Below are 230,686 nucleotides of genomic sequence, written 5' to 3'. Positions count from 1 at the left end.
TCTGACCGCCATAAGCACCCGCATTCATGTAAAGTGCGCCCCCCGTGCTGCCGGGAATACCACAAGCAAACTCCAAACCGGTCAAGCTATGCTCCAAAGCAAGTCTGGATACATCAATGATATCAACGCCGCTTTGCGCAATCATGCTGTCCTCATTCACTTTAATTTGATCGAAGTGGCTAAGAGAAATCGTTACTCCCCGGATGCCCCCGTCTTTAATAATGACGTTTGAGCCTTTTCCAATGACCGTCAGAGGTAACTGATGTAAGTTGGCAATTTCCACGATTTTAGTGATTTCGTCTATCGTTGTTGGATGGATGAGAATATCTGCGTTGCCACCTATTTTAATAAACGTGTGATTTTTTAGTGGTTCATTGAATTTCACTTTTTCCAAAGGTATCTGATGCTCAAAAATATTCATGATTTTCTCTCCCTGAATTCATAAAGAAATGATTGCACCATCGCGAAAATGAGATGCTCCTTCTTTATTATATGCTAAATAGGAGATTTTGTTTGAAATTATGTTGTTTTCATTATAATTAATCACATTCTCTTTAGATTTTGAACTTTTCCGTGAGTTCCTGCATGGAAGCAAGCTGTTGCTCTGTTGCCGCAACTACATGATTATGAGAGTTCTATGTCTGTTTGAGTCAGCTTGGCCGATAGCTCCCATAAACGAATAGCTTGCTCAGGGTCGATAGCATACTCCTTGACCCCATAGAAACCTCCATCTTCGGGAGCCATTTCACTGATGTCACAATCCTCGCAGTAGACACCGCCTTTTCCCTCAAGCTGAGGTGAAGTTGCTGCCCAGACTTGCGTTGCTGCCCCCTGCTCAGGTGTTTTGAACGCAGGGTTGGCCACTTGTCCAGATTCATCAATCCAGCCCAGAGCAATCATTTCCTCTTGTGGCATATGACGCTGTAGTGGTGTCATAATTCCGCCTGGATGAACTGAGAAAGCCCGTACGCCGTGCTCTGTACCTCGACGATCCAGCTCAACGCTGAATAAAATCGTTGCTGTTTTGGACTGTCCATAGGCAGGGAATTTCTCATAGCCATGTTCAAATTGGATGTCATCCCAACGAATCGGTGAGAAATGATGTCCCGCTGATGCCAAGGAAACAACACGTGCTCCCCCCTGACTTGCAAGTGCTGGCCATAACAGATTAGTCAGGGCAAAGTGGCCCAGATGATTGGTTGCAAATTGAGCTTCCCAGCCAGGACCAACCCGCGTCTCCGGGCAAGCCATGATGCCCGCATTAAGAATCAGCATGTCAATGTTCCGATCACTCGCCAGAAACCGCTCGGCAAAAGCACGAACGCTGGATAAGTCAGCGAGGTCCAATTCATCTATTTCAACACCTTCCAGACCCGAAAGTGCTTCCTTCGCAACCGCTGGACGACGTGCAGTCACCACGACACGGGCTCCCGCATTAACAAGCGCACGTGTCGTCTCCAACCCGAGGCCGGAATATCCACCCGTTACAATAGCAAGCTGTCCTGACAAGTCCAGATCTCTCAATACATCCTCCGCTGTATTATTATGGTTGAAGCCAGAGTCCATTTTATGTTGTAAAGTTCTAGTATTATTTTCCTGTGTCATTCTGTTCATCTCCTTAGTAATATTTCTACTTCTTCAAAGTCTACACCCTAGAGCGTACTCTAAGTCAAATGGAAGTGAATACATCAACTGCAACTTCTCCGTGCAATCTGTAAACGTAAAAAAGCCGCCAGTTGGCGACTTTCGTTGAAATGATTATAGGCATCCACGTTACGAATCACCCTGAACGGTGGATAACGAAACAAGGACCGGGCTGGCGAAATCAGAGGCCTCTTCTCCTTTTGGATTATGAAGACGGAATAAAAATGCGTCCTCTTCTTCTGATTTCCAGACCATATAATCGCTAATGCCTTCTTCACCAGAGGCCTGAAGATAAAGCTCGGCATGACCAAGCGGGTGTTCTACCAGTTCTCCACTATAATCAGATACCTTACCGGCTTTTACTAATTCTTCTTTACCTGCTGTCTCCAGTTCTGCCAGATTATAATCCGAAGGCAGTGGTTCAATATCCACATAATAGTCAGCGTTACTAGTCAGTGACAGACGGCCTTGAGCAGCATCAAATGTGAAATTCTCGAATACGTACAAGGAAAATCCTTCTCCTTGTTGCAAGGTCGCCTCTAGTGATTGATTTCCATCTGCGGTCAACATTTCAAAACTTGCGGTCTGTGGACGCTCCGTTTCATTTGCTTCTACTGTTCCATCTGTTTCAGATGGTTGTTCATTTTCTGTTGAAGGTGCTGGAGCAGATTCACCTACTGGCATTGATGGTTGAGGGCTAGGCAAAGGTTCATTACTACCAGAGCAAGCTGCAAGTGTTAGAACTATAACGATTAAGGAGATACTCATCATAATAGAACGTGGTTGAAACATCAGGTTCATTCCTCCCTGTCTATATTCTGCGCTTACATGTTATTACCCATGGCTGAGACTCGGAACCCATAGGTCCAACCTATGAGTTTATCCATAATCAGTATTTCCCTTGATGCCTTTAAGTTTGTAAAATATGGAGAAAACCTCAAGGAGTGATGAGCACATGGAATTCTCAGTAAAGCAGTTGTTTGATAAGGTAGCCCAAGATTATGATGTGCAGCGAAAGCAGCTTATCCCTTGTTTTGATGATTTTTATGGACTGGCTCTGGATCTAATGAAAAGCCCGCTCGATTCTCCACGTATTCTTGATCTGGGTGCAGGAACGGGACTGCTCTCCGGATTGGTCCTGCAAAAGTATCCCAACGCGCGATTAACCCTGATCGATATTAGTGATCAAATGCTCGAAGGAGCACGTCGAAGATTTGCTGATGCAAACCAAGTACAGTATGTGATCGGGGATTACTCCAAGTACGATTTCACCAGTTCCTACGATATGATTATTTCCTCCCTGTCTATTCACCATCTGCCCCACGCTGACAAGAAAAAGGTGTTTGACTCTGTACACAAGTTGTTAGAACCAGGTGGATGCTTCATCAACGCAGATCAAGTTCAGGGAAGAACCCCCGATACGGACACCTATTACCGCCAGCGCTGGTTAGAAGCGATTCATCAAAGTGGTTTGTCTGAGGAAGCCATCTCGGCTTCAATCGAAAGACGCAAGGTGGATATCAATGCCACGCTGGAGGATCAATTGGTGTGGTTGGAGGAAGCGGGGTTTCGCGTGGCAGATTGCATGTACAAATACTTGGACTTTGCAGTGTTTTATGCGCAAAAATAAAAAAAGACCTGATTATGGGCAGCTATGCCATGATCCGGTCTTCTCACATGGATTTCGTTCAGCGGCAGATGCAGGTAAATCACTTAATTCAGCGATGCTGGCAGCTTAACGCCGAGAAGTTTGCCTTCGGATTGGATGATGATCATTCCGTTTGTCTTTAACGTCGTGTTATGCAGATCTCCACCGGTGGAGACGCGGAAGACCGACTGACCCGACATCATGTTGAGGACAAGCAGGGTGCCGTTACGTTGCGCTCGATACATGCCTTTACCGTAAACATCGATCTGAGAAACGGGAGCATCACCATGCCACTGAACCTCCTGACCATTAGCCAGCTTGATGCCTGTAAGTTCTCCCGTGTTTCCGTTTTTGAAGATCAACCTTTCCTGTGTAACGCCAAGCCATACCATATTTTCGCTGTAAGGACGGTGAAAAGTTCGAAGTGGCGCGGGACCCGGCTTGGTTGAGGTCAACGAATACTCCGCTATCTTATCCCCTTGTAGAATGTATAGTTTGTCTTTATTGGAAAATATCCCTCCATACCCATTCACATACGGTGGATCCCCCGGCATGGTCCACTTATACTCCTGACTTCCTTTCAACACACCGGTCTTCAAGTTGTACGCATTCACTTTCCATTTGCGTTCTGGTGAAGACTCGTCATTTTCCAACATCGAAGAATAGTAGTCCGCTGAGTATACAAGACCGTCTTTGATCTGAATAGCTTCCCCCTGACCAAAATGACCCCATATCTTCTTGCCCGTTTTCTTGTCATATGCATTAAGCTGTAAGGATGTAAGTGCCCCTTGGACAAAAAAGGTTCTCAGCACCACACCATTAGATTCTCTCAGATACTCAGTACCATTACCTTCACCTAATGGTTCATCTGCTTCCCAGCGCAGTTTGCCTGACTGGATATCCAGTGCAAACGTTGTACTCCCCTTAATCACGTAGAGGGTATCCACCGTTGGAATCAGAGCTTCCGTACGGTTATACGTATCAATCCAGGTGGATGTACCTGACTGCCATTTTGCTTTGCCTGTCTTCGCATTCAAGGCATATGGCTTGTGATCAATGGTCAGTCCGTAGAGAATCCCGCTTTGATAGGTAATATAAGGAGTCAGTTCTTTGCCGTAAGTCCACAACCGTTTACCTGTTGTCGCATCAAGTGCAATCAGCTTCGATCCAGCAAACGTGAATACTTTTCCTTCTTCTGCGATCGCATTAACTCCAACATAAGTCTCGTTCATATTCAGATAGTTATCTACTTTCGCTGTCCAAGAAGGTTTCAGTTCAGGTACAGTGATTCGTTGATACGAATACCAGTTACGGATGGATACATCCGATGCTTCAGCATGTGCCTGCGATGGCAACACGCCGATAACGCCGTGAACCATCAACATTCCGGCAGTAATGCCTGCAATGATGGGTCTTCCTGCTCTTCTTTTCCATTCCTTATTCATTTGACGTTTATGTATATTGACCATGGTAAATGAATTCCTCCTGTTATTAAAATCCTGAGATATAACTACATAAACATAACGTGTGATGGGTCCAAATAGTTACCGTATTGTTAAATTATTCAAAGAAAATATCAAAAAAGCCGCCACCAGGCGACTTCTTGATAACTGTATTTTTTCGGTGATAAGTTGCGAACGTGACTCATTAATGAAGTTTCTGCTTTACTTTAGTTGGATCTGGAATATATCACCGGAGTCCCCACCAAAAACGATAAAACCACTTTTCGGGAGTTTCGTCGATTCATGATTGGTTGCTACAGAGAAGTCAACCATTTCCCCTTTATCAGTATACACTGCATAACCTCCGGTCTTCGGAGAATCCACCGTGATGGATTTGTTACCCGATCGGGCATCGATCGCATACCACCGGGCTTGACCGTTTGCCGGAATAGTCGTAATTCCTTTTTTTCCACCAAAGATTGGAGTAATCGCCTCCTCAGCAATGTATTCCTGCCCATCCTGGAGCAAAATCTCGGCGCCATTCTTTGTGTAAAATTGCAGATCAAACGCGTCTCTTCCGTTCATTACAGGAATCTCGGCGATATTCTCTGCGTTGTTTGCATCCATGATTTGCGTACCATTGGCGTAACCATGTTCGGCGTCAACAGACAGGTTCTTGATCAGCATCGATGGAAGCAGATAAAAGATCGATGTTATTTTTTCATCCAACGCGTAATATTTCGAGCCGTCACGAGCTGTCCATTTCTCTTTTGTTGCTGCGTCAAGCGCATTATGATCCAGTTTTTGATAATCATACGTGTTCATTACCGTTTGGCCTATGCCGGGTAACGTAATCATACCCTGAACTTTAACATATACCTTGTCATTACGTTCCTTCACAAAACTAGCTTTCACACTGCCATCCGCACTTGTAAAATGTTTGTCGCCTGTGTACACATATTTCTGCTCTGGAATAATTCCACCCAACAAGGCTGGCAGTTGCATCTCACCATCCTTAATCGTTATATCCAATGTCTCTCCTACCGTACCATAGAGACCGGAGTACGCGCTTAATTCTGTTGGCATCTTCACTTTGTCGGGTGACGAGAAGGTCTGATCGGGTTTAACCTTGTCGATGATGCCTTGATCCGCCAGAACTTCCAGCAGCACTTTGCTGGCAAACATCTGATTGTAGATGGAAGATCCGCCAGATGATAGAACCGCCATTGAAATATCATGTTCGGGTATAGTGATTAACACGGCGTGGTACAACATGGTATCCCCGCCTTTGGCAAGCGCGGTAACCCCATAATCGCTGAAAGGTGCAAGGTCAACCGAATCCCATCCCAAGCCATAATTGATCGTATTTTGCTCATCAGATACCCATATGCCCTTACGATATTCATGAGATTGCATGGCCTTCACAGCAGATTCGGACAGAATATCCGGTCTGTTCCCCATTAAAACCTCTCCGAATTGACTCAATTCTTCTGCTGTAGAGTACACTCCGCCTGTGCCGATAATGTTTGCATTTTCGGTAGGCATCTTCATCTCAAGTGTAGGCCAATAGGTTTCGGATAATTGCGCTCTGTCAAAGGAATCTAGTGGTGTCTTCGTTGATTCCAACTTCAACGGCTCGCTGATGAACTTGGCGATATATTCGCTGTAGCTTAATCCACTCACCCGTTCAACCAGGATTTCAAGCAATTGAAAACCGTCATTGGCGTAGACGGAGTATGCGCCAGGTTTGGATTTCAGTTTTTCGGACTGAAGTTTGAGCAATAACTCATCATGATTGCGGGTGTCATTATCTTCAAACAACATGCTGTTTCCATAATGTGTACCGTAAAGACCGGATGAATGATTCATCAACATGCGCGGTGTGATTTGAGTATAGCGCGCATCTGCCATTTTAAAGTCCTTGATATACGAAGTAAGTGGCTCATCCAGATCTATTTTACCGGAATCAACCAGCTTCATGGCGGCTGTCGTAACAACCATTTTGCTAACCGAGCCTATGCCATACATGCTATCCTTGTCTATTGGCTTCTGTGATGCCTTATCGTGCAGTCCGACACTATCTGATAAAATATATTCCCCTTCATCCATGATCGCATATTGCACACTGGTGACACCGTAGTTTTGCACCATCTCCTTGGCGATCTGCTCCGCCCGTGCCTCAATCGTACCGCTGTTATTCTCCTCTGCTCTGACATCTGCCAGCGGTGTAATTACAAGCACCGCTGTACATAAAAGACTAATTAGTTTCTTCATCCTATGTCCTCCCTCAAATGTTCTTATGAATGAATTCATCATATCCGGGAAGAGACTGATCAAACGCAAACGGACCCTGAATGGAAAAAAACAACCCCTGAACGGCAGGTTCAGGGATTGTCGGTGTGGAACGGAAGCACGACCATGTTGTTAAATTTCCGATGCTGATGCTCAATACTCATATGTCCACCATATTTCTCGCACATTCGCGATATATTGGTTAGACCGATCCCATGGTACTCCGGATTGGGCTTGTCACTTTTCAAGTCAACGATCGGTTGCTCCACATGATTCATAATCTGGATGACCAGTGTAGATGATGTGGAGTGAATGGCAATCAGGATATATCGATCCTCAGCCTGTCTAACCTTCTTGGAGGCCTCAATTGCGTTATCGAGCATGTTACCCAGCACCACACACAGATCGTACCGATCGATCTGAATATGTTGTGAGTGGAGCTGGATTTTGGTGTCGATTTTGATCCCGTTTGCCTGCCCCATAGCCAAGGTATTTGTAACGAGTGCATCAATGACCAGATTGCCGGAGTTCACCCGCTGGTACGCACCTTCAATGGTATTTAATGTTGACTTGATATGGTCACCTGCCGCTGCCAGTTCGTTACGCTGGATACATTCATCAATATACAGAAATTGCTGATTGATATCATGGATGATGGATTTAATGTTTTTGAAACTGTGAACGGTCTTCTCATAGTTGGCATCCTGGTAGTCCATCTGACGCTGTAACTGGGTATTTTCATGCGCAAGCTGTACCTTTTCCACCATATTATCGAATACATATACAATGAACACGTTGAGAAATAGAGAGCCTAGTACGGAAAAGACGTAGAATATGTTTTTTTCACTATATATGGAGGCCACATTGATCTGATAGATCGTAATAATGGGTACGATGAGAAACAGCAAATAATAACGATAATGCACGGCAAAACTTCTGCGTTTAGCCACTAAACGTACAATTTGAATAACAATGAACATGATACTGCAACCAACCAGCATCACCTTGGAGAGAATCCAGTGGTTTTCTCCGTTGAACTGTTCCCATGAAATGAATTCTGTGGATTCCAAAACTCCGAGAATATATACGGCTATTGTATTTGCCATAGTAATCAGAACCGCATACAGGATGGTAAAAACAAGTTTGATTTTGAACTCCACTTCATAGGACTGTGCCAGACTGAAGATTAACAGCAGAGCAACAGCAGTAGAAATGATATCAGAGAAGGAAGTGACCAAATAAAAATAACCCAACATGAGAAATACCATGAAATAGATCGCTCTGCGCGGCTTTCGTCTGGACTTGCCCAACACAGAATCAAAATAAAAATTCGCCTGAAATGCCATAAGTAAGGTCACAAAAATGATGGAAAAGATCATATAGGTACCCATATCATTGAATCCTCATGATCATATATTTGGTGTAAGCATCCTTGATTTCTTTGACCTTGGATCGACCTATGGGCAGTTCCGTTCCATTCAACATAACGACCTGGGTACCGGAAAACTTCTGAACATGCATCAGGTTGATGATAATCGAGCGATGAATCTGCAAGAAACCATGGTCTTTCAAACCGGTAGCATAACAGGATAAAATGCCTTTGGTCTCATGTACATTTTCCTGTGTCACAAAATTCAACTTGTTCTTGATTGTTAAACTTTTGACGACCTCAATCCAGAGAATATCATCATATTTCAGCAGCAATTCATCATAGTCTGATTTGATTAGTACATACTTTTTGTCCAATGCTTGAAAATATTGACACAGCTTAATCATCTTCTCCTCGAAAACTTGTGGCTGGATTGGCTTGATCAGATATTGAAAGGTGATGACATCAAAGCTCTCCACCATATATTCCGGGTAACTGGTCAGAAACATAATCTGTACATCCAGAAACTTCATGTTCCTGATCTCTTTAGCGGTCTGAATCCCGTTCATTCCGCCCATCTCCACATCCAAGATGAGAATATTGAATGTATCCCCAACCTCTCTGTAGTGTGAGAGCAGTTGTTCACCAGATGTGAATAGGCTAATTTGAAAATCAAAATTGGTTTTTAGAGATAAGGAGACCAGCATGGATTTCACACGTTCTCGTTGCTGCTCCTCATCATCACAGATTGCAATATTGAACATGGGGGAACATCCGCCTTTCATCGACATCGACTCTGAATTTCACTCTCGAATATACTATTTTAGCATAGGTTTCGGAGTCGAATGGGGATGAAATGCATTATTCCGACCCTAAAACGCAGATCAACAAAAAAAGTCGCCACATTGGCGACTCTTGAGCTTGTAACCTTCTCCAGCATTCCTATGAAAAGTCCAGTCTGTTATTTTGTTTTTTTTGGGAAAGCATGGCGGTAATACCGTATTACCTTGCGATACATCGTCTTGTCCTTTAATTGATTGAATATATATGGGTCAGGTTTGACATTCACTTCAATAATCCAGGGTTTCAGACTGTGGTCAAGGCCGATATCCACACCAATTTGCTTAAGATGCGGGTACTTTTTTTTCATATGACGAGCTATGCGCAGGCTAAGCTCATTCATCTCTTGAATCAGTTCATTTCTGCGTTTGGTGGATGCATGTGATTTTAGCAGCTTGTGAATATCCATCGGTGTACCACCACTATGATAATTGGTTACGATTTTCTTTGGATGACCCAGTCGACCGATGATTCCGGTAGCTTCCCAATGTTTGGTCGGGCTTAGCTGTATCATGACACGGATGTCAAAACGTCTGTTATTGTGCTTAAGCAGATGGATTCCTCTCTGAATCAGATAACTTCTTTTATTCACCAGACGAGTCAGACTGTTATAAAACGATTCAAAGCTGTCAAACGTCAGACGTTTTTGCTCGATCTGATAGACAAAATGTTGCTGACTTTCCATCTCCGCCTTAATAACACCCATCCCGAAAGTACCTCTCTCGGGTTTGACATAGACCATTCCATATTTGCTGATCATGGATTTCAGATTCGTTTTGTTATATTTCTGTGTGTCGGGGATAAACGGTTTAATTAATTCATTATTAATGATCAATTTTGTTTTTAACCACTTGCTTCTTAACGGCTGCAACTTATCAACTCCCATGTCGTAAACTCTCCCTTCAGCAACCGCATCAAAGCCTGCTGTTTGATCAAGATCCTGCAAGCATTATATGTAATACCGATAAAGGAACCCTCAACAAAAGCCCCTATTCGTAAAAATGTATATTTGCACATGCCCTGACCAAAACACTTTTGCACACATACCATATAATGAGTCATCACGATTTGTGCAAGGAGTTGAGAAGATGTCCGTCCAGCCTGGAATCCGGTTGAATAATGCGCCTAAGATTGATGTTCTTATACCAGCGATCGAGAAAGATTTGGCTACCCTTCCCCTCGTCATCGATAACATTCGCCGTTATGTAAAACATCCCATTGGAAGCATATATATTGTTTCTCCGGTCAGCACCAAGATCAGAAAACTTTGTTCCCTTAAAAACTGCATTTTTGTTAATGAGCGATCCGTCCTGCCTATAACCAAAAACGACATACACTACCAGTCCTCCCGATGGAATCGGTCAGGCTGGTTATATCAGCAGCTGCTCAAAATGAACGGAGATTCCATTGTGAAGGCAAAGTACTTTCTAGTCATGGATGCAGATACCGTACTGATTAAACCTCATTCATTTCTTGTAGAAGGCAAAACAGTCTTTTACTGCCGTGACTGGAGCCAGCCGGAATATTTCAATACCTACCGCAAGTTGTTAGGCATGAAAGCTCCGCGTCCCCGCTCTTTTGTCACCCATTATATGCTGTTCGACAAATCGAAACTCGCTACCTTAAAACAGAAAATTGAAGCGGTTCATAAACTGCCATGGTACAAAGCCATCATCTCCAATATCAATAAGAAAAAACAGTTTGGTTTCTCCGAGTATGAAACGTATGCCAATTTTATGTATACGAAAAACCCAGGCAGCATGGTCCTTAGAAGTTCCAAGAATAAAAGTCTGAATGTGAACGCTTCTTCGTTAAAAGAGCAACAAATCCGCAATCTGGCTCTTAAATATCGTTCTCTTTCCTTTCATAAACGGAAAATCTATAGTAAAGCTCCCTGAGCTTAAGGAGGAAGCCCATGCATATCGTAATGCTGTGCGGCGGCTCTGGCAAAAGGCTCTGGCCGTTATCCAATGAGCTTCGCTCCAAGCTGTTCATAGATATACTTCCATCACCCGCTGGAGGTAGGGAATCCATGATCAGCAGAGTATGCCGCCAGCTTGACAGTTCATCCCTAACGGATTCAACACTCATTATTTCACATCAAGATCAGGCTAATATTACGGCACGACATACTCAAGGCAAAATACCAGTCATTGGGGAACCTTATAAACGAGGCACTTTTACTGCGGCGGCCTTAGCGACGTTATATCTGCAATCCTTCCGAATGGCCAAAGATAACGATGTGATCTGTATCGCGCCAGCTGATGTGTTCGCAGGTGAAGATTTTTTCAGCAACTTCCAATTACTTCCGGATATACTGAAACACTCTCAAGCCGATATCGCTTTAATTGGGACAAGGCCTACACATGCTTCAGAACAGTATGGATACATCCTGCCGGGTGGGGAAGAACGTAATGCTTATGCGCCCATAACACAATTTATAGAAAAACCCGAAGCCTCCATTGCTGAAACGCTGCTACAACGTGGGGCACTATGGAACTGCGGTGTGTACGCGTTCACCGTCGCGTTTATGATATCCCATATTAAAAAAATGGGGCTTCCGGTTCATTATGATCAATTGTCGTCCCTGTATGAAGCGTTGCCTGAACGGAGTTTTGACAAGCATGTTGCAGAAAAGGCACAGCGAGCCGTAGTCCTGCCTTATGTGGGAGTATGGCAGGATATCGGAAGCTGGGATACGCTGTGCGCACAGTTAGATACCCATGTAATCGGACACGGTGGAATCTCGGGTTCTTCCTCAGATTCCTATATTATTAACGAGCTTCCCTACCCCATTCAAGTCATTGGCGTGCCAGGTATTATCGCTGCCGCAAGTCCGGATGGCATTCTCATTGCCAACAAAAATAATTCAAATGAAATTAAAGCGCAATTGGGTAACTTGCCATTAAAACCGATGTATGGTGAAGCAACTTGGGGCAATTATCGTGTCATTGAGAGTTCGTTTGAAGATGAGAATACAACTGTAACCACATTAAACATAACGGTTCTACCGGGCAAACATATCGGGTTGAACTGGCATAGAACTGGGTGTAGAGCATGGACCGTGCTTGCAGGCAGTGGGCAAGTGCTTGTCAACGGAAAGGTCATGCAAGTGAGTATGGGCAATCAGTTCGCGATTACCAAGGAGAGTCTCTTTTCTATTCTGTCTGAAACCAGGATGGTGATCCTTGAGGTCCGGATCGGAGTAACAGAGGAGAAAGACAACATACTTTTTGAAGAAGAAGATTGGAATGTAATCCTAAAAAGTGCAGGTTCATTTAACGCATAATGAGAGAATGAACCGATTCAATCTGAGTGTCTTATAGCCCCTTCCATTCGCGGAAGGGGCTCATTGGCATAATTAAGGGAAACCTGACACTTCTTCTCCCTATATCTTAGTTAAACAACTTGCGAAGTTCCTCTACTTCCAGACGTGCAACTGGCTGGTAAGCGGAACTTTGTACATAACGCTGGAAGCTGTATAACAACTGTCTGCCCTCCAATGTAGTCATCAGACGCTCCAGATTCAGCGCTCCCATCAGCACTCTCCCCTTCCGAACCCGACACTCCATCAACAGGCCGAGCTTGTGGTTTCGCTCAAAATTGTCAATGGTCTGCACGATCGGATTCAAGTCTTTATCCAACTCATCCAAGATGATCGATGACGACTCGGACACGATGCTCCACCACGGATAAGTTGAGTGCTCCTCTGTGACAAAATGTTCGAAGGCCGGATGATCCTGTTGAATTAACAAGCCCATTGTGCCCACAGGAACTTCTCTTTTCATATTCTCCGAGATGGATCGGAACATAGGGTAAGACCAGAAATCGGTGCTATAGAAACCTTGGATCGCGTGTTGAAGCTCATTGGGATTCGGGAAAAGTAAAATATCCTCGCCCTGCTCAAGCAGCGCCAACGCCTGTTCCGAGAGTTCGGTAAATAGATTCAAACCGCTCAGGTCCACTTCCTCCTGTCTCGGGTAGATCCACAGGTCGTAAGACTTACGGATATCCGTGCCCGGAATGGACAGTCTAAGCTCCACTTTGGTCATATTGGAGACTTCAGGAATGCGAATGCTGAGATCCGCGACATTCACATAATGTTCTCCATGGGTCACTGGCAGGTCTGCTTTCCCTTCTGTAAGGGTGGAATCCTCACCATGTAGCTCCCACTTCAGATGACGTCCGTCCAATGCCTGTCTGCGGAAGTAACTTAGTTCAATGCGTGCTTCGAACAATTCACCCGCTTGATAATTATATTTGGGGAATCTCGCCAACAACACAGCGTCGGAACAAAACGTTCTCCACTCCTCAGGTGTAATCATGCCTTTGGAATCCATGAATGCGTCCAGTACACCCACCAGCGCCGTTCCCTGACCACTGAAATCCTGAAGATCCAGCAGCTGGAACCCGGCTAGTTGCTTCGAACGAAAAGCAGCTTCCAGTTCTTCCTTGTAACATGCGACCGCGAGTTTACCAGAGGCTCTGAAGTATGCTTCCGCCAGATGTCCCAGCCCGTTGGCATTCAGACGCTCTCGAAACACTTCGAAATTCTTGGCTTTGAGAGAACCCGTATACTTGTTGATCTCCTCGAAATTAGGAAACGTGGCGTACTGTCCAATTTCATGCGAGATGATTGGTACGTGTGAGACAAGTTGGTCACTTCCAGCTTCGGCCTGCACTGTTTTGGAACCTGTCCCATACTGAATCTGAATCTCTTTGTCCCCAGTCTGACCAGAAGGGTCAGCATCGCTGCCTTGCTCAGGTACAATGTTTGAATCGTAATCTTTCAATGTATTTGGCAGGTCGGTCTGCACGTGACCGAGCGGAGCATCACACATCGCATATGAACCTCTGAACAGGCGCTCTTTGGAGAAACGAACCCCGCAGAAGAATTCACTTTCCTCCAGAATGTCCGGCACAAACTGAAAGTTATTCGAACCTTCGGTGTATAGATGACGATGATCATATGCTTTGTATACCTTCAGGATCGAATTCAATCTGTCCTTGCTTCCCCATAGTTCATTCCCCATGGACATCATGACAAACGAAGGATGATTACCAAAAGCACGCAGCATCGCAAATCCTTCGCTAATCAAGTAATCCTGCTCGGCTTGATTATGCCCATCCGAAGATTCATCCGTAATCGTTCCCCAGAACGGAAGCTCAGGCTCCATGTAGATGCCGAGCAGATCCGCTGCAATAAAAGCAGCCTCCGGAGGACAACAGGTATGGAAACGGTAGTGATTGATACCGTAGGACTTGGAGATAGCGAGAATACGAACCCATTCATCCACATCTGTTGGAGCGTATCCCGTGAGCGGAAAGATCAGCCCGTCATGTTTGCCTCGAAGAAACGTTTTGCGACCATTAATGGTGAATTTGTCTCCGGTAGCCCGGAATTCCCGTAATCCCGTCCATACTTCGGTGGAATCCAGCACTTCCCCGTCCTGATCTTGCAGATGAATATGAAGTTGGTACAGGTTAGGTTCATCATCACTCCATAACATCGCATCTTCACCAATACTGTACGTCAGCTGGATTTCCTGCGAATCCGGGGCGAAAATCTGTTCCACGGTCGTATACACCGGATCTGCACTGACTGCAACAGCTGAAACCACGATTCGTACTTCTTGCAGGTCACCAACAAGTGCTGCCTTGATCTCGAAAGATCGAGTCGCAAGATCGGGATAGACCTGAACATTATCCAGGAAAACACGCTCGAAAAATTGAAGTTCCAATTTCCCGGTGATGCCGTTCCAATTCGTCTGCGTGTCTTCGGATGTAAGGTGACCACCTTTGGTTGGATAATTGGTATTGTCCACTCGAATGGTAATTGTATGAGTCCCAGCGGTTAACCCTGCCTCAATCTCGTAACGGTGAGGTGTGTTCAGACTGTTTTGCGTTCCCCATTCCACCCCATCAATCCAGACTGTGGTAACTCTTGTTCGTTCCAGATGCAAGAAGCAATGTTTTCCAGCCAAGTGTTCGGGAATTTCAATCTCTCGTGAAAACCAGGCATAACCCTCGAATAAGTACTCATCCGTCAGCGCACCGATTAACACATTCTCGTTTTTCTTGCCCTTGGCCGCATGAGATGTAGTATTTGGCAATGTAATAACGTCTGAGAAATTCAGACCACGTTCCACCTTATGTTCATCAAGTTGGAGTTTCCATATGCCTTCCAGATTTATTGCTTCTATCATGATATTGTCCCCTTTTAGATTCATATAATCGATACAAGTAATCGCTTCCAAGTAACAGAAACCGTTTTCGGATAAAATCATACTTGTATTATAAACTTGATTGACGCCCCTCGCATAGATCATTTACAAATAAAAAAGTCGCCAATGCTGGCGACATCTTATGGAACCATATCCTGTATCCTGAACAATTTTAAAATATGGTGGGAACCATGCCCCCGTCCATCCGGATGGGAGAGCCTCTGAAGGCTGAAGCATATGGGCTGCATACAAATGCAGCGAGTCTGCCTATTTCACTTGGCTTGATGAATCGCTGTAATTCGGACTGTGGCAGATTACTCTTCATAAAGTCTTTCTCTTTTTCCTCAAAAGTCAGTGCCTCATCAGGGTATATGCCCTCAATGATTTCTTGTACGTTTTCGGACAGTGTTGGACCTGGCAGGATCGTATTGATCGTAACCTCGGTTCCTGCTGTCAGTTTGGACAAACTTTTAGATAATGACAGCAGCATTGACTTGGTCATGCAATATTGTGGCATCTGGCCTGAAGGCATAAGGGCTTCTTCACTTGCGATGAAAATAATACGCCCGTCATTGTTCTTCACCATTTTAGGTAAATAAAATTGGGACAAGCCATTGGCAGCAAGTACATTAGTCCGGAAATATTTCTCCCACACTTCATCATTTATGTCTTCATAACTCATGATTTCATATATCCCCATGTTATTGATTAATATATCAACTTCAGGAAATTTCTCGAATAAAGCTTGCCGTTGCGCCAGATCCACAAGATCAGCGGTAGCCTTTTGCGGAGAGGTCTCCGGAAAAGTGGACTTGATTTCACGAACGGTTTGTTCCACCTCTTCATCATTACGTCCATTAATCAGAACATGAACACCTTCTCGAGCGAGTTCTATAGCAATCGCTTTGCCGATCCCTTTTGTCGATCCTGTAACTAAGGCTGTTTTCTCTTTTAGTCCCATATCCATCCTGCATTTCTCCTTCATGATTACAACTATCCGGCTGCTTCTTCTGGACATTGCCAATAGCTTCATGCACCGGATAGGTATAATATTACGCAGTCTGAAGGACCTAGTAACTAGCATTTTGCGCCAGAGTTATTGCCTTACACGCCAATTTGAAGGTGTATCCCCTTCCCAGGTTTTGAAAGCACGATAGAACGAATTCTGGTCTTCATATCCAACCAGAAATGCCACTTCTTTGATATCGAGCGAAGGATCTGCAAGGTACGCTCGGGCCTGCTCACGTCTGGCCTCGGTTAATAATTGCTTGAAGTTTGTGTTCTCCTCCGTCAGTCGCCGCTGCAAGGTACGATCACTCATGCGAAGCTCTTTGGCGACTGTCTGGATGTCAGGGCGCTTTCCTGTGAGGCTGCGTTTCATAATCCATTTGACCACTTCAGTAATGGAACGATTGCTCTCTTGTTCGTCCAGCGACCGATCCAGTGCCGGGGTCAGAATCTCCAGTAACTCCTCGTTATACGATAGAAATGGAAGACTCAGATCTTTCCGTTCCAGCGTCAGCCGATTATGGTTAGAATTCGTATCAACTCGGCAGCCGAAGTAAGCCTCAAGGGTGGCTACGTCACCCATCGGTTGGGAGAACTCAACCCTTTTGGCAGTCAAAGGTTGTCCTGTGCCCCTCCGTCCAAGTTCGATCAGAAATGCCAGCGTAATACCAACCAGCAATGGCGGACCTTGTTGCTCCTTATGTAACCATTCGAGTTCAATGATACATTCCTCCCCTGCTTCGGTAATCTGCAAACTCTCGGGAGGACACATTTGCTTGTAACGCACCATGCGATTCAACGCATCACGATAATCACGAGCATGGTACATCGCCAGTACAGGCGGAGGATACTTCGATATTGCATATCCGGTTGCAAGTTTGATGATGCCCTCGGCGGTGTCCCCATTGAGATCAGAGTAGGCCTGCCAGATTGCGAAGTATTGAGATTGGGTCACTACAGGTTGAGTGATTACTTCAAGAGGCAATTGTGCAGTGCGAGCTACGTCGTGAGCACCAATCCCTAATTGATGTAAACCAGCCCAGAAACCTGGATGAACTTTAATTCGATCATTCGGTAGAAGTTGCATGTATATAGACTCCTTTAACTTGTTCCATTTTTAATTCTGATTTCTAATTATAGAACGGATGTACCTATTTTTGAAACTTACCTCAGCGAGCCATTTCCGGGTAATACGAAAACACGACTGCCCATAAATGGCCAGTCGTGTTCAAGTCAATCATTGTATATCAATGAAAAAATGCACATTTTGTATGTTCAGCTACTCATTCAACGCAGTTTTGATCAGGGCATTCACCCGCGAGTTAAACAGCAGACCGATATGGGATACGAGGGAAACCGAAACGTTGTTCGCCCCGTTCAACCGGGAAAGTACCGGGGACACAATCGTGTCACTGGTGGAATAGATGGAAGTCACCTTTATTCCACTCGGAGCTGTCGTTGTGGTCAATCGATTAGCCCCGCCAAGGGTAATCAACTTATCCACTTTGGAAGCGCCTCCACGGTTAAGTATGTAATAGAGACTATTAGCTCCACCCATGCTATGAGCTATAATATTGACTTTTGTATGACCCGTTTGGCGTAGAACATCATCTACGAATCGACTAATTGCTGCGGAGTTCAACAGCTGGTTTCCTTGTTTGCTAGGAAGGTCAATCGCGAATAATTCGTCTCTGGTCCACCCTTGGCTACGCAAATAACTCTCAATTGCTGTAAAATTGCTATCTGAACCGGTCAATCCATGTACCAATACAATGGGTGTACGTGCCGTAGCTGCAGAAGCCTTTGAACTCGATCCTATTCCAGTTATTGATAAGGCAAGGATCATGCTCAGGAATACAACAAGTATTAATTTGGTCTTTTTCACTTCATTACCCTCCTGTAAAATGTTTTATATTCCATATATTACAATCTAACATATGGAATATAAATGAATCTTTAGTCTCATTTTTACAGGGATGTCTAAAGTATACTACAACTAACATCATTACATTTTATCAAACTCTAGTTCTCTACTTCTTATCCTTCAACGATATCTGCACGTAGATCTGTTGCAATCTCAATCATTTTGGGTACAATAGCTTCGTTAGAAATAGCTACATACAGATCCCCCATGTACAAACGAAAAGCAATCTGTGCACCCTCAAGGTCCCACATAAAAAAGTCCCCCTCAATGGTCATGGTGCTCTCTGCTCCTACAATGTTAAGAACCGGTGAATAGGTAAAATCGGGTTGGGATTCGAAGTAGAGTTTGCACTCTTCCAGCGAGATGGATTGTTCGGCATTACTATCTTGCATGGATCGGGTAATTCGAAAACGCTGATTCATTGATTTGCCTCCAAAACTTTATTAATATATACATGTTACACAGCATTATATTTTCTCATTTCCGTCTTCCACTGTCAAAACCATACATGATCGATTCTTCAAATTCATATATACTGAATACAGTGCACAACGAATTTCTACAATCAGGAGGAGTCAAATCAATATGTTAAAAACAGAATTCATTGATGTACTATCCCTTGTCTCACATAAATTATATGATTCGGCTGCTAATGTCATGGACACGGCAAGCAGGTTAATTCCTGCAAACACGTTTTGTATTGCCCAGTTGGATCATCTATCCACCAAGGTTCTGAACGTATATAATCGTGACAAACTCATTCTGGGTGAGGGGCTGGTCGTTGATAACGCCGAGTCATACTGTGCACTTGTGACTGAACATTCCCAAGGCCCGTTAGTAATCAATAATAATCTAACACATCCATTAACCAGACATATGGACGCAACCGAATTCGTAGGTGGGTGTTCATTTGTTGGTGTGCCTATACATAATGAGAACGGAGAAATCTACGGCTCCCTTTGCTCATTTGATCAAGATTTCTACTCCTATCAACAAAAGGACGTGGATCTGCTTCTCTCCTTGTCTTCATTTTTCACGAGTCTTCTTGAGATGGAAACAACTCTGCAACAGTTAAAACAGGCGGAAGAGACCGCTGCAAAAGTGCTTGAAGAAAAGAAAAATTTGCTGGCCGTTCTCAGCCATGAAATCCGGACGCCAATGAATGGTGTTCTTGCAATGGCCAATCTGTTGCAATCGACCAGGCTGAGTGAGGATCAATCGTTATATGTTAATGTCATTGAGTCAAGTGGCGCCAGCCTTCTGTCGATGATGGATCAAATTCTGGACTACTCCAAAGCAGAAGCGGGTGCGATCTCTCTGGAGATCAAGCCCTATAGTGTCTCTGACACAGTTGAACATGTATTACAATTATTCTCTTCTGAAGCACAGAAAAAAGGAATTAGGTTGTACGCAGAATATAATATTAATGATCATCTGATGCTTATGGGCGATCAGCACAAAGTTCGTCAGATTTTAATCAATCTCGTTGGGAATGCGCTAAAATTTACGGAGACAGGTGAAGTATGCATCTCTACTGAGGTATCTGCTGATACCAAAGGTACTCTCCATGCATCCTACGAAATAAAGGATACGGGCATCGGCATCCCGCAGGACCGTCAGGATCTGTTGTTCAAATCCTATTCCCAGATTCATGGTGATTCAGGAAAGTATGGCGGAGCGGGGCTTGGCCTGTCCATCTGTAAACAACTCGCTGAATTAATGGGTGGCATTGTATGGCTTAAAGAGTCCAGTCCTATGGGCAGTCGGTTTGTCTTTAATATCTCCAGCGCTGCACCCTCCGTCCATGCGAAAATCTGAATGATGAATATGTTATTCTATCTGAAACAGATAGGAGGTATATACGTTGACTCAATTTCTGGATGCAAGATCATCGCAAAATGCTGCGTTGTTTAATTCCATTTCCATACCGATTCCAGTGATTTTTACGCAACAATTATTCGGCCAGATTGGTCTCATCACCGCTGGAGCCGGAACCAATCTAAGAGTTTCATTAAAAGGAACCATCACGGTGCAATTGCCGCGTGCACTTTTTATAGTGAGGATTACTGTGGTAAGAGGAACAATCGCAACCGATCCAATTGTATACTCGGGAAACCACACATATGGTCTGAATGGTCTGCTTAACCCTGAAGTGATTGTCTTCTCTTCCACTGACTATAACCCACCGCTTATGCCTCAATTAACCTATACCGCATTTATCAGCACAAACCTGCTCGGTACTACTCGGGTTGGACCCGAGAGTTTCGACGGATATGTCGTTTCAGATTGAACAAACACGTACAACCCCATACCTCTAATCGGTTTCCCGTAGATTAGAGATATGGGGTTGTTTTTACGATAACATAACTATTTTTAGAGCGAGCTATTAATCAGAGACCACAAATCCATCAAAATTCTCGGGACCAACGCGGATTGTTCCCAGCAAGTTGGAGCTTACAAAAGCAGTGTAAGTTAATTGTGGTAAAATCGGTGGATTAAAATCATTTCCAGAGAATGTAATTACTTGTGGTGCCAATACACTTAAACCAAATGTGGACGTTGCGGAGTAAATAACCGGGTCCGTTGACAAGGTACCTCTTACAACGGTAATCGTTATGCCCACAAGAGCTAAAGGTAATTGTACAGAAACCGTTCCTTTAAATTGAACTCTGGGATTCGCTCCTGCTCCGGCAGTTTGCAGACCGATTTGACCAAAGAGCTGTGGGGTGTTCAGTAATAATATTGGAATAGCTATTGAGTTGGCCAAACTGGCATTTTGTGATGTTCTTGCATCCAGAAATGTGCTCATCAATCTACCTCCTAATGTTGGGATAGGATAGTATATTCGTAGGTTACTATTGTGTTTGGACTTCTAGCCAACAACTCACCAAAGCTATCATTTAATTACACTATGGTTGGAAGAACCTATTAAACAGCGATATGGTATATATGACTACATTTCGGACTCTTATATTGGAACGATATGAAAATTTTGTTATGCTACATATGTTAGATTACTAGATTCTGTTCAAAATACGATTCTACTATTATGTACGGAGTTGGAGGACACAAACGATGCTTATTAAAAGAGCAGGAAAAATCGCTGCGGTTACTGTAATTGCTCTCTCTATTCTTGGAAGTACCCCCAATATCGGTGGAGCCTATGCTGCCCCGGCCATCTCAGTTCAATTGGATGATGTGCCCCTGAAATTTGATGCAGCTCCACGAGTTGATAAAGGTGTCACTTATGTTCCGTTTCGGTCGGTCGGTGAAGCCCTAGGTATCGATATTACCTGGAACAGCAAATCACAGACTGTAAAAGCAACGAACACTGTGAAAGGACAAACTACCGAGGTACTATTACAAGTTGGCAGCACCACAGCGACCGTAAATGGAAAAAAAGTTACACTTGCTGCAGCACCCGTTCAGCGGGAGGGCCGCGTACTTATTCCACTAAGTTCGTTCAGTAACCAATTCGGTGTACAAGTAAGCTGGAATCAAGCAACCAAGACGGTCTCCCTTGTCTCCCCACAACGCGAGATGCACCTGAGAGCCTTTTATGCATTGCAATCCTTTCAAGAAAAGGACCTTATTACTTCCATGAATTCCGTAGCCTTTGGCTGGAGCCGCATTGATCGTGAAGGTCAGTTCACGCTCCAAGGGGATGAGTACCGTCTCCCTGCTGCTGCGGGTGATATTACACCGCAGTCCATCGTTGCTGATGCAGCAGATCAACAGATCCAACCACAGCTCATGGTGTATGCCTTGGATGGAAACGGAGAACTGACCAAAGTTCTGAGCGACAAGAGCCTGCGGCTGAAATCGATTGAAGGTATAACTGCTGCTGTCACGGAGCATGGTTTTGGCGGAGTTGTTCTGGATTTTGAGGGACTGGGCTTTAAACTGGATGCGGTAGAACAACAGAAGCTGCTCAATGCTTACGTGAAACAACTAAAGAGTTCCTTGCCCCAGGACACAGCTTTATCTCTAGCGGTACCGCCGCTAAATAGTGCTTATAAAGGTTATGATTACAAAACACTTGCCTCTATTGCAGATGATCTTATCATTATGGCCTATCAGTATAATCCGGTTGGCACCAAATCTCAGGTACCTGAGCCAAATAGTCTTGTAGATCAGGCAATTCAATTAGCCATACAGGCCGGTGTCCCAAAGAGTAAACTTCTGCTCGGTATCAGTCTAAGCAGTGAAACGCCGTCCTCTGTTGATGATAAGCTGGGTCTCGCCAAACGTTATGACCTCAAAGGAGCCGCGTTCTGGCGTCTGGGTCTGTTCCGTTCCTACAATACGAAAATGGAAGATGCCGTAAATGCTTCTGTGATCAAAGAGTAAACTTTCTAACTGGATACAACTTAAATAAAAGAAGGACCGCGCCTCTGGTACGCAGAGACTTGGTCCTTCTTTTTCCCATCATCTTATTTTATAAATTTATCCACACTTCCAAATATAAGCTTCACAAACTGGGTAGGACCAGGCAAACGGGGCTGAAAGAGAAGAATAATCCCAATTACTGCTGCTACAGCAGTAAATCCCGCGCTCACTATTCTGGCTCGCTTCTCTTTGCTGCTCTTCCACTCTCCATACACTATCGCAGTCGCCAGCATCAATATTCCAAGGATTGAGCCTAGTTTCATTCAATCACCTCTCTTCCAGGCTTGTACAGGAGCCGATTCTGTTCAACTTTCGTCCTCATTAGGTATCCCCTGTGGTCCTGTTGATTTTCCGGTACGTACTACATGTGCATCTACGTTGACTTCCACGTCCATATCAGGATAGATGGTTTCCCAGTTCTTCTCCTGCGCTTTCCATTGATGCGGGTAATATCTGCGAAATTCAACTGCGAATTTGAAGAAATCGGAGCGCAGCTCTTTCTGGGACATGACTAAAGCATCATGAGCCAAAGATGTGAGTTTGGCCGACCATTCCTTTTCCAGTTTAGTTAATACAGCGGGATCAGTCAGATTTGCATCCGTCGTATTTAACACCACTTCTCCCCTGGTTTGGATGTCGACCTTCATACTCCACTGTTTGTTTACAATTCGCGGCTTCAAGGAGGTTTTATTTTCAATGAGTCTTATCGAAAAAGAACCCTTTAACGGCTCAAACTCAACGGGCATGATAATGCTGTTCAGTTCTTTTGCAAGTAGTAATACACCTACGCTTAGTGGTTCTTTGACCGTCTTGACATAACGATCCTTCTTATACATACTCAGACCTTTCACATATGGCGTAGTCGTCAGTTTATCCTGATCGGGCTCCGGGGGTAAGATTAACATGCGAGACAAAATGGCTGAACTGCTCGGACCTTCAATAGATTTAGCCAGTTCAAGCGCAGTAACACGTGTACCTAACTTCAGATTGGCCATCTCACGTAGCGATTCAGCAGAACTTCGCTCCAGTGGATCAAGTAACGCAAGGATATCTTTCGCAGCCTTTTCGCTGGAAAAGACATATGCATGCTCCCTGAACTGAGGGTAACGCAGGAAGAAATCGATATACTCGCGGATACCGCGTTTGCCTGCTTGCTCACTGATGATTATGACTTCGCAGTGGCCCCAGAACATATTCCGGGGAACTTTACGTTGTAACCGATTCAATGCCTCTGCAATTGTACGTCCTTCCGCTGTTCGAATCATTGTTACCCCGCTTGGACTGCCTCCACTCCCACTACTATCTCCTGCACTCGCCTTCCGCGGAATGAAAATCTGTGAAGTCAAATGTACTTCACCATCTTCATAATCTATCCCTGTAGCCAGCACGATAGCCAAATCGTTAATCTCGATGCGATCCCAGCATCCACTTAATAGCACACAACACAATATTGGCATTAGTAGTACTCTATATATTCGCAAGTGCTCCTCCCCCATCAATCAGGTGTTCGCTCGATTCTTCCGAAAATGTGCCCACCCTTTCTTCAGCCATGCGACACCGTAGATCATAGCCGGAAGGATTAATAAAATGCTGATCGTATACAAGTTGGCTGAAGCGCTAACCAAACTGGAAATACCGGATCCACCGGACACAACCCAGTAAGCAAATATCATGCACAGGAACGAAAGTGGACCAACCACAGGTTTGTAGTCTCGCAAACCAAACCATTCCGCGGTTGATGTAGCAAAGATATATAGAAAAACAGAAATTTTAACGAAAATACCGAAAATCCAGATAGCAATAATAAGGGATTCGATATGCTGTAGAAAGTCCGCAATGGTTATGTATCTTGCTGCGATCATGACCGGAAATACAAATGTATCCGTCAAATCACCAATCAAAAACAGGCAAAACAGATTGGTAACTGTCATTGCAGTTGTTGTAAACACAAGGGAACCCAGCATGACCCGGGTTATTCGTTTTTTTTCATTCACATAAGGTAGCAGAAAAGCCAGCACGATATATTCACTAAACCATGCAGCAGGTGCAGCAGCCCCCGTAATAATGGGAATGGGACCCTTCTCCATAAAAGGAAACAGCTCGGCAGGATTCAGTTCACCAATCAACAATATAAAGATCAAAGCCAGCAGAACGATCAGCAGGGTAACAAACACCTGAGCGGTTCGTCCGACAACTTCAATCCCAAGTCTGACATTAATCGCACATACAACAACCATCGTACCCATCACAACAAACAAAGGTGTACGCGGAAGTGCATTATTGACAATGAATTCACCGTATTCCCGAATAATCAAGCCCGTCAGGTGGGGCAAAAAAGCGATATATATCAGGCCAAATAACTTGCCCGGAATCCGACCAATAATCAATACGCTGGATTGAATGAGCGTTTTTCCAGGGTACAAACGATCAAGTCCAACGGAAATACCAATAGCAGCCAATCCAACGATTGAACCTATAATTGGAGTCATCCACATGTCATGTCCTGCATAGTGCATTGTAATTCCAGGCACAGACAAGATAGCCGTCGCGAGAATGGCGGGAAAGACCATAAATGCCAATTGAGTCACCGATATTTTCCCTTTGTCCGTCAACATATGTAATCCCGCTCCCTTGTTTGCTCGAATGTAGATTGTTCTAGTGTGGTTTGTTCCTTGGAGATGGACGCCACCATACATCCTTAAGTTCCTTAGCCATCGTAGGTGCTACCGGTGAAAGATAAGGTGTTCCAAATGAACGAAGACTGCTCAGATGAATGACAACCAAGATGACTCCCAGCATGACACCCGTGAGTCCCAACGTTCCTGCAAGAAACATCATGGGAAAACGTAGTAGACGGGTCGCGATGCTGGCAGCATAGCGAGGGATCATGAAAGAAGCGATACCGGTAATCGCTACAATGATAATCATGGGGGCTGAGACAATTCCGGCACTCGTCGCCGCTTGCCCAATAATTAAGGCGCCCACGATACTGACCGCTGATCCGACCTGCTTGGGCAATCGGACGCCAGCCTCACGCAATGCTTCAAAGGCAATTTCCATAATGAGTGCTTCCACCAGGGCAGGAAAAGGGATCTCTTCTCTCGCCCGAGCAATACTGAGAAGTAATACGGTAGGAATCATCTCCTGATGAAACGTCGTAATCGCTACATAAGCCGATGGAAGCAGCATGGATAAAACAAAAAAAATGTATCGCAGCCAGCGTACAAAAACACTCATGAACACATTTTGATAATAATCTTCAGGGGATTGTAACATGGAAAAAATGGTTACTGGCGCGATAAGGGTAAACGGCGTTCCGTCAACGAGAATAGCAAACCGACCTTCCAGCAAGTTGGAAACAACAACATCCGGGCGCTCCGTCGCAATCATCTGTGGAAATGGTGAATATCGCTGGTCAACAATGCCTTCTTCAATGTACTGACTCTCCAGTACGTCTCGGAGCTTTAAATCGCCAAGTCGTGTCTCCACTTCCTTAACAAGTTTGGGATCAATAATCCCCTCCATGTATACAAGTGAAATACTGGTGTTTGTACGATCTCCCATGTTCCGTGTATGAATCTTCAGTGCAGGTGTCTTGAGACGTTTGCGCAGTAATGACATATTCATGGTCAACGATTCTGTGAACCCATCCCGTGCACCACGTACGGTCGATTCAGCTAACGGTTCTTCCGTTGAACGATTTGCAGCTAGGTATAGGGGGTATGTAGTTCCGCCTATTGAACCGTCCATCAGTAACAGAGCTTCTCCTTCAAATATGGCCTGTACTGCCTGAGTAGTCGTTTCAACTTGCTTAACAGAAGCTAGCGGAACTTGCGCAGCTTTGATCCCCATTTCCTGAAGGGGCGTTAGTACCTGTCGTTCCAGCCGCTCCGTATCGCATACACCAACACAATATACGCATAATGCTGAAGTAAGACACGCCGTTTGGAATGTATGAAATACAACGTCCGAGCAACCCGCAAAAACGGAGCGTAACATTTCTTGATCAATAACAAGATTTCCGGTTAATGGCAGGTCCTGTTGTGTTATCGCTGATGTGTCCATGACGCCTCCCCTTTCCGTAAACGCTCCGTCCAGATATTCTCAGTTAAAGGTATCCTTTACTTATCAGATGGGATATATACGCAAAATATAGAATGCCAAAAAAGCCGCCCTCATGAGCGACTCTGATGATATAGAACGCTATTGCATTCCTATGAATTCGTTGATCTTGCTCTTTGCAATTCCCTATTTTCTATTGATCACTATCCTTTCACAGCACCCAAAGCAACACTCCCAATAATCTGTTTGGAAAATATAGAGAATACAATGATAATAGGCAGGATTGAGATCGCTACACCCAAATACAAGAGCCCATAATCCATCCCATAGTACCCCTGCACTAGCGCAACCAATACCGGAAGCGGATATTTATCCAGGGAGAAAAACAGCACCAGCGGTGTTAGGAAATTATTCCATGATCCGATAAACGTGAATATGCCAAGGGCGGCGATTGCCGGCCCCAGAATAGGCAGTACAATCTGATTGAACGTCCGGAACTCACCGGCACTGTCCACCCGCGCAGATTCAATAATCTCATCCGGGATGCTGCTCTCCATGAACTGTTTGATAAAAAATACATTAAACGCGTTAGCCGCAGCAGGCAAAATAATTGCGGCATAACTATCCAGAAGTCCCATCATGCTGAATAGTCGATATACGCCGATCAGAGCCAGTTGACCCGGTACCATCATGGTTGCTAACAGAAACAGGAACAACCCGTTTCGTCCTTTGAATTTAAATTTGGCAAATCCATACGCAGTTAAAGCCCCAATATACAGAGATAATACGGTCGATGTTCCAGCAATAAATATGCTGTTGGCAAACCCACGCCAAATGTTGATTTTCGATACCATGTTCATATAATTATCGACTAAAAACGATCCAGGAAGAAAGGTAAACGTTGAAGCAATCGTTGCATTGTTATGTGTTGAATAGATGAGCATCAGATAAAATGGAATAATGCAGAGCACGGCAAGACCTGTCAGCAACAGATAGATGATGATTTTACCTGCCATCAGGCCCCTTGTATTGGCATATTGCTGAATCGCCGCATTTGGTTGTTCAACTGATTTTGCAGTTTGCATAAGAACTCCCCTCCCTATGAACGGCTCTTCCGCTTGGTCATGATGAAGGATGCAACGGAAAACAATATGATGATAATAAACAGGCAAAATGCGATGGCAGCGCCGTAACCAAATCGTGTGCTCTGAAATGCTACATTATAGAGATACATAATGCTCGTCATGGCTGCTCGGTCAGGACCGCCATTGCCGTTGGTTAGTGTAAATGGCTGATCGAAAATCTGGATGCCACCAATAATGGATGTAATCATCTGAAACAGAATAATTGGACGGAGCATCGGCACGATAATATGGATGAAAATATGTTTCTTTTTCGCGCCATCCATCTGTGCAGCTTCCAGCAATGAAGGATCAATGCCCTGAAGACCTGCAAGGTAGATGACCATGGAATAGCCGAAGTATTGAAAAAACAAAATGGATGATACAATAAGACGCATAAACCAGGGATCATTTTTCCAGTTAATTGGATCTTGTATTATGCCGGTCTGCACAAAAAAATGATTCAGTCCGCCAGACTGCCAGTCAAAAATCAAGCTGACAAGCAATCCAAGTGATGCCGCCGTAACGATGTTGGGAAAAAAGTATACGGCTCTGAAAAAGTCCCGTCCTTTGAGCAGCTTATCATTCAGGATAAAAGCCAACACAAGTGAGATTGTGAGCTGTGGAACTACAGATACGCCCCAGATGAATAACGTATTAAACAAGGTTTTGTAGAACAACGGGTCTTGTAATACGGCAACGTAGTTACCGATCCCTACAAAGTCAGGTGTCGTGATCCCATCAAAGTTGGTGAAACTGATATAAAGCGAATATAAAATGGGATACAGTCCAAAAGTGGTGAAAATAATAAAAAACGGAGCAATGAAGTAGTAGCCGTAATGGTCCTTGCGAATCGTTTTGGCAAACATGTTCTATCCCCCCAGTTATCATCGGATGTGTATATTCATTCGCTTACTTCTAGGGCGTGTCTGAAAACTCCGAAGGAGTTTTGAGACACGTCCTAAGCTAATCCACTTCCAGCTCCGGAAATCTCAAGGTAACATCACGTTTGATTCGCTTTACGACTTCTTCCTTGGTCTGAATGTCCTTGTTGAGATATAACTGGAGTACAATCTTGTAGATATCATTGTTAATCGTGGCATCATATTTGGTTCGTTCGTATACAGGTACCCGTTTTGCGGCCTCCGAGAAAAACTCGAAATGCTTTTGTCCTCCCAAATAAGATGATGAGAGAGACGGGGCAAGTTCATCATTCACAACCATGTTGCTGGTGAAATAATCCTGTTCTTTCGCTAACTCGGATAGAAAATCGTGGTCAAAATTATAAAACTCAATAAACTTCCAGGCCAAATCCTTTTTCTCACTTTTACTGTACATCGCGATATAGGTTCCACCTGAACTAAAGGCTGACGGTCCCTGGGCTAAGCCCCACATGCCTTCGGTATCCGGAGCGTTTGCCTTGAACGTATATTGCAAACCCCAGGTTGCCCCGGGATAGAACATGACCTCTCCTTTTTGCATGGATGCAGCGTAACCCGCACTTCCATCTTCATACTCGGCAAGTACATTCCGCTCACGTGCTTCACGTACAAGATCGAGCACTTCCAAGTACGTTGGATCGATGACAAGTTTGCCATCCTTCACCCAAGGTATACCATCATATGAATTCGATATAGCATTCCAATTCGCCAATGCATGTACTTTATTCCCGCTAAGTTGCTGTACCTTCTCTCCAATCTCAAAGATCTTCTCCCATGTATCGATCTGTGACCCCACCTGCTCAGGATCATCGGTGCCCAGATATTTCTTCGCCAAATCCCGACGATAGTAGATGCCCCCTGGTGTTCCCTGATAACCTATCGCTCTGACATTTCCCTCACTGTCCTGTTCATTGGCCTGAACAAAAGCATATTGTTCCTGGATAAGTTCATTGGCGTTATACGGCGAAGCTGATAGATTCTCCAGATATGGAACGTCAATCAGCTCTCGAATATTCGCATTTTCAATCATAAATACATCTGGAGCCTTCGAGGTTGTCTGTAGCGCAGATTTCAGCTTGGTGATATAGAAATTACCGGGGATGTTGACAAAGTTCACTTTGATGTCAGGATATTTCTGTTCGAATTTCTCGATGGCGTACCCTGCTTCATCCGTAAAACTCCACACGGTAATCTCCTGTTGCTTGGTTTGATTCGATGGACTGAACTGACAACCAGCTAACAACATCGCTGCACATACAAATACAATAGTTGGCTTAAACCACTTCTTCATAGGCCCCCTCCTTCAAAAAGGAAACGCTTACAATTTATTAGAGTATATTGATTTTGGAGAGGGCTTTCTCCACAAATATTGTGCATTACCCTCCATATTTTGTGATATTCGTACGATGTTTCTTACGAAATTCGGAGGGTGTACAGTCATTATATTTTTTAAAAAGACGATTATAGGAGTTAACATTGTTAAATCCATGTCCGATCGCAATCTCCAGAATCGTATCCTGACGGAACAATAAGGCCCACTCGGACTTGATAATTCGAAAATGATTCAAGTATTCCATCAGTGTTACTCCCTTGATCTCTTTGAACAGCTTACAGACATGGAACTTGCTGAATTTAATATGTTCTGCCACCTGTTCCAGCTTAATGGGCTCAGCATAGTGCTCCTCCAGGTATTCACAGACCGATTCAAGGAATTCAAATTTTTTGGAGGAAGTACATGCCCATCCTGAAGATGAAGATTCATCGGTGGTAACCGGTACTTTGGTACGTAATAAAAGTATGATGAGATCATACAACCTAGATACCATTAACCATCGGTATCCCGGCTTCTGATTTTTCTTCTCGGTATTGATGTCATCTATATATTGAGTCAAATTGCTCTGACTTCCCGTATTCGAGGGAATAACTGTTGTTTTGTTGAAAAGTTGTCCGAGATCCTGAATTTCGGCTTCGGTCGTGAAACTCCCGGTTAACAATTCGAGTCGGAACAAGATAATGGTCAAATGTTCGGTCCCTGGCAAAAAGCAGTGCACATCCCCTGGTTTGATCAGCAGCACATCCCCCTTTTCTAACTCACACACGTGGTCGTTCACGCCAATTCTGGCGCTCTTACCATTGACGAGAACCAGTTCAACCTCATCATGCCAGTGTGCAGCATAATTGAACTGATTTCCTGTATGAATTACCCGAATGGGAAAACCTTCTTGCATATGGCCTGTCTCCAAAAAAGTGGGTACGCCCATCGTATCAACCTCCATTTATTTCCAACGAAAAATACTCCTCGTCTTTATATTATGCATAAATGGCTACTCTCCTTTCTTTTTAAGAATTTAAAATTCTATAGAATGCAAAAAAACTCCTCAACTCAGGTTGAGGAGTCGAACAGAATCACGTTCCACGCATTGGATGTCCAGTGTATATAACGTCTCTACGATCTCTCCGTTCAGCAGTTGGAAGAGAACATGACCTGCAAGCTGGCCTGCATCCCTCTTCGGCTGACGAAATGTGGTTAGAGGTGGATTCATGTACTGAGATGCAGGTATATTGTCAAAGCCAATTACGGATAACTGCTCAGGTATTGAGATATCATGCTCCCTGAAGGCTTCCAAGCCGCCGATCGCCATTTCATCATTTGCAAAAAATACAGCGGATGGCAACTCACCTTCAAGCAGTTTCTTGGCTGCATTGTACCCATCTTGCTTCATGTATTGTCCGCCAATTTTCCATTCGGGGTTCTCTTCAATGCCTGCCTCCTTCAAGGCTTTCAAATAACCTTGATAACGATGGAGATTACATTCTGATTGTGACGGGCCACTAATATAAGCTATTGTCCGATGCCCTTTATCGATCAGATAACGTGTAGCCAAGTAACCACCTTGCGTATCACTCATCAAAACCTTTACAATATGTTGAGCATCCAGATCCCGATCCATGACAACAATCGGAAACCCTGCTTCAGATGCTTCAATCAGCAACTGATCTTGAATATTCTGAGCAATAACAATAGCTCCGTCAATTCTTCGTTCACGAATGTAACGATGGGCTGTCGACTTCTCTCCACCCAACGAACTACATACGATCATATCGTATCCATGACTCATAACGACGGTTTCTATTCCATTCACCAAATCGGAAAAATACGGACTGGACATGTCATGGACAATAATACCAATGGTTTGTGTACTATTTCGTTTTAATTCCGATGCAGGACCATGCCTAACGTAATTGAGTTGACTCGCTACCTCAAGTACTCGAAGTCTTGTCGGCTCACTTACATTCCCTTTATCGTTAAGTACGCAAGATACGGTCGAACTGGCTACACCAGCCATCCTAGCTACATCTTTAATCGTTGTCATCATATATACTCCTCAAAAACAGTTTCATCTGTTTAGTTCATTATGTCAGTAACACAGCAATACACACGGGATAGTTCACTAGCATTTTAACACGTCAGTCCAGTCATGTCTCTTAGCAAAACATCAACTACGAAAAAACATATTTAAGAAACCGAGGTGCCTTCATGAGATTTAGTGAATATGTAATAGGTCAGCGTTACGAAACCACATCCTTGGCATTATCCAAGAGTGATATTATTGAGTTTGCCACAATCTTTGATCCACAGTACATGCATTTGGATGAGGAAAAGGCCAAACAAGGCCGATTCGGCAGTTTAATTGCTTCTGGCATGCAAACGATGAATATCTCCTTTAAATTATGGATTGAGGTTGGGGTCTATGGAGAGCATGTCGTGGCGGGCACCGGAATGAATAACATTCAATTCCTGAAACCGGTCTTTCCGGATGATGAACTTCATGTCATTGCAGAAGTCATTGGACTGACTCCCAGACGAAAAGGTAATGGGATTGTTACAGTGCTGCTGAGTACTTTCAATCAGAAGAATCAAAAGGTATTTCAGGCAGAATTAAGTGCTTTAATTGATAATTAAGGACGAGAAAAAGCCCAAAAAAGCCGCCAATTGGCGGCTTTTCGTAGATATATCACATTGAAGCATTTTTAAGCGTTATACCCTTTCAATACCTGCCCCAAAATCTCTACACCCTTGACAATCTGTTCGTCTGAAGGGGTTGAGAAATTAAGTCTGATGGCATTACAAGGGTCTTGCTCGTTCACCAGGAATGCATTTCCCGGTACAACCGCAACCCCTTGAGCTGCCGCTGTCTTGGCATAATCAAGCATTGGCACATGTGCTGGCAGATCACACCAGAGGAACAGTCCACCATCCGGTTGGGTATAGGTAATGGACTCACCCATATGCTCTTGCAGCTTGTCCATCATCAATGTTGCTTTTCTCCGATAGACCTCACGAATGCTGTTAATGTGCCCCGCGTAATCATACTCTGTCATGAACTTATATGCCAGGATCTGTGGAAGCATGGCCGTATGTACGTCTTCTCCCTGTTTGGCAACAACCATCTTCTCCACGACTTCATGGGGCGCTTGTACAAAACCAACGCGCAGTCCCGCCGATAGAATTTTGGAGAATGATCCAACATAGATGACCAGACCCTCATCATCCATAGACTTGATGGTTGGCACATCATCTCCATTGAATCGAAGTTCTCCGTACGGGTTATCTTCCAAAATCATAACGCCATACTTCTTAGCCAGCTCGTATATGGCCTTACGTTTCTCCAGGCTCGTCGTTACACCGGTAGGATTCTGAAAACTCGGGATCACGTAGATCAGTTTTACATTAGGCTCCGTTTGCAGCGCCTGTTCCAGCTTCTCGATATCCATACCGTCCATCTCCATCGGAACACCGGCAAGCTTTGCACCGGATGCCCGGAAGGAGTTCAGGGAACCGATAAAGCTCGGACTCTCACAGATGATCGTGTCCCCTTCATTACAGAACACTTTACAGGCCAGTTCAATCCCCTGCTGCGCTCCAGATACAATGAACAATTGATCGGATGGTTTACCGGTATCAAAACCTGTCTTCAAATGTTGAGTCAATGCTTCCCTGAGGGGAACATATCCTTCCGTAATCCCATATTGCAGAGCTGTGACCGGGTCATGCTCCAGAATGGATTGAGTGAATGTGCGAATCGCCTCAATAGGAAAGGTTTCCGGAGCAGGATTTCCCGCGGAGAATGGAATTACATTTTGCCCCGAAGAAGCCTTCAGAATCTCACGAATAATGGATGGTTGCAGCGCTGCGATACGATTGGAAAATGAATAGTTCATCTTAAATAGTGCCTCCCGACATTTCATCTGAATTAACTCTCTATCATTACATTAGATTCTATTATACGAGCATTTCCCGAATTTCCAAACTGTCTCCACAAAATTAATGTTTGTACGCCAAAAAAGAGGCCGCCGTCAGCAACCTCTTTCGCATAAGTATGGAGCAAAATTCAGCCTGTTAGCGCGCTGCGTTCATCTCGGATAGCCGTGTGGCCTTCACTACATAAGCGGCTAGACCGGGGATCATCCGAGCCAGACCAGGATAGAATTTATTGGTTTTGGCAAAAGCCAGCTTTTGAATTCTTCTTGCGCGTCTGAGCAATTGGGTGAATTCACGGCTTGCTTCCAGCGTGTAATTACTCTGCCAATCGGCATGTTCAATGTCGCCTTGCAGGTACTTGTCAGTCCACCTTGCACACAGGAGTGAGGAGCGAAGAGCAATGGACATTCCGTCTCCACATAAGGGTGGTATCATCAGCATGGCATCCCCAATATGCGGATATTGGGACCACGGCTCAGGAACGTTGGACAGATGCAGCGGCGCAATCGACACTTGCGTTCCATCTACAGGTTTTCCTTCGGCTAAACGGGCCGCCAAACTCACGTTTGTCAGGGATGCCGCCTGTAAAATATCGTTTACAGACTTGCCACTTCCCTGGACGGTATCCAGTGTCAACAATGCGGCGACATTCACAATACCATCCTCAATCGGAGAAATGCCCACGTAACCACCCTCGCAAAAATATAACTCTACCCGTGCGGGAATCTCTATCCCGCTGAAGTGGGACTTAACGCCAACGTATACGGTTTGGTCCCGCAGATCAGGTGCGGAAGCCATCCCGCGCGGCTTTTTGGTCCCATGTGCCCCGATAACGGCTTTGGCTCTGTAGCTGATCCGCTCATCTCCCTGTCTCACCTGAACCTCATAACTGGCATCCTCAAGCTGCTCGATGCTCGTTATGGTCGCTTTGGTCACAATCTGGGCTCCGGCCTCCAGCGCCTTCTGATGCAAAATCTGGTCCAGCTCATATCGACTTATGCCATATGCGAATCCCGGCAGCGGTGCTTCGATCACTCCGCCTTGTGGCATAACGATTTTGGCATGATCCATGGTGCTGGGTTTCTTCGCTTGGTCCAGAAGGTGAATATCCAGAACTTCTAACATCTCCTTCGTTTCGGGTGACATGAACTCACCGCAGGTTTTGTGCCGCGGGAACTCCTGGCGATCCAGCAAAAGGGTCCGATGTCCTTTCCCTGCTAGTTGCATTGCACATGTACTGCCGGCAATTCCGGCTCCGATGACAATCACATCTATCGATTTCGACACGTAAGATCACCTGCCTTTCGTGGGAATAACAACAGAGTAACGGAATAAAGGCTTCCATTCATAGGTCATCGTATCATGATTGAGCCGTTGTTTAAGTTCCTTCCAATCCCTCCCTGTAAAACCTTTGGCTACGGAAAGAGGCCCATCATGACGAATGTACCGATTGCGCGAGATCATCCGTGTAGTAATCCAGACCGCCTTATAGGATACGGGATGGCGGTGAATATCATTAATGACGACACCGTATCTGGATGCCCGCAGCATATGAGAAACCATATCAACCAGTTGATCTCCGTCAAAATGATGTACAAACTGGGAACCTGTCACGATATCGGCTGAAGCATCCGGCAGTTGTGTAAGATCCGCACGTTGTACCCGGACTCGGGGTTCGTCACGGAATAGTTGTCTCGCTTCCTCACACGCCTCTTCCGTCAGATCAACCAGCGTAATTTCCAGCTGAACACCCTGACGATCCGCCCATTGCAGTAGTTTCTGGTTCACATCCCCTGAACCTGCGCCCACATCCAGCAGAGTCAGCTTATTCGGCTTACCGACTGAGTTCCATAACTTCTCTACACCAGCCAGAGTTGGGCCAGGTGCTGCAAATATTTTGTTAAGACGTCTCAGATGTCTAAGCGCTTCACGCAACTCCTCCCCTCCCAGAGAGAAGTCATCCATCAGTTCATCTTCCTTGGCTCGAATGGACAATGTTCTAAAAAAGGACATGATCGTGCTCCTCCATCACTGAAGATAATGAGGGTACATAAGTGAATTTCATCAACTCTGCGGTGAGTCCCGGTCCAAATGCCATGGCTACACCATCTGTGGAGGATTGACCCTGTGCCTTCATGTCCTCACGCATCGCGTTCAGTACAAACAGAATGGTATTGGAAGATAAGTTACCATACGTTCTGAGGACATCCCTGCTATACTTCGTTTGCTCGTCTCGCAGCTTCATTACATCCTGCACAGAGTCCACAATCCCACGTCCTCCCGGATGAATGGCCCATAGTTCAGGAAGCTGTTCACTTTGCAATAAAAGACGCAGTTCCTCTTCCAGATGAACACCTAACAGCTTCGGAATACGAGGGGATAGATACAGGTCATACCCCAGATTCCCCACCTCCCAGGTCATATCTTCAGTCGAATCCGGAAGAAGCACAGAATAACCCGTTCCCAGACTCAAAACATTCTTGTGCTGAGGTTCTGGTGTGCCCACTACACAGGAAGAAGCAGCGTCTCCGAAGAATGAAGCTGCAAACAGCGCTTCCCGATCTTGTACGGGCTGAAAATGAATGGTGCACAACTCTACACAGACCACAAGGACCTGTGATCCGGGAGCTCCCTGCACGACATCTCGTGCCATCTGGATGGCTTTCAACCCTGCAGCACAACCCTGAAAGATCAGCGGCAGTCGATTAACTCGGGCAGACAAACCCAAATGACGGATGAGCATAACATCAAGACCCGGCAGATATTGACCGGTGCAGCTGACCGTGATGATATGTGTGATGCTCTTTGGAGATACGCCTGAATCTTCCAGGGCTTTCTCTGCCGCCTCAATCCCGAGCGGAAGCGCCTCTCGCTTGTATGTATTCATTCGTTCTTCGGTTGTCGGGATGTCTGATCGCTCACAAGAGGGCAGATAACGGCATTCTTCCAGTGAACCCAGATAGCTCGGTTCCACGGTATATCGTGTTTCAACACCACAGGACTTGAATATTCGCTTGGCAAAACGGGCCAAATCTGGCCGATCCTGAAGAGAAGAAGCGATTAATTCTGCAATATCTGACTGCGCTACGGGGTGAGCAGGTAGAGCCGTCCCCATGCCAAGAATCGCGATATCGGATGGACTGTTATATTGGTTCATAATAAACCTCCTGGTATTGGTCATTATTTCCTCTAATTTAACAACTCTTACCCTTAACGATATCGTTATAATCTCAATAAGGCTCCTAATCTAGTTTATTAACACATCCGCAAGCTCAGAAGCTTGGTTTCACCAAGCCATTGAAGCAATCACACCAATGAACGAAAAAAGCCGCCATTAGGCGACTTCAAGGTAACCAGATTCCTTCTAAGCGTCATTCTGATACACGTTATTTGGAAAATGCTTCTCTGATCTTGTCACTCATCAGGTACCAGGCATCCTCAGCCATCTGGAGATCCCCAGAATGCGTAAATCCATGAGCGGCTCCCTCGTACTCATTAAGAGTCACCTTCACACCGCTTGCTTCCAGCCTTGCTGCATATGTTCTTGCTTCTTGGGCCAGTGAATCTTTCTCCGCGGTAATAATCAATGCTCCCGGAAGTCCCTCTACTGATGTTGCGAGCACAGGTGAAGCCAACGGGTCTTGCGCATCTTCTGACGTATGAAGGTACATGGCATTGAACGTTCTGGCGATATCGGCTGGAATGGCTTCTGCAAAACTCGGTTTCTCGGCCGGATCTGTAGCCACATCCAACACGGCATAATCCATAATTTGCAGAACAATTGGCAGCTCGCTACCTCGTTGCTGATTCAGTAAACACACTGCTGCAGCAAGATTACCACCAGCGCTATGTCCCCCAATAGCGAATAGAGACGGGTTAACCGAGAAGGATTGCGGGTTGGCGTGGACCCACTGTACAACGTCGTAACATTCATGGACCGCCGTTGGGAACTTGTGCTCTGGTGCAAGACTGTAATCGATATTAACGACCACACAATCAGATCGATCAGCAATCAAGCGACACCATGGATCATCCATCTCTGCTTGTCCCAAGATGAAACCACCCCCATGCATATTAAAGAAGACCGGCAGAGGCGCGGAATGCTCCCTATCCGGTGTATACACAAGTACACGTGTATCCCCTTTAGTTGTAGGAATCATGACTTCTTTTACTGTGACCGCATACGTGGAACTGGGTTGAAGAGCTGCACCTGTACCGACGACATTTTGACGCATACGTTGTACCATTGCCAATTGTTGTTGTTGATCCATAGATATCACTCCTTTAGTGGATTGCCAATACGCTTTCTTCCGTTGTCACTTTAAGTATAGATGACACTTGTCTATTCCGTCATGTGCAATTCATTTGATATGTATTGATCAACATGCTGAAACGTCAACCAAAATTACCTTCCCCTGCTCTTAATGCTTCAATGTTAGCATTCAGTACCAGGAGATTGGTTTGGATCCGTGCCTGTTTCCTTTTTTTTGTGGAACATCATCCAGACCCCCATCAAACAAAATAAAACGCTGCACCCCATGCCAAACAAGCTACTGGTTTTTAATGCAAGAGGTGAGCCTTGCATGGTAAGTAATGTCGCTTGGGTCACCACGATGGATACCATCGCATCAGTGAAGTTAATCATTTTCAATGTAGATATGATCGGGTTATGGAGATGACGGTTCGCCCAGGTACCATACACGGCAAAAACCAGCTTGGTAAAAGCAACTGTAGATACGATATACACGATGTTACCCTCATATATGAAGGCATCGCCGATTAGATACATTCGCAGGCAGACCATCGAATAGGACACGCCTAGTAAACACAGGAACAGACCTCCGCGTTTATATACCGTAAGTTCTAATCTATATCTTTCTTCGGGAGAGTCCATTCTCTTGGTAACTGTATATTTATGGAGCACTTGTCCTTTTGCCACACACAGAATCAGATAATATACAGCATTTGTAATGAACCATCCCGAAAGCAGATATATGCCCAGGATTAACTTGCCTATCCCTGTTACAGCATTGATAACAAGGGAAGCCACATTAAACAAGGCCGTTCGATCTTGTTTATTTCCAAGGTAATGGAACCAAATGGACCTCAAATATGTCTTCATTTTCATAGGATATTCATTCTGTTAGAGAAGCAGAACATTAGCCTTTTCACCTACCTCTTAAATGTCAATAACATGATGAATGAGATGTAGAGAAAGTGGTATATGTTCTCCTCATTCGGCCAAAGATTCCCGAACGCTTTTTGGAAGGGATTTGACAACCATATCATACGAGTGATCGATCATGACATAGACATCTTCATCGGACAATGAACCATCCAGTGTAATGGTATTCCAGTGTTTTTTGTTCATATGATATCCCGGTTGAACTGCTTCATGCTGCTCTCTCAGGTTCTCTGCAATAATGGGATCACATTTTAAGTTTAAACGACAGTTCTTTTCTTTGTTTTCAAAAATAAGCGCGAACATCTTACCCGCAACTTTAATCGCGACTGGATCAGGTCCAAATGGATAATCCTTGGTCGCACCTTTCTTCTTCAAACTGTATTCAATCATCGTATCCTTCAAGTCAGTACCTCCCTTTCACCAGTGGACGATATAATGATACCGAATGTAAGTTCGTATGTAAATAAGCTCGTTGCACATAAAAGCACATAATAAAACCTCCTCCAAATGAATGGAGAAGGTTTTATCTGGATTTATTTAGATCTTAATTGGCTCTATCATTCCTAGTTTTGCTGCTGCGGCTGAATGAGCCATGGTTAGATTTACTGCTACTGCTGTTTGATCTACTGCTATTGGGTCTACCGTCGTTTGAACGACTACTGTTTGATTTACCACTCTTGGCAAACCATTCGGATTTGGGCTTGCGTGCCGGGTTAGCTTTGGACTTCGCCGGTTTGCCTGCAGCCGATTTGTTGAACGAAGGTTTACTGCCTGATGCTTTGCTGGTTTTATCAAACACAGGTACACCTGTCATTGGATACGGATGACCTTTTACTTCAGGAATCGTCTTTTTGATTACTTTCTCGATATCCTTCAGGAATGGAAGTTCATCCTTCTCGCAGAACGATATGGCCATCCCGCTTTTGCCTGCTCGCCCTGTACGTCCAATACGGTGAACATACGTTTCCGGAATGTTAGGCAGGTTAAAGTTAATGACATGTGAAAGTTCCTCTACGTCAATTCCTCTTGCCGCGATATCCGTCGCAACTAATACACGTGTTGCACCACTCTTGAAGTTGTTCAGTGCCCGTTGTCTCTCGTTCTGAGACTTGTTGCCATGAATAGCCTGTGCCGTAACATTCGCTTTGGCCAAATCACGTGTAACCCGGTCAGCGCCGCGCTTCGTGCGTGTGAACACCAATGCCGTGACGATGGATTTATCCTCCAAAATTTGGTTCAACATATGTTGCTTCTTGCCGTTCTCCAGCAAATAAATAGACTGCTCAATGCGGTCTACCGTTGAAGATACCGGTGTGATTTCTACTTTGACTGGATCAACCAGCAGGGTTTTAACCATTTTGGTGATTTCAGGAGGCATCGTAGCTGAGAAGAACAACGTCTGCTTTTTGTTCGGCATTTTGGCAATGATTCTTTTCACATCATGAATGAAGCCCATGTCCAACATCCGGTCTGCTTCATCCAAAACGAGAATCTCAACCATCTTCAGATCAATACGTTTCTGGTTAATCAGATCGTTCAATCTGCCAGGTGTCGCGATAATAATATCTGCACCTTGATTCAACGCACGCTCTTGCACTTTTTGCGAAACGCCGCCAACGATTGCCGTACAACGAATGTCCGTATACCGGCTATATACCTTGATGTTATCCGCGATCTGAATAGCCAGTTCTCGTGTTGGTGTCAAAATTAATGAGCGAATATGTCGTGCGGACTTCGATCCTTGCCCTTTGGATCTTTCGCTTAATAATTGAATGATCGGCACTGAAAATGCTGCCGTCTTGCCTGTTCCTGTCTGTGCACATCCCAGCAGATCTCTGCCAGCTAATACAGCTGGTATGGCCTGTTCCTGTATAGGGGTAGGATTAGTATAGTTTGCTTTGCTTAACCCTTCCATAATAGAGGGGATAATATTTAAGTCCTTAAATGTCATGTTGTCTCCTTCATTTACGCACATCTGTCAATAAGACGCATCTTTTATTTCACACGTAACGTATAAGGATACCATTAAAAACGTAATTTGTACATTATCTTTTTAAAATCACTTTGTTTAACTGACCAATTTAAGACCAACTGCCGATCCGAGCACCATAGCGATAAACAGAATTCGAAGGGCATTTCGAGGTTCTCCATAAAACACCATGCCCAGAATGGCACCACCGGAGGCCCCTATTCCCGTCCATACGGCATATGCTGTCCCCATCGGAAGAGTTTCCATTGCAATGGAAAGGAACAGGAAGCTTAAACCAAACCCGCCTACCAATAGAACCAGTGAAATGAGATTACGGTCTTTGTGCAGCTTGTTTATCATCAGCACTCCGATCATCTCAAATATACCTGCCAAGATAAGAAATACCCAGTTCATTATAGCTGCACCTCCTTATTCTTCTCTTTGCTCAGCATTTTAAGACCAATCACGCCGAGTAAAAGTACACCAATGAGTACCATCTTTCCGGTTTGAACAGTCGCATTAAACAGAACAATCTCTGCAAGTACCGTACCAGCGGTACCCAGGCCAACAAATACGGCATACACGGTTCCCACAGGCAGTGTCCGCGAAGCTGCAATCATCAAGGAGAAACTAATGATAATTGCAACCAGTGTAAGGCCCCATTCCAGCAGACCACTGGCATGTTTCAATCCAATGACCCAACCTACTTCAAACAAAGCAGCAATCACAACCGACATCCACGTTTTATTCATTCTTGTAACACTCCTTCTCTACTACATTTTTTGTACAACCCGTAAGGTACATTAGCGAAAAAACAAAAAAGCCCGGGAAACAAACTGCATGTAGCAGTTCATCTCCCAGGCTTTTATCCCTCCGTGGCACAACCAACAGGTTGCGGGTTGTCTCTCGGACCAGACCGACACATACATCGCGGAACCCTAGAAAACCTGTTTTTATTCTAATGTGTATCCAATTATACACACTTCCACTATCTTGGCAACCCCGTAAATGTGATCATGCCCTTTATTTGATAATCAAACCCATTAATCCTACAAATGTGGCGGCTTGATGTGGTGAAATCACACAACCGTTGAGATCTTCCATGGTCAACACCAAGGAGTCAAATTCGCAATCGCTAAGATCCAAATCCTTCATTTTGGTCCCCGTTAAGGATGCTTGGTCGATGTTACATTGACTGAACTCCATTTTTTGCAGTGCCAGATAGGCAAAGTCTGCACCAATCAAGGTACATTCCGAGAAGGAGACCTGTCTCAGATGAGCAAAACGGAAATTGCTGTAGTCGCCTAGACCATGAAGGAAACTGACATTTTGCAATCGGCTATTGGAAAAATCAGTTCCGACAAACTTGCAGTTATGCCATTCGATTCGATGCATGAAGGCACTAGAGAGATTGACATTGGAGAAGTCACAGTGTTCGAACCGGACATCGGTGAACTCAATTTGTTCCAAGGTAGACTCCGAGATTGTCACATGTCTAAATACAACATTTTCAAAGGAAACCTTACTCGCTTCCTGTTGATCCAATGTAATGTTCTCGATCAGTTTGTGTTTGTACTCCACTTTGGATTCCAGGAATGCAATCGTTTCCGGTTCGAGCAACTGCTCCTGAATCTTGGGTTTGTCCATTTTCATCCCGTATTCCCCTATTCCTTAATAGCTACAACTCGCAGTCGGCTTCTGTCCAGATACCACTGTCCATCCCGCATCAGTTGTGGCTGTACTTTTTTCTCAACTGCTTCCATAATAACATCCTGTTCCGCAGGTATGATACCACTGAATAAATACTCCGCGAAGCTGGTCAACCACTTTCTGGCACCTGGCTTGAACGGAGTAAATTGATCAACGTGCTGGGCCAGACTAACTCGAAATCCGTGTTGCTCCAGAAGATTAGCATATTCGCCAATGGTCGGGTGATACCACGGATTCCGTCCTTCCCATTTGTATCCACGGGCATCCAGTTCTTCCTGTACCGCTGTAATTAATATAGCCGTGTTACCATTTGCAGCAAACTCAGCCACGAATCGCCCGCCCCTCTTGAGCGCTAACTGTATTGATTGTACTACAGCTGGAGCATCCTTTATCCAATGCAGAACGGCATGAGAGAAGACCGCATCAAACGGTTCTTCTGTCCGATAATGACAAGCATTTGCTACTTGAATATTCATATCAGGGTATTTCTGTTTAGCTTGCCTAATCGTCTCTTCTGAAAAATCTATACCTTTTGTCAGCGCACCTGCGGCTGCGATTTTCGCTGTCAGATCCCCATTACCACAACCCACATCAAGAATACGTTCACCTTGGGATGGCTGGAGCAATGATAAGATAGGTGTGCCCTGTAACGTAGCAAAAGGAGCGGAATGACCACTCGATGATTCGTTCACTTGACCGGATGAATGTCTGTTATTCATAGATTATAATCTCCTTCTCAATTAAGGATCTAATGTATCTATAATAACTTTAATATAAAGGAACTGTCAATTCACTTATCAGATCACTATAAAAAAAGCCGCCGAATGGCGACTTTAACATTAAGAATTCGGATCAACTGAGATTTTGTTCGCCCACATATTCCATATTTCACACTCTCCTTGAATTTGTTCTGTGAATGGATGTTGTCTCGACCTCTTCGGTAACTAGCTCTAACCAGCATGTGAAGTATATCTCTCGATGTACGGAATTTTCTTCATACTTAATTTGTGATTCGAGCCTGTCAATTAATATTTGCCTCACATGGTTTGATAACCACTTCATCACCTTGTTCACCCAACTTTTCGAATAAACTTTAATCGCTTGGCTCTGTTAACATACTCTTAGTATACCGAGTCATGGGCTGCAAGCGGTATATCAATCGTCTTAATTGATTGCCTGATCCTCTCAGGCCCTCTTTTGGTTCTGTAAGGTAAGCTTTATAATGTAAGTAGGTTAAATCCGTGAGGAGGATACATATGACCGAAGAAATATTTCAACCAAAACAGGAATTGAGTGAGCTGATCAAACGCCATTCCAATCATAACGGTGCAATGGAAACGGCGATTCCTTCCCTGTTTGTCTATCACCATTCCAAGATTAGTGAACCCGCGTACAGAGTATATAAACCTTCATTTTGTGTAATTGTTCAAGGGTTGAAAGAAGTATTGCTCGCACAGGAGCGTTATGAATATGGACCTTCCAATTACCTGATTGCTTCCATGAATCTCCCGGTCATCGGGCAGATTATCAAGGCATCCGCTGATGCACCCTACTTAAGTCTCAAGCTCGAATTCACACCGAACCAAATTCTCGAAGTACTTAACGAATGCAATATCAAGGTAACATTCAACGAAAACGCCAGACGAGCCATGTTTGTAGGTCAGATGGAATCTTCCATTCAGGACGCTGTACTCCGACTTGTTCGATTGCTGGATACGCCGGGAGAGATTCCGTTTCTGGCTCCATTGTACGTTAAAGAAATCCTGTTCCGCCTCCTTCAAGGGCCTTACGGAGGAGAACTGGCGCAGATTGCGGTTGAAGGTAGCAGCACTTATCGGATCAGAGAAGTGATTGAGTACATTGTTCATCATTGGGAACAGCCATTTCGCATTGAAGATCTGGCTGAGACCGCCAGCATGAGCGTCTCTTCATTCCATCGTCACTTCAAAGAGATCACAGCTATGAGCCCATTACAATTCCAGAAACAATTAAGATTACAGGAAGCCCGGCGACTTCTGATGGCCGAATCTGCTGACGCGGCAGATGTAGCGTTCCGGGTTGGTTACGAGAGTGCTTCTCAATTTAGCCGCGAATATGCACGCATGTTCGGTGCGCCGCCAAGAGCCGATATCCGACGGCTGAAAGAGAAATATGACATGGCCTTGAGTGAGTAACCTAGTATTCACTCTCTATCTCACAACTATCACACAAAAGGCAAACCAAAAAAGGACAACCACAATGAGTTGTCCTTTTTTCAGTATCAAAATTCTGCGTAATTTCTTTTGGAATTTTTCAAAATACTCGTATTTATGAGAAGGAAATCGGAACTGTTCTCCTTAATTTTTGGACAAGATCAGACCAATACTTCGACCCGTTCAGGAACCTGGATCTCTTCGGGCAATAATTGAGCGATATCACGAGTCAGTGCATCCACATTCTCTTGACGAGTTGCCCAGCTGGTGCAGAACCGCACCGCACTGTGTGTAGCGTCGACCTTTTCCCAGAAAGAGAAGGTATAACCGCTGCGTAATTTCTCAAGCAAACGATCCGGCAGAATCGGAAACTGCTGGTTGGTTGGTGAGTCGTACAGGAAACGTACCCCGTGCTGTTCGAGTGAGTCATGAATTCTCAAGGCCATATCTACGGCATGGCGAGAAATATCGAGGTACAGACCATCTTCGAACAACGTTTCGAATTGGATACCCAGCAATCTGCCTTTGGCAAGCAGGCCACCTTTTTGTTTGATCATATAACGAAAATCTGGTTTCAGTGCATCATTCAGGATAACAACCGCTTCTCCCATCAATGCTCCAATCTTGGTTCCCCCGATGTAAAACACATCACATAAGCGTGCAAGGTCAGCAAGTGTCATATCGCAATCGCGTGAAGCGAGTGCATATCCAAGACGTGCTCCATCCACGAAAAACGGAAGACCACATGCTCTGCTCACTGTATGCAATGCTTGCAATTCTGCCTTGCTGTACATCGTTCCATTCTCCGTTGGCTGAGATATGTAGACCATGCCTGGTTGAACACTGTGTTCCGGCGACGACTCATTCATGTGCGCATCGTAGACGGCTCTAACCTGCTCAGGCGTGATCTTTCCGTCCTCGCTTGGAACTGTGAGTACCTTATGTCCCGTAGCTTCAATAGCTCCGGTTTCATGAACCGCAATGTGTCCCGAGGTCGCAGCAATCACACCTTGATATGGACGCAAAATAGATGCAATCACCGTTGTATTGGTCTGTGTGCCGCCAACTAGGAAATGAACATCAGCTTGCTCATTGTCACATGCCTGACGAATAAGCATTCTCGCCCGTTCGCAATGCTCATCCGTGCCATACCCGCTCGTCTGTTCCATATTGGTTTCCATCAGTCTTTGTAAAATTCGTTCATGCGCACCTTCGTTATAATCACATTCAAATCGTATCATCGTGTTGTCTCTCCTGCCTTCTTGTTCAACTTCTCTTGTATGTTCATCATGGAGGTGTATACCTCTTGAATCTCTTCTTCATTGAGGTCTTGCATTAATTTCAGGATCTGTTGATCGGATCGATCATTCAATTGGGCATACAGTTCCTCACCCTTGGCTGTCAGACGAATCAGACTGACCCGGCTGTCGGCAGCAGAATCCACTTTCACCAACAGTCCTTCCTTGGACAGCTTGTTCACAATTCGGCTCATATAACTGCGATCAATGGTCAGTGTATCTACCAGATTGTTCGCAATGCTCTCTCCCCGAATTCCAATCTCAATAATGACCCGCACTTCTGCAAACGAATACCCTGTTCCGAGAATATGCTTATCGAGTACACCAAGTATGTTGGTATAAAAACGGTTAAAACGTCGCATGTCAGCGAGTATATCTGGATTTATGTACTGAGAGTCGATGTCAAACCCTCCTTTTTAGTGGACATTGTCAACATTATAATAATCACGTTAGTGGACGTTGTCAACATTATCTTTTGCACAGCATTTTATAACTTCATTTTTAATATCCAATCAATAAAAAAAGCCGCGCATATGCGCGGCAAGGTTTACTTGTTTTAGATACTCGATCCAGATACTTAGTCAGCTGCTTAAGTTCCTATATAAATTGAACTAAACATTTACACAAAACGGAGAGGACAGAAATAACCTGAAGAAGCGAAGCATTCGCCTACAAGCTTTCTGCAAGAAAGCTACATCGGAAGCATACACTATCCCCGGATTTCCTCTTTAGATAAGAGGAATCAAAAAATCTGGGGATAACAGCGATCGGAAGGTTGTTCTGTCATCGGAGTATCTAGTGTAAATATTTTTTGTTCAATTTATATGGATTAAGAGTGGCTATATTGCACCTGATGAAGACGACTATATATGCCTCCAGCGGCGACCAATTCCTCGTGGTTGCCCTGCTCAGCGATACCATCTGTGTTTACTACGATGATTCGATCTGCATTCTTGATAGTTGTCAGTCTGTGTGCAATTACAAGTGTTGTTCTGCCCACCGACAATTCAGCAAGTGATTGCTGGATCAGTGCTTCCGTTTCTGTGTCCAGCGCAGAGGTTGCCTCATCCAGAATAAGAATAGGTGGATTTTTCAAGAACATACGAGCAATGGATAACCGCTGCTTCTGTCCTCCGGATAGCTTGACTCCACGTTCGCCAATGACCGTATCCATGCCATCAGGCAACGTGAGAATCAGTTCCTCCAACGAGGCACGACGGGCTGCATCCCAGATTTGTTCATCCGTTGCACTCAAATCACCATAAGCAATATTCTCCTTAATGGTCCCCGAGAACAAAAATACATCTTGTTGAACGATTCCGATATGCTTGCGCAAGGATTGAAGCTTAACGTTACGAATGTCAACGCCATCCACAGTGATACGTCCCTCTTCTACCTCATAAAATCGTGGCAGCAGGCTGCAGATGGTCGTTTTGCCTGCACCCGAAGGACCAACAAAAGCAACAGTTTCCCCTGGTCTAACAGACAGACTGATATCACTCAGAATACGCCGACTGGATTCATATCCAAAAGAGACGTTCTCAAAGCGAATATCCCCCTTCACACTTTCGAATTCAACGGCGTTTTTGCTATCCGCAATTTCAGGTTCCGTGTCAATGATCTCCAGATATCGCTTGAAACCAGCGATACCCTTTGGATAACTTTCTATGACGGCATTGATTTTCTCAATCGGGCGGAAGAAGATATTAGACAGAAGCAGGAAGGCCATAAAGTCACCCATATTGATTCTGCCATCGATATAAAACCAAGCCCCGCTGATCATGACAAACACCGTAACCAGTCGCATCATCATATAACTGACCGAGATACTTTTCGCCATCGTTTTGTAGGCAAGCAGTTTGGTTTTACGGAAATTCTGATTGTCCACCGCAAAAAGTTCTTTCTCATGTTCTTCGTTGGCGAACGATTGCACAACACGCATGCCACCGACGTTATCTTCAATGCGTGCATTGAAATTGCCGACGTCTCCGAAAAGTCGCCGATACGTCTTTGTCATCCGGCCACCAAATACGATAATGACCCAAGCCATAATTGGGATAATGATAAAGGTAAGCAACGCAAGCTCCAGATTAATGTTAGCCATCAGCCAGAACGATCCGATTAATGTCATTACTGCGATGAATACATCTTCAGGTCCATGGTGAGCAACCTCGCCAATGTCATTCAGATCATTCGTAAGATGACCAATTAAGTGGCCTGTTTTACGATTATCGAAGAAACGGAAGGACAGCTTCTGCAAGTGAGCGAACATCTTCTCACGCATGTTGGTCTCGATGTTAATGCCCAGCATATGTCCCCAATATGTAACTACATAGTTCAGTACAGTATTAAGTGCATAGATGGATAACAGCACGACGCAGGCAAGCATAATGAGAGGCCAATCCTGACCTGGCAACAATTCATTAATGAATTTGCTGACGGCAAGGGGGAAAGCCAACTCCAGAAGGCCTGCGAGTACAGCGCATCCAAAATCAATCAAAAACAGTTTTTTATAGGGACGATAATACGAAAAAAAACGACGAATCATACTTATTCACTCTCACTCTCCAGATCCTTATTGGGGTTTACATCTTCATTTTGCAGCTCGAAAAGATGGATATACTCGTCGATGACCTGATCAATAGCTTTTAACTCCCCACTGATCACCGGGCGAATATGTTCATACTCCTCCTGTCCAAGTTGTCGGACAAGCGTTGTTCTCCGATTCTGCATTTGTTCCAGAAATACAAGAATTCGGCCGCGACGGAATGTCTGCGCACCACGGCCCCGTTTTCCCTCATGTTCACCATGACCTCTTCCACGTCTGGAACGTTCACCACGTTGCTCATTGTCACTCATATCGCGTCTCGGACGCTCACCTTGACGTACACTTCCATCCATCTCTTCGATAGGACGATCTCTCATTTGTGCCACCCCCATTACGTGTATACATATGTATACAACATATTCATGTATACGATTGTATACGTGACAAAAAGAAGTGTCAACCTAAATTTTCCAATAGATAACGAAGTATGTATATTCACCATCTCCCTAACAGAAAAAAGCCGCAATTTCGCGACTTCTTTTGTTGGCGACACTATTTTATCTCACTCATAAACTTTCTATATTCTTGAACCATTTCTTTGAATCGGGTGTGATGCAAATAATGTTCTCCCTCAAATGTCATCACTTTTCCATGCACAGAATCTTTGACTTGCTCTTCATGCAAGGGTATCCAGCCTTCTGTTTCCGTATCATTCGCTTGTAAGAAGAAAATCACAGGAAGATCTTTGGGGAAGGACAGGTTCTCAGCTGCTTTGAAATTAGGACCAAAGTTTTCACCTTCATTCAGGTTGTTCGGATTAAACGTATTTTTGAGTGAAAGTATTCTAATTTGTTCTCTGGTTTCTTCATCAACATCGGGTGCAATCAGTTGATCAGGGGCCAGTTTCATTAACAATCGGTAGAATCCTGATTTTTTAAGCAGTTTGTACGTTTCGGTTGGAAATGGATCATCATTACCTCCCTGCGTTGGGACACTGCTCTCAATTCCGACAAATGAACTTACTTCGTTTGGATATTTGTTCACATAATCCAGGCCGTATATCCCTGAAATGGAGTGAGCCATGAGCGTGTAATTATGAATACCAAGTTGCTGTAACGCTTCATGAATTTCACTAACCATATTTTCAGTGGTACGCTCTTTTTCAGTAATGTCACTTAACCCATAACCGAAAGGCTCAATGACAACGACTTTGTAAAATGGAGATAACTCATCGATAAGCGGTTTGAAATCAAGGGCTGGGGCAGGTGTTCCGTATCCAGGAAGCAATACCACCGTTTCTTTGCCTGTTCCTTGAATCAACACATTCATGTTTTTCCCGTCAACTGCTACAAACTGACCATAGGGATTTATTTTCCCTTCTTCCGATTTGTTGCTAAATACATTAACAATAAAAACAGTGGCAATAAATAATGCAAAAGCGATAACGATGGCTCCGAATATTTTGAGCAAAATGATTAATATTTTTTTCATCATGATGGTTCTCTCCTGTTGAGTTCATTTACTTTTTTAATGAAATTTCGAATTTGGAACCAACCTCACCTGCAAATACAATACGGCCGTTTTCTGGTAAAACAACATTATTCTTACGGCTGACCACGCTGTGATTAATACAAATTCCGGTCTGGTCATAGACAGCAAAGGCTCCATTTTCAGGCAACTTCACTGTCATGACTTTTCCTTTCGCAGTAGCTGGTACCGAAAACCATTTGGCATATCCATCTGCTTGAATGGTTGTTGCGGATCGTTTACCCGAATAGATTGGTTTCACCATTTCCTCACTAGCGTATACATAACCTGAAAATGTAAGATACTCTCCTCCGTTCTTTTTGGAGAAATGAATGTCCATCGTATCACGTCCGGCAGTACCCGGAATCTGCAATTGATTGGCTGCTTCGTTGGCTCCAATAATCTTATGATTGGACATATATCCTGGATTCTCTTTATTCAACTGAATAGGCAGGATCGATGTAGCATTAAGATAGAGCATTGATGTGTATTTCTCATTCACCAGATAATATTTTTTACCATCGCGCTTTGCCCATGCAGCGTTAATCTCCTTGGATAATTTATTGGCTTCAAGCTTCTCCCCATTATATTCTGAGAAAGCCAGCTGTCCGAGTCCTGGAACGGATATATAAGATCGTGACCACAAGTAGGTTTTCCCATTTTTCTCCACAACGAATTTCAACTTGTCTGTACCTTCGTTATTAACAAAAGTACCATCTGCTGTATAGGTGTATTCTTGAGACGGATTACTCGGAGCTGTAAGTGAAGATACAGTCATTTTTCCAGCCGTATTTATTTTGATCTTCATAACCGAATTATTGCCGCCATATATACCTGCATACTTGGATATTCCTTTAGGCATATTTGCCTTCACAGGTACGCCAAATGATTTTTCTGGCTTCCGCTCTGTAATGATGTCCTTTTCCTCAAGTGCGCTGAGTAATAATTCATTCGCAATGAAATTATTGGTTAAGCTTGACCCGCCTGAAGAGATAACGGCTGCAGCCATATTGTATTCCGGAAGTACCACTAATGAGGACTGATAAGATAAAGTATCTCCACCTTTCATAACGGCCTTAATGCCGTATTCGTTGAATGGGAACAAGTTCACACTATCCCACCCCAACCCGTAAGACATCAGCGTATCGCTATCCTCTGGCCACATGCCTCTTTTATACTCTTCTTGCGCCATAGCTTCTACAGACTTACTGGAAAGAATACCATCAACTTCTCCCGTGAAGATTCTTGAAAATTTGACCAGATCTTCAGCGGTGGAATACAGACCTCCAGTACCGATGATATTATAATTCTCTTTTGGAAGTGGTCCCTCATAAAAAGGGGAATAGATTGCCGCCATGTCTGACGGATTAACCACATCCTGTGGTGATTTGGTATGTTTCATATCCAAAGGCTCCGTGAAATACTTGTGTATAAATGCGGTATAACCGATGCCGCTCACTCTTTCGACCAGAATCTCGGCTAACGTAAAGCCATCGTTGCTGTAGACTGAGTATTCGCCGGGATCTGCTTTCAGGTTTTGATTCGCCAATTGCTCCAGAAACGTATCATGTGAATACGTGTCATTATCTCCGTACAATGTGGCATTGCTGGTTGAGGTGCCCAGAAAACCGGAGGAATGATTCAGCAACATACGGGGTGTGATCTGTTTGTATCGGTTATCTTTCATTTTAAAGTCAGGCATATAGTTCACAACAGGCGCATCCAAATCAATCTTGCCTTCGTCAACCAGCTTCATTACAGCGGCTGTAAGCATCATTTTACTGGTTGAACCAATGCCATAGACGGTGTTCGAAGTAAGAGGCACCTTATCGTTTATATCGTTTTTGCCCGTTTGACCGGACACCACAATCTCTCCACCATCGATCAGTGCATATTGCAGACTCGTCGTACCGTACGTCTCGGTCAGTAATTTGGATTTTTCGATCACGGCTTTCTTTGTTGTCTCATACGTAAGGTTACTGTTGTTCATGGGAGCCGGTGCGGCCATTGCAGACATTGGGGCAAGTATCGTCAGCATGAGAGTCACAGCAGCTATAGTATTTCTCTTTCTTGCTGTCCTCACACTCATCTTCAGTTTTGTTACCTCTCTTGGTTTCATTCTTGCATCTACTCCTGTCTTCATCATTGTGTTAAGCCACCTTAAAGTGGGCGCTAAAGACAATATAACAAACCAAGATGTCCCCCTAATGACTGCAGCATGAACGGGGGATGAACAGGCAAAAAAAGTTTGCATCATCATACGCAAGGAGGTTTATACAGGGTGTCATAGCTAAGAGAAGACATGAAATCCAATCACTCTGTGGGTGTTGTGATTGGCAAGATGACTATGAAAGTCGTTCCTCGTCCATATTCGCTCTCCACCCGAATGTCCCCTTGATGAAGCAAGACGATCTGCTTTACAATAGCTAGTCCCATACCGCTTCCTTCATATTTCTGACTGTGGGAACGATCTGCTTTAAAGAAGCGGTCAAATATACGCTTTTGGTCTTCCGGGAGAATACCAATACCCGAATCCGATATGCGGATCGTCACGTTCTTGATATTCTGTTTGATCGTGACGTTAATTCGGGCACCATCTTCGGAAAATTTGATGGCATTGCCGAAGATATTGATCCACACCTGATTTAACTGGTCATGATCGGCCGTGATTTTGGTGGGCTGCAAATCAAGATCGAACTGAATGTTACGGGCCGACCATTGGGGTTGAATAGCGACGATTACTTGTCTGATCTGTTCATCCAGACTGAGCGTGGCGAGCCGCATTTGCAATGATTGAGATTCAAGCAAACTCAGCTTTAGCAGACTATCACTTATTTTGGAAATTCGTGCAGTTTCAGTGATGATAATATCGAGATAATCGCTTCTTTCGTCATCCGGGAGGTCTACCTGCTTGAGCGCTATAGCAAAACCGGAAATGGAAGTGAGCGGAGACTGAACTTCATGGGACACGTTTGCTACGAATTCCCTGCGCATCTGCTCAAGCTGCTTTAGATCGTGCATCATTTCTTCGAAACTACGAGCCAGAGTACCTATCTCACCCTTTTGTTTAATATTAAGCTTGACATTGAAATCTCCGGCAGCTATTAGCCGGGTCGCTTCTGTCAGCTTTTTGATCGGTCTCACCAGAAACATAGCCGCAATTAGTATCAATAGGCTTCCTGCTATTAACGAACAAATCATAAAAGTTACAACAAACTTGATGAGAAATGAGGTGGAAGAGGAAGTGAGGGGCTCTACAAACATTGCTTTGCTTCCCATTTCAGTTTTTATCGGCAATCCCAAGAAGAACGTATCGATCCCATTGACTTGGACCCTTTCCCCATCCAGCACTTTCTTCACTTGTTCCGTCGTCACCGGGAAAGGATGTTGTTCTTTAAGTTCTCCATAGGATTGAAACTGACCCGTTGCTTTATAGATTCGAATGTGATAGGAATTGAGTTGTTTCATTTCACTTATAAACATTTCTGCTTCATGTAACGGCAATGTCTCGTAGATGCGGACGATATCCTGGCCAAAGTCAAGCAAGGAGCCTTGTAAGTTATCGTTTAATTTATCTTGAAATATCCAGGTTGTAACAAGAAAAGAAAGGATTGTGCCCCCGATCACGGAGACCAGAAAGGTCAGGACTACGCGTGTATATAAAGAACCGATCACTCCTGCACCTCAAGCCGGTAGCCAAGTCCGCGCACCGTTTCAATACGAAAATCGGAGATAGCCGCAAAACGTTCACGTAGACGTTTAATATGCACGTCTATCGTTCGATCATCGCCAGTATAATTAATCCCCCAAACTTGCTGGATTATTTGCTCCCGCGTATAGACTTGTCCCGGTAATCCAGCAAGTTTATACAATAATTCGAACTCCTTAAGCGGCAAGGTGAACGACTCTGTACCCCTCATGACCTTATAAGTCTGCCGGTTCAGGATGACGTTGCCTAACTGGATGGTCTGTGTTAAACCTATACGGTATCGTTTCAACAGTGCCTTTACGCGAGCCATCAACTCAAGCGGATCGAATGGCTTCGTCATATAGTCATCTGTACCAAGCTGAAATGCTTGTACTTTCTCCCAGGTCTCGTTTCTTGCCGTCAACATTAGTAACGGAAGATCCGGATTGGCTCTTCGAAGTTCCTCACATAATGCCCAACCGTCCATGACCGGCATCATAATATCAAGAATAACCAAATCGACTGGCGTGGAGGTATAGATAGCCAGGGCTTCCTTTCCGTCTACGGCGTTGATGGTTGTAAATCCGTCGTTGCGCAAAAATAAACAGACGAGTTTGCGAATGTTCGCATCGTCATCAGCAACCAATATCGTAGGCAACGTTTCCACTCTCCTAAAAAAGAATAATTCTTCAGTTGAGCAATAGCGAAGAATTCTAACTGAAGTGACAAACTAATTATAGTTAAATTGAACAAAAGCAGCCGATTACTTTGATCGGCTGCTTTCTTAGTTTCTTTCATAAAACTAACTACGGCACAACATCTATTTTAATGAAATTTCAAATGTGGAATCCACGTCACCTGCAAATACAATGCGGCCGTTTTCTGGTAATACAACCTCATTCTGACCGCTGACTACGGTGTGATTAATACAAATACCCTTCTGATCATATACGGCAAAGGCGCCAGTTGCAGGCATTTTAACCGTCATGAATTTTCCTTTCACCGTTGCTGGTATCGAAAACCATCTGGCATATCCATCTGCTTGAATCGTTGCTAGAGATTGTTTACCCGAATAGAGCGGTTGTACCATTTCCTCACTGGCGTATATGCTACCAACGGCTGTAATGTACTCTACTCCGTTCTTTTTAGCAAAATAAATCTCCTTTGTATCACGTCCAGCCAGGCCAGGGATTTGCAGCTCCGTGACTGCTTCGTTTGCTCCAATAATCTTAGTATTGGATACATACCCAGGCGTCTCTTTGTCCAAATGAATAGGGAGAATTGGTGCCGAATTGAGATAAACCGTTGATGTATATTTCTCATTCAGAAGGTAATATTTTTTACCTTCACGTTGCTCCCATGAGGCCGTAATATCCTGGGATAATTCATTGACTTCCAGCTTTTCCATTTTATATTCGGAGAAAGCCAATTGTCCAAGTCCTGGTAAGGATATATAAGATCGATACCACAGATAAGTCCTTCCATTCTTCTCCTTAACAAATTTCAACTTTTCCGTGCCTTCATCGTTAACAAAAGTACCATCTGCTGTATAGGTGTATTTTTGAACCGGATCACTTGGAGCTGAAGGTGTGGATACAGTCATTTGTCCAGCAGTATTCATTTCGATCTTCTTAACCGAATTATTGCCGCCATATATACCTGCATTCGTGGCTATTTCTTTAGGTATATCTGCCTTCACTGGAACACCAAACGATTTTTCCGGCTTCCGTTCTGTAATGATGCCCTTTTCCTCAAGTGCGCTGAGTAATAATTCACTCGCAATGAACTGATCTTTGGCACTTGTCCCACCTGATGAGGTAACGGCTGCAGCCAGATTATATTCCGGCAGTACGACTAATGATGAGTGATACGATATGGTATCTCCACCTTTTGTTACTGCCTTGATACCGTATTCACTGAATGGGTACAGATTTACACTATCCCACCCTAATCCGTAAGATATAGACGTATCGCCATCCTCTGGCCACATGCCTTTTTTGTACTCTTCTTGCGCCATGGCTTCTACAGACTTATTGGTAAGAATGCCTTGGACCTCTCCCGTGAAGATTTGTGAAAACTTCGCAAGATCTTCAGCGGTGGAATAAATGCCTCCAGTAGCGATAACATTATAATTCTCTTGTGGAAGCTGACCCTCATACATAGGAGAATAGATTCCCGCCATTGCTGCCGTGTCAACCACATCCTGTGGTGTTTTGGTATGTTTCATGTCCAAAGGTTCCGTAAAATATTGGTGTATAAAAGCTGTAAAACTCATGCCGCTAACACGTTCAACCATAATCTCGGATAACGTAAACCCATCGTTACTATACACCGAGAACTCGCCGGGATCTGCCTTCAGGTTTTGACTTGCCAATTGGTCCAGAAACGTATCATGTGAGTACGTATCATTATCCCCATACAATGTGGCATTACTGCCCGTGCCTCCCAGCAGACCGGAAGAATGATTCAACAGCATGCGTGGTGTGATTTGTTTGTAGCGATGATCTTTCATCTGAAAATCAGGTATATAGTTCACAACAGGCAGATCCAAATCCACCTTGCCTTCGTCAACTAACTTCATAACAGAAGCTGTGAGGAACATTTTACTCGTTGATCCTATGCCATAGATCGTATCCGGCGTAAGAGGCACCTTGTTGTTTTTATCGTTTTTACCCGTCTGACCGGACACCACAATCTCGCCACCATCGATAAGGGCATATTGCAGACTTGTGATTCCATGCTTCTCAGTGAGTAACTTGGCTTTCTCCATCACCGTTTTCTTGGTTGGTTCATACGTATGATCACTGCTACTTGTAGTAGGCGCAGCCATTGCAGACATTGGAGCTAACATGGTTAATGCCAGCGTTAACACGGCGATTGAAGTGCGTTTTCCCTTTTGTCGTCCCATTCACATCATCTCCTGAATTTTAAGTGTTTTGGTTATTTGATTTCTTCTGGGTCTACAAATTTCACCTCCGGATACAAGTCGTTTGGTCCCTGAATGAGATCTCCACCCGTTCCTTTCAGTTGCTTGTTAAAGAAATCGAGTACATATTGATTTACGATGTTTGATCCTCTTTTACCATTGATATCTCCTGTGATACCGGACAGTTTAACCAGCTCTGAATAGAACTGAAGGTCCGTGAAATTGAAGTGCTGGGTTCCTTCTACATAGATCACTTTTCCCCCATGATTCATAACATTTTTCATAATGTGCAGCTCATCTGAAAGAGATTTAGTTACTTCATCATCCGAATTTCTATCTATTTCAAAGTTGGCGAACCAGTCTTCAAAACTTCCCGATCGGATGAACATAAACGGCTTGTTTATATCATCTCTATTTTCCACTTCATATAGTGACCCATCCATATTAACCCCGGCCTTGATTCTCTGATCTAAATACGTTGCATTAAACGCGGTTGCACCCCCAAAAGAATGCCCCATCGCGCCGATGTGATCTAGATCGATTTTCCCTTTAAACTGACTTTCGATTGCACCTGAATTCAGCTTTTCGATTTGATCGATTACAAACTCCACATCTTTCGTCCATATACTCCCTGTTTTTGTACGTTCATCTAGTGTAGTCGTGCTTTTTTTATAATCCGTTACACGGCCATCTGGAAAAAGAGTAGCAAAGGTGCTATACGTATGATCGATGGTGACCACGATATACCCATGACTGGCCAGATTCTCGGCCTGTGATACATGTAGAACTCTACTGGTTCCCATACCATGAGATAGTAGTACCACGGGATAAGGACTTGTAGAAGGTAATATTTCAACATTTTCATAAGAGTTGGTTTGACTATACTTCAAGTAGTCGAGCAAAAATTCGGGCAGTTTTAAAGAATTAGAGAAGCTCTGAATATACTTTTTGAACATTTCTTTATCTTTTGGAAACAGCGTGTCACGCTTGTTATTATTGCTGTTTTCAGTTGGGTACCAAACTTGAACCATTAGTTCTCTCTTATCGCTTTGATCTTCAGTGAAGATTTCGTCTCTGTTCTGGTCTGTTAAATGAAATGTTTGAGTACCCACCTTCTCTGGACCATCAAGCTTCGGCAGATTAAAAACAGGTAAGTATACAGACAAGACGGTAGAACCAACAAGCAGAATGACGATTAAGGAAGATAAACTATATTTCAAGAACTTCCCTATTTTAAGATTCGCCATCTTATCGGAATGTCTGAATAAAACGATGATTATGAATAGAGCCGTCATGATATATACCAAAAGCAACTGCCATCTGTATCCCTCAACAAACAATTGAACTAATAATATAACGCTACTTCCTATACCCAAACCCAAGCCTATTCTCTTTGCACTTCTTTTAATAAATAGTAGGTCTATGAGTAACGCGAAACAGGATAGAACTAACAGTATCTCAAATAATCTCAATTGAATTCCTCTCTCTCATCACGGACTTTTACAGAATTTTTACTTCGCTTCGTTCATGAATGCTCTAACATCTTTTGCTATTTCTTTGAATAACGTATGGTGCAAGTAATGCTCGCCATCCATGGTGATTACTTTCCCATATACTGAATTTTTGATCTGCCCTTCATGCAGCGGTATCCATCCTTCTACACCTTCATTATTAGCTTGTACAAAGAGTAGAAGTGGAAGGTCTTTAGGGAAGGTTAATCCTTGGGCTCCTTTAAAATTGGAAGCAATATGGTCCATTTCATTCAAAGTCGTGGAACTGTTCGAGTTTTTATTCGACAGCATGTTCATCTGCTCTACGGTATGTTCATCAAATGCGAGTCCAGCATAGGGGTCACTACTAAATTTGACCACCAATCTTTGGAGACCTGATTTTTTAAGAAATGCGAACGTTTTAGTAGGTAATTTGGCATCCATACCCGGTTGGGTTGAAACACTACTATCAATTCCGACAAATGCCGTGACCTCATCCGGATATTTGTTCACATAATCAATGCCATAAATGCCTGCAATGGAGTGACCCATGAGCATGTACTGATGAATATCGAGTTGCTGCAGAGCTTCATGAACTTCACTTACGATATTCTCTGTGGTTCGTTCTTTTTCAGTAGCATCACTTAATCCATAACCGAATGGCTCAACCGCCACAACTTTGTAATATGGTGATAGTTCGTCAATGAGCAACTTAAAATCAAGCGCTGGTGCCGCTGTTCCAAAACCAGGCAGAAGTACAATCGTTTCCTTGCCTTCGCCTTGAATGAGCACATTCATATTTTTCCCGTCTACAGATACATGCTGACCATAGGAATCGATTTTCTTGGCCTCTGAATTACTACTGATCACATTGGTGATATAAACAATACCTAGAAATAGAATAATGGCGATTACGATTGCTCCTACTATTTTCAGTATCATGTTTCTCACTTTTTTGGCCTTTGATCTATTCTTTGTTTTCTTTTCCGCAGGCTGCGTCGTCAGTGTTATCTTCTCCTGTCTTGAACTGATAGTTCGATTGTCTTTTTTGCTGCTAATGAAATCTTATCCAATGAAAATGTACTCCCCGTGACGTCAATATGAACTGAATATGAACAAGCCAATTCATTTATATTTACTGCTGCGTCATAAATCCCCTGAATTTTTCAGCAATTTCTTTGGCATGGGAACGATACAAATAATGATTTGCTTCCAGCAACACCACTTCACCACGCACAGAGTTCTCTATTAACTTCTCGTGTTCCGGAACCCAATTGTCTGCTGCCGGATGATTCTTTTGAACAAAGAAAAGAACCGGAAGATTAACAGGGAAAGTTAGTTGTTCAGATGCTTTAAAGTTGGAATACATACTTTCTGCCTCATTTAATTGCGTGGTATTATACATATTTTTGCGTATCAGAATGTTCAATTGTTCTTTCGTTTGCTCATCATAAGGCAGTCCATCATAAGGGTCAGCACTCAGTTTCAGTTGCACTCGGGCGAAACCCAAGTTGCGGAACCATTTAATCGGTTGTGTATCTGATGAATCAATCTTCTGTTCACTTATCGCTGGAACACTGCTATCCAGCCCAACATATGCACTTATTTCATCTGCATACTTGTTCACGTAATCCAGGCTATAGATCCCCGAAATGGAATGACCCATGAGGATATAACGATCAATATGTAGACGCTGTAACGCTTCATGAATTTCACTGACGATATTTGCTGTGCTGCGTTCCTTTTTGGTCTGATCACTCAATCCGTAACCAAAGGGCTCAACAACGACAACTTTATAATATGGTGATAACTCGGAGATAAGAGGTTTAAAATCAAGCGCTGGTGCAGCTGTTCCAAAACCAGGCAGAAGCACAATCGTTTCCTCGCCTTCGCCTTGTATGAACACATTCATATTTTTTCCGTCTACGGATACATGTTGACCATACGGCTCCATTCTTTTTTGCTCCGAATAACTGCTGATTTTATTGACGGTATATACGATAGCTACAAAAAGTAAGATTGCTATAATGATTGCGCAAAGTACTTTAAACAAAATGCCTAACACTTTCTTGGTTTTGCTCTTACTCTGGACTTCTCTGTCTGCTTGTTGATTCACATTCATCTGCTCCTATCCTCATCTGTATATTGGCCTCGCAGGCTGCTTAAGAAATCCTAATCAAGAAAGATGTACTCCCCATGACCGGAATATGAACAGAGTATGAACAAGCAAAAAAAATGTCCTATGTAACATACAAGGAAGCTTGCATGTTACATAGGACATGAACATTCGGGTTAGATAATCCGATGGATATTCTATTCATTGACCCTATCCTGTGAGCCTAACTATCCGTTGGTGGATGGGTGGGCAACGTGATCATAAAGGTCGTGCCTTGACCAGGTTCGCTTTCCACTCGGATGTCACCCTGATGAAGGGACACGATCTGTTTAACGATAGCAAGTCCCATACCACTCCCGTCATATTTGCGACTGTGGGAACGATCTGCCTTGAAAAAGCGGTCGAATATACGCTTCTGATCTTCCAGGGGAATTCCAATGCCCGTGTCGGATATTCGAACAGTCACATTTTTGAAGTCCTCTTCGATACTGACTTTAATCATACCGCCATCCTCGGAAAACTTGATGCTATTTCCGATGATGTTTGTCCATACCTGATTTAACTGATCGTGATCAGCCGTTACCTTCACGTTCTCCAAATCAAGCTCGAAATGAATGTTGCGCCCAGACCATTGCGGCTGAAGCGCCACGATGACCCGCCTGATCTGTTCATCAAGGCTTAAGGTGGTGAGCCGTAGTTGCTGTGACTGCGATTCAAGCAGACTCAGCTTCAGCAGGCTATCGCTCATTTTGGACATTCTTTTTGCTTCTGAGATGATAATATCCAGGTAACGGTTTCGTTCTTGTTCTGAGAGATTTACTTGCTTCAGTGCCGAAGCGTAACCGGATATCGAGGTGAGCGGAGACTGAACCTCATGCGAAACATTGGTAACGAACTCCCTGCGCATCTGCTCCAACTGCTGAAGATCATGCATCATTTCTTCAAAGCTACGGGCCAAAGTACCAATCTCCGTCGTTTGTTTAATGTTCAGCTTGACATTGAAGTCTCCAGCTGCAATCCGTTTGGTCGCTTTGGTCAATTTTTTGATCGGTCTAACCAGATATACAGAAGCAACCACAATCAACAAACTTCCTACAATCAAGGAACAGCTTGCAAAAATCAAGCCAAACTGGACCACAAAAGAGGCTGAGGGCGGTGAGAGTGTTTCTAGAAACATCGCTCTTATACCCGTTTCCGTCTTGATCGGTAGCCCCAAAAGAACGGTAGCGATACCTTTAGGTGTGTCCTGCACAACCCCTCCGTTTAAAACCTTCTTGAGTTGATCCGTCGATACGGGGGATGATTTATGTTCGTTAAGCTTCCCATAAGACTTGAAATTGCCCGTTGCATCATAAATTCGAATATGATACGAATCAAGTTGTTTCATTCTACTAACGAATGATTCTGCTTCATCAGCAGGCAGCGTCTTATAAATCTGCACAACGTCCTGGCCAAAATTGCGTATGTTAATTTGAGCATTTTCATTCAATTGATCTTCGAACATCCAGGTTGACATAAAAAATGAAATAATCGTGCCTGTGATGACTGACACCAGAAAGGTCAGAACAACACGAATATATAAGGATCTGATCATTCATAGACCTCAAGTCTGTACCCTAGCCCACGCACCGTTTCAATCCGAAAATCAGGTGTTGTCGCGAATCGTTCGCGCAGGCGTTTAATATGTACGTCTATTGTTCGATCATCTCCCGCGTAATCAATACCCCATATCTGATCGATTAATTGCTCACGTGTATAGACTTGTCCTGGTGTTCCAGCAAGCTTATACAGCAATTCGAACTCCTTAAGTGGTAACGTAAGCGACTCTGTACCTCTCATCACCTTATACGTCTGACGGTCCAGAATGACGTTGCCAAACTGGATTGTGTGTGTGGAGCCGATTTTGTATCGTTTCAGTAATGCTCGGACACGAGCGGTCAGCTCTAACGGATCAAACGGTTTGGTCAAATAATCATCCGTACCCAGTTCGAATCCTTTCACCTTCTCCCAAGTCTCTCCTCTCGCCGTCAGCATGAGTAACGGGAGGTCGGGATTGGCTCTTCGGAGTTCTTTACACAGTGCCCAACCATCCATGACAGGCATCATAATATCAAGGACGACCAGATCTACTGGAGTTTCGCCATATATAGTGAGAGCTTCCTTACCGTCCGCAGCTTCCACTGTTGTGAATCCATCGTTTTTGAGAAATAGACAGACGAGTTCACGAATGTTCGCATCGTCGTCTGCAACGAGTATAGTAGCCATATGTTTTTTCTGTCCTCTCCGTTACGTTTAAATATATAGTCCAACTTGTATAGTAAATATTAAAACATCTTGCTTATAGTATATCCACAGCAAACATCGTATGTTCTTTCAACGTTCCCTGGATTGGCACAGGCTGTGACCCATTCTCCTTGAATCCTGCTTTTTGAAGGACACGGATGGAACCTGTATTATCGGGCACAGCGCCAGCTTCGATTCGAGTAATTTCAGTTTCGTGTTTGGCAAATTCCATTACACATTGCAGGGCTTCGCTCATATATCCTTTTCCTTGATGCAGAGTATCCGTCACATAACCAAGGATCCATTTTGGGGTAGAATCCAGTATGATCTCGAACAAAGAAATTTCACCGACGAGTTCATCCGTTGTATGTAGAAAAATACCAAAAGAATAGCGATTTCCTTCTTCTCTCTTCTTGTTCCAGCTCTCAATGAGTGACCTTTGCCCTTCCAAGCTGTAGAAAGACTCGTCCCGATCACTTGCTGATATGTTCTCGATTTCCGCACGATTGCGAACCTGTAGATCCAGAAGCAATGAGGCATCATCCACATTCCAAAATCTCACATAGATACGTTCTGCACTATATTTCATCACATTATTCCTCCTCTATTAACGTTAGATGCAATTGTAGCATGATTATATCAGGTCATTATAAGAGTACGAGCGAATCAACGAGAATTGTTTCGCCAGGAAATGAGGTGAATATGGCATATCATTACGCAACCAGGCAACGATGGTTCCAATCAGAGCCGAAGAACCGTACCATATTGCGATTTCTTTGTGAATGCCGGATTCTTCGAGTTCATCTTCCATCTCTACCCGATCAATTTTGGCTTTGACCAGCGTACTTAACAATTTGAGCAGTCGTTCGGTAAAAATCGGTGTGCGCTTTGTAGCAAGAACCACCTGATAGAACGAGGCGTTCTCTGCAAAATGCTCTAGTAACTTGACTAGAACAGGCCAAGCCTCTTCCATTCTTTGCTTCTCAAAATGAGGGGCATATTCATCCACGATCCGTTCAATATTCTCAATCATCTCATCCGCCATCTTCTCCATCATATCCGTAATATCACGATAGTGCAGGTAGAAGGTTACCCGATTGATCGTCGCTCGTTCGGCAATTTTGTTGACTGACAACTTCTCAATATCCATTTCCTGCAGCAATTCAACAAATGCACCTCGAATTAACTGACGTGTTCGCAATATTCTTGGGTCCACGGCTGATTTCTTCTCGTCTTTCACGTGTATCCCTCCCATCAAATTTTAAACATTACAATTTTAAACAAACAGTCGTTTATTTTTGATTTACACAACAAATTCATTTTATTTGTAAAATAAACGACGAAAACACGTCATAACGTAAATTGTAATCTGTCCGAATATGTATATAATTCAATAAATACAATGTAAACTATACAACACGTTGTAAATTTAGTCACGTGTGGATTGAAAGGATGAAAAGGATTGAGTCAGGCTAGAGTACAAGAAGAATTATCCGTAAAGAAAGGCCCCATCCTGTTTATCATGATTTTGGGAGCCTTCCTTGCAACGTTGAATCAAACGATCATGAGTGTCGCTACACCGGAACTGATGGGTGATTTTAATATCTCCGCCGCAACAGCACAATGGTTAACGACAGGTTACATGCTGGTGAACGGGGTGCTTATCCCGATCACGGCCTACTTCATGCAACGCTTTTCAACCAAGCAATTATTCCAAGCTTCCATGTTTATTTTCCTGATTGGTACCATCGTATCTGCTCTTGCAGATAACTTTGGCACATTGCTGACAGGACGTATGATTCAAGCAGCGGGTGCCGGCATTATCATGCCGCTCTTGATGCACGTTATTTTGACCTTGTTTGCTCCTGAAAAACGAGGATCTGCAATGGGTATGGTTGGTTTTGCCATCATTTTTGCCCCTGCAATCGGGCCTACCCTTGCCGGTTATATCCTCGAGAACTACTCTTGGCAAACGATGTTCTATGGCATGATTCCATTAACTCTTATTGTCATTGCTTTTGCGTTTGTATACCTGAAGAATGTATCCGAACGGGTCAACACAAAGTTCGACACAATCAGTGTGGTGCTGTCCACGATCGGATTTGGCGCATTGCTCTATGGTTTCAGCAGAGCAGGAAGTCTGGGATGGTCAAGTGCAGAAGTTCTTATCTGCATTGCGGCTGGAATTGTTTCTCTTGCCCTGTTTACATGGCGTCAGCTCGTTTCCGAAACTCCGCTGCTTGATCTGCGGGCATTCAAATACAACATGTTCTCCTTGACCACGGTCATTAGTATCGCGATTACAATGATCATGTATGCTGACATGATGTTGCTTCCCTTGTATCTCCAGAACGCACGTGGTTACACTGCACTGGAGTCCGGATTATTGCTTCTGCCGGGTGCGCTTGTCATGGGCTTTCTGATGCCGGTAGCCGGAAAATTGTTTGACCGATTTGGAGCGAAATGGCTCGCTGTTATCGGGATGGTGATCACCATCGTGACAACAATTGGTTTCATCGACTTAACGGATTCAACCAGTTATGGATACCTGGTATTGATGTCTACCGGCCGCCGAATTGGTATGGCTCTGCTCATGATGCCGATTCAGACTGCGGGACTTAACCAACTGCCACCAAGACTTGGTGCACACGGTACAGCTATCTCCAACACCGTCAGACAAGTGGCTGGTGCTGTAGGTACTTCATTGCTCGTAAGTGTCATGACCTCCCGTACAACGGCACACGTACAGGATATGATGGCGACTGGTGCAGCCAATGGTCTCAGTCAACAACAGCTTGCTACAGAATCCATGATCCAGGGTATCAATGATGCTTATGTTGTTATCATCGGTATCGCTGTTGTGGGATTGGTCCTTTCCTTCTTTATCAAACGCACCAAACAGGCCAAAGAGGAAGAAATCAAACAGGTGGTAAGACAAAAAGTTTCCATGAATTCAAATTAAGGTGTCCAGCCTCATACTTGCTTGCATAACAAAGCGGCAGATCAAGACGTTTACGTCTGATCTGCCGCTTTTTAGGTTGTGTCCCGTATGATTCCTTCTCACTCCGCAACGATCTTCACTGGCAGATGGGTCAATGACTGTCCCGGCGCTGAAGTGGCCAGATTATTCTCCAGATCAAAGGACTCCACCGGTTCAATCCGAGCAATCTTCTCCACAAATGCTGTCAAGGCAATGCTGAGTTCCATTCTTGCCAGCGGGGCCCCTAGACAAAAGTGTGGGCCATTACCAAAGGTAAGATGTCTTTTGTTATTACGACGATGAATATTCAGCTCAAAGGGGTCTTCAAACATCTGTTCGTCCATATTGGCTGCACTCATCCAGGAGATGACAACATCTCCTTTTTTCAAATCCACTCCGAGCAGTTGATTATCCTGCTTTACTGTCCGATGCCGCTTGGCATTATGGAACCGATAACGAAGCATTTCCTCCACTGCGAGCGGAACCCATTCGGGGTTCTGCCTGAGTTGGCCATACAAGCTCGGGTCATCGTAGAGGAAGGAATAGAACGTATTTGAAACCATATGACTCGTTGTCTCTATGCCGGCTCCGAGCAGAAGCATGGTCGTGCGAACAACCTCATCCTCCGTGAACTTCTCACCTTCAACATCGACATTTAACAGGTCCGTAATGATATCCTCACCAGGATGAGTCCGTTTATGAACCACAATAGGATACAGGAATTGATAGTACTCTTGCGCGGCAGTTTGCTTTTTCAGTTCACTCTCCTCAGCCGTCTTGGGATTGATGGGTTGAAACAGAATATCTACCCAGTTTTTGAAGCGATGGCTGTCTGTAAGAGGGATGCCAAGCAGATCGGCCATAACCATCGAAGGTAGCGGAGCGGCCAACGCTTGAACAATATCAATGGTCGTATTTGGCTCAATATCGGCTACCAGCTGCTCTGCAATGTTGCGAATTCGTGGCTCCCAGTTTTTCAGACTACGCGGTGTAAAAGCAGCCGATAACAACGAACGACTTTTTTGATGACGGGGAGGATCGATACTTGATATGTTTAATTTGTCTGGAGGTGTGCCTTCATTGTTCTTTGCTCCAACGGCAATCGTTGTCCGGGTTCCTTCGGCGGAAAAATACTCATGATTACTGAGAACCTGCTTCACATCATCGTATCTGAACACATTCCAGGTGTCTGTATCTTCGTGATAGTACACTGGATTCTCGGACAGCATTTTTCGAAACCAGTGAAGTGGGAAAAACTCTTCAGATCTAGACTGAAACCCCGTGATGTCCTCAACACGTATCACTTCTTTATACATTTGGAATCCACCTCTCAGCATAGTTTCGTGATTGGTTACATGGGTACCTGAATTGACAGTTCAGCACCTGATTCCATTTTATACCATGCGTTCATTTATTGATATAAACCATTTGAACTAAATCAGAAAAACCCCTTAATATAAGGGGTTTTCGTTTTATACGTATCGTATATTATTTCTGTCGATGTCTCAGAGAGATAAGCCATACGAACCGATCAATCGCCTAGTTTCGCTAATGCTTCCTGTAGTTGTTCCAGTTGTTCAGACAGGGTTTCAATCAAGTTCTTCGTTTGGCTTGCCTTCTCCATTAAGATTTGCCCTTCAGAACTGTCTTCCGATACATTCCTGATTAGTGATGACTTCAATTCCGACAATTCGCGTTTGTACGTTTCTTGTTTCTCCAAAGCTATTCGCAGTTCTTCTTTCGTCGTACCGATCTGATGCTCCAGATATATGATGTCGGACGAGTTCGCTCCATCGGATACACGTTGTGAATATGTCATGACTCACCTCTTTCAATTTCATCCATTGCTTTGCCAACAGTGTAGGGCTCAATATCGATATCCAGCTCCATACCGAGAGCTAGTTTCGCCAGTTGACTCCCGATAAAAGGACCCATAGTCAGTCCAGAGGCTCCAAGTCCATTCGCGGCAATCAGACCTTGCCAGCCTGGAACAGCCCCCATTACTGGCAGAAAGCCCGGTGTGAACGGACGGAACCCCACTCTTACTTCCTGGAATGTGCTATTGGCTAGCCCCGGCGCCAGTTCCAGACCTTTATTCAAAACTTCCTGCATGCCTCCTGCAGTGACTCTTGTATCATAACCCTCCACATCATTTTCATGAGTGGCACCAATCACAATCTTCTGTTGATCAAAGGCCAGCAGATATTGATCAGAAGGTGGCATGATCACAGGCCAGCGGCCTGTATCCTCCCCATCGGTGACATGTAGATGCATAATTTGTGCCTTTTGATAATGCACTTTAAAGTGTATGCCGAGTGGCTTCAGCAGTTCGTTGGCCCATGCACCTGCACAGACAACGACTTCATCTGCCAGGAAACTCTGATCATTAACACTCACACCAATGACCCGATCTGCTTCGAATTGAAGCGTGGCGTCTCCATGGATCACTTCCGCTCCATTACGCTGTGCAGAGCGGATCAATGCATCGCGCAGCGCTCTTCCATCTATACGTGCAGCACCACTGATATGTACCGATTGATAACGTTCATCCAGCAATGGAAAACGTTCACGGGTTTCTTTGTCATCAAGAGGTGTAATGTCGCCAATCTCCGGCGCATCTGCTTTGCGAAGATGGGCCCGCTCTTCCATTTTATTGATTTTGTCCACATCCGTATGAATACTAAGCGCGCCCACTTGAGCATAACCGGTTTCCGTTTCTCCTTCGCCTTCAAGCTCCGCTATGATGCCAGGATAGAACCGCGCACCTGCCTTGGCGAGCTGATACCAGTCCTGATTGCGACGCTGTGACAGCCATGGACAGATGATACCGGCAGCTGCATCCGTTGCCTGTCCTATATCTTTTCGATCTACGATGATTACCTCTGCGCCCCGCTTGGCTAATTGATAGGCTGTTGATGCCCCCAGAATACCCGATCCGACTACGATGACTTTCTTCATGTTTGCATCCCTTTCCTTAATCACTCATTCGTTATAGCGTATACCGTTTCGCATTCTGTTGGCAAGGCGGGCGTACTTTTAGATCCATAAATAGAGGCTGATCAGACTACAGTTCATACTCATTCATCCAATTAATAATCGTTGAAGCATTTATATGAAAACGTTTTATATATTGCTCGTCATTCAATTAAAATTATTCCATTTATGTAATATAATTCTTTCTAGGTTTCTTTTAACGCTGTAACCACGCTACTTACGCACATGATCCTTTAACGAAAAGAGGAATAACACGACGATGCCGAAACCTAGTATGGGGAATCCGCTGGATACCGATATGCCGCTCATGATTACAGGGCAAAACCAGTTGACCGTTGATGAATTGATGAATTGGAGCGACCATTCACGGGATTACAGCATTGTACAGTGCATCGGAGGAACAGGGCGAATCGCAGCAAAAAATCATGAATTTTCGATCAAAAAAGGGACCGCTCTCATTTTGTTCCCGGAGGTAACCTACCGTTACCACAATCTGAGTGATTCATTACGATTTGATTGTCTGTCTTTCAATGGCTATTTGTTGCCACGGTTCTTGCATACCTTGCAGATCGGGGAGCTGCGCGCCTTCAAGCCGGATGGAATGCTTCATATCCTGTTGCGTGAAATTACGTTGGCGCTGCAGTCCCGGCACAAGGATCAGATCTGGCACGTATCCGCATTACTGTACATGCTTTTGGTCAGATTAACCATTGAAGGTGAACGCTATAGTGCTTACGAACGTTCTGATGCCCGATTAAGATTGGATGAACTCATTACTTTTATCAAACAAAATTATCATCAGGATATTTCTCTCCCCATGTTGGCTGAGCAGATGGACGTTACCGAGCAACACCTCAATCGGATATTCAAAAAAGAATTTCAAATGACTCCATTGGAATATCTGATGCGATATCGGTTGTTGAAAGCCAAGGAAATGCTCATCGAAAATAACGCTACGACCGCTCATGAAATAGCCAAAGCCGTTGGTTTCAACAGTGCCAGTTACTTTGGATCAGTGTTCAAAAAATACGAAGGGATCTCCCCTATCGAGCTACGCAAGCAGTATCTGGATTAAAGCGCCTCCATATCAATCTCGGCCAGCGAGGATAACCGCAGTTCATGCATGGCGAATTCCAGACCACGCGTTACCTCGTTAGGTACGATGATACAACGAATACCTGCCGCATTGGCTGCTTTCAAGCCATTAGGTGAGTCTTCGAACACAATCGCTTCGGAAGCCTCGATCCCAAGACTCTGGAGAGCAAGAAGGTACAGTTCAGGGTCCGGTTTCACTCGTTTCACATCCTCGGATGTATGAACGACTGTGAAATAATCAAAAATGCCTAATTTCTGCAAGTAACCATGTACCCAGTCCCGTGTAGAGCTGGAAGCAACCGCAAGCTGAATCCCCTTTTCCCTCGCAGACTGAAGCAATTCATACACCCCTGGAAGAATGGCGGCCTCTCCCAAATAGACTTCGTATTTTTGTTCAGAGAGCAGTCTGATATGATCATGATCTATCTTTTTTTGGAGCGCTTGCTCCAGATACAGAAATGGATGAAATTCCTCAAAGGATGTCCCCACATTTTTCGACCATAGCTCCAGACCAAGTTCCACTCCGTGCTCTTCATAAATATCGCGAAACGCATAATACCAAGGTGTCTCTGTATCAACAATGAGTCCATCAAAATCAAATATAAATGCTTTTACCATGAACCTGTTCTCCCTCCAATGATCGGCCAGGGGAGCGGATTAGAAACGTGCGGTCAAGTCCGGATGAGTAACGTTCACGGATAAAAAGTGACACGTACAGCCCGTTCCAGTTGGCGACTGAACAACTAATCCAGCTCGAAGTTCCCCTTGTATCGGCATGCCGAAATAACGAATTAGTTTCCACTCATCCCCATCGGGTGAATAAAAGAATGATATGCAACCCTCTACTTTGCGTATACGCAGATAGGGATTAGGTACGGAGACTTCCACCGAATTACAATCATCGGATGAACCATCACGTGTCACCACCGACACGATGGTAGGCGCATTTCCATCATACTCAAAACAAATTTTGCACCAGTTACGATCATCCGCCATCACCATCAGGCATCCGGAATCATATTGATTTTTCATATCAACGGTTAATTGGGTTGTGATTTCGAAATCGCCAGGCACAGGCATGGACAAGAAAGGAGCAGTTGCACGAATATGCTTGCCCGCAGGGTCCTGGAAAAAGTCGGTGTCCGCCTTCGCTTCCACCAGCACACCTCCCTGATCGGTATAGGACCAGGTTTCAGGCTCGTTCATCCAGCTCCATTGCTTCCGTGCTTCTGTTGTCATTACGTTAGTCATTTTTAGCAGCCTCCCAAGTTAAAATATGTTCTAGAGGTAGTTCAAAAAGTCCGCTTTTGATTACGAAGGATGCCTAGTGGCATCATCAGCATCGAATATGGCATTCAGCCGAAATGTCCGTTGCTCACGTAGCTCTATCTACGCTCCGCTACTCCATTTCTAGCTTCATCCCATCTTCTCGGTACTGAAAACCGCTCTTTTTGAACATGCATTTACTAGTTTTTTTCTGTACTACATATTCGCTCCAGATACAGTAAACCCCTTTTTCTACATATTTTTGTAAGGTTCCAGCACTTGGGAGTGCTTTTGCGGATCTGGCAGGAAGAACATGATGACCATGAGTACGACATATAGACCAAGAATGACGCTGAATAACAGTGTTGGATTGTGATGGTAGAGCAGGCCCGTCAGGTAACCGGATGGAATGGCTGTAAGCGTCATGACGGTCTGCACGGCCGAGAACATATCGGCTTTCTCATGCGTACCCAATCGGTTCATCAGCAGGGAATCCCGGTACGTCTGCAAAATGAAGTTACCCGCAGCGAGCACGATTAGCGTGAGAAACAACATCCCTATATTCCCCACAGGGATCAACAGAAACAGAATGGCTCCGGCAGTGCTAAGCACAATGGAAAAACCAACATACTTTTCTTCCGAACGCCGTTTCAGTCGCGGAATGATGACCAGATAGAGCAGCATGACGGTTACCGCAGTCACTACTGGGATAAACGAAATAACACGGTCATCAAATTTCAACTGTTCCTTGAAGAAAATGACCTGGAAGAAATTCAGCTGTAAAATCAGATTGGATAACACCGTGATCAGAATAATCGGAAAAAGTCTCCGTTTGTAGAACGATTTTCCAAACAGGCGCAGACTGGAACCCAAGCTCTGAAGCACGCGGGTTTTACTATGCAATCCCATAAGTTCCTTGCCGACCTCGGTCTCATCCGTATATCGGTTACGAATGAAAAACATGGCGGTCATGAGGATGCCTCCGACAAAGTAAATGCTGGCGAGTGTAGGCACAATACCATAATCAGCAATGACCACCCCAGCAATTGGCGTGAGTACCCCAGCCCCTGTAATAATCATGTTGAGAATGGCAAATACCTTGGATCGTTTGTGTTCCTCCACATCCTCTATGATCAGACAGTTAAAGGCGACCGTTACAAACTTGGATGTTGCATTCAGTAAATAAGCGATCAGGAACAGCCAGAAGTTCTGGGAGAAGGCCCAGATGAACATGGGAACACTCCAGGCAAGCAGATCAAAGATCAGTGTTGTTCGTTTTCGTCCCAGCTTATTCGTAATGGAACCCGCAAACAATTGAAAGATAAAGGCAAAATAAAGATTCACCGAATTGATTAAACCGATTTCTATGTCCGAAAGTCCGGCTTCCTTCATATATAAAGGAGCGTAAAAGAGAACGATCGTGCCTGGAATGGCCCATACCGGCTCGAGTAAAATGGAGTAGCGTGGATTCTTCGGCAAATCTTGAAGCAATTTCAATCGATATCCCTTCCTTCTGCGGTTTTCACCGCTGCGAATTCCAACTTCTCGCAGCGGCAAACCCGCTAATGTCTACATGCTTATCGTACCTCTTATAGGATAAGAGCTGTTTTGACCGAATTCATCGGCAACTTCTCTCCAGTATGCATGTCATAACCAATCGTTCCATTAAAGGCCTGTTCATAATCACTCAGCAGTTCCTTGGCTGTCACCATCTGTTCCAGTTCCGGGATGCTTTGGGCAAATTTCAGTGCTGTACTGATCATCGAGTGATTAGCCACCGCGCCGATGATACTAATGCCATCATTAATCACGGCTGTTGATTTGAACGTCACCTCATAGCTGTCGTCATATCCCATAGGAATAATTTTGCCGCCTTTGGCAATCAGCTCAAATCCTACATGAAGCTGGTTACCAACCGCGTCCACTACAATATCAAACTTTTTGTTATTATTGATCTCGTATACTTTATCCAGTGTCAGATCCTGAGGATAGAACACATGATCCGCGATCCCTGAAGCGAACTCTTTGCGGTATGGATCAACTTCCGTGCCTACAGTAAGCCTTGCCAATCGTTTGCTAACAAGCTGACACAGGGAACCGATTGCACCAGAACCGAGGACCAGTACGGAGTCACTTGGCTTAGTCCCTGCTTTCATGAACGTCTGAAGTACACATCCCAGTGGTTCGATCATCATGGCCGTTTCCCAACTCATGGAATCCGGGATGGCATAGATATACTTTTCGTCCCCGACAAAATATTCAGCAAAGGTTCCGTGTGTCGTCATCCCTACTTGATAGTCATCAAAATTCTCGCAGTAGATGAACAGACCCTCACGGCAGTATGAGCAGGTACCGCAAGATTGCGTGGGATCTACCAATACCCGATCACCGATCTTGAAACCACGAACGTCGTCGCCCACCTCAACCACTGTGCCTACACCTTCATGACCAATGATCGTTCCTTTATTTGCTGGCACTTTGCCTTTGACAATATTCAGATCTGTCCCGCAGATGCCGGAACCATAGATTTTAATTTTTACCTGGTTTGGCTTTTGAATGGTTGGCTCCTCAATCTCCTGGTAAGTCACCTGTTTGAGATCCTGATATACGAGTGCTTTCATTGAATAATTCCTCCTAGTCGATTGTCGATTATGATCTATGGATTAAGCTTCAAACGTTTTCGAAAGTTGCATCGCATGAAGATGTTCCTGCTTCTGAATCTCTTTCCAGTCTGACAGGATCTGTAACAGCGCTTCCTCGACCCACAGCAATTCTTCCCGTGTATGGGCATCAGAGAAAATAAAGTAACCCTTGGTGAAAATGCCGAAGTGAGCCATTCTCTTCACCATGAACTCGCGGAAAGGGTCTGTCTGGAAGTTATCTTCAGCCAGGGATTGAATGCAGAAGCTTGCATACGTCCCTCTCACTTCCAATTGATCCGTCAATCCGAGTAATACAAGTTCAGATTCCAGACGATCCATGATCCGGGTTGCCGGATCACGCCAAGTCGGCCATACTTTCGCATTTTTCATTAATCGTTCACAGGCAATGGCTGCCGCGAGCGCTGTCGTTTCGCTGGAATGGGCATTACTGAATCTGACCTGTCCTGACAAAGACATCAAGTGCTCAGGCCCCATAACCGCAGCTAGCGGTAAACCGTTGGCCATACCTTTAGAGATACAGAGCAGATCAGGCCAGATGTCATATTCTCCTGCTGTAGCCTGCTTGCCCATTCGAATACCGGAAGTTACCTCATCGAATATGATAATGATGTCCAGAGACCGACATAGGTTTACGGCACTCTCCAGCGCGTCCTTTTTCCACTCGTTGGGGCATAGAACAATACATGCGATATCCTCGGGAGACGCGGTAATCTGGGCCTCAATTCGCTCCGTAGTAGGCTTGTTGATCCAGATCGTTGAACGCTCGATATCCACCGGGATGCCACGTTCTTTCGTCTCGCCACCATAATAACCGTAGGCAGACCAGTCGTGCCACCCATGATAAGCTGTCGCAATAACCTTGCTTTTGCCACTAGCGGCACGGGCCAGACGCACGGCCCCACTCACTGCATCGGCCCCACTCTTAGTGAAGCGCAGCGATGGATAACGCCCCTCGAACCGCTCCAGAATCAACTCGGCACATTCAAGCTCGATGTCGGCAGGTAAAGAAAAGCTTGTCCCTTTTTTCAACTGGTGAATGACGGTTAATTGGACTTCATGTCTGGCATGGCCCCATGGCGCCGTACCCATGGCCATTTCGCAATCCAGCCATTCATTCCCGTCGATATCTGTAAATCGGGAATTATAAGCCTCTGCACAACATACGGGTGTATGGCCCGGAAATAAACGTTCAGGTGCTTTGGCTAAAGTGCTGCATCCGCTCGGAATTACCTTTTCGACTTGTTCCAACCACTCCAGATTACGGGTAAACCGTACGGCACGATCGAGCGTGCTCTCTTTTTCTTTCACCTTAAGTACCTCCCTGTTTATTTTCGTTGTGAGTGAATTACCGAACTTTGGTTCCAGGCCAGCATCCATCGTATATGCGATCCATCGTGATCACATTGCCATACAGATCAATGATCAGATCCTTGGCTCGATGAGCATGTCTCATCTCAATCCAGTAGCGGTTCTCCAGCAAACGGGCGAAATTGTCCACCAAAAACAGTAACCGGTTCTCACTATGAATCAGTTCCTTGCCCAGTACCTGTGGCAGCCAGATGGCTCCGTTGGAATTAAAGCGGTTTGAATAGTCCCGTACTTCGGCTACATTTGCAAATTCGGCTTCCTCCAGCTTGGTCCAGAATGTATCGGCATCACTTCGAACCTCGGCAAGGTCAATCCCAACAATCGGCAGTTGCTGGTATTCCTCTTGGCTTTCCAGCTGTGCTTTCAGATGACTGAAAACGAATGGCCATACATCAGCCTCGATTTGACCGCCCCACTTTTTCCAGAAGCGTGCCAGATTGTTCTTCCGATTGAAGTTGCGGTGAATACCGCTGCTGCGTTCCCAGTGATACGCTTGAATATTCGGGTTAATAACCGTATCGTATCCGGCAGCTCGTGCCCGCATCTGATAATCAAAGTCCTCGTATCCGTTAAAGAACTTCTCATCGAGGTTGCCGATGGTCTCATACACCTCCCGCTTCATGCCAAACATGGCGAACACCACCAGTTGAACAGAGAAGGTTTCTTTTGGGATATCATCAGGAGATGCGTTCAGGAACAGGTGTCGGCCGATGGTGTCCGCAAAAGCAATGCCGCAATGCTGCACGCCTCCTGTTTGCGGATACAACAGAACCCCTCCAATCATGCCGATCGTAATATCGCTATCCAGTGTCTCTTTCATCATCGGTTGCCAGTTCGGTTGAAGAATGGTGTCAGAATCCAGGAAGAAAATGTACTCTCCCTTGGCAAGACTCAGTGCGCTATTAATCGACACGGCGCAACCGAGTGGAAAATCATGCTGAAGAATCTCGATGGTCACACCTTCTCTTACGTCTTGCTTCAGTTTATCCAGATGTTGAAAGACTGCTGAGCCGGAACCATCGTTGATGAAAATAATCTGAGTGGATGGGCTTACCGTCCGGAGTAGCGAATCTGTGAACAGGTTCAAAATGTTATAGTCCTGGTTGACTGGCACAATAATGGTGTAAAGCATGGAATCCCTCCTGATTTGGGTTGATGGAATGAGTACATAAGCTGATTTTGAACTGCACAATTGAAGGTATTTCTGCACGGCCCCCTCGTTTGAATATTTTGTCTTTATTTGGTAATGATTTGAATCTACTAGAAATTTATATCATTTTTTGTAAACTGAAAATCTTAAATTCTGAACTCTGTTAATATTTGAATATGTGAGAAAATCAAGTCTTTGTAGCTTGCGCACTGAGAAACGCTGTTGTGAACGCAAAAAAACACCCTCAAAGAGTCGTGTATCTAACGATACAGTTGATTCTTTGAGGGTGTTTTCGTATTAAAATCTATTGTTTTTCATTGGATAGACCCTGACCTATCGCTGCTTAAATCCATGATAAAACGTGTCTACCACAAGCGCAGGGGCTGCTTTTCTCGCGATATGACCACTTACAACCTGCTGCCACGTCAGGAACATGATGGAATACAGCACATCGACAATCCAGGTTTTATCAAGATCGGAGCGGAAATAACCTTTCTGTTGTAACAGACCGACCGCATGCAATACAGGTTCTCTCAGTTTCAGATCCGCTCCCTCAATCTCGGGATTATAGTTAATGGTGGTGTCATGAGCCAGAAAATATATTTTGTCGCCTAATGGAATCAGCGCCTCGATCAGCTCAGGTATGTACTTTTCATAGTGCTCCTCATCCAGTTGGATTTCTTTCATGGTCTCACTGACCACCTCGATTGCGCGTAATCCGAGATATACCATAAGCTGTTCGCGGCTTTCCACGTATCGATGTAACGTAGCGATCCCGATTTTTGCAGATTCTGCAATATCATTCATAGAAGCATTCGGTTTTTCAATCAGCAATTTGGTGGCCTCGTCCAAAATGGAATGAAGCCTGGTTTGTTTGATTGTTGTCATTTCCTTTTTCATTGGTATTACACCTCTTGGCGAATTAGTCTACAATTGATCTAGTCATCCATCAAATGATTGGATGATATTATAAAATTATAGCATACTTCCTCACGAGTAATACTAAAAGCCGCCATTTGGCGGCTCTTAGCATGGTTATCTTTCACGTTACTTACAGTTCGATGATTCTCGTTGCAATATTTGTACAAAATTCACGATCATGCTCTACAAAAAGCAGGGTTGGCGAGTATTCCAAGAGTAAGTCTTCGATCTGAATACGTGAAATGACATCTACAAAGTTGAGTGGTTCATCCCAAATATGCAGATGAGCTTTCTCACTAAGACTTTTGGCAATGAGCACTTTCTTTTTTTGACCTGCGCTAAACGTTGAAATATCTTTCTCCAATTGCAGTCTGGAAAAATCCAACTTTCGAAGTATCGATTTAAACAGGCTTTCATCAATCCCCTGTGTGGCCGCATACTCAGATAAATGTCCTCCGAGATCGGACGTGTCCTGCGACACATACGAGATTTTAAGCTGATGATCCTTACGGAAAAGACCTGTATAAGGGATATCTTCACCACAGATCAGTTTAAGAATGCTTGATTTGCCAGATCCATTTTTACCGTACAGGTTAATACGATCCCCTTGTTCAACCGTGATACTGACATCCTTACACACCGTATTGGAGCCATATGATATCGACACATGTTCCAATTCAACAAGTTCCTGCTTGTGAAAATCCAGCTGATGAATCTGTAAACGTTCTGCACTCTCGATGTTTTTGAGAAGTTTGGATTTCTCTTGAATCGCAGATTGCTGCCTTTGTTCGATATTTTTGGAACGTTTCATCATTTTGGCAGCCTTGTGCCCAATATATCCTTTATCCACCTTGGAACCGGAATTTCTCGTACCATTTTTACTTTTTTCAACTTCATGCGACCATCCACCGGTCCGTTTGGCTGAATCGGATAAACGCTTGATATCCTTTATTAATTTCTCATTACTCGCAAGTTCAAACTGATCTTGCCTTCTTTTATTTTCCCACCAAGCGGAGAAATTGCCTTTCTGAATCTCGATGTTACTCTTATTGATGGAAAGGATATGGTCCACGCTGTGATCCAGAAAGGATCGATCGTGAGATACCAAAATAAATCCACGCTTGCTGCCAAGATAATTACTGACGATTTGTCTTGCATGAAGATCAAGATGATTGGTAGGTTCATCAATGAGCAGAAACCGATTATCCTTCAGGAACAAGGCAGCCAGCATCACCTTTGTTTGTTCTCCGTTGGATAACGTATCAAAAGGCCGATACAACACATCTTCTGACACTTTTAACAGGTTAAGCTCGCGCACAACTTGCCAGTGTAGATATTCAGGATGAATCTCGCCGATGACATCAACGGTCATGGCTCCCTTATTTTCTACCTGGAAAGGAAAGTATTCAAAGCTAACATTCGCAGAGATATGTCCGCTGTATTCATATTTGCCAAGCAACAGATTGAGGAATGTCGTTTTGCCTCTGCCGTTCCTTCCGGTAAAACCCAATTTCCAATCGGAGTCCAACTGAAAACTAACATTTTCAAATATATTATCGTAACTGCCTTCATAAGCAAAGGTCAGGTTGGTAACGTTGATTAATGACATGCATATCATCCTTTTTATGTGAAATATAAAAGTAAACTGACGGGATTTCACCATGGAACATGGCATGGATTCCCTCACTTTAATATTTGAACATAATCAGAATTTAGATTCGCTTATACAATAAAGAAACCTGGCGATAAACCACTCAGCGCCAAGTAGATCTATGCATAGGAGGACAAAGTGCCGGATTCTGATTAGTCATATTGTGAACCATGCCACTGTTCATGTTTGTTGACAGGTCCACATAAACATCCACAACCTCTAATTCCGTCATGACTCCATACCCCCTTTGAAAACTCACAATTTATTACAGAAAACTTAACATGGAATTCGATATGGGTCAAGGCAGTGCAGCCTCGATCTCATCTCCCTTCCCCGTACGTTAAACCATTGTGTTTTCTGGCTTACACACCTCTACGTAAATTTTGATGATGTACTCATCGGGATTACTTTCTGCAAAATAAGTGAGCAGGTCCAGTGCATACACATGTCCACAGACTTGCAGTCCCTCTTTTTCTATCTCCTCTTTCATGAGGGAATACGTCTCTGGCATGCTTTCGTATGAACCTCGATGATTCATGACGGCATACATCCCTTTTGGCTTAATCCATATCATTCCCCCTGGAATGGGAGCTTTTATTTTGTTACCAAAGTAATCCGGATAGTATTCTCCTGCCTCATAGTGCTCCTGAGTTAAGATCGTCCATACCGGAAACTCATAGTCGATCATCTGTTCATCACAATGGGTCCTGTATTCAATGAACTTACGGAAGAATTCCTTATCCCCATCCCCTTGCTCCAGTTGTACAGCAATAAAATACTCCAGCTCACATTGTTCGATATGCAGCCCTTCAGGAGAAGCATCCGTGGCTTGTTTCGTCATTTCTATTGCACCACTTAGCAGCTTTTGCATGCGTTTGATTCGTTGTTGTTCCAACTCAAGTGCCTTTAATTTCTGTTCAAACAGCTCAATTAACAATGGTGTATTCTGATTTTGGATAAACGACTTAATCTCTTGGAGTGAGCTTCCTGCCTTCTTCAGTACATGTATGACATCCAGCACATACGTTTGTTGCATACCATAATAGCGGTAGCCCTTGGCATTGGTATATTCAGGCTTTAACAGCCCAATCTCGTCATAATGAAACAAGGTATGTTTGGTCACTCCGCAGATCTTGGCAAATTCACTGGTGGTAAAATGTTGTGCGTGATGTCCAGCCATCTATGGGCCCTCCATGTACATATGTAGTCTAAGTTTTATCAATATAAATGCATTATAGTGTGTAAAGAAAAGTTTGACTATAGGGTTACCCGATAGTTTAGTCTTGAATTGTAAGTTATTCATATCGTCGGAGGGAAACATGTCTAAATTCAAACGTTGGATGATTCTTGTTATTGTCTCAAGTGCACTATTACTCATTGTGATGGATATGACCATCCTGTACACAGCCCTACCCAGCTTGACCCATGATCTCGGTGCATCTGCTTCAGAGAAATTATGGATTCTGAACGGTTACTCCCTTGTCATGGCGGGTCTTCTTCCTGCAATGGGAACACTCGGGGACCGTCTTGGTCATAAAAAAATATTTACCCTGGGCTTGGTCGTCTTTTCTGCTGCTTCTCTTGCTGCTGCCTTTTCTCCAGTACCCGCTATGCTGGTCATGAGCAGAATTCTTCTCGCCGTAGGTGCCTCCATGATGATGCCAGCGACATTGTCGATTATCAGAGTTACGTTTACGAATGAGCGAGAACTCGCACTGGCAATCGGCATCTGGGGTTCCATTGCATCAGGTGGTGCTGGATTGGGACCGATTGTTGGTGGACTGCTTCTTCAACATTTCTGGTGGGGCTCTGTGTTTCTGATTAACCTGCCCATAGCCATTATCGCGTTTGTATTCGCCTTGAAAATGATCCCTAAACATCAAGGGGATACCTCGAAAAAGTGGGACTTCACCAGTTCCATTCAGATCATGATTGCCATGGTCGGAATTATCTATTCCATTAAGGAATTCACAAGACGCGAAGGATCTCTCACACTCGCTATTATTGCTGCTATTGTCGGTGTTCTGTCCCTGATCATCTTTATTCGCCGTCAGAATAACAGTACCAACCCACTGCTGGATCTGTCCTTATTCAAAATCCCAAGATTCAGCACCGGCTTTATTACCGCACTGGTTGGCTTGTTTGCACAAATGGGTGTGCAATATATGGTCACTCAGCGGCTTCAACTGGTGGAAGGCATGTCACCTCTTCAGGCTGGACTATTCACCGTATCCATACCTGTTGCAGCACTCATCGCCGGACCTGTTACGGGGGCCATTATGCACCGTGTGGATGTTGTATATATCAAAAGCTTCACTCTCTTCATCGCTACCCTTGGCATGGGGACGTATCTGATGTATTTCAATGCTGGGTTCACCGGGCAGATTCTCGGTTTGGCACTGCTTGGTGCAGGTCTTGGATCAGGCATGACCGCTGCATCACATTCCATTATGAGTTATGCCCCACCACACAAAGCGGGTATGGCCGCTTCCATTGAGGAAGTGGGTTATGAGCTGGGCGGAGCATCCGGTATTGCAATCATCGGCAGCATGTCGACCCTTTTCTACACACTCGCTATGAAGATTCCTGTGGGAATTAGTGTGCCAGCCAATGCGAAAGACAGTTTGGATGAAGCGCTTATCGCTGCCGAAAGCTTGCCTGCTGCGTCTGCTGAATCGCTCAAAAATGCCGCCTTTGCTGCATTTGACCAATCCTTCTTTGTTGTCATTGCAGGTGTGACCGTATTTCTGTTCATTGCTGCTCTGATTATGAGTTGGGTTGCTGTGCGGTTGAAACGAGCCCCAAAGCACAGCGTTAAAACGTAATGAAATTCACTTCATGAAACAATGCGAGGTATATACGAAATATGTCAAAAGAAGAGGATTAACTCAATTGAAATCAACGTCAAAAACCACTACCTGAGTTGTTTCAGGTAATGGTTTTTGATATGCCTGATAACCGAAGCTTACCACCATGCGGCAGCTCACGGAACGTAGGCATCCTCTACCTCAACTTTTCGTTCATTCCCCATCGCAATGTATCTTACGTTAATGACATTTCCTTTCTGAAAATGGGGAATATGTGTGATTGGAATATAAGTCTCTACAATTGTTGGGAAGGTGCGGCCGTCAACTTGGGTTGCAGTCAGATCCAATCGCACGCCAGGCCTTCCATCCCTACTGGATGATGTCTGCACAATATCATGAATTATTGCTTCTGTTGGAATTCCGTCCATCAGAATGCTCTTGCGAAGGTGATGTTTCTCTTTATTGTTACGTAGCAGTTTAAATGCCATAATCGTAGTGATCGTGCCTGTTATAAGCCCAAAGACAATAATAGCGACAATAATAATTAATGTGACGGTCATGATAACCTCCTTTTAGTTGAAACTTATGTTAACTACTTCTTGTTTAGATCTCTTTTTCCTGCCTATTCTCTCTGAATCGGAAAACCTCAAAGTCAAAAAAGCCGCCTTAAGGGCGGCTTCATGCTGTGTATGTTCAACTCAACTTAGTCTACTTTCGCACCATACGAGCGTACAAACAGAACAGCTTGTTCGCGATCCAAACGTACGCCTTTGATATCCAGTGATTTCAGATCGATGCCTTCCAGGTTAGCCCCTCTAAGATCGGCTCCTTGCAGTTTAGCTCTGCTTAATACAACTCGGGTAAGATCACAGTCTCTCAAATCCGCTTTGGTGAAATCCGTGTCCGTAAAGTCAGCCTCAAAGAAACGAATTCCTCGCAGATCCTGTTTCCCCAATCGCGTATGTCTCAGATTCGTGTAAGACCAATCGCCCTGACTCAGGGTAATGCCATCCATTTGCGCACCTGAAAAGTCTGAGCCTGTCATCTTGCAGGAGCTGAATTTGGAAGCAAAGAGATTTGCACCACCGAAGGTGCAGTTTTCAAAAGCCGATTCCGTATGAATCGAACCATTCATGGAAGCCCCTTTGAAGTCACACTCAATAAAACGACAGTTACTCGTTTCGATTTCTTCCATAGAAGCGTTCATAAATGTACACTGCTTGAAAACACAACTTATGAGTTCTCCATAGCGCAGGTCACGTCCCTCAAAATGTACTGCTTCATATTCCTGATCCTTATATTGATACACTGGTTACACCCCACATTGTATATTTCTCCGTCTTTCTTCATTAAAAGAACTTTTTATACTATACCACACCCCTGTCAAGCACCTGCTTAAACACCCACAAAAGTCAAGTTACTTTTTTTATGAGAAAAATCTAAAGAACTAAAAAGGGACGCATAAAGCGCCCCTCCAGCTCACACTTTTAACTGTTCCAATGTGGGCTTGTATATGAAACTCTCCAGTTAGCTGCTTGTTCTATTCCTATCAGAAAACATTACACCAGTTTTTTGGACATCCTGTACAGGGATAACGAAGGTTTATTGATTTCCCCTACTCTCTGGTATCCCAAACGCTCGTAGAGTTTAATAGCTAGTAGGTTTTCCTTTTTAACCGTAAGTGAAGATTTGGACAGACCTTGTGTTATAGCTTGCTCCTCAGCAAAATGAATGAGCTGTGTTCCTACACCAAGACCTCTGCTTTCAGGCAAGGTAGCCAATGTTCCGATGTGGTACTCGTCGTTCTCCGCTTCTTTTAATGTCACCATGGAGTAGAACTCTTTCCAGTGTTGGAGATTATACTTAATCAGGCTCCATTTACGAAGTTCAAACAGTTTGGAGAACGTTGGAAAGCAAGTTTGTTCATTATAGTGGTCGGATAACACATGATCATGCCCAGCGTTTGGTTACCCATTTTTGCTTCATAAGCATATTGGTGACTGAATCGGTTCTGATTCGAACGCCATAACTTGTTAAATGTTTTCTCTATAATGCCTTTATCCTTGGTACCTGCAAGCGAATAGGCCATATATTCAAGTGCCATCTGATTTAGCTGCCCGCCGACTAATGATTGTGGACTAGCTTTTGTTATGGAAATCTTATTCATCGCTGTCACTCCTCTATGTAGCTGAAATTGGATTAAAGCTTGGCAGCAGGTTGGTTAAATGATAACCCCTCAACGATCACATTCACCGTATCAATGGTTAATCCGGTCAGCTGTTCCACATGCAATCTCACATTGTTTTGCAATTCCCTGCAGACTTCATGCACTTTTGTTCCATAACAAACGACAACCTTTACGTTTATCTCCAGTCTTGATTCTACCTTGCGGATATCTATGCCATTTTGTAGACTTTTCCCGCTCCACTTTTTGGTGATGCCCTCTATAAGTCCTGTCGACATGGAGGAAATCTCACTGGTGGTATTTGCGATCTTGCCGACAATTTTGGAGATCACATCATCCGATATTTGAATTTTTCCCAAAACATTTTGAATGGACATCCTAGGCCCCCCTCTTTATACCCGCATTTTTGATATATTATAATATCATTTAATATAAATATAAATCATGCAGAGTCCGATTTCAACTTTTGAATTGAGTCATCCTCATTTCTACCTGTACATAGCAAAAAAACCGCGATCATCGCGGTTTCTTCTTGGTCCATATTAAGGGAACTTCAATTGAATACGGACAGGAATGCGGGAGGATATCCCACTCTCTTTGCTACCTTCTTCTGCTGCCTCTGTTTCTTCTGCTTGCACGATCCACTGCCTGCCAATTAACGATTGTAGCAGTTCAATCTCTTGTGCGGTCAGACGAATATTCTTCAGAGACAACTCATCTTGAACGTAATCCCGATCCACCTTACGGTCAAACCGGAAATCGAGCAATCGTTTCAACCCGTTAATATGCAAAAACTTGAACTCATAACCTTGACGTATCGCCTTTTCCCAATCGTCTCCGATATCATCTGCTGTCTGTAGTCTTTCATCAAAATCCATCGCGGATTCCTTAACCAGAGGCAACAAACGGGAATAGTCTCGACGTTGTAAACATTCAATAATCACTTCTTTTGATTCTCCACTTGTCAGTACATTTTCTACAAGAAGCCCTACAGGAATGGACAGCTGAGTCCGACTCATTGCTCGCCCTCCTCATTCCCGAGGTACTGATTGAACCAGGCATTCACCTGTTCGAAGCTATCGATCCGAAGTGAAGGTTTACCGCTTTTCAGCAAACTGTGGTTGGAACCTGGATAACGAATCAGTTTGGTCTTTTTGCCATATCGTTTTAGCGTAGTATATAATTCCTCCGCTTGCGCAATCGGTGTCCGATAGTCCTGCTCTCCGTGCATGATCAGAAGTGGCGTCTCAATGTGATGTGCATGGGCAAGAGGTGAACGGGACCACAGGAATTCAGCGTTTTCCGCCGGATTACCACCAATGACTCCCTCGACATAGGAAATTCCGATATCACTCGTTCCATACATGGACAACCAGTTGGAGATGCATCGCTGGGTTACAGCCGCCTTGAAACGGTGGGTATGCGCTACAATCCAGTTGGTCATCACTCCGCCATAACTGCCACCCGCTACACCCAGACGTGATGCATCAAGGAAATCATATGTAGCCAGGGCATAATCAACAGCTTCCATCAGATCCCGGTAATCTCCTCCGGCAAAGTCACCACGGCAAGCTCTGGCAAACTCCTGACCGTATCCCATACTTCCGCGTGGATTGATCCACAGCACAGCATAACCTTGCGCAACGAGTGTCTGCATCTCATGACTATATGTTCCCGTATACATTGCGTGAGGTCCACCATGAATCTGCAAAATCAGTGGCAGTTTCCCATTGGTGTCACGTATTGCCGGTGTGGCTAACCAACCTTGAAGCGGCCAACCATCGGAAGACTTAAACTCTACACGTAGAGGCACATTAACAGCTAATTCAGCCAAGAATTCATCATTTCGCCGGGTGAGTCTGAACATTTCACCACTGTCGATATCCACGCGATATAACTCTCCAGGGTGTTCATCCGTCAACGCAGCGATAACCAGCGACGTACCATCTGACGTTAAGGTATACTGATACACATCCTTTTCACCAGCGCCAGTAACGGATTGACACGCCCCATCTTCTTGAATACGGTACACGTCCACATTCCCGTTATGTGTTCCGAGTACATATACACCGCGTTCCGGATGACGGGCATCCGAGATAGGAGAAGGTGACGCACCTGCCGACTTCATATCTCCAAGCGCCGCGTTACCAATCTGCATATCTAATTGAGGTGCGATTGGCCTGGGTATACCTCGATGAACGGGAACAGCGTATAAGCTGTTGTGGCTCCCGCTTCCATACTCACGATCACTGGCGATCAGGATCAGCTGTTGCCCGTCGGACGAATAGGAGAATTGGCTTATCGCCAGACTGGAATCCGTCACTTTGAACAGATCACTCTCTCCCAATCGAACGCTGTATATATCGGTAAAGTAAAGCAGATCCGCATCAAGCTCCTCGTCCTCTACTTGCTTCGAAATGAAAGAAAGCTGCTGGCTATCTGGCGACCATGCAGGGGCACTGATATTCCATAGCCCGGAAGTCACCTGTGTGATTTCCCCGCTTTTGATCTCATATACAAACAACTGGCTGTATTGACCGTCCCACCAGCCAGCCCCTTCCGCCTTCGGCGTTGTACGCTCGAAGACTTTACCTCGCAGCTCAGGTACAGACTCCTGTTGGACGTCTGCTTTCTTCTGTTGGTCCTCCGGTTGTACTTTGCTGGTAAACGCAATGTACTGCCCGTTCGGCGACCAGATATAACTCAATATTTTACGTGCGGGAGATATCAGCATAACCGGCTCTTTTTGATCTGAATGGAGCGTCCATAGTCCTTTGCCACCATCCACTGAGCGAATGAATGTGAGCTGTGTGCCATCCGGCGACCAAGCAGGTGAGGAATCCTTTGTTCCATCCGAAAGTGCAATATCTTCATCACCATCGAGCGAAATCCCTCGAATTTGCGTGTTATATTCGTTTTTATCCTGATCTATGGTCTGTTCCACATAAGCCACTTGTCCGTTAGGACTGATCACCGGCTGACTTATCCAACGATAATGACGCAGATCCTCCGGCATAATTGGTCTTTGATTCATAATGATGGCTCCCTTCTCCGTTTATTTATGGGTTGTCTCCGTACGTGGATCAAGCACATCACGCAGCCAATCTCCAAGAAAAATAACACCGAGTACGGTAAATGTGATCGCTAGTCCCGGGAATGTAGCGACCCACCAGCTTGTAGCAACGTATTGTCTGCCATCACTGAGCATCCCTCCCCAGGATACATCAGGTGGTTTGATACCTAGACCCAGGAAACTGAGTGAAGCTTCCATAATAATCGTTGTGCCGACATTCATACCGCAGATGACGATAAAGGATGAAAGGATATTCGGCAGAATGTGTTTCAGAATCAATCTTCCATTCTTCGCGCCAATCGATCTGGCCGCATGAACAAAATCACGCTCTTTGATACTAAGAACCTCACTTCTTACCACACGGGTGAATGGAACCCAGTTCGTCACCCCGATGACAAAGATCAACGTTGTAATACCCGGGCCAACAATTGCCATCACAACAAGCATGAACAGAATGGTTGGAATCGCCATGAATGCATCACCTACACGCATGATGACAGCATCCAGCCATTTCCCGTAGAATCCGGATACCAGCCCCAGAATCGCGCCAATAATTCCTGACACAATCACGGCACCCATCCCCACGATTAAGGAAACTCGGGCACCATATACAATTCGACTCCACATGTCTCTGCCGAGATTATCGGTACCCAGCCAGTATTCGGCCGTTCCACCCTCAAGCCATGCTGGTGGTTTAAGTCGGCCCAGCGGATTCACCGCTGCCGGATCATGACTCGTCAATAGAGGTGCACCTATGGCAATTAACACAACCAACAATACAAGCACAGCACCAAACATTCCGGTCTTGCTGATGATCAGTTGTTGCCAGATATAACGAAATCCCGTTGGTGCACGCCCATTGTCTTGTTCCTGTTCTGTACCCGGAATTGGCATTTCATTGCTGCCTGTCATATGATTGCACCTCCTTCTAGTCGTATTTGATGCGCGGATCGAGTAGCCTGTAAGCTACATCCGTCAAGATGTTGATTACTACAACGATAAAGGCAATGACAAACACCGCTGCCTGTACAATCGCCATATCATGTGTGTTGACTGCAACGACCAGCAACTGACCCAGTCCAGGCCAGGAGAATACCGTTTCCGTAATCAAAGTGCCCCCGATCAGACTTGTAAACTGTAAACTCATAATTGTCACGACCGGAATCAAACCGTTCCGAAATGCATGTTTTACAATGACAACCATCCGGCCAAGCCCCTTGCTGCGGGCTGTTCGAATATAGTCCTGGTTGAGAATCTCCAGCATGCTGGAGCGAATCAGTCGGGTCATCTGCGCAGCCAGTCCAACGCCAAGTGTAAATGCCGGCAAGATCAGATGTGACAATCCTCCGCGACCAGATACCGGCAATACGCCCAGCATGACGGAGAACAAGAGGATAAGCATAATCCCCATCCAGAAGTTTGGCATCGCCTTACCAATGACGGATATTCCTGAAATAATGAGATCGGTAAACGTATTGCGTTTGACAGCTGAAATGACGCCAAGTGGCACAGCCATAAGTACAGCAAAAAACATGGCGGCTACAGCCAGTTCAAAGCTGGCAGGCAATCTCTCCAGCACAAGCTCTAGCGCAGGCTGATTGTAGCGAAAAGACTGACCAAAGTCTCCCTGTATCGCACTGCCCAGAAACTTCACGTATTGCGTATATAAAGGCTGGTCCAAACCAAGTGCCTGCGTCAAGACAGCACGATCTTCAGCGGTAGCCGTTTCAGGCAACATTAACGCAACTGGATCACCGGTGACTCGAACCAAAATGAACACAATTAATGAAACAATGAACAGCACCGGAATGATCTGCAGTAGTGACTTAAGTACGTATTTGCCCATTCCTTGTTCACCTCCCTTTTAAAAAAGAACGGCAGGAACATGGTTATCCAGTCCCTGCCGTTCAAGGCCTATCTTTTCAATGACCGGTTGTTATACCCGATGTTACTGTGCAACAGGTGTAATCTCGTCAGCATAGAACATCTCGTCACTGCGCGGCGCGAAGTTCACTTTAGCATTCGTACCGTAGACACCTTCCATTTGGTACAGATATACGGCTGGGCGCTCTTCAGAGAAAATTTGCTGTACTTGCTGATACTCCTTCTCACGAGCTGCAGGGTCCATGTTCACCAATGCCGATTGAAGCAGTTTTTCTACTTCAGGATTGTTATAATCCGATTCGCCTTTTGCTTCTTCCAACATATAACGATTGTAGTTATTCGAAGCGTCGAACAAGGAGTTACCAATACCGATCATGAAGATTTCTTTGAATGATTTGGAGCTGTAACGTTCACTGAATGCACTTGCTTCAAGGACATCCAGGTTAATTTTGAATCCGGCTTGTTCCAGCATCGCTGCAACAACTTCAGCCTGTTCTTTGTACTGTGATGAAACGGAAATGGTCATCTCGGCTTCACCTTCTGCATAGCCAGCTTCTTGCAGGAGCTGTTTCGCTTTTTCTTGATCATAGAGTGAAGTTTTGTACAATGAAGGATCAGCACCGAAGTTGCCTGGCGTTACGGACGTGCGAGTTACGATACCTGCTCCGCCGGCAATGCTGTCCACGATTCCTTGTTTGTCGATAGCCAGGTCAATCGCTTCACGTACTTTCGGATCAGCCGTGATGCTGCCTTCTGTCTGACGGAAGATCAACTGAAGCACGCGTTGGATTGGTGCTTTGACAATCTTCTTATCTGCTTCGCCTTCGATCCGGGCAATATCAGTGGACGGAATGGAAGACGCAACATCTACGCCACCAGCAAGCAATTCGGATACACGTGTGGAGGCTTCAGGAATAACGCGGAATACCACTTCATTCCATTTTGGTTCTCCATCGAAGTAGCTCTCGTTTTTCACCAGTTCTACACGATCATCTTTCGTCCATTTACTGAACTTGTAAGGGCCTGTTCCAACCGGTTGTTTCAGGAAAGCATCAAAACCGTTGTCTGCAATATATTTTGCCGGCAGAATGCCTGCTCCCATCTTGGACAAACGATTCAGGAGCAATGGATCTGGGCCATCCGTGATAATGTCTACGGTATAGTCATCCACCACTTTAACTTCTACAATATTTTTGAAATAGCTGTTTTGTTTCAGTGTCTCGTCCTTGGCAACGCGCTCCAGTGTGTATTTTACATCTGCCGAAGTGAATGGATCGCCATTGTGGAAGGTCACCCCTTCACGCAGCTTAAATCTCCATGTTGTATCGTCTACCTGATCCCATGAAGTCGCAAGTCCCGCAACTTTCTTCTGTTCACTGTCATTTTTGATCAGATAATCGAAAACGTTGACCAGTACCGCTTCACTGGATGTATTGTTGTTGTTGTGCGGATCGAAACTCTCGATGTCTGTTGCTGCAGCAATGGTCAGTGTTGTACTTGCGCTTCCACTGCCCGTTCCTTCTGTTGCGGCACCATCATTCGTGCTTGTCGTTTTTCCTCCGCAAGCGCTGAGTACCATTACGACTGCCAGTAACGTGATCCACATGCCTGTCCATTGTCTTTTTTTCATTGTGATTGCTCCCCCTCAGAAGTTGTATTCCGTGCCAAAAATTCAAGTGCTACTGCTGACAACATGCCCACACCATAAGGCATCGCTGTCTCATCAAGATCAAACATGGGATGGTGGAGTGGATAACGAGTACGTTCCTCATCATTCCCAGATCCTAGTCTGAAAAACACACCCGGAACCTGTTCACAATAAAACGCGAAATCCTCGCCCCCTGTGGAGGGTTTGATATAAGTCCATCCCTTCTCCGCATTAACCTGATCACAAGTCTCTGTTAGCAGGTCAACCATGCCGAGATCATTCACGACAACAGGGTATCCATCGCCGTAGACAACTTCGCATCCAGCTCCAAAAGAATCACAGACCCCTTTAACAACCTGCTCGATCAAAGCTGGCATCCGCTCACGAATGGCAGGTGAGAGTGTACGAACCGTACCGATCATCTCCACTTCGGGGGCGATGGCTGTTCCCATATAACCTCCGGTGATTTTACCAATCGTGACTACTGCCGGTTCAAGTGGATCAACCATGCGACTGACGATATTTTGCAAGGCGGTGATGACCTGAGCGGATACCGCGATTGCATCAATACCCTCATGTGGACGAGCTGCGTGACCACCCTTGCCAAACACCTTGATAATCAAGGGATCAGCTGATGCAAACGCCACGCCTTGACTCACACCCAAGGTTCCCGTGTCCTGTCCAGGTGTCATGTGTAATCCTGCGATGGCATCAACCTTTGGATTCTCCAGAACACCGTCCTGGATCATGGCTCTTGCCCCTGCAAGTCCCTCTTCTGCTGGCTGGAAAATGAATTTGATGTTGCCTGATTTCGGTCTTCCAAGACCAGTAAGCAGTTGGGCGGCCCCCATCAGGATGGAGGTGTGAGCGTCATGCCCACACAGATGCGCTTTGCCTTCCACTTGCGAGCGGTATTCCACCGCTTTCTGATCTTGGATTGGCAGAGCATCCATATCTGCGCGCAAGGCAAAGGTTGGTCCATCGGTCTCTCCGCGAAGCAGGCCTGTAACCCCGGTCTGTCCGACATTGCGTGTAACTTCGAGTCCCAGGTTTTCCAGATGCTCAGCTACGATAGCGGATGTGCGATGCTCCTCATAACCGATCTCCGGATGCTGATGTAAATCTCTGCGCCAAGCGCTTAACTGGGCTTGTAGTGGCTGAGCCAGCTGTATTAGTTCTGAACGATTCATTCGCTGTCATTCCCTTCATTTTTGTCCGATTCAGAAACCAAACGGGCATAGATTGCATCCGCTGAGAATTCGATATGCTTTTTCATCGTCTCCTTAGACTTGATGCTATCATGGGCTTTCAATGCTTCAAGAATCTCCATATGTACACCGTGGTTGACTGTACGTATCCGGTCATCATAAGGCATCAGGTCGAGAGCCGGATTAATTTTCGTCCGAATCTGTCTGACGGCTCTCTCACAGTATGGATTCCCCGAAGCCTTGGCGATGGTCAGATGAAATTTCACATCCAGCGCCCTGAACCATTCCCTTGTGCAGTCTGGCTCTATACTTTGCTCCATGTAACCCTCAAGCAGCTCCAGTTCGCCTGCGGTGATCCGCTCAGCAGCGAGAAAAGCTCCCTCCGGTTCGATGATGGTTCGATATTCAAACACCTTCAGCATCTGTGACCAATCCCGTTTAATTTCTTCTCTGGTCCGTTTATGCGAATTGGCTGTCAGAGGCAGTACAAATGTTCCGCCTTTGGCACCCACCCTTTTCTCTATCAAGCCTTTCTCTTCCAATGAAGAGAGTGCCTCGCGAACGGTAATCCGGCTTACGTTAAAAATCTCTGCCAGATCTCGCTCGGCTGGAAGCTGTTCTTCACTCATTAATTCTTTCAGAATAATGGCTTCTTCCAGTTGTTCCCTAATGAATTCACTAACCTTTTTGGTGGATACTTTCTCAAAACGAAATGAAAACGTACTGGACATCTAAACACTCCGATCTGTATATGGTCTAGACCTTATACCATTAATATAATTCCGACTAAACTTATATGCAATACTTTTTTTCAAGTAAATTCATTTTTTTTTCTAACCACCTCCAAATTGAAGCATTTTGGCACAAAAAAGACGCATCTACATTCAGCAGATGCATCTTCGCTTTCGTTATTTGACGACATCCATGGGCACTACGATTACAGACTATAACTTTTTATTAGCATAGGGTCTGAAATCCTCCGTAACCGCAAGTTTTTTGCTTCCCCTCAGGTAAAAGCTGTCATCCGCTCTCCAGGTATGACTCTTTTTGTTCTGTCTGCGGTGATAGACATAATTATAAGGAGAGGTCGCGTACGCTTTGAATCCTCTTTTCCTGCATTGTCTCAGGAAGGTCACATCTTCCCCTATTGAACGGTCCGTGAAGCGGACTTTTTTCAAGATCTCTCTTTTGAATAAAATAGTGCCCCCTTGAACAAATTCAACCGGTTTATTTTTTTCAGCAGGAGATCTGACCAACAATGTCTTGGACGCGCCCAAATAGACGAGACACGAATGTTTGCCCACAATATCACTTTTGGTCCGTTTAAGTTCTCTCACCTGTTCTGTTAAATAATACGGCGAGTAGTAGTCATCATCATCAAATTTCGCAATCATTGAAAAGCGAGCCCTAGTTATTCCGGCGTTCAGGCTTTGTCCTAGCGAAATGCTCTCCGGAACTTGATATACATGAACATTCGCAAGATTCCGAACCCGGTTTTGATATAATGCCAGATTCATACTGTCATGATTCAGGACAATGATCAACTCTTTGCTTTTATAACGCTGCCGATTGTAATTTTGCAGGATGTTATCAAAAAATTGCGGCCGATTGGTACATACAACAATGGAAACACCATGACCCGTTTTGTGTTTAGTCAAGACATACCCTCTTTTCAGCTCATTTTTCTCTCATCATATGTGCCGAAATAGAGTCTGGTATGGACCAATAGTTAGGGCGTGTCTCAAAACTCGCTGAAGTGCATCTTTTACCGCCTTTTCGCCCCCTGCTGCGTCACTTCCCCTTGACGTGCCCCGGCACGCCTGCGGAAAACTTCCTGGCTTGGAACGAAAATTCGGCAAAATCTGCTTCCTTCGGAGTTTTCAGATACGCCCTAGCATCCAAAACACCAAAAACCCTCTGCCCCAAATAACAGGACAAAGGGTTTTGTAATCTATTGTTTTAAGCCTTTTCTATGCTTCGTTACCGTTATTCAAGTACACGGCCTTGCCTGTGCGAGCAGATTCATAGAGTGCTTCCAAGATCTGAGATACAATCAGTGCTTGTTTCGGTGTGACCACCGGCTCCTGATCGTTCTCAATCGCTTCAATCCACTTTCTCATCTCAACATCCGGTGCGCTCTCGCTCTTACCATCGTAGAAAGCTACCCCGCCTGCACTCAGTTCAATCTCATTGGTGTATAAACGGCTGAATTTCTCACCATTGATGCGCAGTCCGTTCTTCATGTCCGCACCCGCTTCGCTACCGCTCAAGCTACATTTTGCCTCATCCACATCCAGTGAGTTCAGTGCCCAACTGGATTCCAGCATGATCGTTGCCCCATTCTCCATTACAATCATGCCAAAGGCCGAGTCCTCTACGGAGAATTGTTTCGGGTCCCACGGGCCCCAGGCATTGGCCGCATTTTCACGTTGTGAAAGCTCATGATAGGTCGTACCCAGCACAACTTTTGGTTGATAGTTATCCATCATCCAGAGCGTCAGATCAAGTGCGTGCGTACCAATGTCAATCAGCGGACCGCCACCTTGCTTCTCTTCATCCAGGAAAACACCCCATGTTGGTACTGCTCTACGTCTAATCGCATGTGCTTTGGCAAAATAAATATTACCCAAGTCACCCGCTTCGCACACCTTCTTCAAGTACTGACTGTCTTCTCTGAAACGATTGTTATATCCGATGGTAAGTTTTTTGCCGGTACGTTCTGCCGCTTCCAGCATGAGCTGTGCTTCAGCAGATGTCTTCGCCATTGGCTTTTCACACATCACGTGTTTGCCTGCCTCCAGAGCAGCAATAGAAATCTCGGCATGAGAAATATTCGGTGTAAGCACATGCACAATATCCAAAGACTCATCCTTGAGCAATTCCTGATAATCCGTGTAGACTTCGGCTTCAGTAGTGCCATATTTCTGTTTGGCTTCATCCGCACGTTCCTGAACGATATCACAGAAAGCCACCAGTTCAACATTATCTAATTTACTCAGACTCGGCAGATGTTTGCCATTCGCGATTCCACCACAGCCAATAATTCCGATACGATATACTTTACTCATATATATTCACCCTCACTTAAGTATTGGTTGTTTCATTTTACGAAAAGCCGACGGGGTCATCCCCAGACGTTTGCGAAATACAGCATGCAAATAGTTGGCATTATTGAATCCTGAAGCAAGAGCGATCTGTTCAATGGATACGTTACTTTCTTCCAGATTGCGGCACACGGCGCGCAGACGAATATCCTCCAGCACACGGCTGAACGGCATCTCCGGCTGTACTTGGTAGAAAATTCGCTGCAATTGTCTGCTGCTAATATGAAGTTTCTCTGCTACATGTTCCAGCGTGACCACTGTAGGGTGATTCGCCTCCATATATTGCACTGCATACTCATAACGATACACCGACATATCCCGCACAGGGGCTTCCGGTCGATTCCCCCCGGTGTCGTATGCTCGCACGGTTTTGAGTAATATGCTGATAACCAGTTGCTTGATCGACGTATAATAACCTAACAATTTCTGATCACATGCCTCATAGGCTTCCAAAAAACAATGCATCGCCCGATGATAATCATTCACCGGAGTAAGCGGAAGCGTTCTCAGCTTTTCCATCGTTTCCTCGGATTCTGCTGCTTCCCAGGGATCGACATGTTCTCTTGGCTTGTGAACGATATCCACATGAAGACATAGTTCATCCATGTCCTCTTTAGCATCAGCCTCCTGATAATGAACGACACCTGGTCCAGTCAAATAAAGCATACCTTCCGAGAGCGCATGTGTCTGATCATCCAGAATAACTTTACCTTTACCTCTCGGGATAAAATGAAACTCAAACTCCGCATGATTATGGAAATCCACAACTCGGCCCGCTGGAAAAGAAGTCAAATGAAATCGCATCACGCGAATCTCATAATGTCCCCATACCATTAGAATATCCAGTCTCTCCAGGAGATCCTGCCGTTCAAGCATTTTCTCATAAGGATACAGGCTCAAGATTGCACACCTCCTTAATAAAAACTAACCCTTCAACTCTTTCAGAGTAATTCTGCGCCCTTCTTTGGCAGAGAGATTCGCTGCTTCCATCAAACGGGTCAGCTCCATAGCGATCTGCACGTTTTCAGTTGCATCCGTATCATTCTGTATATGTGCAACCCATTGATTGAATGCGCTTTCTCTTTGGTCTGCCAAAGGAAGTTCAGTCCACTCTTGATACTGTCCCTGTACTGCTTTCGTGCGAATCAATAGTTTTTCATCAGGTGTTCCGTACAGAAGCGTACCTTCCGTACCATGAACCTCAATCGTAAATGGAGAATGGCTGTTCACAAAACCGGCTTCAACAACGCCGACTGCTCCAGAATCCGTAAACAAGGTTGCAACGGCATTATCTTCCACTTCTTTACCTGTAATATATCCAAAGTTCGCATTAACCGCTGTTACTTCCTGACCCAGAAACAGTTTGGCGAGATACATTGGATGACAGCCCAGATCAATCAGCGCACCGCCCTGACAATCCTTCAGATCATAGAAGTGTTCAGGCAACCAGTTGGAAATTGCTCCATCATGCGATAAACGCGCTCTAACATAAGTCACTTTACCAAGTAATCCCTGGTTAAGGACATCCTGAATCGTTAACGTATACCCTGCATTCAGTCGAGGTAAGGATACTGTCATCTTGACCTTGTTTGCCTTTACCTCATTAAGGATTCTATTGTATTCCGCCTGTGTCGAAGCAATAACTTTCTCCGTGAAAATGTGTTTACCTGCTTTTGCAGCAGCGGTGATCACTTCTTCATGAATGCGGGTTGGCGCATCTATAATAACGGCATCGATGTCATCCTTGGCCAACATATCTTCGAGTGAAGCATAGAATGGTACGTTTAAACGTTCAGCCGCTTCCTGACCACGCTTGGCATCTTCATCCCATACAGCGGCGATGACTGTATCCTCATGTTCCTGTGCCTGCTTGATGTAATCCCATGCGTGAACATGCCACAAGCTAATTTTTCCAATTCGAATGGTCACTGTTATCTTACCTCCATACTATATAATATTCTGACATTTATCTATAAGTTATCACAGACTTAATCTATTTTTAATAGAAACTCGCGACAATAAATGTATAAAATCACGACATTAATGTTATTAGACATTTATACACTTGCCCAAATCCCTGATATATTTTACATAACGGAGCACACAACAAAAACCTCCTGCCCACGCTACCGTGAACAGGAGGTTTCTATAGTTATGATGTTCAAAAATCAACTCACCGTAACGCATAACCTTGTGTAACAATCTTGTACCCGGATACCGTCTGGCTTTGCCCCTCCAACGTGTCCTTAACCCGTTCCAGCACATCGCTCTCATAGACGGAGGCACATTCGAATCCAGTTTGTACGTTCAATTCAACCGGTTCGGAGTTCAAATTATACCAGCGAGCAATCAAATCTCCAGTTTCCTCTGCGATCTTTAATGCGGAGAATGCCAGTGTCGAACCTTGCGAATTCCACGCTAACCATTGCTTCGACAGAGGTAGTTCAACCTGTTGCCCATCAGCTCCAGCATGACCTTCTTGCTCAAATGTATACGCAAGTGTCCCTAGCTGTACAGTCGTCCACGGAATCGGATACACGTATGCGGATGCACATGCACCTGACTGTGCCGCATCGCCCGCAAATGGAATAATAGCATATTCCACACTCTGAGGTCCCAGACATTGGGCTTCCGGTGTTTCAAACACACCCCAATCTCCCAACTCCGAAGAGGCACGCAGCAGCGTAACTGCAATCGTACTGCCCTCTTCATGCTGTAAAATCTCGTATTCATTCAGCCCTTTGTTTGCAATCATCAAGCCATGATCGCCATCGGTCACATGTACAAATGCCTGCTGATGTTGCGCATTACTCGGATTCACCCATTCTTTGGCCGGTGTATTGGAACGTTTGGCAATTTCAAAGATGGAATCTGCATAATGATCCTCTGTCACCAGTCCGGATGGAAAGAGTGCGCGCAGTCGATGATCCTTGGCCTGATTGTTAAAGTCAGATTTTACCTTGACCATATTACTGCCCGCTTCCAACGTATACGTTGTCGTAATCACCAAGGGAACAGTGTTCTCGACTCGCTGTGCCTTCCGTTCTGTAAAAGGAACCATTTGGCGCTTCTCCAGCTCGAACAGTTCATCTGCTCCAGCAGGAATATCCCAGCGTAATACACTTTGCATAACTGCCCGATACGGAGACTGCTCCACAATCCGCAGGTCCGCCTTCAGATGCTCCGTGTTCAGCGTTGTCTCTCCCTCCGGTTGACGGTAGACATATTCATTGCCGATATCACCGGTATTCTCATATGAATTTAATCCCCTGTATACAGCACCGGAGACCTTATCTTCAATCGTTGCCGTACCATTCTCTTCAACCGTCACCCGCAAATGACCGTTCTCCATCATCATTCCCTGCACCTGGATGAGTTCGCTCGTATCGGGCACTTCAACAATCTCAACATTCTCTGCTTGCTTCTCTACTGGAATGAGAGCATAAGTCTTATATCCCAGCGAAGGTACATCCACCGCCTGGAAAGTCACTCTTAATTTACGAGCCATATAAGGTTGTCGGAAACGATCCTTCGGAAGTTCATAGCCAAAATGTGCACCCAGATCGTTAATTTCTGCCGAATACACTTGTCCATCCGAATCGACCAGCTGATACACTGGTAGTGCATCTTTTTCCACCTTCTGCGCAAGTGCCTGAGGGTTAGGACCTTCCGGTAAAAATGCTTTGTCCACAATCAGATCCATCTCAATGATTCCATTTCGATTCCACCCACTCGTGTTGAACACGGTGAACAGCACCGCTTCCTCTCCCCAAGCCTCAGCAGGTTGCACACGAATGGACTCAGCAATCGCCTGCGCGCTCTGGGAAACCAATTTCTCTGCAAGTTGTCTGCTCTTGGCAAAGCGGGTCACCATCTCACGATGAACCTCATCGACACTGCATCCGCAGATGCTATCATGTGGGTGGTTCTGCATCAGCATCTTCCATGCATGCGTCAATAGATGATGCGGATAATCTTTTACCCCGGCTATATGGGCCATGGCGGCCAGTGGTTCGGCTACTTTTTCAAGCAACGTCTGCCCCTGCTGGTTCAACTGTTTCAGATAAACCCGTGCGGATGCCGTATTCACCAGTGTTCCCCAACCATCCGTGTGCTGACTGCGAAGCTCACCCTCAATGGTCGCCAGATGCTCAGGGACTTCCTTCGTAACCGCCTCAATATAATCGTCAAAATTGGAGTGGATAAATTCCACGTCAGGGTACAACGCAGCTGCTGTGCGTAAAGCCTCTGGCAGATCCATCTGGATCGGCTGATGATCACAACCATTCATGAACAACAGATGGGGAGTCGAGGCAAACTTCTCGGCATCCGCCAGATTTTTATCCCAATAGGCTCGGGCTTTCTCCGAATCAACCGGAACTTCCATCCCATTGCAGTACCAGTTCGCGAACAAAATGCCGAGCACTTCCGAACCATCCGGCGAACGCCAGATCATCTCAGAATAGGGAGATTCATAACTGTCTGCATCAACCACGGCATTATTGAATCCCGTAGGCTTCACCCCACGCCCAAAGATCGCGTTATGAATATCCGCCTGTTGCAGAATCTGCGGTGCCTGTCCCATATTTCCGAACGAGTCTGGGAAGTATCCCGTCTTGGATATCACACCCAAAGGTCGAGCATCACGATGACCGATGAGCAGATTACGCAAGTTGGCCTCACTGCTGGTCAGAAACTCATCCTGTAACACATACCATGGGCCAAAATGAATGCGTCCTTCACGAATATAACGGTCGAGCCTCTCCTGTTGTTCGGGCCGAACCTGCAAATAATCTTCACGAATAATCGTCTGCCCATCCAGATGGAAATAGCGATATTCGGGGTCCTGATCAAGCGTATCCAGAAGTTTATCCATCAGCTCAATGAGCAGTACGTGATGGTGTTCATAAGGCATATACCATTCGCGGTCCCAATGGGTATGCGAGATGAGATGTGCCGTCTTTTTGGTTGTCATGTTGCGTACCTCCTGTCATTAACCTTTGGTTGCTCCGCCCATGCTGAATCCTTTGGACATGTAACGCTGGGAGAAGATATATAACACAACCGAAGGCATCGTATAAAGTAGTGAAAATGCAGCCAATCTGCCGTATTCAACCATACCGTGGCTGCCGAAAAATTGATAAATCGTGACCGATGCCGGAAGTTTCTCCGGTGTCTGGAGCAGGATGTATGGCACGAAGAAGTTGCCCCAACTTCCCGAAAAGGTAAATATCGCTATCGTTGCAATACCTGGCAACATCAGCGGAGCCACGATTCGTCTCAATCCGTTCCATACGGACGCTCCGTCAATCCATGCCGATTCTTCCAGATCAATGGGCACCGAATCCATGAAATTTTTCATCATCCAGATGCCGTAAGGAAGTGAGGATGCGGTCAGGAACAACATCGTGGCGATGATGCTATTTTGCATTTTGAAGAACAGAAACATCTGAAATACCGGAACCATCACGGCAGTAATCGGTAGAGCTGTCATGAACAGAATGGATAACAAGAAGCTTTTTTTGAATCTCATTTCATAACGGGATAAAGGATACGCAGCAAGGACAGATACCAGAACAACCAGTATCGCTTGTCCTCCCGACAGAATCAGGCCTACACCGAATGAACGAAGATTGCTCGAATCCCCGAGTACATCCTTGAAATTTTGAATGGTCCAGGTACTGGGCATTTTGATGCCCTGTTGCGCATTCGGGTCAAATGAAGCCAAAATGATCCAGAGCAGCGGCAATAAAAAACTGAGCCCTAGAAAAACTAGAATCCCGTACTGGATTTTGCGTTGAAGCCCATGTTTGACCATAGGGATCGAACCTCCTTCATGGTTACACTTTCACTTTCATGGATCGCATGTAGAACAGGCTGGCGATAATACCGATGAACAACAGAACCAGAGATATGGCTGTGCCGTATCCAAATTGATAGTTCACAAAGGCCTGGTTATACATGAAGATCGGCAAGGTTTGTGTTGAAGTACCCGGGCCACCACCGGTCATCGTATAGATCAGCGTGAACACGCCCAGTGTCTGTAGGGTAACCAACATCATGTTGGTCACGATGGACCCTTTTACCATTGGAATCGTAATGTGTCTGACAATCTGGAACCCGGTGGCACTGTCAATAATCGCAGCTTCTTCAACTTCCTTCGGGATATCATCCAGTGCCGACTGATAGACCATCATTGAAAAGGCTGTGCCGTGCCAGATATTCGCGATAATGACACTCACCATAGGGAAACTGAACAACCAGGAGACTGGATTCGCTCCAAACCAGCCGAGGATCTGATTCAATGAACCATTGTCACTGAAAAAGGCAACCATACAGAATGCCACAACAATCTCGGGTGTCACCCAACCGGCAATGACGATGATGCCGATGACCCGACGGAACGTCACATTTTTCTCCTTCATTAGAAGAGCCAGAATGAATCCAAGCAATACCTGACCAATCACTGCGGAGAAGATGAGAAAGACCAGCGTACGCCAGACACTAATCCGGAAGTCCGGATCATGGAACATATTAATGAAATTCTGGAATCCGACAAACTCCAAACTCTTGGCTGCCGCCCCAGTCAGAGCCATATTCGTAAAGGCAAAACAGATCGTCAGAATGATGGGAACAATGAAAAACACAAGTAATAACAGTACGGAAGGCATTAGAAACAGAAATGAACCTGGTGCTTTCCTTTTCATAAGTCACTCTCCATTCGAACCGGAAAAAGGGGAGATTGTGCCTCCCCCTCCGAATATATCGATATCCTTATTTCTCTTCGATGCTGTCCGCGCCAAGGGAACGGGATACGTTGTCCTTCAATTGTGTAACTCCCTCTTCCGGCGTCAGCTTGCCAGAGGCAATACTCTCAACAATGCTTTGCAATTGTGCGGATACCGCTGCATATTGATCGTTCGCTGGACGGAAGTGGGCCACATTCAAGAGTTCCTGTGCTTCTTTGGTATAAGGACGATCCGTATAACCGTCAACTTCTGTGGAATCATTACGTGGGCTGAGGCTACCTTCCGCTACTACGCGTGCAGTCGCATTTTCCTTATTCATCAGAAACTCGATAAATTTCCAAGCTGCTTCCTTGTTCTTCGCCTGTGCAGGAACAGACCAAGCCCATCCTCCAGACATCGTAGTTGCTCCAGGTTCTTCCCCGTTTTGTGTTGGGAATGGTGCAAAACCTATTTTTTCTTCAACGTTGGCGATTGGAGCAGTACCGTTCTCGGCCCATGTCGAACCTGCCCAGCTACCATCTACAGCCATCGCCAGTTTGTCTTGCGGGAACTGTTGCTGGAATGCAATACTGCCAGCTTGTCCATTCAGGGCAACCTGCATGGTTGGACCTGTTTTATCCGTGTTAAACACTTGATCTATGAATTTGAAGGAATCCAGCAGCCCCGGGCTGTTCACGACCCATTTCTTGCTGGTGTCGTTATACAGCGTGTCCGCCGTACCATAGAGCAGCATTTCCAGTGTTTGCATGGTGACACCTTCACCGTTTGCTTTGCCCACGATCATATTAAGTGGTGTCACACCCGGCAGTTTTTGCTTGATCGTACGTGCTGCTTCGAGCACTTCTGCCCAGCTTGCAGGTTTGAACGGAACTTCAAGTCCTGCCTGTTGAAACAGTTCCTTGTTGTACCAGATTCCGCGTGTATCCGAGGTAGCCGGAACGCCGTACACTTTGCCGTCTTCTCCGGTAACCCCTGCCTTCAGGTTGTCGATGATGTGTTCTTCCCAATCGGGCCATCCCTGAACCTGTGTATCCAGCGGCTCCAGATATCCCGCAGCAGCATCGGATTTGATGATGGATGTATCTTCAGCAATGACATCCGGTGCCGTATCCGGGGATTTCATTTGCAGAACCATTTTGGACGTATAATCGCCTTCACTTGCCAGTACAGGCGCAATGTTGATTTTGATATCCGGGTTTTCTTTCTCGAATTGATCCACCAAGCCTGATTGGAAGAATTTCGTAAGTGTATCTTCAGATCCTGAAGAACGGAACGATACAGTTACTTCCTTCTTGCCATCACTGGTTGTGCCTGTGCTTGAGCTTCCGCCCGAACAGGCTGTAGTAAGAATGAGCAAGGATGTCATAACTGCTGCTACCGGCATTTTCAATGATATTTTTCTCATGATTCGCTCTCCTCTTGTCGGAATTTAACGAACTCCGAACGTTATGATGTACTCGCAGGTTATCTCTTGCTTCCCTATCTATTTCTGTACGCGGAATCCGCAATAATCCATAATCAGTTCACTAAAGAGCATGTTGGACCATGAAAACCATGGACGTGTATATTCATGTGGATTGTTGGCCGAAAAACCTTCATGGGTCAGTCCGGTATCCGCATCCGTCTTATGGATGAGCTGAAGCAATCGTAGTTTTTCATTGCGATCCTCTGTAGTCAGCCCCTGCATCGATAAAGCGATATGCCAGATGTACCCTTCCGGTGTATGCGGACTACCGATTCCCGCTGCTGCTGTTCCCTCATAAAAATACGGGTTGTGCGAGGAAAGAATGAAACGGCGTGTATTCTGATACACCTCGTCGTTCTCCTCCACATATCCGAGATAAGGTAAAGACAGCAGGCTCGGCACATTGGCATCATCCATCAGATTGTGATTGCCTTTCCCATCCGTTTCGTATGCATATATGGTTCCATATTCCGGATGTTCAACGGTGCCATAATCCTGAATACCTTTGTTGATCTGTTCCTCCAACTGCTGAGCAGTCGCTGCCAGCGTTTCATTCTCGAACACCACTTCAGCAATTTCCTGTAGATATCGAAGCGCCACAACGGCGAACATATTGGATGGAATCAGATAACCATATTCACAGCGATCGTCGCTGGGACGGAATCCCGACCAGGTCATGCCTGTATAGACTGTTTCAGTACCTCGTCCCTCTCGGGTGAGCGTATCGGTTTCGGGAGCATCCAGACGTTGGAATGTGTAGGGTGATTTCGTCTCATGATGCTGTTCCACTTGCCATAACTGCATGATGATCTGGGATGCTTTACGGAACGTATCATTGAATTGAGTTGTTCTTCCCGTGTTCTTCCACAAGAGATAACTGAGCTGAATCGGATAAGCCAGTGAGTCGATCTCATACTTCCGTTCCCAGATCCAATCATTCATCTGCGTCAGGTCTTCCTGATGTCCTTTTCCACTCTCCGTCTCATTAAAAGCGTTTGCATACGGGTCCAGGAGAATATATTTCAGTTGACGTTCAACCAGTCCAGCGATCATGTCAGCGATATCTTCATCCTCTGAAGCGAGAAGCAGATAAGGTCTGACCTGAGCGGCAGAATCACGTAACCACATGGCAGGGATATCTCCCGTAATCACAAAAGTTGTTCCATCTTCTTTGCGCTGAATTGTGGTTGCCATCGTATTGGTAAAACAATTTTTAAACATTTGGTTGAGTTCCGGATGGTCCGGCATACGTTTGTTAACCTGATCAATCATGTCGTATATCGAGGGAGAAATTTCTTGATCATCTCTGGGTGTCAGCATGTTGTCCTCCTATTTAATCCAGTTTGTTAACCGCTTTCATCATCCTAAAACGAATATAATGTTATGTCAATATATTTATTTGTATATTAGCATGTTATTTTAATTTGAAGACACCAAATAATATACCATTTAAAGCAATTCTCCCCATTTTATCCGCACCAAAAAGAGGCCTCGTTTATACGAAGCCCCTGATTGAACACAATGAATATTAAGTTGTTATAATTAACCCTTTTGTTTCACCATACTCGTTGACTTCCCCTTCACCAATCGGGCAGGCAAAACAACCCTGTTCACTGTCATTTCGTTGTTCTGCATACTTTGAAGCACCATCTCGAATGCCTGTTTTCCCATATCAAACTGGCTTTGTCTCATATGGGTTACACGGCTTCCTTCGGCAGCGTTTGGACTGTCAAAGCAAATGATGGACATATCTTCCGGGATTCTCAGACCAAGCCGATCCGCTGCCTGTTCTGCAAGTAAAGCAATATGATACTCCGCAGCAAAGAGTGCAGTAATCTGGGGGTATTTCTGTAAATGTTCCACCAATGTCTCCACATCACGGACCTCGACTTGAGGATCAAACACACTTGGCAGTGTCGAAAGAAAAGATTCTAACCACAGTTCCCTGTTCACCAGAACTCCTTGATCATTGTGAGCCTCAATAATGCCTTCAATTCGTTCTTCAATGGGTGTAGTGTTCGCCGGAGGCTGCGTCAGAAAAGCGATGTGTCGGTGACCGAGATCGAACAAATAATTCATCCCTTCTCGCGCCGCGCCTACATTATCCGTACTGACAGATGAAGCTGGAATGCCTTTCAAGTACCGGTCAATCAGGACAAACGGGAATTTGTTAACGACCAGTTTTAAAATCTCATCGCTGAAATATTCACCCTGTGCCGGGAAAATAATCAATCCATCCACACCCAGTTCCAGCAGTTCCTGAATGCTCTGTTCCTCCTGCTCGGGAATCCCGAAGGAACGTCTAAGTACGAGAAAACAATCATGCTCTCGCGAAGCTTCTTCCATACCATATAACAGTTCTGTACCATACATATCACTGAAATTAGTAATGACCAGACCAATGAGCAGCTTCTTCTCTGGATCTTTAACCGAAGCAAGCGGAGCAGGTCTGTTAGATCTTTCTTGTAACATTTCTGCTGTGTCGGCTACAAAAGAACCCCGTCCCGGCTGACGAACAATTAATTGTTCACTCGCCAGCATCTCAAGTGCTTTTTTAGTTGTAATCCGGCTCACTCCGAATTCATCACATAATTCCTTTTCCGAAGGAACACGCTCACCCACTTGATATTGATGAAGCTGTATCCGTTCACGCAAGGATTCAAAGATCTGTTCATACATCGGCTTGGATGCCGAATCTTTCCCCAATACAAGCACCTCCATAAATACCCATACTTCTCATGTTCTACATCCTAATATATCATGTTATATCATTAATGTGAAGAAAGGAGACAACTCACCTGCTGTCATATGAGAGCAAAAGAAAAAGCATCCCGATGGATGCTTCATTAATCTTAGGCGTCAGTTATGAATCGAGACAACAAAAAGCCGACAAGCCCTGATACCTCGGCTTATCGGCTTCTTGCTTAGATGGTCAAAACGCAGTTATCATCCAAGTCATACTTTGCATAATTAAGGTTGCAGACCCTCAGCGGACGGTGGACTCACTTCCGTTCCATTCTCTTCAGGGCTCGAATCTGGTTCTGGAACGGATTGTTCTTGTGCTGCGCTGACGAACAATCGTCCAGCTGCTTCCGCCTCTACTTTGTTGCCTGCTGCATCCTGAGCGCGAATCACAATGACTCCACCATCCAGAACAAGGGATGAAGGTGTTGTGTACGTACCCGTATAACGACCAGGTTCAGTCTCCACCAATGGAATCTCTCCTGCCCCTTGGGCATTCAGATTCAAAGGTAACTGAATACGGAAAGATGCTTGCAGACCAGGTTTACTATCAAATGAAACGGTAACACTCTCCCCTGATGTGATTCGAACATCTTCAGCCGGAGTAATATTCGTAAGTTCTGGCAACGCCGTTTCCACATAGACGGTGCGGGTTACGGTTGTTTTGTTACCAGCGATATCGGTTGCTGTAATGGTTATTGTGTTCTCGCCTTCATTGACCAATACACGGTGACTGAAACTTCTGTCTTTACCCACTTGTACGGTTTGTCCGTTAACGGTTACCTTATCGAGGAATTGTTCCACGACATTACCCGTTACGTGAACCACTTCTGCATTGATGCGATCCCCTTGAGCTGGCGTGAGAATCGTCAATTGTGGTTTGGTCTGATCCAGAATAATGACTACGGGGAGTGAACGGTCCGTTGTTTTACCGTCTACCACTGCCTCCGCAGTAATCGCATTAATGCCAGAACGGAGCTTCACACCGTATGAGAACTTCCCATTTGCCACCGTTGTGGTGCCAGCCAGATCCTTGCCGTTGTAGATCTTGATCTGAGCTCCAGATGCCGGAGACGTTCCCGACACAGTGAAGGTCGATTGATTCGTATACGTGTTTGCAGGTACTGTGAGCACAGGTGCATTTACCGGATATCTCACGACTGCACGAATCATGTAATTGCCTTCTTCTACCGGTGAAGTACTCCATGCTCCGCTTACACGCTGCCAGCTTCGACCTGCATTTGGACCATCCTCATCGGTAGCGAGTCCCGGAGCGCTAGTTCCAGCTAAACTCTGTACATACACGATATAGAAATCACCCGTTACAATGACCGGTTCTGGGAATTCAACGGTTGTCCATTGATCGTTACGAAGTGCAGTACCGTCAAATGGTCCAGCCAGTTGCCGTCCCGGAGCTCCGCCCGCACCCGATGCATCATATACGGCATATTGGAACGCTGTGCCTCCAGGTACAGGCCATTCGGTGTTCCAGAATCGGAACGATGCACCTGTCAGTTGAGCGGTCTCCAGCTCTGGTGTCATTCGAACTGCCCAAGCGTTATCCGCAGCATTAAAAGCTCGTGCGTTCTCTGCTGTTCCATCATCATAAGCAATTTCCCCAGGGAAACCGATGAATGGTTTTAAGGCAACATTTGCCTCAGCCGTACCATTACCAGGGACTGTCACAGTAACGGTTTTACTGTAATAATCTGCAGCCCGGATGGATAGGGTATAACTTCCTTCCAATACCTGAATATCGAAGCTGCCATCTGAACCTGTGCGAACTTCACCTACATTCGCATCTTCCACCACGAGAACGGAAGCATCAGCCAGTGGTTGTCCTGTCCGCTCATCCGTTACTACACCTTCAATCTGCCCATGCGGAATTGCTTCCAGATTAAAGTTGGCTTTGGCTCCATTGCCATCTGTAATCGTCACCTGCTGAGTTCGAGGATAATATCCATATGCTTCAGCTTTTAACGTGTAATCACCTGCTACGTGTGTGAAGTTATACTTGCCTGTAGCTGGATCTGTCTTCACCGAACGTCCGGTTTCCAGTACGGTAACCGTTGCACTTGCAGGCAGGCTTTGTGGATTAACCGAACCTGTTCCTGGTTTTTCAACTTCAGGTTGTTGCTGTTTCGTTTTGTTAAATTCCGCTTTGTCTGTCCGCGAAATTTTGTACCATGGATTATCATAGGACGGTTTTGGTTTGTCATTGTTAAGCACAACCGCACTGTCCTCCGTTACCGTCTCTGCAGCAACTCCCAGTACACGGAAATCATCAATGAACCAGCCTGTCTTCACAACACTGTTATCTGAGGTCAGGCGGAACCGGAATTGAACTTCATTACCGGTAAGTGCATCCAGATCATAAAATACAGGTGTCCATTGTTTACCGTTGGTACTATGTGAGAATTTGTCCAGTTCTGACCATGTGGTTCCACCATCCTTGGTGACTTCCACATACCCGTAATCGTATCCACTCTCAATCTCGTACCAATGATTAAACGTAAGTGTTCCTTCGGACACATCCGTCAAATCAATGACCGGAGATACGAGTGAATAGTTGGAGCCACTCTCGTACGTATTGTCGAGATCAGTCGCCCAGACATTCGGTGGAGAAACCGCGCTGGCAGGTCCCGTTACCGGAATACCGCGTTCCCACTCATCTTTGGTTCCTGAATGAGTCCAGCCATTATCATCACTGCCATCGAAATGATCGATGTAGATATCCTGAGGCACCTCTACTGTAATGGAGACCTCATTCGATTTGTCGCTTTCATTGCCACTATAATCAAGTGCGGCAACGGTATAATAATACGTCGAATCTGTCACCGTAGCCGTATCTGTAAACGTTGTTCCTGTTGCAGTTCCAATGGATTCATAACCTGCACCTGCGGTTGTGGAGCGATATACGATATAGGATTCGAGATCCTCATCGCTCGGACCCGTCCAGCTCAAGGCTACATTACCAAGAATATCGGCCGTCGCAGACAATCCGGCAGGAGCACCCGGAGCAATCTCATCCAGTTCTTCTACAGCGAAATCATCAATGTACCAGCCAGCCTTTTGCAATGAATTATCGCTCGTCAGATTGAATTTGATGAACACCTGCTGTCCCGCGTATTCGCGAAGATCCACATATTGTGTCTTCCAATTGCCACCTGTACCCGTGAAGGTTAACAGTTCTTGGAACACATAATCGCTATCCTCGGAAGCGATGTATACCTTGCCGAAGTCGATGTTATTCTCCAAGTCATACCAGTGCTTGAAGGATAACAATGCCCCTTCCGGACTCTCGGTGAGATCAATTGGCGGCGCAAGCAGATATGCATTGCTATTCGCCACATAAGTTCCTTGCAGATTGGTTGCAATCACCTTGTCACCGGAGTAGGCACTTCCAGGACCACTGCTTGGTGCTCCCCATACCCAGGTACTTCCGGTTCCGCCAGTCGTGAATCCAAGCTGATCTTCTTCAAAATCCTGAAGGTATCCTGGCTGAACACCATTGGACACAGCCACTTTGTATACCTGACTTTCGAATCCGTTGTTACCGTAGTCGTTCACACGGATATAATACTCCACACCTTGCGGTTCAATAAGAAAAGCAGGGATTGTCGCTGTATACGTCCCATCTTTGTTATCTCCAGCAATCCGGTTCATCGGTAGATAAACGTACTGGTTGGTGCCTGTCGTTTTGGCAAAAGCCTCGACGGAGACTACTGCGACGTTATCTGTCACATGAGCCGTTAGTGGTATATCAATGCCTGTAAAGGCAGAATTAACAGGGGTATGTGCCAGTACTGGCTCTTCCAGATCATCTCCGGCCGTAACCACTCTGCCGGATACCGTGCCAATTCCTTCGAGTACAGACCCCACAGCATCAAGGGCATTAATAATGCCGTGACCGTAGCCGTTATTAGGAGATGTCGGATACTGACTATCCGTTCTCGGCGTGGCTGTATCTGTAATGATCTGCTCCAGCTGATCCACCGTAAGGGAATGATTGGCCTGAAGCAGCAGTGCAGCAAGTGCAGTTGTATGTGGGCCTGCCATGGATGTTCCGTTCCAGCCTCCCTCATATACTCCGCCCGGAACTGATGAACGGATATTCACACCAGGTGCAGATACTTCCGGTTTGATCTCACCATACGGGGATGGGCCCAGCAGGGAGAACGAAGCCAGATTTCCGTTGATATCGGTTGCTCCTGTAGCAAAACTTTCAGGATAGTTGGCTGGGTTAGCAACAGAACCAGGTCCGCCCGGGTTACCCAGTCTCACATTTCCTGCGGAGAATTCCGGGAAAATCTGAGCATCACGCCAAGCTTGGACCATAGGACGGAACCATTCATCCAATCCTGCGCCTCCGCCCCACGAGTTGTTAACAACATCCGGTGCAAGTTCAGGATGCAGATTGCCTTCCGCATCCACCGGAGCGATCAACCATTGTCCGCCATCCAGAATAATGGCATCTGTTGTTTCCGGATTGAATATCCGTACACCAATCCACTTCGCACCGGGAGCAACCCCGATCTGGTTGGTACCATCTGCTTCGGAGCCAACCATCGTACCCATCGTGTGCGTACCATGCCCGTCTCCGTCCGCAGGGAGGGAAGCATTACTGTGCGGATCATACCAGCTCAGTTCGGGATCAACGATATTGCCCGAAGCATCCAGTCCCCGCCATTTGCTGCGAAGCGCCGGGTGGGTATAATCCACACCGCTGTCCAGATTGGCAACAACAATCCCTGTTCCATCGATGCCCCGATCCCACACGGCAGGCGCATTGATGTAATCCAGGTTCCATTCCACGTTCTCTGTCGCAAGCTTGTCCTTTGCAGCAGGCTCTTTGTCTTTGTCTTTGACACCGACTGAAGAGTCTTTAGCTGGCGTTTGGACAGCATCTTTGCCTGGTGCCGCATTCGCCGGTTCTTTACTCACTTCGGCTTTCTGTAAGTATCTCGTCTCATTCGGTAGAATCTTCTCCACCTCAGGCAGCAGCGCAATCTGTTCCATGACTTCTTTGGTACTCGTTACTGCCAGTGAATTTACGATAAAATAGCTTTTATATTCTTTGACCTTACCCAGGTCAACTTCCTTTTCCAGATAAGTTTCCAATGGATATTGTGTACGCGAGGCCGTTTCTCGCAGAGAGCTGACAACCGAATTACGAACGGACAGCTTTGTGGCTGAAGCCGTTTGTTTGGCGATGGTCGCCTTTTCAAGGGCCTGTTTGGAGACTGCTGCTGTATCCACCTGTTCCTTCATTTTCACCAGATAGGTCACATATTCACTACCATCAAATTCTTTGGTCAGCTTGGCGTTTACTTTGGACTCCGTAACTTTGGCAAGTCCAGATTTCATATCCAATTTGGATGATGTGGAGTTTTCAGCTGAAACCGGATGAATGATCGAAAATGCAAGGAGAAGCGAGAGCCCCATGGAGATGGGCTTGCGTAACCGATTAATCTTTATCAAACTTTTCCACTCCTTTTACCCGGTTTTTTAATTTAGTCTGGTACATATGCCCTTCTCTGCAGAATGAAACGGTAAATTACCTTTATTGCGTACGAAATAGATACCCTGGATTTCACATAAAGCCTCACCTCCTTTACAGGTCTGGTTAGGGAACAATATGAGTCAGAAGAGATAACAGATCAGTCTATGATTTTTTACTTGGAAGTTTAGGAGATTGAATGAATCAGATTAAACCATGTGAGTGAATAGTTTGGGTGTTTGAATAATGCAATGAGAGTGAATGTCTATAAGCATTCATGTGGAAGGGTAATCTGGAGCGTTAGCAGAACGCTTGCTAAGGAGTGGTGGATATGACTTTCGATCGTGATTCGAGTGAGTGCTTAAACATTTTAATTACATATAATAGTCGATTAGGAATTTAATTGGATTTTATTGGTATAGTATAAAGTCATTATTCGATATACACAAGCACTATATTGAAAAATATAGAAAATAAGTCTATTTAATGCTTTTATGTGTCTGATGTCGCTTACGTATTTCAGCTTATTTTTCGTATTTATGCATTATTTTGATGAATAATAGTTTGTAGTAGTTCTATATAACCAAGACCTGACACTCAAAATTTCAAATCAAGAAAAAGAACGACATGAGAACTCTCATGTCGTTCATCTCAAAATTTATATCTCATCATGTAATGTTCACGCCGCCACTTGCATACCCGACAACCGTATTCACAAGTGTGAGTCCGGCTGCCGTTGCCGAGAACACCAGCAGCAGACGTGTCTGTGCAGTCACAGGTATAGTTAATCCGGTTGTTATGCCATTGGAGATACTACCCAATGCAATAATACCGGTGAGTGGAGGTGCCAGTGTAACAACCGCCCCCGGAACCGCAGTAAATGCATTATCAGGAGTAGGTGAACTGAATAATTGCGCAGTGATGGTCACCGTTGAACCAACTAAGGCCAAGGCTGCTGTGGTACTGAAATAGGCAGCAATCGAAGTTATAACGCCATCCCGTGGGACAGAGAATGCAAAGTTAATGAGTGGTCCGACAATCGTTCCCGTTAAATCAATCGTGCCACCCAGAATGCTGACTCCTGTTGCAGAGCTGCCGAAACCGATAAGGCTTGTCGTTCCCACCAGTCCACCAAGAATCGTTGTTAATATGGCAGGCCCGCCAGAAGCAAACGGTATGATGGCGCCAGAACCCGTAGCCCCAGTAACACCGGTGCTGCCAGTTACTCCCGCAATCCCAGTTGCGCCGGTAGCCCCGGTTACCCCTGCAATTCCCGCTGCACCCGTATCTCCTGTCACACCCGTTGCCCCGGTAGCCCCTGTGACTCCCGCAAGTCCAGCTGCCCCGGTAGCCCCGGTGACTCCGGTGGCTCCTGCTACGCCAGGATCACCTGTTGCTCCTGTAACGCCCGCTGCCCCAACAGCTCCTGTACTCCCCGTTACACCTGTCGCTCCTGTTGCGCCACCTGCTGGGCCTGCCGCACCCGTTGCTCCAGTAACACCTGTCGCACCTGCTGGTCCCTGGGCACCAGCAGCTCCCGGTGTACCAGCTGGACCTACACCACCCTGAGAACCAGCAGCGCCAGCCGGGCCTTGTGGACCAGGTACGCCCTGAGGACCCGCTGGTCCTGCAGGTCCTGCCGGACCTTGACTGCCTATGTTTCTAAGCCCTGTTGTGATAGCCAATTCGGTCGCCCGGATCAAAATGACCAGTTGATCTTTCTCAGCCGAATCGATATTCCCCTGTAAAATGACAGATAGGAGCACATCCAGCAATTGCTGCAAATTGGTTCCCACACTGATCGGAGAAAATGGAACGGCCTCTGCAGATACAATGGTAAGCTCCAAGATCGCTTCGAGATCTGCCTTGGTTCCCTTTTTCAAATCCGAGCAATGAACCAGAGCCAGTAATTTACGCAGTACCTCAATCAGAAGTGAAACATTGTGAGGCGTGGGATTGGCAAAAACCTGTACAATTGCTCCCTTCAACTCACCAATTAATTTGAGAAGGAATTCGGCTTCTTTGTCAAAACACTTATGATGGTGGTTATTGTGATGATGATTGTGGTGGTTATGATGGTGCTCGTGATGGTGTTCTTTGTGCTGCTCTTGGGGATGGTCACAGTCCTCAGCTTTTTTTTTCTTAAATCCGCTCCAACCATATCTGATGCGTTTCTTTGGTTTCATCTTTTTTGCAGATCCTCCTTAGTGAGTCTCAATCAATCCATTACAGGCGAACATCACTGGTTTGATGATATCAGTATATTAGCAAGCAAGAATTTCGTGATTATTATATAAGTAAATTTCCGAATTACAGTTTTCAGCTTGGAGGAGCCTCCATTATCATGAAGAGGATTTTGCATGGAAGTCAGCCTTATGTATAACCCAACCAAAAGAGCGCTATCCGATGAGTACAATACTCCTAGATGCGCCCTTTTTATATTTACAGTATTTAATTTATCTTTGTTGATTAGTCCAATTTAATTTTGAAAACAATAGGCGCATTACTTTTCACAGTTGTCGTTGTGATCATCAGTGCGTCCGCTGTTCTCTCCCATTTCGGTTGTTCCTCGTAACCAAGTACCTGAATATCTTGAATGCCCCCTTGAAAATGGTGAGAATTTTCCTTCAGGGATTTAATCTGCACCACCCCGTTATCTGGATAGGCAAGAACCGTGGCATACAGATCGCTTTCTTTTAACGTAAACCGTATATCTTCACTCGTAAATATCTTCGTATCCCCATCCGTGAATTGCCCTTCCTTCACCTCTGTCGGACCCTCGCCAAACGTACGCCAGAATGACGTGTCATAGATCGCTTCCCCATTCACTTCCAGCCACTTGCCAATGCTCAGCAAAATCTCACGATCTTCTTCCGGTATGCTGCCGTCTGCTTTGGGTCCAATGTTCAGCAGTAAATTTCCGTTTTTGCTTACAATATCGACGAGATCCCGAATGATCTCTTCAGCCGTTTTATAGTTATTATTTTCCGTATAACACCATGAGTTTTTAGCAACAGCTGTATCCGTTTGCCAAAAATAGGGCTTAAGCTCAGCGAACTGTCCCCGCTCCACATCCGGAACGGCACTACCAAACATGTAGGCCTCATGTTTATAATTGATAGCTACAGGCACGCCCCATTCTTCGCCTTTGTTATAATAATAGGCAGCAAATTTTTTAAGATAGGGTTTGAACGCAACCGTTTGAATCCACCAATCAAAATAAAAGACCTTTGGCTGATATTGATCGACCAGTTCACAGCAGCGAATCAACCAGTCCTCCAGATACTCCTCGGTTGGAGGTGAGTCATACAAGTCGAAGTGATCCTTGGGTTCAGGCATGGCAGGCCAATAGAAATCCCCACGCTCCAGAGGTTCCTTAATATCTGAATCAAACTCCTTCCCGTGAGACATGAAGAACCAGTGCTCGGCGCGGTGAGACGACACGCATAATGTCAGCCCCTGCTTCTCGTATGCAACCTTCATCTCACCGAGAAGATCCCGTTTGGGGCCCATTTCATATGTGTTATAGTGAGAGATAGAGCTTTTGTACATCTGAAAACCATCATGGTGCTCAGCCACAGGCATAACATATCTGGCTCCAGCCTGTTTGAATAACGTTGCCCATTCGTCTGCATCGAACTTCTCTGCACGAAACATCGGAATGAAGTCTTTATATCCAAAGTCCTTATGAGGTCCATACACCTCAAGGTGATGTTCATAAGCTTTGGTCCCTTGTATGTACATATTTCGCGAATACCATTCGCTATCATAGGCTGGTACAGAATATAGCCCCCAGTGAATGAATATGCCGAATTTCGCTTTTGGGTACCATTCGGGTACTTGGAAGGTGCTAAGCGAACTCCAGTTGTCCTTGAAATTACCGCTCTCAATCGTTGCTTCAATATGTTGCAAATATTCGTTTTTGTCCATGAGATGTTCTCATCCCTTCTGTTATTGTCTGTAGTTGTATTGTAGTGCTACGGCTGAAAGATAGACATGCAGAACACTAACTTTTAGATGGACAATAATAACCTTGTATGGAGATGAAAAGTATGAATCATCAAACTTTGCTTACGAACTACCTGTCCAATCTCCAAGTCGAATTATTCATGGTCAATTACAATCGGTGCGATACGGATTGGCGGGATCTGGATTACACGCCCGATTACAGCAAGTTTTATTTCATATGCGAAGGTGAAGGTTGGCTCAAAATTGGGGATGAGGAGTATTACCCTGCACCTAATCAACTTATTTTAATGCCAGAGGGGATCCAACAGTCCTACTCTGCCATTAATGACCGTCCTTTTCTCAAATATTGGTGTCACTTTAGCGCAAAGGTTGGGGGAATCAATCTGTTCCAAATTCTGAAATTCCCACACATCTGTACGATAGATCAACCTGAGTTGATTCAAGCAATCTTCAGCAGTATCCTTACATATGCAAAATCCGATGAAGTCTATGGCCATATGATGGCCAAGAGCAAACTAACCGAGCTACTGTCCCACTATATAATGAATCTGGATCTGGATCAGATCTCTTTTATTAACGTGCCTGTCATGGAGAAACTGTCCACCATTCTGGCTTATATTGATTCCAACATCGAAGAGAATATTTCGGTTCAGGATCTGGCCCAGATCGCCTACATGCATCCGAATTATTTCATTCGATTCTTCAAGCAGCAGATCGGTGTTCCTCCGATCCTCTATATTACTGGCAAAAAAATCGATAAGGCCAAGGAGTTGCTGGCCTGCACCCCGAACACAATAACCACCATCGCCGAGCATCTCGGTTTCAGTGATTTGTATTATTTCTCCAGACAGTTCAAAAAGCATACAGGGTTAACTCCAACGGAGTACCGCAAACAACAAACGGGACTTACAACGAAACATGGTCTATAAATAAACTCAAAGCAAAGAGAGAGTTCCCTCATTCGGAACTCCCTCCTATAGACTTGTTTCTGTTCGATTCATGCTGAGTTACTTTCTTGAGTTCTCTCAAATAAGCATAACCATAGTTTTGATCCGGCTCAAGATATGCCCCTTCCGCCCACTCATTCCAGGCATTAACAAAAAGATATTCACTTTTGTACAGCGTCCTCGCTCGTTCCATCTGTCTGGACAGATACAGCCCAAACTTCTCTGGGGTGGCCCCGAGCGTACTCTGTCCGTCAACACCTCTCCGCGGTGTATTATCCCAATTGACAAAAGCACCTGGATAAACAATTTCTCCGTTACGGTGTGGTGTTCGTTCGAGAATGGAGGACCATACCTTGTCGTAATTCACAGCAATATGCTGCTGTCCCTTGATATTCATTTCGATCCAGATTCCATTCATATGTCCATGTGCAAACGTATAATGCGGTTCAAATTCCATACTCGCATCAAAGATCTGACCATTAAATGTAGGGAATCCACCAATGGTCTGCACAAAATGAATCCCTTTCAGGCCATGCTTCAAAGCCAATTCACGCCAAAACTGAATCATTTCCTCACATTGCGGAATACTGGCTGGTCGATAGATCAGAAATAATGGCTTATCTTCCACTCGAATATATCGTTTGTCCTTAAATACTTTTACCAGATAATTAAAATGTTCTTCCCAATCCTCTCGATCCCCATAGTTCTGGGCCATGAGAACATCGGATTCTTGCCCATCCCATTTTCTTGTCCATGTCTCATTGGCCCAGGACAAGCAAAAAGGAAAATCAGGCTCCCCACTTTCCAAAATTTCATTCACTGGTTTTTCCAGCAAACGCTTGCCTTTGAACCAATAATGATAATAACAAAATCCATAAATGCCATGTTGTTTAGCCGTTTCCGCTTGCCAATTTCGTACATCTGGATCGGAAAGATCATAATATTTCCCCTGAAACGGCTGCTTAGGCTGATGATGACCCGAATATAAAGGCGTGGCTTTTCTTACATTGGTCCATTCAGTAAAACCGTCCCCCCACCATCGGTCGTTCTCCTCAATCCGGTGAAATTGGGGCAGATGCAGAGCAATTACCTTCAATCAGAACTCCTCCAATGCAGCAACTTGATGCAGCCTACGCTCCTGTGATTTTTGGGATGATTTATATGAAAATGATATCCAGCAGTCGCAATGTTTTTTGTAGATGGGATTGATTATATTTCATGTATGCCAGAGCATGGCTAGCGGCCAGTCTCCTTGCATCAACACTCTGCCAGTAATGTTCAAACTTCAGAGTGAGTTCTTCACAAGAGTTGTATTGTTGAAAGTTACTAAGGTCAATCCCGTTGCTCTGATTCACAGATGGTCCTATGAGCTGAAACGTCCCACATGCGGCAATTTCCATCACGTTTTTGATTGATTCGCCACGATGAATAACCAGTTTACTTCCGTTATATAACATCTGACGAGCTTCATTCGTATGAACAGGCTTGAAATCCCCGATCTGTGCCCAACCCTTTCCATCTACCCGAACCTTTTTGTTATCCAAAAGACCCGATTTGGCAACAGCGGTGACGATGCCATCCGATTCTGCATCCCCGATGATATAAACATCCGATTCGTACTCCGAGGGAACAGCTTGCGGACAGAATATATGTGGATCAGGCGGCATGAACAGTTCATGACTACCAGTGCTTCCCATATGATGCTGATCATCGCTTATTTGGGTTGAATGTTGTGTAAACACGTGATCAAAAATCGGTAGAATAGTTTCGCTTTGGTTCACATGTTGATCGGCAGACAACCAGATGGCCTTCTTCACGGTTGATGTCCTTAATGCTGTAATATTCTCATCCGGCAAGTTTTCTTCGCTTCCGATGACCATAATTAGGTCAACATCATTAGAAGACAAGCAGGCTGACACGGATTCGATATATTTAATCTCATTCACATTTCTCACGAGATGTTTCAGACTCTGTTCAATCAGGACGCAATGTGATGACATTTCTCGGTCATTACAAGGAGTGATAAGAAGCACATTTAACTCCTTATAGATCACTTTTGGTACTTCTCGGGTAGGTATGCTTCCCACCTGCATCATTTTCAGCCATTGCTGATTCAGTTCCAATTGCTGTACTTCCATATGTTTACGCATGGATTTGAGTTTCCTGTTCAGAACCACATTCATCTGTCTCAGGAATAACCGGTTCGCATCATGAACTGAACGTTTCTTTTTCGCGGACTTAACCTGCGTTCTTGACTTCTTTTGGATAACAAACCCTCCTGTTCCATGCGAAAACATTCTCTGCCTACAATATGCACGAAATAGTGTTTCGCTAACTCTTTATCTGCAAAAGGGGCTTTATCCCAAGTATATAATGTGTAGCCACCCGGATCATTCCAGATCTTGTCCTCATAGAATATAAGAATACTATATAGGAGATGATATCTTTGCCAACATTTGATAGCATCCTTGTCACCGGTAATCAGACCATTAACCAAGATCTGCAAGTTAATGGTAATCAAACCGTTGGTGTCGATCTAAACGTCAATGGCAGTCAGACCATAACAGGAAGCCTTCAAATCAACGCCAGCTCCTCGATTGTCAACCATTTGGGTGTAGGCGGAGTGATTGAAGCTGGAGATAGCGTTAAGGCCGCTACACAATTAATGGCACTTAATCAACCTACTCTTCCAGTCTCCCTCCCCGTTTTGCAACAATTCAGATATTACAATCCTGGTGTTGCAGGTCAACCCGGTCTGGTCTTAACAGGGACTGCTGGCAATCAATATATACTGTTCGTTGATGAAAGTAGCGGGACACCCCATCTCGCCATTCAACCCGTATAATATAACCCTGAATCAGATGAATTTCACCAAAAGAAGCGATATCCGAGTACATTCCGGATATCGCTTCTTTTGGTTTCTTTTCTGATGAAGCCTACTTATAACTCCATCTATTTATTAATCTGTGATCAATACGGACAAGACACTCTTGCTTTCCAGCTGGAACTTCATCAATACATCGTCGCGCAGCTTAACCTGTATGTTGCCCGTTTTCTCCCCATCATTGAAGAGGACTACAGCTACGGAACCATCGGCATTTTTAAAAGCCACAGAACAAATTCCATCATCACTGGATGTTGATTCGATCCGAACAGCCTTCGGGCGGATCACAGCACTGAAATGAGCCAGAGCATAATAATCAAGTGTATACGTAAGTTCCTTTGTTTGCTGATTCACCTGTACGATCCCACGACACGTACTGCGGCCAAATCCCGGAACTGTCGGCCCGTTGTTCTCATCAAGTGCCATATTCCAAAGTACAAAGGACTTGCTGTAATTGCGAAGAATCTGAATTCCCGTTCGCATCACATTTGAGAAGGCTTGCTCAAATGGCGGAATCCACTCTCCACCCGAACCTTCAGTGAAATGCACTTCTTTCCCTGCAACAGCTTCATAAACCTTCGTTTGAGCAGAAGCATCGCCCCCGTACCAATGCCAGGCTACGCCATCCACTTCCTCTCCCGCTTGTTCAAGTACAGTCAGGGGATAGTCCGGTTGATCCCAGTTGTGATCGTAACAGAGAATTTTGGTTTGAATATCGTTTTGCACAAAGGCTGGTTTGAGATGGTTTTTGATAAAATCTGCTTGGGCCTCGGCTGGCATCAACATACCAGGATAGTGCCCGGGTTCATAAAGCGCCTCATTCTGTGGTGTAATGGCATGGATCGGTAATCCATGCTTGCCATACGCTTGAATGTATTTCACGAAATATTCAGCATAAACGGGATACCATTCAACCTTCAACTGTCCGGTAATCATCGATCCGCTCGTTTTCATCCATCCCGGTGCACTCCATGGTGAAGCAAACAGTTTCATTTCAGGGTTCAATGCCAACGCCTTTTGCGTTAAAGGAATAACGTCCCCTTCATCATGTGCAATGCTGAATTGGGTTAATTTCGGGTCTACCTTCTGTTCTGGCATATCGTTATAACTGTATATCGTTCTCGCATAGTCCGAAGCTCCCATCGGATTTCGGATGACCGAGAGCCCAATACCTTTCTCTGGATGGAACAGCCGGGTCATAACCTCTTCCCGCTGCTCCTCACTCAAGATTTGGTTGATCAAATAGGCAGATGAATCGGTAAAAGAAGCACCAAATCCGTCCATCTCCTGATACGTTAACTGATCATCCAGATGGATGGTCGTTGTCTCCTTATCAGCATCTAGTGGTTTCAATTGCTCTTGGGATAGAGATACAAATAAATCTTCTTCACCCGTAGATTTGTACATTTTAAATGTAGTCATAGGATTCTCCTTTGTATTTCTATTATTGAATGCCTAGTTTCTCTTTGTTCAATTTCATCTTTTCACTGCGTACCTTCACAATCTCTTCCCAACGGTTCTCACCTAAAAATGACTTGTAAGAAGCCAGTGCATTGTCATACGAGGCATCATCCTTGGACCGTACCATACTGACCAGCGTTGTATTCCACTTCGTATTGATTGCTGACAACGCACGAGCTTCAGGTGTACCTTGATCCGGGCTAATATTCTCCAGAATAAAGTGTGGTTTCAGCTTGCCTTTGCCCCACTCCTGCATCTGTTTAATCGCTTCCGGAAAAGCATCTGCACTGAGTGCTTTGTGGCGGTCATGACCGAAGAACATAAACTCACCCATCCGATAATCCTTTTTGAATTGATCTGCGTTATTCAGTTGCATGTCTTTCACTGCTGGCAGCAATTCTACACTACCGTCGGCTTTGGTTTGGTAGGTTTCCCCTTCGATCCCGTAATTCATAAGCGTCTGTCCTTCTTCACTCAGCAAGTATGTGAATATCTGAATGGCCTTGGCCGGATCTTTACAGTCCTTGGAAATGAAATTGATCATCCACCCGGTTATTCCGGATTGATTCAATGTTGGTGCATTACCTTTGGTACTCTGCGGTCCATCGATAGCAACATATTCTTTGCCTGGATTGGCACTCATGTAGATTTGCAGGTTTCCTCCTTGTTGAGGTGTACCGTCAAGCAGCATGGTCGCATATTTACCGGACTTCACTTTTTCCTCAAAAGCGGTTCCATCATCGGCAAAACTGTCATCACTGATATTGCCGTCTCTATACACGGTGTTCAATGTTTTCAACCACGTGAGGTAATCTTCATCCAGATTACGATCATAGAATTCTCCATTCTCGTTCTCAAGCGGAACACCAATGAAGTCTTGCAACGTATCTCCGAGTGAACCCGTTCCTTCTCCTACGGCATTAAAGCCGAATGGAATCAGCGCAGGGAACTCTTGCTTAATTCGTTTCATCACATTCTGGAATTCTTCTGGCGTTCCAATGACCGGACTACCCAAAGCTTCGTACACATCTTTACGAATGATAAATGCCGTTTTGGCAGGAATGTTACCGCTATCATAATCCTCCTGTGTATTGGAATAGTTCGGGTAACCATAGGTTTTACCATCCGCCAATTGGAACCAGTTCAATGTATCGGCAGCCGCTACCTTATTGAAGTAAGGATCATATTTTTCCGCCAGATCGTTCAGCGGCATCGCCCAGGTTGCAGCTTTTTGTACCACAGGAGAATTGGAGTCAAATACGGTCAGCAAGTCAGGCATATCTCCACCGGCGAAAAAGGTGTTTAACTTGGTATCATCACCTGTGATGAATTTAATATTGATGTTCAGATCCTCTTTGATTTTCTTGGTAACAATGTCCTTGCCAAAATCGGTGTTCCACCAGTCCGCATTGACGTACCATGTCAGGTCGGTAGCCTCTTCCTTTTTATCCAACTGCCAAGCTGGCTTTTCCGGGTCGACCGTATAACGATCTTCAATGGATACCCAGTTCCCTTCACTAGAGCCACCCGATCCACCACTGCAACCTGTAATCATAAGTACGGCTGTGAGCAGTGTTGCGAGCAATTTAATCCCTTTTTTGCCTGATGTCTTGTTCAACTTCAACATATTTTTGTTCCTCCTCAAAATGGGGTATTTGTTGCTCCTATTCCTTGACTGCTCCAAGCATCATTCCCGAGATAAAGTATCTCTGAACGATGGGATAAATCAGCACGATAGGTAGTGTCGTAATGACAATGGTGGCTAGCTGCACGCCTTTGGTCGTTGTTTCTATCACAGCCGAACCCCCGACATTTTGCATGGATTGTGTCTGGGACTGAACTATAATCTCATACAACATCATCTGAAGTGGATACAGTGACTGATCGGTAATGTATAACTTGGTTGTCATGAAGTCGTTCCATTGCCCCACCCCATTAAATAGCGCAATTGTAGCCATGGCAGGCATGGAGAGTGGAATGAAGATTTTCAGGAAAATATGCCAATCCCCTGCACCGTCAATCTTGGCCGATTCTTCCAGCGAATCCGGAACATTCCGGAAGAAATTCATCAGAATTACGACATCATAGAAGCTGAACAACGCCGGAATAATGTACACCCAGAAGCTGTTTAACAATCCAAGTGATTTGATTAACAGGTATGTCGGGATCATGCCGCCCGAGAAGAACATGGTAATAACACCCATGGCAACGTATAATTTACGGCCTCTTATGTACTTTTTGCTCAGACCGTAACCAACCATGGCACAGAAGAACACATGTGTAACAACGCCAATCGTTGTTTTGGACACCGATATGAAGAAGGCCTGCCAGATGCCCTGATCATTGAATACAGCTCTGTAATTCTCCAGCGAGAATTCCGGTGACCAGAAGATGAACCCACCTTCCGCCAACGCTTTGCCTGAGCTAAAGGAAGAGATGATGACATTCCAGAGCGGGACCAGAATAACGATCGTACAGATGATTAACAAAATCATATTTAAGGTATCAAAGATCCGACTATCGAGATCTTCTTTTGCCACCTTTCCATTCACGCGGGATGCCTCCTTCTACAACACAGATTGATTATCGTTTAATTTGCTTGTGATTTTGTTTGCCGTGACGAGTAGAATGACAGAGATGATGGAGACACCCAAGCCAACGGCCGTTGCATATGAAAAGTCGCCCTGAGACATCCCCATACGATAGACGTACGAATTAATGACTTCTGCTTTGTCGCGGTTCTGGGAGTTCATGAGGACCAGTGTCTGATCCAGATTGGACCCTAATAAACCGCTTACAGTTAAAATCAGATTTAGGCTGATAATGGATCTCATATTAGGCAATGTGATATTCCAGATCTGTCTAAGACGGCTTGCACCATCAATTTTGGCCGCTTCATAATACGTAGGATCAATCTTTGCCATGATCGCCAGATACAGAATCGTTCCCCAACCTGCTTCTTTCCAAATATCCGATAACGTAGCAATCCACCAATACTTTCCTGCATCCAGCAAGATGTTCTGCGGTTGCGAGATCACTCCCAGGCTAAGTAACAACTGATTAAATAAGCCCGTTGTCGAAAACCAGGTGATCAGCATTCCCCCAAGTACGATCCAGGACAAAAAGTGAGGTAAATATGAAACCGTTTGCACAAACTTCTTGAATCGTCCGCTGTTTAACTCGTAGATCATGATTGCGAGAATGATCGGAATGACAAACCCGATACCTAATTTCAAAAAACTGATCCCCAGCGTATTCACTACTGCATCCCAGAAGTATTTATCTGATAAAATGATTCTGAAATTATCGAGCCCTACCCAAGGAGCGGTAGCAAGCGTATCAATGACCGTGTAATTTTTGAAGGCAATTGTCAAACCGTAAATCGGGATGTAACAGAAAATAATCATAAAGATAATGCCTGGGATAATCATCGATTGAATCTCCCATTGTCTCCGATAATCGACTATGAATTCTTTAATCCGTTGCCCGATGGGTTTCTTCCCATTGGGACTGATCGCATTTTTACCGGTTGAAGTCTCTACGGCTAATTTATCCACGTTTTTTTACTCCCCTCCATCATGCATACATGTTTATAAAAACGTTTTTATTTTTGAACATAAAAAACCCCTTTGTTTTTATTTATGTAAAAAAAGACCGGAGAAGAAGCTGAGTCAACTTATGTGCGGTAGTCTTTCCGGTCGATCTTCACATGGCTTGAACCTCTCACCACCAGCTCACCCGTCAATTTCTGTGCAGCCCCTTGTTCTTTCTCCTTGATCATACCCACCAGTTGATTGATTGCCAGAATACCCTGTCTTGCAATTTGATTTCTTACCGTTGTAAGCGGTGGAGAAAAATACTGTGCGATATCAATATCGTCAAAACCCACGACACTAACATCTTGAGGCACTTCAAAGCCCTCAGACTTCAACGCATGCATACAGCCAATTGCACTCAAGTCATTCCCTGCAAGAAATGCATCAGGCCGCTTGCCGGGGTGCAAATGAAGAAAAGATTTTATCGCACTATACGTGCTCTCCTCCTCAAAATACCCTTGTATAATGTAATCTTCATCGATTGGAAGCTGGTATTCATGCAAGGCAGCCAAATAGCCGTCTCTACGCTGCACACTGTCAAACATCGTGTCCACACCCGAAATATAAGCAATTTTCTTGTGCCCCAGCCCAATTAAATACTTGGTTGCTTCATAAGCAGCCACATACGAGTCAAAAATGACACTTCCCATCGTATCACTCTGATAGACCCGATCCAGAAAAACCGCCTTGATCTTGTCTTTCTCCATGGCGATAATATCTTGCTCATCAATCCGAAGCTCTTCGTAGATAATGACACCATCCACCCGCCGACCCAAAATATTACTCATAATAACGTGTTTATCCTTGGTCACAAATACATTCAAACCATACCCAAGACGATCACATTCGCGAGACATTGATTCAACCAGCTTATAAAAATACGGACCCGATACACTTGTAGTGAAAAAACCAAGCATTTTGGTTTGACCGGACTTCAACAGCTTGCCATTCAGATTGGGCACATAATTTAAACGCTCTGCCACCTTAAGAACATGTGATTTTGTCTCCGGGTTCAAGACATCCACACCATTTAAGGCGTTGGAGACCGTAGATATGGATACGCCCGCTTCCCTTGCTACATCTTTAATCGTTATCTTTGCCATAAGTTTTGTTCCTTTACTATAAAAACGTTTTTATAATGTTTAAATTATCATAAAACCGTTTTCATGGCAACACTTTAATTTGCGAGTTCAGGCATCATGTACTTTATTCATAGCTATATGCCACTGCGGGCGCAAAAAAACGGCTCATGTATGAGCCGCCGTTCATGAAGCTTTAGCTTTCTATTCCTCATCCTGGATATACATGGAGTGAATCTGTTGCAGCTGCTCTTCCAGACGTTCCAAGCGAACAAAACGATCCGCTCGAATATATTCCTTCTGCTCCACAAGCATGATCATTGTTGGAACGGTAAAAATAAGAAACTTGGAAGCAACTTCTTCCACGTCGTTAGCATTAATGTGACCGAGGTATATTGATGGATAAGGTTCAAGCAACGCCCTGATCTTGGGGAGTAAAGCGTGACATACACTGCACTCTGGACGAGATACATACAAAAAAACCAATTCATGTTGTTGAATAACTTCTTCAACCATTTCTATGGATGTTAACTCATGAATATCTTTCATAGAAGCTCAACCCTTTCGATCATTCAATAGCTTGCTCATTTAAACTTTTTCTTTTCAAGTATAGCCTATGTGCGTTAGAATCAAATGGAATATATCCCCATATGAAAGAGGTTATGGTATGAAAAAATCATTCTTATTTCTGTTCACTACCCTGGTTGTTGTTACTTCCTTCTCGGCGTATACACCTGTGTCGAATGCCTCAGGCGATATTGGAGTCAGCTTATTGTCCGATCGTCAGCAAGGTACAGTAAAGTAGAACTTGTACAGAAAGTAACAGGCGACAATTCGGATAACATCTGAATTAGTCGCCTGCTTTCATTTATTCTTATTGATTTTTATTTCCAATCTCTCTTCCGAAGATAAGATTCGAATACAAAAGTTCCAAACGGCAGTAGACCGGCGAGTCCACCCATCAGCCAGCGTGTTATCTTCCACTTTTTGACCAGAGCCAAATGCACAAGGGCAATAAGGTACAAAGGAAATAAAATACCATGAATCATGCCCATTACGGCTACAGCGGAAGAGATATCTGCAAAATATTTCAGAGGCATAGCAATAAAAATCAACAGAAGTAAGGATATGCCCTCCCATATGCCCGCAATTCTGAATCGGCCTGTCACTGTTTTCATAAAGTCCATTCTCACCTTTCCCGCTAATCGTTTGTGAAATATGTAACTTGTAACATGATACAAAAACCTCACGCCACATCTCTGTACAAATATGTCGTTCTGAAGCTCATATTCAGTATAACGTATGACTCCGATTCAAAGATGTTTCAAATTTGAATAATTATTGAATCCATAAAACCAGATTCCCACATCAAGTCTTACGGATTCAAGTCGTCTCACGCTCAATCAGCTGGTATGTTAGCTGTTCTGTCTTCAACTCTGTTTTACCCAATACCGCCCACAATTGATGGAAAGCCTGGGTGGCTTGCTCTGCAATCGGATTGTGTATGGTCGTGATTCCAAGAACACGGGAAAGCTCGATATCATCAAACCCCACAATGGCGAGTTGTTCCGGTACCTGAATATTCCGTCTGCGTGCTTCACTCAGAATGCCGATGGCCGCATAATCATTGGAACATAATACGGCCTGTGGAAGTTCTGGCCCCTCAGCCATTCTTCGCATCGCTTCTTCGCCATCGGACGAGCTAAATACTGAATATTGATACGCTTCAGTCCACACATGCAACCCTCTGCTCTTCATGAAAGATTCATAGGCTTCACGGCGGCTCTGGGTATTCAAACTTTCAGCCCTGCCAAATGCATTTGCAATTCGGGTGTATCCTCTCGAAACCAGATGCTCCAGAGCTAACTTATACCCTTCTGCCTGATCCATAGCAACAGACGGAATCTCGTCATTCCCCATTCGCTGCCAGGAGACAATCGGACCGTATTCCAAATACGCCTTTAATTTCCGAGGATCATTAACACAAGCAATAATAACTAGCCCATCGACTCGTTTACTGCGCAGATCTTCGAAAGCCTGCAATTCAATCTCCGGATCTCCACGGGATGTATAGATAATCGTCTGAAACCCAAAATCCATGGCTGTATCAATGAATTGATTCATGAATGTAAGAATGATCTCACCTGTGGTAGAGGTCACAATTCCAATCTGCTTTGTTTGCCCTGTAGATAACGATACCGCATTCCGGTTGGGAATATAATTCAACTGTTTCATAATATCCGTTATGATCTGTCTTGCTTCATCACTAACATGCGGAGAATGGTTAATCACTCGTGACACTGTCGCTTTTGAGTAACCGGACCGCTTCATAATTTCATCAAACTTGGACATCGGAGACTCCCTTCTTGCTAACGAACTATATAAGTTCAACTAAGATTATTTACACTGGCACTTCGATGACAGAACAACCTTCCGATCGTTGTTATCCCCAGATTTTTTGATTCCCATATCTAAACGGGAAAATCCGGGGATAAAGGCGACCGCTTCGCTTCTTCTGGTTATTTCTGTCCTCTCCGTTTTCGTGTAAATTTTAGTTGAACTTATTTAGAATAATAGTATGCATCAAATCTGGGTCAAAAGTAAAACTTGACGTGTAACCCGTTACAACGTTTAAGCTTTTTTTATGTCATACATGAATCATCTTAAAATCAATTTGATGAATGGAGCGATACACATGAGTAATCATACTTATCAATTCCCGGAAAATTTCCTGTGGGGTGGCGCAATTGCAGCCAACCAGGCTGAAGGTGCATACAATCAAGGCGGCAAAGGATTATCTACTCAGGATGTAGCTCCCAAAGGCATCATGGGTCCAATCACGGAAGAACCAACCGAAGATAACATGAAACTGATCGGTATAGATCTGTATCATCGCTACAAGGAAGATGTGAAACTGTTTGCCGAGATGGGCTTCAAGGTATTCCGTACTTCCATCGCCTGGTCCCGTATTTTCCCAAAAGGGGACGAGCTGGAACCAAATGAAGAAGGTCTGCAATTCTACGACGATCTGTTTGACGAGTGTCACAAATACGGGATCGAACCACTGGTTACGCTATCCCACTATGAGACACCTCTTCACTTGTCCAAAGAATACGACGGCTGGGTTAACCGAAAAATGGTTGGATTCTATGAGCGTTATGTAACTGCCGTATTTAAACGTTATAAGAATAAAGTGAAATACTGGCTTACCTTTAACGAAATCAATTCGATTCTTGAAGCACCCTTCATGAGCGGTGGTATCTACACGCCTAAGGAGAAGCTTAGCAAGCAAGATCTGTATCAAGCGATCCATCATGAGTTTGTAGCCAGTGCTTCCGCTGTGAAGCTCTGTCATGAGATCATTCCTACGGCACAGATTGGTTGTATGATGCTCAGTATGCCGACCTACCCGCTGACACCAAATCCAGACGATATGATTAAAGTCATGGAATTCGAACATAGCAACTATTTCTTCGGCGATGTACACGTAAGAGGTCGCTACCCTGGTTATATGAAACGTTACTTCCGTGAAAATGGAATCGAGATTCAGATGGAAGCTGGCGACGAAGAAATGTTACTGAATACAGTAGACTTTATCTCTTTCAGTTATTACATGAGTATCTGTCAGACAGCAGACCCGGAGAAACAAATCGCAGGTGAAGGTAACCTGCTTGGGGGTGTACCTAACCCTTATCTGCCAGCAAGTGAATGGGGATGGCAGATTGACCCGCAAGGATTGCGTTATGTGCTTAACATGTTCTATGACCGTTATCAAAAACCACTGTTTATTGTAGAAAATGGTCTTGGTGCTGTTGATGAATTGATCACGGGTGCGGACGGCGAGAAAACAGTTGAAGATGACTACCGCATCCAGTATCTGAATGATCATCTGGTTCAGGTTGGTGAAGCTATTGAAGATGGCGTTGAAATTATGGGTTATACATCATGGGGTTGCATTGATGTTGTAAGTGCGTCTTCTGCCCAGTTGAAAAAACGTTATGGCTATATCTATGTGGATCGTCATGACGATGGATCAGGAACACTCGAACGTTATCGCAAGAAATCCTTCCATTGGTACAAAGAAGTGATCAGCAGTAACGGGAAAAGTTTGCAACGTTAAGGTTCTTTAAGCAAATGTAACAGATACATTCTTCTATCCCCCAGACATATCACATAAAAAAGTGTCGGTTATACGATACCTTGGCATGTTTTCTGTCTGGGGGATTTTATTTTTATTTTCAAAAAGAAACACCCGATGATACACATCGGGCATTCTCCATTAGCGACTATCACGTTGTTCACTATTTATTCTTCACTAGATGTTCCTCACTACATCCCTGCTGTACTTTGTTTTGTCTTCTTCCGTTATCTTGCGAAGGACCCTGCAAGGATTACCCGCAGCGATCGCACCAGACGGTATACTCTTGGTCACTACGCTCCCTGCGCCGATGATCGTATTATCTCCGATCGTCACACCTGCAAGAACTGTCACACCGCCACCGATCCATACATTATTGCCCACCGTGATGGGTCCAACGATCTCCAGACCTTCATTGCGCTGCTCAACATCATAAGGGTGGCCTGCAGTATAAAATCCACAATTGGGCGCAACAAAAACGTTATCTCCAAAACTGATTTTTCCTCCATCCAGCATGACAATATTATGATTGCTGTAGAAGTTCTCACCAATTTCAATATTATAGCCGTAATCACATACAAATGGCTGTTCAATCAGGAAACGATCCGTCGTTTTCCCCAGCAGTTTCTTGATCAACGCTTCTCTTTCATTGATCTTGGCTGGATGGAGCTGGTTATAATCGTAACAAAGTCCTTTGGCATGTAAACGCTCTTCAATTAACTCTTGATCATAATTGGCGTTATACAAGAGCCCTAATTGAGATTTTTCTTTTTCAGTCATCATTTCGTAAGCACTTCCCATCTTCTATCTAAAATAAATTAAAGCTCAATCTCTCTAATAATTCTAGCAGGATTACCGCCCACAATCATATTATCCGGAACATCCTTTGTAACCACAGACCCGGAAGCAATGACCACGTTGTCTCCAATGGTAACCCCCGGATTAATAACGGCTCTACCACCAATCCATACATTATTGCCAATCGTGACTGGCTTGCCATATTCTGCACCCGTATTGCGCTCATGCGGATGGAGTGGATGAGTAGCCGTATAGATATGTACATCTGGTCCCATTAAGCAATGGTCTCCAATACGAACTTCACACACATCTAATATCGTACAGTTAAAATTGCTATAAAAATGATTGCCTACATGAATGTTATATCCATAATCCACATGAATATTAGGTTCCATGCCCAGGTGTTCACCTGTAGATCCCAGCAGTTCCTTCAATAACTTGGTGCGAAGCTCACCATCCGTTTCCGTCGTTTGATTGAACGTCCGCGTCATTTTCCTTGCATACTCTCTGTCCTCAGACAATTGAAGATCCGAAGCCATGTACAGCTCGCCATCCAGCATTTTTTGTTTTTCCGTCTTCGTAGTCATGATCACCGCTCCCTCATTACACATCATGTAATTCAACATTAAATAATACTTTTAAAAACTCTTTTAATTATATAGATTAGTATGAATAAAGCAAGTCTGCTCGATATGAAAATGGTTTATTCTACTGACGCGTACTCTAGCGAAACAGCAAAAAAACCTCTACACCCATTAGACTATGGGAATGCAGAGGTTCAAGCTTTTTGTCTAATTTCTTTATTCTAAGCAACCGCCTGAACGGTTTTTTCCTTAACGCTAATGGCATAGATGGCAGTCACCAAACCAAGCAGAATCAGAACAGAACCAACCCATCCGGTGTTCAGAATCGATGAATGATCGATCACCATGCCGCCGATATAGGTACCCAGTGCAATACCTGCATGTGCAATACCTGAGTTGGTGCTGATTAGCGTTTCGGCTGTTTCCGGCGAAGTTTTGATAATCAGACTATTCTGCACAGGCGTAACGGTCCAACTCAGTGCACTCCAGATGCTTAACAATAACAAGAAGGCGATCAAAGGCAATCCCACACTGAACGGAATGACAGCCATACTCACGATAAAGGGAATCAGCACAATGATAATGGCTTTAGCAGGATGCAGACGATCGGATAACATGCCCCCGATTCCTCCCCCTGCAACAGCGGCGATCCCAAACATCATATAGATAAAGGTGACCATCGTCGCACTGGCACCCAGCGTTTCTTGCAAGAATGGCGTGAAATACGCATATAAAGTCAAATGACCCGCAAGCACAAGCAAAGTTGTAGCATGGATTGCCAACATTTTTGGATTCCACAGTGCCGTAAGCTGTTTCTTCAGGGATACAGCAGGAATAGGCTGTACACGATCCATCGCAATCCAGATGGCCACCATAACCACTGCTGTGAGAATAGCGATCAACATAAACACCTCACGCCAGCCTGCCAAGTTACCTACAAAGATTCCAAGAGGTACACCTAGGATAAGTGATGCACTGCCTCCCATGGTAATAATCCCCACGGCGCGTCCTTTATATTGTGGTTCCACAATACGTGCTGCAAGGGTCAGGGAGAGCACAAAAATAAGTGAACCCGTGGCGGCTCCGAGTGCTCTGCCCGCCATCAGCATATAAAAGCTGGAACTAAATGCAGAGATCAGATTACTGATCAGAAAAACAAACAGCGTACACATATATACCTTTTTACGCTCGAATCTGGCCGTCAAATTTAATAAAATCGGCGCAGACAACGCATAGACAAGTGAGAAAATAGAGATTAAATACCCCGCTTTGGCTAGGGAAAGATGAAGATCCGTAGCAATCAGGTCCAGAATCCCGCCCAAGATCAGTTCAACGGTTCCGACCACAAATGCTGCGATAGCAAGCACATATACTTTCTTATTCATTTTTGAATCCTCCTATAAAAGTTACAACTACGATAGTAACCCATAAGAATGAAAGTTTCAATAGTTATTTTCATGATTGTTTTCAAACAGAGATATAACAAAAAAACTATCCTCCAAGAGAATAGTTTTAATAGATTAATCTGGTGAGCAGTTTCTCGATTTCAGCATCCTGTAACAGTTGGTCACCGTATTTTTTGGTAATCTGAGTAAGGGCAACATCATGGTAGAAATAATCAGTCATCGCTTTGACAATCGGTTTGGACATCGTCTTGATCGCTCGCCATGAATCGTGCTCCACACCGGCAAACAGCAAATACGCATGATCCACAATAAGCAGCTGTGAAGGTTCTGGCGCATCAAGCAATGGAATCAACGAGTATATCCGGTTTAAGGATGTCTCCATTCCCCCAACGGCAAGCACTTCAACGTACACGCCCTGCTTTTCCTTCTGCTCCAGCAGTTCACGATATTTCTCCATTCGCTCATTCCAGGCCAGAAAAAGAATCGATGAATCTGCTTCCTCGATAAGCTGTTCGATATTCGATGCGATGGAAGACTCATCTTTTAACGTCCAGATATGTTCATCGGTGAATGTACGTTTGATTTTGTAACTCTTCAATTCCTCAATATCTTTCTCAAAATCAGCTTTAATCTTATGAATAATGGACTGAAGATCCACAGCCATATATAGTTTTTTCTTCCCATCCATCGTTGTCAGCACCGTTCCCTTGTCGATCAGGCGATTGAGCACTTCATAGATTTTGGCTTTGGGAACGTTGGAGTAATTTACAATCGATGTGGCATCAAGCGGTTCATCCTGGGCAAATATAGCCTCGTATACCTGACTTTCATATTGTGTAAACCCGAATTTCTGCAACATGGTTTGGATCGGCGCATCCCTTCTTAGTGTGTCTGGTCTATCTAGTTTAGACGCATGAACTTCCCATGTCCAGTTTATCCCACGTGGCTATGTCCGATCCCAAAAGCGCTGCTGGGTCATCGCTTGAATGAATTGCTCTGCAAACGCCGCAGGCTGCTGTTCCACAATGACGCCAGGTTTGCCTATAATGCCGACCGGCTGGATCACCGCTGCACCCGTCGGTGTAGCACCGATCGGTTTGAAATGATTGTACGTTTCGATCGCATAGGATCGGGTGTATTTCTGAACATAATCGTTTTCCTGCTGTCCTCCAACAATGAACAGACCATCATATACCAAGGGTGAGCCGGTCAAAAAGCTGTCGTCCACCTTGAGCTCCACATTCCCTGTTCCACGTACCACACCCTGTCTTTCATGTACAATGACCGGTTGAAGTCCCGCTCCCTTAAACTCTTCCAAAATGTATTGTGTGCTCGGGCCATCGAACCCTTCCCCAACAATCACTCCGACACGCAATGTCTTGGGAGAAAACACCGTATTTTCCATGCTGAGCGCAGGTGACGACTTCGTCACTGGAGATTCAGGGACGTTAGGTACATTGACTCCGAGTTCCACGGCCAGAATAGTCGCCAGCTCCGTGCTGATATGACCTAACATATTGACAACCTGCTGACGAATGGAAACATCCTTTACCTTCCCAAGTTCAAACGTGAGTGCTTGAATAATATGGCTTCTCTCCAAGCCTGTCATGCTATTCCAGAATAGACGTGCTTGCGAGAAATGATCCAGGAAACTGGGTGCCGTTTTCCGTTCTTTAAGACCTTGCACTGGGGAAGGATATGTCACAAATCCCCCTTTTGTTCCCGGCACAGTATAAGGTGAGTTATTGGCAAGCGAATTGTCATGATAGGCGACTCTCCCCTGATCAATGGTATAGCGAGAGGCTCCATCTCTCTGGTTGTTATGTACAGGGCATACCGGACGATTAATCGGCAGCTCCTGATAATTTGTGCCCACCCTCGCCAATTGAGTATCCGTGTACGAAAACAGTCGCCCTTGAAGCAAAGGATCATTGCTAAAGTCAATGCCACGTACGATGTTCCCTGGATGGAAAGCAACCTGTTCCGTTTCCGCAAATACATTTTCGACATTGCGGTTAATCGTCATTTTGCCAATGATTCGCACCGGAATGTCTTCTTCAGGCCATAATTTCGTTGCATCCAAAATATCAAAATCAAACTTGAATTCATCCGCTTCCTCCAAAACTTGTATTCCGAGTTCAAACTCCGCAAAATTACCAGCATTGATGTTTTCCCACAGATCCCTGCGATGAAAGTCCGGATCCGCACCTCCCAGCTTTTGAGCTTCATCCCACACAAAAGAATGCATGCCAAGTACGGGCCTCCAATGAAATTTCACGAATCTGGATTTACCTTCTTTGTTCACCAGTCGGAAGGTATGTACTCCAAATCCCTGCATCATTCGAAAACTCCGTGGTATCGTGCGATCCGACATAATCCACATGACCATAGCAGCCGACTCCTGGTTATTCGCAATGAAATCCCAGAAGGTGTCGTGTGCAGTAGAGCCCTGTGGAATTTCATTGTTAGGTTCCGGCTTTACCGCATGAATCAAATCCGGGAACTTAACTCCGTCCTGAATGAAAAAAACAGGTATATTGTTGCCAACCAAGTCAAAATTGCCTTCCTCAGTATAAAACTTCACGGCGAACCCACGTACATCCCGATTCGTCTCGTTAACCCCTTTGGAACCGGCAACTTCGGAAAAACGCACAAACAGCGGTGTTTTCACACCGGGGTCCTGAAGAAAATGAGCCATCGTTAACTCTTCCAGTGATTCATATAACTCAAATTCACCGTAAGCTCCATATCCGCGGGCATGCACAACTCTCTCCGGGATGCGTTCCCGGTCAAAGTGAGACAGTTTCTCACGCATCAGAAAATCTTCAAGCAGCGTGGGTCCGCGATCCCCCGCTTTTAGCGAGTTGCTGTCATCTGATATTTTAACCCCTTCGTTGGAAGACATCTCTTTGCCGTTATTATCCCGTAGAAAGGTATTTCTTTGCTCAATCTTTTTATTCTCATCCATAGGTTCCTTGCTCATCCCAATCACCTCCAGAATATATGTATGGGATTGAAAATGCATTTATGAGTATCTGTTATACCTATGAATTGATGTGAATTCCACAGGCACTAGATATAAATGGAAGGTGTTAACCCCATTTATTGCTCATGACGTCTTTTGTCTAGCACCTTCTACATCACATTGTCATTTACTATAAAGAATCTAATAGAAAAGAGATGATTAGTATGGCTCGTGTCAATGCTGTTCCGCAACCGGATCTGGTATTAATCTATTGGTCAAGAAATCCGCTCGTTCCTGGTTCTGCGCGCAGAATCCAAAGTGTACGTGTGATTGGTAATACGTCTCCATGTACATTCACACTGGTTCCCGGTGCACGGCTAATCAATGCACTGAACTGTTTGCTGGACAATGATATTGGATTCAAAGTGGTCTACCGCCATAAAACCTCAGCAATCAGTGGCGTTTTGTTATTAAAACGCAAATAATCAGACCCCAAAGAAATGGTGCCTTCCTTTAGGAGAGCACCATTTTTTCGTTCTTTGATCATCAATGAACAGATTTCGAACGCCAAAAAACCGCGATAAACGCGGTCTCTTGTTCACGATATGAATTTAATTCAGAATATCCACAACTAATACATTCACCGAATGAGCTGTTAAGTTAACGACCACCGATGTATCCGACAGTGTGATCTCCTGTTCTTGGGGAACCACTTTCTCATCATTCTTCTGATTCACATTCGGAATATACACCAAATGATCTTCTCCAGTAAGTGTGATCAGTCTGGCTGGAGCGTCCACCTTCAGATCCTGAAGGCAAATCCGGGTTGATTTATCTACACCATCTGCATTCACCAGTTTCACATACACATGCCGTGCGTCCTTCGTAACAGAGTGGAATACTTCCCGGTTGTAAGCTTCCAGCTTGTAATCCAGAACCTTGCTGGTATTACGTCCGTCTGTATAGGAGCAAACCAAATTCTTTCCTGTATCTCCACCATAGTTAACCGTAATTGTATAATCGGTTCCATTCTCGAGTGGTTCATAGTTGGCCGCTCTCAGGTTACCTGCTGCCGAGCTGGATGAATAGTCTCCCAGTGTATAACCCTCAATCCCTTGTTTGTACACCTTCACGCCTGTTGCGTTCCCGCCGTAACTAATTGCGTACTCAATGACATCCTTGTTCTCAGGCGAGATATCCGTCAGTCCCACACCGATGTAAAAACCATCCTCACCTGAAATTCTTTCAGCCTCAACGTGAACTTTGTAATTGGTCCATTCGTCATTCAGCAGATACAATCCATTCAATCCACTTGATTGTGCCTTCAAAATGAGTCCTTTTCCTGCGGTTAACGCATATCCTTCCGATCCGGGAATCTGTCTCCATGCCTCACTAGGCTCTGTACGTTCCCTGAAATCTTCATCAAACATCAAACTGCCATCCACATTGGACGTCACTGTAACTCGTTTCACCACGATGTCTGCATGACCCGTTGCAATCTCGATACCTCCACGAGGAATGAGATTCAACGGTTTGCCTTTGCTATAGGTGGAGAATGAAGTCTCAAGCACCTGATCCCCTACATATTTTGCAAAAAGCTGCTGTACATAATAATTCGGTGTATACCACACGGTTTCATCATCAAACCAGATGCAGTCTGGCGTCCAGCGGTAAGTACCGTCCGTTAGTACTTTGTTGAACAATGGCGCATAGGCAGCCAAACGCACAACGTCCGCGTTATTTTCAAATCCAGTCATGATCGCAGCTTCTGCAACCGCTCCTGCCAGCGTGTTTTTGTCCGTGGAAGCATATTCTCCAACAAATACTTTGGATGTTTCTTTCCAATCGATACTTCCATCTTCAAGATAAGCCCGGTCATAGTAGTTGTAGCGATCTACGTTATTCAGCAAATATTCATTGGATCGGTAGTAGTGCTCATCTGCAATGGTGTCCATGTAATTGTCCTGATTCTCATACCAGGTTACCGTCTCCTCAATCACCTCAGCACCATCTGCAAAAGCAACCTGAGCTGACCCGGTGAGGTTCCCACTGAGGAATTTCCATCCTTCTTGGTACGCATCATCATCCGCCTGAGCTCCAACCGTCGAGATAATGTGCAGCTCATGATCAGGATAGTTCTGTTTCATGTACTCATCTATCGAACGTTTGAATACTTCGAAGTTGGCAAAAAATTCAGTGCCCCAGTTCTCATTGCCTACGCCCAGATAACGAAGATCAAACGGTTCAGGATGTCCCATCTCGCTTCGTACCGCTGCCCATTCGTTGTGTTCAAAGTCTGTACTGAGCGCAAAGTCAATCAGATCTGTAAAGTTGCGGATATAATAATCCCTTAAAGCGCCACCCGCAGGGTGAGCATAGTCCGAGCGCGCCTGACACAACACACCGCAAGCCATGACTGGAACCGGAGCGGCATTGAGATCTTCCGCCAGTTGGAAGTACTCCATATAACCGAGGCCCATCGTCATCATGTAACCCCAGACATTATAATTTTCTTTGCGGAGCTCAACCGGACCCACAGAATCCTTCCAGTCATATACGTTATCCCAGATAAAAGATCCCTCCGAGATACATCCTCCCGGAAAACGCAGGAACTTCGGATGCAGATCTGCGAGTGCCTGGATTAGATCTTTTCTCAATCGATAGTTCGGGTTACCTGTGTAGTTAGCATGTGCCGTAGCCGATATTCCCTCTTCTGTCGGATCAGCTCCCCATACATTCTGAGGGACTAGGGACACCATATCGATGGAGATGTCACCTGCAAACGTAAGTGCCAGTTGACCAAGTACAGTCTCCGTTCCGATCAGAGACAAACCGTATTTCTTCCATGTGTTCCCGCCTTCAACATGCAGCGTTACCGAATCACTGATGGAAGTGTCACTTCCATCCTGCAATTGAACAGTGATCGTTCCTGCCAATTCTGCTTTTGCCCATACGGTAAAGTCATATGATTCACCCTGCTTGATGGACATGGCACAATGCTGGTTGGAGTCTGAGAATCCACGATTCCGAATCGTAGCCCCATCCTGAACCGTTACATAATAAGCATTTACTTCAGGGTCTTCCACGTTAAAATGAACGTTTAGTCCATCCGTATGCTGTACGCGCATTTTCTCGGTGTCGCCTGACCAGGCAAACAAAGGTTCACGATTTCGACCTGTCGAACAACCACATTCTCCAGAGTCATGCGAGTACGTATCAAATGCAAAAGACTCAAATGATCGATTCTGAACAAGCTCTGCATAGATTCCGCCATCTGCCGCGTTGTTAATATCCTCGTAGAAAAGTCCATACATGACTTCACTGATATCCGCCACCTTCTGATCTCCATGGATAGTGACCGTGTAAGGCGGGAGATGCGCTGGCACAACAGACACGTCAAAGCTTTGGCTCAGCTTACGATCACCTCTGTTCAGAAGCGCACGGAGCGTAACCTCTTGTGCTGATGTGATCATCTGAACTTCCCCGCTCTCGGACAAGACTTCCGGCTTACTGGAGCTCCATTCAACAGACACTTTACCACCCAGCAAGTCTGCAGGTAATGATACATCCTTGGTGATGATTCGGTTGGGGAAGGACAAGTACTTGTCCGCCGCAAGCTTCACAATCGCTTCATCTGTCAGTGACTCACACATCACTTCAATGACTTCATCCATGGTGAGTGCTGCCCCATAGATCCGAAAGTCGGATAACGAACCTGCAAAATCCACATCCGGTGCATACTGGGAACGTCCAATATAATTCCGGCTATAATTCTCAGGATCGGTGAACGAATCAAACCATTCGCGCAATTTGGCATAATTGCCGCTCGACGTCTGACTGATCGAGCCGTCTGCGGCCTTCTCCCCGTTCACATACACAATTGGACCCGCACTGCTCAACGTTCCCCCTTGGCTACCTGCCACGGAGAGCGCAATATGCAGCCATTCTCCACTTGCAACTCCTCCACTTGGGTGGACAACCAGATTATCTCCGGCGTATAACGTACCCAGAAGCTGACGTGTCAAAAATAAATACGGCCCCTTCTCCCCTTTACCAAAGTCAAAAATGCGTTCCCACACATTAGACCCCTTGCCCAGAAACACCCAAGTGGCAATCGTGATTCCCGTGTTATCGCTTACATCACGAAGCAGATTCGAGGGTAATTGCAGATAAGAAGTTCCATTCGCTCCCCCGTTGAAAGTCACCGCCGTTCTGCCTTTCAACTCGGATATCACAGGCGGGATCTCGCCTTTGGTTATACCATCATGGCCCTTACCGGAGCTGTCCTTCCCGATCTGAACGGTATCTTCAAACGTGTATTGTGCAATTAATTGATTTTGATATGTGCTCATGTTCTTACCTCCTATGTAGTTGGGAATTGTCGGTTCACGCTTTTGATTCGCATTAATATAAAATGATTGATAAATAGTTAAACACATTTCTTAAACGTAATAATATCGCATCATCGATCCCCATTTCAATCCTAAATTTGAGAAAGACAACTGGTTTATTTGAATGTAATGACCTTTATCGGCTCTTCCCGTCTCTTATTTATTTTTCATTTTACTCTTATAAACATTAGATTTATGGTTTACAAACATATAAATCAATTGATAATATAACAAATGAAAGCGCTTGATATAATGAAATACTCAAAGGAGGTCTGCCGAACCTTTTATCGTGTGTTGCCAAGTATCGGTTGATTTTTCATTCCGGGGAATAGGAAAGGGGAAACGTATGAAACGTTATTGGGTTCGCGTACTTAACATTTCTGTACTAAGCACCACTTTACTTACTGCAACAACTTTGGCACCGGTCTCGGTGTTCGCAAATGGTTCAGGGGCAACCGTGGGTAACTCGCAGAGTTCCACCAAACCTATCGCTAATTCTGCTCCAACATTTAAAAATGTTTCCGTTCATGACCCTTCTGTCATTAAGGTGGATGATACGTTTTATATTTTTGGTTCACATCTGCAAGTGGCTAAGTCCAAAGACTTTCTGAACTGGGATCTGGTCGCCTCCGGCGTTACAGATAACAACCCTGTTGTCCCCAATGTAACCAAGGAATTCGCTGAAGCGTTGGAGTGGGCGCAGACGGATACGTTATGGGCAGCAGATGTCATTCAATTGGCGGATGGCAAGTTTTATATGTACTACAATGCTTGTAAAGGGGACTCTCCGCGATCAGCGCTCGGCATTGCTGTCGCAGACAATATCGAAGGCCCTTATAAGGATCAAGGCATTCTGTTGAAATCCGGCATGTGGGATCAGATCAGTGAGGATGGTACCATTTACGATGCAACGATTCATCCCAATGTGGTCGATCCGGATGTCTTTTATGATAAAAACGGCAAGTTATGGATGGTGTATGGCTCGTATTCAGGAGGGATTTTCATTCTGGAGATGGATGCAACGACAGGTAAACCACTGCCAAATCAAGGTTATGGCAAAAAGCTGACCGGAGGCAATCATAGTCGTATTGAAGCCCCTTATATGCTCTACAGTCCCGAAACTGATTATTATTATCTGTACCTGTCTTACGGTGGGCTAGGTGCTGATGGAGGATACAACATTCGCGTAGCCCGCTCCCAAACACCGGATGGACCTTTCCTCGATGCGGAAGGAAACGATATGATCAACGTTAAAGCGGACAAGGATAAACCGTTGTTTGACGATCGTTCTATTGAGCCATTTGGAGTCAAATTGATGGGGAACTTCCTGTTCGAGAGACAGATCGGTGATCCGGGCACAGGCCTAGGTAGCGGTTATGTATCGCCAGGGCATAACTCTGCTTATGTTGATCCGGAGACTGGCAAACAATTTCTCATCTTCCATACCCGCTTTCCAGGGCGTGGCGAAGAGCATGAAGTTCGCGTGCATGAGATGCATATGAATGCAGATGGTTGGCCCGTTGTTTCTCCATATCGCTATGCGGCTTTGGGAGAAGTTACCACGCAGCTGACAACTCAGGAGATCGCTGGTCAGTACCAATGGGTGAATCATGGTAAGGACATCACGGCGGACATCAAGCCATCCCAGACCGTTCAGTTCACGGCAGATGGGCAGATTCATGGTACCGTGACAGGAACATGGAGTCTTGGCGCAGACAACAAGGTTCAGATCACATCGAATAACGTTGAGTACAAAGGCGTTTTCACACATGAATGGAATTCGGAATCTCAAAGTACGGTTCTGACCTTTAGCGCGCTCTCATCCTCCGGAATTGCCATCTGGGGAAGTCAAAGTGTTGAACGGAGTGATCAGGACATTGTAGATGCGGTGAAAAAGGACCTGAGCATTAGCAGTACGGATCATGTGTTCTTCAACCTATCTCTGCCTACCAAGGGAACAAGTGATGCAGAGATTACGTGGAAAAGCTCCAATGCTTCGGTTCTATCCACTACAGGTGTAGTACAGCGACCTCGCGCCGGTAAGGGAGATGCCAAAGTGAAATTAACCGCAACGATTCGTAAAGGAACTGCGGTAAGCTCCAAAACGTTTAACGTTATCATTCCACAGCAAGCGGTAAGCCCATTGCTCGGGGAGTATACTTTTGAACACAAGAAAATTGGCAAAGTCGCACAGGATTACAGTAAAAACGGATATCACGGACAAGCCTTTAACGTGATCAGTTCTGCTGCTAGTGGCAAAAATCAGGCTGCTACATTCAATGGGACAGACAGTTACATTCAGTTACCTGGACTCATTACAGATACAACGGATTTCACGTTTAGCGCCTGGGTCAATTGGGACGGTGGCGGATCCTGGCAGCGTATTTTCGACTTTGGAAATGGTTTGACAAGGCATATGTTCCTTACTCCCTCCCAACATAATGGGGCATTACAATTCACCATTCATAATGAGGGACGGGATCAGAGCCTGATTGCAGCAAATCCGCTGCCTTCCAAAGAGTGGGTTCATGTCGCTGTAACCCTTCAGGGTGATGTGGGTACTCTGTATGTGAATGGTACATCGGTTGCAAGCAACTCTGAGATTACTTTTAACCCGAAAGATCTGCAGGTAACGGAAGCTTATGTAGGCAAGAGTCGTTATACGTCTGATCCGTTCTACAAAGGCAGTCTGGATAACGTAAGAGTGTATGATAAAGCATTAACAGCCAAGGAAATACAGCGTCAGGCTAAAGAAACGCCATAAGTTAGAGTCCTATCATAGGCGTTGGACTCCATAGCGAACAAACCTATAAAGCAGCCAATGTTTTGAACTGAACCCTTTGTGAGACACGACACGACTAACGAGGGAGTTGCAGTTCATTACATCAGGCTGCTTTATTGTCATTCCTTTCATGTATGCATTTATTCGTTCATCGTTCGTTACATTCACAGATGGATCTTTGCATCTCACTTCGAATAATGAATGACCATGTTGAATTTGTTCGTCTTAGCACCGGAGTTAACGTAGGCGTGAGGCTTGTCCGCTCCAAAACGGATCGACTCCCCTGAACTCACCGTATAATCTTCCGCCCCTACTCTAATCGTAACTTCACCTTCAAAGACCGTAATAAACTCTTCCGTACCTTCGATATGCGGTTCAGCTTTCAACTCAGACTTGGGGTCCATCTCCATCATATATATTTCAAAGCGGCGTCCTTCTTCAAAAGGAAAATGCGGATAAATCCGAACCCTTCCCTCATCCTCCATCAATACTTGAATATCATCCCCCGTTACAACGGTTGTATCTGACTTCGGCTCGTGAATCAAAGCAGTAAAGGAAGTTTTCAGGCCATTAGCAATCTTCCATACGGTTGCAATGGATGGATTGGATTCACCACGTTCAATCTGACCAAGCATGGTCTTGCTAATACCAGACATTTCGGCGACCTTGTCCAGACTAAGTTTTCTTTGTTCCCTAAGCTGTTTCAGGTTCTGAGCAAGAATACTATTAATGTTTTTCAAAAATCCATCCTCCTCATTTTATATTTATATATTGTGCTTTATAACGCACATATTGTACAATAATAAAGACCGTACGTTATAACGTACATTTCAGGTCATTATATCACACAACTAAGAAGACGTGGAGGAACCATGAACATTATACCTTTAGTGACCTATGCAATCATCGCTTCATTTACACCCGGACCCAACAACATCATTTCCATGACGCATGCCAGAAATCAGGGGTTCCGCAAGACCCTTCCGTTTATTAGTGGAGTTGCAGCCGGCTGCCTGCTAATTATGTTTCTGTCCAGTTATTTCAACCTTATTCTTCATCAATATATTCCTAGGATCAAACCCGTCTTAAACGTGTTAGGGTGTGTGTACATGCTCTATCTGGCTCTCAAAATTATGCGAAGTAAACCTGCAGATTCGCAAGAAAACAAGGTTAATCATTATTCATTTCTATTTGGGTTCACCCTGCAATTCATCAATCCCAAAGTCATTCTGTATGGGCTTACTGCCATATCCGTTTTTGTTCTGCCTCTTGGGCAGTCCCATGTACAATTAATTGTATTTTCCTTGCTGCTCACCTTCATCGGGATTAGTGCCAATATGACCTGGGCGTTCGGTGGCATGTTATTCCAGAGCTTTCTATTAAGATACGAGCGTCCTGTTAATATCGTCATGGGTATGTTGTTAATTTACAGTGCACTATCAATCCTGATGTAAAATGTAATAGAAAAAGCGTCCACTCATTTGATGAGCTGAACGCTTTTATTTTTTCATCCTAATTCCGGTCTCCACCATGGATGTGTAGGGTAATGCTCCGTATGAAGCACAACCTTCTCGCCGATTTTGGGAGTTGCAATCTTAACGTTCAAAGCATGTGCAGCCTTCGTGATTCGTTCAACCGGTTCATTCCAGGCATGATAGGCCAGCGTAAATGCGGCCCAATGAATCGGGATAAGCAACTTACCTCCTACATCCAAATGCGCTTGCACCGTTTCTTCCGGCATCATATGAATATTGGACCAACGCTCGTCATATTGCCCGCATTCCATCAAGGTCAGGTCAAATGGACCATATTTACTGCCAATTTCCTTGAAATGAGGACCGTATCCGCTGTCCCCACTAAAGAACACCTTCGTATGTTGTCCAGCGATAACCCACGAACACCATAAAGTAGAATTACGGTCGAATAATCCTCTGCCAGAGAAATGTCTTGCTGGCGTGCAAGCGAATGTTAAACCTTTGAACGATAACTCATCCCACCAGTTATGTTCGGTAATCTGTTCCGAAGGCACACCCAGTTGAATCAGACGACGACGTACCCCAAGCGGTACGATAAATCGCTTTGTTTTATCCTTCAATCTACGAATGGAGTCATAATCCAGATGATCATAATGGTCATGCGATATAATGATTGCATCCAGCGTTGGGAAATCCTCCGGTTGAATCGGTAGATTGGTGCTGTAACGTTTGGTACCCACCCAGGATACGGGTGATGGACGATTGCCCAGCATCGGATCAAAGAGCAACCTGTGCCCTTCTATTTCGAGTAAAAAGGCCGAATGACCGAACCATGTAACCTGTGGATTATCGGATGCACTGAAGGTTTCAGCAGGTTCACATATCTCCATAGGCATCGTACCAGATGGTCTCCGCTCTACATTGCCACGCATGGAATCTCTCAATATACTGATCAGGGACTTGAAGTTCATGCCTGCTGATGTCGGGAGCTGATTTTCGTATTTTGTCATTATACATACCTTCTGTTCTATATAATCAATCTAGGTTCAACTTTTGATTAAGATATATTCAACTATATCAGTTGAACTACACATTAACACTAGAACGTAGAGGACAGAAATAACCTGAAGAAGCGGAGCGTTCGCCTTTATCACCAGATTTTCACCTTTATAAAAGTGAATCAAAAAAATCTGGGGATAACAGCGATCGGAAGGTTATTCTGTCATCGGAGTGAGCAGTGTAAATATTCTTTAGTTCAACTTATATCGTAGCTATATATTAATTCATTGGCCGTTGATATACAATTTTCACTAGAACACGCCCATTCCCCATGATCGGAAATAAATTCAATTAAGATAGAATTAAGACTCTGTTTTCTCTCCTATAAGATTGGGCATATATGATAGAGAAAATACATGGAGAGTATGTGAGAGAACATGAAGAAATGGCGCAAAAGATTAGTTAAGTTTTTGATATTCGACCTGGCGATAGTTCTGTTGCTTCTGGGTACTGGCGTGATCTACCAACAAGTGGGTTTAAGGCAGGATGCCAAAACACTCGTCCCCCCTGGTAAGCTGTACGAAGTCCATGGAGACAATATGCATCTATATACTGGTGGAGAAGGCGATGTAACAGTCGTACTCGCCTCTGGCTGGGGGACCGCTAATCCCTATGTAGATTATTATCCATTATATGAAAAGCTTGCTCCCAACACAAAATTCGCTGTATATGACCGATTTGGCTATGGATATAGCGATCAGACCGATAAAAAACGTGATGTCGATACCGTAGCTGAAGAATTACACGAGTTGTTGCAGGTATCTGGACAGAAGCCACCTTATGTATTAGTTGGACATTCGCTCGGCTCGCTGGAAACCATCCGTTTCGCACAAAAATACCCGAATCTCGTCAAGGGTATCGTCATGATTGATGGCGGAAGCCCCGAATATTATTCGAATGACGATGACTCTTTGGCAGACACAATTGGTGGTTTTGCGAATAAATTCCGTATCCAAACCGGACTATTCCGCCTCTCCATGCAATCTGACATGGTTGTCAAAACTTCTAATGCCAATCGTAATGAACTGAAACTTGTACCCGATGATCTGAAAAGATTGGATACAACTGCGCTGTTGCACAACTATGGTAATGTGAACACGTTGGATGAATTACGTGAAATAGCTACCAATGCCAAAGTGGTTGTAGATCACAAACAAACCTTACCGTTTCCACTCACCATACTGACGGCTGATTACCTTGGTGCAAGTGAACTTGAATGGGATAAATCCCAAGTAGAATTCAAATCCTGGTCAGATGATTCTAAACAGGTAACCATTAAAGATACCGATCATTACATCCATCAATATCGCCCTGATATCGTTGCGGATGAGATATTGGCCCTGGTAAAGAAGTAACGTACACTCTGCAAAAGTAAGACTATGTTATATCATAAAAGAAACCCCAAAGATTCTCTAATATCTTTGGGGTTTTAAGTATATGATTTATTGTGCTATCGCTAGTCTTGGCCGTTGGGACCTGAAATCGCTGAAAGCTTGTTCGATCTCTAATGAAGTCAACTGGTGACGATAAAAGTACTGTTTCATCCCCTCCATTTCGGTACGATCTCCATTGTAGATGTTATCAATTTTCCGAATGACCTGGTTATATAAGCTCTCACGTCTGGCGTTCACAGGCTCACACAACCATAAGTTCGTTCTTTTCACATCACCTGTCTTGGTCCAGAGCAGATTCTCATAACGGATGACATCCCAGTCCCAATATCCAGCATGAATCTGCTGAAGTTCCGTCGTAAACATATCGTATATCAAGTTGGGAGGAATGTGTCCATAGGTTACACGGTACTCTTTCAGTTTGAATGCTTCAATCCACTCTGTCAGGGTGTACTCACCTGGTGAATACGCATACAATTTGGGTGCATAAGGATTACTCTGCAATGCCCTAAGTGCCTCACTTTCCATCTCCCCATCCAATCTTGCACGTGAAGCATATACCTTAAGACAATAGTCTTGCAATCTATATACAACCGAGCGATTACTGATAAGCGAAGCCTGTAGAGTGAGATGGCCGTTTTTTTCGTAGTGCAACAGCATCTTTTCAATGTTATTGCCAATGGGATTGATAATGATCATAATGAAGTCTCCTTGATTAAAAATAAAATATAAACCGTTTTCGAATTGGTTAAAAATTGTACTATTACATTCTATATTACCCTTTTATATTAGTATGAACATATACAATTTTGCCGGAACATGAAGTATTTGCTCTGAAATTCATTCTTTAAACCGCTGTATTCCGGCTACATTTTTACTCTAAAGGCTGTAACCCGTTTCACGTCAACACCAAAAAAGATAGAATAAATACGCAAAAAAGCGATGCGTCCCTAAAGTTAAGGATACATCGCTCTTATACAATATCTAATTATTATTGTTAGTTAATGGATTAATGCATAGGACCTTGTTGTCCTGGCGTTGATCCTACTTTGACCCGTTTCACGAAGAGTGAAGTAATCAGACCGATAATCGACAGAACTAATGCAAATACAAACGCATTCTGTACACCTGACGTGAAACCTGCCAGTTGATTTTCTGGACTTTCCGGGTTCGCTACTCCGCTCAAAAAGCGGGATTGTCCTGCGCTCAGTATACTTACCGCAACAGCCGTACCGATCGCTCCGGATACCTGTTGCAACGTATTCATGATGGCAGTACCGTGAGGATAATACTCACGTGGCAATTGGTTCAGACCATTCGTTTGTGCAGGCATCATAATCATCGAGATTCCGACCATCATGAACACATGCAGCGTAATGATTTTTGCCAGTGTTGTTGTAGGTGTAATTCCAGTGTACATGAAGAGTACAACCGTTACGACAGCCAGACCAATAATCACAAGCCACTTCGGACCGAACTTGTCAAACAGTCGGCCCATGACCGGAGACAGTAAACCATTCAGCAAACTACCCGGCAATAGAACCAGTCCGGCAGTTAACGCTGTAACGGCCATACCTTGTTGCAGATACATTGGCAGGATCAGCATGGATGACAGCATCATCATCATACAGATGAATATCAGGATCAAGCCAATCGTAAACATCGGATATTTGAACGCTCGCAAATCCATCATTGGCTGTTTCATTCTCAACTGACGGATACTGAATAACAGCAAGGACAACACACCAATAACGAGAGTGGCAACAACGACCGGACTCGTCCAGCCTCCGCCAGTTTCTCCATGTCCCCCTGCACTACTGAAGCCGTATACGATACCACCAAAACCAAGGGTAGAAAGGATAATGGACAGTATGTCAATTTTGGGCTTGGTCAATTTCGAAATATTTGGCAAGAACAACAAGCCGCATACCAGTGAGATCAGGAAGAACGGCAAGGAGATCCAGAAAATCCAATGCCAGCTCAGATTAGCCAGAATCAGACCGGAGATACTCGGACCGCTTGCTGGTGCAAACATGATAACCAGACCAATCAATCCCATGGCAGCACCACGTTTTTCAATCGGGAAAATAACCAATATGGTGTTAAACATCAGTGGCAACAATAGCGCTGTACCTATCGCCTGCAGTACCCGTGCCACCAACAGAATTTCGAAGCTAGGTGCAAGTGCAGCAACAAATGTTCCTGCAATCGAGAAAATCAAAGATGTTGTAAACAACTGTCTTGTGGTAAACCACTGCAACAGCATACCGGATACCGGTACCAGGATTCCCAACACAAGCAAGTAACCTGTAGTTAACCATTGAATCGTTGTAGGACCTACTTCCAGTAGAGCCATAAGTGGCGTCAATGCCACGTTTAATGCCGTTTCTCCAAACAGACCAATAAAGCCGCTCAGCAGCATCGCGAACAAAATCGGAAATACCTTGTATTGCTTTGTTTCTTGTTGATTCTGTGCAGAATCAGCCTTCATGGAAACCTCCACGATCCCATCCTCCTCAAACGTATCGAACTTTCTTTTTCTCTGTCTCTTGGTATAAATTATTGAATCTGTTTGGCGTTCTTCGTCACAACCGACAAATACTCAGCAGCCGTCAGCAGAGGCTGTTTATCCTGATTCGTCAGGCTGATAATCAGTGCTCCCTCCATCAAAGAAATGATCAGAAGTGCCGTCTCCCGCGCCTTCTCTTCACCAACGCCATCCAGAATCAGATGTTTCTTAATGACATCCTGCCAATCTGCAAATACACCCTGACATGCAATACGCAACTGCTGACTAATACACGATGTCTCCACAGCTGCCCAGAAGCTGAATGGCAGAAATCCGGTAAACCCGGCTGCTTCTGTTTCATGAGCCAAATCATGAATAAATCTCTGAATGGCATCCCCCGTATTGTCGTGGGCTGCAAATGTTTTCTCAAATGTCTGCAAGATATGTTCATTGGCTTTTTGAATACACTCGTGCGCGAGCTCTTCCTTGCCTTGCGGGAAATAATGATACAACGACCCTTTCGGCGTACTACTCTCTTTGATGATCTGATTCAGACCGGTCGCATGATATCCTTGTGAAAAAAACAGTCTCGCTGCTGTGCTGACAATAGACTCTCTAGCATTAGACTTTTCACTCAACGAAAGCCACTTCCTTCAAATAATTATAACAATCGGTCTATATAATTAAACCCGCTCAGATCGGCACTGTCAATCATTTTTATTTCAAATTTTAATGTAAACGCTAACAGTTCAGGAGTGAGAAAATGAACCGAGCGACGGCTCACGGTCAGATCATCATAACAGCCGCTAATTTGGAGACAAAGCTCCAGATTAAGCGGCTGTTTGTTAGCTTGAGTATATTAAGGACTGTATATTAGTAGATATTGGAGTCATCTCCGTCTTAATGTACCTCCTCATGCACAGTTTTAGGAGTTTCACCTGTTCGTTTATTACCTGCCCACACGTCTTGCACGTAGCGTCCTTCGGCCTGAAGCTGAATGAGCCAGTCCTTCGCTTGCTGCACCGTTGCTCCCTGCACCTCCTGATACGCTTGCTGTAAAGTCTCTTCTACCGCAGGAGCCATCTGGCTTCCATCCCCGCATACGTAGAGTTTTCCTTTGTTTATCAGCATGTGAATTAACTGTTCGGAATTCTCTTTCATTAGATGCTGTACATACGTTTTGGGCTTGCCCTCCGCACGAGAAAAAGCAGTGTGTAGTTTAACGATCCCTTCTCGCTCGTATTGTTCAAGCTCTTGACGATATATGAAATCTGAATCATTCCTGCACCCAAAGAACAGATGCGCTTCACTTAGAGACAAACCTCTCTGTTTCATAACAGCTCTCGCCTGGAGGAAACCTCTGAATGGTGCTACCCCCGTGCCTGGTCCCACCATGATCATCGGAACATCAGCCTCTTCCGACAGATGAAATTCGGATTCAGATGTACGTACAAACATCAGAATATCTTCTCCGGATGAACAACCAGCGAGGTACGATGAAGCAACTCCCTGGTATTCGCCTTTGCCACTCCATGCAGGCTCTCTTACTACCGATACGGTTATGCTTGCTTGCTCGGAATTCAGACTTGGCGAGCTGGATATTGAATAATATCTGGGCTTAAGCGGAGGCAATAGTTCAAGGAACCTTTCGAAAGGCAACTCACACGCCTCATACCTTTCTAGCAGGTCCAACATGGTGATTCGATTGGCAAGAATATCATCCCTGTAGCTGTTTTCATCCAACATGCCTTCCAGTTCACGCTTATGAGGTGGACATATCGTATGATTAGCTAACTCCTGCAACTGTGTTCTGGAGACTGGTGTCTGCAATTCCACACAATAAGCGAGCAACTCATGAATCTTGACGGGTCTGTTCAGTGGTAGGTGTGTAAGATGGCTGACGTCCGAAGTTAATTGGATCGAAGTATCCCCACGTAGTCCGAACCGACGGAGTATCCGATCCACATTCTGCTTCTGATTGTTAGGCAACACGCCGAGATGGTCGCCTTCTCTATAACTCATGCCTTCAGGCAGTAAAACTTCGATGTGACGCGTGCTTCTTCCACTTCCCAGCGCCTGAAGCTCTTTATTAACTACAACCGTGGCATAGCTGGCATCATAAGTTCGTGCAAGAGGCATATCCGTTTTCTCACGTACAAACTCCATTTGAAGTCTGCTGGCGCTTGGCTTGGAGGATTTGATTGCTTCCTCGCTAATCCCCAAGACACTCAACACCTGTGGCCACAACATCTGCTGCCACGCCTCGACTTGTTTCTCCATATCACCTCCGGCATCGACTTCTCCACGGGATAACAGTCTTTTACCTCCCAATTCTTCAAGCCTCTCATCTATTAATCGAGGAATGCTCTGGTACGTCCCGGACCAACTCCGATCTCCACAGCCCAGAACGGCATAGTTTACATCCTTTGCTTCCTCTGACTCTACTTCCTTCAACCATTCTACAAATGCCGTAGCATTTTGCGGAGGTTTACCGTTATACGAAGCAGTGACGATGAGAACGACACCTTGGCGGGGAATGCGGCCAACCCACTCATTCAGAGTGGCTGCTTCACTTGGGATTCCATACGAACGCCCTTTCTCCACAAGCTCTCGGGCAATGCCTTCTGCCGTTCCCAGATTGGAACCATATAACACCAGGAGCGAAGGCTTACCATCTGCTTCAACGGCCAGGATTTCTCCCCTCTGGCTGTCACTTGCTATATTTTTACGAACAACAGGAGCAGGTTTCTCTTTCGCAGTTACGGTCGACTTATTCCTTGTTTGCGAAGCCACGCGCGCTTTCACCTGGATCCGGAAGTCTCCTGGCTTCAATGTCAGCGTCTGTTTAACATCCAACTCATAGTTGCTATAATCGATCAACTCAAAATGTTTAAGGACCATGCCAAGCACAAGTGTTGCTTCATATAAAGCAAACTGCATGCCGATACATGCTCTCTCCCCATTACCAAAAGGTTTATACGCATGATGAGGCACTTTCGCCGTATCTTCAAATCGCTCTGGACGGAAAAGCTCTGCATCCTCTCCCCATGCCTCTCTGTCACGGTGTAGCTGGGGCAGGAGAATACTGCAACTTTCCCCTTTCTTCAAGGGATATTTGCCACCTATGACGGTGTCTTCTTTGGCATATACATCAAATCCCGGGGCTGTTGGCCAGAGACGAAGCGATTCACTAAGAATCATGCGAATATAAGAAAGCTGAAGAATTTCTTCGTACTGTGGTGAGTCACTGACCAATATCTGATCCACCTCGTCATACGCCTTTTGAAGCGATTCCGGATTTTTGAGTAGAAAGTAAAGAGCAAAAGATAACAAACCACTCGTGGTTTCATGTCCGGCAATGAGAAACGTAATAATCTGATAACGGATGTTCTCATCATCCAGCATTTCGCCAGTCTCCGGATCTTTGCCATTCAACATACGTGCGAGCAAGTCGACCTCTTCGGGTGCTGAACTCGCTTTACGTTCCTCTATAATCTGATCTACCAGAGAGAACATCGTCTGAATATCCGCTTGGAACTGTCGTTTGGTTTTCACCATAAGCAGATTCTGAATTTTCAAACGTGAACTCTTCTGCATAGCTTCATTTAATGCCCGAACCATGCTTTCAATAAAAGGACTGTGGTCCTGTCTGTAAAAACTGTTAAACCGATAATTGAATCCACATAGTCCAATGGTATCCAACGTAAGGCGTGTCATATCATCCGCAACATCAATCGTATCGTTGGAATTGAGGCGTGCCCACTTATTGATCAACTGTTCGGCAATATCAACCATCATCGGATGATAACCTTTCATGGCCTGTTTGCTGAAGGTGGGAAGCAGAATGTTATGGGCCTTTTTCCAATTGGGCTCCGATGTTCTGCTTGTAAATAAACCATCGCCGCCAAAGGCACGTACGTTTTCGAGTTCATTGTATACAAACTTGTCAAAACGGGACACATCGCACAACTCCGCGACAAGATCTGGTCCAGATACGATTAAACCGGAATAACCGGGAACGGTAAGTTGATATATTGGTCCATGCTGTTCAGCCAGAACGCCTAGCGACAGCGTTGGTTTATCTTTATCAATTAAGGGCAGATTGCCAAGTGGTCCATACATTTTGGGTTGTGGAATGTAAGTTGTATCACTCATGATGATCACCTCTTAACTGTACGCCGTAGAGCAAGGTATTCGTTAGCCATATGATGGCTGTTCTGCTTTCATTCATAAGTGATCTCTCCTTTGATGATTTTATAAATGATAGTAATATATATCATTTGATAATACATTAAACCATAATTGATTTAATATCAAATTTTCTTCCGGCTGAATAACTTTCAATTGAACCGGTCAACGTTTAAGTTGAATAACAGCAAATAGAGGATTGCATATGCAATCCCCTACTGTATGAAGCAATGACGCTATGATTCTATGAAACTTTTTTCTAATGATGACTTGGCCCATCCCAGTTCTCGAAATTCAATTCATTATTAATGCTTACCGCAGACAACGCCCCCAGAGACGCAGCCGTGATTGCCTGATATATCTCGGATGCTGCATCACCAGCACTGTATATACCCGCTACGGATGTTTTGCCTGAAGCATCAACGATAACCGTTCCTGATTCTGTAATTTCACAACCGATGGCCTTTGGCAGTTCTGATCCGGTAAACAGTTTCGGTTGAAAGAAAACTCCTGTGCAAGGAATCGCTGTACCGTCATTTAGTACAACTTGCTGTACCATCCCTTCTTCAGAGTTAATGGATTGAATCGGTGCATCGAATACAGTAACATGATGCTGCTTCAGCTCTTCACGGTGCTCATCGGTTAAGGAATCTGATCCATTCGTACAGATCGTATAACGTTCTGTCCAGCCGGATATGACTTTTGCCATATGTAATGCGTTAACTCCACTAACGATGATGACCAGCGCTTGGTCTCTTAACTCCCATCCATCACAATATGGACACACAAACGCACTTTTACCGTAAACCTCTGTTAATCCGTTAATATCTAGAGGCAGATCTTTCTTACCTACTGCAAACAAAATCTTTTTCGTGCGATAACTTGCCCCCTGAGTAGTCTTAACTTCAAAATCACCATCGCTACCTGTTATCGCTGTTGCCGTATCGGAAGCAAATTGAACTGTGGGATACGCTGCAATCTGTTCTTTGGCAGCTTTCCGGAATTCACGTGGACTTGCCCCATCTCTTGTCACAAACCCATGAGTCTCCCTTGTAACCCAGTTACGCGGTGTCTCATCATCAATGACCACAACGTTCTTGCGGGCCCTGCCAAGTACTAGGGCTGCATTAAGCCCCGCTGGTCCTCCACCAATAATAAGTACATCCAAGAGTTGATTCATATTACTCATACTATACACCCTTTCCAGACATTTAATATCTCTAATTAAGTTTTAAAAATAACCTCCGCTTTCTCTTAAGAAAGTAATATCGGAGATTTACAAGAACAAATTTTAAACAAGACTATTAAAGATATCTTATATCTACAATAAACAAAACCTAACCATTTTGCAACATATATCTTTAACTACGTTCTTCAATCCAATCTGTGTGAGTTGAATAAAAGATTATTTACACTTACACTACAATGACAGAGCAAACTTTGAATCACTGTTATACCCGGATATACCCGGATTTTTAAATTCTCTCCTGTAACACAGAAATTATTATTTAACAATTAAAAACAACCTTGTTTTTAAATTGTTCACAATCAAATGACATTATTTTAAATACTAAAACGTTAATTAAATCACATAGTGTATTGAATGGTATAATAGCGACATAATATACAAGTATAGATATAGGAAGTGAGTTCTTGAAAACATTGAACAATGGTTCACAGACCAATATCAGCCTGGAGTATAGCTCGATTCCGAAAGTATTCTTCGATACGATCAAAATCGGAATCATCAAGTCCAACCTGATCGCCATGTTTGCGGGTTTAAGTTTGGCTTTATATGTATTTGATGCTTCAATCTTAGCTAATATTGTACCAATCATCCTTTCCTTTATTGGATCTTCTCTCATTATTGGAGCTGCAGGGGTGTTTAACAACTTGTATGATCGTGATATTGATGCGATCATGGAACGTACGAAGAAACGGCCTACCGTTACGGGACGCGTAGATACCAAGTCGGGTCTGATTCTCGGTATTGCAATCACCATCATCGGGGGCATCATGTTGTACATCGCTTCCCCATCCGCTGCTGTATTTGGTATTTTGGGTCTGTTGCTATACGTGTTCCCTTACACGATGTGGACCAAACGTACAACGATCTACAACACGGAAGTGGGAAGTCTTTCGGGTGCTGTGCCTCCACTCATCGGTTGGGCAGCCATTTCACCGGAACTGGGTCATTTCGAGATCTGGGCATTGGTCGTTACGATGCTCTTATGGCAAATGCCTCACTTCTACGGGATTGCGATTCGTCGTTTTGACGAATACAAAGCTGCTGGTGTTCCCATGCTACCCGTTGTTAAAGGCATCAGACGGACATACATTCAGACAAACGTGTATCTGGTACTGTTACTGATCTCCAGCTTTTTATTCTGGCCGATGAGTCCATTTGTCGCTATTGTGGCATTTCTGGTTAGCTTGGCTTGGCTCATTCTCAGTGTGGCTACCTTTGACAAGAAAGAAACAGAGAAATGGTCCAAACGGATGTTTATCTTCTCCATTAACCATATCACTATTATCTTCCTGGTCATCATTGCGTATTCCTTGATTGCTCAGATGATGAGATAATAATATTCCATCTTTCCACTCGTTATAACGATAAAAAGCCTTACAGACTGTCCTCTTTCAAGGGGTCGTCTGTAAGGCTTTTTGTTTTTTTATTATCTTTTCTAAATTTTCAAAGCTATCCAACTTTGGCGGGGGTTTGTTCCCCTTGCCACAGCAGCTGCATCTCTTCATTGGTGGCAAGCAATTCGGCCAAACTTCCCTCGGCTTCAATGCGTCCATCTTTCATCACGATAATGTGATCTGCTTTGGAAAGTGCTGCCCTGCGGTGAGAAACTGCGATGCAGGTGACATCCGGCTCTTGGAACAGCCCTTCCCATACTTGTTGTTCTGTCTCCACATCCAGTGCACTGGACAGGTCATCAAAGATAAACAGGTCCGCCTCCGTCATTAACATGCGTCCTGTGGCCGCGCGCTGAATCTGCCCGCCTGACAGCATGACCCCTCTTGGACCAACCGGGGTCTCAAGCCCCTGATCCAGTTGTTTGATATCCTTCTCCATCACAGCCAGACGAATGGCTTTTTCAAGGGCTTGCTCGGTGTTACCCTGTTTGCCCTGGACGATATTTTCTTTCAACGTATCACTGAACAATCTTGGCACTTGAGGGGTATACGCGGCTCTAGGCGGCATCAGGAATGTGGCTGGATCAACAGCCGCTCCATTCCAGTGAATGTCCCCTTTTTGTTTGGGTAACAGCCCAAGAAGTGTGCGTACAAGTGTTGATTTACCTGATCCGATCCGTCCCGTAATCACAAGAAATTGTCCACGTTTCAGACGGAAACTGATCTCTTCTATGCCATTTGCAGAATTCGGATATTGATAAGTCAGCTTATTCACCTCAAGAGATTGCAACTTCTCCTTAGGGTCCCTCTGTTCACTTACAAGCTCCGGCGGATCTTCATACAGATAGATTTCCCTCGAATCCATGATCTGGTCTTCTTCCCCTGGGCGAAATAGCTTACGCATACGATCATAGGATACCTTGAGCCTTTTGTGCTGAAACACCATATAACCAAACAGTGAAATACTAAATCCGATATTGGCCAAATAACTGGTGAATAAGGCAAAATCACCTACGGTAAAGTTTCCTGCTTTCATCTCAGCTGCACACATCAGTAGAATCAATCCGGTACAGATACTTAGAACATGCTGATTCATCGATCTCATCCACTGCTTGAACAGATTGTCTCGAAGTGCAGCCTGGCGACGATCTTCATTCAACTGGTTGAAACGTGAAGAGACATGCTCTTCGGCCTGACCCAGTTTCAGGGCTTGCACTGCTCCAAACGTTTCCGCAATAAAACTGGTAATTCGCCCAGTCGATTCTCGATTAACCTGTGCATACTTCCGAGCCCGATTTCCGGACAGGTTGTTGAGTAAGGTCACGACCACCAATGGCAGCACAGCAACCAATGTGATCTGCCAATTAATGTTCGCCATAATGACGATGGACACAACAGCAAATACGAGTCGTCCCCAGAAGTCCACCCATGATTCTACATACTCGACGACTTCATCGACATCATCCCGAAAGCGACTCATCGCCTCCCCTGGTGAAGCCGGAAGATTACGCCCAGGCCAGCGCATGATCGCTGCGAGCATGTTGGTTCGCAAAATCGCCTGAACATGATACAGATACGTAACCCATGCATAGAAGGCTACAAAAAATGTGCCCACCCGTGCCATTCGGACCAAAGCAATAAAGATAAGCGGCACAGCAAGCCACATGTAGTCATTAGAACCTGCTGTTGTCCGATCAAAAAACCACTGCATCCCAATACCAATAGCTAACGGCAAGGAATGAAATATACACCATAACAATCCGTTGATAATAAACAGCAAAGGCCTGAATCGAAACAAACGGCCTATAAATCCTGCTACAGTCATGCCAATTCCTCCTCTCTGCCTGTAATCAGCAGTCTGGCATAGTGAGATGCCGGGTTACTGGCAAGTTCTTCTCTCGCTCCAAATTCCAGTACCTTCCCATCACCGAGCACCATAATCCGGTCAACTTTCTCCAGCGTAGCCAGTCGGTGAGCAATAATCACTCCTGTGGATTGTTTCATTAACTGGTCAATTGCAGATTGAAGCATACCTTCGGTCGCAGCATCCAGACGTGAGGACGGCTCATCCAGAATAACCAGACTCGGTTCGGTCAGGAATACGCGGGTTAAGGCAAATAACTGTGCTTCCCCTGCCGACAATGAAGCTCCACCTGCTGCCAGATACGTATCGAGCCCTTCTGGTTGTGAATTAATCCATTGGCTAAGTCCAAGGCGATCCGTCGTCTCCTTGATCATCTGATCCGATACATCTCCATTGAACAGGGTCAGGTTATCACGCAGCGTGCCATCAAACAACTGCACATCCTGTGTCACCATTCCCACCCTGCGATAGAGCGCTTGTAATGAAAGCTTTGTGATATCCGTTCCACCCACACGGATCGTACCCCGATCCAGATTGTACAGCCGGAGAAGAACACGACTAAGACTCGATTTACCGCTACCTGTGCGACCGATGATTCCCAGACGTTCTCCAGGTTTAATAGCAAAAGTAATGTCCTGCAATACCGGTTTATCCTGGTTATAACTGAAGTGCACCTGACTGAATTCCAGACCAAGAGGTCCTTCCGGCAATTGCTCCTCTGTACCCTCTTCAATCACACTATGCATGGACAACAGCTCTCTGGAGCGCAGCATGCCTGATTTTGCTTTTTGGAACTCCTGCACCTGATCTCCAAGCATCTCAATCGGATCATTCAGCATCTGCGTATATTGGTAGATCAGAAATAATGTTCCGATACTAATTAGACCTTCCATATAATAATGCACACCCAGCAAAAGCACCGCAGTGACCGCCAGTGCGAACAGAACTACTGTGGTATTCCACGGAATAACCCGTAGCAGCCAGGCTTTTCTCCCCTTACGGAATACCGTGCGCATTGTGCGGTAAAAGCGGTTCATCACATAAGGCACATGACCATTCGCTTGCACATCTTCAATCCCGGCAATGCGTTCTTCAATTAATCCGAACAGAGAGGCACTTGCTGCCCGTTCATTTTTGGAAGAGTCCACGCCCAGATTTCGGATGAAGACCATGAACAGGATCGATAATAATGTGAACACGGTCATGACCAAAGCAATGGGCACATTAACACTGAACATGAACCCGAGAATTCCGGCCAGCAGTACAAAACTCCCGATCACTTGCACAATGAACATCGCGAAAAAATTGGAGATACTTGTTACGTCACCATCCACACGTTCAATCATCTCTCCAGGTGTTTTCACATTATGAAACCGCATATCGAGACGCAGACAGTGCTTCAGCAGATCCCCGCGCAGTTGATTCGTGGCCCGCCAGGCCACGTCGTTCCCCAAATAACTGACCGCTACCGTGATGAGTTGATTAAACACGGCAACAACCAGAAATATTCCTGCAAGCTGAACAAGATTGGTGAGGACTCCCCCACTTGCTGCTGTATCGATAAATCGTTTGATAATCTGTGGATTCAAAAGCTGAAGCCCCGTTGATGTGAGCAACATGATTAAAAGTAAGGCCAGCCGTCCTTTAACTGGTTTTAGATAGCGCAGCAGCCAAGACATGGAGCGTTTCTCTGTTTTGGGCACAGGTCCCACCTCTTTATCGGTTTATTTAATTGTTTTTGCCTATTCATATTTGTTGATGATCTTAACAACAGCAAATTTGCGATCACTAGGATGAGTCATACATAATGACATTAAAATCGGGATTTCCCGCCCATAATTGATATGTAGAACGCATGTTGACCATTGTACATTCTCCTTTTTAACAAGTTAGTTTTTATAAAATAACGCTCCAAACGCTCCTTTCCATGTGAACAAATTGGGTGGAATGCATGCCAAAAAGCCATAGATGAACTAATGTTCATCTACAGCTTGTAGCCAAAAGAGATCGAATGAAATGCAAAGCATTTCCCGTATCTCCTCTGCATCGCAATAATGATGAGCGTCCACGACAGAGGTGCACAAACATGACTGTCCCAACGCGATCATTGCAAAAAAATTGGATTAATGTCACTATGCTCATGCGTATTCAGTTATCGATTCGAAATCTGTATAGGCATAAACATAATCAACATCCCACCCGTTTCACATATTTGTTGTTTATTGTATTCGCTGGACTAACATCCGTCAAGATAATTTTAACTGAATTGTTATTTAATTCATGCCATTAAACTTTTCAATTCTCGCTACATACTTAATGATGTAGGCTCTGTTTGTTTTTCTCTAACAACAAGACGTCTATGTGCGATCAGAAGAAAAGGTACTCCCAGGGCAGTCGTCAGTGCAATCGGTAGAAAAACAGCGAAACCATTCTCCGCTCCAAATTGACTTAATAACACCCCGCCCATGACAGGAGCAATGACACTACCGATATTATTGAATCCGATGGTACCGAAATACGTCCCTTTCCATTCCGGCTTCGCAATCCGGTCAATGAGCATATCCATCATGGTGAACAACAACACTTCCCCAATGGTAAATAGTATGACACTCATCATCATCATGAGCACACCTTCAGCGATTCCAACCATCATCAGACTGGTTGCCACCAGCAAGTTACCCACAATCAGAGGAACAAGCGGTGGGAAGTTTCGGAAGGTTCTCACAAGAGGATACTGAATAATCAGTACCGTCACGGCATTCAGGGATAGCATGTACGAGAACATCTGACTTCCATTTTCAAAGATCGGGCTTCTCGCCAAGTACTGTGCCAACGTAGAACTAAAGTGCCCGTAACCCAGAACACAAAATGTGGTACCGATTAATACTGGCAGAAACACCCGGTCGCGACCGGTGGTTATGAGTGCTTCACGCAAACGTGGTGCGGTTGCCTGATGACGCTCTGGCAGATTGGCATGCTGTAGCTTGAATTGCAGAAATAATACAAGTCCATAGGCTATGTATATCAAGCCGGAAATCACAAATGGGAACGTTGATTCAGATGATCCCAGCTGAAATCCGATAATTGGCCCAAAGACCACACCAAGATTAACTGCAGCATATCTGAGGTTGAACACCAGCAATTTGTTCTCCGGAGAAGTAATATCCGATAACAGTGCTCTGGAGGTGGGCTCAAATACTGCGCGGCATAATCCGTTTAACGTATTGGCAACAAAGAACACCCATAGATGCTCTGCTGCTGAAAAGATAAAAAATACACCTGCCCAGCTAAATACCGAGATTAACATCACGATTTTGCGACCGATCCGGTCCGAAATATAACCTCCATAAAAGCTGACCATTACACCTGCCAGCGAGCTAACGGCCACAGTAATACCGGTCTGGGTCGGTGTAGCATCTAACACACGTGTCAGATAGATTGATAGAAACGGGATACTCATGGACGTCACAAGACGTCCAAACATGGTTCCGATAATGATCGTCCATGCCAAGGGGTGAATTTGCCTTAAATATTGCTTCATGCGAACTTCTCCTATTCTTTCTAAGTGCTTCAAAAGCGGACTTTTTGAAGTACTCTTCTAATACGTGTTCAAAAAGTTCGGTTTTCAGTACCGAGAAGATGGGATGAAGCTAGAAATGGAGTAGCGGAGCGTAGGGAAAACTACGTGAGCAACGGACATTTCGGCTGAATTCCATATTCGATGCTGATGATGCCTTTAGGCATCTTTCGTAATCAAAAGCGGACTTTTTGAACTACCTCTTCTAATGTATAATTGTAAGGATAAAAGGGGGAAATAAAAGTGTAAACATATAATCACACTTTTCACCTTTAATAGAGGAGTCATGACCATGGATACCCTGCATACACACTTTATAAGGCTCGCCGGGGCCGAACAACTTTCATTCAAACTTCATGAACCTGTAGCGGTAACGATCGATAGCCTGTCCGCTGCCTTGTGCTGTACCCCCCGCAATGTGAAATTCATTCTCAGAAAATTGGAAGAGCAAGGCTTCATCCATTGGCAGCCTGGGCGTGGACGGGGACATCATTCGGAGTTAACGATGCTGCGTAGTATGAATGAAGCGTTGGAAGCGAGTTTTACCGAGCTTTTGGGTAAAGGCAAAATGAAAGATGCCATTGAACTCATCGGAACCGTTCAGATGGATGATACATTGCGAGAACAGCTCATGCTCTCCCTTCATCAACAGATGGGATTTCACGGCCACGATGAAACTGCCTCTGGTCAGGATATCCTGCGCATCATGAGGTCACGCCAGTTAGGTGGTTTGGACCCAGCCTCTGTTTATACTGCATTTGAAACCTACCTATTAAGCCAGGTCTGTAATACATTGATCACTTATGACGCCAAGACAGAATCATTCCTGCCAGCACTGGCGCACATGTGGGAGTGTAGCGAGGACCATCGCTTATGGACCTTCTATCTCCGGAAAGGTGTACGTTTCCACAATGGACGTATCATGACGTCCCGGGATGTTCAAGCGACATTGCAACGATTGATTGATGTACATAGTCCCTCCATCTGGTTATATCGGGATATCGAACGTGCGGAAGTAGCTGGTGATTACTGCATCAAGTTTGTTCTACATCGTCCTAATCGGTTTTTCTTGCATCTGTTCAGTTGTATTCGGATGACAATCCTGCCCTACGATTACAATGTAGCCAATACATTGATAGGTACCGGTCCTTTTCAGATCTCTGAGCTGAATGCAGATGTGCTGGAGCTTACCGCTTTTGATGCGTACTACGGCATCCGGCCACATCTGGATCAAGTGCATTTCTGGTTTGTGCCTGACCTGAGTCCAAATGATCGCTATTATGAGCTACCCGGTACAGATCGATTGAGTCTGGCAACAGGCTGTGATCAGACGAACAGTATCAATTATCCGGCGCTGGGTTGTCAGTATATGCTGTTCAATTTTCACAAGGAAGGCATCCATCATCATCCCCTATTTCGACAAGCCCTGCGTATCGTCTATGATTCGGTCGCGCTTGTCCGAGATCTCGGTGGGAATCGGATCACACCGGCCAGCAGCTTCCTTCCTTGGAAAAGTGCAGCCCAAGACTGGACCGATGCCTCTCTTGAGCATGCTCGTGAATTACTGCATAACTGTGGGTACCAGGGTGAGACGGTAACTTTATCGTATAAGCATAATAAGGATGCAGACGTTGCGGAGTGGTTCCAGTGTCGGGCAGCGTCCATCGGTCTGAACATCAGCATGCAGGCTGTTGTGGATTACTTCAACTCAGAGGAAACCACAAACGCGCAATTGATCCTCGCTGAAGAGATATTGGAGGAAGATTGGCAGTACGGCATGATTCATTTTTTCAAAAACCTGTCCAACCATTTTCATATGTGTATGTCTCCTGCATTCCAGTCTCTATTGGATGACAAACTGGATCATTTTGCAAAGCTTCATCGGGCAGAACGTACTGCGCTCCTGGATGAAGCTGAAGCCTTGCTACGTGATCACTGCTGGATCTTGCATGGTTGTCACATGAACAAGCAGGCTGAACTGGATCAGAGCATCTTCGGCATGCAGATCGCAGAATTCGGTTATCTGGACATCTCCAAATTGTGGATCAAAAACCCTTAGAGATTTGTCCTTAGTCGCATCTGTGGGATGCAGGATGGAGGACAAAATCATGGAACAGCAAAAAAAAGCTGCTAGCCTATTTACAATAAGCTAGCAGCTTTTTGCTCATGAATCCATTTTTAGCGTGCTCAGAGATTATTTTTGATGTAATAGGTCTCCAATGCTTGCATAATGGACTCGATTTTGATCGGTTTGCTGACATACGCATCCATGCCTGCCTTCAAGCAGTTTTCCATGTCTCCTCTTACGGCATTTGCAGTTACCGCAATAATGAATGGACAACTCTCGGGGGGCAAAGCATTTTTAATCGCTTTTGTCGCTTCAAATCCATTAAGCCTTGGCATATGCACATCCATGAAGACAATATCATATGAAGTGTGTTTGACCGCCTCGACTGCCTCAACACCGTCCGCCACATGATCCACGAAGTGCCCTTTTTTCTCAACGATCCTGCTAAGGACGAGTTGATTCACCTCATTGTCTTCTGCAATTAAAATCCGCAAGGCTGATGTTCTGCTCTTCTTCTGCTGTTGATCCAACCTGTTGCTCTCTTCACCGTTATTTAATTTAAATTGGGCGGTAAATATAAAGATTGTACCCGGTTCATCCGACTCCTCGATCCAGATCTCACCCTGCATAAGCTCCACCAGTTTCTTACTAATGGCAAGGCCAAGACCGGTACCTTGAGGTTTGCGGGTCATAAAATTCTCCAGTTGGTAGAAAGGTTCAAATAATTGTTGTTTCCTCTCGGCCGGAATGCCAATGCCCGAATCTTTTACCTGAAAATAAAGCTGCACGTTATTGCCGCACTGCTCCTTAACTCCCACTTTAACTTCCACGCCGCCTTCTGAAGTGAATTTGACTGCGTTGCCGATGATATTGGTAAGTACCTGTTTAAGACGATAAGCATCACCATACACCGGAGTTGGAATGACATCTTCTACGCACATGCGAACATCCAGCTTCTTTTCACGAGCCAGCGGTTTTACGATTTGCACCGTCTCGGTCACAATCTCTACGAGATCAAAAGGATCTTCTACCAGATCGGTTTTGCCTGATTCGATTTTGGAAAAATCAAGAATATCATTAATGATGGCCAGCAAGGAATCTCCACTCTTCTGGATGATTTCGATATATTCCTTTTGTTCCCCGCTAAGTCCAGGAGTATCCAAAAGCAAATCCGTCATCCCAATTACACCGTTCATAGGTGTGCGGATTTCATGACTCATCATCGCCAAAAATTCACTTTTGGCCTTATTCATTCTCTCCGCTGTCTCTTTGGCTACCAGCAGTTTTTTCTGCTCCGTAATATCCTTCGCAATCAGGTAAAACCCGACATTGGATGTATTAATAATGATTGGAGCAAGCGTAGCCAAGACTTCTGTCTCAGATCCATTCGTGTACCGAACAGCGTTGATCTCCTTTTCAGCCATCTCATAGTTACTGCCCAGAATCAGACCCAGATTACTGGCTCCGATAAATCTGCTTATACTTGTACCGATCATTTCAGCCACGGGACAACCCGTCATTTTCACCGCTACTGGATTTGCATTCATAATATTACCATCCATGTTAAACGAGATAATGGCGTCATGATTGTATTTCTTAAGCGAAGTGTATCGCTCCACAGATTCCTGCAATTTAAATTCGATGCGCTTGCGTTCAGTGATATCCTGTAGTGTTCCGTTCAGCTGAACTGGCTGACCATGCTCATCAAGCGTAATTAATCCACGCAAGTGAAGATACTTCTCATTTCCATCTGAGCTGATGTGTTTGTATTCAAAATCGAGCGGTTCACCCTGTTTTACCCCTGCAATATGTTTTTGTAAAGAGGTTATATCTTCGGCATCCATAACATCAAAAACATCACTTATCCGATATGGTTTGCAGGTGTGTTCAAGTTCAAAAATCTCAAAGATCTGATCTGAAAATGTAATATGGTCTAAGACCATATCCCATTCCCAACTACCAATCAAGGCGATACGTTCAGCCTCTGCACTGATATCCTTTTGTTTTTTTCGCTCTGATATATCTCGTCCAATTGTAAAAATCTGCTGTTCATGCTCTGCATCACCAAAGACCTTGTATGTGGTTTCAAACCAAAGATAATGCCCGTCTTTATGGCGGACTCTAATATTCAACAGATTACCTTTAGTCAAATCCATCTGTGAGATCCGTTCCAGATCTTGTGGGTGAAAGGAAGCATTATTGTTTTGGCCAATGACTTCTTCCGGGGAATAACCTAATATTTGTTGGACTGACGGTGAGCAGAACCGACAAACTCCTTCTCCATCGGCAATATAGATGATCTCCTGAGCATGATCCGTAATAAGTTTGAACATTTCTTCACGATGGAGAAGTTTTTGTTCAGACAGTTTACGATTGGAAATATCAACAATATGGCAAACGGAATAAAGAGGTTCATCCGTAATTTCGCTTCGAACCAAGGAAACATGTATTGAACACCATAAGATGTCACCATTTTTATTAATGTAACGTTTTTCGTATTGATTTTCTTTTGATTTACCTTCAAATAGCTCATAACTACAGATTATATCTTGTGAGAAATCATCCGGATGTGTAATATCCTGATACGTGAGATCCATTAATTCATCACTTGTATAACCTAGCATACAACAAAAAGCAGGGTTCACTTTCATCCATTGCCCTGTTGGAGCAACGAGTGCAATCCCAATAGGCGCTTGGTTATATATCTGCTCGAACAATTCGTGATGATCGACCTTTTGAACCTGCATTGTAAGTTCTCCTTTTGGCATAGACTCCATATAAAGTTTGTCGAAATCTAAAGTTTTTACTGATATAAGATGTTCTATAAAAATTAGTCAGTTTTAAAACAACAGTACCTGCTTAATACCCAGAATTTCAACCGTTGAAACAAATCTTTTTAAGAGATTTGTGTCTTTAAACCAAACAAGGCCCGGAATCCATCCACATGGAATCCCGAACTTTGTCATTATATATCATTATGAGTCATATGCAACACGGAATCATTAGAAAAATGGGTTAGCGCTCGCGACCAATAAGATAATCCAATAAATGTCTCAAAAATGGAATAGGTTTCGGCATCTCGTTCAATGCATCTGTAGCAAGACAATAATGCTCCCACATCGCTTTCTTCGCGCCTTCATCACTCAGAATAGACACAAAGGTTGAATTGTTGTTCCGCTCATCCTGACCTGCAGGTTTCCCAAGAATGAGGTGATTTCCCTCGAAATCCAGCAAGTCGTCCTTGATCTGGAAGGCGATCCCCGCATGATAAGCGAACTTTTTCAGCGCAGCCATCTCCGGTTCCTTCACTTGGGCAAGTATCGCTGGCATGACCAGGGCAGCTTCGAAGGCAATGCCAGTTTTGTAAAAACAGATCATGTTCAACTGTTCCAGCGTCAATGCCTTGCCTTTGGAATTCAGATCCATGGCCTGCCCCATACACATATCCTCTGCTTTTTCAGCCGAATACTGGATGAGTCTGAGCACGGTCGCCGCATCAAAACGATCCAATGAGGATTGCTCTCCAATCGCCTTCTGGATAAGAAATAGACCGGTTAGCTCTGCTGTGGCACTATTGTGCACATGGTGCAGCGTTGAACGTCCACGTCTTGTCGAAGCATTATCCTGCGTAGGCAGATCATCAAAGATCAGGGAAGCAGTATGCATGTACTCCAATGATCTTAGCAGCGGAACGATGGATGATTCATGAAGACCATACTCGCGCACGCCCATAACCCAAGTTAATATCGGACGTAGCCTTTTTCCGTCTCCCTGCAAACTGTAATTGGCCGCATCGATCAGTGTTTCTTTCATCTCATGAAGGCCACCGGGCTTCGCAATCTGCAACTCCACATTAATCTGTTCGCGAACCGTTCGAATGGTCTGTTTGAACTCCTCTTTTTCCTGCTTGTCATTTTTCAATTGAAGCACAACCTGATCCCGTAACAATTTATCAAGGAAATCAACGTCATCTGCTTTTCGCACCATCTGTTGAACCAGTTGATTGAATTCAGGCTGCCCAGAGGCAAAGATCGTCATCACTTCATCATATTTTTGCTGCCCCAACCGTTCTTTACAACGCTTCAGACCGTTAATGGCACGATCCAGTATGACCTCGCGGGTCTTGGCGTCCGAGTTATATACATCATGGATTAGATGAGAGATGACTGCCCAATACAATTCATATGGATTGATCAAGTCGGGACGCAAATCTCGATACTTCAAATAGTAAGTATATGGAGTTACTGCCCCTTCTTCCATATCGTCAAACATATCGGCAAAATCATCAGCCAACTGATTATATATCCCGTAATAGAACGTTCGCAGATCAAATCCTTCATCCACCGGTGCACTTAGAACAGACCGGACGATTAATCGGGAAGAAGAAGATTTGATAATAATCGGAATATACAATTCTTCATTGCTATAATTCGCATTGGCTAATTTCTTGTTGCGATCGATCTCCTGAGACTGAAAGAACACATAGGATTGCTCTAAAAACGTGCGCTGTTTCTCTGGATGCTGGTAGTTCTTGATGTACTCAAATGCTTCCCGAAGCTCGGAATGTACATATTCAATTACTTCAAGATTGCTGCCTTTCCAATCTCCCAGATCAGGTACGACCCCGGTAAGAAGTGCATCGCGTATCATCAGGGAATATTGTTCTTTTTCTTGAACAGTCAAAGCTTGAGAATCCAGCAGATCATCCACAAATGGATACGTCAAACCGTACGAATAACCAAGTCGGATCGCCGCATCAAATCTCCGGGCACGTTCTTCAGGTGGTGTCTGCTCATTCATCTCATCGTCCACATGAAGGACCACGCCAAGAATGATCTTGATGAGCTTCCGTTGCGCCTGCTCTGCATCCAGCTCCTTCGGGATGTTGGATGCTACATTCTTTAATTTGTTCATCACCCAGATGACAGCCGTTTCAATGTGCTCCTTCTGTCCCCACCGGTACAACGCAGCCAGACTGATATAATCAGGCTGTCCTTTTCGCCCAGTAGCTGAGCCCATAAAATATTTTTTGGTATTCTGGACAACGTTCTGAATTCGGGCCTGCGTGCCCGGAGAATCAAGGGCTTGCCCCAGATCTCGCATATAAATATAGGAGATACTCCGATCCAGGTAATCATCCAGCTTTCCTGTCGTATTCAGCCAGTGGATATATCTATGAACATCCCGAGGATCCGGTTTTCTTTTGCTAGGTGATAAAAGAGAAAGCCAGGCAAAACGATGAATATGTTTCTTTTGCCACACATGAATATCTTGGGTAAGTGCTGTTGTATACGTATTATCCATAAGTTGCTGCCTAAGAGAAGTAAAATACTGAGATGCTTTCTGCTCAGCTAGCCGATATCCTGCATCAGCCTGTTCTGTAAGTACGTTATTCATAGGGTGGATACCTCAAATTCTATTAATGTTAAACATGTATCCATGAAAGGAGATGAGGTGCTCCATGGACGAAAACTGAACTCATTTGATCGTCTATCCAACGCTTCAGCTCATGTTCATAACCTTTATACGGCGATCCAACCGTTTGGTTACGAAATCGTCATTGTTCATTCCCATATACGTGATTTTACAGAATGGATGACCAGACTTTAACCGCTGTGATGGCGATAAGTACGATTAATGCATATCGAAGTACCCTCACATTAATCATCGAACTAACCCGTGAACCAAGGGATGCCCCGAGCAGACTGCCGATCACCGTATAGATGATGGGTTCCATTGGAATATCTCCGCCCGTAATTTTCCCAATAACACCGCCAATGGCGGAGATAAATACAATCGCCAGTGAAGAAGCAATCGTTGTTCGTACGGGGATGTTGAGAATCGTCAGCATGATGGGAATAAGGATAAAGGCACCCCCCGCACCAACAATTCCTGATACAATACCTACTGCAAAAGCAGTGCCTGCTGCAATCCATCGGTTAAACACCAATGGAGCTGAGGTATCAAGCTTTCCCTTTCCGGGAATCAGCATAAGCACAATCGCCATGATCGCCAGAATGCCATAGATCAGATTAATAACCCTTCCGTCCAGATGACCGGATATGAACCCGCCGATCAGACTGCCAGCAAGAATGCTGGAGCCCATGTATAGCACCAAACCTCGGTGAACGATTGCCCCACCACTTCTACCCGTTTTTACTTTTCTGCGGAATGCAATCACACCAGCAAGTGAAGCGAAAAACACCTGAAACATACTAATCGACGATACCTGATGTGATGAGAACGGCTCCAATCCCATCCAGGATGGAACATATAACAGTAGCGGATAATTGATAATGGCCCCACCAATACCCAACAAACCGGAGAAGAATGAACCGACCAGACCCAGTATAAACATGATGACAAAAAGCAGAAGATCCATCGGTTATGCGCTTCCTTTCGTGCTATATAAATATCATTTCGACACCACTCAAAAGTGCTATACACAGCGAATATTATCCGTTATAATAAAAACCAAGTAAATTAATCCGAAATGAGTGATTAAGCATGTTTAACGTGTTGAAGACTCTTTTTGAAAATAAATGTCCACAGTGCAATGAAAAATTACAAGTTCATAACGATGCGTTATGTTCAACCAAAACTTGTTCTCAATGTCATTACAAAGAAGAGAGTTATGGCTCTCTCGGAGTTCGAATTGTATATGACACACCACAAAATGATAAAAAGATACAACCTTGCTAATTGTATCACGATCTCTGAAATTTCGGGATGATTCGACAAACTTATTTCCATCTCATATGCCATGATTACTTTATAATGAAAATACAAAAACGGTGCAAAACGAATAAATCGTTCTGCACCGTTTTTTTCTGTTTTTTGATATAAGTTGCCTTAATTATAAAAGGGAACTTATTTGGTTTTGAAGCTGAGGAATCCATCATCTACGGCTACGGTTGTCCCGTTCACTGCGCTTGCTGCATCACTGAACAGGAATGTAACCACACTGGCTACTTTCTCTGGTTGAATGAGTTCTCCACGCATATGTTGAGTAGCAAGCGCATCCTTCATGGCTTGGTCATCACCCAGAATCGGTGTTTCGATAAAACCAGGTGCTACACCAACTACACGAATTCCATGCTCAGCTAGTTCCAATGCACCGGATTTGGACATCATAACAACAGCAGCCTTGGCTGCGTTGTAGTTGAAGCTACCTACTGCAGCAACGCTTCCATAGATCGAAGCTGTATTTACAATGGTACCCTGTACGTTCAATTCAACCATTTTTTTCGCACCATAATACATACCATAATATACACTATGCTGATCTACATCAATGACTCTGTGATAGGATTCCGGGTCCATCTCCAGAAATGGCTTCACAAGTCCAATGCCTGCGTTATTGAAAATACCGCTTAACGTACCATATTGCTCTACGGTCCAGTCGATCAGGGCTTTGATCTCGTCCCCTTTGGATACATCCACTTTGTACGAGCCCGCTGTTCCGCCTGCTGCTTCAATCTCTGCCGCAAGCTTCTTCGCTCCGTCTTCATTATAGTCAGCGACAACAATAGTCGCACCTTGATCCGAAAGTTGAAGTGCTGTTTCTTTACCAATACCACTGGCTCCGCCTGTAATAATGATTACTTTTCCATTGTGTTGAGTCATAACTCAGCTCTCCTTTGGCAAAATAGTTTTAGGTGCAGTTCAATACTTATAGTAAGTAACTATATTTTATTAACTTATATACTTATCATACGCCTCTGTCCCAACCTTGTCAAACCATAGATCATCTTCACATAAATAAGAGATAAATGTCATATACATCTCCTATTTACATGATATAGTCTAGCTCCTGTGATATTAAATATGCATGAGTTTTGGGAAAATAAAAAAGCGAGCATAACGGTAATTCAATCATTCCGATATCTCGCCCTTCTCAAGTATTCGATTCCAAACTGGATTGTCTTAATGTGGTAAGATCAATTCAATTTATTCACCCTGAAGTCCGCTAAGCGGATCTTTCAAATTATTGATGTTGGTGATCAGTTCAGGAATGCCTGTCTTCTCCCAATTCTCTGCCGTAAAACCTTGCTCTGCAATTGTATTCTCGAAATTGTCCACAACTTCTGTTAATTGAGTATTGTAACTAACCAGATTCTCATGAATGCTCTCTCCTATTGCAGGAGCAGTCAACTGAGAAAATTCGCTTGCCTCTGCTTGGATCAGATCGATTTTCTCCTGAATCTGCGTTGTAACCTCCGGATTATTCACCGCACCCGATGCAAGCTCTTGCAGATCAGCTCCGGCGTTTGATACCTGTTCTATATAATCAGTAGCCCCACTCACATAATTTAAACTTTGATTAGCTTGTTCCACGACAGAACAGGCCGAAATCAGCAGAATACTTGATGCAATAAGGCCTGTCATCATTAATGTGTGCTTTCTTTTTCTTATGAACATGATCATCTCCCCTTCTCCTAATCGGAATCCTTGTTCCAAGTCCATGATACCTGTTCAGACTGCTTCATTGCAAATGGGTCTGCAGCCAACGTTATTAAGATGTATAATAGTAAAATCACACGGTAAAGGGATGTCATGATTATGCTTCAGGCCTTGAACCAACGCTTGAACCGCATCATGCCACTGATTACCCCAATCAGCATTATTATTGGCGTGTTATGCGGGAGTTTTCTTTCTTCTTATACCTTTTTATCTCCTTGGCTTTTTGCGTTCATGACGTTCGCTGGAAGTATCAGTCTTGGGATACGGGATTTTGTGAACGTGCTGAAGAAGCCGTTCCCCCTGTTTGTATGTCTGTTTATTTTGCATTTGGCGATGCCTCTAATTGCTCTCGGTATGGGTCATCTGGTTTTCCCTACAGATGCGTACACCATAACGGGCCTTGTTCTGGCAGCCGTGATTCCGACAGGAATAAGCAGCTTCATCTGGGTCAGTATCTATCGGGGCAATATCGCACTTACGCTATCCATCATCCTGATTGATACCATGCTTGCTCCTTTTGTAGTCCCCGGGGTGTTATCCCTGTTAATCGGAACCAGTGTCACACTGGACACAGCAGCCATGATGAGCAGTCTGTTCTGGATGATTGTTGTACCATCCCTGCTCGGTATGTTGCTGAATGAGTGGACCAAAGGCGGTATTGTCCCGGTCTGGGGACCAAGGTTGAATCCGTTATCCAAATTGTTCATGGCATCTGTCGTTGCGATTAACGGATCTGTCGTTGCGCCCTACTTGGCTGATTTCAACTGGAAGTTGGCTGGTCTTGCGGTCATCATTATTTTCCTGGCATCATTCGGTTATGCGCTAAGTTACTTCATCGCCCGATTGCTAGGCTGGAACGAGGCCGATCAGGTCGCTCTGGTGTTCAATGGAGGTATGCGTAATATCAGCGCTGGCGCAGTACTGGCTGTTTCTTATTTTCCGCCGCCTGTTGCTGTCCCGGTTGTTCTAGGCATGGTATTCCAGCAGATGCTTGCTTCCCTGACAGGTTATCTGCTCGGTCGTCGATCGCAGCTTCTGCAAAAGTCGGATAAGACATCCGCTGCCTAACAAAATATTGGATGATTAAAAAACGCCGACATGATTGTCGGCGTTTTGCATTGGATTACTTTTATTACTACAAGTGCTACGATAATGCTACGTTTCGTAAACCTAGCAATCAGTTCTTGGCTACAAATCCACTTTCATATTGCCCAGCATCTTGGCAACTTCAGGATTATCAATCTTCATGAATAGACTTTCCTTGGTATCCAGTGTGGAAATGGTTGCAATCTCTTCCGGGCTTAGTACAAAGTCGAAAATATCGAAGTTCTCGATAAGCCGCTCTTTGCGTACTGATTTTGGAATAACAACAACATCCCGCTGCACAAGCCAGCGCAGTACAACCTGGGCGACGGATTTGTTATGTTTCTCGGCAATGGAAACCAAGACTTCGTTGCTGAATAAATTGTTGCGACCTTCGGCGAACGGGGACCATGACTGGTGCTGTATCCCCTGTTCTTTCATGAAAACAGCGCTGTCGACCTGCTGTTGAAACGGATGCGTTTCGATCTGATTAATGACAGGCACAACTTCGTTGTGGACGATGAGGTCCATCAGGCGGTCAGGTAGGAAGTTACTGACACCGATAGCCCTGATCTTGCCCTCACGGTATAATTCTTCCATCGCACGCCATGCGCCGTAGTAATCACCAAACGGCATGTGAATAAGGTACATATCCAGATAATCGAGTTGCAGCTTACTTAACGATTTGGCAAACGCCCGCTTGGCACTTTCGTATCCTGCATCCTGAATCCAAAGCTTTGTCGTGATGAAAAGTTCTTCCCGCGCTATGCCACTGCGTTTAATTGCACGTCCAACCGCTTCTTCGTTTAGGTAACCGGCAGCGGTATCAATTAGGCGGTAACCGGCCTTCAGCGCCTCATATACAGTGTTCTCACATTCATCAGCATCGGGAACCTGGTAGACACCAAAGCCAATAATCGGCATTTTCACTCCATTGTTCAAGGTTACAGTTTGCATATTCAATTCCTCCTATGGTCCAATTGTGAATCGCAAGTGGTCACGTATTCCTGAAATTCAGCAACAAAGCGAGGATTCCACTTCCGGCCGACTTGCGTTACAATAACCCTAGCTCCTTCGTCTTACACGAAGTCAAGCGGTCTCCAATATTTTTTTAGAAGGAGGAGTACATATGTATACTGTCCAGGATGCTGCCCAGCTTACGGGACTCACAGAGCACGCTGTTCGCTTTTACACGGATAAAGGCTTGGTTCCGAGCATTCAACGCAATAAAAATAATATTCGGGTGTTTGATGAAGAATCCATCAATTGGCTAAATGGCGTCAAATGCCTCAAGCAGACAGGTTTACCGATTGAAAATATTAAAACATACGTCGATCTCTGCCTCGAAGGTGATTCAACCGTTTCGCAGCGATTCGCACTTATGATGGAGTATAAGGAAGCGGCGCTGATTCAGCTTGAAGAGGCCAAGAGCCGCGTAGCCCATTTGGAAGAGAAAGCACGTCAATATCAGGCCATTTTGGAGCAGCGCATCCCGGATATGACCAACCCGGTCAATTGGGAAACCAAGCGTGACGAAGAAGGGAGTTGTCCTGCATCCCGTTTAAAAAGTCGCAGTCTTCCTGAAGCCGAGGTTTCGGCTCAGTGCCCAGCAGCTGCTATGAAGTAGCAAACTAGCATAGTATCTTAAACTTCACATGATATAGCTCACGTATGTTCTAAACATATAGGCTATTTCTTACATTATGTATATCTAAATGAGCCTGAGTAAAAAACGCCGACAACATTGTCGGCGTTTTTCGCCACTATAACCCTCTACTGGAATCTCTTTAATCTATTCCTGCCCATTTTCTGGTCCCTGTTCACAATACAAAAAAACCATCAACAAGTGATGGTTTTTCATGAAATATCCTGTTCAGAAATCTGTTGCTCATGATGCCTTTATGGTTATTTCGGTTGAATATATCCTTCAGCTTTAAGCAGTTCTGCGATCAGAACCGCGCCACCTGCCGCTCCGCGGAGCGTGTTGTGGGACAATCCAACGAATTTGTAATCATAGAGTGAATCTTCGCGCAGTCGGCCTGTGGAGACACCCATTCCGCGTTCGATGTCACGATCAAGTTTAGTCTGTGGTCTGTTTTCTTCTTCAAAATACGTAATGAATTGTTTCGGTGCGCTTGGCAGAGCCAGCTCTTGTGGACGGCCTTTGAACTGCAACCAACGCTCCAGAATTTCGTCTTTGCTTGGTTTTTTCTCGAAGTTTACAAACACGGTCGCCAGATGTCCATCCGTTACCGGTACACGAATACATTGGGTTGTAATTAATGGAGCCGATGCTTTGACGATCTCATTATTTTCGATGCTACCCCAGATTCGTAGTGGTTCCTGCTCACTCTTCTCTTCTTCGCCACCGATGTATGGAATGACATTATCAAGCATATCAGGCCAGTCCGTAAAGTTTTTACCTGCTCCGGAGATTGCTTGATACGTGGAAGCCACGACCTGAGTCGGGTTGAACTCACGCAAGGCGTGCAGTGCAGGCACATAGCTCTGAATCGAGCAGTTTGGCTTTACAGCAATGAATCCGGTTTTTGTGCCCAGACGTTTGCGTTGAGCTTCAATCACGTCCAGATGTCCCGGGTTAATCTCAGGGATTACCATTGGAACATCTGCTGTCCAGCGGTGAGCCGAGTTGTTGGACACGACAGGTGTGCCTGTTCTAGCATAAGCTTCTTCGAGTGCTTGAATTTCATTCTTTTTCATATCAACCGCGCAGAAAATAAAATCAACCTGGCTGGCAAAAGCCTCAACCTGGGAAGCATCCTGAACAACGATTTTCTTCACAGCTTCCGGAATAGGAACTGCGAGTTTCCATCTGCCTTGTACGGATTCTTCATATGTTTTACCTGCCGAATTGGCGCTTGCAGAAATAGCTGTTACTTCAAACCATGGATGTTGATCGAGCAGGTCCACAAAACGCTGACCCACCATTCCTGTTCCTCCGACGATACCAACTTTCAATTTTGCTGACATTCAATCATCATTTCCTTTCGGTTTAAGTGATTCTTCTCTTCAAATCAATTTCATAACTCACTAAAAACAACGTATTATGAAATTGACTTCCTAATTAACACTATTCAGGCAATTCCAAAGCGTGTAGTCACAGCCCGGAAAAACCAAAAAATCCCATCCCCAAGACAATAGTCTCAGGGACGAGATTGAACTCTCGTGGTACCACCCAGATTCGCCAATATGTCACCATATCCGCCTCTTCAAGTAAAGGTTTACAACCATGTTGAAAGCTGTAGACCGTTCATACTCTAGCTCTGTAACAGGAGCTCCTGTCACACCATCCCCTAAACATTAAGTTCCGATGTGCTGCTCTGAGTCTTTATTCAATAAAAAGTTCTTTACTCCTTTTCAGCTGCCGGAGCTCTCTTTGAAAGAATGATTTTTATCTACTCGTCTCTTCGTCGCATTTGATATTGCGATTATAATATCAAAATTACTGTGATGAAGTAAACACATTTTTTTAGATCATGGAATTTATATGTTTCCAGCGGAGCTGAACTATTCAATTATCGCAAGAAAAACTTCAGCTAAACGGTCTGTCTTCTGTGAAAAGTACGTCGATAGACATTTTTATTATAACATACTACAAATAGCTATTTCTTTACTGCTTTTTGGCAACCATCGCATACGTTCCCAGTGGGCTCCCAGGCCTTGTGGCATGATGTGTCCTAAGTAGTTTCAGTTCGGAAAGAAGAAGTGTCTTTACTTTGTCCGGGATCGGAAGCAGTTTCAGTTCCACAGGCGCTTCTGCCAGTGTCATTTCGGTTTCCCAACGACCGTCCTGCAGCTCGGGAGAATGGATCGAATTCTCTTCCTTAATCGTCCAGCCTGCCGCAGAGACAAGCTCTTGGATGTCCTCCGGTGTAAAGAGCGTGCGCACATTGGAGAAGCTGTTCTCCTTGTAACATTCGACCTGGGACTGAATCAGAACGGATAACCAATGTGAGAGCTGGCTCACATCTGTAACTCGGGCATCCCATTCTGCAAAACATAACTGATGTCCCCACGTCCTAACCTTGCTAAGAATCTCAGCGAGTTCGGCAAACGATTTCAAGTACCAAGAACAATGGGAAAGTACGATAACATCAAACTCATTCTCGGCGAATTGAGCCTGATCACTTAGAATGTCGAAATCATAATCCATTCGAATTCGATCACCCAGTGGAGATCTCCGCAGCTTGGCTGCCGCTTCGCCTACGGTCAGCGGTGCACCATAATCCTCTGGTGCAATATCTACACCATGAACGTACCCGTGCTCCCCCACCAGATGTGCAAGCACGGCCGTTGTATCTCCCTGACCACAACCGATTTCCAGAACCCGGCTGCCTTCCGGTATTCCCCAAAAGAGTCCCAGTTTCATCCGATGCTCGGTCTGAATGTACTGAATGGCGGCGTTGTCCTCCACGTCCATATACTTAATAAGGTCCCTGATGATAGATTCATTCATGATTCCTCACTCCTCAAAGAGCAACTTGAACTTCTTGCTAATTGTAGCTTTACTGGAATAATTGTACAACACTAGAGCCTATGACAGAACCACGGTACGGAGGAGAACCCGTCCTACAGCAGATCTAAACCTCTGCTGCATATCAATTCCTATGCCCACTGAGTTGCAAGCTTCTGAAGATAGGGTGTCAGCATGGGCTGTAATTCCTTGCGCATCAGTCCGATCTCCAAGATCGCCTGAATATATCCGAATTGATCGCCTATATCGTAGCGACGCCCCTCCAGTTCAAGGGCCAACAGTTCCTCCACCTGACTTACTTCTTTCAAAGCATCCGTTAACTGATATTCCCCTCCAGCACCTCTCTCGATCTGATCCAGAATAGGAAAGATGGAAGGTTTCAGAATGTATCGTCCCATTACGGCTGTTCGGGATGGCGCTTCTGCAAGAGAAGGTTTTTCGACCAGATTGGTGACCCGGTGAACCCGGTCCTCTGCACCATTCGAATCAATGATGCCATATTTGCTCACATTTGCCGCGTCTACCTGACGAACACCAATGATCTGGTTGCCTGTCTTTTCGTAGAGATGAACCATCTGTGCAAGTGCAGGCGGATCAGACACCATTATGTCATCTCCCAGCAGTACAGCGAAGGCATCATCCCCTACAAATTGCCGTGCACACCCAATGGCATGCCCCAGACCCAGTGGTTCCTTTTGACGAATAAAATGAATATTTGCCATCTCGCTGATGGCCTGCACCTCTTCCAGTAAAGACTGTTTGCCCTTGGCATATAAAGAGTGTTCAAGTTCAACCGATTTATCAAAATGGTCCTCTATGGATTTTTTGTTGCGTCCAGTCACAATGAGGATATTCTCAATTCCTGATTGCACTGCTTCTTCAACAATGTATTGGATAGCCGGTTTGTCTACAATCGGTAACATCTCTTTAGGCTGTGCTTTGGTCGCTGGCAGGAAACGGGTTCCGAGACCCGCTGCCGGAATAACTGCTTTTTTAATTCGCATATCATAATAGACTCCTTTCATTTGCTTCTTATAACCAATATTGCACGCTGTGGGCAGCTAAGTAGCGATACGAAACACCCAATATCTGCTGGCCATATAGTTCAGAACCATCCCCATCAAGGTCGCCAGGATTTTACTCATCACGAGACTCCAACCCAGCATATCTTGCAAAGTCATCAGTATGAGAGCGGATAACGCGAGAACGATAAGATTAGTGATTAGAAAACGAATAAGTTTCGCTCTATCGCCACCTCCTCGTGCCGTATCTCGAAAAGTCCACCTGCCGTTCAGCCAATAACTGTTCGCAACACCGCAGCTGTACGAGATTACTTGAGCCATCAGAACCGGTACACCGACCACCGCAAGTAAAGCAAACACCACCGCATCCACTGTCGTATTTGCAACACCCACAATACCGAACTTGAAGAGTGTCACCAGACGCTTAGTCATGATGAGCAACTCGGACTGTCAATTGGGATTTTGCTTGCTGGCCCTCGGCCTGCACCACATCTCTCACAATGTATAGCGGACGCGCCTTGGTCTCATCATAGATGCGGCCCACGTACTCGCCCAGAATGCCCAGCATGATCAGGATGAATCCGTTAAAGATCAGCATGATACTCACAATGGATGGCCATCCCTTAATCGTTGAATCCGTAAAGATGGCCGAAATAATAACCGTTAACATATAGATGAATCCACCAACCGACAGGATCGCACCTACATAACCTGCGAGCTTGAGCGGTTTATACGAAAATGAAGTAATGCCGTCCAGGCTTAGTTTCAACATGCGTTTCAGCGGATATTTTGTTTCACCTGCCAGACGTTCATCACGTTCATATTCAATCGCAGTCTGACGAAATCCGACCCAACTGACCAACCCCCGCACAAATCGGTTTTTCTCCGGAAGACGTTTCATCTCATCACATACTTTGCGGTCAATCAGGCGAAAATCTCCGGTGTCTACCGGGATATCCGTATCCGTTGAAGCACGAAGTACACGATAGAACAGACTCGCCGACCATTTCTTAAAGCGAGTTTCCCCACTTCGTCTGGTGCGACGGGCATATATGACTTCATAGCCCTCTTTCCATTTGGCGATCATATCCAGTATCAGTTCGGGAGGGTCCTGCAGATCCGCATCAATAATAACCACCGCATCCCCCACTGCATAATCCATACCAGCTGTTATCGCAATTTGATGTCCGAAGTTACGGGCAAAATCTATCAGCTTCACACTCTCGTCCCAACGGGCGTAATCACGGATCATCTGTGCACTTCGATCCACGCTGCCATCATTAACAAACAACAGTTCATAACTCTCTCCTGTGCTGCCCATGACCTTCTTCAGACGCCGATAAGTCTCCTCGATCACCGCTTCTTCGTTATACATGGGAATAATAATGCTGTATCGGTACGCGTGAGCCATGTTTGTCCCCTCCCTTTTCCAATGGACTTCGTTCGAGATTTTTATTCTATACAAATTGAACTAAAGAATATTTACACTGTACACTTCGATGACAGACCAACCTTCCAATCGCTGTTATCCCCAGATTTTTTTGATTCCCTTTTCCTAAGGGAAAATCCGGAGATAAAGGCGAACGCTTCGCTTTTTCAGGTTTTTTCTGTCCTCTCCGTTATCGTGTAAATGATAAGTTCAATTTATATAGCTACAATTTCACTTCGTACAAGGTGGTCTGTCCGCCAAATCCGAACCCGAATCCAAATCCAAGTCCAGCTTCATTCTCCGTGTCACCGTTATCCATGGATCCGCTGTCGGTACCTGTCTTCCATTCTGACGTTGGAATCTCGGTTCCGTGTTCCTTGATCCAATCGCTAATATCCGAGTTCCCTCCACGTCCACCCATGCCACCAACCATGAAGTATTTCACTTGCCCGCTCTTGACAAGTTGCTCAAGTTCCTCTGTTGTGTACACCGGGTCTGAGCCGGAGAAACCTCCAAGTGTAATGACCCCTGCTCTTTCATCGATGATATAAGGTGCTGCCTGATTATAGTCCGTAGTGGCGAAGAGATACGTTTCGCCTGTATTGTGCTCTTTCAGATAATTCAGTGTAGCTGTATCCACTTCTTCGTTACGATTACCCATTCCGCCACGGCCACCAATTGCAGGCATTTCTGTGTCTCCTGCACCCTTACCCATCGGCATGCTCATTCCTGCTCCACCAAACATACCATTGGAGCCAGTAGGTCCTGCTGCCGGAATCATGCTGTTGCCACCATAAGTAATTGGGGTGAATGCCCAGTAGATTGGACCGATCAGCATCGCCATGAATCCTGCGATAATAAAGCCCTGTTTCCATCGATGTGTGCGATGAAGCATACCGACAAGGATGACCGTGACCAGAATGCCTGCGATCAATTCACTAATGGACCAGCCTGCACCAATCGTATCGTTATACGCCTGCATGATATACCAGCCAAACAGGGTCGTCAGCAGCACGGACACCGGAAGCAACCATGCCTGCCAGCCATTGCGATCACGATATGATTTCCACATCGCTACAAATCCTGCGCCAGTCAGCGCCGCAATTGGAGGTGCAAGCATAATCAGATAATACTGATGGAAGAAACCTGCTACACTGAAAAAGGCAGCAACGGGAAGCAGCCAGGTCAGCCAGAACAAGGCTTCCTTGTGCTTGTTGGTTATATTTCTCCGTCTTAATCCTGCAAATATGGCAATGCATCCAAGCAGCACAACTGGCAGAAGCCAGCTAGCTTGGCCTGACAGTTCAGTCTGGAACAGACGCAGAGGACCTTTCTCCCCCGTACCAAACATTCCGCCCATGCCTCCGCCGAAATCTCTTCCGTTTGGCATTTCCATATCATTTGGCATCTGCCTGTTCGGGAAATTGCCATTCGAACCATTCATGCCACCCATGGCGTTCAAGCCGTTCGAACCATTCATATTATCGTTATCCGGTGCATTGACATCTTGCCCAGCGCCAGGAACACCACTGTCTGTCTGATTAGGACCTGAAGACAAGTCTCCTCGATTGCCACGATTATTTCCCTGTCCCATACCATTTGGCATACCTGCGTTACCTGCAGTATTCTGCTGACCCGTTAGGCGAGCCAGTCCATTGTATCCAAAGGCGAGTTCCATGACTGAGTTTGTCTCACTGCTGCCGATATAAGGCCGCTCGTCTTCGGGGATAGAATCCACTGTGACCGCCCAGGATAAAGAAACGACCGCCAGAACCGCCGTGCTGCCGATCAGCAGGATGATCTTCCTTCTCCATTTCGCCTGAAATGCGAGCAGATAGAACAAGTAAAAAGCCGGGAGAATCATGTAGGCTTGAAGCATTTTCATATTAAAGGCTACGCCTATTAACCCAAAAGCAACCAGAATGCGCCAAGTACTGCCTTGTTTGCTACCTTTGAACAAAAACCATGAACCCAGCAGTAGTGTAAACACCAACATGCTGTCAATATTGTTGGTCCGGCTGACTGCCGCCACGACAGGCACAGTCGCCAGCACAAGTGCCGAGATTCGTGCTGCTGCAAGACCATATGTAGGTTTCACCATGAAATAGATCAGGAGCACCGAACCGATTCCCGCTAATACCTGCGGCAAAATAACGCTCCATCCGTGCAATCCGAAGACATAGGCAAAGGCCGTCTGGATCCAGAAGACAACAGGTGGTTTATCTACAGTGACCGAGCCTGCCGAGTCGAGTGAAGCATAGAAAAAGTTATGGAAGTTGCTGAGCATACTCCCAACGGCAGTCGTATAATAGGAATTGGCATATTGATCGTTCCAGATGCCGTACCCATTCAGAAATGCCGCCAGTAATACAATCGGCAGAAGGACAAGATCCATCCTTCTTTTGATGTTATTCAATGTTAATCACTCCTTCAAAGTTCTTCATGTCTAGTATTGTGACATGCCAAAATAAAGCTGGGATGAGTGCCCGCTGAATGTTGTCTGAGGATAATTCACAATCCTTTCAGCTAAATTTCAGTTTGGCAAGCGATAATACTACATACAGTCCCTCCGAAGTGAGGGAGAAGTCTAGATGAAACGGGCAAGGAGAGAAAGCACATTATGAAGCTTAGCAGCGGAATTAAAATACTATTGGCTGATGATGAACCACATATTTTACAATTTCTAGAGCTTGGATTAAGCAATGAGGGCTTTGATGTGCGCACCGCACCCGATGGAGCCGCTGCGCTTGAGTTGGCGCTTGAATTCAAGCCACATATGGCTATTCTGGATGTCATGATGCCAGAGATGGATGGATTCGAAGTGGTCGAGCGTCTACGTAAGACCGGTGCCGAGGTTGGCGTAATTATGCTGACAGCGAAGGACGAAGTCGAGAATCGGGTTAAGGGCCTTTGGCTAGGTGCTGATGATTACATGATCAAACCCTTTGCCTTTGATGAGCTGCTCGCCCGGATTCAGGCCAGACTGCGGAATCAATTTCCTTTATTAATAGGAGCCGTCACACACGGTCCCTTCCGAATTGATGATCAGCGCAAAGAAATCACCTATCAGAATCAGGTCTTGGAGTTATCTCCTACCGAATACGAACTGTTAAAATTTATTGTGCTTAATCATGGAATTGTACTTAGCAAAGCGACCATTCTGAGCCGGGTTTGGGGGTATGATTTTGGCGGGGAAGAAAATATTGTGGAGGTTTACGTTCGTTCCTTGCGCGACAAACTCGGGGATAAAGAGCATAAACTCATTCGTACGCTTCGGGGTGTCGGGTACAGGGTGGATCTCTGATGAACTCGCTGCCTAAGAAAAATAAACTTCGTATAAGACGTCTCCACCACTGGATATGGCCTCGTTCATTACGTTCTCAATTGCTCTCACGTTCTCTGTTCGTGCTTGCTGGGCTGTTATTGTTAATCGGTATTCTGCAATTCTGGATCATGGAAAGCTTTCTCTACCGGAATCAGGCAAAAACCATGGAAGAACAGCTCATGTCCATGCCCCCGGTTTGGCTCGGTATCCAGTCACGTAACGGCTCTTCCAACAATCCTTTTGGTGGACAGGTAGGAAACGGGTCTGGTAATCGGGTGTTGTTTATTCCTGACCGTTCACTAGCCCTGTTTGATAACCAAGGTACGTTCGAGGATGTTTTTGGGGAAGACGGTCTGAAAGCCCCTCAACTATCAACCGTTGAATATCAGGACATTACAGATGAGTTGAAAGAACAAAAACACATTCCCTATCGGATCGTCACGGATAGCCAAGGGAATGAGCAATTGATTGTATTTGCTTCACCCGGTCCACGCAATCGTGGTTTACCAATGGTGCAGATGGGCACGGCTACAAAGCCACTGAGAGACTTGATTATTAAACAGCTCCTGATCTTCATCATGTTATCGCTGTTGGCCATGGTAGCCGGTCTGATTCTATACACCAAGGTATTACGCCGGACGCTGGTTCCCCTGTCCAACATGGTGAATAAAGTACAGCAGATCGACGCAGGCAGCCTCGCAGAACGGCTTCCCGTCGTTCAGGGACAAGAGGAAGTGGATCAGCTTGCAGTTTCATTCAATGGCATGCTTGAAAGGCTGGAGAACTCGTTCGAAGCGGAGCGGGAATCGAAAGAGCAGATGCAGCGTTTCTTGTCTGATGCTTCTCATGAGCTTCGTACCCCGCTCACCTCCATTCACGGTTTCATTGAAGTTCTACAGCGGGGTGCAGCGACCAATCAAGATCAATTGTATAAAGCGCTGGACAGCATGCACGGTGAATCCGTACGAATTAACAAGCTGGTTGAAGATTTGCTGTTACTAACCAAGCTCGATCAGGCTCCAAAGCAGGAGCGGGAGGTCATTCAGCTGGACAGTCTGCTGCTTGAAATGCAGCCACAACTTGCCATGATGGCTCAGCAAAGATCCATTCATCTCGATTTGACGGCTGAAGTATATGTACTGGCTGACGCTTACAAGGTGAAACAGGTGGTGTTGAATCTGTTCCATAATGCGGTGCAGCACACCGATCCAGAGCATGGAGCCATCTCCATAACGTTGTATGCCACGCACCATAAGGCTGAATTGTCAGTAAAAGATAACGGCACAGGCATTGAACCTGAACATCTGCCCCATATCTTTGAGCGATTTTACCGCACAAGCAGTTCTCGTTCGCGCAAACAAGGTGGCGCAGGCCTCGGTCTAGCCATTACCCGCTCGATTGTGGAGTCGTATGGTGGGAAAATTACTGTACGAAGTCAGGTAGGCTCAGGAACTGAATTTATGATTTTGATCCCGCTGTATAAGGCAGATGTCTAAATAGAGCGTCGGCTGCAAGTAGGTATAATTTGGCTATAAGCAGCTCTACGTAAGATCTACTTGATCATTACTCATGCTCTAGTCAAACTCTCCAAACGATGCTTTTCTTCTATTTTAATTTCGGCTTTCTCATTGCATGACGAATCCCCCACTCATTTCGGTTGAGGAATGAAAGGGGGATTCTTTTTGTATCTGATTAATAGAGTATAGAGTAGTAACCCAGTTGGTTTCAGCCTTTCGCGCTTTCAGGCTAACGAATCTGAGACGTCTTATTCAAGGATTTGAAGCTTATATATGCTTTTCATAAAATACCATTGTCATTTTGTCGTTAATTGCTTTTGTTGCACCCGTTTTTTTGTAGCCTATCTTTTCATACAAATAACAGTTCCCTTTCTCTTGTAAGATGGTACCTAATTTCCATGACTTTGCATCATCATATATCTGCTCAACCATTGTAAAGACTTTTTGAGCAATTCCTTTTCCTTGATGTTCTGGCAGTATAAAAATTGGGCTAATACTATAGATATGATTATCTTTTTTCACTACTCTGATTCCACCAACAGCAACCTCAAAATGATGAATTATGAAATAATCTGTGAAAGATTGATTGATTTGAGTAATAATTCTTTCTACGGTTTCATTGGCGGGGCTTGTTGCAAAATCCTGATATTTTTCCAATAAGGGCATAAATGCTTTGACTTTCATTTCATGAATAGTCACTGCATCTTTTAAATCTGCTTTATATAGTGAAACCTCCATTAAATATATACCTCCGATTGATACGCTTGTTAGAGACAGGATTTATAGTACATGCTCTGTTAACTTAGTACAAAAAAGATGTTCGTCTACGTTTGGTGTTTGTTTCATTTACAGCATACAAACAAGATAAACTATCATTTTTTTATTCGACGTTGTATTCTCATATTCCTTGATATCTAAGTAACGGAACCACGCCAATACTTCATCTAACTTTCCGCTATCATCCGGGGAACAAGATCATCCAGTACGAACGTTGGATTACCAAGGGTATACGCCATTTTCATCTAGGAATTCTCCGTTATGGCGTTTACCATCCGTCGCATAACCCACGATAATCGCAGCGCCGGCTTCTTTTGATTTACCACCTTCGGCATTGCCATTAAGATCTGTTGATGTGAATCCGGGCGTTACTGCAAAGACTTGCGCCCTGCTGTTTTTCACTTCATAAGCCATCGAAAGTGTCATGGCACTGTTGGCCGTTTTGGATGAATTATAGTCGAAGGCATTTAAAGTAAATTCCGCATTTTGCATATGGTCCAGAGAAGCCATGTCAGTTGATACATTAATGATTGTGCCTTCATTATCTTTGATTAATGGGAACAACCGCTGATTCAAACGGAAGGTGCCGAAAAAGTTCACTTCAAAGGCGTTCCGTAGATCCTCCTCTTTTGTATCCGTAAAGGAATGAGAGAAAGCACCCGGCATACCCGCGTTATTGATCAGAAGATTTATTGCAGGATAACTCTTGTGAATCGTATCGGCTGCCTGCTCAATGCTCTTCAAGTCGCACATGTCGATCTGTACAAATTCTACATCTAACCCCTTGGAAGTTAATTCTGAAACAGCTCTTTCAACCCGTTCAACACTACGTGCGCCGAGGATAACTTTCCAACCTGCTTCACCCAACTGTTTTACGATTTCATATCCAATTCCTTTATTCGCTCCGGTTACAAAGACAGTCTTTTTCATGCGAATCCTTCTTTCCATAATTTGATTTATATTTAACAATGTATAAGTTACTATGCTACACTTAGTGTAGGTCAAATTATTTTTATAAAAAGGGGGATTAACATGTTAACGATTGGAGAAGTAGCAAAAAAAGTTGAAATCTCCATTGGAGCGATCCGCTTTTATGAAAGAAAGGGACTGCTGAAACCTGCTGCACGAAATGATCAGAATAACCGTCTTTATTTGGAGGATGATCTGAACTGGCTGGTTTTTATCAAATGCCTTCGCGAAACCGGGATGAGTGTGGAAGACATCAAAAAGTATTATGATCAGGTCAATGAAGGAACCTCCACTTTGAAGGAAAGAACCAAGCTGATTGAGGATCAAAAGCAAAAGTTGCTGAATGATATTGAGGAGAAAAAAGCGCAGCTTGTTCATTTGGATAACAAACTGGAGCGCTATTATCGAGGGGAAAATTATTAACAGAAACCTTGTCCTATAAACTAAATGACAGAAAAAATCAGGCAGCCAGCATTAACTGTCTAACCTGATCTGAAATGTTGAAACTTATAGCGAATTACAATGAGGTTAAAAGTTCAATCAAAAATGATCTTCGCCCTTACGCAGGCGGTAATGGTTATACTTTTCATCCTCGATCTCGATCGAGCTGACCCGTTCAAAATTACATTTCTGTATCACCTTATTAGATGCTGGATTGGTAGTCAAAGCGATGGCATTTAACACTTCCACGTTTGTATGTTCAAACAAATACTCCGTCATTCCTTTGAGCGCCTGCGTGGTGTAACCACGATTTCTGAAGTGTTTCGAAATACCGTACATAATCTCCCGATTGGGTGCTGGCAGTTCGTCCTTAATGCCTGAGCAGCACCATCCTATGAACTCATCATTTTCTTTGAGTACGATAGCCATACGTAAACATAACTCTCCAATATCCCCTCCCGCCATCACTGCTTGTTTAAAACGCTGATTCTCAGGGATTTCATATTCAGTCAGCCACAGGGTCCTCTCTTCAATTGTAGCGTTCCATCCCGGTAGGAATTCATACACCTCAGGTTGCCACGTAATTTCTTGCAGTTTTTCCAAATCCTCAGTTCTATACTCACGCAAATAAATATCCTTGCAATCGATGATTAATTCATCAGTTTGTATGAGTTGCTTCATAATTCCTCCTACTACACACTTAATTTCAGCTTATTAGCTTTACTTCAAACAAGGCCATCTTTTTCTATAAACTCATCTTTGGTTAATCCAAAGAGGATCAGATCCTGGTATTTTCCATCCGTATAGATCACTTGGCGACGCACACCTTCCTGAACACATCCAAGTTTTCTCATCATCGCTGCGGAAGGTTCATTTCCTTGGAGTACATAATCATTAAATTTGTTGAGCCTGCGCTCGAAGAAGGCATACTTCAACAAGATTCGAACGGCTCTGGTCCCGTATCCTTTTCCTCGATGATCCCTGTCAATTTGAATGCCAATGCTAAAGGTACCGTTCCTTTCATCAATGCTGTTCAGATTCACACCTCCGACATTTTCACCATCCATATTTACAATTGTAAACATGATCCTTCCTTTGGTTAAAGAAAAATCAGAGAAGTTTTCCGTGAAACTCTTCGCTTCAACATGGGTTGGCGGCAACTCTACTGCACACTCCAATAACCGACGGGCAGGTGTATCAAAGCGGTTATAATAATGATCCTCCCAATCTTCTTCACGCAAAGCACGTAGTCTGATCTTATCATCCTGCCAGAAATACTGACTATAATCGATCTCTCTCATTCCAAGTCCCCCCCGCATATTCAACCAAATTTTTACTTCGAGTTACAAATATAATAACCCATATTGTGGAATTGGAGGAGATTTGTTTTCATTAAACACAACGAAAATAACCCCCGAACAGGAAAAACCTGTTGGAGGCTACGCTCTATTTTATATCAAAATCTCATTACGATTCTTCCGTATATTGAGGCTTGGATAAGTTGTCCGGAACCGTTTCGTCAAAAACATCCTGACCTGGATAATCCCGTACGTCTCCCTCGTGAAGCTCATGATTTTCATAATCAAAACGATGTGCAGACCGCTGGTCCACCCGCCACGGAGAACTTTTCCCAAGAGACTCGGATAGTAAAGATGAACCGTAAGGGCCCTCCGGGAATTCTTCGAGTGTGATATCGTTTCGCTGCGACTCCACCGTAGACACATCGGTATATTCTTGCCGTTCTTCACGCAAAAACTTATCTTTCATCGTTTATCCCTCCTGATCCAATTCAGATGACCAACGTCCACTTATTGTGAGCGAGGACAAACGCATTTATGCATGATCTTTGGAAAACACTGCGTTTATTGTTCTAATCCATCGTCTTATTCATTACCGGATCCATCACGATCATTATCACCATCACAATTAGCGAATCCATATTAAAAGTACAAAAACAATGAGGCCAGCCATGCTAATCCAGGTATCACGTTTGGACCATACCAATAATGATGAACGTCCTCCGAGCGTAGAGTGCTCTCTAACTTTACGCATTTCCATCGCAATGGTCATATCCTCTGCACGTTGGAACAGTGCCATTAACAAGGGAATCACCATTGGACCCAGGTCACGAATTCGAACGGTATTTGGTCTTAAAGCCGCCTTTCCACGTGCCCGCACGATCAGTGAGAATCGCTGCCACTCACTCCAGATCATCGGGATAAATCGAAAGATTAACGCTACAGCTAGAGCAAACGAAGCTACGGGCAACCTGATCTTTTTACCGATACCGAGTACCCAGTTCAGCCCTTCTACCATTCGCCCATAAGGTGTCGTCAACGAAAACCAAAGGCTTGCCAATGTGACGATAAACAAACGATAAACATTCAGCAAAGTGCCCTCCGCCTGCATCAGGGTAAAGCCAAAGTGCAGACCTCCTCCCTCTGTTGAAAGAGTTGTCCCAGATAACGCCGTTGATATGATGAAAAAGAATAATAATGGCTTCATTAACTTCATACATCCAGCCAAAGTCTGACGCGGGAGCACGGCAAGTGCTGCTACTACCGGCACCAGTGTTAACGTCAATCCCAGCCATCGCTGTTGAAGCATAGCTGCGGTGACCAGCAAAATATACAAAATCCATTTCAGACGCGGGTCCATAACGCCATATAATCCGCCTGAATGAGTCAATGTGTTCGGAAGAAGCTTTGAATCATCCTCAATTTTAATGGACGACAGCATCCGTGCTTCTTTTTCATACTTCAGTACATCGCTCTTGACTTCCATCGTTACCGTCGCTGATGCTTCTTTCGATCCGTTCTGAATCCCCACCTCAACTGACGTGGACTGAACAATACTTTCAGCCATCTCCTCTGGCGTCATCGCGGTCAAAGGCAGCTCAATACCCGCTTCTCTTAACAGCTGTGCCAGTCTCATCGATGGTGGCAGTCCAATCCCTGTTTGCTCCAGCAGTTCAGGTCTTTTGTGAAGTTCTCTCGGCGTAAGATCAGCGATTAGACGGCCTTCCTGCAACAACAGTACTCGATCCGCACAGGGCAAAAATGTATCCAGATCATGGGTTGCTACCACGCCCCCACCACCTGCCAGACGATGTTGCTCCAATACATCCAGCAAAAGCCCGACACTTTGCGCTTCCAACCCTGCGCTCGGCTCATCCAACAGAAGCCAGTGTGGATTGGTCACACTTCCGAGAGCAAGTCCAAGCCTGCGCTTCTCTCCCCCACTTAGAGCAAATGGCGACCTGTCCAGATGAAAACGTCGTTCCAACTCCGAGGTTACTGGCGGGTCCCATTGCTTCAGTGCTTTTGTGATCTGCTCTTGTTGCTGTTTCTCTGAAAGTCGATAGGGATGCAGAGAATATGTGAATTCACGCTGAATACTTCGGGCAAACAGTTGTTGTTCCGGAAATTGAAACAATAGTCCCATTTGCAATAAAATCGACTGCGGCACTTTTCCTTCTTTCCAGAAAGGAGTGCCATCCAATGTGATACTTCCTGCATCGGGCGGTCTCAGACCAGCCAACGTCTGTAGTAAAGTCGTTTTTCCTGAACCCGTACAGCCCAGCAGCAAGGTGATTTCCCCACTGTTCAACTGTACACTCACATCTTCAAGCAGTGCACGTTTGCCCGATGCCGATGCTTCTATACGTATATTCGTTAATTCGATCTCCAACGTGCGACCTCCTTGGCCAGTTGCTCAGGTCGCAGTGGCATGGCTTCTGGCATCATACCTTTTTGCTTGAGCAATAACGCAGTTTTTACAGTAAAAGGAGGGTCCAATCCTAACCGTTCACAGGGAGATAGCTGTACATTTTCCCAAGTAGCCTTCTCATTCAAATCTGTTTCATAGAAAAAGGACTCAGGCGCCCCGTTGTACACACAACGTCCCCTCTCCATAGCAATGATTCGATCACACAGGGTTGCTTCCTCCAGATGGTGTGTAATCCAGATCACCGTTGTCCCCCGCTGGGTAATCTTCTGAACGATGGCCTCGATACGGTCTCTTGCTCCTGGATCAAGCATGGCTGTTGGCTCATCCAGAATCAATATATCCGGTTTGGCTGCGAGCGCTACAGCAATATTAAGCAGTTGTTTCTGTCCCCCGGATAATTGTGAGACCGCCTTCTCCGGGGGATATTGAAGTCCTACGGTATGTAATGCATCTTGCCTGTGCTCCAATTGCTCTTCTACAGATTCCATCAATGGTGACAGCGCAAAATGAAACTCCTCTTCAATCGTATCGCCAAGTACCTGTGCATCCGGTTGCTGCAGTACACCCCGAACGGTAAGTTCATCCGAGATATCCCGTACCCCTCCAGATAGTGGAATGAATCCAATCAGTAGTCCAGCGAGTGTGCTTTTTCCACTGCCATTCGCCCCTACAATACTAATCCATTCTCCTTGGTGCAGCGTAAGTGAGACCCCATCCAGTGCTTTTCTCACCTGACTACCTTCGGAAGCATAATGCACTCGAACATCTTCTAATGTAATTATAGGCAGGTTGCCTTGCATCGTAAATTAGTCCTTTCCCTTTCTATTGTTATGTGGTACGATCCTAATCGTCAACCACATTTATATAATTGGTTAACAATCATATTACCAAAATGGAGAGGATTGTTCAAACATGAAATTATCTTTGCGAGGCATTGTATTCAGCGCACTTATGGCCGCAATTTTAGTACTTTTTGGTTACATAAGCATTCCCATTGGCTTCTCCCCAGTACCGATAACATTACAAACTTTGGCTGTCATGCTGGCCGGAGGATTACTTGGTCCACTCTATGGTTTTCTAAGTGTCACGATGGTTGTTCTGCTCACCGCTCTTGGATTCCCCTTGCTACACGGGACCGGAGGACTTGCAGTACTGCTTGGACCTACCGGAGGATATGTGATGATGTGGCCATTCTCCGCATTATTGATTGGATTGTTGCTTGCACGAATCAACATCAAAGGTGTCACAGGATTCATGCTCGCTTTTGTTGTATTTGAACTATTTGGTTCACTGCTCGTGTATGTATCGGGCGTCCCTTGGCTTGCTTATGCTTACAAAATGGACCTACCTGAGGCCATGATTCAAGGGTTTTATCCTTACATAATTGGGGATCTGATCAAAGCTGTATTTGCTGCCATCATCATTGCGCCCGTGCGCATGGTTTTCCCACCTCAACGCCTCACAGGTAACATGCATTCCACGGTTATAAAGGCGAATTCTTAATAGAAGCTACATAAGGTAACTAATCTGCCTTTCTTTGAAAACGACGAAACCGCCAAAATCACTTTGGCGGTTTTCGTTACTTCTCTTCCTCTAAGGTTGTTCTGTCATCGGAGTGATCCGTGTAAATCTTCGTTAGTTCAACTTATATATTCACCTGAATTAATTGACGCTCTGTAATCTGAAATTGTTGATCCGCTGTATTTTCAATAAACCTCTGATCATGAGAAACATACAGAATCGTCCCTTCATAGGCCTTGATAAAACGCTCCAACGCTTCCAATGCATGCATATCAAGAAAATTCGTCGGCTCATCCAACATTAGAATGTTATATTGTCCAAGAAACAAGTGACATAATTGAAGACGAATCGCTTCTCCTCCGCTTAATGTTCCAACATTCTTCAGTAGGTCATTACCTGAGAATTGCATTGCGTGCAACGCACTTCTGAGCTCTGATTCCTCATATTCCGAACGATTCTTCAGGAATTGTAATACGGTCTCTTTTGTCGTGAAACGATAGCTCATTTGCTGAAAATAACCGAGCTTTGCTTTTGGAGACATTGTAATGTAATCCCCAGCATGGAAAACATGGTTAAGCAATGTGCTTTTCCCACTGCCATTGGCTCCGGTTATCGCTATTTTTTGTTTTAATGGAACCTGAAAACTTACATCCTCCAGCAATACGTTACCTTCCATTTCAAGTGTAAGGCGATCTGCCATAATCGGAAATCGATTGTGCAGCTCCAGTGTCTTGGGCTGACGGAAGATCATAGGCCGATCCTCTTGCACCGCTTTAACCTCATGAAGTTGTTGCATCCGCTGTTCAATCGCTTTAGCTGAGCGGTGCACCGCTTTTTGACTGGTGCCTTTGGATTTTGTTTCAACCATACGGTTTGTTTTTGCCTTGGATTCTTTTTTGGACATGCTTCCGGCCTGCGTTATTTTCTCGGCTTTCTTCATCTTTTCCCGAGCGGCCAGCTCCAATCGTCTTTTCTCCTTGGAAAACTGCTCATGGGCCTGGTTTTGTTGTTCACGCTCCAGCCTCTTCTGTGCATGATAATCACTATAGTTGCCGGAATATACGCGAACCTCACCTTGATGGATTTCCCAGATCGTGGTCACCAGTTCATCCAGAACCGCACGATCATGACTGATCAGCACAAGCGCCCCATAATAATAACGCAATTCATCCAGCAAAAATGTAATGCCCTCTTGATCCAGGTGTGTCGTTGGCTCATCCAGTAACAGTACTTCATGATAATGAGTGAACATTTGAGCCAGTTTTAGACGGGTCTGTTCTCCGCCACTCCATGCTTTATCATGTTGAAGAATCGCTAATTTACTGAGTAAAGCCCCGTCAACTTCGATACTTTCGTTAGACTGGGGTGGTTCCACTTGTTCCAAATAACCAAACTCAGCATGACGTTTTATCTTTCCGGCTGTTGGTTGGATCTGCCCCGCAATGAGTTTCAACAATGTACTTTTACCCTGACCATTACCACCTACTACACCAATGCGATCCAGTTGATGCACAGCCAGTCGCTCAATGTTCAGTATTACTTTATCCATATAGGTCATCTCAACCTGTTCTAATTCAAAACATATCTTTTCCATATTCGCTACCTCCGAAATAAGATTTATTTCGTATCGATAGCGAAGCACACTTCTATCGATACGAGCTTATCGTGCCAGCTCGTATCAATAGAACAGTAACGTCATCATAGCGGTTACCTCCAGTAGTCTGTATTGAGCGCCTTTACCTAATTATTTAACTGATTAAGATAATCAGAAGAAAAACAAAGAATCACAGGCCACGGCCTGTGATTCAACGTAAACGGGAAAGCGAGTATAACACTTATTTTAAGGTCAGGATGATTGAAAATGACAGACTGATCCCGTTTACTCTGAACCAATAGTCAGAGCCTTTGAACGTATTCAATTACCGATTCAAAGGAAGGAAGCGCAGTCTCATCGCATGTGTCATGTTCAATAATCCACCTTTCATTATCATGTATAGATGTACAATTCCAATTATAATTTTCCAATTCCACCATGTCAACGGAATGATGAAAACACTAGCCATCAGATTAGTACATCAATCTACTTTTGTTCCTGAACATTACCGCTACTTAACTTTAATAGAAGCTCTTGGCTACTAACCCGACCTGTAGCCTGCGGAATCACTTCTTCGTAGTTGGCTGAGTTGGTTACAATAATAGGTGTCACCGTATGATAACCAGCAGCCTTAATCTGTGCAATATCGAACTCAAGCAACAGATCTCCCGCTTGGACCCGATCGCCTTCTTTGATATGGGAAACAAAATGTTGCCCATCCAATTTAACGGTATCAACTCCCACATGAACCAATATCTCAGCACCGGTGTCTGATACTACAGCCAAGGCATGTTTTTTCTTGAATGCAACGGTAACTGTGCCGTCAAAAGGCGCTACAACTCTGCCCACAGTTGGCTCAATCGCAATCCCTTTACCCATTGCTCCTGATGCAAAGGCCGGATCTGGAACTTCCGACAATTCCACAATCGTTCCTTCGATTGGGCTAAATACAATTTCGTCCGAAGCATTCGTTGCACGAACAGGTTGCTCGGCAGATGCAGCAGGTTCGGTTTTTGTTTCTTCTTCAACCGGATCTTTGAAACCCATAATGTACGTCAGTACAGCCGAAACAACAAAGGATACTACGATACCCAGAATCAATCCTGGGAAACCTTGTCCACCTGGTCCGTAGAAGATTGGCAGGGTCAGCAACCCTGGTGCACCGGATGCAAATGCCAATGTGCCCGCTTGACCAATGATAGCTCCACCAACTGCACCACCGATTACCCCTGCAATGAATGGGCGTTTCAGTGGTAATGTTACCCCGTAGATAGCCGGTTCCGTAATACCGAACAGAGCCGTCAACGTGGATGATCCCGCCAATGTTTTCAGTTTTTTGTTCTTGGTTTTAAGCATAACCCCAAAAGCAGCGCCCGTTTGAGCAAAGATCGAAGCTGTCGCAGCCGGTTTAACGCCATCCTGTCCATACACTGCAACGTTGTTGATAAATACCGGAATCAAGCCCCAGTGTATTCCGAAGATAACGAGCAACTGCCAGCTTGCACCCATAACGGCTCCTGCGAGCAGTGGACTGAATCCAAATGCGGCAACCAGTCCAGCTGCAATTCCATTACCAACGTATACGCCAAATGGTCCGAATACAAGCAATGTCAGAGGTACCATAATCACTAGCAAAAACAATGGCGTAACAAAGTTTTTCACACTATCGTGAAGTGTTTTATTAAAGAACTTCTCCAACTTGCTCATGACAATGACAGCTAAAATGATAGGGATAACTGTAGATGAATAGTTCATCAAAATGACAGGGATACCGAAGAAATCCGTTGGTGTTCCCTCTGATTTCAACGTGACGATGGACGGATAGATCAGTGCTCCTGCAATCGTCATCGCGACAAACATATTTCCCTGGAATTTACGTGCTGTTGTAACCGCTAACAACAGAGGCAGGAAATAGAAGAGACTATCTGCTGCTGCATACAGGATCGTATATGTTGTTTCTGTCGTTTCCAGCCATCCAATATTGCTTGCAATCAACAATAACCCTTTTAGAATACCGGCTCCCGCCATAACACCCAGAAGTGGTGCAAAGATGCTGGATATGATATCGATAATACCCCCGAGTCCTTTGGCTGCTTTGCGAGGTTTTTCTTTATCTGACGAATCGTCCAGAATGTTACTGATCTGTCCAATGGCACTATAGACTTCAGGCACCTTGTTACCAACAACCACCTGGAATTGTCCTCCATTTTCTTTGACTGCGATGATGCCTTCTGTTTTCTCCAATTTGGCTTTGTCTGCCTTGGCATCGTCCTTCAATACAAACCGTAATCGTGTTGCACAATGAACCAGCGATTCCACATTTTTCTCACCGCCAACCAGTTCTACAATCTCTTTGGCCAGTTTCTCTTGACTCATACTCTGCACCCCCACTTTTTCTCAAACAGGCCTCTTACCGATTTTTTTGCACGCAAAAAACCTAAGCCTTGAGCAAGGGGACACAATGGTCCTGTCCTTCTCATGACTTAGGTTTTGCCTGCATAACCAGTAACAATCCCAGTTAAATCGTATTCAATTCCTGTTAATCACATATTATTATAATAAAACCATTTTTGTCAACATTTAAATATTATCGATTAACCACTCGTTCGATATGAACCGTCAGATACAACTTTTCTTCATTGGTCAGCTCATGGTTGTACTCTTTTTTGACAAACAACTCAATTTTCTCCATGCACGCTGCGGCATCCGGATGTTTCTCCTTAATCATGTCATAGAAATGATCATAGTTGTTGTCGTAATGCGTACCACTGAGCACACGCTGGGAGAAGAACTTCAGATGTGTGATAAAGCGAAAATAACTGAGAGAGTCCTCATCAAATTCCATTTTGAAATGATATTTCGCTATATTAATAATCTGCTGGATAAACTTCGTAATATTCATCGTTGTAATAACTTCTTCGTTCATCTCTGCGTTAACAATATGCAGGGCAATAAAAGCGGCTTCATCGGGTGGAAGCTCAATATTCATACGAGTGTTGATCTGTTCCAGCGTCCTCAGGCCGAGTTCGAATTCGGACTTGTACAACTGTTTGATCTCCCACATTAATGCGTTCTTGATCTCCACCCCTTCCCGATAACGTTCGATGGCGAAGTTAATATGATCTGTAAGAGATACATAGATGTTCTCATTCAGCTTTCGGCCCAGATTATCACGTGCATACGTGATAATCTCTTCCACAATTTCAATCAGTTCCATCGGAACTTCCCGCAGCAGCATTTTGAAATTATCGGATGTTTGTTTGTTTTTCAATGCAAACACTTTCTGGATGCGGGTCTCGTCTACTTTATCCCCCGGCTTTTTCTTAAAGGCAATCCCACGTCCCATCACCACAAGCTCTGCTCCATCCGCCTGATATATGCTAATGACGTTATTGTTGATAACCTTTGCTATTTTCACTTCAATCCCCCCGTCACGTTCCACTCTCTTGGCAGTTATACATCGTCTTTTGGGCATACAAAAAAAACCTCAAGCATCACAAAATAAACAAGACATGGTGGTCTGCTTTTTTTGGTGCTTAGGTTTTGCCTACTTCGAGTAGTAACAATCCCAGAAACGATATAATTGCGTCAAGTATAGCGCGAACCTGACTATATGTCAACGCTTTCAATGCAGGAACAATCGGAAGTCCCATGGTTATATAAATTGAACTAGAGAATATTTACACTAGCTACTCCGATGACAGAACAACCTTCCGATCGCTGTTATCCCCAGCTTTTTTCTGTCCTCTCCGTTTTGTGTAAATGTTTAGTTCAATTTATATAGATGAAACTTCCGATGTTTTATTGCCGTACAAGACCATTTTAATTCAGAAAAATATAAATTACGCGTCACCCAAGTTTGTTCCGTTGGATTCGATCACATTTTTGTACCACTCAAAACTCTTCTTCTTCAGCCGTGTCAGCTCTCCTTGACCTTCATTATTACGATCCACGTAAATGTAGCCATAACGTTTTCTCATCTCACCTGAGGAGGCACTTACAATATCAATAGGTCCCCAGCTGGTGTAACCGATGATGTTCACCCCATCCTGAATGGCCTCACCCATTTCAGCTACATGTCGTTTCAAGTAGTCAACCCGGTATGCATCATCCACTTCACCTTCCGGTGTAACCTCGTCATTGGCACCAAATCCATTCTCAACAACAAACAGCGGCTTCTGATAACGATCATGTAGTTGATTGGCGGTTATACGGAATCCTTTGGGATCAATTGTCCAGCCCCATTCAGACTTCGCCAGATATGGATTGGCTACCGAGCCAAATACATTACCACTGGTCATATTTTTGATGACTTCCGGATCGGTGCTAGTTGTACGACTTGAATAATAGCTGAACCCGATATAATCTACGGTATGATTCTTCAAGATTTCCGCATCACCCGGCTTCATAACAATGTTCAACTCGTGATCTTTGAAGAAACGTTTGGCGTAACCCGGATATTCCCCACGTGACTGCACATCGATGAAGAAATAGGACTCTCTATCTTTTTCCATGCCCTGGAACACATCTTCCGGATTACAGGTATACGGATAGAAGCTTCCTGCGGCGAGCATACATCCTATCATGGCACCAGGAATAATCTCATGACATGCCTTGACTGCCAGTGCACTTGCAACCAGTTGATGGTGAGCAGCCTGATATTGAATTTCCTTGATATTATCCCCTTCATTAAACGCCAGTCCCGCCCCAAGGAATGGAAGATGTAGCAGCATGTTGATCTCATTAAATGTCATCCAGTATTTCACCTTGTCCTTGTACCGTGTGAATACCGTTGTAGCGTAAGTCTCGAAAAGCGTTACCAGTTCACGACTTCTCCAGCTGCCATACTTCTCGATCAGATGCACAGGCACATCAAAGTGAGCCAATGTAACCACAGGTTCAATGCCGTTTTTCAACAATTCATCAAATAGGTTATCGTAAAATTGTAATCCGGCTTCATTTGGCTGTGCATCTTCTCCTGTCGGGAAAATCCGTGCCCAGGCAATGGAGACACGCAGTGCTTTGAATCCCATTTCGGCAAATAGAGCAATATCTTCAGGGTAACGGTGATAAAAATCGATTGCTTCATGCGAAGGATAGAACTCGGTAGCAAGCGGCGTAAAAGCTGGAACATTGCCTTTCATAATGCTTCTGCGGTTCTCTCCTGTTGGCAGCAAGTCAACAATACTCAGCCCTTTGCCATCTTCCAGATACGCGCCCTCCGCCTGATTGGCAGCAATGGCTCCACCCCACAGAAAATCTTTAGGAAACTTAAAATTCGTCATCATCATTCTCCTTCCAAATATGTAATTCAGCTATCCGCTCAAATCGTTAGAATATTAAAAAGACAAAATAGAAAAAACCCGAACCAGCCTGGGTACACGATTACGTGTAAACAAGCCAGCTCAGGTTATGCCCATATCGGTAACATTCCCAGATCATGATTATGCGGATTGGATAAAACTTTAGCAAGAATCAGAACAGTTGTCAACTTCTTGAAACCGGTTTAGATTCGGATTGCCCGCTATGATATTTGATAGAACGCAGCACATGTGCCGCCAAGAATCATCTGTTGATCTAGTATAGGTAAGGCATTAATGTGAGAATTAATAAGACCGTATACTTCAGAATACGTAGCTGAAACGTTGCTCACGGGCCAGTCGGACCCGAACATTAACCTTTGCGCACCAAAGGCTTCTATGGCGATATTCAGATAGGCTGTAAAATCCTTTGGAGTCCAATTTGCCCAGTCTGCTTCCGTCACCATCCCTGAAAGTTTACAGTACGCATTAGGTTGTGCGGCCAATGACTCAAGCGCTTCTTTCCACGGTGAGAGTATACCTGATTTTATGTCGGGTTTGGCTAGATGATCAAGTACAAATCGCTGTTCAGGAAACGCCTTAACCAGTTCAACGGCATAAGGCAGTTGCTCCTTGGATACCAACAGATCATAGGCCAAATCATACTCTTTTAGCAATGAAATTCCGCGCTGAAAGTCTTCTCTCAATACATACTTCAGATCAGGTTCATCCTGTATGACATGACGTACGCCCTTCAGATACGGATTGGACGCGAACAGTTCAAGCTGATTCCGAACTTCATCCGAACAAAGGTCCACCCATCCGACAACACCTTTGATACATTCATGCCGATCTGCCAACTGCAGAAGCCACTCGGTTTCTGTCAGTGATTGTCTGGCTTGTACCGCAATACATCCCTCCAGTCCGGATTGGATCAATAAAGGTTCAAGATCTTTTGGAAGAAAAGATTGACGAATGACTTTCATCTCTTCTCCAATCCATCCGTACTCGGCGACGTTGTATTCCCAAAAATGTTGATGTGCATCCAGCTTCATATTGGATCCCTCCCAGGGTATTTAAATCTAATTATCATTAAAAAGCAATCACTGATTTTCACATGATTTTTATTCCAATTGTGCAGGTATTGTCCAATATTAAATCATGATATAGTAAATTACGAAAACGCTTTCAGTACATAAATCGGTGGTGATTCCAGTATTAAACAAGTGAATTTTTGTTTGCGTTGAGCTCTATTTTCACCCTGCTTAACCGCTATTCACGTTCAACCATTCTCTATTCGAAGGAGACTATATTAATGAAAAAAAACCGCAAATCAGTCCTTTCTCTTACGCTTGTGACTGCCATGATTCTATCTCTATTCTCCTCCGCTATGGCTTCAGCTGCAACTGACAACAGCGAACAGGCCAATACCTCAGCCGCTCCAAGCAAAATGCAGACCTACGTAAACGCCATGGAGCCTGGCTGGAATCTGGGTAACTCTCTGGACGCCGTTGGTGAAGATGAAACTGCCTGGGGCAACCCACGTATTACGAAGGAACTAATTCAGTCGATCGCAGCTGAGGGCTACAACAGTATCCGTATTCCTGTGACCTGGGAAGCCCACATCGGTGACGCACCAGACTACATAATTGATTCCGCTTACATGAATCGGGTTCAAGAGGTGGTAAACTGGGCCCTTGATGCGGATCTCTACGTCATGATCAATCTTCACCATGATTCCTGGCGCTGGATCAGTTACATGGAGAAAGACCATGACAACGTGCTTGCACGTTATAACTCTGCTTGGACTCAGATTGCGGACAAATTCAAAGATGCATCCGATAAACTCATGTTTGAAAGTGTTAACGAACCACGTTTCTCCGAAGGCGGCACAACGGATGCAGCGATTGGATATCGCATGCTGGACGAATTGAATACTTCTTTTCACAAGATCGTAAGAACTTCGGGTGGAAACAACGAGACACGTCCACTTGTGCTTCCAACGATGCATACCTCTTCCGCTCAACCTGATCTGGATGAACTAAATAAGACCATTCAGAAATTGAATGACACCAATATTATTGCAACCGTTCACTACTACGGGTTCTGGCCGTTCAGTGTGAACATCGCAGGTTACACCAAGTATAACGAGGAAGTACAGGAGGACGTTACCGATACATTTGATCGAGTATACAATGCTTTTACAGCGAAAGGCATTCCGGTTATCGTCGGTGAGTATGGCTTGCTTGGGTTTGACCAACACACAGGTGTCATTGAGCAAGGCGAAAAACTGAAATTCTTCGAATTTGTTGGACAATATCTGCGTCAAAAACAGATGACAACGATGTTGTGGGATAACGGTCAACACTTCGGTCGCACAAGTTTTACTTGGTCTGATCAGGAATTATTTGATACCATGAAAGCCAGCTGGACAGGTCGCTCATCCACAGCCGAAACGGATCTCGTATATCTTAAACAAAATGAAGCCATTCAAGATAAGAAGGTAAAACTCAATCTGAATGGGAACAAATTCAATTCGTTGAAAAATGGCACTACCCCTCTTGTAAGAGGTAAAGACTATACGATCAAAAAAGATGTGCTTACGTTAAAATCCAATCTGTTAACCAAATTGACAACCTCTGGTGATTTGGGTGTAAATGCCACACTCACGGCTGGATTCAATGAAGGTGCTGACTGGAACTTCAATATCATTAAATATGACACACCTAAGTTGAACGATGCAACAGGTACAACCAGTGCATTTGCCATTCCGACTACGTTTAACGGCAATCAGCTCGCCACGATGGAAGCAACATATGCAAACGGAGAGAACGCCGGCCCACAGAACTGGACTCCATTCAAAGAATTCTCCTACACATTTAGCCCAGATTACGAACGTAATGTGATTGAACTGAAACCTAACTTCTTCAATGAAACCAATGATGGCGAAGTCACGCTTAAGTTCCATTTCTGGAACGGAGATGTGCTGACGTACAAAATCACGAAAAATGGAACAAGCGTTGTTGGCGTAACTTCCAAATAAGAACTCATCTAACGTTCTGTTCAGAGCTTTAAGCTCTGGCAGAACGTTTTTTTGTTTCACCAACGACCGAATAACGTACAAGTAACCCTTCATACTTTTACAGTAACTAGGACTGAGGGGGAAATGTCATGTTTAAACGTGTAGACCGTCTTGCCATCGAACTACCCATATCCAATAATCCGGACCCTAATGGAGCTAGTGCAGTTCAGGAGTTGCTTGGTGGAAAGTTCGGGGAAATGTCAACATTAAATAACTATATGTTTCAGTCATTTAATTTCAGAGGCAGATCCAAGCTACGTCCTTTTTATGACATTGTTGCAAGTATTACCGCGGAGGAATTCGGCCATGTCGAACTTGTCGCGAATACGATTAACCTGATGCTTGAAGGTTCCACTTCACCAGGCGCCCCGGACTCTACCCCGCTACGTGTAGGCAAAGACGCACGGATGACTTCACATTTTATCGAATCGGCTCAGACAGCGCTCCCCTATGACTCCATGGGAAGACCCTGGAATGGTTCATATGTTGTGAGCAGTGGCAATCTGATCTTTGATCTGCTGCATAATTTCTTTCTTGAATGCGGAGCCAGGACTCACAAAATGAGAGTCTACGAAATGACGGACAACAAAACAGCCCGAGAAATGACAGGTTATCTGCTTGTTCGCGGCGGTGTGCACGTTCTGGCGTATGCCAAGGCACTGGAAATTGCAACGGGCGTTGATGTAACAAAGATGTTCCCTATTCCGCGACTGGATAATAAAGCTTTTGAAACGACACGTAAGTGGGAAGCGAAGGGTGAGCACCGCAGGTTGTACACGTTCAGCGACAAGGATTATCAGGGCATTGCCCAGATCTGGAAAGGGACACACCCAACCGATGGTGGTAAACTGGAGGCTTTTGCAGGCTTGCCGGGGTATGGAGGGCCAGTGCCTGAGCTACCTGATCTGCCGGAAGAATTTGCGCCAGGGATATCCGCGGAAGATCTAATGCAGATTGCCGAGCGACTGAAACGTCACGCTGGTCTGTAGGATCACGATCAACGTTTGTTTTTCATAGGGCGTCGATTGGATAACCGTAAACTGGTGCTACCTTGTGTACTAGAACTTTTTATTTAATTATATTATTGATGATCTGTTTCTTTAATTTCATACGATTGTACACAAAAAAAGGGAAACGGGAGAGTTACATCTCTACCATTTCCCTTTTAATGTGCCACTATTGTGGCTCAGTAAATTTCACTACCAGCACCGCTTCCCCATTGGCTTGAACATTACCTGTTGAGGTTGCTGTAACAGTTGCTATCGTTTCGTTTCCACTTGGGACCAACACAGGTGTAATCACCGGCAGACCCGCAGCCTGAATGACATCCATGTCAAATTCAATCAACAATTGTCCTGCAGTTACACGATCTCCGCTATTCACATGCGCGGTAAAACCGTTTCCTTTCAGTCCAACCGTATTAATTCCGATATGAACCAACATCTGTACACCCTTCTCATGCTCCAGAATCACCGCATGTTTACTCTTGTTCATGACATGTGCGATGACTCCATCAAACGGTGCGTACACTTTTCCTTCTGATGGCTCGATGGCAATGCCGTCACCCATGTGTTTTTCCGAGAACGCCGGGTCAGGAACCTGCTCCAGAGCAACGACGGTACCGTTCATTGGCGAAGCGATTTCGAGAAAATCTACCTTAGGACGATTGCTTGTAACGGCATCGGTAACTGAATTAATACGCGGATTAGAGTCCTCTGCTTTAACTTCAGTTGATGTTACTCCACTGTTCTCATGGCTCACCGATTCTTCTGCGACCGGTTGATCCTTATATCCGAAGAACCAGGTAAGTGCAAATGCAATCGCCATGGCAACTACGTTGGACAAGATATACAACGGCAGTTGGCTGTTCAGATAGAGCAGTGTACCGGGAATAACCGTTACAGCCATGCCTGTACCCTGCAGATGGAACAAGGAAGCGATGAAACCACCCACACCACCACCAACCAGACCCATAATAAATGGTTTCATATAACGCAAGTTAACTCCGAAGATGGCTGGCTCGGTAATGCCCAGAAATGCGGACAAGGAAGAAGGTAATGCGAGTGCTTTGAGTTTCATATTTTTGGTCTTCAGACCAACTGCGAGACAAGCCGCTCCTTGTGCCGCCATGGCACAGGTAATGATGGCGTTGAATGGATTAAATCCCGTTTTCTCCAGTAGTTGAATTTCCAGGAAATTAAAGATGTGATGTACACCGGTAACGACAATAATCTGATGGAAGAATCCAATGATAATACCTGCGATGCCAAACGGAAGATCCAATACAGCAGTTGTTCCATGCAGCACCCACTCTTCAAGAGAATGGAATACGGGACCAATCGCGAATAGTCCAAGCGTAATCATAACCGTTAACGTAATAAAAGGAGTCAGAATTAAGTCCAGTGCCTCAGGTACCCGTCTTCTTAATACCTTCTCAAACTTGGCTCCAATCAAACCTACAAAGAACGCGGGCAGAACCGATCCCTGATAACCCACGACAGGTATGAAACCGAACATATGCAGCGGCTGTGCTGATCCATCTGCCACCGCGTAAGCATTGGGTAATGCGGGATTAACCAGCATTAGCCCCAGTACGATACCAAGTACCGGACTTCCGCCAAATACGCGGAATGCGGACCACGCTACAAGTGCAGGCAGAAATGCAAATGCCGTATCCGTCAGGATTTGAGTGAACAACAGGAAATTGGCCGAGATATCATCCGGTGTTGCACCGAACAATGCCAGAATTTCATTCTGGGTAAGTAATCCGCGCAATCCCATGAACAGTCCTGTAGCTACCAGAACGGGAATGATGGGTACAAATACGTCACCAAACGTGCGGATAGCCCGTTGAAAAGCATTTCCTTCTTTTTTCCCCTGGCTCTTTACATCATCCTTGGACGTTCCTACGATGCCCAGCTTCTCAACCTCTTCAAAAATTCGATTCACTGTTCCCGTACCAAAGATAATCTGATATTGACCTGAGTTGAAAAAGGCGCCTTTCACCTTCTCGATGTTCTCGACCGTTTTCTGATCAATCTTTTCTTTATCTTTCACCATGATGCGAAGACGTGTTGCACAATGTGCAAATGATGCGATATTCTCTTTGCCCCCGATGGCATGAATGACTTCCTGGGCAATCCGTTGATTCTCCGACATGTTATCTCATTCCTCTCACGTAATACTTAATAATGCCATTGAGTTGCTTCAAAATCAGCTTTGCCTCCGCGTGCAAAGAAACGAATGTCCACGCTGTCCCGGCTTGGGAAAATGCGGCTGGTAAAGACCTCTTCCCCATCGTTCACAAAGATCTCGACCGAGGACGAATCTACGAACAGATGGAACTTAATCACTTCCGCAGTAAGTGTGCACTGCCGTACAACGCCATTCTGCTCTGCCAGCTCGGTACCAGACATGGTCCGATCCAAGACAACTTTCTGCTGAATCCGATCATACAGAAGAACCGTTTTTTCAGTTCCATTTGCCCGGAATTCGATGCCTACAACCTCTGCTTCTATATGGCCTATCTCACATGTCAGTTCATAGGCAATCCCATTAAAACCAGTGAAAGATCGACTCTCATTATCAATTGTTGCGCGAATATGTGTCCCTTCCTCCTGCTGACGTAATTGGACCATCTCTTCAACCGGTTGTTGAATTAACTTGCCGTCACGGAATGACAATTGCCGAGGAATGGTCAGGCAATGAGCCCAGCCACTATCGTCTGTTGGATATTCCAGATCGGGAAGTCCCATCCACCCAACCAGAATACGTCTTCCGTCCGGGCCCTGCATCGTCTGCGGCGCATAGAAGTCGAATCCACTATCCAACTCCTGAAATTCATCATGATTGAACTCTCTCGTCTGGAGATTGAGCGGCTCACCGATCAGATAACCGGATTGAAAAATATTCTGATAATGATCTCCCGCTGCATCTAAGCCTTGCGGGGAAAAGACAAGTACACCTTTCCCGTCCATCTCCATATAATCCGGGCACTCCCACATGTAACCAAAAGAGGTTAATTGTGTACGAATTTCACCCATAAACTCCCAGTTGTTCAGATCAATGGAGCGATACAGCACTGTACATCCCGTCTCGTCTGTTCTCTGCGCACCAATTACACAATAATACGTGTCTCCTTGTTGCCACACCTTGGGATCTCTAAAGTGTTCCGTGTATCCGGCTGGCACAGACGAGATCACAGGATCATTCAGTTTGGTTACTGAACCGCTTTCATCCATAACTGCCAAGCATTGATACGGATGTCTGACCCAATCCTCATCTCTGGTATTGCCTGTGTACAGCAAGTGCAGCTTGTCGTCTTTTTCAATCGCACTGCCGGAATAAGCTCCGTGTGAGTCATACCTGCCACCCGGTTCGATTCCAATCCCGACATTTTCCCAGTTCACCAGATTCTTTGAGCGGGTATGATACCAGTATTTCATGCCATGTTCTGTCCCAAGTGGAAACCACTGATAGAACAGATGATAATAGCCTTGATAATATGCAAAGCCGTTAGGATCATTAAGCAGACCTGTTATCGGCTGAATATGATAACTTTGTCGCCAAGGACATACGGATATCTGTGCTTCAAGCTTCGCAATCTCTCCAGGCTCCGCTTGCTCAATTCGTCTGTAGCGTTGCTCTCTAGTCATTTTCATAGTTGTTCTCCATTCAAAATATAGGAACCGGTTCCATTAGGCGCAAAAAAATAATTCCATATGGCACTAATGCCTGCCCGTATTCGCATATCCGTATTGGATATTCATAATGGAACCGGTTCGATGGAATTATCATAAAGGATGTTTTTATAATTTGTCAACGCTTTCTCGAGGAATTAGTTCTACGTCCAGTGTTGTTCGTTCCTCCACCGACTCGCCTTTGACCAGTCGAATAATGTGATTCGCCGCTACTTTGCCCGCCTGTAAATAATGGTATTTCACCGTCGTCAGCGTGGGATGAATCATCTCCGTAATATCATATCCGCCAAATCCCGTAACAGACAAATCTTGCGGTATGCGGATTTTATTGGAGAATGCAATCTTCATCACACCCAGTGCGATATTATCCGTGGCCCCCACGATGATCGTTGGTGTGGTCTCTTTCAGTATGGCTTCAGCGGTAACGATGGCTTCAGACATCTTAAAGCTTGTCTCATAATACTTCACTTCACATCCACCACACTCGGCGATTGCTCGCTGGAATCCTTGTTTACGATAGATTCCTACCGCCCGATCCTTCTCGCTAACCCCCATATACACGATCTTGCGGTGACCCTGTTCGACGACATATCTGCCCATCTCATAACCTGCCTGATCATCATTGTGAACCAGACTGTGCAGTTGCTCATGCTGCTGCCCTACCAATAACACCGGAATCCGTATATCCTCAACGGCCTTCAGATGTGCTTCGGTCACTTCAGCAGCCAGCAGAATAATACCCGATACCTTCTGTCGTGCAAAATCATAGATGGCATCAATCTCCCGTTGCATGTCCTGACTCGTATTTGCGATAAGCATCTGATACTGATTACTCCGCAGTTCTTCATCAATTCCAATCAATGTCTGTGATGTTGCAAACGAATCAAGACGTGGCACAACCGTACCGATGATACTGGTCTTCTTAGCCTTCAGACTCTGTGCAAATGTATTGGGAACATAGTTGTATTGTTTGATAATACGCTCAATCTTCTGGCGTGTATCCTCACTAACGGATCCGCCATTCAGGAAGCGAGAGACCGTGCTTTTTGCCACACCTGCCATCTGAGCGATATCAGAAATCGTTTTATTCATAAAGACTCCTCTTATTTCTATTAGCTAGTTTACCTTTTATTATACTTCGAATCGCAAACCCATGGCGAATTTGATTCAACTCCATTTATCGCACGTCTATGGTACATTCCCGATGTAATAGCAAAAGCCCGATGGCAATGTGACGTACATACCGAAGTATGATCCGACATTCATCAGGCTGTTAAACTTCCATATACACGTTTGCACAGATCATCAGGGCAAGAATAATCCCTATCCCTACAGTCTCAAACCTCAATAATAATTGGCAAGATCATTGGTCTTCTCTTTGTTTGAGCGTAAATATAGTGACCGATCTCGTCTTTCAGCTTTCTTTTGATCACATTCCACTGATTCACCCCAGCCCCGGTCAACTCACCCATCCGGTATAGAACAAGCTCATGGATCTCATGCATGAATTCTTCCGAATCCTTAACAAATACAAACCCTCTGGAGATAATTTCGGGTGACGTGACCATCTGTTTTTCCGTTTTGCTCAGTGTAGTCACAATCACCAGCATGCCATCGGAGGACAGTTGCCTGCGGTCGCGAAGTACAATATTGCCGACATCACCCATGATCAGACCGTCTACGAGACTATTTCCTGATGCAATTTTGGGACCCAGCGAAGCAATCCCGTCTTTGTACTGGACCATATCCCCATTATTCACGATAAACACATGATCACGCTCTATACCTACGGATTCAGCAAGCAGTCTGTGTTGATACAACATGCGAAACTCACCATGGATCGGAATCAGATAATCCGGTTTCATCAGGGTAAGCATCAATTTGAGTTCTTCCTGACTGCCGTGTCCGGACACATGCATCCCAGCAGCACCACTTGAACCATATATCACACGTGCTCCGAGAACATACAGGTTATCAATTACATGTGCAAGATTTCGTTCATTGCCCGGAATGGCTCCGGCAGCAATAATGACCGTGTCCCCGGCGTTAATTCTTACGTGAGGATGTTTACCGGATGCCAAACGTGACAATGCTGCCATCGCTTCTCCCTGGCTACCGGTGCATAATACAACAACTTGTTCTGGTGGAAACTGATCCGAATCGATAGCTTCAATCAACAATCCGTCAGGAACTTGCAAATACCCCAATTCACTGGCCACCGATACCACATTCACCATACTTCTGCCCAACAGTGCCAGTTTGCGGCCCGTCTCGAATGCTGCATTCACAATCTGCTGTACCCTGCTGACATTCGACGCAAAGGTCGAGATGAATACTTTTTGTTTTGCACGGATAAAGGCATCCAGAATGTGATCTCCCACAACACGCTCGGAAGGTGTAAATCCCGGTCTTTCTGCATTGGTACTCTCGGAGAGCAAAATATGGACACCCTGTTTGCCAATCTCGGCCATACGGTGCAGATCAGGGAATGGTCCATGTACAGGCGACATATCAAATTTGAAATCTCCGGTATGCACAACATTGCCTGCTCGGGTCTGAAAAAAGATACCAAGACAATCCGGTATACTATGGCTGGTTGCAAAAAAGGAAACCTCGATCCCTCCCAGCGTAATGCTGGAATGAGCATCGATCGTATGCAAGTCGGCTTTGCGTAGCAACCCATGCTCTTTCAGTTTAAGTTCGATCAGCCCACGAGTGAGCCTGGATGCATACACCGGGATGTTCATTTGTTTTAACAAATAGGGAATGCCACCAATGTGATCTTCATGTCCATGGGTAACCACAAGACCCCTTACTTTATCCAGATTCTCCAGCAAATACGCTACATCCGGAATGATCAGATCAATACCAGGCAATGTCTCATCGGGAAACTTCGAACCACAGTCAATCACGATGATGTCCTGATTGTACTGGATGAAATACATATTTTTCCCTATTTCATTCACGCCGCCAAGTGCAGCGATATACAGTTTGTTGTGGGCTAGATTCAACTCTATTATTCCTCCTCTGCGTGGCAATCGTATACGATACGGATCTATATTCCTAGTATGGAAGCAATCGCCTCAGTTATGCATTTCAGCGTGATTATGCCAAAAAACCACCATGGAATTTTCATTCCATAGTGGTTTATACGAAAAATAAATGCGGTTAAACCAATGATTTATCACGTTGTAGTAATACGTCTTGTTCATAGGTTTTGATATCGGTGATCCACTTTTCACGAACTGGAACGCCTTGTTGAGCACAATAGTAGTCCCAGATCGCGCCAAACGGATAGGATTTGAACTCTTCCGTTAAGGCAAGACGCAACGTGTAATCCCCTTCCAATTCGGCTTGTTTCAAGGCATCCACTGGTTCGAGCATCGCTCGGAGAAGGGCTTTGATCGTGTTGCGAGTCCCCACAACCCATGCAGCTACACGGTTAATGCTTGCATCAAAGAAATCCAATCCAATATGTGTGGTCGCAAGCAGATCATGTCGAACCAGTTCACGGGCAATTTCCAGCAACTCATCGTCCATAATTACCACATGGTCACTATCCCAACGCATCGGGCGGCTTACGTGAAGCAGAATGCCACTTGTAAACAAAGACAAGGACGACAGTTTATTGGAAATAACCTCTGTTGGATGGAAATGACCCGCATCCAGGCAGATTAACGTATCATTTTGCAAACCGTAACCCATATAGAATTCATGAGAACCCACCACATATGCTTCCGAACCCAGCCCAAACAGCTTACTCTCTACCGCGTCCAGGTTGTGCTCCGGGTTAAGTGGTTCGCCGAATACTTCATCCAGCGATTCTTTGAGACGTTTGCGTGGTGTCAACCGGTCAACCGGATTATCTTTGAATCCGTCCGGTACCCATACATTGGTTACACAAGTCTGACCAAGCTGTTCCCCGAAATAAGCACCAATCCGGCGGGATGCCTTGCAGTGATCAATCCAGAACTTGCGAATTTCAGGATCTGGATGACTGAGCGTAAACCCATCACTTGATTTTTCATGGGAAAAACATGTTGGGTTGAAGTCCAGACCGAGTCCTTGTTCTTTCGCCCATTTTACCCAGTTCTCATAATGCTTTGGCTCAATCTGATCCAGTTCAACCTGCTCGTCTGTATCCGTGTAAATCGCGTGCAGATTGACCTTATGTTTGCCAGGAATCAGAGCAAAAGCTTGCTCCAGATCGTTACGAAGTTCTGCTGGTGTGGTCGCAGCCCCCGGATATTGACCGGTAACGGAAATCCCCCCTGTTAACTCCCCATCTTTATTCAGAAAACCTTTGACATCGTCGCCTTGCCAGCAGTGTACGGATACTTTGATCTCCGCGAGTTTGTTCAGTACCTCGTCCGTATCAATTCCGTGCTGGGCATACAATGCCTTGGCTGCTTCATACGCTTGCTTGACTTGGTTATCCATCCGCAAGAACCCTCCTATTTTAACGTGTAAATGCTGCCGGTACACCGCCATCAATGGTCATCATACAACCGGTTGTTTTTTCGGATTTCGAAGAAGCAAAGAATGCAATTCCTTCCGCAATATCTCTTGGATAGATATTCACGAGCAATGTCGTCCGCTTGCGATAATACTCTTCCAATTGATCCGGTTCAATTCCATATGCCGCTGCACGCTCGTTTCTCCAGGAACCGTTCCAGATCGCTGAACCCTGTAGAATGGCATCTGGAAGAATCGTGTTGACACGAATGCCATACTCTCCACCTTCTGCTGCAATACAACGTGCCAGATGTGCTTCCAGCGCTTTCGCTGAGCTGTAAGCCGAAGCACTTTTACCTGCATACACCGAGTTCTTGGACCCGATAAATACCATGCTTCCACCAATACCCTGCTGTTTCATCAGCTTGAACGCTTCACGAGCCACGAGGAAATACCCTGTACCCAGAACATTCATATTCAGGTTCCATTCTTTCAGGGATGTTTCGTCAAATGGGCTGGATGTCGCCAATCCGGCATTGTTCACGATGATATCCACTCCGCCATACTGCACCGCAACATCAGCATACGCAGATTGAACGGCTTCCTCATCGGTGACGTCCATTTTCAACGCATAAGCACGGTTCGTACCGTACTGATCATTGATTTCCTGTGCTACTTTCTGTGCGCCCTCCAGGTTGAGATCAGCAAGCACCACATGTGCGCCTTCAGATACCAATCTGCGTGCCGTTTCACTTCCGATCCCGCCTGCGCCGCCTGTAATAAACGCCACTTTACGGGAGAACTCGGTTTCTGCCGGTGCCAAAGACAATTTGTACAATTCCAGCGGCCAGTACTCCACATTGTAAGATTCATTTGCACTGAGTGATACGAATTGGCCCAAGCTAGTAGCTCCACGCATAACGGCAATGGCTCTGTGATACAACGCTCCGCTTACTTGGGAAAGCGCCCAGCTCTTACCTGTGTTGATCATGCCCACACCTGGAATGAGGATAACGCGTGGTGCCGCTTCGAACATGACGTCACCTTCGTTTTTGTTGCTCTCAAAATACTGCTGATATTGCTCTTTGTAAGCTGCCACGCCTTCCACCAGTTTCGCTTTTAAGCCTTCGATATCATTCGCATCCGGCGCCCAATCAATGAACAGAGGTACCACTTTGGTATGTACCAGATGATCCGGGCAAGCCGCACCCACCTGTGACAATTGCGGAGAATCCGCCCCGCCAACAAAAGCAAGTACGTCCTCTTGATCGTCAAAGGACAAAATCATTTTTTTGCTATCCGATACCGCTCCACGAATCGTTGGCATTACACGTGATACGATCTGACGACGAACATCAGCGGCAAGTGCCTGGTGTTTCACACCACCAAACAAACTTTCTTCGTTCACTCGTGCTTCGATGAAAGCTTCTGCTTCATTGATAATCTTGATAGTCTGAGCGTAACATTCCTCGGATGTTTCTCCCCAAGTGACAAGTCCGTGTTTTTCCATCAGTACGAGTTCCGCATTGGGATTCGAGAATACGCTTTCAGCAATCATTTTAGATAAGGTAAACCCTGGACGAACGTACGGTACCCATACAAAACGATCACCGTAGATCTCTCTCGCCAATTCCTTGCCGTTATGCGCACAGCACAAGCTGATAATGGCATCCGGGTGCGTATGATCCACATGTTTATATGGAAGGAATGCATGCAGCAGAGTCTCGATAGAGGCGCGCGGGTGCTTTGCATCAATCATGCAATGTCCCAGATATTCAACCATCTCTTCATCCGACATGGATTCACGTTCAATTAATGGTCGAATGTCTTCGAGCCCAAGTCCGGTAAAATGTTTCGCTTCCATGGAACCCAGATCAGAGCCGCTTCCCTTCACATACATTACTTCTACATCACGACCACGAAAATCCTTCACTGTCGTTTTGGTAGACGTATTGCCACCGTAGATGTTACATACACTGCGATCAGTTCCAATCAGATTGGATCGGTAAACCAACTGCTCAAGTCCTGTTGTTTTCTCAGATGCCTGCGATGCATTCCATAAACTCTGTACCATTTGTTTCCCTCCGATAATGTTTGTTTTATTCCTAATCCGAGTTTAACATCTTTGTTTTATTTTGAAAACAAAATATTTTAAAACCAAACGGAAATATTCAAAAGTCATTATAGATTGAACTATTTTATTAAAAAAACACCCTGACGTGAACGTCAGAGTGTTCCTGTTTCAACGGCGGATTAGAAAATCCCCGCTTTTTGAGAAGTGTTTTTAATACCATAGGTATCATTAACTACGGTGTTGCCAAAGCTCGTTAAGCTTCCGTTCGGACCTGTGGCCATGTCCAGATAGTTTAGACCGGAGCTGTTTCCGTACCAAGACCAGGCAAGCCAACCTACCCCTTTTTCCTGACCATATCTCATGATGGCATACTCGTCCACATCACCGTTTGTGTGATATCCCCCGAATTCACCAATGATCAGAGCCAATCCTTTGTTCAGCACATTCTCCATATTGGCTTTGACCGTTGCAGCATCTTTGCCAGCATACTCATACATATGAATGGAGAAGACGGTATTTTTTTGAGAATCGGCTGCAAATACACTTTGTCCATAATCCACGATGGATTGAGGGAACTGTCCCCATCCGGCTGCATCCACAATTAGCGTATTTTTAATTCCCGCATTTCTAAGTTTCGGAATGGCTTTTTTGTAACCATCAGCCCACGCACTTCCATTCCACGTTCCATACCATTCATTGGCGATGTTAACGATGACCCGATCTTCTTTGCCAATCAAAGCTTCCTTAATACTAATCCAATAGTTCACCGCCGCATCCAACGAATTATAATCATCTTTCCCTGTGGCGTCATGGACCTCGAGTACAGCTATCATTTTATTTTGGTTAACCACATTAATAATATTTTTAACAGCGTTCAGATCATCTTTGGTGTACAGGCTACCATTCGAAAGAACTATGCGTACCGTATTGGCACCTGTGTTGGCGATTGCAGGGATAGCGGTATTCAAATCATTTTTGAACCAGGAATGTCCGTGATTAACACCTCTCATGACAAAAGCCTTGCCTGTGGAATCATACAACTTGTTGCCGCTTACATAAAAACCTGTAGCAGCAGATGCTTTGGGTGCTGCACTCCCTAATACCATGAACATGAGAGCAGCAATAACCGTAAAGATTGTACACTTTTTCAGATTAACCATTCGTTTGGAACCTCCTGTATTTGTTTTTTTTATTTCAATTAACCCTGCTCTAGGCAAGAAGTTAACTAAAATCGTTGGTAATAGAAGTTTTTTTGTTATTAAATAAATAACAATTAACTTTATCTAATTTACGTTAATTAGTTTAAATAAACTTTATCGTTAAGGTTATGAAGTTATAATAAATTGAAAACGCTTACCAGTCAAGATCTTTTTACCATGATTAGGAATCATTTGTTTTTACATAACACAGCAAAAAAGGCTCTCTCCCCTCACAATCGTTCGGAGAAAGAACCCTCTGTATTATAAACGTCAGTTAACTCTTGTTTCAGTCTTGTTTATCTGTTGTTTAATCCCTGATTTAGACTAAGTGTCTTCCCTAACTCCCGCCAATACCAACCCAACCCGGTACTGTGGTCTCACCCGAATCTCATTAAACTTTCCGATCTCCACGCCCTCAAACCGCTCCACATAAGCCTGATTAACATAACTCTCAGTCGTCCCTTTTCGAATTGGGGTTATAGACAGACGAAGCGCGTGATCAGCCAGCAAATGACGGGATTGCTTCAAACCAAGCATCCAGCTGTGTCCATAGTGAATATGATCCGTTAACATCTGATGATGAATATGTGCTGCAGCAACGTCTCCTTCATAATCAATCTCAATCCACACGTCATCTACTTGTTCCGGCCACGCTGTGTCCAATCTCAATGTTGCTGCATATTCTTTCGGATAATCAACCTCTACAGCAGGCTCGTAAGGCGAAACTTGGAATGTATACGTGCCGAATATTCCCTGCTTCGACTGGGATGACGCAGCATATTTAGAAGCTGAAACATGCTCTGGAGCCGGATAGAAGGATACCTCCATCTCTGGTTGCTCCATGGATGTACATATGAGCATCTCATTCTGTACATACAGATGACTGCTGCTAATTACAAGCCTTTCTTCTCCGCCCACACGGAAACGGTAGGCATGTAATGCCTCTTCACGGGTCAATGTAATGATTCGTATGATTATACCGTCCGATGTTGTGATTCGCAGATGATGGTCCTTGCCGGCAATCGGATGTATCACAACTTCATTCCCCTGCTCCGATACTGTACCTTCAGGCATATCCACATTTGTAACAGATGATGTATCAATAACATACTCAGGCGCCATGCCATCATGGACATAAAAGACAGCCGTAAGCTCCTGATTTACCATAAATCGGGTCAGTGGCTGAACGGTAGCACTAATGATCTTCATTCCACTCAGATTCATATGGAAAGGCAGAATGGCTGCCATGCCGGATTTCAGCTGCATCGTTCCTTCTCTTGGATATAAAACAGTCCCTTTGCTGGTATGCAGCTCCAATTGTATAACATGATCAGGCATCGCCACATGATCCTGATAATTATTCATGAACAGGAATCCCGTGCCATCTTGTTGGCGAACAGACCAACGCATATCCATCGTGTTCTCCGGTGTTATCGCATGTTGACCATCCGGTACAACACAGCCCATTGGTGCAAGTAACTCACCGTATCCTTCCAGGAACATGGACAAGGTACGAATGCGGTCATACGATTCACCAACACGCCCAAATTCCCCGAGTGGCGATTGGTAATCATACGTCATTTTCGGCAATGCCTGCTCGTTCATATATGAATTTTTGCCTATCGGATTGGTCCCCCCGTGATACATATAATACCCAACCAGATTGCTGCCGTTCGCAAGTTTCACAATGGTCATCGCCTCGACACTGTCCGCATCAACAACCGGACGAGCGTGATAACTGACCTGCATGCCTCCAGCAAGCTCGCAATACGCAGCAGGGTACTCCAGACTGTCATAATCCACTTCTTCCACAGGATTCATATGCAGATCCCGGAACAAATACTCCCGGCTTGGAGGCTGATTGGGAATCCATGGTGTGTACGCATACCCCGCTAGCATCGGTAATGTTCCTTCTTCAGGCACCGCAGCATTACCCCAGGCCGTGGCAGTATAGAACATCGGCTTCATACCGACTTCTTCGGCAATATGGCGAAGCATCTTCAGATGTTCTCGCCCGTCCCGGCCGGAGGTAATGTATTTTTCGCGGGTATATCCCCAGGCATCCATGGGTGCGCCAGCGTGCATATACTCATTTTCTAACTGTACCCCGATAACAGGGCCACCCTCCTGATAAAAGCAGCCGTTGAGCTGACGGGCAATCTCCCGATATAATCGCTTAGCGTAATACAGATATCCTTCATCGTTCGACCTGACTTCGAATGGATAACTGAATAACCAATCCGGCATTCCACCATTACGCACTTCCCCATGACAGAATGGACCAATTCGTACGATCAGAGGCAGCTCATGTTTGCCACACAGATCCACAAAGTGCCGCAAATTCAGATTTCCTGACCAATTAAATTCGCCTTCCTGCTCCTCGTGAAAATTCCAGAAAACATAGGAAGCGACAATGCTCACCCCGCCTGCCTTCATCTTCAGTAATTCTTCTTCCCACTGCAAGTAAGCGAATCTGGAGAAATGAAACTCACCTACCACGGGAATATGGGGTTTAGCATTACGAGTCATATAATAGTTGGTAAAATCATACGATTCCCCTCGTGGGCTTTTGCCGCCACTGCCAGTCATGCGACCCGCACGAATCTCTTTATCTTCCGCATCCAATAGGAAACGAATCTGGCTACCTGCTATAGTATCATTCATGGATTATATAACTCCTTCGATATAAATGGGATGTGTTGAAACGATTATCAATTATCGATGGATGATTGCCCCTTGATGATTCGGGTTTTTCTCCAATACCCGCTCCAACTCAAGTTTGGCTTCACTTGTCCGCCCCAGCCCCAGAAGACCCAATGCCCGCATATACCGGCAATGTTCTTCATTTCGCTGATCTAGATCGTCGTCGAATACTAGAAAATCGGGCAGAGATACCGCAAAATAATCCATTCGGATATGATCATGCATATGTCTTTCCGCATAGTCAATGAGTTTGTTAAAGCGTCGGTTTGCTTCCTTCACATTGCCAAGTTTCTGCCAGGCCAGACCCTGATAATAGATGGATTCCGGCGGTTGATCATTATAAAACATCGCGCTTGCCGGTTCATTCAAACCGATGGATGCTTTGTGGAAACTTTCCTCTGCCGCCTGATTACTCTTCAGTTGCTGGTAGGCACAGCCAAGATAAAAGTAAACTGGGTTGTCTCCGGCTCCCTCCAATTTACCTTCACCTAAGTTCTCCGGGTAAACCAAAGCCTTCTTCAACAATTCCATTGCTAGTTCAGGTTGTTGTTTCTCCAGATTTCGCTTTGCCAGTTCCGTCAGTGCCGTAACATATTGTCCTGTTACCTTGCCTTCTCCACCCTCCCATGGATGAAACCGCCGGGTCTGAAGGGCATTCCATGCTTCTTGATGACTACCTTGCATATTCAATAAAGTCACCCACTCGATATACAGATCATCACGGTGGTGAACCAACTCCATATGTTGTTCCAGCAATTTGATTCGATGCTCGCAGGAATACCCTATCTTCTTGTGCAATTGATCCAACTCGTAGAAAATTCGGGCATCCTGTGAATCCAACCGGAAAGCTTCCTCTAATGATTCCAGTGCAAGATCGGGGCGATTCAGCTTGTTATAATAAGCCAGTCCCAGATTCCGATGTACAGTCGAATATTCAGCATCCACCTCGCGTGAAGTTTCCCAATGGGTGATTGCTTCCTCGTAGCGTTTATGATCATATAACCAATTTCCCAGGTAATAGTGAGCACGCGCATCATTCGAATCCACTGCCAATGAATCCTGGAGCACCATGAATTCAAATAACGTATTAGGAAAACAATAATCCGTTGGAGCAGCTTTTCCCTGCTTTTTACATTCTCGGGCCTGCTCCACATCCCCCAGCTGACGATACAAGTAAGCCTGAACATAACCAACCATAGGATACGGCTGTGCAATTTCGGATTCAACATAAGAGAGTACCGTCAGTGCTTCTTCCCACAATCCACAATCCGCGTAGTCTGCGGCTAGATTCAGATAATTATAAACGTCTCCTCGCATCAGACGATGGAAATGCTCACGTGTTTGCCCCGCTTGTTCTCTCTCTGAAGGTGCAGTTGCTCCACTGTAGATCAGGACTAATTCATGTGCAGCTCCAAATTCAACCGGGTCCAGTTCCAATGTCTCACGCGCATATTGAATGGCCTGTTTATTTTGACCCAATCTACGTAACAGAGCCACCTTCAGATGGCGAGCCTTATAATTTCTGGTATTACGAATCAGCGAACGTTCGATATGATCCAACGCTTCGATGTCTCGATGTAACGCCGTATCGATCTGAGCAAGCATGTAATAACCCGTATCCTGATACTGTGCAGACCATACGGCTTTATACAGTGCTGCGTAGGCTTCTTCCTGTTTCCCCTGTAATTTCAAACTCAGACCGAGTTGGTAAAAAGCTTCACTATCATATGGATTCGTATTTTTCCACGTCAGCGATTGTACAGCCTGTCTGAAATGCTTCTCTGCATCTTGAAACAACCCTCTACGCAGCAGCAATGTGCCATACGCAATGTTTAGACGAATATCCGTTGCATCACGCTTTAACCCTTCCAGATAATAAGGTTCTGGTTCATACGTGGCATGCCGATATTGCTCCAAATGAAGACCCGCCAGATATAGTTGTTCATTCGTACGAATCTCGGATGGTAGCGGGAGTGGTGTGGCCGGGTCTGGGACTTCCTGAATCTCAGAACGTTCAGGCTGATAGGCTACAAGTACTTTTCCTTCCGCAGTTCGAACACTTAACTTCAACTTATGCCATTCATCTTGTCCGCTCCACGGGAATGAAGATTTATATAGTTCCGTAGGTGAGATATTACATCTCTCGTGGAGATATACCATGGTTGGTCCTATCACTTCAACGGTCACTTGTTCAAAAACCGACGTCGCATATACCATCACGGTTACCATTCCGGTCGTTTCGTCCATTTCCAGATTAACCGCTGCATCAATCGTTGCATTTTTGACCATACCAATTCCTTTATACGGCATAAAATACTGCGAGAATGATTTCGCTTCATAGGGCTGTAACCACGTAAAATCAGGTTGATTATCGGTATAGATCCCGGTCATTAATTCAATATAAGGTCCATCCTCGTCCGTTAACTGACGATCCCAGGCTTGCCCGAATTCCCCGTTCCCCCAGGTCCATTGCTTCTTGCCCGGAGAAATATGATGATTGGCTACATGCAACAAACCTGCCTGAATCCCATGGTCATAACCCCCTACAAAATTATAATCCGACTTATACGCCATATAGGATGTTGGAACCGGTATGTTTTTGTATCGCGAGATATCCACACCTTCGGAATAGTCCATCTTGTAATAGGTGCCGGTTGCGATGGGAAAGCGGGATACGTCCCGTTTTCCGTGGTCCAGCACAGCCGTTACATCAGGTGGAAACACAGATTGCGTATGATCGTTGACAGCTACAGCCGGATTGGCCCACCATAGAAAAGTTTGAGGTGCGCTGGTGCGATTGTATACCTCGGCATGGATTTCAAGATAGGCTTTGCCGGGATGCAATGTGAAGCCAGCGGTCATTTTGGTACCATACATGCGGTCAATCTCACCCACCCACACGGTAGCGCTTCCATCTTGATTACTGCCAAATGTATAATCGACTGGACCAAACGTGTTGGGCCGATGATGCTGTGGCCAGTTGAATTCAATTCCTCCGGAAATCCATGGCCCTGCCAGACCCACGAGCGCAGGTTTAATCACCCGGTTATAATATACAAAATCGTAGTTGTTGGTCCGATCCAGCGCACGATAGATCCGTCCACCCAGTTCGGGCATCATCTCGATACGTACATATTCATTTTCGAGAATAACTAATCGATACGACTTCATTTTGGCCTCATCTTCAATGCTGTCGATCACGGGATGCGGGTACACCTTACCCGAACTCCCCTGGTAGATTCTCTTTTCAAGAAACATCGGATTTTTGTCCGGTTTACCTGTACCATAGGTTGGAATATCTCTGGTTTCTTCCCATATGCGAACATTTGATTTCGCTGTCACGTGATTCAATTCCCTCACTCCTCGGCCTCGTATATATTGTGATCATACGCTCCGACATGCAGGAAGAACATTGACATTAAGCGGTTCTTGATGGACGATCTTCGGATTCCCCCATAACCAAAGAGAGCACCTATCCACTGAATAATGCAGTGAAAGGTACTCTCTGATCGATCTTGATTAACTTATCTGCGACGTGCAAAATCCACAAATCTGAACTTGTCCGGTCTGTGCCTCGACTCCGTATACTGAAATTGACTGGCATCCTCCAGGTACACCTGGCTCCTCACCACAACTACATTGTGGAAACCTTCAAGGTCAAGTAATTTCCTGTCCTCTGCTGTGGGTTCTTCCACCAAAATCTCTTTTTTGGCAAACGAAATGGAAAGTCCCAGCTCTTGCTCAATGTACTGATAGATAGAATCATTACAGATCTCTTTGCTGAGCCCAGGAACAAGCCGCTGGCTAATGTAATCTTTGTCCAGTATGACATGCTCTCCATCCACTTTGCGCACACGTCTGATCTCCCAGACCTGTTCATTCAGACCAAAGTTAATCTTCTTGTGCAACGCCTGATCCACCTGTTGCTCCTCGAAAACCTTCACATACGTTTGAGCACGATGTCCCATTTTTTTGGCCAATTCCTTGAAGCTAACCAGACCTGAGATGGGAAAATCGATCTTGCGTATATCCAGTACAATCGAGCCCTTGCCTTGAATCTTCTGAATATAACCTTCTTCATACAACATTTTCAATGCTTTGCGAATAGTCTCTCGAGACGTTTGATAACTTTCCGATAGATCCAGTTCCGATTGAAGTAACGTCCCTGCCTCAATCTCTCCGGTCCGAATACGATCTGCAATATCTTCATATATCCGGATAAATTTATTATTCATTATTCATCACCATTGTTCATTACCCTTTTTTTATCATATTGGCAACCATTATAGCATTAAAAACCAATCAAGCGGTAATGTCGTTACTGCCGATGATTGCAGTATCACATGTAAGAATCAATTCAATCTAGATATGACGATCAAACGCTGACGCTTTCTCCACTTGATCTGTACGGTTCGCATCCATAACTTGAATCAGCTTATTTAAACGGAAGATCAGCGCTGCAGCTTCGGATCTGCTTAAGTGCTGCATGGGACGGAAGCTGCCGTCTTCATATCCGGTAATCATGTACAAACCTGCAAGTTCCTGCACTTCTTCTTTGGCCCAATCAGATACATCAGTCTGGTCGGTAAACGCTCTTGGGGAAGTCAGCGGTTCCGGTCTGATTTTACGAACAACATTTGCTATAATCTTGGATGCCTGTTCCCGTGTCACCAGCGCATGTGGAGCGAATTTGCCGTTCCCCATGCCTTGAACCATCTCATGATGAACGGCTGCCTTAATCTCAGGAGCAAACCAATCCTCATCGTTCACATCCTGAAATCCATGTTGTTCATTAACCGTTGTGTCCACACCCATCAGACGCACGATTAATGCAGTGAACTCCGCACGGGTGATCGGACGGCGTGGCTCGAAGCGAGTTTCACTTACACCTTGAATGATATTTTGTTCCGCCAGCCAGGTGATCTGATCTTTATTGAATGTTTGGCTGATATCAATAAATTTGATGATTTTTTTCACAGGTACATCAGGCTGCTCAGACGGTTCTGGTTGTGAACTCACCTCATCGGCTTGTTCCGATGTACCGTTTGGACTCGGGGTTGCACCGCCACCGCTCCAGGAGGATGGTGGATACGGAAAAGTCATGGCTGCTGCCCGTTTTCTTTCACTTTTTTCACCTGCTGAATTCTCCGTCCATACTTCCACCTCATAATGCTGCTCGGCATTCAGTCCTGTCCATACATGACTGCGCTGCGTGCCACGGTAGATCTCACGATCTTTATGGGTGATCACAATCACCTCATTTATTGAATCCAGTTCCCAAGTTAGCTTAATCGCACTTGTGCCTTGCGCTACGGCTGCAACTGTCAGATCCTCGGAAGGCAACGTCTCGAATTCCGGAACCTGGAGCGCCTCACCCTCACCTGCCTCATTAAATGGAACGATTGCAAAGTCAGTATAACGCTCGGCACTGTTTAATTCAGACACATGTATGGATGTCTCCGTTGTTGTTCCCACAAGCTCTTCGTTTCGATAAACTCGATAACCCCCAGCACCAGGAATCAGTTCCCATACAATGTCTGCACCATACATGGAACGCCCCTCTACTACAGGAGATGAAGCAGCACTACCAGGCAAAGTCATTGCATGAAGGTAATAACCACCATCACTACTGCCGGAGGCATTCATGGCCTTCACTATATAGATATAGTTCACGCCCGGTTCGAGTTCCTTGTCGTCATAGAACAGTTCGTCTGCAGGAACACGAGCAATCTCTACACCGTCACGCTCAATGATAAACTGCTCGGCACCTTCGACCCGGCTCTGTTCCAATAGAAGACGAATGTGGTCCTTCGCCGAATGATACTCCACTTTGACCGGAGCTGCTGGCTTGGTCAGGACAGAATACGCCAGCTTCTCCGATGCATCTCCTTGATCATTCTCTGTGTAGATTTCAATCGAGTACTGTTTGCCTGCATCCAGTTGATCAACAATAAACTCTTTTTGTTTGCCTCGGTATACTTCTGTACCATCCAGTAATATAACGAAAGTTTCGTTCCCATAAGGGAAGTCCCATTCCAGTTTGGCGTGATCTGTCTCCGGATATATCTTCATTTTCAGTGAATCCACATGAGGCAAGGTGTAAAAAGGAGTCACGATCATTGGACTTCCTGAACCAGCCGTATTATAAGGAATAATCTGTATCTGATCATATCGGGTTGCACTCTCCAGATGAGTTAATCTCACCTCTGTGATATCCCCTTCTTCAATCGTGGTGAACATCTGATCTCCGATACGTATGGTATATCCCTCCGCACCTTGTACCTTTGGCCAAGAGATCAATCCCTCTTTTTCCCCAATCTTGCTTGCATGTAAAGGTTCATGAATGATCGCAGGCAACGTTCGCAAGTGAACTTCGAAACCGGAATCACTCTCTCCCGTTGCATTGGATGTTTTGATGGTATACGTGTAATGCTCTCCTGGTGTCAGTCCAAGATCTTCAAATGAAGCTTGATCCGCTGGAACCTTAGCGACTTCAACACCATCCCGCATAATGATGAATTGCTCTGCTCCCCGTGTTGAGCTTCCAGTCAGGTCCAATACCGCAGTCTTATCTGTGATGTGTGTTATGCCTGCCGTCTGAGGTGATATGGGTTTCGTTAAAACTTGAATCTGAATAGACTCTGACCGATGCCCATCTTCATTAATCGCAACAAGTTCGAATTCATACGCCGTGCCATCCAGCATACTATTGAGATGTACAGACGGTTCAGACACGCTCTGCACATCTCCCGTTACCCGATTACGAATCTCATATGCTACTGCTCCCTGAACAACATCCCAAGCCAGATCCACCACATGTGTTCCGGCTTTCACTGTGATACTTTCTGCAACCAATGGCAACGTTTGAGTCATTACACTGAAAGTAAGCGGCGCACTCGTTCCACTCGTATTGACTGCCCGAATTACATAAGTGTATTTCGTTCCTGGCGACAGATCCTTGTCTACAAATTGAGTTTCACTTAAATCCATCTGAGCGATCTCTCTTCCATCCCGTTCAATGACATAATGATCTGCCCCTTGGACACCAGTGTTACTGAAATCCAGACCCAGGCTGTTTTTTGCCACATCATATACTGCAACCTTAACGGGTTTCTCAGGCAAAGTCAGCAGAGATACATCCGTCGCTTCAGAACGAGTCCCTTGTCTGTTGACTGCCCATAGTTGATAACGATGCCACGTTCCACCCTGGAGACCTGTAATCGTTGCTTCATTCTCCATTCCTCTATAGATCTCCTTGCCATTCTGCTCAATTACGTATTCAGCGGCACCTTCCACGACAGACCAGGAAACTTTTGCATGATGTACTCCTGGATCAACAAGTACTTCGGCAGGCGACACAGGTTTGGACAATCGGATGAGCTGAGCTGTTTCACCTGATCCAGAAGCATTCACAGCCTGAACTTCCAAAGCGTACTCTGTACCTGGCAACAATTCCTCAGCCGTGTAGGCCAGTTCTGATGTTCTGCCCACTTCTGTTCCATTGATTTTCACAATATAGAGATTCGCCGTATCTACAGCTTGCCATGCAAGTCCTATACTTGTCTCAGCAGTCGATGAAACATTCAGTCCTTCCGGCCTGCTAGGTAGCGTAAGAATTCTACTACTGGTGGATGCACCGTATCCTTCAGCATTGCCCGCCTGTACTTCATAGGTATACTCACGACTGCTTGACAGGTGGTGAACTGCGAGTTGTGTATCTGATATCTCATGGCTCTGTCCATCGATGACCACCCGATATTTCGTTGCCCCAGCTACAGGTTCCCAGCTCAAGATTGCTCCCTGTTCAGTTACTTGAACAACGTGAAGTCCCGACGGGCTCTCTGGTAGCGTTGTTCCTGATACCGAACTGCGCATCCCCTGTCCACTTCCGTTCACTGCTTGTACATCCAGTTGATAAGATGTTCCTGAACTCAGTCCCGCAAAGACCCATTCTTGGGTTCCAGCAGGAACCGTTCCCGACTTCTCTCCATTCAACCATAACTCATAACGATCGGCTCCACGTACTGCTTCCCAATTCAGTCGAAGGCTCCCTGTGGAAGCATCTGATACCTGTAAGCCGGACACCTGCCCGGGTAAAGTCTTGAGCAAAGGTAAACCTGCCATCGGCCCTGGTCCTGTCTCATTTCCGGCAATTAACGTATAGCTGTACTCCATTCCGCTATCCAGACCCGAGTCCAGATACTCCGTATGCTCTCCTTCATATATGGCTGCTCCATCGCGTGAAAGACCATAATACGTCGCAGAGGTAACTGTCTCCCACGTTAATGAAATATCATGCTCCCGAATCTGAACGGCCATAAACTCACCGGGCATTGCCGGCAGTGTGAGAAATCCAGTTCTACTACTACCACCTGCTCCGCTTTCATTCATTGCAGTTACCGAAATGTTATGCATGGTTCCTGGAAAGAGGTTGCTGACATAGGGAGGGCTACCAGGATCAGATACTGTCTGATCAAATACGGTGGCACCGTCCGAAGTAGTCGCAATGATGCGGTAAGCATCTGCTCCTCGTACTGAATCAAATTGAATCTCGGCCAAATTGGGCTGTGAATCTACTTTTCTAACGTGCAACGTTCCGGGAGCTGCCGGGGTAGTTAATACTTGAACACTTACTGCATCACTTACTCCGGTATGGTTTCTCACTCTAACTTCATATTCATAGACCTGACCACCGCTTAGGGAGTTATCGATTATACTGTGGTTAGGATAATCCAGTGTCCATGACTGCCCTGTAGTTTTGTTCGTTATCTCATACTGATATCCATCGGTATACCTTTCCCCAGTTGGCAAATCCACTGTAAGTTCAGCTGATGTCTCAGCGATCTGTGTCATTCTCACATGACTCGGTTGCTCGGGCTTGCGTTGAATATGGTAAGGTGATGATGTTGTCTCATATGTATTCCCTGCTCTGTCCATGGTTTTCGCATGGATGTACCATATGCCTTCCGATTCGATGGATATTTTATGCTCGTCAGAGCGAGCTTCAAGCCAATGCTCCGGTGATTCTGCACTGTTCGTAACTTGATAGAATCGTTCCAGTTCCTGAATACCTGAGTGGGCATCGGCATACTGAATGGTAGTGGATATATCCATGTCCGTCCAAGCATGTCCGTTCGGTGCAAATGTAATCGTTGGAGCCATCTGATCCACATAGGCGATTCGACTCACTTCCTTGCTTACATTGCCAACGGTATCCCTTGCTCTAGCTCGAATGGTGGTACCGCCGTTTGTGCTTACTGTACCCGTATTGCCTGCAATATAAGGAGCATCGTTCATGCTGTATTCATAGGAAATTGCTTGTTCATCCACACTTCCAGCAATGGTGAATTGCACATGCTCTTTACTCCATCCAGAAGAACTTAAACGAATAACCGGCTCGGTTGGAGCTGTCGTGTCGATTCGAACTGTAGCCTGAGCGGACGTGCTTATATTCCCTACACGGTCAATTGAGCGTGCATATACGATCGTTTCTCCCTCATCGGTAACCGTCACTTCACCCGTATAATCGATCCAAGGACCTTCTTTGTTAAGTCGATATTGACTCTTGGCAAGCCCACTGCCCGCATCTTCACCACTGTTTATCGCAAAAGTTACATCCTCATTCGTCCAATCCTCTTCACTTAACGCAATCGTTGGTTGCTCAGGCCCAGTCTTGTCGATTCTGGCTGTTGCCGAAGTGGAAGCACTGACATTGGCGGCCCGATCAACACTTCGTGCGTAAATCTCGGTTATCCCCTCTTCATTCAGTGTAAAAGGATTCTTGTAATCGATCCATTCTCCCTCACTTCCCAGCTTGTACTGTGTCAGACTAATGCCACTTGCTTCGTCCGTACCCTCCGTTAATGTCACGATTACCGCCGCTTTTGTCCAATCGGGCGGATTCAGCGAGATGACAGGTGGCGTTGGTGCAGTCCGATCTACCCTAGCTGTCACAGCCGTTTCCTGTCCTGTATTACCAAACGCATCAATACTGCGTGCCATAACAGTTGTGTTTCCTTCACTGCTTACGGTAAACGGAGCGCTGTATTCACGCCATTCTCCTGCCGGACCAACTTTTACTTCAGTCTTCTGAGTTCCGCTCAAGGCATCCTTTCCTTCTTCAACCGTGATGAGAACATCTTCCTTGGTCCATGAGGATGGAGTGACTGTAACGGAAGGAGCAGTTGGACCCGTTGTATCTTTAATCATCTCTCCAGCGGATATATACGGGGTCTGTATCCCTTCACCATTCAGTGCCGCCACAAAAACTTCATATTTTCCGTCCGCGAGTCCGGTCAGAGCAAATTCTGTACGTGTGGAAGTTGTTGTTCTCGTTGCGAGGACTTGCCCTCCTGGAATGCGTATTTCCGTTTTATAATGGGTGCTCGCAGGATTTCCATTATTAATCCAGCTCGCTGTAACAGAGTTTCCTGATTGTGTCACAGCCGCAGCAGCGGGTGGATTGGCCAATGTATATTTGGTGGATGGACTGGAGTACCCCGTGAAGGAACCACTTGAATTTTTGGCACGTACAGCAAAAGAATAACTGGTATTCGGAGTGAGCCCTGTCACCTGCCGACTGTTTGATGCACCTGTATTCACGATTTGATTCGTTGTCATATTTTTCAGTTCATATGTAACGGATGCATCATTCGCCTTCTTATCCCAATTCACCGTCAAGTTATTAGAATTAACCAATGTATATGTCGGCGTTCCCGGCACAACAAAACTCCTTACCGTAAAGTTAATGGTTCCTGCTGAGGACACCCCACCTTTGTCATCCATGACCCATACTTGCAACGTGTGCGTACCATCTGGCAGGGTGTCAGGCAATGTGTAATTGGTGTTGAAAGACTGATTTGAACCCATTGCGGTCATCTGAGTCAAAATGTTCTCAGACCCACCATCAATGGACCATTTCACGGTCAACAGGTCGCCTACATCCGTATCTCGTGTTGTACCAGAGATCTGAAGTTGCTCGCCTTTGTAATACGTTTGCCCCGAAGAAGGAGCCGTTAGTGTAAATGAAGGCGGAACGTTCTGAGGGCCGATTCCCACGATCGTTGAAAATTTGCGTGAAGCCTGATTCGCTGTTGCTTTGGCATTCCACCAGAATTGTGCAGCTGTATCACTAGCCGTAACGGTCTGGCCTGGAGTGAATGACGAAGGTGAAGAACCCCCTGTTAGCTGCGCATTGTCCGGACCGCTGTACTGTCCCATGTATATGCGATCTGCATTCACAACATTGTACGTATTCGCATAAAAAGCCGTGACCTGAACGCCGCCGCTGTAATTGCGCCATCCATTCTCGATGACTTCAAACGGAGATGCATCATTGCCATTCACCATCGTATCCCAATAAAATGTTCCACCCAAATTCAGTGCCGATCCACTGCGGTTGATGGCTTCCAGTTCAACCTTCATGTATCCACCTTGTGAGGTAGCATTAACGATAGATACACGCAAAATATATTCGACATTGTCCTTTTGCCGGGACATTTCAATCACATTATTGTTAATTCGGTAATAATTAAGCGGCAATGTTTTGAAGTTCACGGGTGATCCATTATGGTCGATAATGGTGGATACATTCCCTGTATCACCACCGTAAAATACATTTGTGTTTGGTAGTAATACAATTCTGTATTTACCATCACTGTTCATCTCCACTTTCACCTTGGAGGACTGTACAGCCTTCATGCTGGACGTATCGGATACAATCCCGATGGTTTCAACCGTTTCAGCCATTACCGTCGTTGCGCCCCATTCAAGCAACAGGGCTTGAGGTGATAATAACACAAATGCCAGTACCACTTTGGTTAATTGTTCCGCTTGTTTCTTCACACGTTTTCCTGATTTCTTCAACGTCTAATCTCCTTTTTGGCACACAAAAAAAAGGAGGCACCCCAACAAAGGAACGATGTCCTAAGTTGGGGTGCCTCCCCTAACAAGTGTCATTTTTTCTTGATTATAACGATTAAGCGCATGAATGTAAACATTTGATCATGAACGCCTTACTTCTCATTTCTCATCTCTGATCTTTAATAACGCTTCGTCTAGTGCGCCAACGACCTTGTCACACCATACATCAAATTCCGGATCTTCGGTCTGTAATTCAGGATGCGCCAGAATGTGCTCAATCGTACGTCGAATGCCCTGATCAGCTCTTGTCGTTGCTACAAATTCCGGAACAAGCCGCTTCAGCTTGCTGTTATCAAAGACAACGGTATTGGCTTTGTCACCCAGCAATCCGCCGCGAAGATCCTGATCACTGCATGCGGCCAAGAACTCAGAGGGTACATGCACCGCATGAAGCTTAACGCCCAACACACCAGCTATAATCTCATGAATCTGATTCCAGGTGACGGATTCATCCGAGGTGATATGTACCGATTCACCAATGGCATGGATATTTCCCATCAGCCCGATAAATCCTTTGGCAAAATCAGTATTGTGCGTAATGGTCCACAGCGAGGTGCCATCTCCATGGATGATAACGGGTTTGCCTTCACGTATACGCTTGAGAACCTGCCAGCTGCCTTGAGCACCATGAACACCGAGAGGTACCGATTTGTCGCCATACGTATGGCTCGGACGCACGATGATCACAGGAAACCCATGCTCGCGGTATTGTTTCATCAGATAGTCTTCACAGGCAATCTTGTTGCGAGAATACTCCCAGTATGGATTCGATAATGGCGTCCCTTCCGTGATCCGGTAATCAGCCAGAGGAGTCTGATACGCCGATGCTGAACTTATAAAAATAAACTGCTTTGTTTTATCCTTGAACAAACGGTAATCTCGCTCCAATTGAGACGGTACAAAAGCGATAAAGTCTGCAACAACATCAAATTCCAGATCAGCTATCAGTTCCGCTACACGTGCCTCGTCATTAATATCAGCTTGAAGTACCTTGACCTCTGCTGGCAACTCATCGTTCCGATTGCCGCGATTAATTAAATAAAGTTCACAGCCTTGCTGTGCAAGCATCTCCGTAATCGCCGTACTGATGGTGCCTGTCCCTCCAATAAATAGCGCTTTCATTTCGCCACCTCCTGATCGATTTTACCCACTTTCCCATGATATCACGCACCAAAAAAAGGAGCAAAGCTCGGTGACCCGAAACCTTGCTCCTTCTGCTTATACGACCTTAATCGTTGCATATATCATGTACATGCCGCAATGGATCTCATATTCTCCCTTGGGCAGATCTTTGTCGACCGTATAATAATTGGGTCCCTTTTGCATGTATAGATCCATGCCAAGCTTTTGTGATCCCACTGATTTCACATGTGTCACCGACCGGGTCAGAATAAAGTTGATTTTGGTCGGTACGCCAGCTTTCACCTCGATAACGTCTGGTCCAAAACCATCGTTGCTCACGTCCACATCAATGACTTCATATCCCTTCAAATCCTCCGGAGTCTCAGCTTGTGCTGTTACTGCACTTCCCGATCCGGGGGATACGTCTTTGCCCATAAA

Annotated in this window: 179 protein-coding genes, 1 pseudogene, 1 riboswitch and 1 other annotated feature (2 of these 182 running past the window's edge); of the genes and pseudogenes, 30 read left to right on the top strand and 150 right to left on the bottom strand. The window is 44.9% G+C overall.

Annotated elements, in window-relative coordinates; all coding sequences use genetic code 11:
* The 3 genes from murB to MHI48_RS14470 form a co-directional block, all read right to left on the bottom strand.
* Positions 1–439 carry the 5' portion of a UDP-N-acetylmuramate dehydrogenase gene (murB, locus tag MHI48_RS14480; RefSeq protein WP_370511408.1) on the bottom strand. Its footprint begins 470 nt before the window's first position, so only the first 439 of its 909 coding nucleotides appear in the window; the start codon lies at positions 437–439; its stop codon lies off the left edge, out of view.
* Between the two features lie 185 nt (positions 440–624).
* The gene (locus tag MHI48_RS14475) at positions 625–1,605 is read right to left on the bottom strand and encodes an SDR family NAD(P)-dependent oxidoreductase (protein WP_405144416.1); all 981 of its coding nucleotides are present in this window, start codon (positions 1,603–1,605) and stop codon (positions 625–627) included.
* Positions 1,606–1,773: 168 nt separating this feature from the next.
* Complete coding sequence (locus MHI48_RS14470; protein ID WP_405144414.1) at positions 1,774–2,436, bottom strand: hypothetical protein; 663 nt, start codon at positions 2,434–2,436, stop codon at positions 1,774–1,776.
* 163 nt (positions 2,437–2,599) lie between these two features.
* On the opposite strand from MHI48_RS14470, the gene MHI48_RS14465 reads away from it, so the two are divergent.
* Positions 2,600–3,274: a class I SAM-dependent methyltransferase gene (locus tag MHI48_RS14465; RefSeq protein ID WP_405144412.1), complete on the top strand. Its 675-nt coding sequence runs from the start codon at positions 2,600–2,602 to the stop codon at positions 3,272–3,274.
* 83 nt (positions 3,275–3,357) lie between these two features.
* Here MHI48_RS14465 and MHI48_RS14460 read toward each other — a convergent pair whose 3' ends face one another.
* The 5 genes from MHI48_RS14460 to MHI48_RS14440 form a co-directional block, all read right to left on the bottom strand.
* A complete protein-coding gene (locus MHI48_RS14460; protein WP_405144410.1) occupies positions 3,358–4,761 on the bottom strand; it encodes a PQQ-binding-like beta-propeller repeat protein in 1,404 nt (467 codons plus the stop codon).
* A gap of 195 nt (positions 4,762–4,956) precedes the next feature.
* Entirely contained in the window at positions 4,957–7,008 is a 2,052-nt protein-coding gene (locus tag MHI48_RS14455) for a serine hydrolase (RefSeq protein ID WP_076317946.1), read from the bottom strand.
* Positions 7,009–7,118: 110 nt separating this feature from the next.
* Positions 7,119–8,417, bottom strand: coding sequence for a GHKL domain-containing protein (locus MHI48_RS14450; protein ID WP_076317947.1), 1,299 nt, complete (start codon positions 8,415–8,417; stop codon positions 7,119–7,121).
* A gap of 1 nt (position 8,418) precedes the next feature.
* Entirely contained in the window at positions 8,419–9,159 is a 741-nt protein-coding gene (locus MHI48_RS14445; protein ID WP_076317948.1) for a LytTR family DNA-binding domain-containing protein, read from the bottom strand.
* Between the two features lie 197 nt (positions 9,160–9,356).
* Positions 9,357–10,121, bottom strand: a complete 765-nt coding sequence (locus tag MHI48_RS14440) for a YheC/YheD family protein (protein WP_076249384.1) — start codon at positions 10,119–10,121, stop codon at positions 9,357–9,359.
* Between the two features lie 202 nt (positions 10,122–10,323).
* On the opposite strand from MHI48_RS14440, the gene MHI48_RS14435 reads away from it, so the two are divergent.
* Both MHI48_RS14435 and MHI48_RS14430 read left to right on the top strand, forming a co-directional pair.
* Positions 10,324–11,133, top strand: coding sequence for a DUF6492 family protein (locus tag MHI48_RS14435; RefSeq protein ID WP_076327659.1), 810 nt, complete (start codon positions 10,324–10,326; stop codon positions 11,131–11,133).
* A gap of 17 nt (positions 11,134–11,150) precedes the next feature.
* Entirely contained in the window at positions 11,151–12,524 is a 1,374-nt protein-coding gene (locus tag MHI48_RS14430; protein WP_076327660.1) for a sugar phosphate nucleotidyltransferase, read from the top strand.
* Between the two features lie 106 nt (positions 12,525–12,630).
* Here MHI48_RS14430 and MHI48_RS14425 read toward each other — a convergent pair whose 3' ends face one another.
* The 5 genes from MHI48_RS14425 to MHI48_RS14405 all read right to left on the bottom strand — a co-directional run bounded on the left by MHI48_RS14425 (position 12,631) and on the right by MHI48_RS14405 (position 18,813).
* Positions 12,631–15,441 (bottom strand): glycoside hydrolase family 2 TIM barrel-domain containing protein, encoded by a 2,811-nt coding sequence (locus tag MHI48_RS14425; RefSeq protein WP_076327661.1) that lies wholly within the window; start codon positions 15,439–15,441, stop codon positions 12,631–12,633.
* Between the two features lie 190 nt (positions 15,442–15,631).
* The gene (locus MHI48_RS14420) at positions 15,632–16,426 is read right to left on the bottom strand and encodes an SDR family NAD(P)-dependent oxidoreductase (protein WP_036608125.1); all 795 of its coding nucleotides are present in this window, start codon (positions 16,424–16,426) and stop codon (positions 15,632–15,634) included.
* Positions 16,427–16,555: 129 nt separating this feature from the next.
* Positions 16,556–17,554, bottom strand: a complete 999-nt coding sequence (locus tag MHI48_RS14415; RefSeq protein WP_076327662.1) for an AraC family transcriptional regulator — start codon at positions 17,552–17,554, stop codon at positions 16,556–16,558.
* Between the two features lie 192 nt (positions 17,555–17,746).
* Positions 17,747–18,313 (bottom strand): alpha/beta fold hydrolase, encoded by a 567-nt coding sequence (locus MHI48_RS14410; protein ID WP_083677388.1) that lies wholly within the window; start codon positions 18,311–18,313, stop codon positions 17,747–17,749.
* 191 nt (positions 18,314–18,504) lie between these two features.
* Positions 18,505–18,813 carry a hypothetical protein gene (locus tag MHI48_RS14405; protein WP_036608134.1) on the bottom strand — a complete coding sequence of 103 codons (309 nt, stop codon included), beginning with the start codon at positions 18,811–18,813 and terminating at the stop codon, positions 18,505–18,507.
* A gap of 163 nt (positions 18,814–18,976) precedes the next feature.
* Between MHI48_RS14405 and MHI48_RS14400 the strand changes: the two genes are divergently transcribed.
* Together MHI48_RS14400 and MHI48_RS14395 are read left to right on the top strand one after the other, a co-directional pair.
* On the top strand, positions 18,977–20,209 hold the full coding sequence (locus tag MHI48_RS14400; RefSeq protein WP_076327663.1) for a GAF domain-containing protein: 1,233 nt from the start codon (positions 18,977–18,979) through the stop codon (positions 20,207–20,209).
* A 46-nt stretch (positions 20,210–20,255) separates the two neighbouring features.
* On the top strand, positions 20,256–20,681 hold the full coding sequence (locus MHI48_RS14395; protein ID WP_076327664.1) for a hypothetical protein: 426 nt from the start codon (positions 20,256–20,258) through the stop codon (positions 20,679–20,681).
* A gap of 96 nt (positions 20,682–20,777) precedes the next feature.
* Here MHI48_RS14395 and MHI48_RS14390 read toward each other — a convergent pair whose 3' ends face one another.
* Positions 20,778–21,200: a hypothetical protein gene (locus MHI48_RS14390; RefSeq protein WP_076327665.1), complete on the bottom strand. Its 423-nt coding sequence runs from the start codon at positions 21,198–21,200 to the stop codon at positions 20,778–20,780.
* A 266-nt stretch (positions 21,201–21,466) separates the two neighbouring features.
* Between MHI48_RS14390 and MHI48_RS14385 the strand changes: the two genes are divergently transcribed.
* Complete coding sequence (locus MHI48_RS14385; RefSeq protein ID WP_076327666.1) at positions 21,467–22,741, top strand: stalk domain-containing protein; 1,275 nt, start codon at positions 21,467–21,469, stop codon at positions 22,739–22,741.
* An 83-nt stretch (positions 22,742–22,824) separates the two neighbouring features.
* Here the strand turns inward: MHI48_RS14385 and MHI48_RS14380 are convergent, their stop codons facing one another.
* The 9 genes from MHI48_RS14380 to MHI48_RS14340 form a co-directional block, all read right to left on the bottom strand.
* Positions 22,825–23,043 carry a hypothetical protein gene (locus MHI48_RS14380; RefSeq protein ID WP_036608149.1) on the bottom strand — a complete coding sequence of 73 codons (219 nt, stop codon included), beginning with the start codon at positions 23,041–23,043 and terminating at the stop codon, positions 22,825–22,827.
* Between the two features lie 42 nt (positions 23,044–23,085).
* Complete coding sequence (locus tag MHI48_RS14375) at positions 23,086–24,237, bottom strand: Ger(x)C family spore germination protein (RefSeq protein WP_179086464.1); 1,152 nt, start codon at positions 24,235–24,237, stop codon at positions 23,086–23,088.
* A gap of 42 nt (positions 24,238–24,279) precedes the next feature.
* Positions 24,280–25,395: an endospore germination permease gene (locus MHI48_RS14370; protein WP_047842877.1), complete on the bottom strand. Its 1,116-nt coding sequence runs from the start codon at positions 25,393–25,395 to the stop codon at positions 24,280–24,282.
* A 40-nt stretch (positions 25,396–25,435) separates the two neighbouring features.
* Entirely contained in the window at positions 25,436–26,845 is a 1,410-nt protein-coding gene (locus tag MHI48_RS14365; RefSeq protein WP_076327667.1) for a spore germination protein, read from the bottom strand.
* 200 nt (positions 26,846–27,045) lie between these two features.
* On the bottom strand, positions 27,046–27,927 hold the full coding sequence (locus tag MHI48_RS14360) for a carbohydrate ABC transporter permease (protein ID WP_083677364.1): 882 nt from the start codon (positions 27,925–27,927) through the stop codon (positions 27,046–27,048).
* A gap of 14 nt (positions 27,928–27,941) precedes the next feature.
* On the bottom strand, positions 27,942–28,832 hold the full coding sequence (locus tag MHI48_RS14355; protein ID WP_405144401.1) for a carbohydrate ABC transporter permease: 891 nt from the start codon (positions 28,830–28,832) through the stop codon (positions 27,942–27,944).
* Between the two features lie 97 nt (positions 28,833–28,929).
* Positions 28,930–30,195, bottom strand: coding sequence for an ABC transporter substrate-binding protein (locus tag MHI48_RS14350; RefSeq protein ID WP_076327669.1), 1,266 nt, complete (start codon positions 30,193–30,195; stop codon positions 28,930–28,932).
* Positions 30,196–30,280: 85 nt separating this feature from the next.
* Positions 30,281–31,165, bottom strand: coding sequence for an AraC family transcriptional regulator (locus MHI48_RS14345; protein ID WP_076327670.1), 885 nt, complete (start codon positions 31,163–31,165; stop codon positions 30,281–30,283).
* 117 nt (positions 31,166–31,282) lie between these two features.
* Positions 31,283–32,281 carry a LacI family DNA-binding transcriptional regulator gene (locus MHI48_RS14340; protein WP_342744250.1) on the bottom strand — a complete coding sequence of 333 codons (999 nt, stop codon included), beginning with the start codon at positions 32,279–32,281 and terminating at the stop codon, positions 31,283–31,285.
* Positions 32,282–32,442: 161 nt separating this feature from the next.
* Here MHI48_RS14340 and MHI48_RS14335 point away from each other — a divergent pair, with 161 nt between their 5' ends.
* Entirely contained in the window at positions 32,443–32,868 is a 426-nt protein-coding gene (locus MHI48_RS14335) for a MaoC family dehydratase (protein ID WP_076327672.1), read from the top strand.
* 68 nt (positions 32,869–32,936) lie between these two features.
* Here the strand turns inward: MHI48_RS14335 and MHI48_RS14330 are convergent, their stop codons facing one another.
* From MHI48_RS14330 to MHI48_RS14275, 12 genes are all read right to left on the bottom strand, one after another.
* The gene (locus tag MHI48_RS14330; protein ID WP_062834297.1) at positions 32,937–34,127 is read right to left on the bottom strand and encodes a PLP-dependent aminotransferase family protein; all 1,191 of its coding nucleotides are present in this window, start codon (positions 34,125–34,127) and stop codon (positions 32,937–32,939) included.
* 178 nt (positions 34,128–34,305) lie between these two features.
* A complete protein-coding gene (locus MHI48_RS14325) occupies positions 34,306–35,454 on the bottom strand; it encodes an NAD(P)/FAD-dependent oxidoreductase (RefSeq protein WP_076327673.1) in 1,149 nt (382 codons plus the stop codon).
* A 6-nt stretch (positions 35,455–35,460) separates the two neighbouring features.
* Positions 35,461–36,180 (bottom strand): methyltransferase domain-containing protein, encoded by a 720-nt coding sequence (locus MHI48_RS14320; protein WP_076211919.1) that lies wholly within the window; start codon positions 36,178–36,180, stop codon positions 35,461–35,463.
* Positions 36,167–37,324: a type III polyketide synthase gene (locus MHI48_RS14315; RefSeq protein ID WP_076327674.1), complete on the bottom strand. Its 1,158-nt coding sequence runs from the start codon at positions 37,322–37,324 to the stop codon at positions 36,167–36,169. The genes MHI48_RS14320 and MHI48_RS14315 overlap by 14 nt, the downstream gene beginning before the upstream one ends.
* A gap of 229 nt (positions 37,325–37,553) precedes the next feature.
* Complete coding sequence (locus MHI48_RS14310; RefSeq protein ID WP_076327675.1) at positions 37,554–38,438, bottom strand: alpha/beta hydrolase; 885 nt, start codon at positions 38,436–38,438, stop codon at positions 37,554–37,556.
* A gap of 164 nt (positions 38,439–38,602) precedes the next feature.
* Entirely contained in the window at positions 38,603–39,295 is a 693-nt protein-coding gene (locus MHI48_RS14305; protein ID WP_076327676.1) for a hypothetical protein, read from the bottom strand.
* 105 nt (positions 39,296–39,400) lie between these two features.
* Entirely contained in the window at positions 39,401–39,754 is a 354-nt protein-coding gene (locus MHI48_RS14300) for an MmcQ/YjbR family DNA-binding protein (protein ID WP_076327677.1), read from the bottom strand.
* Positions 39,755–39,896: 142 nt separating this feature from the next.
* Positions 39,897–41,303 (bottom strand): DEAD/DEAH box helicase, encoded by a 1,407-nt coding sequence (locus tag MHI48_RS14295; RefSeq protein ID WP_036608186.1) that lies wholly within the window; start codon positions 41,301–41,303, stop codon positions 39,897–39,899.
* 117 nt (positions 41,304–41,420) lie between these two features.
* A complete protein-coding gene (locus tag MHI48_RS14290; protein ID WP_036670814.1) occupies positions 41,421–41,735 on the bottom strand; it encodes a multidrug efflux SMR transporter in 315 nt (104 codons plus the stop codon).
* Positions 41,735–42,073, bottom strand: coding sequence for a multidrug efflux SMR transporter (locus tag MHI48_RS14285; protein ID WP_076327678.1), 339 nt, complete (start codon positions 42,071–42,073; stop codon positions 41,735–41,737). Before MHI48_RS14285 ends, MHI48_RS14290 begins: the two co-directional genes overlap by 1 nt.
* Positions 42,074–42,173: 100 nt before the next feature.
* Positions 42,174–42,274: riboswitch (guanidine-I (ykkC/yxkD leader) on the bottom strand.
* 70 nt (positions 42,275–42,344) lie between these two features.
* Entirely contained in the window at positions 42,345–42,974 is a 630-nt protein-coding gene (locus MHI48_RS14280; protein WP_076327679.1) for a pentapeptide repeat-containing protein, read from the bottom strand.
* A gap of 11 nt (positions 42,975–42,985) precedes the next feature.
* Complete coding sequence (locus tag MHI48_RS14275; RefSeq protein WP_076327680.1) at positions 42,986–43,750, bottom strand: class I SAM-dependent methyltransferase; 765 nt, start codon at positions 43,748–43,750, stop codon at positions 42,986–42,988.
* Positions 43,751–44,287: 537 nt separating this feature from the next.
* Between MHI48_RS14275 and MHI48_RS14270 the strand changes: the two genes are divergently transcribed.
* A complete protein-coding gene (locus MHI48_RS14270; protein WP_076327681.1) occupies positions 44,288–45,205 on the top strand; it encodes an AraC family transcriptional regulator in 918 nt (305 codons plus the stop codon).
* A gap of 179 nt (positions 45,206–45,384) precedes the next feature.
* Here the strand turns inward: MHI48_RS14270 and MHI48_RS14265 are convergent, their stop codons facing one another.
* The 16 genes from MHI48_RS14265 to MHI48_RS14190 all read right to left on the bottom strand — a co-directional run bounded on the left by MHI48_RS14265 (position 45,385) and on the right by MHI48_RS14190 (position 64,339).
* Positions 45,385–46,464, bottom strand: a complete 1,080-nt coding sequence (locus tag MHI48_RS14265; protein WP_076327682.1) for a low specificity L-threonine aldolase — start codon at positions 46,462–46,464, stop codon at positions 45,385–45,387.
* The gene (locus MHI48_RS14260) at positions 46,461–46,883 is read right to left on the bottom strand and encodes a MarR family winged helix-turn-helix transcriptional regulator (RefSeq protein WP_076327683.1); all 423 of its coding nucleotides are present in this window, start codon (positions 46,881–46,883) and stop codon (positions 46,461–46,463) included. Before MHI48_RS14260 ends, MHI48_RS14265 begins: the two co-directional genes overlap by 4 nt.
* Before the next feature lie 467 nt (positions 46,884–47,350).
* The gene (locus tag MHI48_RS14255) at positions 47,351–49,069 is read right to left on the bottom strand and encodes an ABC transporter ATP-binding protein (protein ID WP_036670808.1); all 1,719 of its coding nucleotides are present in this window, start codon (positions 49,067–49,069) and stop codon (positions 47,351–47,353) included.
* Between the two features lie 2 nt (positions 49,070–49,071).
* Positions 49,072–49,446 carry a hypothetical protein gene (locus tag MHI48_RS14250; RefSeq protein WP_235200730.1) on the bottom strand — a complete coding sequence of 125 codons (375 nt, stop codon included), beginning with the start codon at positions 49,444–49,446 and terminating at the stop codon, positions 49,072–49,074.
* A 175-nt stretch (positions 49,447–49,621) separates the two neighbouring features.
* On the bottom strand, positions 49,622–50,563 hold the full coding sequence (locus MHI48_RS14245) for an alpha/beta hydrolase (protein ID WP_076327684.1): 942 nt from the start codon (positions 50,561–50,563) through the stop codon (positions 49,622–49,624).
* Positions 50,564–50,588: 25 nt separating this feature from the next.
* Positions 50,589–52,715, bottom strand: coding sequence for a serine hydrolase (locus MHI48_RS14240; protein ID WP_076327923.1), 2,127 nt, complete (start codon positions 52,713–52,715; stop codon positions 50,589–50,591).
* Positions 52,716–52,909: 194 nt separating this feature from the next.
* Positions 52,910–54,271 carry a cell wall metabolism sensor histidine kinase WalK gene (locus MHI48_RS14235; protein WP_076327685.1) on the bottom strand — a complete coding sequence of 454 codons (1,362 nt, stop codon included), beginning with the start codon at positions 54,269–54,271 and terminating at the stop codon, positions 52,910–52,912.
* The gene (locus MHI48_RS14230) at positions 54,268–54,942 is read right to left on the bottom strand and encodes a response regulator transcription factor (RefSeq protein ID WP_076327686.1); all 675 of its coding nucleotides are present in this window, start codon (positions 54,940–54,942) and stop codon (positions 54,268–54,270) included. The genes MHI48_RS14235 and MHI48_RS14230 overlap by 4 nt, the downstream gene beginning before the upstream one ends.
* Positions 54,943–55,104: 162 nt before the next feature.
* Positions 55,105–57,192 carry a serine hydrolase gene (locus MHI48_RS14225; protein ID WP_076327687.1) on the bottom strand — a complete coding sequence of 696 codons (2,088 nt, stop codon included), beginning with the start codon at positions 57,190–57,192 and terminating at the stop codon, positions 55,105–55,107.
* A 32-nt stretch (positions 57,193–57,224) separates the two neighbouring features.
* Complete coding sequence (locus MHI48_RS14220) at positions 57,225–58,682, bottom strand: alpha/beta fold hydrolase (protein ID WP_076327688.1); 1,458 nt, start codon at positions 58,680–58,682, stop codon at positions 57,225–57,227.
* A gap of 39 nt (positions 58,683–58,721) precedes the next feature.
* Positions 58,722–59,642, bottom strand: coding sequence for an alpha/beta fold hydrolase (locus MHI48_RS14215; protein ID WP_405144391.1), 921 nt, complete (start codon positions 59,640–59,642; stop codon positions 58,722–58,724).
* Positions 59,643–59,835: 193 nt separating this feature from the next.
* Positions 59,836–60,822 (bottom strand): alpha/beta fold hydrolase, encoded by a 987-nt coding sequence (locus MHI48_RS14210; RefSeq protein WP_076327690.1) that lies wholly within the window; start codon positions 60,820–60,822, stop codon positions 59,836–59,838.
* Between the two features lie 217 nt (positions 60,823–61,039).
* Positions 61,040–62,410 (bottom strand): cell wall metabolism sensor histidine kinase WalK, encoded by a 1,371-nt coding sequence (locus MHI48_RS14205; protein ID WP_076327691.1) that lies wholly within the window; start codon positions 62,408–62,410, stop codon positions 61,040–61,042.
* The gene (locus MHI48_RS14200; protein WP_017688634.1) at positions 62,407–63,081 is read right to left on the bottom strand and encodes a response regulator transcription factor; all 675 of its coding nucleotides are present in this window, start codon (positions 63,079–63,081) and stop codon (positions 62,407–62,409) included. The genes MHI48_RS14205 and MHI48_RS14200 overlap by 4 nt, the downstream gene beginning before the upstream one ends.
* Positions 63,082–63,154: 73 nt before the next feature.
* Positions 63,155–63,688: a GNAT family N-acetyltransferase gene (locus MHI48_RS14195; RefSeq protein WP_076249414.1), complete on the bottom strand. Its 534-nt coding sequence runs from the start codon at positions 63,686–63,688 to the stop codon at positions 63,155–63,157.
* Between the two features lie 45 nt (positions 63,689–63,733).
* Entirely contained in the window at positions 63,734–64,339 is a 606-nt protein-coding gene (locus MHI48_RS14190) for a TetR/AcrR family transcriptional regulator (RefSeq protein ID WP_076327692.1), read from the bottom strand.
* 282 nt (positions 64,340–64,621) lie between these two features.
* Between MHI48_RS14190 and MHI48_RS14185 the strand changes: the two genes are divergently transcribed.
* Positions 64,622–66,061, top strand: a complete 1,440-nt coding sequence (locus MHI48_RS14185; RefSeq protein WP_076327924.1) for a DHA2 family efflux MFS transporter permease subunit — start codon at positions 64,622–64,624, stop codon at positions 66,059–66,061.
* 98 nt (positions 66,062–66,159) lie between these two features.
* On the opposite strand, the gene MHI48_RS14180 is transcribed toward MHI48_RS14185, so the two are convergent.
* The 3 genes from MHI48_RS14180 to MHI48_RS14170 all read right to left on the bottom strand — a co-directional run bounded on the left by MHI48_RS14180 (position 66,160) and on the right by MHI48_RS14170 (position 69,037).
* Positions 66,160–67,395 carry a cytochrome P450 gene (locus tag MHI48_RS14180; RefSeq protein ID WP_076327693.1) on the bottom strand — a complete coding sequence of 412 codons (1,236 nt, stop codon included), beginning with the start codon at positions 67,393–67,395 and terminating at the stop codon, positions 66,160–66,162.
* Positions 67,396–67,610: 215 nt separating this feature from the next.
* Positions 67,611–67,898, bottom strand: a complete 288-nt coding sequence (locus tag MHI48_RS14175; RefSeq protein WP_076327694.1) for a hypothetical protein — start codon at positions 67,896–67,898, stop codon at positions 67,611–67,613.
* A complete protein-coding gene (locus MHI48_RS14170) occupies positions 67,895–69,037 on the bottom strand; it encodes an FAD-binding oxidoreductase (protein WP_076327695.1) in 1,143 nt (380 codons plus the stop codon). Before MHI48_RS14170 ends, MHI48_RS14175 begins: the two co-directional genes overlap by 4 nt.
* Before the next feature lie 295 nt (positions 69,038–69,332).
* Here MHI48_RS14170 and MHI48_RS14165 point away from each other — a divergent pair, with 295 nt between their 5' ends.
* A complete protein-coding gene (locus MHI48_RS14165) occupies positions 69,333–70,148 on the top strand; it encodes an AraC family transcriptional regulator (RefSeq protein ID WP_076249418.1) in 816 nt (271 codons plus the stop codon).
* Here the strand turns inward: MHI48_RS14165 and MHI48_RS14160 are convergent.
* From MHI48_RS14160 to MHI48_RS14120, 9 genes are all read right to left on the bottom strand, one after another.
* Positions 70,145–70,786 (bottom strand): HAD family phosphatase, encoded by a 642-nt coding sequence (locus MHI48_RS14160; RefSeq protein ID WP_076327696.1) that lies wholly within the window; start codon positions 70,784–70,786, stop codon positions 70,145–70,147. The two genes, MHI48_RS14165 and MHI48_RS14160, sit on opposite strands and share 4 nt — an antisense overlap.
* A 39-nt stretch (positions 70,787–70,825) precedes the next feature.
* Positions 70,826–71,419 carry a DUF1349 domain-containing protein gene (locus MHI48_RS14155; RefSeq protein WP_076327697.1) on the bottom strand — a complete coding sequence of 198 codons (594 nt, stop codon included), beginning with the start codon at positions 71,417–71,419 and terminating at the stop codon, positions 70,826–70,828.
* Positions 71,420–71,686: 267 nt separating this feature from the next.
* Complete coding sequence (locus tag MHI48_RS14150) at positions 71,687–72,931, bottom strand: MFS transporter (RefSeq protein WP_051449724.1); 1,245 nt, start codon at positions 72,929–72,931, stop codon at positions 71,687–71,689.
* Positions 72,932–73,023: 92 nt separating this feature from the next.
* Positions 73,024–74,055 (bottom strand): zinc-binding dehydrogenase, encoded by a 1,032-nt coding sequence (locus tag MHI48_RS14145; protein WP_036608226.1) that lies wholly within the window; start codon positions 74,053–74,055, stop codon positions 73,024–73,026.
* A gap of 42 nt (positions 74,056–74,097) precedes the next feature.
* Positions 74,098–75,405 carry an aminotransferase class III-fold pyridoxal phosphate-dependent enzyme gene (locus MHI48_RS14140; RefSeq protein ID WP_076327698.1) on the bottom strand — a complete coding sequence of 436 codons (1,308 nt, stop codon included), beginning with the start codon at positions 75,403–75,405 and terminating at the stop codon, positions 74,098–74,100.
* Positions 75,406–75,442: 37 nt separating this feature from the next.
* Positions 75,443–76,597 (bottom strand): glycosyltransferase family 2 protein, encoded by a 1,155-nt coding sequence (locus MHI48_RS14135; protein WP_405144384.1) that lies wholly within the window; start codon positions 76,595–76,597, stop codon positions 75,443–75,445.
* 351 nt (positions 76,598–76,948) lie between these two features.
* A complete protein-coding gene (locus tag MHI48_RS14130; protein ID WP_405144382.1) occupies positions 76,949–77,515 on the bottom strand; it encodes a TetR/AcrR family transcriptional regulator in 567 nt (188 codons plus the stop codon).
* 151 nt (positions 77,516–77,666) lie between these two features.
* Positions 77,667–79,145, bottom strand: a complete 1,479-nt coding sequence (locus MHI48_RS14125; RefSeq protein WP_405144380.1) for an Lsa family ABC-F type ribosomal protection protein — start codon at positions 79,143–79,145, stop codon at positions 77,667–77,669.
* 382 nt (positions 79,146–79,527) lie between these two features.
* Positions 79,528–80,367: a MerR family transcriptional regulator gene (locus MHI48_RS14120; protein ID WP_405144378.1), complete on the bottom strand. Its 840-nt coding sequence runs from the start codon at positions 80,365–80,367 to the stop codon at positions 79,528–79,530.
* 139 nt (positions 80,368–80,506) lie between these two features.
* Between MHI48_RS14120 and MHI48_RS14115 the strand changes: the two genes are divergently transcribed.
* Entirely contained in the window at positions 80,507–82,012 is a 1,506-nt protein-coding gene (locus MHI48_RS14115) for an MFS transporter (protein ID WP_405144376.1), read from the top strand.
* Between the two features lie 158 nt (positions 82,013–82,170).
* Here the strand turns inward: MHI48_RS14115 and MHI48_RS14110 are convergent, their stop codons facing one another.
* The 24 genes and pseudogenes from MHI48_RS14110 to MHI48_RS13995 form a co-directional block, all read right to left on the bottom strand.
* Complete coding sequence (locus tag MHI48_RS14110; RefSeq protein ID WP_076327704.1) at positions 82,171–82,554, bottom strand: hypothetical protein; 384 nt, start codon at positions 82,552–82,554, stop codon at positions 82,171–82,173.
* A 143-nt stretch (positions 82,555–82,697) separates the two neighbouring features.
* The gene (locus tag MHI48_RS14105) at positions 82,698–83,303 is read right to left on the bottom strand and encodes a pentapeptide repeat-containing protein (RefSeq protein ID WP_036670794.1); all 606 of its coding nucleotides are present in this window, start codon (positions 83,301–83,303) and stop codon (positions 82,698–82,700) included.
* A 250-nt stretch (positions 83,304–83,553) separates the two neighbouring features.
* Positions 83,554–84,161, bottom strand: a pseudogene (locus MHI48_RS14100) (GNAT family N-acetyltransferase).
* 32 nt (positions 84,162–84,193) lie between these two features.
* Entirely contained in the window at positions 84,194–84,556 is a 363-nt protein-coding gene (locus tag MHI48_RS14095; protein ID WP_340029588.1) for an Asp23/Gls24 family envelope stress response protein, read from the bottom strand.
* A 165-nt stretch (positions 84,557–84,721) separates the two neighbouring features.
* Positions 84,722–85,198, bottom strand: a complete 477-nt coding sequence (locus tag MHI48_RS14090; RefSeq protein WP_036608258.1) for a hypothetical protein — start codon at positions 85,196–85,198, stop codon at positions 84,722–84,724.
* Positions 85,195–87,213 carry a S9 family peptidase gene (locus tag MHI48_RS14085; protein WP_405144373.1) on the bottom strand — a complete coding sequence of 673 codons (2,019 nt, stop codon included), beginning with the start codon at positions 87,211–87,213 and terminating at the stop codon, positions 85,195–85,197. The genes MHI48_RS14090 and MHI48_RS14085 overlap by 4 nt, the downstream gene beginning before the upstream one ends.
* Before the next feature lie 21 nt (positions 87,214–87,234).
* Complete coding sequence (locus MHI48_RS14080; protein WP_036670788.1) at positions 87,235–88,164, bottom strand: ABC transporter permease; 930 nt, start codon at positions 88,162–88,164, stop codon at positions 87,235–87,237.
* 16 nt (positions 88,165–88,180) lie between these two features.
* Positions 88,181–89,098, bottom strand: a complete 918-nt coding sequence (locus tag MHI48_RS14075; protein ID WP_017688654.1) for an ABC transporter permease — start codon at positions 89,096–89,098, stop codon at positions 88,181–88,183.
* A 102-nt stretch (positions 89,099–89,200) separates the two neighbouring features.
* Entirely contained in the window at positions 89,201–90,766 is a 1,566-nt protein-coding gene (locus tag MHI48_RS14070) for an ABC transporter substrate-binding protein (RefSeq protein ID WP_076327710.1), read from the bottom strand.
* Complete coding sequence (locus tag MHI48_RS14065) at positions 90,763–91,974, bottom strand: M20 family metallopeptidase (RefSeq protein WP_076327711.1); 1,212 nt, start codon at positions 91,972–91,974, stop codon at positions 90,763–90,765. Before MHI48_RS14065 ends, MHI48_RS14070 begins: the two co-directional genes overlap by 4 nt.
* On the bottom strand, positions 91,971–92,723 hold the full coding sequence (locus MHI48_RS14060) for a FadR/GntR family transcriptional regulator (protein ID WP_076327712.1): 753 nt from the start codon (positions 92,721–92,723) through the stop codon (positions 91,971–91,973). Before MHI48_RS14060 ends, MHI48_RS14065 begins: the two co-directional genes overlap by 4 nt.
* Before the next feature lie 213 nt (positions 92,724–92,936).
* A complete protein-coding gene (locus MHI48_RS14055) occupies positions 92,937–93,650 on the bottom strand; it encodes a glycosyltransferase family 2 protein (protein WP_076327713.1) in 714 nt (237 codons plus the stop codon).
* A 312-nt stretch (positions 93,651–93,962) separates the two neighbouring features.
* Positions 93,963–95,060 (bottom strand): Gfo/Idh/MocA family protein, encoded by a 1,098-nt coding sequence (locus MHI48_RS14050; RefSeq protein WP_076249431.1) that lies wholly within the window; start codon positions 95,058–95,060, stop codon positions 93,963–93,965.
* A 12-nt stretch (positions 95,061–95,072) separates the two neighbouring features.
* Positions 95,073–95,996, bottom strand: a complete 924-nt coding sequence (locus tag MHI48_RS14045; protein ID WP_245838080.1) for a helix-turn-helix domain-containing protein — start codon at positions 95,994–95,996, stop codon at positions 95,073–95,075.
* A gap of 24 nt (positions 95,997–96,020) precedes the next feature.
* A complete protein-coding gene (locus MHI48_RS14040; RefSeq protein WP_076327714.1) occupies positions 96,021–97,025 on the bottom strand; it encodes a Gfo/Idh/MocA family protein in 1,005 nt (334 codons plus the stop codon).
* A gap of 244 nt (positions 97,026–97,269) precedes the next feature.
* Entirely contained in the window at positions 97,270–100,071 is a 2,802-nt protein-coding gene (locus tag MHI48_RS14035) for an alpha-mannosidase (protein ID WP_076249434.1), read from the bottom strand.
* 18 nt (positions 100,072–100,089) lie between these two features.
* Positions 100,090–100,914 (bottom strand): carbohydrate ABC transporter permease, encoded by an 825-nt coding sequence (locus MHI48_RS14030; protein WP_076249435.1) that lies wholly within the window; start codon positions 100,912–100,914, stop codon positions 100,090–100,092.
* Positions 100,915–100,936: 22 nt separating this feature from the next.
* Positions 100,937–101,803 carry a carbohydrate ABC transporter permease gene (locus MHI48_RS14025; protein ID WP_036608294.1) on the bottom strand — a complete coding sequence of 289 codons (867 nt, stop codon included), beginning with the start codon at positions 101,801–101,803 and terminating at the stop codon, positions 100,937–100,939.
* Positions 101,804–101,870: 67 nt separating this feature from the next.
* Positions 101,871–103,250 (bottom strand): extracellular solute-binding protein, encoded by a 1,380-nt coding sequence (locus MHI48_RS14020; protein ID WP_076249436.1) that lies wholly within the window; start codon positions 103,248–103,250, stop codon positions 101,871–101,873.
* Positions 103,251–103,328: 78 nt separating this feature from the next.
* Positions 103,329–104,630 (bottom strand): glycoside hydrolase family 125 protein, encoded by a 1,302-nt coding sequence (locus tag MHI48_RS14015; protein ID WP_076249437.1) that lies wholly within the window; start codon positions 104,628–104,630, stop codon positions 103,329–103,331.
* Between the two features lie 222 nt (positions 104,631–104,852).
* Positions 104,853–106,025 carry a GntR family transcriptional regulator gene (locus MHI48_RS14010; protein ID WP_305955663.1) on the bottom strand — a complete coding sequence of 391 codons (1,173 nt, stop codon included), beginning with the start codon at positions 106,023–106,025 and terminating at the stop codon, positions 104,853–104,855.
* 255 nt (positions 106,026–106,280) lie between these two features.
* Positions 106,281–111,533: a S8 family peptidase gene (locus MHI48_RS14005; protein ID WP_036670772.1), complete on the bottom strand. Its 5,253-nt coding sequence runs from the start codon at positions 111,531–111,533 to the stop codon at positions 106,281–106,283.
* Positions 111,534–112,220: 687 nt separating this feature from the next.
* Positions 112,221–113,738, bottom strand: coding sequence for an exosporium glycoprotein BclB-related protein (locus tag MHI48_RS14000; RefSeq protein WP_083677366.1), 1,518 nt, complete (start codon positions 113,736–113,738; stop codon positions 112,221–112,223).
* A 283-nt stretch (positions 113,739–114,021) separates the two neighbouring features.
* Entirely contained in the window at positions 114,022–115,482 is a 1,461-nt protein-coding gene (locus MHI48_RS13995) for an alpha-L-fucosidase (RefSeq protein WP_076249439.1), read from the bottom strand.
* Between the two features lie 122 nt (positions 115,483–115,604).
* Here MHI48_RS13995 and MHI48_RS13990 point away from each other — a divergent pair, with 122 nt between their 5' ends.
* A complete protein-coding gene (locus MHI48_RS13990; protein ID WP_076249440.1) occupies positions 115,605–116,450 on the top strand; it encodes an AraC family transcriptional regulator in 846 nt (281 codons plus the stop codon).
* 28 nt (positions 116,451–116,478) lie between these two features.
* On the opposite strand, the gene MHI48_RS13985 is transcribed toward MHI48_RS13990, so the two are convergent.
* The gene (locus MHI48_RS13985) at positions 116,479–117,564 is read right to left on the bottom strand and encodes a glycoside hydrolase family 99-like domain-containing protein (protein ID WP_076249441.1); all 1,086 of its coding nucleotides are present in this window, start codon (positions 117,562–117,564) and stop codon (positions 116,479–116,481) included.
* A gap of 61 nt (positions 117,565–117,625) precedes the next feature.
* Positions 117,626–118,618 carry a hypothetical protein gene (locus tag MHI48_RS13980; RefSeq protein ID WP_143781410.1) on the bottom strand — a complete coding sequence of 331 codons (993 nt, stop codon included), beginning with the start codon at positions 118,616–118,618 and terminating at the stop codon, positions 117,626–117,628.
* A 287-nt stretch (positions 118,619–118,905) separates the two neighbouring features.
* Here MHI48_RS13980 and MHI48_RS13975 point away from each other — a divergent pair, with 287 nt between their 5' ends.
* Positions 118,906–119,313 (top strand): hypothetical protein, encoded by a 408-nt coding sequence (locus MHI48_RS13975; protein WP_235193806.1) that lies wholly within the window; start codon positions 118,906–118,908, stop codon positions 119,311–119,313.
* Positions 119,314–119,427: 114 nt separating this feature from the next.
* On the opposite strand, the gene MHI48_RS13970 is transcribed toward MHI48_RS13975, so the two are convergent.
* From MHI48_RS13970 to MHI48_RS13945, 6 genes are all read right to left on the bottom strand, one after another.
* Positions 119,428–120,774, bottom strand: coding sequence for a glycoside hydrolase family 30 beta sandwich domain-containing protein (locus MHI48_RS13970; protein WP_076327718.1), 1,347 nt, complete (start codon positions 120,772–120,774; stop codon positions 119,428–119,430).
* A gap of 22 nt (positions 120,775–120,796) precedes the next feature.
* Positions 120,797–122,440, bottom strand: a complete 1,644-nt coding sequence (locus MHI48_RS13965) for a sugar ABC transporter substrate-binding protein (RefSeq protein ID WP_076327719.1) — start codon at positions 122,438–122,440, stop codon at positions 120,797–120,799.
* A 37-nt stretch (positions 122,441–122,477) separates the two neighbouring features.
* Entirely contained in the window at positions 122,478–123,365 is an 888-nt protein-coding gene (locus tag MHI48_RS13960; RefSeq protein WP_017688674.1) for a carbohydrate ABC transporter permease, read from the bottom strand.
* Positions 123,366–123,380: 15 nt separating this feature from the next.
* Positions 123,381–124,370, bottom strand: coding sequence for a sugar ABC transporter permease (locus tag MHI48_RS13955; RefSeq protein WP_206099103.1), 990 nt, complete (start codon positions 124,368–124,370; stop codon positions 123,381–123,383).
* A gap of 119 nt (positions 124,371–124,489) precedes the next feature.
* Positions 124,490–125,512, bottom strand: coding sequence for a LacI family DNA-binding transcriptional regulator (locus MHI48_RS13950; RefSeq protein ID WP_076317996.1), 1,023 nt, complete (start codon positions 125,510–125,512; stop codon positions 124,490–124,492).
* A 180-nt stretch (positions 125,513–125,692) separates the two neighbouring features.
* Entirely contained in the window at positions 125,693–126,037 is a 345-nt protein-coding gene (locus tag MHI48_RS13945; RefSeq protein WP_036670761.1) for a thioredoxin family protein, read from the bottom strand.
* 118 nt (positions 126,038–126,155) lie between these two features.
* Between MHI48_RS13945 and MHI48_RS13940 the strand changes: the two genes are divergently transcribed.
* Positions 126,156–126,293 carry a hypothetical protein gene (locus tag MHI48_RS13940; protein WP_179086465.1) on the top strand — a complete coding sequence of 46 codons (138 nt, stop codon included), beginning with the start codon at positions 126,156–126,158 and terminating at the stop codon, positions 126,291–126,293.
* A gap of 79 nt (positions 126,294–126,372) precedes the next feature.
* On the opposite strand, the gene MHI48_RS13935 is transcribed toward MHI48_RS13940, so the two are convergent.
* Together MHI48_RS13935 and MHI48_RS13930 are read right to left on the bottom strand one after the other, a co-directional pair.
* Complete coding sequence (locus tag MHI48_RS13935; protein WP_076318167.1) at positions 126,373–126,666, bottom strand: DUF3817 domain-containing protein; 294 nt, start codon at positions 126,664–126,666, stop codon at positions 126,373–126,375.
* A 205-nt stretch (positions 126,667–126,871) separates the two neighbouring features.
* A complete protein-coding gene (locus MHI48_RS13930) occupies positions 126,872–127,840 on the bottom strand; it encodes a LacI family DNA-binding transcriptional regulator (protein WP_076327720.1) in 969 nt (322 codons plus the stop codon).
* Positions 127,841–128,183: 343 nt separating this feature from the next.
* On the opposite strand from MHI48_RS13930, the gene MHI48_RS13925 reads away from it, so the two are divergent.
* On the top strand, positions 128,184–129,608 hold the full coding sequence (locus tag MHI48_RS13925; protein ID WP_036608339.1) for a glycoside hydrolase family 1 protein: 1,425 nt from the start codon (positions 128,184–128,186) through the stop codon (positions 129,606–129,608).
* 195 nt (positions 129,609–129,803) lie between these two features.
* Here the strand turns inward: MHI48_RS13925 and MHI48_RS13920 are convergent, their stop codons facing one another.
* The 5 genes from MHI48_RS13920 to MHI48_RS13900 all read right to left on the bottom strand — a co-directional run bounded on the left by MHI48_RS13920 (position 129,804) and on the right by MHI48_RS13900 (position 135,397).
* Positions 129,804–130,406 (bottom strand): sugar O-acetyltransferase, encoded by a 603-nt coding sequence (locus MHI48_RS13920; RefSeq protein ID WP_143781417.1) that lies wholly within the window; start codon positions 130,404–130,406, stop codon positions 129,804–129,806.
* 38 nt (positions 130,407–130,444) lie between these two features.
* Complete coding sequence (locus MHI48_RS13915; protein ID WP_036670756.1) at positions 130,445–131,011, bottom strand: sugar O-acetyltransferase; 567 nt, start codon at positions 131,009–131,011, stop codon at positions 130,445–130,447.
* A 218-nt stretch (positions 131,012–131,229) separates the two neighbouring features.
* Complete coding sequence (locus MHI48_RS13910) at positions 131,230–132,393, bottom strand: MFS transporter (RefSeq protein WP_036670755.1); 1,164 nt, start codon at positions 132,391–132,393, stop codon at positions 131,230–131,232.
* Positions 132,394–132,520: 127 nt separating this feature from the next.
* The gene (locus MHI48_RS13905; protein ID WP_036670754.1) at positions 132,521–133,273 is read right to left on the bottom strand and encodes a TrmB family transcriptional regulator; all 753 of its coding nucleotides are present in this window, start codon (positions 133,271–133,273) and stop codon (positions 132,521–132,523) included.
* Between the two features lie 87 nt (positions 133,274–133,360).
* Entirely contained in the window at positions 133,361–135,397 is a 2,037-nt protein-coding gene (locus tag MHI48_RS13900; RefSeq protein WP_405144361.1) for a catalase, read from the bottom strand.
* 206 nt (positions 135,398–135,603) lie between these two features.
* On the opposite strand from MHI48_RS13900, the gene MHI48_RS13895 reads away from it, so the two are divergent.
* Positions 135,604–135,864 (top strand): hypothetical protein, encoded by a 261-nt coding sequence (locus MHI48_RS13895; RefSeq protein ID WP_036608353.1) that lies wholly within the window; start codon positions 135,604–135,606, stop codon positions 135,862–135,864.
* A 126-nt stretch (positions 135,865–135,990) separates the two neighbouring features.
* Here MHI48_RS13895 and MHI48_RS13890 read toward each other — a convergent pair whose 3' ends face one another.
* Positions 135,991–139,731, bottom strand: coding sequence for an alpha-L-arabinofuranosidase C-terminal domain-containing protein (locus tag MHI48_RS13890; RefSeq protein WP_405144359.1), 3,741 nt, complete (start codon positions 139,729–139,731; stop codon positions 135,991–135,993).
* Between the two features lie 385 nt (positions 139,732–140,116).
* Here MHI48_RS13890 and MHI48_RS13885 point away from each other — a divergent pair, with 385 nt between their 5' ends.
* Positions 140,117–142,534 (top strand): family 43 glycosylhydrolase, encoded by a 2,418-nt coding sequence (locus MHI48_RS13885; protein WP_405144357.1) that lies wholly within the window; start codon positions 140,117–140,119, stop codon positions 142,532–142,534.
* A 203-nt stretch (positions 142,535–142,737) separates the two neighbouring features.
* Here MHI48_RS13885 and MHI48_RS13880 read toward each other — a convergent pair whose 3' ends face one another.
* Complete coding sequence (locus MHI48_RS13880; protein WP_036608360.1) at positions 142,738–143,292, bottom strand: helix-turn-helix domain-containing protein; 555 nt, start codon at positions 143,290–143,292, stop codon at positions 142,738–142,740.
* 132 nt (positions 143,293–143,424) lie between these two features.
* On the opposite strand from MHI48_RS13880, the gene MHI48_RS13875 reads away from it, so the two are divergent.
* Positions 143,425–144,006, top strand: coding sequence for a LysE family transporter (locus MHI48_RS13875; protein ID WP_340936065.1), 582 nt, complete (start codon positions 143,425–143,427; stop codon positions 144,004–144,006).
* Positions 144,007–144,059: 53 nt separating this feature from the next.
* Here MHI48_RS13875 and MHI48_RS13870 read toward each other — a convergent pair whose 3' ends face one another.
* A complete protein-coding gene (locus tag MHI48_RS13870; protein ID WP_211083297.1) occupies positions 144,060–145,037 on the bottom strand; it encodes an MBL fold metallo-hydrolase in 978 nt (325 codons plus the stop codon).
* A 426-nt stretch (positions 145,038–145,463) separates the two neighbouring features.
* Here MHI48_RS13870 and MHI48_RS13865 point away from each other — a divergent pair, with 426 nt between their 5' ends.
* Positions 145,464–146,441: an alpha/beta fold hydrolase gene (locus MHI48_RS13865; RefSeq protein ID WP_405144354.1), complete on the top strand. Its 978-nt coding sequence runs from the start codon at positions 145,464–145,466 to the stop codon at positions 146,439–146,441.
* Positions 146,442–146,528: 87 nt separating this feature from the next.
* Here MHI48_RS13865 and MHI48_RS13860 read toward each other — a convergent pair whose 3' ends face one another.
* From MHI48_RS13860 to MHI48_RS13840, 5 genes are all read right to left on the bottom strand, one after another.
* Complete coding sequence (locus MHI48_RS13860; RefSeq protein ID WP_405144352.1) at positions 146,529–147,176, bottom strand: hypothetical protein; 648 nt, start codon at positions 147,174–147,176, stop codon at positions 146,529–146,531.
* Between the two features lie 310 nt (positions 147,177–147,486).
* On the bottom strand, positions 147,487–148,968 hold the full coding sequence (locus MHI48_RS13855; protein WP_405144655.1) for a DHA2 family efflux MFS transporter permease subunit: 1,482 nt from the start codon (positions 148,966–148,968) through the stop codon (positions 147,487–147,489).
* 68 nt (positions 148,969–149,036) lie between these two features.
* Complete coding sequence (locus tag MHI48_RS13850) at positions 149,037–149,624, bottom strand: TetR/AcrR family transcriptional regulator (protein WP_047842796.1); 588 nt, start codon at positions 149,622–149,624, stop codon at positions 149,037–149,039.
* Between the two features lie 262 nt (positions 149,625–149,886).
* On the bottom strand, positions 149,887–153,141 hold the full coding sequence (locus tag MHI48_RS13845; RefSeq protein ID WP_405144350.1) for a bifunctional cytochrome P450/NADPH--P450 reductase: 3,255 nt from the start codon (positions 153,139–153,141) through the stop codon (positions 149,887–149,889).
* A 292-nt stretch (positions 153,142–153,433) separates the two neighbouring features.
* Positions 153,434–154,354 carry an NAD(P)/FAD-dependent oxidoreductase gene (locus MHI48_RS13840; protein WP_405144348.1) on the bottom strand — a complete coding sequence of 307 codons (921 nt, stop codon included), beginning with the start codon at positions 154,352–154,354 and terminating at the stop codon, positions 153,434–153,436.
* A 473-nt stretch (positions 154,355–154,827) separates the two neighbouring features.
* Between MHI48_RS13840 and cyoE the strand changes: the two genes are divergently transcribed.
* Positions 154,828–155,757: a heme o synthase gene (cyoE, locus tag MHI48_RS13835; RefSeq protein WP_036608378.1), complete on the top strand. Its 930-nt coding sequence runs from the start codon at positions 154,828–154,830 to the stop codon at positions 155,755–155,757.
* Between the two features lie 115 nt (positions 155,758–155,872).
* Here the strand turns inward: cyoE and MHI48_RS13830 are convergent, their stop codons facing one another.
* From MHI48_RS13830 to MHI48_RS13820, 3 genes are all read right to left on the bottom strand, one after another.
* Entirely contained in the window at positions 155,873–157,642 is a 1,770-nt protein-coding gene (locus MHI48_RS13830) for an ABC transporter ATP-binding protein (protein WP_405144345.1), read from the bottom strand.
* On the bottom strand, positions 157,639–159,384 hold the full coding sequence (locus MHI48_RS13825; RefSeq protein WP_405144343.1) for an ABC transporter ATP-binding protein: 1,746 nt from the start codon (positions 159,382–159,384) through the stop codon (positions 157,639–157,641). The genes MHI48_RS13830 and MHI48_RS13825 overlap by 4 nt, the downstream gene beginning before the upstream one ends.
* 602 nt (positions 159,385–159,986) lie before the next feature.
* Positions 159,987–161,222 (bottom strand): MFS transporter, encoded by a 1,236-nt coding sequence (locus MHI48_RS13820; protein ID WP_315372927.1) that lies wholly within the window; start codon positions 161,220–161,222, stop codon positions 159,987–159,989.
* A 328-nt stretch (positions 161,223–161,550) separates the two neighbouring features.
* On the opposite strand from MHI48_RS13820, the gene MHI48_RS13815 reads away from it, so the two are divergent.
* Positions 161,551–163,317, top strand: coding sequence for an ABC transporter substrate-binding protein (locus MHI48_RS13815; RefSeq protein ID WP_405144341.1), 1,767 nt, complete (start codon positions 161,551–161,553; stop codon positions 163,315–163,317).
* A gap of 128 nt (positions 163,318–163,445) precedes the next feature.
* Here MHI48_RS13815 and MHI48_RS13810 read toward each other — a convergent pair whose 3' ends face one another.
* Together MHI48_RS13810 and MHI48_RS13805 are read right to left on the bottom strand one after the other, a co-directional pair.
* Positions 163,446–166,073, bottom strand: coding sequence for a PAS domain S-box protein (locus MHI48_RS13810; protein WP_405144339.1), 2,628 nt, complete (start codon positions 166,071–166,073; stop codon positions 163,446–163,448).
* 268 nt (positions 166,074–166,341) lie between these two features.
* Positions 166,342–168,723 (bottom strand): polyprenyl synthetase family protein, encoded by a 2,382-nt coding sequence (locus MHI48_RS13805; RefSeq protein ID WP_036670742.1) that lies wholly within the window; start codon positions 168,721–168,723, stop codon positions 166,342–166,344.
* A 42-nt stretch (positions 168,724–168,765) separates the two neighbouring features.
* Here MHI48_RS13805 and MHI48_RS13800 point away from each other — a divergent pair, with 42 nt between their 5' ends.
* Positions 168,766–168,936 (top strand): hypothetical protein, encoded by a 171-nt coding sequence (locus tag MHI48_RS13800; RefSeq protein WP_405144337.1) that lies wholly within the window; start codon positions 168,766–168,768, stop codon positions 168,934–168,936.
* On the opposite strand, the gene MHI48_RS13795 is transcribed toward MHI48_RS13800, so the two are convergent.
* From MHI48_RS13795 to MHI48_RS13785, 3 genes are all read right to left on the bottom strand, one after another.
* On the bottom strand, positions 168,911–169,708 hold the full coding sequence (locus tag MHI48_RS13795) for a sulfite exporter TauE/SafE family protein (protein ID WP_036670741.1): 798 nt from the start codon (positions 169,706–169,708) through the stop codon (positions 168,911–168,913). The genes MHI48_RS13800 and MHI48_RS13795 overlap by 26 nt on opposite strands.
* A 488-nt stretch (positions 169,709–170,196) precedes the next feature.
* Positions 170,197–170,952, bottom strand: coding sequence for an SDR family NAD(P)-dependent oxidoreductase (locus MHI48_RS13790; RefSeq protein WP_036670740.1), 756 nt, complete (start codon positions 170,950–170,952; stop codon positions 170,197–170,199).
* Positions 170,953–171,276: 324 nt separating this feature from the next.
* Positions 171,277–171,747, bottom strand: coding sequence for a DUF6376 family protein (locus MHI48_RS13785; protein WP_156946112.1), 471 nt, complete (start codon positions 171,745–171,747; stop codon positions 171,277–171,279).
* Positions 171,748–171,888: 141 nt separating this feature from the next.
* Between MHI48_RS13785 and MHI48_RS13780 the strand changes: the two genes are divergently transcribed.
* A complete protein-coding gene (locus MHI48_RS13780) occupies positions 171,889–172,857 on the top strand; it encodes a bile acid:sodium symporter family protein (RefSeq protein ID WP_036670738.1) in 969 nt (322 codons plus the stop codon).
* 120 nt (positions 172,858–172,977) lie between these two features.
* Here the strand turns inward: MHI48_RS13780 and MHI48_RS13775 are convergent, their stop codons facing one another.
* A complete protein-coding gene (locus MHI48_RS13775) occupies positions 172,978–173,829 on the bottom strand; it encodes an aldo/keto reductase (RefSeq protein ID WP_017688714.1) in 852 nt (283 codons plus the stop codon).
* Between the two features lie 172 nt (positions 173,830–174,001).
* Here MHI48_RS13775 and MHI48_RS13770 point away from each other — a divergent pair, with 172 nt between their 5' ends.
* On the top strand, positions 174,002–174,499 hold the full coding sequence (locus MHI48_RS13770) for a MerR family transcriptional regulator (protein WP_036670737.1): 498 nt from the start codon (positions 174,002–174,004) through the stop codon (positions 174,497–174,499).
* A gap of 278 nt (positions 174,500–174,777) precedes the next feature.
* Here MHI48_RS13770 and asd read toward each other — a convergent pair whose 3' ends face one another.
* The 6 genes from asd to MHI48_RS13740 form a co-directional block, all read right to left on the bottom strand.
* Positions 174,778–175,863, bottom strand: coding sequence for an aspartate-semialdehyde dehydrogenase (gene asd, locus MHI48_RS13765; protein WP_017688716.1), 1,086 nt, complete (start codon positions 175,861–175,863; stop codon positions 174,778–174,780).
* 172 nt (positions 175,864–176,035) lie between these two features.
* Positions 176,036–176,313 (bottom strand) — a binding site (T-box leader).
* 190 nt (positions 176,314–176,503) lie between these two features.
* Positions 176,504–177,349 carry a class I SAM-dependent methyltransferase gene (locus MHI48_RS13760; RefSeq protein WP_036670735.1) on the bottom strand — a complete coding sequence of 282 codons (846 nt, stop codon included), beginning with the start codon at positions 177,347–177,349 and terminating at the stop codon, positions 176,504–176,506.
* A gap of 149 nt (positions 177,350–177,498) precedes the next feature.
* Positions 177,499–178,371 carry a UTP--glucose-1-phosphate uridylyltransferase GalU gene (gene galU, locus MHI48_RS13755; RefSeq protein WP_036670734.1) on the bottom strand — a complete coding sequence of 291 codons (873 nt, stop codon included), beginning with the start codon at positions 178,369–178,371 and terminating at the stop codon, positions 177,499–177,501.
* Positions 178,372–178,428: 57 nt separating this feature from the next.
* Positions 178,429–178,821: a GtrA family protein gene (locus MHI48_RS13750; RefSeq protein ID WP_036670733.1), complete on the bottom strand. Its 393-nt coding sequence runs from the start codon at positions 178,819–178,821 to the stop codon at positions 178,429–178,431.
* Positions 178,814–179,800, bottom strand: coding sequence for a glycosyltransferase family 2 protein (locus MHI48_RS13745; RefSeq protein ID WP_036670731.1), 987 nt, complete (start codon positions 179,798–179,800; stop codon positions 178,814–178,816). The genes MHI48_RS13750 and MHI48_RS13745 overlap by 8 nt, the downstream gene beginning before the upstream one ends.
* Positions 179,801–180,041: 241 nt before the next feature.
* Complete coding sequence (locus MHI48_RS13740) at positions 180,042–182,234, bottom strand: glycosyltransferase family 39 protein (protein WP_084650164.1); 2,193 nt, start codon at positions 182,232–182,234, stop codon at positions 180,042–180,044.
* A gap of 204 nt (positions 182,235–182,438) precedes the next feature.
* Here MHI48_RS13740 and MHI48_RS13735 point away from each other — a divergent pair, with 204 nt between their 5' ends.
* Entirely contained in the window at positions 182,439–183,122 is a 684-nt protein-coding gene (locus MHI48_RS13735) for a response regulator transcription factor (protein ID WP_036670730.1), read from the top strand.
* A complete protein-coding gene (locus MHI48_RS13730; RefSeq protein WP_051449721.1) occupies positions 183,122–184,639 on the top strand; it encodes a cell wall metabolism sensor histidine kinase WalK in 1,518 nt (505 codons plus the stop codon). The genes MHI48_RS13735 and MHI48_RS13730 overlap by 1 nt, the downstream gene beginning before the upstream one ends.
* Before the next feature lie 288 nt (positions 184,640–184,927).
* Here MHI48_RS13730 and MHI48_RS13725 read toward each other — a convergent pair whose 3' ends face one another.
* Positions 184,928–185,398: a GNAT family N-acetyltransferase gene (locus tag MHI48_RS13725; protein WP_036670729.1), complete on the bottom strand. Its 471-nt coding sequence runs from the start codon at positions 185,396–185,398 to the stop codon at positions 184,928–184,930.
* A 258-nt stretch (positions 185,399–185,656) separates the two neighbouring features.
* Positions 185,657–186,367, bottom strand: a complete 711-nt coding sequence (locus MHI48_RS13720; RefSeq protein ID WP_036670728.1) for an SDR family NAD(P)-dependent oxidoreductase — start codon at positions 186,365–186,367, stop codon at positions 185,657–185,659.
* Between the two features lie 102 nt (positions 186,368–186,469).
* Between MHI48_RS13720 and MHI48_RS13715 the strand changes: the two genes are divergently transcribed.
* A complete protein-coding gene (locus MHI48_RS13715) occupies positions 186,470–186,829 on the top strand; it encodes a MerR family transcriptional regulator (protein ID WP_036670727.1) in 360 nt (119 codons plus the stop codon).
* Positions 186,830–186,946: 117 nt separating this feature from the next.
* On the opposite strand, the gene MHI48_RS13710 is transcribed toward MHI48_RS13715, so the two are convergent.
* The 5 genes from MHI48_RS13710 to MHI48_RS13690 form a co-directional block, all read right to left on the bottom strand.
* Complete coding sequence (locus MHI48_RS13710) at positions 186,947–187,528, bottom strand: GNAT family N-acetyltransferase (protein ID WP_036670726.1); 582 nt, start codon at positions 187,526–187,528, stop codon at positions 186,947–186,949.
* Between the two features lie 44 nt (positions 187,529–187,572).
* A complete protein-coding gene (locus MHI48_RS13705; RefSeq protein WP_036670724.1) occupies positions 187,573–188,148 on the bottom strand; it encodes a GNAT family N-acetyltransferase in 576 nt (191 codons plus the stop codon).
* Between the two features lie 166 nt (positions 188,149–188,314).
* Positions 188,315–188,614 (bottom strand): hypothetical protein, encoded by a 300-nt coding sequence (locus MHI48_RS13700; protein ID WP_036670723.1) that lies wholly within the window; start codon positions 188,612–188,614, stop codon positions 188,315–188,317.
* A 159-nt stretch (positions 188,615–188,773) separates the two neighbouring features.
* The gene (locus MHI48_RS13695; RefSeq protein ID WP_405144330.1) at positions 188,774–190,537 is read right to left on the bottom strand and encodes an ATP-binding cassette domain-containing protein; all 1,764 of its coding nucleotides are present in this window, start codon (positions 190,535–190,537) and stop codon (positions 188,774–188,776) included.
* The gene (locus tag MHI48_RS13690; protein ID WP_405144328.1) at positions 190,522–191,376 is read right to left on the bottom strand and encodes an ATP-binding cassette domain-containing protein; all 855 of its coding nucleotides are present in this window, start codon (positions 191,374–191,376) and stop codon (positions 190,522–190,524) included. The genes MHI48_RS13695 and MHI48_RS13690 overlap by 16 nt, the downstream gene beginning before the upstream one ends.
* Positions 191,377–191,488: 112 nt before the next feature.
* Between MHI48_RS13690 and MHI48_RS13685 the strand changes: the two genes are divergently transcribed.
* Entirely contained in the window at positions 191,489–192,079 is a 591-nt protein-coding gene (locus tag MHI48_RS13685) for a biotin transporter BioY (protein WP_405144326.1), read from the top strand.
* A gap of 142 nt (positions 192,080–192,221) precedes the next feature.
* Here the strand turns inward: MHI48_RS13685 and MHI48_RS13680 are convergent, their stop codons facing one another.
* The 5 genes from MHI48_RS13680 to MHI48_RS13660 form a co-directional block, all read right to left on the bottom strand.
* Positions 192,222–193,691: an Msr family ABC-F type ribosomal protection protein gene (locus MHI48_RS13680; protein WP_405144324.1), complete on the bottom strand. Its 1,470-nt coding sequence runs from the start codon at positions 193,689–193,691 to the stop codon at positions 192,222–192,224.
* 486 nt (positions 193,692–194,177) lie between these two features.
* Positions 194,178–196,067 carry a beta-glucoside-specific PTS transporter subunit IIABC gene (locus tag MHI48_RS13675; RefSeq protein WP_405144322.1) on the bottom strand — a complete coding sequence of 630 codons (1,890 nt, stop codon included), beginning with the start codon at positions 196,065–196,067 and terminating at the stop codon, positions 194,178–194,180.
* A gap of 211 nt (positions 196,068–196,278) precedes the next feature.
* The gene (gene licT / locus MHI48_RS13670) at positions 196,279–197,109 is read right to left on the bottom strand and encodes a BglG family transcription antiterminator LicT (RefSeq protein ID WP_405144653.1); all 831 of its coding nucleotides are present in this window, start codon (positions 197,107–197,109) and stop codon (positions 196,279–196,281) included.
* A gap of 424 nt (positions 197,110–197,533) precedes the next feature.
* Positions 197,534–198,976, bottom strand: coding sequence for a 6-phospho-beta-glucosidase (locus MHI48_RS13665; protein WP_405144651.1), 1,443 nt, complete (start codon positions 198,974–198,976; stop codon positions 197,534–197,536).
* A 239-nt stretch (positions 198,977–199,215) separates the two neighbouring features.
* Entirely contained in the window at positions 199,216–200,046 is an 831-nt protein-coding gene (locus tag MHI48_RS13660) for an amidohydrolase family protein (protein ID WP_405144320.1), read from the bottom strand.
* Positions 200,047–200,306: 260 nt separating this feature from the next.
* Here MHI48_RS13660 and MHI48_RS13655 point away from each other — a divergent pair, with 260 nt between their 5' ends.
* Positions 200,307–202,034 carry a cellulase family glycosylhydrolase gene (locus tag MHI48_RS13655; RefSeq protein ID WP_340020237.1) on the top strand — a complete coding sequence of 576 codons (1,728 nt, stop codon included), beginning with the start codon at positions 200,307–200,309 and terminating at the stop codon, positions 202,032–202,034.
* Between the two features lie 128 nt (positions 202,035–202,162).
* Positions 202,163–203,062 carry a manganese catalase family protein gene (locus MHI48_RS13650; RefSeq protein WP_101313990.1) on the top strand — a complete coding sequence of 300 codons (900 nt, stop codon included), beginning with the start codon at positions 202,163–202,165 and terminating at the stop codon, positions 203,060–203,062.
* Between the two features lie 187 nt (positions 203,063–203,249).
* Here MHI48_RS13650 and MHI48_RS13645 read toward each other — a convergent pair whose 3' ends face one another.
* The 13 genes from MHI48_RS13645 to MHI48_RS13585 form a co-directional block, all read right to left on the bottom strand.
* Positions 203,250–205,232 carry a sucrose-specific PTS transporter subunit IIBC gene (locus MHI48_RS13645; protein ID WP_405144318.1) on the bottom strand — a complete coding sequence of 661 codons (1,983 nt, stop codon included), beginning with the start codon at positions 205,230–205,232 and terminating at the stop codon, positions 203,250–203,252.
* A 26-nt stretch (positions 205,233–205,258) separates the two neighbouring features.
* Positions 205,259–206,734 (bottom strand): glycoside hydrolase family 32 protein, encoded by a 1,476-nt coding sequence (locus MHI48_RS13640; protein WP_405144316.1) that lies wholly within the window; start codon positions 206,732–206,734, stop codon positions 205,259–205,261.
* Between the two features lie 147 nt (positions 206,735–206,881).
* Positions 206,882–207,865, bottom strand: a complete 984-nt coding sequence (locus MHI48_RS13635; RefSeq protein WP_036608469.1) for a LacI family DNA-binding transcriptional regulator — start codon at positions 207,863–207,865, stop codon at positions 206,882–206,884.
* A 245-nt stretch (positions 207,866–208,110) separates the two neighbouring features.
* Positions 208,111–209,784: a ribonuclease J gene (locus MHI48_RS13630; protein WP_405144314.1), complete on the bottom strand. Its 1,674-nt coding sequence runs from the start codon at positions 209,782–209,784 to the stop codon at positions 208,111–208,113.
* 157 nt (positions 209,785–209,941) lie between these two features.
* Complete coding sequence (gene rhaA / locus MHI48_RS13625; protein WP_101313986.1) at positions 209,942–211,213, bottom strand: L-rhamnose isomerase; 1,272 nt, start codon at positions 211,211–211,213, stop codon at positions 209,942–209,944.
* Between the two features lie 19 nt (positions 211,214–211,232).
* Positions 211,233–213,302 (bottom strand): bifunctional aldolase/short-chain dehydrogenase, encoded by a 2,070-nt coding sequence (locus MHI48_RS13620; protein ID WP_340029637.1) that lies wholly within the window; start codon positions 213,300–213,302, stop codon positions 211,233–211,235.
* Positions 213,303–213,481: 179 nt separating this feature from the next.
* Positions 213,482–214,414 (bottom strand): glycoside hydrolase family 5 protein, encoded by a 933-nt coding sequence (locus MHI48_RS13615; protein ID WP_405144649.1) that lies wholly within the window; start codon positions 214,412–214,414, stop codon positions 213,482–213,484.
* 411 nt (positions 214,415–214,825) lie between these two features.
* A complete protein-coding gene (locus MHI48_RS13610) occupies positions 214,826–217,165 on the bottom strand; it encodes a beta-galactosidase (protein WP_405144311.1) in 2,340 nt (779 codons plus the stop codon).
* Between the two features lie 51 nt (positions 217,166–217,216).
* Positions 217,217–220,555: a DUF5107 domain-containing protein gene (locus MHI48_RS13605; protein WP_405144309.1), complete on the bottom strand. Its 3,339-nt coding sequence runs from the start codon at positions 220,553–220,555 to the stop codon at positions 217,217–217,219.
* 173 nt (positions 220,556–220,728) lie between these two features.
* A complete protein-coding gene (treR, locus tag MHI48_RS13600; RefSeq protein WP_036670703.1) occupies positions 220,729–221,439 on the bottom strand; it encodes a trehalose operon repressor in 711 nt (236 codons plus the stop codon).
* A 127-nt stretch (positions 221,440–221,566) separates the two neighbouring features.
* The gene (locus tag MHI48_RS13595; protein ID WP_405144307.1) at positions 221,567–229,069 is read right to left on the bottom strand and encodes a fibronectin type III domain-containing protein; all 7,503 of its coding nucleotides are present in this window, start codon (positions 229,067–229,069) and stop codon (positions 221,567–221,569) included.
* A 156-nt stretch (positions 229,070–229,225) separates the two neighbouring features.
* Positions 229,226–230,248, bottom strand: a complete 1,023-nt coding sequence (locus MHI48_RS13590; protein ID WP_405144305.1) for an SDR family oxidoreductase — start codon at positions 230,246–230,248, stop codon at positions 229,226–229,228.
* Between the two features lie 96 nt (positions 230,249–230,344).
* Positions 230,345–230,686 carry the 3' portion of a cupredoxin domain-containing protein gene (locus MHI48_RS13585; protein ID WP_017688751.1) on the bottom strand. The gene runs 84 nt beyond the window's last position, so 342 of the gene's 426 nt are visible here — the last part of the coding sequence; the start codon falls outside the window, past its right edge — the gene reads right to left on this strand; its stop codon occupies positions 230,345–230,347.

Origin of the sequence: Paenibacillus sp. FSL H7-0942, from assembly GCF_045040715.1 — a bacterium.
GTDB classification, from domain to species: Bacteria; Bacillota; Bacilli; order Paenibacillales; family Paenibacillaceae; genus Paenibacillus; species Paenibacillus amylolyticus.
The sequence above is the reverse complement of the archived record's forward strand: the minus strand, read 5'-3'. Positions and strand labels throughout refer to the sequence as shown.

Coding starts and splice junctions, on each gene's coding strand:
- MHI48_RS13940 (WP_179086465.1), top strand. CDS start 126,156: ATGAAAAAATCATTCTTATTTCTGTTCACTACCCTGGTTGTTGTTACT.
- MHI48_RS13725 (WP_036670729.1), bottom strand. CDS start 185,398: ATGGAGGTTTCACTATATAAAGCAGATTTAAAAGATGCAGTGACTATT.
- MHI48_RS14065 (WP_076327711.1), bottom strand. CDS start 91,974: ATGAATCGTTCAGAACTAATACAGCTGGCTCAGCCACTACAAGCCCAG.
- MHI48_RS14170 (WP_076327695.1), bottom strand. CDS start 69,037: ATGAAGAAAGTCATCGTAGTCGGATCGGGTATTCTGGGGGCATCAACA.
- MHI48_RS14155 (WP_076327697.1), bottom strand. CDS start 71,419: ATGACTAACGTAATGACAACAGAAGCACGGAAGCAATGGAGCTGGATG.
- MHI48_RS13650 (WP_101313990.1), top strand. CDS start 202,163: ATGTTTAAACGTGTAGACCGTCTTGCCATCGAACTACCCATATCCAAT.
- MHI48_RS14370 (WP_047842877.1), bottom strand. CDS start 25,395: ATGTTGACGGACAAAGGGAAAATATCGGTGACTCAATTGGCATTTATG.
- MHI48_RS14410 (WP_083677388.1), bottom strand. CDS start 18,313: ATGATCCTTGCCTTATCAATAACTGGAATAGGATCGAGTTCAAAGGCT.
- MHI48_RS14020 (WP_076249436.1), bottom strand. CDS start 103,250: ATGAGAAAAATATCATTGAAAATGCCGGTAGCAGCAGTTATGACATCC.
- MHI48_RS14240 (WP_076327923.1), bottom strand. CDS start 52,715: ATGAAACCAAGAGAGGTAACAAAACTGAAGATGAGTGTGAGGACAGCA.
- MHI48_RS14080 (WP_036670788.1), bottom strand. CDS start 88,164: ATGACAGGCAGCAATGAAATGCCAATTCCGGGTACAGAACAGGAACAA.
- MHI48_RS14250 (WP_235200730.1), bottom strand. CDS start 49,446: ATGAGAGATCGTCCTATCGAAGAGATGGATGGAAGTGTACGTCAAGGT.
- MHI48_RS14290 (WP_036670814.1), bottom strand. CDS start 41,735: ATGAACTGGGTATTTCTTATCTTGGCAGGTATATTTGAGATGATCGGA.
- MHI48_RS13840 (WP_405144348.1), bottom strand. CDS start 154,354: ATGAATCAACTCTTGGATGTACTTATTATTGGTGGAGGACCAGCGGGG.
- MHI48_RS14340 (WP_342744250.1), bottom strand. CDS start 32,281: ATGATGACAACGATTAAAGATGTAGCTAGGATGGCTGGTGTAGCCAGT.
- MHI48_RS14060 (WP_076327712.1), bottom strand. CDS start 92,723: ATGTCCAGTACGTTTTCATTTCGTTTTGAGAAAGTATCCACCAAAAAG.
- MHI48_RS14090 (WP_036608258.1), bottom strand. CDS start 85,198: ATGAGTCGGACTCAGCTGTCCATTCCTGTAGGGCTTCTTGTAGAAAAT.
- MHI48_RS13635 (WP_036608469.1), bottom strand. CDS start 207,865: ATGAATAAAACGATTTCTGATATCGCTCAGATGGCAGGTGTGGCAAAA.
- MHI48_RS14120 (WP_405144378.1), bottom strand. CDS start 80,367: ATGGCTGGACATCACGCACAACATTTTACCACCAGTGAATTTGCCAAG.
- MHI48_RS13795 (WP_036670741.1), bottom strand. CDS start 169,708: ATGGATCTTCTGCTTTTTGTCATCATGTTTATACTGGGTCTGGTCGGT.
- MHI48_RS13805 (WP_036670742.1), bottom strand. CDS start 168,723: ATGAATAACGTACTTACAGAACAGGCTGATGCAGGATATCGGCTAGCT.
- MHI48_RS14375 (WP_179086464.1), bottom strand. CDS start 24,237: ATGCCAATATTGTGTTGTGTGCTATTAAGTGGATGCTGGGATCGCATC.
- MHI48_RS14305 (WP_076327676.1), bottom strand. CDS start 39,295: ATGAAAATGAAGACATATTTGAGGTCCATTTGGTTCCATTACCTTGGA.
- MHI48_RS13890 (WP_405144359.1), bottom strand. CDS start 139,731: ATGAGCACATATCAAAATCAATTAATTGCACAATACACGTTTGAAGAT.
- MHI48_RS13995 (WP_076249439.1), bottom strand. CDS start 115,482: ATGGACAAAAACGAATATTTGCAACATATTGAAGCAACGATTGAGAGC.
- MHI48_RS14330 (WP_062834297.1), bottom strand. CDS start 34,127: ATGAACTATTCATTTTCCAATCGTATCGCAGCGCTGCAACCATCCATT.
- asd (WP_017688716.1), bottom strand. CDS start 175,863: ATGTCAGCAAAATTGAAAGTTGGTATCGTCGGAGGAACAGGAATGGTG.
- MHI48_RS14400 (WP_076327663.1), top strand. CDS start 18,977: ATGTTAAAAACAGAATTCATTGATGTACTATCCCTTGTCTCACATAAA.
- MHI48_RS13615 (WP_405144649.1), bottom strand. CDS start 214,414: ATGTTCATGGTATTAGGGAGTGCAGCACCCAAAGCATCTGCTGCTACA.
- MHI48_RS14205 (WP_076327691.1), bottom strand. CDS start 62,410: ATGATCAGATCCTTATATATTCGTGTTGTTCTGACCTTTCTGGTGTCA.
- MHI48_RS13865 (WP_405144354.1), top strand. CDS start 145,464: ATGAAGAAATGGCGCAAAAGATTAGTTAAGTTTTTGATATTCGACCTG.
- MHI48_RS14275 (WP_076327680.1), bottom strand. CDS start 43,750: ATGAATAACAGACATTCATCCGGTCAAGTGAACGAATCATCGAGTGGT.
- MHI48_RS14025 (WP_036608294.1), bottom strand. CDS start 101,803: ATGAAAAGGAAAGCACCAGGTTCATTTCTGTTTCTAATGCCTTCCGTA.
- MHI48_RS13780 (WP_036670738.1), top strand. CDS start 171,889: ATGCTTCAGGCCTTGAACCAACGCTTGAACCGCATCATGCCACTGATT.
- MHI48_RS14225 (WP_076327687.1), bottom strand. CDS start 57,192: ATGGGACGACAAAAGGGAAAACGCACTTCAATCGCCGTGTTAACGCTG.
- MHI48_RS14405 (WP_036608134.1), bottom strand. CDS start 18,813: ATGAATCAGCGTTTTCGAATTACCCGATCCATGCAAGATAGTAATGCC.
- MHI48_RS14315 (WP_076327674.1), bottom strand. CDS start 37,324: ATGAACCAATATAACAGTCCATCCGATATCGCGATTCTTGGCATGGGG.
- MHI48_RS14245 (WP_076327684.1), bottom strand. CDS start 50,563: ATGATGAAAAAAATATTAATCATTTTGCTCAAAATATTCGGAGCCATC.
- MHI48_RS14425 (WP_076327661.1), bottom strand. CDS start 15,441: ATGATAGAAGCAATAAATCTGGAAGGCATATGGAAACTCCAACTTGAT.
- MHI48_RS13680 (WP_405144324.1), bottom strand. CDS start 193,691: ATGGAAAAGATATGTTTTGAATTAGAACAGGTTGAGATGACCTATATG.
- MHI48_RS14130 (WP_405144382.1), bottom strand. CDS start 77,515: ATGAAAAAGGAAATGACAACAATCAAACAAACCAGGCTTCATTCCATT.
- MHI48_RS13815 (WP_405144341.1), top strand. CDS start 161,551: ATGGATACCCTGCATACACACTTTATAAGGCTCGCCGGGGCCGAACAA.
- MHI48_RS13770 (WP_036670737.1), top strand. CDS start 174,002: ATGTATACTGTCCAGGATGCTGCCCAGCTTACGGGACTCACAGAGCAC.
- MHI48_RS13900 (WP_405144361.1), bottom strand. CDS start 135,397: ATGAGCAAGGAACCTATGGATGAGAATAAAAAGATTGAGCAAAGAAAT.
- MHI48_RS13750 (WP_036670733.1), bottom strand. CDS start 178,821: ATGACTAAGCGTCTGGTGACACTCTTCAAGTTCGGTATTGTGGGTGTT.
- MHI48_RS13845 (WP_405144350.1), bottom strand. CDS start 153,141: ATGAGTGATACAACTTACATTCCACAACCCAAAATGTATGGACCACTT.
- MHI48_RS14440 (WP_076249384.1), bottom strand. CDS start 10,121: ATGGGAGTTGATAAGTTGCAGCCGTTAAGAAGCAAGTGGTTAAAAACA.
- MHI48_RS13790 (WP_036670740.1), bottom strand. CDS start 170,952: ATGACTCAACACAATGGAAAAGTAATCATTATTACAGGCGGAGCCAGT.
- MHI48_RS14260 (WP_076327683.1), bottom strand. CDS start 46,883: ATGCGACGTTTTAACCGTTTTTATACCAACATACTTGGTGTACTCGAT.
- MHI48_RS13590 (WP_405144305.1), bottom strand. CDS start 230,248: ATGAAAGCGCTATTTATTGGAGGGACAGGCACCATCAGTACGGCGATT.
- MHI48_RS13935 (WP_076318167.1), bottom strand. CDS start 126,666: ATGAAAACAGTGACAGGCCGATTCAGAATTGCGGGCATATGGGAGGGC.
- MHI48_RS13970 (WP_076327718.1), bottom strand. CDS start 120,774: ATGACTACATTTAAAATGTACAAATCTACGGGTGAAGAAGATTTATTT.
- MHI48_RS14255 (WP_036670808.1), bottom strand. CDS start 49,069: ATGATTCGTCGTTTTTTTTCGTATTATCGTCCCTATAAAAAACTGTTT.
- MHI48_RS13785 (WP_156946112.1), bottom strand. CDS start 171,747: ATGTTCATAAGAAAAAGAAAGCACACATTAATGATGACAGGCCTTATT.
- MHI48_RS14185 (WP_076327924.1), top strand. CDS start 64,622: ATGATTTTGGGAGCCTTCCTTGCAACGTTGAATCAAACGATCATGAGT.
- MHI48_RS13705 (WP_036670724.1), bottom strand. CDS start 188,148: ATGAGAGAGATCGATTATAGTCAGTATTTCTGGCAGGATGATAAGATC.
- MHI48_RS14280 (WP_076327679.1), bottom strand. CDS start 42,974: ATGAAAATGGACAAACCCAAGATTCAGGAGCAGTTGCTCGAACCGGAA.
- MHI48_RS14455 (WP_076317946.1), bottom strand. CDS start 7,008: ATGAAGAAACTAATTAGTCTTTTATGTACAGCGGTGCTTGTAATTACA.
- MHI48_RS14320 (WP_076211919.1), bottom strand. CDS start 36,180: ATGTCCTTTTTTAGAACATTGTCCATTCGAGCCAAGGAAGATGAACTG.
- MHI48_RS14200 (WP_017688634.1), bottom strand. CDS start 63,081: ATGGCTACTATACTCGTTGCAGACGACGATGCGAACATTCGTGAACTC.
- MHI48_RS13855 (WP_405144655.1), bottom strand. CDS start 148,968: ATGAAGGCTGATTCTGCACAGAATCAACAAGAAACAAAGCAATACAAG.
- MHI48_RS14135 (WP_405144384.1), bottom strand. CDS start 76,597: ATGCTTTACACCATTATTGTGCCAGTCAACCAGGACTATAACATTTTG.
- MHI48_RS14115 (WP_405144376.1), top strand. CDS start 80,507: ATGTCTAAATTCAAACGTTGGATGATTCTTGTTATTGTCTCAAGTGCA.
- MHI48_RS13990 (WP_076249440.1), top strand. CDS start 115,605: ATGAATCATCAAACTTTGCTTACGAACTACCTGTCCAATCTCCAAGTC.
- MHI48_RS14390 (WP_076327665.1), bottom strand. CDS start 21,200: ATGAGCACATTTCTGGATGCAAGAACATCACAAAATGCCAGTTTGGCC.
- MHI48_RS14295 (WP_036608186.1), bottom strand. CDS start 41,303: ATGACATTTAAGGACTTAAATATTATCCCCTCTATTATGGAAGGGTTA.
- MHI48_RS13870 (WP_211083297.1), bottom strand. CDS start 145,037: ATGACAAAATACGAAAATCAGCTCCCGACATCAGCAGGCATGAACTTC.
- MHI48_RS13980 (WP_143781410.1), bottom strand. CDS start 118,618: ATGCGTAAACATATGGAAGTACAGCAATTGGAACTGAATCAGCAATGG.
- MHI48_RS13810 (WP_405144339.1), bottom strand. CDS start 166,073: ATGCAGGTTCAAAAGGTCGATCATCACGAATTGTTCGAGCAGATATAT.
- MHI48_RS13760 (WP_036670735.1), bottom strand. CDS start 177,349: ATGAATGAATCTATCATCAGGGACCTTATTAAGTATATGGACGTGGAG.
- MHI48_RS13685 (WP_405144326.1), top strand. CDS start 191,489: ATGAAATTATCTTTGCGAGGCATTGTATTCAGCGCACTTATGGCCGCA.
- MHI48_RS13700 (WP_036670723.1), bottom strand. CDS start 188,614: ATGAAAGATAAGTTTTTGCGTGAAGAACGGCAAGAATATACCGATGTG.
- MHI48_RS14355 (WP_405144401.1), bottom strand. CDS start 28,832: ATGTTTGCCAAAACGATTCGCAAGGACCATTACGGCTACTACTTCATT.
- MHI48_RS14210 (WP_076327690.1), bottom strand. CDS start 60,822: ATGAATGTGAATCAACAAGCAGACAGAGAAGTCCAGAGTAAGAGCAAA.
- MHI48_RS13920 (WP_143781417.1), bottom strand. CDS start 130,406: ATGACTGAAAAAGAAAAATCTCAATTAGGGCTCTTGTATAACGCCAAT.
- MHI48_RS13885 (WP_405144357.1), top strand. CDS start 140,117: ATGAAACGTTATTGGGTTCGCGTACTTAACATTTCTGTACTAAGCACC.
- MHI48_RS13610 (WP_405144311.1), bottom strand. CDS start 217,165: ATGAATGATACTATAGCAGGTAGCCAGATTCGTTTCCTATTGGATGCG.
- MHI48_RS14195 (WP_076249414.1), bottom strand. CDS start 63,688: ATGAAATATAGTGCAGAACGTATCTATGTGAGATTTTGGAATGTGGAT.
- MHI48_RS13930 (WP_076327720.1), bottom strand. CDS start 127,840: ATGTCCAAGTTTGATGAAATTATGAAGCGGTCCGGTTACTCAAAAGCG.
- rhaA (WP_101313986.1), bottom strand. CDS start 211,213: ATGGATAACCAAGTCAAGCAAGCGTATGAAGCAGCCAAGGCATTGTAT.
- MHI48_RS14180 (WP_076327693.1), bottom strand. CDS start 67,395: ATGTATAAAGAAGTGATACGTGTTGAGGACATCACGGGGTTTCAGTCT.
- MHI48_RS14465 (WP_405144412.1), top strand. CDS start 2,600: ATGGAATTCTCAGTAAAGCAGTTGTTTGATAAGGTAGCCCAAGATTAT.
- MHI48_RS14110 (WP_076327704.1), bottom strand. CDS start 82,554: ATGACCGTCACATTAATTATTATTGTCGCTATTATTGTCTTTGGGCTT.
- MHI48_RS14175 (WP_076327694.1), bottom strand. CDS start 67,898: ATGACATATTCACAACGTGTATCCGATGGAGCGAACTCGTCCGACATC.
- MHI48_RS14050 (WP_076249431.1), bottom strand. CDS start 95,060: ATGAGTAAAGTATATCGTATCGGAATTATTGGCTGTGGTGGAATCGCG.
- MHI48_RS13820 (WP_315372927.1), bottom strand. CDS start 161,222: ATGAAGCAATATTTAAGGCAAATTCACCCCTTGGCATGGACGATCATT.
- MHI48_RS13910 (WP_036670755.1), bottom strand. CDS start 132,393: ATGAATAAGAAAGTATATGTGCTTGCTATCGCAGCATTTGTGGTCGGA.
- MHI48_RS14000 (WP_083677366.1), bottom strand. CDS start 113,738: ATGAAACCAAAGAAACGCATCAGATATGGTTGGAGCGGATTTAAGAAA.
- MHI48_RS14445 (WP_076317948.1), bottom strand. CDS start 9,159: ATGTTCAATATTGCAATCTGTGATGATGAGGAGCAGCAACGAGAACGT.
- MHI48_RS14165 (WP_076249418.1), top strand. CDS start 69,333: ATGCCGAAACCTAGTATGGGGAATCCGCTGGATACCGATATGCCGCTC.
- MHI48_RS14310 (WP_076327675.1), bottom strand. CDS start 38,438: ATGGATCAACAACAACAATTGGCAATGGTACAACGTATGCGTCAAAAT.
- MHI48_RS14125 (WP_405144380.1), bottom strand. CDS start 79,145: ATGTCATTAATCAACGTTACCAACCTGACCTTTGCTTATGAAGGCAGT.
- MHI48_RS13715 (WP_036670727.1), top strand. CDS start 186,470: ATGTTAACGATTGGAGAAGTAGCAAAAAAAGTTGAAATCTCCATTGGA.
- MHI48_RS14430 (WP_076327660.1), top strand. CDS start 11,151: ATGCATATCGTAATGCTGTGCGGCGGCTCTGGCAAAAGGCTCTGGCCG.
- MHI48_RS13645 (WP_405144318.1), bottom strand. CDS start 205,232: ATGTCGGAGAATCAACGGATTGCCCAGGAAGTCATTCATGCCATCGGG.
- MHI48_RS14460 (WP_405144410.1), bottom strand. CDS start 4,761: ATGGTCAATATACATAAACGTCAAATGAATAAGGAATGGAAAAGAAGA.
- MHI48_RS14435 (WP_076327659.1), top strand. CDS start 10,324: ATGTCCGTCCAGCCTGGAATCCGGTTGAATAATGCGCCTAAGATTGAT.
- MHI48_RS13730 (WP_051449721.1), top strand. CDS start 183,122: ATGAACTCGCTGCCTAAGAAAAATAAACTTCGTATAAGACGTCTCCAC.
- MHI48_RS13905 (WP_036670754.1), bottom strand. CDS start 133,273: ATGTTGCAGAAATTCGGGTTTACACAATATGAAAGTCAGGTATACGAG.
- MHI48_RS14075 (WP_017688654.1), bottom strand. CDS start 89,098: ATGGGCAAATACGTACTTAAGTCACTACTGCAGATCATTCCGGTGCTG.
- MHI48_RS14285 (WP_076327678.1), bottom strand. CDS start 42,073: ATGAATAAAACGTGGATGTCGGTTGTGATTGCTGCTTTGTTTGAAGTA.
- MHI48_RS13965 (WP_076327719.1), bottom strand. CDS start 122,440: ATGTTGAAGTTGAACAAGACATCAGGCAAAAAAGGGATTAAATTGCTC.
- MHI48_RS14415 (WP_076327662.1), bottom strand. CDS start 17,554: ATGCAACTTCTACCGAATGATCGAATTAAAGTTCATCCAGGTTTCTGG.
- MHI48_RS14470 (WP_405144414.1), bottom strand. CDS start 2,436: ATGTTTCAACCACGTTCTATTATGATGAGTATCTCCTTAATCGTTATA.
- MHI48_RS13675 (WP_405144322.1), bottom strand. CDS start 196,067: ATGAGTCAAGAGAAACTGGCCAAAGAGATTGTAGAACTGGTTGGCGGT.
- MHI48_RS14335 (WP_076327672.1), top strand. CDS start 32,443: ATGAGATTTAGTGAATATGTAATAGGTCAGCGTTACGAAACCACATCC.
- MHI48_RS13945 (WP_036670761.1), bottom strand. CDS start 126,037: ATGAAAGATATTCATGAGTTAACATCCATAGAAATGGTTGAAGAAGTT.
- MHI48_RS14085 (WP_405144373.1), bottom strand. CDS start 87,213: ATGAATCAAAGACCAATTATGCCGGAGGATCTGCGTCATTATCGTTGG.
- MHI48_RS13775 (WP_017688714.1), bottom strand. CDS start 173,829: ATGCAAACTGTAACCTTGAACAATGGAGTGAAAATGCCGATTATTGGC.
- MHI48_RS14385 (WP_076327666.1), top strand. CDS start 21,467: ATGCTTATTAAAAGAGCAGGAAAAATCGCTGCGGTTACTGTAATTGCT.
- MHI48_RS14450 (WP_076317947.1), bottom strand. CDS start 8,417: ATGGGTACCTATATGATCTTTTCCATCATTTTTGTGACCTTACTTATG.
- MHI48_RS13665 (WP_405144651.1), bottom strand. CDS start 198,976: ATGACGAATTTTAAGTTTCCTAAAGATTTTCTGTGGGGTGGAGCCATT.
- MHI48_RS14420 (WP_036608125.1), bottom strand. CDS start 16,426: ATGGATATGGGACTAAAAGAGAAAACAGCCTTAGTTACAGGATCGACA.
- MHI48_RS13690 (WP_405144328.1), bottom strand. CDS start 191,376: ATGCAAGGCAACCTGCCTATAATTACATTAGAAGATGTTCGAGTGCAT.
- MHI48_RS13620 (WP_340029637.1), bottom strand. CDS start 213,302: ATGGTACAGAGTTTATGGAATGCATCGCAGGCATCTGAGAAAACAACA.
- MHI48_RS14145 (WP_036608226.1), bottom strand. CDS start 74,055: ATGAAAGCACTCGTATATCAGGATCTCAAACAGGTGACTTACCAGGAG.
- MHI48_RS13925 (WP_036608339.1), top strand. CDS start 128,184: ATGAGTAATCATACTTATCAATTCCCGGAAAATTTCCTGTGGGGTGGC.
- MHI48_RS14270 (WP_076327681.1), top strand. CDS start 44,288: ATGACCGAAGAAATATTTCAACCAAAACAGGAATTGAGTGAGCTGATC.
- MHI48_RS14475 (WP_405144416.1), bottom strand. CDS start 1,605: ATGACACAGGAAAATAATACTAGAACTTTACAACATAAAATGGACTCT.
- MHI48_RS13710 (WP_036670726.1), bottom strand. CDS start 187,528: ATGAAGCAACTCATACAAACTGATGAATTAATCATCGATTGCAAGGAT.
- galU (WP_036670734.1), bottom strand. CDS start 178,371: ATGCGAATTAAAAAAGCAGTTATTCCGGCAGCGGGTCTCGGAACCCGT.
- MHI48_RS14350 (WP_076327669.1), bottom strand. CDS start 30,195: ATGAAGAAGTGGTTTAAGCCAACTATTGTATTTGTATGTGCAGCGATG.
- MHI48_RS13895 (WP_036608353.1), top strand. CDS start 135,604: ATGGCTCGTGTCAATGCTGTTCCGCAACCGGATCTGGTATTAATCTAT.
- MHI48_RS13745 (WP_036670731.1), bottom strand. CDS start 179,800: ATGGCTCACGCGTACCGATACAGCATTATTATTCCCATGTATAACGAA.
- MHI48_RS14265 (WP_076327682.1), bottom strand. CDS start 46,464: ATGATACGATTTGAATGTGATTATAACGAAGGTGCGCATGAACGAATT.
- MHI48_RS13875 (WP_340936065.1), top strand. CDS start 143,425: ATGAACATTATACCTTTAGTGACCTATGCAATCATCGCTTCATTTACA.
- MHI48_RS14380 (WP_036608149.1), bottom strand. CDS start 23,043: ATGAAACTAGGCTCAATCCTTGGAATATTGATGCTGGCGACTGCGATA.
- MHI48_RS14095 (WP_340029588.1), bottom strand. CDS start 84,556: ATGTCCATTCAAAATGTTTTGGGAAAAATTCAAATATCGGATGATGTG.
- MHI48_RS14035 (WP_076249434.1), bottom strand. CDS start 100,071: ATGACAACCAAAAAGACGGCACATCTCATCTCGCATACCCATTGGGAC.
- MHI48_RS13950 (WP_076317996.1), bottom strand. CDS start 125,512: ATGGCAAAGATAACGATTAAAGATGTAGCAAGGGAAGCGGGCGTATCC.
- MHI48_RS13860 (WP_405144352.1), bottom strand. CDS start 147,176: ATGATCATTATCAATCCCATTGGCAATAACATTGAAAAGATGCTGTTG.
- MHI48_RS13915 (WP_036670756.1), bottom strand. CDS start 131,011: ATGACTACGAAGACGGAAAAACAAAAAATGCTGGATGGCGAGCTGTAC.
- MHI48_RS13655 (WP_340020237.1), top strand. CDS start 200,307: ATGAAAAAAAACCGCAAATCAGTCCTTTCTCTTACGCTTGTGACTGCC.
- MHI48_RS13720 (WP_036670728.1), bottom strand. CDS start 186,367: ATGAAAAAGACTGTCTTTGTAACCGGAGCGAATAAAGGAATTGGATAT.
- treR (WP_036670703.1), bottom strand. CDS start 221,439: ATGAATAATAAATTTATCCGGATATATGAAGATATTGCAGATCGTATT.
- MHI48_RS14215 (WP_405144391.1), bottom strand. CDS start 59,642: ATGATACTGAAAATAGTAGGAGCAATCGTAATCGCCATTATTCTATTT.
- MHI48_RS13660 (WP_405144320.1), bottom strand. CDS start 200,046: ATGAAGCTGGATGCACATCAACATTTTTGGGAATACAACGTCGCCGAG.
- MHI48_RS14070 (WP_076327710.1), bottom strand. CDS start 90,766: ATGAAAAAAAGACAATGGACAGGCATGTGGATCACGTTACTGGCAGTC.
- MHI48_RS14365 (WP_076327667.1), bottom strand. CDS start 26,845: ATGGACACATCAGCGATAACACAACAGGACCTGCCATTAACCGGAAAT.
- MHI48_RS13830 (WP_405144345.1), bottom strand. CDS start 157,642: ATGACTGTAGCAGGATTTATAGGCCGTTTGTTTCGATTCAGGCCTTTG.
- MHI48_RS14030 (WP_076249435.1), bottom strand. CDS start 100,914: ATGGTCAAACATGGGCTTCAACGCAAAATCCAGTACGGGATTCTAGTT.
- MHI48_RS13800 (WP_405144337.1), top strand. CDS start 168,766: ATGAAAGGAGATGAGGTGCTCCATGGACGAAAACTGAACTCATTTGAT.
- MHI48_RS13640 (WP_405144316.1), bottom strand. CDS start 206,734: ATGAAAATGACTAGAGAGCAACGCTACAGACGAATTGAGCAAGCGGAG.
- MHI48_RS14345 (WP_076327670.1), bottom strand. CDS start 31,165: ATGGGCGTACCCACTTTTTTGGAGACAGGCCATATGCAAGAAGGTTTT.
- MHI48_RS13975 (WP_235193806.1), top strand. CDS start 118,906: ATGATATCTTTGCCAACATTTGATAGCATCCTTGTCACCGGTAATCAG.
- MHI48_RS14160 (WP_076327696.1), bottom strand. CDS start 70,786: ATGGTAAAAGCATTTATATTTGATTTTGATGGACTCATTGTTGATACA.
- MHI48_RS13735 (WP_036670730.1), top strand. CDS start 182,439: ATGAAGCTTAGCAGCGGAATTAAAATACTATTGGCTGATGATGAACCA.
- MHI48_RS14360 (WP_083677364.1), bottom strand. CDS start 27,927: ATGCAAACTGCAAAATCAGTTGAACAACCAAATGCGGCGATTCAGCAA.
- MHI48_RS14015 (WP_076249437.1), bottom strand. CDS start 104,630: ATGCTGACACCCAGAGATGATCAAGAAATTTCTCCCTCGATATACGAC.